The 230,686-nt window shown below is 60.0% G+C and carries 206 protein-coding genes, 2 tRNA genes and 1 pseudogene (2 of these 209 only partly in view); 113 read left to right on the top strand and 96 right to left on the bottom strand.

Annotated elements, in window-relative coordinates; translation table 11 throughout:
• A protein-coding gene (locus tag EM858_RS00250) for a bile acid:sodium symporter family protein (protein ID WP_127755426.1) crosses the window boundary here: on the top strand, positions 1 to 500 show its end. 520 nt of this gene lie to the left of the window's left edge; the window shows 500 of its 1,020 coding nt (coding positions 521-1,020); the start codon falls outside the window, past its left edge; the stop codon is at positions 498 to 500.
• Between the two features lie 66 nt (positions 501 to 566).
• On the opposite strand, the gene hspL is transcribed toward EM858_RS00250, so the two are convergent.
• Entirely contained in the window at positions 567 to 1,049 is a 483-nt protein-coding gene (hspL, locus tag EM858_RS00255; RefSeq protein WP_035225150.1) for a heat shock protein HspL, read from the bottom strand.
• A 379-nt stretch (positions 1,050 to 1,428) separates the two neighbouring features.
• Between hspL and EM858_RS00265 the strand changes: the two genes are divergently transcribed.
• Positions 1,429 to 2,370 (top strand): alpha/beta hydrolase, encoded by a 942-nt coding sequence (locus tag EM858_RS00265; RefSeq protein WP_127755427.1) that lies wholly within the window; start codon positions 1,429 to 1,431, stop codon positions 2,368 to 2,370.
• A 21-nt stretch (positions 2,371 to 2,391) separates the two neighbouring features.
• Here the strand turns inward: EM858_RS00265 and hisN are convergent, their stop codons facing one another.
• Both hisN and EM858_RS00275 read right to left on the bottom strand, forming a co-directional pair.
• Positions 2,392 to 3,168: a histidinol-phosphatase gene (gene hisN / locus EM858_RS00270; protein WP_127755428.1), complete on the bottom strand. Its 777-nt coding sequence runs from the start codon at positions 3,166 to 3,168 to the stop codon at positions 2,392 to 2,394.
• A 320-nt stretch (positions 3,169 to 3,488) separates the two neighbouring features.
• Entirely contained in the window at positions 3,489 to 4,373 is an 885-nt protein-coding gene (locus EM858_RS00275) for an N-formylglutamate amidohydrolase (protein WP_127755429.1), read from the bottom strand.
• Positions 4,374 to 4,555: 182 nt separating this feature from the next.
• Here EM858_RS00275 and EM858_RS00280 point away from each other — a divergent pair, with 182 nt between their 5' ends.
• Positions 4,556 to 4,918 (top strand): response regulator, encoded by a 363-nt coding sequence (locus EM858_RS00280; protein ID WP_003497910.1) that lies wholly within the window; start codon positions 4,556 to 4,558, stop codon positions 4,916 to 4,918.
• A gap of 81 nt (positions 4,919 to 4,999) precedes the next feature.
• A tRNA-Val gene (locus tag EM858_RS00285) sits at positions 5,000 to 5,074 on the top strand.
• Positions 5,075 to 5,213: 139 nt separating this feature from the next.
• On the opposite strand, the pseudogene EM858_RS27355 reads toward EM858_RS00285, so the two are convergent.
• A pseudogene (locus tag EM858_RS27355) lies at positions 5,214 to 5,422 on the bottom strand (type II toxin-antitoxin system Phd/YefM family antitoxin).
• A gap of 96 nt (positions 5,423 to 5,518) precedes the next feature.
• On the opposite strand from EM858_RS27355, the gene EM858_RS00295 reads away from it, so the two are divergent.
• The 4 genes from EM858_RS00295 to EM858_RS00310 are packed head-to-tail and all read left to right on the top strand — an operon-like array spanning position 5,519 to position 10,827.
• Positions 5,519 to 7,114, top strand: coding sequence for a peptide ABC transporter substrate-binding protein (locus EM858_RS00295; RefSeq protein ID WP_127755880.1), 1,596 nt, complete (start codon positions 5,519 to 5,521; stop codon positions 7,112 to 7,114).
• A 54-nt stretch (positions 7,115 to 7,168) separates the two neighbouring features.
• A complete protein-coding gene (gene oppB, locus EM858_RS00300; RefSeq protein ID WP_127755430.1) occupies positions 7,169 to 8,092 on the top strand; it encodes an oligopeptide ABC transporter permease OppB in 924 nt (307 codons plus the stop codon).
• Positions 8,085 to 9,215 (top strand): ABC transporter permease subunit, encoded by a 1,131-nt coding sequence (locus EM858_RS00305; RefSeq protein WP_127755431.1) that lies wholly within the window; start codon positions 8,085 to 8,087, stop codon positions 9,213 to 9,215. The genes oppB and EM858_RS00305 overlap by 8 nt, the downstream gene beginning before the upstream one ends.
• 1 nt (position 9,216) lies before the next feature.
• Positions 9,217 to 10,827, top strand: coding sequence for an ABC transporter ATP-binding protein (locus EM858_RS00310; protein ID WP_164865260.1), 1,611 nt, complete (start codon positions 9,217 to 9,219; stop codon positions 10,825 to 10,827).
• A 299-nt stretch (positions 10,828 to 11,126) separates the two neighbouring features.
• Here the strand turns inward: EM858_RS00310 and EM858_RS00320 are convergent, their stop codons facing one another.
• The 7 genes from EM858_RS00320 to EM858_RS00350 are packed head-to-tail and all read right to left on the bottom strand — an operon-like array spanning position 11,127 to position 19,270.
• Positions 11,127 to 12,932: an ABC transporter ATP-binding protein gene (locus EM858_RS00320; protein ID WP_127755432.1), complete on the bottom strand. Its 1,806-nt coding sequence runs from the start codon at positions 12,930 to 12,932 to the stop codon at positions 11,127 to 11,129.
• 4 nt (positions 12,933 to 12,936) lie between these two features.
• Positions 12,937 to 13,875, bottom strand: coding sequence for an ABC transporter permease (locus tag EM858_RS00325; protein WP_205649535.1), 939 nt, complete (start codon positions 13,873 to 13,875; stop codon positions 12,937 to 12,939).
• On the bottom strand, positions 13,875 to 14,849 hold the full coding sequence (locus tag EM858_RS00330) for an ABC transporter permease (RefSeq protein WP_080819669.1): 975 nt from the start codon (positions 14,847 to 14,849) through the stop codon (positions 13,875 to 13,877). Before EM858_RS00330 ends, EM858_RS00325 begins: the two co-directional genes overlap by 1 nt.
• Positions 14,846 to 15,826: a nucleoside hydrolase gene (locus tag EM858_RS00335; RefSeq protein ID WP_127755433.1), complete on the bottom strand. Its 981-nt coding sequence runs from the start codon at positions 15,824 to 15,826 to the stop codon at positions 14,846 to 14,848. Before EM858_RS00335 ends, EM858_RS00330 begins: the two co-directional genes overlap by 4 nt.
• Positions 15,823 to 16,782 (bottom strand): nucleoside hydrolase, encoded by a 960-nt coding sequence (locus tag EM858_RS00340; RefSeq protein WP_080819665.1) that lies wholly within the window; start codon positions 16,780 to 16,782, stop codon positions 15,823 to 15,825. The genes EM858_RS00335 and EM858_RS00340 overlap by 4 nt, the downstream gene beginning before the upstream one ends.
• 33 nt (positions 16,783 to 16,815) lie before the next feature.
• Complete coding sequence (locus EM858_RS00345) at positions 16,816 to 17,697, bottom strand: dihydrodipicolinate synthase family protein (RefSeq protein WP_127755434.1); 882 nt, start codon at positions 17,695 to 17,697, stop codon at positions 16,816 to 16,818.
• A 22-nt stretch (positions 17,698 to 17,719) separates the two neighbouring features.
• Positions 17,720 to 19,270: an ABC transporter substrate-binding protein gene (locus EM858_RS00350; protein WP_127755435.1), complete on the bottom strand. Its 1,551-nt coding sequence runs from the start codon at positions 19,268 to 19,270 to the stop codon at positions 17,720 to 17,722.
• A 129-nt stretch (positions 19,271 to 19,399) separates the two neighbouring features.
• Here EM858_RS00350 and EM858_RS00355 point away from each other — a divergent pair, with 129 nt between their 5' ends.
• A complete protein-coding gene (locus EM858_RS00355; RefSeq protein ID WP_127755883.1) occupies positions 19,400 to 20,320 on the top strand; it encodes a LysR substrate-binding domain-containing protein in 921 nt (306 codons plus the stop codon).
• Positions 20,321 to 20,394: 74 nt separating this feature from the next.
• Positions 20,395 to 21,561, top strand: a complete 1,167-nt coding sequence (locus tag EM858_RS00360) for an IS110 family transposase (RefSeq protein ID WP_127755436.1) — start codon at positions 20,395 to 20,397, stop codon at positions 21,559 to 21,561.
• Positions 21,562 to 21,947: 386 nt separating this feature from the next.
• On the opposite strand, the gene EM858_RS27005 is transcribed toward EM858_RS00360, so the two are convergent.
• From EM858_RS27005 to EM858_RS00400, 8 genes are all read right to left on the bottom strand, one after another.
• Complete coding sequence (locus tag EM858_RS27005) at positions 21,948 to 23,363, bottom strand: hypothetical protein (RefSeq protein WP_162936887.1); 1,416 nt, start codon at positions 23,361 to 23,363, stop codon at positions 21,948 to 21,950.
• A 181-nt stretch (positions 23,364 to 23,544) separates the two neighbouring features.
• Entirely contained in the window at positions 23,545 to 24,027 is a 483-nt protein-coding gene (locus EM858_RS00370; protein WP_080819658.1) for a hypothetical protein, read from the bottom strand.
• A gap of 13 nt (positions 24,028 to 24,040) precedes the next feature.
• A complete protein-coding gene (ugpC, locus tag EM858_RS00375; RefSeq protein ID WP_127755437.1) occupies positions 24,041 to 25,084 on the bottom strand; it encodes a sn-glycerol-3-phosphate ABC transporter ATP-binding protein UgpC in 1,044 nt (347 codons plus the stop codon).
• Positions 25,085 to 25,099: 15 nt separating this feature from the next.
• Positions 25,100 to 25,942: a carbohydrate ABC transporter permease gene (locus EM858_RS00380; RefSeq protein WP_080813145.1), complete on the bottom strand. Its 843-nt coding sequence runs from the start codon at positions 25,940 to 25,942 to the stop codon at positions 25,100 to 25,102.
• Entirely contained in the window at positions 25,932 to 26,858 is a 927-nt protein-coding gene (locus EM858_RS00385) for a sugar ABC transporter permease (protein WP_065114191.1), read from the bottom strand. Before EM858_RS00385 ends, EM858_RS00380 begins: the two co-directional genes overlap by 11 nt.
• A gap of 54 nt (positions 26,859 to 26,912) precedes the next feature.
• Positions 26,913 to 28,172: a sugar ABC transporter substrate-binding protein gene (locus EM858_RS00390; protein ID WP_127755438.1), complete on the bottom strand. Its 1,260-nt coding sequence runs from the start codon at positions 28,170 to 28,172 to the stop codon at positions 26,913 to 26,915.
• Positions 28,173 to 28,201: 29 nt separating this feature from the next.
• Positions 28,202 to 29,812, bottom strand: coding sequence for an FAD-dependent oxidoreductase (locus EM858_RS00395; RefSeq protein WP_127755439.1), 1,611 nt, complete (start codon positions 29,810 to 29,812; stop codon positions 28,202 to 28,204).
• 1 nt (position 29,813) lies between these two features.
• Positions 29,814 to 30,872: a LacI family DNA-binding transcriptional regulator gene (locus EM858_RS00400; protein ID WP_127755440.1), complete on the bottom strand. Its 1,059-nt coding sequence runs from the start codon at positions 30,870 to 30,872 to the stop codon at positions 29,814 to 29,816.
• Between the two features lie 360 nt (positions 30,873 to 31,232).
• Here EM858_RS00400 and EM858_RS00405 point away from each other — a divergent pair, with 360 nt between their 5' ends.
• The 12 genes from EM858_RS00405 to EM858_RS00460 all read left to right on the top strand — a co-directional run bounded on the left by EM858_RS00405 (position 31,233) and on the right by EM858_RS00460 (position 46,495).
• Positions 31,233 to 32,144 carry an HNH endonuclease gene (locus tag EM858_RS00405; RefSeq protein ID WP_127755441.1) on the top strand — a complete coding sequence of 304 codons (912 nt, stop codon included), beginning with the start codon at positions 31,233 to 31,235 and terminating at the stop codon, positions 32,142 to 32,144.
• 419 nt (positions 32,145 to 32,563) lie between these two features.
• The gene (locus EM858_RS00410) at positions 32,564 to 32,833 is read left to right on the top strand and encodes an acyl carrier protein (protein ID WP_127755442.1); all 270 of its coding nucleotides are present in this window, start codon (positions 32,564 to 32,566) and stop codon (positions 32,831 to 32,833) included.
• 341 nt (positions 32,834 to 33,174) lie between these two features.
• Positions 33,175 to 34,188: a substrate-binding domain-containing protein gene (locus tag EM858_RS00415; RefSeq protein ID WP_127755443.1), complete on the top strand. Its 1,014-nt coding sequence runs from the start codon at positions 33,175 to 33,177 to the stop codon at positions 34,186 to 34,188.
• A gap of 70 nt (positions 34,189 to 34,258) precedes the next feature.
• A complete protein-coding gene (locus EM858_RS00420) occupies positions 34,259 to 35,779 on the top strand; it encodes a sugar ABC transporter ATP-binding protein (protein ID WP_127755444.1) in 1,521 nt (506 codons plus the stop codon).
• A 12-nt stretch (positions 35,780 to 35,791) separates the two neighbouring features.
• Complete coding sequence (locus EM858_RS00425; RefSeq protein WP_127755445.1) at positions 35,792 to 36,793, top strand: ABC transporter permease; 1,002 nt, start codon at positions 35,792 to 35,794, stop codon at positions 36,791 to 36,793.
• Positions 36,794 to 36,834: 41 nt separating this feature from the next.
• Positions 36,835 to 37,809 carry a sugar-binding transcriptional regulator gene (locus tag EM858_RS00430; RefSeq protein ID WP_162936886.1) on the top strand — a complete coding sequence of 325 codons (975 nt, stop codon included), beginning with the start codon at positions 36,835 to 36,837 and terminating at the stop codon, positions 37,807 to 37,809.
• Positions 37,806 to 38,804, top strand: coding sequence for an aldo/keto reductase (locus EM858_RS00435; RefSeq protein ID WP_127755446.1), 999 nt, complete (start codon positions 37,806 to 37,808; stop codon positions 38,802 to 38,804). Before EM858_RS00430 ends, EM858_RS00435 begins: the two co-directional genes overlap by 4 nt.
• A 120-nt stretch (positions 38,805 to 38,924) precedes the next feature.
• The gene (locus EM858_RS00440) at positions 38,925 to 40,649 is read left to right on the top strand and encodes a glycerol-3-phosphate dehydrogenase/oxidase (protein WP_127755447.1); all 1,725 of its coding nucleotides are present in this window, start codon (positions 38,925 to 38,927) and stop codon (positions 40,647 to 40,649) included.
• Between the two features lie 2 nt (positions 40,650 to 40,651).
• Entirely contained in the window at positions 40,652 to 41,494 is an 843-nt protein-coding gene (locus EM858_RS00445) for a class I fructose-bisphosphate aldolase (RefSeq protein ID WP_127755884.1), read from the top strand.
• Positions 41,487 to 42,986: an FGGY-family carbohydrate kinase gene (locus tag EM858_RS00450; RefSeq protein WP_164865261.1), complete on the top strand. Its 1,500-nt coding sequence runs from the start codon at positions 41,487 to 41,489 to the stop codon at positions 42,984 to 42,986. The genes EM858_RS00445 and EM858_RS00450 overlap by 8 nt, the downstream gene beginning before the upstream one ends.
• Before the next feature lie 273 nt (positions 42,987 to 43,259).
• The gene (locus EM858_RS00455) at positions 43,260 to 45,464 is read left to right on the top strand and encodes a methyl-accepting chemotaxis protein (protein ID WP_127755448.1); all 2,205 of its coding nucleotides are present in this window, start codon (positions 43,260 to 43,262) and stop codon (positions 45,462 to 45,464) included.
• Positions 45,465 to 45,589: 125 nt separating this feature from the next.
• Entirely contained in the window at positions 45,590 to 46,495 is a 906-nt protein-coding gene (locus EM858_RS00460) for a LysR substrate-binding domain-containing protein (protein ID WP_127755449.1), read from the top strand.
• 63 nt (positions 46,496 to 46,558) lie between these two features.
• On the opposite strand, the gene EM858_RS00465 is transcribed toward EM858_RS00460, so the two are convergent.
• Together EM858_RS00465 and EM858_RS00470 are read right to left on the bottom strand one after the other, a co-directional pair.
• Entirely contained in the window at positions 46,559 to 47,251 is a 693-nt protein-coding gene (locus EM858_RS00465) for an SDR family NAD(P)-dependent oxidoreductase (RefSeq protein ID WP_059757970.1), read from the bottom strand.
• 10 nt (positions 47,252 to 47,261) lie between these two features.
• On the bottom strand, positions 47,262 to 48,464 hold the full coding sequence (locus tag EM858_RS00470) for a pyridoxal phosphate-dependent aminotransferase (RefSeq protein ID WP_035225097.1): 1,203 nt from the start codon (positions 48,462 to 48,464) through the stop codon (positions 47,262 to 47,264).
• Between the two features lie 448 nt (positions 48,465 to 48,912).
• On the opposite strand from EM858_RS00470, the gene EM858_RS00475 reads away from it, so the two are divergent.
• Genes EM858_RS00475 through EM858_RS00490 form a run of 4 tightly spaced genes read left to right on the top strand, consistent with a single transcriptional unit; the run spans position 48,913 to position 52,842 of the window.
• Complete coding sequence (locus EM858_RS00475) at positions 48,913 to 49,827, top strand: ABC transporter permease (protein ID WP_245482971.1); 915 nt, start codon at positions 48,913 to 48,915, stop codon at positions 49,825 to 49,827.
• Entirely contained in the window at positions 49,824 to 50,627 is an 804-nt protein-coding gene (locus EM858_RS00480) for an ABC transporter permease (RefSeq protein ID WP_003519698.1), read from the top strand. Before EM858_RS00475 ends, EM858_RS00480 begins: the two co-directional genes overlap by 4 nt.
• A 25-nt stretch (positions 50,628 to 50,652) precedes the next feature.
• Complete coding sequence (locus tag EM858_RS00485) at positions 50,653 to 51,729, top strand: ABC transporter substrate-binding protein (protein WP_035225087.1); 1,077 nt, start codon at positions 50,653 to 50,655, stop codon at positions 51,727 to 51,729.
• A 9-nt stretch (positions 51,730 to 51,738) separates the two neighbouring features.
• On the top strand, positions 51,739 to 52,842 hold the full coding sequence (locus EM858_RS00490; protein WP_127755451.1) for an ABC transporter ATP-binding protein: 1,104 nt from the start codon (positions 51,739 to 51,741) through the stop codon (positions 52,840 to 52,842).
• 153 nt (positions 52,843 to 52,995) lie between these two features.
• On the opposite strand, the gene EM858_RS00495 is transcribed toward EM858_RS00490, so the two are convergent.
• From EM858_RS00495 to accB, 6 genes are read right to left on the bottom strand one after another with little or no spacing between them, the layout of a single operon-like run.
• The gene (locus tag EM858_RS00495) at positions 52,996 to 53,763 is read right to left on the bottom strand and encodes a 5-oxoprolinase subunit PxpA (RefSeq protein ID WP_127755452.1); all 768 of its coding nucleotides are present in this window, start codon (positions 53,761 to 53,763) and stop codon (positions 52,996 to 52,998) included.
• A gap of 25 nt (positions 53,764 to 53,788) precedes the next feature.
• Positions 53,789 to 54,787, bottom strand: coding sequence for a biotin-dependent carboxyltransferase family protein (locus EM858_RS00500; RefSeq protein ID WP_127755453.1), 999 nt, complete (start codon positions 54,785 to 54,787; stop codon positions 53,789 to 53,791).
• Positions 54,784 to 55,497, bottom strand: coding sequence for a 5-oxoprolinase subunit PxpB (pxpB, locus tag EM858_RS00505; RefSeq protein ID WP_127755454.1), 714 nt, complete (start codon positions 55,495 to 55,497; stop codon positions 54,784 to 54,786). The genes EM858_RS00500 and pxpB overlap by 4 nt, the downstream gene beginning before the upstream one ends.
• Complete coding sequence (locus tag EM858_RS00510) at positions 55,494 to 55,934, bottom strand: hypothetical protein (RefSeq protein WP_127755455.1); 441 nt, start codon at positions 55,932 to 55,934, stop codon at positions 55,494 to 55,496. Before EM858_RS00510 ends, pxpB begins: the two co-directional genes overlap by 4 nt.
• On the bottom strand, positions 55,931 to 57,322 hold the full coding sequence (gene accC / locus EM858_RS00515; protein WP_127755456.1) for an acetyl-CoA carboxylase biotin carboxylase subunit: 1,392 nt from the start codon (positions 57,320 to 57,322) through the stop codon (positions 55,931 to 55,933). The genes EM858_RS00510 and accC overlap by 4 nt, the downstream gene beginning before the upstream one ends.
• Positions 57,319 to 57,783, bottom strand: a complete 465-nt coding sequence (accB, locus tag EM858_RS00520) for an acetyl-CoA carboxylase biotin carboxyl carrier protein (RefSeq protein ID WP_127755457.1) — start codon at positions 57,781 to 57,783, stop codon at positions 57,319 to 57,321. Before accB ends, accC begins: the two co-directional genes overlap by 4 nt.
• A gap of 194 nt (positions 57,784 to 57,977) precedes the next feature.
• On the opposite strand from accB, the gene EM858_RS00525 reads away from it, so the two are divergent.
• Complete coding sequence (locus EM858_RS00525) at positions 57,978 to 58,904, top strand: DMT family transporter (protein WP_127755458.1); 927 nt, start codon at positions 57,978 to 57,980, stop codon at positions 58,902 to 58,904.
• On the opposite strand, the gene EM858_RS00530 is transcribed toward EM858_RS00525, so the two are convergent.
• The gene (locus tag EM858_RS00530; protein ID WP_127755459.1) at positions 58,873 to 59,802 is read right to left on the bottom strand and encodes a DMT family transporter; all 930 of its coding nucleotides are present in this window, start codon (positions 59,800 to 59,802) and stop codon (positions 58,873 to 58,875) included. The genes EM858_RS00525 and EM858_RS00530 overlap by 32 nt on opposite strands.
• Before the next feature lie 198 nt (positions 59,803 to 60,000).
• On the opposite strand from EM858_RS00530, the gene EM858_RS00535 reads away from it, so the two are divergent.
• The 15 genes from EM858_RS00535 (at position 60,001) to EM858_RS00605 (ending at position 73,390) form a co-directional block, all read left to right on the top strand.
• Complete coding sequence (locus EM858_RS00535) at positions 60,001 to 60,888, top strand: LysR family transcriptional regulator (RefSeq protein ID WP_127755460.1); 888 nt, start codon at positions 60,001 to 60,003, stop codon at positions 60,886 to 60,888.
• A 94-nt stretch (positions 60,889 to 60,982) separates the two neighbouring features.
• Positions 60,983 to 61,936 (top strand): tripartite tricarboxylate transporter substrate binding protein, encoded by a 954-nt coding sequence (locus EM858_RS00540; protein WP_127755461.1) that lies wholly within the window; start codon positions 60,983 to 60,985, stop codon positions 61,934 to 61,936.
• A 96-nt stretch (positions 61,937 to 62,032) separates the two neighbouring features.
• Complete coding sequence (locus tag EM858_RS00545) at positions 62,033 to 62,701, top strand: 4-carboxy-4-hydroxy-2-oxoadipate aldolase/oxaloacetate decarboxylase (RefSeq protein ID WP_127755462.1); 669 nt, start codon at positions 62,033 to 62,035, stop codon at positions 62,699 to 62,701.
• A 72-nt stretch (positions 62,702 to 62,773) separates the two neighbouring features.
• The gene (locus tag EM858_RS00550; RefSeq protein ID WP_127755463.1) at positions 62,774 to 63,226 is read left to right on the top strand and encodes a tripartite tricarboxylate transporter TctB family protein; all 453 of its coding nucleotides are present in this window, start codon (positions 62,774 to 62,776) and stop codon (positions 63,224 to 63,226) included.
• On the top strand, positions 63,223 to 64,734 hold the full coding sequence (locus EM858_RS00555; RefSeq protein WP_127755464.1) for a tripartite tricarboxylate transporter permease: 1,512 nt from the start codon (positions 63,223 to 63,225) through the stop codon (positions 64,732 to 64,734). The genes EM858_RS00550 and EM858_RS00555 overlap by 4 nt, the downstream gene beginning before the upstream one ends.
• 42 nt (positions 64,735 to 64,776) lie before the next feature.
• Positions 64,777 to 65,763 carry a D-erythronate dehydrogenase gene (gene denD / locus EM858_RS00560; protein WP_127755465.1) on the top strand — a complete coding sequence of 329 codons (987 nt, stop codon included), beginning with the start codon at positions 64,777 to 64,779 and terminating at the stop codon, positions 65,761 to 65,763.
• Positions 65,760 to 66,515 carry an SDR family oxidoreductase gene (locus EM858_RS00565; RefSeq protein ID WP_127755466.1) on the top strand — a complete coding sequence of 252 codons (756 nt, stop codon included), beginning with the start codon at positions 65,760 to 65,762 and terminating at the stop codon, positions 66,513 to 66,515. The genes denD and EM858_RS00565 overlap by 4 nt, the downstream gene beginning before the upstream one ends.
• A 9-nt stretch (positions 66,516 to 66,524) precedes the next feature.
• Positions 66,525 to 67,460: a 2-hydroxyacid dehydrogenase gene (locus EM858_RS00570; RefSeq protein WP_127755467.1), complete on the top strand. Its 936-nt coding sequence runs from the start codon at positions 66,525 to 66,527 to the stop codon at positions 67,458 to 67,460.
• A gap of 169 nt (positions 67,461 to 67,629) precedes the next feature.
• Complete coding sequence (locus tag EM858_RS00575; protein ID WP_127755468.1) at positions 67,630 to 68,430, top strand: SDR family oxidoreductase; 801 nt, start codon at positions 67,630 to 67,632, stop codon at positions 68,428 to 68,430.
• Positions 68,427 to 69,134 carry an amino acid ABC transporter permease gene (locus EM858_RS00580; protein WP_127755469.1) on the top strand — a complete coding sequence of 236 codons (708 nt, stop codon included), beginning with the start codon at positions 68,427 to 68,429 and terminating at the stop codon, positions 69,132 to 69,134. The genes EM858_RS00575 and EM858_RS00580 overlap by 4 nt, the downstream gene beginning before the upstream one ends.
• Complete coding sequence (locus EM858_RS00585; protein WP_127755470.1) at positions 69,131 to 69,892, top strand: amino acid ABC transporter permease; 762 nt, start codon at positions 69,131 to 69,133, stop codon at positions 69,890 to 69,892. The genes EM858_RS00580 and EM858_RS00585 overlap by 4 nt, the downstream gene beginning before the upstream one ends.
• The gene (locus EM858_RS00590) at positions 69,889 to 70,656 is read left to right on the top strand and encodes an amino acid ABC transporter ATP-binding protein (protein WP_127755471.1); all 768 of its coding nucleotides are present in this window, start codon (positions 69,889 to 69,891) and stop codon (positions 70,654 to 70,656) included. Before EM858_RS00585 ends, EM858_RS00590 begins: the two co-directional genes overlap by 4 nt.
• A 31-nt stretch (positions 70,657 to 70,687) precedes the next feature.
• Positions 70,688 to 71,524 carry an ABC transporter substrate-binding protein gene (locus tag EM858_RS00595; protein WP_127755472.1) on the top strand — a complete coding sequence of 279 codons (837 nt, stop codon included), beginning with the start codon at positions 70,688 to 70,690 and terminating at the stop codon, positions 71,522 to 71,524.
• Between the two features lie 94 nt (positions 71,525 to 71,618).
• Complete coding sequence (locus EM858_RS00600) at positions 71,619 to 72,293, top strand: 4-carboxy-4-hydroxy-2-oxoadipate aldolase/oxaloacetate decarboxylase (protein WP_003505993.1); 675 nt, start codon at positions 71,619 to 71,621, stop codon at positions 72,291 to 72,293.
• A 65-nt stretch (positions 72,294 to 72,358) separates the two neighbouring features.
• Positions 72,359 to 73,390, top strand: coding sequence for an L-idonate 5-dehydrogenase (locus tag EM858_RS00605; RefSeq protein ID WP_127755473.1), 1,032 nt, complete (start codon positions 72,359 to 72,361; stop codon positions 73,388 to 73,390).
• Positions 73,391 to 73,463: 73 nt separating this feature from the next.
• On the opposite strand, the gene EM858_RS00610 is transcribed toward EM858_RS00605, so the two are convergent.
• Complete coding sequence (locus EM858_RS00610; RefSeq protein WP_205649536.1) at positions 73,464 to 74,405, bottom strand: helix-turn-helix domain-containing GNAT family N-acetyltransferase; 942 nt, start codon at positions 74,403 to 74,405, stop codon at positions 73,464 to 73,466.
• 234 nt (positions 74,406 to 74,639) lie between these two features.
• Here EM858_RS00610 and EM858_RS00615 point away from each other — a divergent pair, with 234 nt between their 5' ends.
• Positions 74,640 to 74,984, top strand: coding sequence for a hypothetical protein (locus EM858_RS00615; RefSeq protein ID WP_127755474.1), 345 nt, complete (start codon positions 74,640 to 74,642; stop codon positions 74,982 to 74,984).
• A gap of 39 nt (positions 74,985 to 75,023) precedes the next feature.
• Here EM858_RS00615 and EM858_RS00620 read toward each other — a convergent pair whose 3' ends face one another.
• The 9 genes from EM858_RS00620 to EM858_RS00660 all read right to left on the bottom strand — a co-directional run bounded on the left by EM858_RS00620 (position 75,024) and on the right by EM858_RS00660 (position 85,972).
• Entirely contained in the window at positions 75,024 to 76,169 is a 1,146-nt protein-coding gene (locus EM858_RS00620) for an alpha-hydroxy acid oxidase (RefSeq protein ID WP_003519654.1), read from the bottom strand.
• A 50-nt stretch (positions 76,170 to 76,219) separates the two neighbouring features.
• Complete coding sequence (locus EM858_RS00625; RefSeq protein ID WP_127755475.1) at positions 76,220 to 77,887, bottom strand: acyltransferase; 1,668 nt, start codon at positions 77,885 to 77,887, stop codon at positions 76,220 to 76,222.
• A 5-nt stretch (positions 77,888 to 77,892) separates the two neighbouring features.
• Positions 77,893 to 79,758, bottom strand: a complete 1,866-nt coding sequence (locus tag EM858_RS00630; RefSeq protein ID WP_127755476.1) for a DUF2264 domain-containing protein — start codon at positions 79,756 to 79,758, stop codon at positions 77,893 to 77,895.
• Positions 79,759 to 79,828: 70 nt separating this feature from the next.
• Positions 79,829 to 81,049: a sugar ABC transporter substrate-binding protein gene (locus EM858_RS00635; protein ID WP_236774779.1), complete on the bottom strand. Its 1,221-nt coding sequence runs from the start codon at positions 81,047 to 81,049 to the stop codon at positions 79,829 to 79,831.
• A 108-nt stretch (positions 81,050 to 81,157) separates the two neighbouring features.
• Complete coding sequence (locus tag EM858_RS00640; protein ID WP_127755477.1) at positions 81,158 to 81,862, bottom strand: DUF624 domain-containing protein; 705 nt, start codon at positions 81,860 to 81,862, stop codon at positions 81,158 to 81,160.
• A gap of 19 nt (positions 81,863 to 81,881) precedes the next feature.
• Positions 81,882 to 82,991 (bottom strand): sn-glycerol-3-phosphate ABC transporter ATP-binding protein UgpC, encoded by a 1,110-nt coding sequence (gene ugpC, locus EM858_RS00645; protein WP_127755478.1) that lies wholly within the window; start codon positions 82,989 to 82,991, stop codon positions 81,882 to 81,884.
• Positions 82,992 to 83,004: 13 nt separating this feature from the next.
• Positions 83,005 to 84,177: a glycoside hydrolase family 88 protein gene (locus tag EM858_RS00650; protein ID WP_127755479.1), complete on the bottom strand. Its 1,173-nt coding sequence runs from the start codon at positions 84,175 to 84,177 to the stop codon at positions 83,005 to 83,007.
• Between the two features lie 4 nt (positions 84,178 to 84,181).
• A complete protein-coding gene (locus tag EM858_RS00655) occupies positions 84,182 to 85,018 on the bottom strand; it encodes a carbohydrate ABC transporter permease (protein WP_127755480.1) in 837 nt (278 codons plus the stop codon).
• A 3-nt stretch (positions 85,019 to 85,021) separates the two neighbouring features.
• Entirely contained in the window at positions 85,022 to 85,972 is a 951-nt protein-coding gene (locus EM858_RS00660; RefSeq protein ID WP_127755481.1) for a sugar ABC transporter permease, read from the bottom strand.
• A 226-nt stretch (positions 85,973 to 86,198) separates the two neighbouring features.
• On the opposite strand from EM858_RS00660, the gene EM858_RS00665 reads away from it, so the two are divergent.
• On the top strand, positions 86,199 to 87,986 hold the full coding sequence (locus EM858_RS00665; protein WP_127755482.1) for a heparinase II/III family protein: 1,788 nt from the start codon (positions 86,199 to 86,201) through the stop codon (positions 87,984 to 87,986).
• Between the two features lie 10 nt (positions 87,987 to 87,996).
• Positions 87,997 to 88,794: a carbohydrate-binding protein gene (locus EM858_RS00670; RefSeq protein WP_127755483.1), complete on the top strand. Its 798-nt coding sequence runs from the start codon at positions 87,997 to 87,999 to the stop codon at positions 88,792 to 88,794.
• Between the two features lie 55 nt (positions 88,795 to 88,849).
• On the opposite strand, the gene EM858_RS00675 is transcribed toward EM858_RS00670, so the two are convergent.
• The 7 genes from EM858_RS00675 to EM858_RS00705 form a co-directional block, all read right to left on the bottom strand.
• On the bottom strand, positions 88,850 to 89,602 hold the full coding sequence (locus EM858_RS00675) for a FadR/GntR family transcriptional regulator (protein ID WP_127755484.1): 753 nt from the start codon (positions 89,600 to 89,602) through the stop codon (positions 88,850 to 88,852).
• A gap of 135 nt (positions 89,603 to 89,737) precedes the next feature.
• On the bottom strand, positions 89,738 to 90,748 hold the full coding sequence (locus tag EM858_RS00680; protein ID WP_127755485.1) for a 2-hydroxyacid dehydrogenase: 1,011 nt from the start codon (positions 90,746 to 90,748) through the stop codon (positions 89,738 to 89,740).
• 60 nt (positions 90,749 to 90,808) lie between these two features.
• The gene (locus EM858_RS00685) at positions 90,809 to 92,431 is read right to left on the bottom strand and encodes an ABC-F family ATP-binding cassette domain-containing protein (protein WP_078052130.1); all 1,623 of its coding nucleotides are present in this window, start codon (positions 92,429 to 92,431) and stop codon (positions 90,809 to 90,811) included.
• 111 nt (positions 92,432 to 92,542) lie between these two features.
• A complete protein-coding gene (locus tag EM858_RS00690) occupies positions 92,543 to 93,781 on the bottom strand; it encodes a TadE/TadG family type IV pilus assembly protein (RefSeq protein ID WP_127755887.1) in 1,239 nt (412 codons plus the stop codon).
• Positions 93,782 to 93,949: 168 nt separating this feature from the next.
• Positions 93,950 to 94,828, bottom strand: a complete 879-nt coding sequence (locus tag EM858_RS00695; protein ID WP_059757870.1) for a transglutaminase family protein — start codon at positions 94,826 to 94,828, stop codon at positions 93,950 to 93,952.
• 4 nt (positions 94,829 to 94,832) lie between these two features.
• Positions 94,833 to 97,238, bottom strand: a complete 2,406-nt coding sequence (locus tag EM858_RS00700) for a circularly permuted type 2 ATP-grasp protein (RefSeq protein WP_127755486.1) — start codon at positions 97,236 to 97,238, stop codon at positions 94,833 to 94,835.
• Position 97,239: 1 nt separating this feature from the next.
• The gene (locus EM858_RS00705; protein ID WP_127755487.1) at positions 97,240 to 100,566 is read right to left on the bottom strand and encodes a transglutaminase family protein; all 3,327 of its coding nucleotides are present in this window, start codon (positions 100,564 to 100,566) and stop codon (positions 97,240 to 97,242) included.
• A 292-nt stretch (positions 100,567 to 100,858) separates the two neighbouring features.
• On the opposite strand from EM858_RS00705, the gene EM858_RS00715 reads away from it, so the two are divergent.
• Complete coding sequence (locus tag EM858_RS00715; RefSeq protein WP_127755488.1) at positions 100,859 to 102,667, top strand: ABC transporter ATP-binding protein/permease; 1,809 nt, start codon at positions 100,859 to 100,861, stop codon at positions 102,665 to 102,667.
• Between the two features lie 31 nt (positions 102,668 to 102,698).
• Here EM858_RS00715 and EM858_RS00720 read toward each other — a convergent pair whose 3' ends face one another.
• The gene (locus EM858_RS00720) at positions 102,699 to 102,893 is read right to left on the bottom strand and encodes a hypothetical protein (protein WP_164865262.1); all 195 of its coding nucleotides are present in this window, start codon (positions 102,891 to 102,893) and stop codon (positions 102,699 to 102,701) included.
• Positions 102,894 to 103,066: 173 nt separating this feature from the next.
• Between EM858_RS00720 and EM858_RS00725 the strand changes: the two genes are divergently transcribed.
• The 4 genes from EM858_RS00725 to EM858_RS00740 all read left to right on the top strand — a co-directional run bounded on the left by EM858_RS00725 (position 103,067) and on the right by EM858_RS00740 (position 107,848).
• Positions 103,067 to 103,456 carry an acyl-CoA thioesterase gene (locus EM858_RS00725; RefSeq protein WP_035260778.1) on the top strand — a complete coding sequence of 130 codons (390 nt, stop codon included), beginning with the start codon at positions 103,067 to 103,069 and terminating at the stop codon, positions 103,454 to 103,456.
• Between the two features lie 161 nt (positions 103,457 to 103,617).
• Complete coding sequence (locus EM858_RS00730) at positions 103,618 to 105,861, top strand: polysaccharide deacetylase family protein (RefSeq protein ID WP_127755490.1); 2,244 nt, start codon at positions 103,618 to 103,620, stop codon at positions 105,859 to 105,861.
• Positions 105,862 to 106,095: 234 nt separating this feature from the next.
• Positions 106,096 to 107,136 (top strand): four-carbon acid sugar kinase family protein, encoded by a 1,041-nt coding sequence (locus tag EM858_RS00735; RefSeq protein WP_127755491.1) that lies wholly within the window; start codon positions 106,096 to 106,098, stop codon positions 107,134 to 107,136.
• A gap of 4 nt (positions 107,137 to 107,140) precedes the next feature.
• Positions 107,141 to 107,848: a FadR/GntR family transcriptional regulator gene (locus tag EM858_RS00740; protein ID WP_003506041.1), complete on the top strand. Its 708-nt coding sequence runs from the start codon at positions 107,141 to 107,143 to the stop codon at positions 107,846 to 107,848.
• A gap of 47 nt (positions 107,849 to 107,895) precedes the next feature.
• Here the strand turns inward: EM858_RS00740 and EM858_RS00745 are convergent, their stop codons facing one another.
• Genes EM858_RS00745 through EM858_RS00755 form a run of 3 tightly spaced genes read right to left on the bottom strand, consistent with a single transcriptional unit; the run spans position 107,896 to position 111,169 of the window.
• Complete coding sequence (locus tag EM858_RS00745; RefSeq protein ID WP_127755492.1) at positions 107,896 to 109,023, bottom strand: iron-containing alcohol dehydrogenase; 1,128 nt, start codon at positions 109,021 to 109,023, stop codon at positions 107,896 to 107,898.
• Complete coding sequence (gene pdxA / locus EM858_RS00750; protein WP_127755493.1) at positions 109,020 to 109,976, bottom strand: 4-hydroxythreonine-4-phosphate dehydrogenase PdxA; 957 nt, start codon at positions 109,974 to 109,976, stop codon at positions 109,020 to 109,022. The genes EM858_RS00745 and pdxA overlap by 4 nt, the downstream gene beginning before the upstream one ends.
• A complete protein-coding gene (locus tag EM858_RS00755; RefSeq protein WP_127755494.1) occupies positions 109,973 to 111,169 on the bottom strand; it encodes an exo-alpha-sialidase in 1,197 nt (398 codons plus the stop codon). Before EM858_RS00755 ends, pdxA begins: the two co-directional genes overlap by 4 nt.
• A 323-nt stretch (positions 111,170 to 111,492) precedes the next feature.
• Between EM858_RS00755 and EM858_RS00765 the strand changes: the two genes are divergently transcribed.
• The 6 genes from EM858_RS00765 to EM858_RS00790 all read left to right on the top strand — a co-directional run bounded on the left by EM858_RS00765 (position 111,493) and on the right by EM858_RS00790 (position 117,731).
• Positions 111,493 to 113,001 carry an ABC transporter substrate-binding protein gene (locus tag EM858_RS00765; RefSeq protein WP_127755496.1) on the top strand — a complete coding sequence of 503 codons (1,509 nt, stop codon included), beginning with the start codon at positions 111,493 to 111,495 and terminating at the stop codon, positions 112,999 to 113,001.
• A 75-nt stretch (positions 113,002 to 113,076) separates the two neighbouring features.
• Complete coding sequence (locus EM858_RS00770) at positions 113,077 to 113,991, top strand: ABC transporter permease (RefSeq protein ID WP_035262398.1); 915 nt, start codon at positions 113,077 to 113,079, stop codon at positions 113,989 to 113,991.
• 15 nt (positions 113,992 to 114,006) lie between these two features.
• Positions 114,007 to 114,930, top strand: a complete 924-nt coding sequence (locus EM858_RS00775) for an ABC transporter permease (protein WP_127755497.1) — start codon at positions 114,007 to 114,009, stop codon at positions 114,928 to 114,930.
• The gene (locus EM858_RS00780) at positions 114,923 to 116,566 is read left to right on the top strand and encodes an ABC transporter ATP-binding protein (RefSeq protein ID WP_127755498.1); all 1,644 of its coding nucleotides are present in this window, start codon (positions 114,923 to 114,925) and stop codon (positions 116,564 to 116,566) included. The genes EM858_RS00775 and EM858_RS00780 overlap by 8 nt, the downstream gene beginning before the upstream one ends.
• Positions 116,563 to 117,444: a dihydrodipicolinate synthase family protein gene (locus EM858_RS00785; RefSeq protein WP_127755499.1), complete on the top strand. Its 882-nt coding sequence runs from the start codon at positions 116,563 to 116,565 to the stop codon at positions 117,442 to 117,444. The genes EM858_RS00780 and EM858_RS00785 overlap by 4 nt, the downstream gene beginning before the upstream one ends.
• Before the next feature lie 197 nt (positions 117,445 to 117,641).
• A tRNA-Ser gene (locus EM858_RS00790) sits at positions 117,642 to 117,731 on the top strand.
• 113 nt (positions 117,732 to 117,844) lie between these two features.
• Here EM858_RS00790 and EM858_RS00795 read toward each other — a convergent pair.
• From EM858_RS00795 to EM858_RS00825, 7 genes are all read right to left on the bottom strand, one after another.
• Positions 117,845 to 118,774 carry a TIM barrel protein gene (locus tag EM858_RS00795; RefSeq protein WP_127755500.1) on the bottom strand — a complete coding sequence of 310 codons (930 nt, stop codon included), beginning with the start codon at positions 118,772 to 118,774 and terminating at the stop codon, positions 117,845 to 117,847.
• 55 nt (positions 118,775 to 118,829) lie between these two features.
• A complete protein-coding gene (locus EM858_RS00800; RefSeq protein ID WP_127755501.1) occupies positions 118,830 to 119,771 on the bottom strand; it encodes a sugar phosphate isomerase/epimerase in 942 nt (313 codons plus the stop codon).
• Between the two features lie 81 nt (positions 119,772 to 119,852).
• The gene (locus EM858_RS00805; protein ID WP_127755502.1) at positions 119,853 to 121,025 is read right to left on the bottom strand and encodes a Gfo/Idh/MocA family oxidoreductase; all 1,173 of its coding nucleotides are present in this window, start codon (positions 121,023 to 121,025) and stop codon (positions 119,853 to 119,855) included.
• 82 nt (positions 121,026 to 121,107) lie between these two features.
• A complete protein-coding gene (locus EM858_RS00810; RefSeq protein WP_127755503.1) occupies positions 121,108 to 122,010 on the bottom strand; it encodes a sugar phosphate isomerase/epimerase in 903 nt (300 codons plus the stop codon).
• 23 nt (positions 122,011 to 122,033) lie between these two features.
• Positions 122,034 to 122,855 (bottom strand): ATP-binding cassette domain-containing protein, encoded by an 822-nt coding sequence (locus EM858_RS00815; RefSeq protein WP_127755504.1) that lies wholly within the window; start codon positions 122,853 to 122,855, stop codon positions 122,034 to 122,036.
• 9 nt (positions 122,856 to 122,864) lie between these two features.
• On the bottom strand, positions 122,865 to 123,869 hold the full coding sequence (locus EM858_RS00820; RefSeq protein WP_164865263.1) for an ABC transporter permease: 1,005 nt from the start codon (positions 123,867 to 123,869) through the stop codon (positions 122,865 to 122,867).
• A gap of 104 nt (positions 123,870 to 123,973) precedes the next feature.
• Positions 123,974 to 124,939 (bottom strand): substrate-binding domain-containing protein, encoded by a 966-nt coding sequence (locus EM858_RS00825; RefSeq protein ID WP_127755505.1) that lies wholly within the window; start codon positions 124,937 to 124,939, stop codon positions 123,974 to 123,976.
• A 148-nt stretch (positions 124,940 to 125,087) separates the two neighbouring features.
• On the opposite strand from EM858_RS00825, the gene EM858_RS00830 reads away from it, so the two are divergent.
• Positions 125,088 to 126,128 (top strand): LacI family DNA-binding transcriptional regulator, encoded by a 1,041-nt coding sequence (locus EM858_RS00830; RefSeq protein ID WP_020813500.1) that lies wholly within the window; start codon positions 125,088 to 125,090, stop codon positions 126,126 to 126,128.
• 9 nt (positions 126,129 to 126,137) lie between these two features.
• On the opposite strand, the gene EM858_RS00835 is transcribed toward EM858_RS00830, so the two are convergent.
• The 4 genes from EM858_RS00835 to EM858_RS00850 form a co-directional block, all read right to left on the bottom strand.
• Positions 126,138 to 126,686 carry a sarcosine oxidase subunit gamma gene (locus EM858_RS00835; protein ID WP_127755506.1) on the bottom strand — a complete coding sequence of 183 codons (549 nt, stop codon included), beginning with the start codon at positions 126,684 to 126,686 and terminating at the stop codon, positions 126,138 to 126,140.
• Positions 126,679 to 129,642 (bottom strand): sarcosine oxidase subunit alpha, encoded by a 2,964-nt coding sequence (locus tag EM858_RS00840; protein ID WP_127755507.1) that lies wholly within the window; start codon positions 129,640 to 129,642, stop codon positions 126,679 to 126,681. The genes EM858_RS00835 and EM858_RS00840 overlap by 8 nt, the downstream gene beginning before the upstream one ends.
• Positions 129,639 to 129,914 carry a sarcosine oxidase subunit delta gene (locus tag EM858_RS00845; RefSeq protein WP_020813497.1) on the bottom strand — a complete coding sequence of 92 codons (276 nt, stop codon included), beginning with the start codon at positions 129,912 to 129,914 and terminating at the stop codon, positions 129,639 to 129,641. The genes EM858_RS00840 and EM858_RS00845 overlap by 4 nt, the downstream gene beginning before the upstream one ends.
• A gap of 77 nt (positions 129,915 to 129,991) precedes the next feature.
• On the bottom strand, positions 129,992 to 131,242 hold the full coding sequence (locus EM858_RS00850) for a sarcosine oxidase subunit beta family protein (protein WP_127755508.1): 1,251 nt from the start codon (positions 131,240 to 131,242) through the stop codon (positions 129,992 to 129,994).
• Between the two features lie 89 nt (positions 131,243 to 131,331).
• Here EM858_RS00850 and EM858_RS00855 point away from each other — a divergent pair, with 89 nt between their 5' ends.
• The 8 genes from EM858_RS00855 (at position 131,332) to EM858_RS00890 (ending at position 139,403) form a co-directional block, all read left to right on the top strand.
• Positions 131,332 to 132,306: a GlxA family transcriptional regulator gene (locus EM858_RS00855; RefSeq protein WP_127755509.1), complete on the top strand. Its 975-nt coding sequence runs from the start codon at positions 131,332 to 131,334 to the stop codon at positions 132,304 to 132,306.
• A gap of 34 nt (positions 132,307 to 132,340) precedes the next feature.
• Complete coding sequence (locus EM858_RS00860; protein WP_162936883.1) at positions 132,341 to 133,021, top strand: XRE family transcriptional regulator; 681 nt, start codon at positions 132,341 to 132,343, stop codon at positions 133,019 to 133,021.
• A gap of 96 nt (positions 133,022 to 133,117) precedes the next feature.
• Positions 133,118 to 134,023 carry a glutamine amidotransferase family protein gene (locus tag EM858_RS00865; protein WP_127755510.1) on the top strand — a complete coding sequence of 302 codons (906 nt, stop codon included), beginning with the start codon at positions 133,118 to 133,120 and terminating at the stop codon, positions 134,021 to 134,023.
• 36 nt (positions 134,024 to 134,059) lie between these two features.
• Positions 134,060 to 134,746 carry a GXGXG domain-containing protein gene (locus tag EM858_RS00870; protein WP_127755511.1) on the top strand — a complete coding sequence of 229 codons (687 nt, stop codon included), beginning with the start codon at positions 134,060 to 134,062 and terminating at the stop codon, positions 134,744 to 134,746.
• Between the two features lie 16 nt (positions 134,747 to 134,762).
• Positions 134,763 to 136,091: an FMN-binding glutamate synthase family protein gene (locus tag EM858_RS00875; RefSeq protein ID WP_046799983.1), complete on the top strand. Its 1,329-nt coding sequence runs from the start codon at positions 134,763 to 134,765 to the stop codon at positions 136,089 to 136,091.
• A gap of 85 nt (positions 136,092 to 136,176) precedes the next feature.
• Entirely contained in the window at positions 136,177 to 137,484 is a 1,308-nt protein-coding gene (glnT, locus tag EM858_RS00880) for a type III glutamate--ammonia ligase (RefSeq protein ID WP_127755512.1), read from the top strand.
• A 193-nt stretch (positions 137,485 to 137,677) separates the two neighbouring features.
• Entirely contained in the window at positions 137,678 to 138,562 is an 885-nt protein-coding gene (gene purU / locus EM858_RS00885; RefSeq protein ID WP_078052082.1) for a formyltetrahydrofolate deformylase, read from the top strand.
• Positions 138,563 to 138,704: 142 nt separating this feature from the next.
• The gene (locus tag EM858_RS00890; RefSeq protein WP_080819568.1) at positions 138,705 to 139,403 is read left to right on the top strand and encodes a GntR family transcriptional regulator; all 699 of its coding nucleotides are present in this window, start codon (positions 138,705 to 138,707) and stop codon (positions 139,401 to 139,403) included.
• A 42-nt stretch (positions 139,404 to 139,445) separates the two neighbouring features.
• On the opposite strand, the gene hutH is transcribed toward EM858_RS00890, so the two are convergent.
• The 5 genes from hutH to EM858_RS00915 all read right to left on the bottom strand — a co-directional run bounded on the left by hutH (position 139,446) and on the right by EM858_RS00915 (position 144,201).
• Complete coding sequence (gene hutH, locus EM858_RS00895; RefSeq protein ID WP_127755513.1) at positions 139,446 to 140,954, bottom strand: histidine ammonia-lyase; 1,509 nt, start codon at positions 140,952 to 140,954, stop codon at positions 139,446 to 139,448.
• Positions 140,947 to 141,777 (bottom strand): glycine betaine/L-proline ABC transporter ATP-binding protein, encoded by an 831-nt coding sequence (locus EM858_RS00900; RefSeq protein ID WP_003519594.1) that lies wholly within the window; start codon positions 141,775 to 141,777, stop codon positions 140,947 to 140,949. Before EM858_RS00900 ends, hutH begins: the two co-directional genes overlap by 8 nt.
• Positions 141,770 to 142,627 (bottom strand): proline/glycine betaine ABC transporter permease, encoded by an 858-nt coding sequence (locus EM858_RS00905; protein WP_003519593.1) that lies wholly within the window; start codon positions 142,625 to 142,627, stop codon positions 141,770 to 141,772. Before EM858_RS00905 ends, EM858_RS00900 begins: the two co-directional genes overlap by 8 nt.
• A gap of 95 nt (positions 142,628 to 142,722) precedes the next feature.
• Positions 142,723 to 143,760, bottom strand: a complete 1,038-nt coding sequence (locus tag EM858_RS00910; RefSeq protein WP_065656555.1) for an ABC transporter substrate-binding protein — start codon at positions 143,758 to 143,760, stop codon at positions 142,723 to 142,725.
• A 99-nt stretch (positions 143,761 to 143,859) separates the two neighbouring features.
• A complete protein-coding gene (locus tag EM858_RS00915; protein ID WP_127755514.1) occupies positions 143,860 to 144,201 on the bottom strand; it encodes a hypothetical protein in 342 nt (113 codons plus the stop codon).
• A gap of 131 nt (positions 144,202 to 144,332) precedes the next feature.
• Here EM858_RS00915 and hutC point away from each other — a divergent pair, with 131 nt between their 5' ends.
• The 12 genes from hutC (at position 144,333) to EM858_RS00975 (ending at position 155,920) form a co-directional block, all read left to right on the top strand.
• On the top strand, positions 144,333 to 145,073 hold the full coding sequence (hutC, locus tag EM858_RS00920) for a histidine utilization repressor (RefSeq protein ID WP_003519590.1): 741 nt from the start codon (positions 144,333 to 144,335) through the stop codon (positions 145,071 to 145,073).
• Positions 145,074 to 145,348: 275 nt separating this feature from the next.
• On the top strand, positions 145,349 to 145,951 hold the full coding sequence (locus EM858_RS00925; protein WP_127755515.1) for an amino acid synthesis family protein: 603 nt from the start codon (positions 145,349 to 145,351) through the stop codon (positions 145,949 to 145,951).
• Between the two features lie 11 nt (positions 145,952 to 145,962).
• A complete protein-coding gene (locus tag EM858_RS00930; RefSeq protein WP_127755516.1) occupies positions 145,963 to 146,808 on the top strand; it encodes an alpha/beta fold hydrolase in 846 nt (281 codons plus the stop codon).
• Positions 146,805 to 147,743: a flavin reductase family protein gene (locus EM858_RS00935; RefSeq protein WP_059757781.1), complete on the top strand. Its 939-nt coding sequence runs from the start codon at positions 146,805 to 146,807 to the stop codon at positions 147,741 to 147,743. Before EM858_RS00930 ends, EM858_RS00935 begins: the two co-directional genes overlap by 4 nt.
• Complete coding sequence (locus EM858_RS00940) at positions 147,740 to 148,780, top strand: LLM class flavin-dependent oxidoreductase (RefSeq protein WP_127755517.1); 1,041 nt, start codon at positions 147,740 to 147,742, stop codon at positions 148,778 to 148,780. Before EM858_RS00935 ends, EM858_RS00940 begins: the two co-directional genes overlap by 4 nt.
• A 4-nt stretch (positions 148,781 to 148,784) precedes the next feature.
• Complete coding sequence (locus EM858_RS00945; protein ID WP_127755518.1) at positions 148,785 to 150,251, top strand: aldehyde dehydrogenase; 1,467 nt, start codon at positions 148,785 to 148,787, stop codon at positions 150,249 to 150,251.
• Between the two features lie 4 nt (positions 150,252 to 150,255).
• The gene (locus tag EM858_RS00950; RefSeq protein WP_020813480.1) at positions 150,256 to 150,570 is read left to right on the top strand and encodes an NIPSNAP family protein; all 315 of its coding nucleotides are present in this window, start codon (positions 150,256 to 150,258) and stop codon (positions 150,568 to 150,570) included.
• Positions 150,571 to 150,627: 57 nt separating this feature from the next.
• Positions 150,628 to 151,638 carry an ABC transporter substrate-binding protein gene (locus tag EM858_RS00955; RefSeq protein ID WP_127755519.1) on the top strand — a complete coding sequence of 337 codons (1,011 nt, stop codon included), beginning with the start codon at positions 150,628 to 150,630 and terminating at the stop codon, positions 151,636 to 151,638.
• Between the two features lie 60 nt (positions 151,639 to 151,698).
• The gene (locus EM858_RS00960) at positions 151,699 to 152,574 is read left to right on the top strand and encodes an ABC transporter permease (RefSeq protein ID WP_127755520.1); all 876 of its coding nucleotides are present in this window, start codon (positions 151,699 to 151,701) and stop codon (positions 152,572 to 152,574) included.
• A 1-nt stretch (position 152,575) separates the two neighbouring features.
• On the top strand, positions 152,576 to 153,376 hold the full coding sequence (locus EM858_RS00965; protein ID WP_127755521.1) for an ABC transporter permease: 801 nt from the start codon (positions 152,576 to 152,578) through the stop codon (positions 153,374 to 153,376).
• Positions 153,373 to 154,455: an ABC transporter ATP-binding protein gene (locus EM858_RS00970; RefSeq protein ID WP_127755522.1), complete on the top strand. Its 1,083-nt coding sequence runs from the start codon at positions 153,373 to 153,375 to the stop codon at positions 154,453 to 154,455. Before EM858_RS00965 ends, EM858_RS00970 begins: the two co-directional genes overlap by 4 nt.
• 10 nt (positions 154,456 to 154,465) lie before the next feature.
• Entirely contained in the window at positions 154,466 to 155,920 is a 1,455-nt protein-coding gene (locus EM858_RS00975) for an NAD-dependent succinate-semialdehyde dehydrogenase (RefSeq protein WP_127755523.1), read from the top strand.
• Between the two features lie 23 nt (positions 155,921 to 155,943).
• On the opposite strand, the gene EM858_RS00980 is transcribed toward EM858_RS00975, so the two are convergent.
• Complete coding sequence (locus tag EM858_RS00980) at positions 155,944 to 156,558, bottom strand: TetR/AcrR family transcriptional regulator (protein WP_127755889.1); 615 nt, start codon at positions 156,556 to 156,558, stop codon at positions 155,944 to 155,946.
• A gap of 306 nt (positions 156,559 to 156,864) precedes the next feature.
• On the opposite strand from EM858_RS00980, the gene EM858_RS00985 reads away from it, so the two are divergent.
• From EM858_RS00985 to EM858_RS01000, 4 genes are all read left to right on the top strand, one after another.
• Positions 156,865 to 157,941 carry an efflux RND transporter periplasmic adaptor subunit gene (locus tag EM858_RS00985; RefSeq protein WP_127755524.1) on the top strand — a complete coding sequence of 359 codons (1,077 nt, stop codon included), beginning with the start codon at positions 156,865 to 156,867 and terminating at the stop codon, positions 157,939 to 157,941.
• A complete protein-coding gene (locus tag EM858_RS00990) occupies positions 157,941 to 159,026 on the top strand; it encodes an efflux RND transporter periplasmic adaptor subunit (protein ID WP_127755525.1) in 1,086 nt (361 codons plus the stop codon). Before EM858_RS00985 ends, EM858_RS00990 begins: the two co-directional genes overlap by 1 nt.
• Positions 159,023 to 162,094: an efflux RND transporter permease subunit gene (locus tag EM858_RS00995; protein ID WP_127755526.1), complete on the top strand. Its 3,072-nt coding sequence runs from the start codon at positions 159,023 to 159,025 to the stop codon at positions 162,092 to 162,094. Before EM858_RS00990 ends, EM858_RS00995 begins: the two co-directional genes overlap by 4 nt.
• A 199-nt stretch (positions 162,095 to 162,293) precedes the next feature.
• The gene (locus EM858_RS01000) at positions 162,294 to 163,010 is read left to right on the top strand and encodes a FadR/GntR family transcriptional regulator (protein WP_127755527.1); all 717 of its coding nucleotides are present in this window, start codon (positions 162,294 to 162,296) and stop codon (positions 163,008 to 163,010) included.
• On the opposite strand, the gene EM858_RS01005 is transcribed toward EM858_RS01000, so the two are convergent.
• On the bottom strand, positions 162,979 to 164,406 hold the full coding sequence (locus EM858_RS01005) for an aspartate ammonia-lyase (protein WP_245482973.1): 1,428 nt from the start codon (positions 164,404 to 164,406) through the stop codon (positions 162,979 to 162,981). The genes EM858_RS01000 and EM858_RS01005 overlap by 32 nt on opposite strands.
• 273 nt (positions 164,407 to 164,679) lie before the next feature.
• On the opposite strand from EM858_RS01005, the gene EM858_RS01010 reads away from it, so the two are divergent.
• From EM858_RS01010 to EM858_RS01045, 9 genes are all read left to right on the top strand, one after another.
• The gene (locus EM858_RS01010; RefSeq protein WP_127755529.1) at positions 164,680 to 166,131 is read left to right on the top strand and encodes an amino acid permease; all 1,452 of its coding nucleotides are present in this window, start codon (positions 164,680 to 164,682) and stop codon (positions 166,129 to 166,131) included.
• Positions 166,128 to 167,081: an asparaginase gene (locus EM858_RS01015; protein WP_127755530.1), complete on the top strand. Its 954-nt coding sequence runs from the start codon at positions 166,128 to 166,130 to the stop codon at positions 167,079 to 167,081. Before EM858_RS01010 ends, EM858_RS01015 begins: the two co-directional genes overlap by 4 nt.
• Before the next feature lie 375 nt (positions 167,082 to 167,456).
• Positions 167,457 to 167,546, top strand: a complete 90-nt coding sequence (gene kdpF / locus EM858_RS01020) for a K(+)-transporting ATPase subunit F (RefSeq protein WP_003506089.1) — start codon at positions 167,457 to 167,459, stop codon at positions 167,544 to 167,546.
• Positions 167,547 to 167,579: 33 nt separating this feature from the next.
• Positions 167,580 to 169,283, top strand: a complete 1,704-nt coding sequence (gene kdpA / locus EM858_RS01025) for a potassium-transporting ATPase subunit KdpA (protein ID WP_127755531.1) — start codon at positions 167,580 to 167,582, stop codon at positions 169,281 to 169,283.
• Positions 169,284 to 169,292: 9 nt separating this feature from the next.
• A complete protein-coding gene (locus tag EM858_RS27010) occupies positions 169,293 to 169,454 on the top strand; it encodes a hypothetical protein (protein WP_164865264.1) in 162 nt (53 codons plus the stop codon).
• A gap of 44 nt (positions 169,455 to 169,498) precedes the next feature.
• Positions 169,499 to 171,583 carry a potassium-transporting ATPase subunit KdpB gene (gene kdpB / locus EM858_RS01030; RefSeq protein ID WP_127755532.1) on the top strand — a complete coding sequence of 695 codons (2,085 nt, stop codon included), beginning with the start codon at positions 169,499 to 169,501 and terminating at the stop codon, positions 171,581 to 171,583.
• 12 nt (positions 171,584 to 171,595) lie between these two features.
• Positions 171,596 to 172,162 carry a potassium-transporting ATPase subunit KdpC gene (gene kdpC, locus EM858_RS01035; RefSeq protein WP_127755533.1) on the top strand — a complete coding sequence of 189 codons (567 nt, stop codon included), beginning with the start codon at positions 171,596 to 171,598 and terminating at the stop codon, positions 172,160 to 172,162.
• Positions 172,163 to 172,216: 54 nt separating this feature from the next.
• Positions 172,217 to 174,919, top strand: a complete 2,703-nt coding sequence (locus EM858_RS01040) for a sensor histidine kinase KdpD (RefSeq protein ID WP_127755534.1) — start codon at positions 172,217 to 172,219, stop codon at positions 174,917 to 174,919.
• Between the two features lie 48 nt (positions 174,920 to 174,967).
• Entirely contained in the window at positions 174,968 to 175,657 is a 690-nt protein-coding gene (locus EM858_RS01045; protein ID WP_127755535.1) for a response regulator transcription factor, read from the top strand.
• 30 nt (positions 175,658 to 175,687) lie between these two features.
• Here the strand turns inward: EM858_RS01045 and EM858_RS01050 are convergent, their stop codons facing one another.
• Complete coding sequence (locus EM858_RS01050) at positions 175,688 to 176,740, bottom strand: low specificity L-threonine aldolase (RefSeq protein ID WP_127755536.1); 1,053 nt, start codon at positions 176,738 to 176,740, stop codon at positions 175,688 to 175,690.
• 412 nt (positions 176,741 to 177,152) lie between these two features.
• On the opposite strand from EM858_RS01050, the gene gltB reads away from it, so the two are divergent.
• Genes gltB through EM858_RS01060 form a run of 3 tightly spaced genes read left to right on the top strand, consistent with a single transcriptional unit; the run spans position 177,153 to position 183,496 of the window.
• Entirely contained in the window at positions 177,153 to 181,859 is a 4,707-nt protein-coding gene (gltB, locus tag EM858_RS01055; protein WP_323131200.1) for a glutamate synthase large subunit, read from the top strand.
• An 8-nt stretch (positions 181,860 to 181,867) separates the two neighbouring features.
• Positions 181,868 to 182,026 (top strand): hypothetical protein, encoded by a 159-nt coding sequence (locus EM858_RS27015; RefSeq protein ID WP_162936798.1) that lies wholly within the window; start codon positions 181,868 to 181,870, stop codon positions 182,024 to 182,026.
• A gap of 15 nt (positions 182,027 to 182,041) precedes the next feature.
• Positions 182,042 to 183,496: a glutamate synthase subunit beta gene (locus EM858_RS01060; RefSeq protein ID WP_127755537.1), complete on the top strand. Its 1,455-nt coding sequence runs from the start codon at positions 182,042 to 182,044 to the stop codon at positions 183,494 to 183,496.
• A gap of 84 nt (positions 183,497 to 183,580) precedes the next feature.
• Here the strand turns inward: EM858_RS01060 and EM858_RS01065 are convergent, their stop codons facing one another.
• The 4 genes from EM858_RS01065 to EM858_RS01080 form a co-directional block, all read right to left on the bottom strand.
• Complete coding sequence (locus tag EM858_RS01065; RefSeq protein WP_127755538.1) at positions 183,581 to 184,936, bottom strand: HAMP domain-containing sensor histidine kinase; 1,356 nt, start codon at positions 184,934 to 184,936, stop codon at positions 183,581 to 183,583.
• Positions 184,933 to 185,607, bottom strand: coding sequence for a response regulator transcription factor (locus tag EM858_RS01070; protein ID WP_078052056.1), 675 nt, complete (start codon positions 185,605 to 185,607; stop codon positions 184,933 to 184,935). The genes EM858_RS01065 and EM858_RS01070 overlap by 4 nt, the downstream gene beginning before the upstream one ends.
• Before the next feature lie 246 nt (positions 185,608 to 185,853).
• On the bottom strand, positions 185,854 to 187,089 hold the full coding sequence (locus EM858_RS01075) for a DUF459 domain-containing protein (protein WP_127755539.1): 1,236 nt from the start codon (positions 187,087 to 187,089) through the stop codon (positions 185,854 to 185,856).
• 65 nt (positions 187,090 to 187,154) lie between these two features.
• Entirely contained in the window at positions 187,155 to 188,378 is a 1,224-nt protein-coding gene (locus tag EM858_RS01080) for a lytic murein transglycosylase (RefSeq protein WP_003519550.1), read from the bottom strand.
• Between the two features lie 195 nt (positions 188,379 to 188,573).
• Here EM858_RS01080 and galU point away from each other — a divergent pair, with 195 nt between their 5' ends.
• Positions 188,574 to 189,461: a UTP--glucose-1-phosphate uridylyltransferase GalU gene (galU, locus tag EM858_RS01085; protein ID WP_080819540.1), complete on the top strand. Its 888-nt coding sequence runs from the start codon at positions 188,574 to 188,576 to the stop codon at positions 189,459 to 189,461.
• 59 nt (positions 189,462 to 189,520) lie between these two features.
• On the opposite strand, the gene uppP is transcribed toward galU, so the two are convergent.
• Positions 189,521 to 191,020: a polysaccharide biosynthesis protein UppP gene (gene uppP / locus EM858_RS01090; protein ID WP_127755540.1), complete on the bottom strand. Its 1,500-nt coding sequence runs from the start codon at positions 191,018 to 191,020 to the stop codon at positions 189,521 to 189,523.
• A gap of 420 nt (positions 191,021 to 191,440) precedes the next feature.
• Here uppP and EM858_RS01100 point away from each other — a divergent pair, with 420 nt between their 5' ends.
• The gene (locus tag EM858_RS01100; protein WP_127755541.1) at positions 191,441 to 191,806 is read left to right on the top strand and encodes a PAS domain-containing protein; all 366 of its coding nucleotides are present in this window, start codon (positions 191,441 to 191,443) and stop codon (positions 191,804 to 191,806) included.
• 112 nt (positions 191,807 to 191,918) lie between these two features.
• Positions 191,919 to 192,914: a KpsF/GutQ family sugar-phosphate isomerase gene (locus EM858_RS01105; RefSeq protein WP_127755542.1), complete on the top strand. Its 996-nt coding sequence runs from the start codon at positions 191,919 to 191,921 to the stop codon at positions 192,912 to 192,914.
• A 37-nt stretch (positions 192,915 to 192,951) separates the two neighbouring features.
• Here EM858_RS01105 and EM858_RS01110 read toward each other — a convergent pair whose 3' ends face one another.
• The 6 genes from EM858_RS01110 to EM858_RS01135 form a co-directional block, all read right to left on the bottom strand.
• On the bottom strand, positions 192,952 to 193,416 hold the full coding sequence (locus EM858_RS01110) for an NfeD family protein (protein ID WP_031233584.1): 465 nt from the start codon (positions 193,414 to 193,416) through the stop codon (positions 192,952 to 192,954).
• Positions 193,417 to 193,418: 2 nt separating this feature from the next.
• Positions 193,419 to 194,468 carry an SPFH domain-containing protein gene (locus EM858_RS01115; protein ID WP_127755543.1) on the bottom strand — a complete coding sequence of 350 codons (1,050 nt, stop codon included), beginning with the start codon at positions 194,466 to 194,468 and terminating at the stop codon, positions 193,419 to 193,421.
• A 56-nt stretch (positions 194,469 to 194,524) separates the two neighbouring features.
• A complete protein-coding gene (gene hemH, locus EM858_RS01120; protein WP_127755544.1) occupies positions 194,525 to 195,559 on the bottom strand; it encodes a ferrochelatase in 1,035 nt (344 codons plus the stop codon).
• Between the two features lie 355 nt (positions 195,560 to 195,914).
• Positions 195,915 to 197,846: a 5'-nucleotidase C-terminal domain-containing protein gene (locus tag EM858_RS01125; protein WP_127755545.1), complete on the bottom strand. Its 1,932-nt coding sequence runs from the start codon at positions 197,844 to 197,846 to the stop codon at positions 195,915 to 195,917.
• Positions 197,847 to 198,062: 216 nt separating this feature from the next.
• Positions 198,063 to 198,437: an outer membrane lipoprotein Omp10 gene (gene omp10, locus EM858_RS01130; protein ID WP_003497694.1), complete on the bottom strand. Its 375-nt coding sequence runs from the start codon at positions 198,435 to 198,437 to the stop codon at positions 198,063 to 198,065.
• A 149-nt stretch (positions 198,438 to 198,586) separates the two neighbouring features.
• Complete coding sequence (locus EM858_RS01135; protein WP_127755546.1) at positions 198,587 to 200,032, bottom strand: homospermidine synthase; 1,446 nt, start codon at positions 200,030 to 200,032, stop codon at positions 198,587 to 198,589.
• Positions 200,033 to 200,291: 259 nt separating this feature from the next.
• Here EM858_RS01135 and EM858_RS01140 point away from each other — a divergent pair, with 259 nt between their 5' ends.
• Positions 200,292 to 201,200: a GGDEF domain-containing protein gene (locus EM858_RS01140; RefSeq protein ID WP_127755547.1), complete on the top strand. Its 909-nt coding sequence runs from the start codon at positions 200,292 to 200,294 to the stop codon at positions 201,198 to 201,200.
• Here the strand turns inward: EM858_RS01140 and EM858_RS01145 are convergent.
• Positions 201,197 to 201,832 carry an aminotransferase class IV family protein gene (locus tag EM858_RS01145; protein WP_127755548.1) on the bottom strand — a complete coding sequence of 212 codons (636 nt, stop codon included), beginning with the start codon at positions 201,830 to 201,832 and terminating at the stop codon, positions 201,197 to 201,199. The two genes, EM858_RS01140 and EM858_RS01145, sit on opposite strands and share 4 nt — an antisense overlap.
• Positions 201,833 to 201,931: 99 nt before the next feature.
• Positions 201,932 to 203,782: a M3 family oligoendopeptidase gene (locus EM858_RS01150; RefSeq protein ID WP_127755549.1), complete on the bottom strand. Its 1,851-nt coding sequence runs from the start codon at positions 203,780 to 203,782 to the stop codon at positions 201,932 to 201,934.
• Between the two features lie 169 nt (positions 203,783 to 203,951).
• Here EM858_RS01150 and EM858_RS01155 point away from each other — a divergent pair, with 169 nt between their 5' ends.
• Together EM858_RS01155 and EM858_RS01160 are read left to right on the top strand one after the other, a co-directional pair.
• Positions 203,952 to 205,499, top strand: a complete 1,548-nt coding sequence (locus EM858_RS01155) for a sigma-54 dependent transcriptional regulator (RefSeq protein WP_003520377.1) — start codon at positions 203,952 to 203,954, stop codon at positions 205,497 to 205,499.
• A 175-nt stretch (positions 205,500 to 205,674) separates the two neighbouring features.
• On the top strand, positions 205,675 to 207,582 hold the full coding sequence (locus EM858_RS01160) for a DUF882 domain-containing protein (RefSeq protein ID WP_162936879.1): 1,908 nt from the start codon (positions 205,675 to 205,677) through the stop codon (positions 207,580 to 207,582).
• 81 nt (positions 207,583 to 207,663) lie between these two features.
• Here EM858_RS01160 and pyk read toward each other — a convergent pair whose 3' ends face one another.
• On the bottom strand, positions 207,664 to 209,103 hold the full coding sequence (pyk, locus tag EM858_RS01165) for a pyruvate kinase (RefSeq protein WP_127755550.1): 1,440 nt from the start codon (positions 209,101 to 209,103) through the stop codon (positions 207,664 to 207,666).
• The gene (locus tag EM858_RS01170) at positions 209,103 to 209,585 is read right to left on the bottom strand and encodes a DUF1036 domain-containing protein (protein WP_003506147.1); all 483 of its coding nucleotides are present in this window, start codon (positions 209,583 to 209,585) and stop codon (positions 209,103 to 209,105) included. The genes pyk and EM858_RS01170 overlap by 1 nt, the downstream gene beginning before the upstream one ends.
• Before the next feature lie 195 nt (positions 209,586 to 209,780).
• Between EM858_RS01170 and EM858_RS01175 the strand changes: the two genes are divergently transcribed.
• The 3 genes from EM858_RS01175 to EM858_RS01185 all read left to right on the top strand — a co-directional run bounded on the left by EM858_RS01175 (position 209,781) and on the right by EM858_RS01185 (position 211,295).
• Positions 209,781 to 210,569, top strand: a complete 789-nt coding sequence (locus EM858_RS01175) for an N-formylglutamate amidohydrolase (protein WP_020012241.1) — start codon at positions 209,781 to 209,783, stop codon at positions 210,567 to 210,569.
• Between the two features lie 15 nt (positions 210,570 to 210,584).
• Positions 210,585 to 210,890, top strand: a complete 306-nt coding sequence (locus EM858_RS01180; RefSeq protein ID WP_059755835.1) for a DUF1244 domain-containing protein — start codon at positions 210,585 to 210,587, stop codon at positions 210,888 to 210,890.
• 147 nt (positions 210,891 to 211,037) lie between these two features.
• Positions 211,038 to 211,295: a DUF2312 domain-containing protein gene (locus EM858_RS01185; protein WP_020812069.1), complete on the top strand. Its 258-nt coding sequence runs from the start codon at positions 211,038 to 211,040 to the stop codon at positions 211,293 to 211,295.
• Between the two features lie 68 nt (positions 211,296 to 211,363).
• Here EM858_RS01185 and EM858_RS01190 read toward each other — a convergent pair whose 3' ends face one another.
• The 5 genes from EM858_RS01190 to EM858_RS01210 all read right to left on the bottom strand — a co-directional run bounded on the left by EM858_RS01190 (position 211,364) and on the right by EM858_RS01210 (position 214,166).
• A complete protein-coding gene (locus EM858_RS01190; RefSeq protein WP_127755551.1) occupies positions 211,364 to 211,984 on the bottom strand; it encodes a hypothetical protein in 621 nt (206 codons plus the stop codon).
• A gap of 101 nt (positions 211,985 to 212,085) precedes the next feature.
• Complete coding sequence (gene ykgO / locus EM858_RS01195) at positions 212,086 to 212,211, bottom strand: type B 50S ribosomal protein L36 (RefSeq protein ID WP_003497670.1); 126 nt, start codon at positions 212,209 to 212,211, stop codon at positions 212,086 to 212,088.
• A 147-nt stretch (positions 212,212 to 212,358) separates the two neighbouring features.
• Positions 212,359 to 213,435: a 5-(carboxyamino)imidazole ribonucleotide synthase gene (locus tag EM858_RS01200; protein ID WP_127755552.1), complete on the bottom strand. Its 1,077-nt coding sequence runs from the start codon at positions 213,433 to 213,435 to the stop codon at positions 212,359 to 212,361.
• A gap of 11 nt (positions 213,436 to 213,446) precedes the next feature.
• Entirely contained in the window at positions 213,447 to 213,914 is a 468-nt protein-coding gene (gene purE / locus EM858_RS01205) for a 5-(carboxyamino)imidazole ribonucleotide mutase (RefSeq protein ID WP_035212960.1), read from the bottom strand.
• A gap of 48 nt (positions 213,915 to 213,962) precedes the next feature.
• Entirely contained in the window at positions 213,963 to 214,166 is a 204-nt protein-coding gene (locus EM858_RS01210; RefSeq protein WP_003497661.1) for a YdcH family protein, read from the bottom strand.
• A 235-nt stretch (positions 214,167 to 214,401) separates the two neighbouring features.
• Between EM858_RS01210 and EM858_RS01215 the strand changes: the two genes are divergently transcribed.
• Entirely contained in the window at positions 214,402 to 214,578 is a 177-nt protein-coding gene (locus EM858_RS01215; RefSeq protein ID WP_003506164.1) for a DUF465 domain-containing protein, read from the top strand.
• A gap of 103 nt (positions 214,579 to 214,681) precedes the next feature.
• On the opposite strand, the gene EM858_RS01220 is transcribed toward EM858_RS01215, so the two are convergent.
• Positions 214,682 to 215,446: a sulfite exporter TauE/SafE family protein gene (locus EM858_RS01220; RefSeq protein WP_127755553.1), complete on the bottom strand. Its 765-nt coding sequence runs from the start codon at positions 215,444 to 215,446 to the stop codon at positions 214,682 to 214,684.
• A gap of 104 nt (positions 215,447 to 215,550) precedes the next feature.
• Between EM858_RS01220 and EM858_RS01225 the strand changes: the two genes are divergently transcribed.
• The 6 genes from EM858_RS01225 (at position 215,551) to EM858_RS01250 (ending at position 222,266) form a co-directional block, all read left to right on the top strand.
• A complete protein-coding gene (locus EM858_RS01225) occupies positions 215,551 to 216,204 on the top strand; it encodes a thiamine phosphate synthase (RefSeq protein ID WP_080820992.1) in 654 nt (217 codons plus the stop codon).
• Positions 216,205 to 216,212: 8 nt separating this feature from the next.
• Entirely contained in the window at positions 216,213 to 217,313 is a 1,101-nt protein-coding gene (locus EM858_RS01230) for a tetratricopeptide repeat protein (RefSeq protein WP_162936878.1), read from the top strand.
• A 164-nt stretch (positions 217,314 to 217,477) separates the two neighbouring features.
• Positions 217,478 to 218,278 (top strand): inositol monophosphatase family protein, encoded by an 801-nt coding sequence (locus tag EM858_RS01235; protein ID WP_035262908.1) that lies wholly within the window; start codon positions 217,478 to 217,480, stop codon positions 218,276 to 218,278.
• A 201-nt stretch (positions 218,279 to 218,479) separates the two neighbouring features.
• A complete protein-coding gene (locus tag EM858_RS01240; RefSeq protein WP_003520359.1) occupies positions 218,480 to 219,496 on the top strand; it encodes a hypothetical protein in 1,017 nt (338 codons plus the stop codon).
• Positions 219,497 to 219,498: 2 nt separating this feature from the next.
• Positions 219,499 to 220,530, top strand: coding sequence for a peptidoglycan -binding protein (locus EM858_RS01245; protein WP_003520358.1), 1,032 nt, complete (start codon positions 219,499 to 219,501; stop codon positions 220,528 to 220,530).
• A gap of 89 nt (positions 220,531 to 220,619) precedes the next feature.
• Positions 220,620 to 222,266: an FAD-binding dehydrogenase gene (locus EM858_RS01250; protein WP_127755554.1), complete on the top strand. Its 1,647-nt coding sequence runs from the start codon at positions 220,620 to 220,622 to the stop codon at positions 222,264 to 222,266.
• Between the two features lies 1 nt (position 222,267).
• Here the strand turns inward: EM858_RS01250 and EM858_RS01255 are convergent, their stop codons facing one another.
• A complete protein-coding gene (locus tag EM858_RS01255) occupies positions 222,268 to 224,067 on the bottom strand; it encodes an ABC transporter transmembrane domain-containing protein (RefSeq protein WP_127755555.1) in 1,800 nt (599 codons plus the stop codon).
• A gap of 261 nt (positions 224,068 to 224,328) precedes the next feature.
• Between EM858_RS01255 and rpmE the strand changes: the two genes are divergently transcribed.
• Positions 224,329 to 224,550 (top strand): 50S ribosomal protein L31, encoded by a 222-nt coding sequence (gene rpmE / locus EM858_RS01260; protein ID WP_003497640.1) that lies wholly within the window; start codon positions 224,329 to 224,331, stop codon positions 224,548 to 224,550.
• A gap of 154 nt (positions 224,551 to 224,704) precedes the next feature.
• Here rpmE and EM858_RS01265 read toward each other — a convergent pair whose 3' ends face one another.
• The 3 genes from EM858_RS01265 to EM858_RS01275 form a co-directional block, all read right to left on the bottom strand.
• Positions 224,705 to 225,220: a DUF1465 family protein gene (locus EM858_RS01265; RefSeq protein WP_003506184.1), complete on the bottom strand. Its 516-nt coding sequence runs from the start codon at positions 225,218 to 225,220 to the stop codon at positions 224,705 to 224,707.
• 404 nt (positions 225,221 to 225,624) lie between these two features.
• Positions 225,625 to 225,816 (bottom strand): DUF1192 domain-containing protein, encoded by a 192-nt coding sequence (locus EM858_RS01270; RefSeq protein WP_003506186.1) that lies wholly within the window; start codon positions 225,814 to 225,816, stop codon positions 225,625 to 225,627.
• The gene (locus tag EM858_RS01275; protein WP_035262904.1) at positions 225,813 to 227,102 is read right to left on the bottom strand and encodes an MFS transporter; all 1,290 of its coding nucleotides are present in this window, start codon (positions 227,100 to 227,102) and stop codon (positions 225,813 to 225,815) included. The genes EM858_RS01270 and EM858_RS01275 overlap by 4 nt, the downstream gene beginning before the upstream one ends.
• Before the next feature lie 137 nt (positions 227,103 to 227,239).
• Here EM858_RS01275 and EM858_RS27020 point away from each other — a divergent pair, with 137 nt between their 5' ends.
• Positions 227,240 to 227,395, top strand: a complete 156-nt coding sequence (locus EM858_RS27020) for a hypothetical protein (RefSeq protein ID WP_003520354.1) — start codon at positions 227,240 to 227,242, stop codon at positions 227,393 to 227,395.
• Positions 227,396 to 227,484: 89 nt separating this feature from the next.
• Here EM858_RS27020 and EM858_RS01280 read toward each other — a convergent pair whose 3' ends face one another.
• Complete coding sequence (locus EM858_RS01280) at positions 227,485 to 227,970, bottom strand: Lrp/AsnC family transcriptional regulator (protein WP_059755818.1); 486 nt, start codon at positions 227,968 to 227,970, stop codon at positions 227,485 to 227,487.
• Positions 227,971 to 228,131: 161 nt separating this feature from the next.
• On the opposite strand from EM858_RS01280, the gene EM858_RS01285 reads away from it, so the two are divergent.
• The gene (locus EM858_RS01285; RefSeq protein WP_127755556.1) at positions 228,132 to 228,698 is read left to right on the top strand and encodes a DUF296 domain-containing protein; all 567 of its coding nucleotides are present in this window, start codon (positions 228,132 to 228,134) and stop codon (positions 228,696 to 228,698) included.
• A complete protein-coding gene (locus tag EM858_RS01290; RefSeq protein WP_003520351.1) occupies positions 228,685 to 229,092 on the top strand; it encodes a PPC domain-containing DNA-binding protein in 408 nt (135 codons plus the stop codon). Before EM858_RS01285 ends, EM858_RS01290 begins: the two co-directional genes overlap by 14 nt.
• A 38-nt stretch (positions 229,093 to 229,130) precedes the next feature.
• On the opposite strand, the gene EM858_RS01295 is transcribed toward EM858_RS01290, so the two are convergent.
• The gene (locus EM858_RS01295; protein ID WP_127755557.1) at positions 229,131 to 230,024 is read right to left on the bottom strand and encodes a DUF296 domain-containing protein; all 894 of its coding nucleotides are present in this window, start codon (positions 230,022 to 230,024) and stop codon (positions 229,131 to 229,133) included.
• Positions 230,021 to 230,686, bottom strand: the 3' portion of a protein-coding gene (locus EM858_RS01300; RefSeq protein WP_127755558.1) for an SDR family NAD(P)-dependent oxidoreductase. The gene runs 108 nt beyond the window's last position; the window shows 666 of its 774 coding nt (coding positions 109-774); its start codon lies beyond the right edge, outside the window; its stop codon occupies positions 230,021 to 230,023. The genes EM858_RS01295 and EM858_RS01300 overlap by 4 nt, the downstream gene beginning before the upstream one ends.

Here is a 230,686-nt window from a genome sequence, read left to right on the forward strand (position 1 = left end):
TGCCCTTCATCGTCGGTCAGGTGCTGCAGCCGTGGATCGGCGACTGGATCAGGGCGCGCAAGAAATTGCTGGCTCCGGTCGATCGCGGCTCCATCCTGATGGTCGTGTATCTGGCCTTTTCGGATGCCGTGATCGAAGGCATCTGGCAGACGTTTTCCTTGCGCGATATCGGTGTGGTCATCGTCATCAACATCGTGCTTCTGGCGCTTGTTCTCTGCGTGACGATGTTCGGCAGCCGCGCGCTCGGTTTCGACAAGGCGGATGAAATCACCATCACCTTCTGCGGATCGAAGAAGAGCCTTGCCAGCGGCGTGCCCATGGCGGGTGCGATTTTCGCCGGCCAAAGCATTGGTGCAATCGTCCTGCCGATCATGCTTTTCCACCAGATCCAGCTGATGGTCTGCGCGGTGCTGGCCCAACGTTATGCCAGAAAGGCCCATGAAAAAGCGGCCATATCGGAAGCCGCTGCCGCAGAAGGCGCGGTAGTCTCCACCCGCTGAAGAGCGAATTTTCATCAAACAAAAACGGCCCCTTTACGGGGCCGTTCGTTTGAGGTCCGGATCGGTTTAGTTGACCTGGGCCGGCGTGATCTGGGCTTCGATCGTTTTCGGCGCATCGGCGCTGTCGGACGAGATCGCGATGCGGCGCGGTTTCATGGCTTCCGGAATGTTGCGGACGAGATCGATGTGAAGCAGGCCGTTCTTAAGGGAGGCGGTCTGGACTTCGACGTGATCGGCCAGCTGGAAGCGGCGTTCGAAAGCGCGTGTGGCAATGCCGCGATACAGGAACTCACCTTCGGATGACTTCTCATCTGCGGCCTTCTCGGCCTTCACCGTCAGCGTATTCGCACGGGATTCGATGCTGAGTTCAGTTTCATCGAAACCGGCAACGGCCATGGTGATGCGATAGGTGTTTTCGCCGGTCCGCTCGATATTGTAGGGCGGATAGGACTGGGCCTGTTCGGGCTGGCCGAGGCCGTCAAGCATCGAAAAAAGACGGTCGAAGCCGACGGTGGAACGATAGAGGGGGGAAAAATCAACGTGACGCATGGTGTCCTCCTTAAGAAGCGACTGTTTGCGGTTAAGCCCGGCGTCCCGTTCTGGCGACGGCCGGACATGTGGCGCGGTCCCGTTCTGGCGACCGCATGAATGAGATGGGAATGGCCTGCCGCTGCGTCAAGGGGGCGTGAAAAGGCGAAAGCAACATGAACCATGGCTGAACGTCAGGTTCCGGCATCGTTCAGTTTGAGAGCCATAAAACATCGGTCATCGGAGACATTCTCCGTGGACAGAAGCAATAACGTCCCTTCTTCTTCTGTCTTATTCGCCGGAACCGCGACTGCTTTAACCGACGGTTCCGGCAATTTTTTCTTTGACCTTCCCGCGCCGCCGACCTATCCCGAAAAGGCACAAAAGCCGGAAAAGACCGATGATCGAAGCCACATTGCGCGAGAGCGAAGACAACCCGGTTCCCGGCAACCATACCGTCGGATATTTTACCGGCGATCGCGGCAAACAGCTTCGCTATGCGATCTTTCGCGCCAGCCGCCAGGTGGCCCGCGGAACCGTGGTTTTGCTGCATGGCAGGAACGAATGTATCGAGAAATATTTCGAAACGGTTAGCGATCTCACCGCCATGGGTTTCTGGGTTGCGACCTTCGATACGCGCGGGCAGGGCGGTTCCGAAAGATTGCTGAAAAAACCGGGTGCCGGGCATGTGCGGCGGTTCTCCGACTACCAGCGTGATATCAGCCTTTTTCTCGAACAGGTGGTGTTGCCGGATACGCGGCTGCCATTCTTCATGATCGCGCATTCCACCGGCGCGCTTGCAGCGCTTGCCGCCGCACCCGGCCTGTCGAACCGGATCGACCGTCTCGCGCTTTGTTCGCCCTTCATCGAGCTGGACAGCCAGCAATCCGTCCCCTCATCCGTCATTCGGGCGGTGGCGACGGCTCTAAGTCTCGTTGGCCTTGGACGGGTCCAGCTCGGCAAGGATCAGCGGGAGCGGGATTTCGACGGCAATCCGCTCACCTCGGACTCCAGACGTTTTGCAAGAAATCTCTCGCTGCACAGGCAGTTTCCGGAACTTTTCATCGGCGCGCCGACGGCGCGCTGGGTCTATGAGGCGCTGAAGACCATGGGACGGGTGGTCCGTCAGGACCATCTGACCAATATCACCATTCCGACCCTTATTCTGGCGCCGATGCTGGATACCATCACGCCCTATAAGGCGCAGGAAGAACTCTCACGCAATTTCCGGGCAGCGCAGCTTCTTCCGATCACCGGTGCGCGCCACGAATTGCTGCATGAGCGCGATGTTTTCCGTAAACAGGCGCTGGCGGCCATCGACGCGTTTTTCGCGCCGGAGTGATGGCCGCTTAAGCGGGCTACCTTAGAGTTTTGAGAGAATGGCGAGCGCCTGTTCGTGCACTGCCTTTGAGCCGGCTGCGAGAATGCGTCCGCCATTTTCCGGACGTCCGCCATCCCAGGTCGTCATGATGCCGCCGGCCTGCTCGATCACAGGGATCAACGCGCCGACATCATAGGGCTTCAGGCCCGATTCGATCACCAGGTCGACATGCCCGGCCGCAAGCAGGCAATAGGCGTAACAATCCACGCCGTATCGGAAAAGACGGACCTGATCCTGCACCTTTTCGTAGAAGGGCTTTTCTTCCGCGGTGAAGATGTGGGGGCTTGTGGTGAACAGCACTGCGTCTGACAGCGAAGCACAGTCGCGCGTGCGGATTTTCCGCTCGCCATCCGGCCCGAAATACCATGCCGCCTCGCCATCGGCGAAATAACGCTCTTTGGTGAAGGGCTGGTCCATGATGCCCATGGCGGCGCGGCCGGCTGACTGGAAACCGATCAGCGTGCCCCAGACCGGCACGCCGGAAATGAAGGCGCGGGTGCCGTCAATCGGGTCGATGACCCAGATATGCTCGCGGTCGAGACCGACATTGCCATGTTCTTCGCCCAGAATGCCATGCTGCGGAAAGCGGGCTTCGATCAGCGCGCGAATGGCTGTTTCTGCGGCCTGATCGCCTTCCGTCACTGGATCGTAGCCGCCATCCTGCTTGTTGGCGACGGCAATGCCCGTGCGGAAGCGGGGAAGCGTTTCTGCGCTGGCGGCGTCGGCAAGTTTGAAGAAGAAATCCCGGTCGGGCAGCATGCGAAACCTCATTGCCTGAATATTGGGTCTGAATTCCATTGGGGCAATGCATAGACCGGAATCGCATCCGCCGTCCACTCATACGAATGAAGGCACCGGCGTTTCCATATTTTCAGCATAAGCCTAAAAAATATGCATAAAATAAAATGATTGACAATTGTGCAATTACTGCGTAGCGTCATCCTACAGTCTTTGACTGTAAATACCCTCCTTGGGTGTTTCCTCCCTAGACTTGACCGCGCCAAGGCGCGGTTTTTTTTGTCCGGCGGGCCGCCAGACGATCCGGGATAAAAGATTGAAATAGCGGATGATTCGCGCTGCTATTCGGCAGCGAGCGACGTTTCTATCGCGTATTCGGAAACGAAGGCGCCGAGCTGGCGCATGAAGATTTCAAGGGACGCCTGAATGGCAGGAAAATCGGCTTTTTTCAAAAGCGTCTTTTCGTCCACGTAAAGCGCCCGGTTGACCTCGATCTGCAGCGCATGGAGAGAGCGGATGGGCCGGCCATAATGTTCGGTGATGAAGCCGCCGGCATAGGGTTTGTTGCAGACTGCGACGAAACCCAGTTCCTCAAGAAAATGCAGCGCGGCGCGGGAGACTTCCTGGGATGCGCTGGTGCCGTAGCGATCGCCGATGATCACATCCGGCCTGAGATTCGAGCCGGCGACGCGGATATTGCCCGGCATGGAATGGCAGTCGATCAGCACCGCCATTCCGAAATTGGCGTGGGTGCGAGACAGCAGGCGGCGCAGGCAGGCATGATAGGGCTTGTAGATCGTCTCGATCCGCGAAAGCGCCTCGTCGACCGGCAGGCGGTGGGCATAGATATCCATATTCTCGGCGACAATGCGCGGCACTGTTCCGAGACCGCCGGCGACCCGCATGGAGCCGATATTGGCATAAGGCGGAAGCGTGCCTTCGAACATGCGGGGATCGAGTTCGTAGGGCTCGCGATTGACGTCCAGATAGGCGCGCGGGAAATTCGCTTTGAGAAGCGGCGCGCCGATCTCCGGTGCCGCCGCGAACAGCTCATCGACGAAGTGATCTTCGGAGCGGCGGATCTCGTGCGAATCGAGCCTTGCCGACTCCAGGAAGGAAATCGGGTAGCAGCGGCCGCTATGGGGGGAATTATAGACGAATGGCAGGGTTTGAACGGAAGGTTCCGTTACTTCGAACAGCTCATATTCACCCGTTATCCAGTCCATTCAGGGTCATTTACCATGTCGCAAAACTATCAGGACGTTCATGTTGCCAGTTACGGCGCGGCAAGTCCATACTATCGCCCAATCAGCGCTATACCGATTCACGTGTTCACAGGATATTTACCGTGAAAATCCTATAATCGGGCTAGGGTATTCCAAACATTGAGTAGTTACGGTCACTTATGATGAATCAGAAAATTCTTCTCGCTGAAGACGACAACGATATGCGCCGCTTCCTCGTCAAGGCGCTGGAAAAAGCCGGTTACAAGGTTTCTTCCTTCGACAATGGCGCCAGCGCCTATGATCGGCTTCGCGAAGAGCCATTTTCGCTTCTGCTGACCGATATCGTCATGCCCGAAATGGACGGCATCGAGCTTGCGCGGCGCGCGACCGAACTCGACCCGGACCTCAAAGTCATGTTCATTACCGGCTTTGCAGCCGTTGCGCTGAATGCCGATTCGAAGGCTCCGAAGGACGCCAAGGTGCTTTCCAAGCCGTTCCATCTGCGCGATCTGGTGGATGAGGTCAACAAACTCCTTGTGGCGTAAGGCCTCTCAAAAAACCTTCACAAAACCGAAAAAAAGCAGTTGACGCATGAACCGGTTTTGTGGTCTATCCGCCGCCACGGAGGGCGTGTAGCTCAGCGGGAGAGCACTACGTTGACATCGTAGGGGTCACAGGTTCAATCCCTGTCACGCCCACCATCCGAATTCTTAAGTATCAAGGCCTTGCGAGAGATCGCAGGGCCTTTTTGCATAGTGGCCCCAGCGGGTGACACTTGCATCTGCCTTACCGTTTTTGACGCCACGCGTTCGGAGATAAAATTAGTATCCCGCACGTATTTCACGAGAGATCGACCCCGGTTCCGATTTCTGCTCTGGGGGTATTCAGGTCAGGCGTCGACAGTCCGGACATTGAAAGAGCATCGATGAGGTTACGGCGCTTTACAATAAGGCGTTCGAACCGGCTGTAGGTCATCAACACATGGGGTGGCTTATCGCGATCTGCAGTGTCACAGGTCCTGCTTGGGCGGTTTTCTTTGTCTGCTGCAGTCATGGCTTCCCATCAACTCACAATTTATTGTTGTTGCGCTTCGGAGCAATATCGCCTTGTTTGTAGACTCAAAATCTTCACGGGGAGAGAAAACGATGTCCATAAAAACAACAACTCGCGCCGCTCTGCTGGTAGGATCGCTTCTGATTGGGGCGAGTTCTGCACTTGCAGAAACAGTTCTACACCGCGGCAATGCCGGCGAACCGCAAACGCTCGATCAGGCACAGACCTCGATCAACATCGAAGAATTTATCCTGAAAGACCTTTATGAAGGTCTCACCATTTACGACGCCGCCGGCAAGATCGTCCCCGGTACGGCGGAAAGCTGGACATTGTCTGACGATGGTACCGTCTACACGTTCAAACTGCGTGCGGATGCGAAGTGGTCGGATGACACGCCGGTAACGGCCGGAGATTTTGTGTTCTCCTACCAGCGCGTCGAAGACCCAAAGACCGCAGCAAAATATGCAAATATCCTTTACCCGATCAAGAACGCCGAAAAGATCAACAAGGGCGAAATTGCCGTTGACCAGCTTGGCGTGAAGGCAGTGGATGACAAGACCCTTGAAATCACGCTCGAGCGCCCGACCCCTTTCTTCCTTGAGCTCCTTGCTCACCAGACGGCTCTGCCAATCTCAAAGGCGAGCTACGAAAAGAACGGCGCCAACTTCGTAAAACCGGGCGTCATGGTCTCGAACGGCGCCTATAAGCTCGAAACGCATGTACCCAATGACAGCCTGACGGTCGTCAAGAACACCAGTTTCTGGGACGCACCGAACACCAAGATCGACAAGGTTATCTTTTACCCGATCGACGACCAGGCCGCATCCGTTCGTCGTTTCGAAGCAAAGGAAATGGACCTCGCGTACAACTTTTCTGCGGACCAGATCGACCGTCTGCGCACGTCCTATGGCGAGCAGGTTCACGTTTCGCCGACGCTTGCGACCTACTACTACACCTTCGATACCCGCGAAGCCCCATATAACGACGTCCGTGTTCGCCAAGCCCTGTCCATGGCGGTGGACCGCGATTTCCTCGCCAAGGAAATCTATGGCGGTTCTCAGATCCCAGCCTACTCCATGGTTCCCCCGGGTATGGAATCTTACGGAGAGCCGGCGAAGGCTGATTTTGCCACGCTGTCGCAGCTTGATCGTGAGGACGAAGCCCTCAAACTTATGAAGGAAGCGGGTTATGGTGAGGGCGGCAAGCCGCTTTCCATCGAAATCCGTTACAACACAAACCCGAACCATGAACGCGTCGCGACAGCCATCGCGGACATGTGGAAAAACACCTTCGGCGCAAATGTGTCGCTGGTGAACCTCGACGTCGCCTCACACTATGGATACCTGCAGGAAGGCGGCAAATTCAACGTGGCGCGCGCCGGGTGGGTTGCCGACTATGCGGATGCTGAAAACTTCCTTGCGCTTTCAGTTTCCTCCAACAAGACCTTCAACTATTCCAAGTTCAACAACGCGGAATATGATGCGCTGCTGCAAAAATCCTACGACGAAAAGGATCCTGCAGCACGTTCCAAGCTGCTTCATGAAGCGGAGACCATTCTTATGAAGGAGCAGCCGGTTGCCCCGCTTCTGACGCAGGCCGACCTTTGGCTGGTTTCCAATCGCGTCAAGGGTTGGGTAGACAATGCTGCCAACGAACACCTCAGCCGCTTCCTGAGCGTTTCCGAATAAGCAGCAGTGGCACGGTGGCCAACACCACCGTGCCATGCCGGAGCTCGAAAAACCATGATCTCGTTTATCCTGCGCCGTTTGGCGAGCGCCGTGCCGACCTTGTTTATCGTCGTCACGATTTCGTTTTTCCTGATGCGTTTTGCACCGGGCGGTCCGTTCAATCTTGAACGTCCCCTGCCGCCGCAGACGATGGAAAACCTGATGAGAACCTATCATCTGGACGAACCATTGTGGCGCCAGTATCTCATCTATCTCGGCAATGCCGTCACCGGCGATTTCGGTCCGAGCTACATCTACAAGGACAATACCGTCGCGCAGTTGATCGGCAAAGGTCTGCCCTATTCGCTGGAACTCGGCAGCTATGCTCTTTTGCTGGCGCTGGTGGGCGGCGTTCTCGCTGGCACCCTGGCCGCGCTCAGGCAGAACAATGCCTTCGATTTTTCGATCATGTCCATTTCGACGGTCGGCGTTACCGTGCCGAACTTCGTTGTAGCACCTGTTCTCACGCTTATCTTTGCCGTCATGCTCGGGCTTCTGCCAGCAGGCAGCTGGGGCGACGGATCGCTTAGGTATCTCATCCTTCCAATGATCGCGCTCGCTTTACCGCAGCTTGCGGTTATCGCGCGTCTGACACGCGGTGCAATGATCGAGGCTTTGCGGATGGACCATATCCGTACTGCCAAGGCTTACGGCCTTCCAGCGCGCAGCGTGGTGGTGTTCCACGCTATGCGTGCGGCGATGCTTCCGGTCGTTTCCTATCTGGCTCCCTGTGCCGCGGCTCTGCTGACGGGTTCGGCAGTCATCGAGACGATCTTCACTATTCCGGGTGTCGGCCGCTACTTCGTTCTTGGTGCGATCAATCGTGACTACACCCTGGTCATGGGAACCGTCGTTCTCGTCGCCATTTTCGTCATCGTGTTCAATCTCGTGGTCGATATTCTTTACGGCCTGCTCGATCCGAGGGTCAGACATGACTGATATCCCCGGGAATACCGCCCATCAACCATTGGTGAAAAGCCGAAGCCTGTTCCAGCTGGCTGCGCTGCGTTTCCGACGAAACAAAGCCGCCATGGCGGGCTCCATCATGCTCCTGCTGATTACGCTTTTCTCATTCATCGGTCCGCATTTCCTTACACACACCTATGATCAGGTGTTTTCGTCCTATGTCTCCGTCGCTCCAAGCCTTGAGCCGCGCCCGGATGTGAACAACCTTCAGGGCGTGATGGAGGGCGTTGCCAGCCGGGCGCGCGTGGAGCTGAAGGAATTTTCCGTCGAAGGGCAAACCTTCACGGCCACCGTCACCTCCAGCAGCCCGATCGACCCGCGCACGACACGCTATTTCGACCGCGCCAACGAATTCGAAAACACGAAGGTCGTCGCCACCGAAGATGAGGGGCGAACACTGAAGCTGGAAGGCGAAGTAAACCGCGAATACTTCCTCTTCGGCACGGATTCGAACGGTCGCGACATGCTGGCTCGCGTGATGCTGGGGGGACAAATCTCAATCGCCGTTGGCGTTCTCGCCAGCCTCGTTTCGCTCGGAATCGGCGTTCTTTACGGCGCAACTGCGGGATATATCGGGGGGCGTGTCGACAATGTGATGATGCGTTTCGTCGAAATCCTCTATTCGCTGCCCTTTGTCTTTCTGGTGGTCGTTCTGGTGGTCTTTTTCGGCCGCAGCTTCATCCTGATCTTCCTGGTCATCGGTGCGGTGGAATGGCTGGATATGGCGCGTATCGTCCGCGGTCAGACGCTTGCCCTGAAACGGAGGGAATTTGTGGGCGCCGCACAGGCTTTGGGTTTGAGCGACTGGCAGATCATCCGCCGTCACATCATCCCGAATACGATCGGGCCCGTCGTCGTGTTCGTAACGGTGGTCGTACCCAAGGTCATTCTTCTGGAAAGCTTCCTCTCTTTCCTCGGCCTTGGCGTGCAGGCGCCGCTTACGAGCTGGGGCGCGCTGATTTCCGAAGGCGCCAACAATATCCAGTCAGCCCCGTGGCTCCTGATATTCCCGGCGATCTTCTTCGTACTGACCCTGTTTTCGCTCAATTTTGTGGGTGACGGGTTGCGTGATGCACTCGATCCCAAGGATCGTTGACATGAATACGACATCTGAAACCATCCTCACCGTCCGTAATCTCAAGGTCGATTTCACGACGCCGGACGGCACGGTGAAAGCCGTCAAGGGTATCGATCTTGACGTCAAGCAGGGCGAAACGCTTGCCGTCGTCGGAGAATCCGGTTCCGGCAAAAGCCAGACCATGATGGGCATCATGGGGCTGCTTGCATCCAACGGCGTTGTTGAGGGCTCGGCAAAATATCGCGGACGCGAGCTGATCGGTCTGCCGGTCGGCGAGCTGAACAATATCCGGGGTGCGAAAATCACCATGATTTTCCAGGAGCCGATGACCTCGCTCGATCCTCTCTACAGGATCGGCGCGCAAATCGCCGAACCGATCCTCCACCACAGGGGCGGCAGCAGAAAAGAGGCTCGCGCCCGCGTTCTCGAACTGCTGAAGCTCGTGGGAATTCCCGATCCGGAGCGGCGCATAGACAGCTATCCCCACGAACTTTCCGGTGGCCAGCGCCAGCGCGTCATGATCGCCATGGCTCTCGCGAATGAACCGGATATTCTGATTGCGGATGAGCCGACCACTGCGCTTGACGTGACGATCCAGGCGCAGATCCTCGACCTTCTGAAGTCGTTGCAACAACGCTTCGGCATGGCCATCGTCCTGATCACGCACGATCTCGGCGTGGTCCGCCATTTTGCCAATCGTGTGGCTGTCATGCGCCGTGGGGAGATTGTCGAGTCCGGTACGACGGAAGATATCTTCGATCGCCCACAGGCGGATTACACCAGGATGCTTCTCGATGCCGAGCCCAGCGGGCACAAGCCGGCCATTAGTGCAGAGGCGCCGGTCGTCCTCTCCGGCCAGGGCGTGACGATCGATTATACAATTCCTGGTGGCTTTTTGTCGAAGTCCCGCAGGTTTCGAGCCGTCGACGGCGTCAATGTCAACCTTCACCAGGGACAGACCATAGGCATCGTCGGTGAATCCGGATCAGGCAAGTCCACGCTCGGTCGTGCGCTTCTGCGTCTAATTGTGGCAGATGGCCGCATTTTCTTCGATGGGAGGGAAATTACCGGACTTGATCGGAAGGCAATGCGGCCATTGCGGCGGCGTCTGCAGCTTGTGTTCCAGGACCCCTATGGCTCGCTTTCGCCAAGACAGACGGTCGGAGAGATCATCACGGAAGGCCTGTTTGTGCATGAGCAACGACTGAGCCGAGCGGAACGGGACAAGCGGGCAATAGAAGCACTGAAAGAAGTCGGTCTCGATCCCGCCGCTCGCAACCGTTACCCTCACGAGTTCTCGGGCGGACAACGTCAGCGTATCGCAATTGCCCGCGCGATCATCCTCAAACCGGATGTCGTCATTCTCGACGAACCGACATCCGCACTGGACCGATCCGTTCAGGGACAGGTTATCGACCTGCTGCGTGATTTGCAGAAGACGCATGGCCTTTCTTACATCTTCATCAGCCACGACCTTTCTGTCATCAAGGCGATTTCGGATTACGTCATCGTCATGAGAAACGGGAAGATTGTGGAGGAAGGAGAAACGGATGCCATATTCAGCAGTCCAACGGCTGAATATACTGAAACACTCATCAAATCTGCTTTCTCGGTGGAAGCGGCACCATAGATTATCGCACGGCCGCGGCAGGCCTTCTCTGGCCCTGAATCACTGGAAAAAGAGCGGCAATGTCATACGGCCGGGCTAGTTGCACCTATTTTCGACCGAATCCGTAATCCGCCGCTCGGGAATACTGCTCTGACTGCCTTTTCGTGAGCATGTCAGCGTCGCAGCGATCGGCGCCCGCCGCATGGCCGCCTCGAGTGGCAAGCCGCAGTCCAATCCTGAGGCAGCACGCCGACGAAACAATCGCCGGCTGCCGTTGTGTCCTGTACGTCGACGGAGGTGCTGAACATGACGCGGTTTCCTTAAGCGATCTGAACGAAGTGACCTTCGCCGGCTTCTTCGTAGGTCCGCTTCGGCGGCACATAATCGGCGGCGCGGAACGGGCTTTTGATCTCGTCATTGGAGATACGGCGCGTCTGTCGGCGCGAGGGATCGGCAATCGGGACCGCTGCCATCAGCCGTTTGGTATATTCGTGCTGCGGGTTTTCGAAGACGGCCTGACGCGGGCCAATTTCGACGATCTCTCCGAGATACATCACGGCGACGCGGTGGCTGATGCGCTCGACAACCGCCATGTCATGGCTGATGAAGAGATAGCCGAGACCGTATTTTTCCTGCAGGTCCAGCATCAGATTGATGACCTGCGCCTTGACCGAGACATCGAGCGCGGACACCGACTCGTCGGCAATCAGGAGCTTCGGCTCCAGCGCCAGGGCGCGGGCGATACAGACGCGTTGACGCTGGCCGCCGGAAAATTCGTGCGGGAAGCGGTCCGCCATCGAAGCGGAAAGGCCGACACGTTCCAGAAGGTCACCAACGCGCTGACGCGCTTGCGAAGCTGGCGCCAGACCATGGGTGACGATCGGCTCGGCGATCGCCTGGCCGACGCGGATACGTGGATTGAGGCTTTCGAAAGGGTCCTGGAAGATCATCTGCGCTTCGCGGCGGATATCGGCGAGGTCGCTCTTGCCGGCCGTGAGTACATTCTTGCCGCCAATCTGCACTTCACCGGATACCGCATCGGTAAGCCGAATGATCGAGCGGCCGGTGGTAGATTTACCGCAACCGGATTCGCCGACCAACGACAGGGTTTCCCCCTGACGCAGTTCCAGCGATACGCCTTCGACCGCGTGGATGCAGCCGATGGTTTTGCGCAGGAAACCCTTCCTGATCGGAAAGCGCGTAATCAGGTTGTCGACCTTGAGGATCGGTGGGTGATTGCGCTTGACCGTATCCTCGGTCGGCTTGACCGGCTGGATTTCCCCGGTTGCCATGTCCACCTGCGGAAACCGCAATGGACGATCCTTGCCGGTCATCGAGCCAAGCTGCGGTACTGCCGACAACAGCGCGCGGGTATAGGGATGTTTGGCGCCGGCAAATAGATCATGCGTCGTGCCGGTCTCAACCTGTTCGCCACGATACATCACCACCGTACGGTCGGATATTTCCGCAACAACGCCCATGTCATGGGTGATGAAGAGAACGGACATGCCTTCCTCTTCCTGCAGTGTCTTGATGAGTTCGAGGATCTGCGCCTGGATGGTTACATCGAGCGCCGTCGTCGGTTCGTCGGCGATCAGCAGCTTAGGGTCACAGGCAAGTGCAATCGCGATAACGACACGCTGGCGCATGCCGCCCGAAAAATTCATCGGGTATTCGTTAAGGCGCGACTTTGCCGAGGGAATGCGGACCTTTTCCAGAAGCCGCACGGCTTCCGCCTGAGCTTCGGTTTCCGTCATGCCGCGGTGCTGGCGCAGGACCTCGGTGATCTGCGCACCGATCTTCAGCACCGGGTTGAGCGATGTCATCGGCTCCTGAAAGATCATGCCAATGCGATTGCCGCGGATTTTCTGCATGTCTTCAAGCGGGATCGACAGAAGATCCTTGCCCTCGAACTCGATCTTTCCGGCCACGCGCGAATTGCCCGGCGACAGAAGCCGCATGATCGACATCGCCGTGACGCTCTTGCCTGAACCGGATTCACCGACAACGGCGACGGTTTCCTTCGGCGCGATATCGAAGCTGACATCATGCACGACATTGCGCCACTCGCCACCGACGCGGAAGGCCGTGTTGAGATTGGAAATCGAAAGAATTGGATTGGTCATGATCTTAGCCCTCACGACGCGGATTGAGGATGTCGCGCAGGGAATCGCCGATCAGGTTGATCGCGACGATGAGCAACAGAAGGGCGATGCCCGGGAATAGGCTGATCCAGTAGTCACCGGAAAGCAGGTATTCGAAGCCGTTCGAGATCAGCAGACCAAGGGACGGTTCCGTCACCGGCAGGCCGATGCCGAGGAAAGAAAGCGTTGCTTCCAGCATGATGGCATAAGCGACGCGCATGGTGGCGACGACGATCAGCGGCGGCAGGCAGTTCGGCAGGATGTGCCGGAACAGGATGTTGCGGTCCGGCAGCGCCATCGAGCGGGCGGCATCGACATAAGCGCGTTTGCGCTCGACCAGCGCCGAACCGCGGATCGTGCGGGCATAATAAGCCCATTGCGTCACCACCAGCGCCAGAATGATCTTGTCGACGCCCTGGCCGAGAATGGCGAGGAAAATCAGCGCAATCAGGATCGCGGGGAAGCTCAGCTGGATATCGACGATACGCATCAGCACCGAGTCCAGCCGGCCGCCGACATAAGCGCTGGTGAGGCCGATCGATGCGCCGATGACGAGCGCGATCGCCGCGCTGGAGAGGCCGACGAGGATACTGGTGCGCAGGCCATAGAGAATGGCGCTGAACAGGTCGCGGCCCTGCGTGTCGGTGCCGATCAGATAGGCCATGCCCGACATGCTTTCCGAACCCGGCGGCAGGCGACTGTCGAGAATGTCGAGCTGAGCCAGATCATACGGATTTTGCGGCGCGACGGCCGGCGCGAAAATGGCAGCCACGATAAAGATCGTCACCAGTATGATGCCGACGAGCGCGAGCTTGTCGTGCAGCAGCGCATGGACGACTTCCCGTGCGGGGGAACGCGAGATGGATTTCGCGCCGCTGTTTGCTGCGGCATGAACCGAAACGGTCGAGCTGTTGTTGTCGGTCATCACGAATTCCCCTCAAGGCGAACGCGGGGGTCGACGATGGAGTACAGAATGTCGACCAGAAGATTGATGATGCTGAACATCACCACGGTGATCATCAGGTAGGCAAGGATGACGGGACGGTCGAGAACGCCGATAGCGTCGATGATCAGCTTGCCCATGCCCGGCCAGGCAAAGATCGTTTCGGTGACGACAGCGAAAGCGATCAGCGAGCCAAGTTCCAGACCGATGACGGTGATCAACGGGATCAGCGTGTTCTTCAGCACATGCACGGTAACGATACGGCGTTCCGGCAGACCCTTGGCGCGGGCGAAACGAACGAAATCGAGCTGCATGGTTTCCATCACACCAGCCCTTGTAAGACGGATGACCAGCGAAATCTTGAACAGCGCCAGGTTGAATGCCGGCAACAGAAGATGCGCCAAACCATCGAACGTGAACAGGCTGAGCGGCACGCCAAGGACGTTGACAGTCTCGCCGCGACCCGATGCAGGCAACCAGCCCAAATAAACACTGAACAGCATGATCATCACGAGCCCGATCCAGAAGGTCGGCAGACTGAATCCGAGGATCGAAAAGGTCATGATCGACTTGGAAATAAAGCCCTTCGGCTTGAGGCCGGCATAAACGCCGAGCGGAATGCCGATAACAAGCGCCATGAACAGCGCGACGAAGGCAAGTTCCAGCGTTGCCGGCATGCGGTTCAAAATCAGGGTCAGCGCCGGCTGGTTGAACACAAAGGAATTGCCGAGATCGCCGGAAAGCGCACGCGTGAGGAACAGCCAGTATTGTTCCCAAACCGACTTGTCGAGTCCGAAGGACTGGATGACCTGCAGGCGTTCCGCCGGTGTCGCGGTCGGGCTCAGCAGAACGTCAACCGGATTGCCGACGAGATAGAGGCCGACAAAGACCAGAACCGACATGACAAAAAGCGTGAGCACGGTTTGTAGCGACCGGCTTAGAAGATATCCGCTCATGAGCTTGAGCCTCCCAGATTTTTTTTAGCGAGCGCTGCACCGCCATGGCGGGCGATGCGCTCGATCAGCAATTCGATGAAACCGGCTTCGTCGACATCGGTGACGACGGTGGTGTTCGCCGCCCGGTCCATCTTCTTGTAAAAATCGGCGTAGGTGTAACCCATCGTGAGACCGGTGACCTCAACGCCGACAAAAGCCTCACGGCTGGTGAACAATTCTGGCCGGATCAGCCATGCGATCGTCGTCGCATCATGGATCGGTCCGCCCGGTCGACCGAAACGTTTGACGTCGCTGCGGTCGAAGGTCGAGAAAAGATTGAAAAGGGCATCGCCCGCTTCGCCGCCGGCACGGAACCGTTCAAAATGTTTGGCGGTAAACAGCGCCTGGAAGGTCATGTCGAGCGGCATCAGCACAATCGGAACGCCGGACTGGAAGACGATTTCGGCGGCGTGCGGATCGGCATAGACGTTGAATTCGGCCCATGGCGTGCGATGGCCAAGTGCGGTGAAAGCTCCCCCCATCGAAACGATCCGGCGGATGCCGCGGGCAACGTCCGGATGCTGGATCAACGCCAGCGCCACATTCGTCATCGGCCCGATAGAGCAGATGGTGACCGGCTCGCCTGCCGCTGCCGCCGCCCGCGCCGTGCGGACGATGAAACGCACGGCGTTTTCTTCCGCCGCAACGATATCGCCGGCCTTGACCAGCGTATCGTCGAAAGCGCCGATGCGAGCGTATTTCCCATAGACCTGTTCGCGCACCAGCGGACCGCTGGCACCGGCATAAACCGGCACATCACGCCGTCCGCTCAGGCCAACCAGCTTGCACGCATTGGTGACCGTATCGCGAAGCGGCACATTGCCGGCGACAATGGATAGTCCCAGAACCTCGATTTCCGGCGAGGCAAGCGCCATCAGAATGGCGGCGGCATCGTCCACGCCCGGATCCGCATCTATGATGACCTTGTGGGGTTTCATGCGACGACCTTTTCGGCATAACGCGACAGGCGCTCGAGGAAGAATGCTATCACGCCTTCCGCATCGACCCTGGTGACGATGTCGGCATTCGGCTCCAGGCCGCTCTTGCCGTACCAGTCGGCAATCGTCTGGCCCATGCAAAGCTCGCTTTCATATTCGACGAACACACGTGCTTTCTGGGTTTCAAACAGATGCGGCGCAAGAATATAGGCCATGACCAGGGGATCATGCAGCGGACCGCCACGCGAACCATAACGGGGTACGTCGTTACGATCCCAGAACGCCATCAGTTCGGCAAGCGTCTGGGAAATGCGACCGCTGACGCGGGAAAACTCAGTGACATGTTCCGGCTTCAGCATGACCTGATGGGTAGCATCGAGTGCCAGCGCGACAATCGGGATGCCGCTGGAAAACACCACATGCACGGCATGCGGATCGGCCAGAACATTATATTCTGAGGTCATCGTGCGGTTGCCGGGTTCGCGATAGGCGCCACCCATCATCACGATACGCTCGATGCCTCCAGCGATCTGCGGTTTCATACGCAGCGCGACGGCAATATTGGTCATCGGCCCCAGGCAGCAGAGCGTGATACGCTCGCCCTGTTCGGCGGCCTTGCCCAGCGCGTCGATCAGGAAATCGACGGCGGAAGTCTCTTCCGCCTTCTTCACCGGTTCCGGCAATACGGTGTTGCCGAGACCCGTCTTGCCATGAAACTGGCCATGGATCGGCTCACGCAGCATCGGCCGGAAGCAGCCGGCATAGACCGGGATGTCGGCGCGATTGCCGAGTTCGCAGACCTGCAGCGCATTGCGCACCGTGCGCTCCAGCGGCTGGTTGCCACAGACCGGCGTGATGCCCAGAATCTTAAGTTCCGGCGACACGAATGCGGTCAACAGGGCAATCGTGTCATCGATACCCGGATCACAATCGACGATGATCGAAATCGGCTTCATTCTCAATGCCTTCAATGTGTGGGATCAGAAAACTCAGAGCGCGCCGACATCGCGCAGCACACTGGCGATTTCCACTCGCGCGGCTTCGCCGAGCGGCATTTGCGGATGTATCGGCGCACCGACGGCAAAACCCTGCAGATCGAGCGCCGTCTTGATGCAGGCGGCGATCGAATATTTCGCGAAAATCTCGTTGACCTTCCACATCGGCCGCTGAAGGTCCATCGCACGCATCCAGTCGCCGGCCTTGGCCACCTCATAAAGCGCAATGCTCTGCTTGGGCACGATGCAGGCCGGACCGGCCATCCAGCCCACACCGCCAATCATCATCACGCACACCGGGATGTGCGCGGAGGCTGCAAATACCTCCATCCGGCCGCGGGTCCGCTCGATGATGGAGAGCAGGCGCCCCGTATTGGTCGAGGCGTCCTTGATGTAGCGGATATTATCGACCCGGCTCAGTCGCTCGATAACCGGCAACGAAAGATCGGAACGCTGGAACTGCGGATTGGTATAGAGCACCACCGGACGGCCCTTGGCCGCCCCGGCGATCGCAGTGAAATAGGCTTCCACACCCTCGTCGCTGACCGGAAAATAAGCTTCGAGGATCGCCAGAATGCCATCCGCACCGGCCGCGACCATATATTCCGTCTGGGCAACGGCGTCGGCAGTAGAAGTCGACGCCACGCCGGCGACAACGGGAACCCGGCCGCGATTGGCCGAGATCACGGTATCGACAACGCGGCGTCTTTGCTCCTGGGAGAGATAGGCAAATTCACCCGTGCTGCCGAGCGGCGTCAGACCATGCACGCCCGCGTCGACCAGGTGGTCCACCAGATCCGTCAGCACACCTTGCATCACCTCACCGCGGCTATCGACCGGGGAAACGAGATAGGGAAATACACCGCTGAAAGACATGGTGGACCGCTCCTTTTTTCGATCAGTTCGGCTTCACATAGTAGGGAAGCGTGTAACCGTCGGAACGACCCGCATAGTTGATATCGCTCTTCACCGCCCAGGTGTTGGCGAGATAGAAAACCGGAATGACACCGAGATCCGTCATCGCGATTTCCGTAGCCTTCTTCAGAAGTTCCTCACGCTTGGCGTCGTCGAGCGTCGAGCGGGCTTCGTTCAGGGCCTTGTCGAATTCCGGATTGGAATAACGACCGCGATTGCCCTGACCGGCCTTTTCGCCGTAGGTCTCGAGGATCGGTCCAAGAACGCCCGAAGCCTCACCGGTTTCGACGGCGGCACCGCCCATGATGAACGAAAACTCAAGGTTCGAGGCACGGGTAAAATAGACGCTGCCCGGAAGGGTGGCAACTTCGGTCTTCACGCCGACGCGGCTGAAGAACTGGCCGATGGCCTGCGCAACCTTGCTATCGTTCGGATAACGGTCATTCGATGCATGGAAGGTCAGCTGGAAACCGTCGGGATAACCGGCCTTCGCCAACAGTTCCTTGGCCTTGGCCGGGTCATAGGCGTCGACTTTGATGGCGGGATCATAACCGAAATAGCCTTCCGGCACGACCTGGCCGGCCGGCACGCCCTGCCCGTCCATGATGCGGTCGACCAGCGCTTCGCGGTTGATCGACAGGGACAGAGCGCGGCGCACTTCCGGTTTCAGGAGCGGGTTCTTGCCATCCGGACCCTTGGCGAAAGGCGATTCTTCGCGGGCTTGGTCCATGTGCAGATACATGATGCGGTTACCGGCAATGTTGACGACCTTCAGCTTGTCGGATGCCTCAAGCCGGCGGGTATCGGCCGTCGGGATGCTTTCGATCATGTCGACATCGCCCGAAAGCATGGCGGCAACGCGCGCGCTCGGGTTCTTGAAGACCCGGAAGGTCACCTTGTCCCAGGCAGCTTTTTCGCCCCAATAGGCATCATTGCGTGCAACAACGACATTGTCGTCCGGCGACCAGGAAACGAACTTGAACGGGCCGGTGCCGATAACACCCTCGCCGGTGTTCATTTCGCCCGTCGTAACCTTTTCCATTTCGGCCGGGAGCATCGCGATTCGACTGAGATTGTTGAGCAGAAGCGGCGTCGGGCCGGCAGTCTTGATACGGACCGTCAGCGGATCGACGGCTTCGACCTCGGTTATAGCCTTCACGTAAGCGGCAAAGGAGCTTGGGCTGTTGGTCGAGGCAAGTGGAATGCGCTTGATGCTGGCGACCACGTCTTCAGCGGTGAAATCGCTGCCGTCGTGAAATTTCACGCCTTCGCGCAGCTTGAATTCCCAGGTCTTGTCATCGACGATTTTCCAGGAAACAGCGAGCGCTGGCTGGATCTGCTGCTTGTCGTCCTGATTGACGAGACCATCGAAAATGTTGCGCGCCATCGCACTGTTCGGGCCGACGACGTAAAATTGCGGGTCCATGGACGTCGTGGAGGCGGACAGACCAACGGTCAGATCCCGCGCCTCGCTCGCGAACGGCATGGCGAAAACAGACGCTGCCAATGCGGCTGCGAAAACAGAAAACTTCATGACGGGGACTCCTCCAGGTTGTCCGACCCGCGCTCCCTGCGGGTAAAAGACGAATTAACGTTTTACCTGGCAAAAGAAAAATTGCATTTTGTACTTAAGCCATGCCGCAATGTTATGGAAGGAAACCAGGTGAGACTGAAACCGAGGCAGGTCGAAGCGTTTCGAGCCGTGATGATGACCGGTGGCATTACTGCCGCGGCCGAAGCCCTGAACGTCACACAGCCGGCCGTCAGTCGCCTTATCCGCGATCTCGAGGAGATCGTTCAAATGCGACTGTTTGAACGCGTCGGCGCCAGATTGGTGCCAACCGCGGAAGCCACACAGTTTTATCGGGAGGTCGAGCGGCTTTATCTCGGCCTCGACCAGATTGCTCAGGCCGCCGATGACATACGCGCGCACAAGAATACCGTTCTGCGCATTGGCAGTGTGACGTCGCTGGTTCGCCCCTACCTGCATCGGGCGATTGTCGAAACCATTGGCGACCGGCTGGATATTCCGCTGGTGATCGACGTCGAAAACAGCCGGCATATATGGGATATGGTCGACCAGAACCGCTACGATCTCGGGCTGGTTTTCGGTTCTCCCAGAATGGCGGACAAGAACGCCACGCCTCTGCACAGCTCCTATGCCGTTGCCGCAATGACGGCAGATCATCGACTGGCATCCCGCCGGGTCGTCACGCCAAATGACCTTCTCGAGGAACGAGTGCTCATTCCCGGCCGCAATTCTCCGCTCAGGCTAGCGCTCGACCGCGCCTTCTCAATCGAAGACCACCAACCGATAAGCACAATGGAAACGTCAATGCTGAACTGCTGCCACTTTGCATCGGCGGGCATGGGCGTTGGCATCGTGGATCATACCAGCCTGCGCTCTGCCGGTGCCGAAGTGGTGGCGATACCATTCGAACCGAAGATCGAAGTGTCCTACTACGCGATACGGCCAATCGGTGCGCAGAGAATTGCTGTTCTTGATGAATTGATTGAGCGCATCCGCCAAATGATGAGCACCGCCGGAGATCTTGGTTCGTACCTAGCACTACGAGAGTCTTGAGATCCCATCAGGGGTGAGTAGCGGTCTGCTCCGTGGCAGAGTGAGGTCGCTAGAAAACTCTCTGGAGGCCAACCATGCCGATAACAGCAGATCAATCTCAAAAGCAAACCGCTACCCTCGTCGATCTTGGCGCAATTTTCATCTCGTTGGAATTGAGCAAATCAACGTGGCTGGTGACGGCTCTGTTGCCATGTAGCGAGAAGATGTCCCGCTATACCGTCAGTGGGGGTGACATTGCCGGCCTGTTCTCGTGTTTTGGCGAGCTTCGCCAGAAAGCCAAACGTCGAAAGAACATACTTTACCCGCTGGTAGTGATCCAAGAGGCCGGACTGGATGGCTTCTGGCTCGGACGAATGCTGAGCAAGGAAGCCTGGATAGAGAGCCACATCGTAGAAGCCGCATCGATTGCCATGCCGCGCCGGCATCGCCGAGCGAAGACCGACCGGATCGATGGCGAAACGCTGATCCGCGCTTTGATTGCATGGAAACGCGGCGAGCCACGTGCATGCTCAATGGTCAAGCTTCTTACACCTGAGGAGGATGACAACCGACGGATTGGGCGGGAGAGGAAAACTCTGATCGCCGAACGCGTCTTCCACGTCAACCGCATAAAAGGACTGCTCTTCACTCAAGGAATTCGAGATTATGAACCTGTCAATCGGGATCGCCGCCAGCGTCTAGACGAGCTTCGAACCGGTGACGGGCATCCGCTAGCAAAACATTTAAAAGCCGAAGTCTGCAGAGAGCTCGATCGCCTCGAGTTGTTGCTCACACAAATCAAGGCTGTCGAAGCAGAGCGAGATGCCTTGATCGTTCGCGAGACGTCGGAGACACCGAGGGAAGCGACCGCTCTTTTGGGCATCAAGGGAATAGGGCCGGAATTCGCTACGATACTTTACACGGAAGGGCTGTTTCGGCACTTCGACAACCGACGCCAAATCGCATCGTACGCAGGACTCGCCCCCTCCCCTTGGCAAAGCGGTAACGTCAATCGCGAGCAGGGCGTGTCCAAGGCCGGAAATCCTCGTTTACGAACAACCATGGTCGAACTCGCCTGGCTATGGTTGCGGCATCAACCGAACTCCACATTAACATTATGGTTCAAGGAACGCATCGCTCGGAACGCCGGCCGCTTAAAGACGCCGATGATTGTCGCGCTCGCGCGCAAATTACTCGTAGCTCTCTGGAAGTATGTGACGTCTGGCGTCGTGATCGAAGGTGCGATCATGAAAACCGCCTGAGGCCGAAAGAGCCTACAAAACGCAAAATATAATCCTCAGGGCCTGATCAGCTCTGACGGATCCAGGTGGACGAACCGGGTATCCTTTTGGCTTTACACGCCGATCTTGAGTTTGGTCTCGTTCTCCTGAGCCCGTGCCCGTCGAATGCGGGATAATGGTGCAGCCGCTAAGAGCGGCGACCGGATGTGAGGTTGTATAGGCCCAAGAACCGGGCCGGTAATTGTTATGGGCTCAGACCGCGGATCCCCTACCAAGGAGAAATTCGATGCCACTCAGATAAACGATTGACAAAAAACCTGATGTGAAGGGATACGGATCGTTCCCGGTATTTCTTTGTTCGCGTCCCTTGGCGACCAGCAGCGATCGCGATTTCCCTCTTTGCGGGATTATGGCGCCAACCGCACAATGATCGTGGCCTCGGAAGACGACAATTTCCGTTCGACGGCCAGAGCTTGCGCTGAATCAAGGCCACTGATGGTGACGCTGCCGCCCATAATCGGCTCTCTCACGACCGGCTCGAAGACCACGTCGCCATCAACCAGCAACTGGGTCTTCTTCCCGAGAGCCGCGCGGGTGAAATCCTCGAAGACCTTGGCGCTTTCCGGCGTCAACGCAATTTCCACCGCAGGTCCGGCAGCGGGATCGACCGAGGTTTTCACCTTTGCGACCTTGAGTGAAATCGGTGCAATGTCTCCGCTGCTGTCGGCAGCAGTTTTACCACCCTCATTCTGGTCGGGAGAGGAAGCAGTATCGGCATTGGTCTTCGCGCGGTACTGGTCCAGATCGATTGAAGCCTGCCTATTGTTTTCGGGTAGCGGCTCAACGCGTTGGCCAGACAGGGTCTCGGCAGTCCATGCATGCGGCGCGGGCAGGACCGGTGGCTGGTCCTCTCGCCAGATATGCGTAGCCACGGTGACCTTCATGCCGCCAACACTTGCGACCGTGTTTTCCAGCACTTCGATTGTCGAGCCGTCGCGTGTCGAATTCACGTAGGTCACGGTCCGCGACTTGCCGGCGCTTCTGGCCTGCGCCAGCTGCGCATCGGTCAGTTGCTTCGCGCGATCTGCAAAGCTTGCGATCATGCCATCGATCGAAGATTGCTGGGATTGGAGCAGGGCAGCCGGATCGTAGGTGACCTTCGCGCTGAACGTGGCTGTTTGCCGGGCCTTGTCGGCGGCTTCGAGTTTCCAGACGGTGTTTGTCGGAACGAGCACCCCTTTCAGTTCTTCGCTCCCCGCAACCGTCCATTCCTGTCCGATATCTGTCGTGAAAGCTTCGGAGGATTGCCCGAGCGCAAGGATCATGCTTTCCGGCGCGAGCACGTTAATGACGACAAGAGGATTACCTTTAACGGCCTGGAGCATGCGGGAGGCCGTGTTATCCGACGCGGACGTGGACAGGAGCATTTCCATATTGGCGATGATCTGATCGGCGCCGACAAGCGTCATAGGAGTACCGCTCGGATCCGCCTCGAATTCCAACTCCTCAACACCATAAGCGGCGAGCGAATTGCGAAACATGGCGTTCATCGCATAGGAATCCGCAGTGCCTGTCGCGTCCGGGGGAAGGTCGGCGGAAAGCCTCCATTTCACCCGCATCCCCTCGTCGTTTCGCGACAGCACCGTTGCCGATTGACGGAAATCGCCACGCATGACAACGGACGATGCTTCCGGTTTGTCGAGCCAAAGCGACATGTCGGTCTCGGTCGTCTTTTGAACGCGATAATGGCTCTCAGCCCCGATGGCGGGTTCATAAGGGGGAACGGTCACGCTTTCCGCCGCCTGGGCCGGGCCGGTTGCCATCGTTGCCTGGAATATCAGCCCGGCAGCGAGAAAGAGGAGAGGGACCAGACCGATATTGCGGCGCGTTACGTTCGTGTGAATTTGAATGCCCTCCGGTTACGGCGTATTCAACACCTGACATGCCGATTTTGTACTGTCTATCCCCAGTTCAACGCCACATGGCTTCTGTGGGCAGTGATTTTTAATCATTGAATTCTGTATTGCGTCGCGATTCCGCCACCATTGCACTCAGGCGGTGTTGCAGCTCGGGCGGTTCGAATTCCATCCGCACGCAGCCAAGCGCGTAGCACATTGCGGGAGTGAACGGCATCCAGGCTCTCAAAAGATCGAGCAGCTCATCGGACATCATGTTCTCCAACGGGTCGACGCCCAATTGGCCGAGAGCCCGTTCGTGATCGGGCATCTTTGCTTTCGCGATAATGGCGAGGGTGCGCTTTAACGCCAGATCTGCTGGCTCGTGATGCTGGTTCGTTGACCACCACCATGCATCGACGTCAGCAATATATGCGGCAATATAGGTTTCCGCAGTCATTGCCGGTTCGCCCAAAGCAGCCATATCCGGAACCCAAGAGGGATCGGATGCAATTTCGGATGGTGAAAATATGCCGGGAGGTGGCGTGTCGGAGCGGTGCCTCTTCAGGCCCGGTTTGCGATGGCGTGTCATGGCGAGCGGTCCGCTAGTTGAGGCGTTGACTGGTCGTGGCATCGAACAGGTGGATCGATGCCAGATCCGGCTGAACCTGGATGGTCGCGCCCGGCTGCGCTTGCACACGCTCGCGGAAGACACCGACGACCTGGTGATTGCCGAGCATCATCGTGACCTGCGTTTCCGACCCCATTGGTTCCATCAGCAAAACGTTTGCGGTGAGGCCATGAGTTACCAGTTCGAAATGTTCCGGGCGGATGCCGTATATCGCTTCACCTGTGGCGGGGCCGGGCGGGAGGGGCAAGACGACGCCATCAGCCTCGAAGCCATTGGCCGTAAGCCGTCCCTTGATGAAATTCATCGCCGGGGAACCGATGAAGCCGGCGACGAAGGGATTGGCGGGCCGGTCATAAAGCTCGAGCGGCGCCCCGCATTGCTCCACCCGTCCGGCATTCATCACCACGATCTTGTCGGCCATGGTCATGGCTTCCACCTGGTCATGCGTGACATAAACGGTCGTGACCCCCAGACGCTGGTGCAATCCCTTGATTTCACCGCGCATCACCACGCGCAGCTTGGCATCGAGATTGCTGAGCGGTTCGTCGAACAGAAAAACCTGAGGATTGCGGACGATTGCGCGGCCCATGGCGACACGCTGCCGTTGCCCGCCGGAAAGCTGGCGGGGGAACCGTTCGAGCAATGGCGTCAGCCCCAATATGTCCGCTGCCCAGCTCACCCGCTCGGCGATCTCCCCCTTGCTGCCGCCGCGATGCTCGAGCGAAAACGCCATGTTTCTGGCCACACTCATATGCGGATAAAGCGCGTAGTTCTGGAAGACCATGGCGATGTCGCGGTCTTTCGGTTCGATCTCGTTGACGACACGGCTGCTGATCGAGATATCGCCGCTGGTCACGGTTTCAAGGCCTGCGATCATCCGCAGCAAAGTGGATTTGCCGCAGCCCGAAGGGCCGACGAGGACAACGAATTCGCCATCGGCAATATCGATATCGACACCATGGATGGTGGCGAATGCGCCATAGCTTTTCTTGACGGCTCTAAGGGTAACGGGTGCCATGGGTCAGCCTTTCGGTTAGCCTTTAAGCCCGGTATGGGCGAGGCCTTCGACGAATTGTTTCTGCGCAACGATGAAGACGATGAGTACGGGAATGGCGGTCATTGTTGCGGCGGCAAGCTGGATGTTCCACATCGGTCCACCATAGGCGTCGGTAAATTGTGTCAGTGCCTGCGGCAGGGTGAACTTATCGGGGCTGGAAAGAAAGACGATGGGTTCGAGATAGAGGTTCCAGCTGCCGAGAAATGTGAAGATCGCAACGGCGGCCAGCGCCGGACGGGCAAGCGGCAGGGCGATGGTCCAGAATATCTTGAACCGGCCGAGGCCATCGACCCGGGCGGCTTCCTCCAGTTCCACGGGTAAGGAGATAAAGAACTGGCGCATGATGAAGGTGGCGAAGACCGCCGGCGCGCCGAAGATCGGCACCAGGATCAGCGGCCAGTGCGTGTTGATCATGCCCCATTTGAGAAACATCCGGAACAGCGGAACCAGCGTCACTTCTGACGGGATCAGCAACCCCACCAGCACCACCATGAAGATGGCGTTGGCGAAGGGGAACCTGATGCGCGCAAAGGCATATCCGGCCATCGAAGCCACTGCCATGGTGCCGATAGTGACGATTGCGGCGATATAGGCGGAGTTCCAGTATTGCAGCGCGAAGGGCTGTATTCTGAAAACGTCGGAATAGGAGGAAAAATCAAAGGCGCGCGGCCAGATATCAGGTGGGAAGGCAAATATCTGGCTGACGGGTTTGACCGACGACGTCACCATCCACCAGGTGGGAAAAACGAAGGGGACAAGTAGCACGCAGAGTATGAAATAGATCAGCGTCTGCGCGCGTGGGCTGAGTTCAGTTTTCATAGAATACGAACTTTCTGCGCAGGTGCCATTGGATGAAGGTGAGCGCGCCGACAATGACCAGCAGGATGATGGAGAGTGTCGAGCCATAACCGAAGAGGTAGAACTGGAAGGCCTGCTGATAGAGGTAATAAACGAGAACCGTCGTGGAAAAGCCCGGCCCGCCCTGCGTGAGGATCATGATCTGCGCAAAGACCTGCAACGCGCCGACGATGGTGACGATGGAGGCGAGCAGGATCGTCGGGCTGATCATCGGCAGGGTGATGCGATAGAATTGCTTGAAGCGCGGCACGCCATCGACGCGTGCGGCTTCAAACAGTTCCCGCGGCACGCCCTGTAGTGCGGCAAGAAACAGGATCATGTTGAGACCGAGATTCTTGAGCGCCTGCACCACGATGACCGAGATCATCGCCGTCGTGGGGTGGCGCAGCCAGTTGGGCCCCTCGACGCCGATCATTTGCAGGAGGCCGTTGATGCCGCCATTGTTCTGCAGCAGGAAACTCCAGACGATTGTCCAGGCGACCAGCGACACCACGACAGGGGAAAAGAACAGTGTGCGGAACACGGTCATGAAGGCCAGCTTCTGGTTCAGGAGCAACGCAAGCCCCAGCGCCAGGCTCATATTGAGCAGGGCAAGCCCGGCGGAGAACACGGCGGTCACCGCCAGCACTTCGCCTATGGCCGGGTCGCCGAGCAGCTTCTGGTAGTTGGCGACGCCGGTGAACCGGAATGACCCCGCCAGTACGTTCCACTCATGCAGTGAATACCAGAAGACCAGCACCAGCGGCACGAGCACGAAGACAACGATACCGATGAGTTGCGGCGCTATGAACAGATAACCGGTGGCGGCGTCACGGCGCGCCATGGTCCAGAAGCCGCGCCGGGCCTGTGTCTGCGCTGTCTGGAGGGCAAGCGTCATGGCTTTTCTTCCTTCTGCCTTTCGCATCCACGGAAAATCGGATGGCTACCAGCGTCAATTGGCCGCTAGCAACGGATCGAGACGGCCGCAAAGCGCTTGCAGGACAGCCGCGACATCGGCATCGGGACGCCAGAGACCGTCAAGGCCAGCGCGAACGGTCTGTTGCAGCCGGGCAAAATTGCGGACCTGCTGCGTTGATTGACCGGTGGCGACGCCACGAATGACCACGGCCTCTATCTGTTTACGCGACAGCAATGGGTTGGCGGCCGCGAGGACATCGGCGGTGAGCAGGCTCTGCCGTGCCGGCGGGAAAAACCGCGCGAGCTTGGCCACATTAGGCTTGGAGGAGAAAAACGCCAGGAATTCCGCCGCAAGCTTCGGGTTTTTGCCGCTGGCCATGACGCCAATGCCTGCCCGGCCTGTTACGGCATAGTCACCTGCAGGTCCTGTAGGCAACGGCACGAGATCCCAGTCGAAGGCCTTGTCGCCTTTCGGCAGCAGCGCTGCGCGGCTGATCTGGGTGGTCGTCATCGCCGCATCCCCGGCAAAAAAGTCGGCAGAAACACCGGGGCCGGGCATGGCTTTTTTCACGAAGATCGCATCGTGGATGAAGCGCATCGCATCAACCATCTCCGGGCTGGCAAAAGCGCAGGACTTGGTATCTTTCGACCAGGGATAGGCATTCCAGCCGGTATAGACTTCGGCAAGGTTTTCCCAGGCTTTGTATTCGAAATCACGAATGATCAATCCCTGTTTGCCGGTGGCCGCGACTTTCGCGGCCGTCGCAATGGCATTGTCCCAGTTCCATTCGCCGGCAGCGATCATCTCGGCGGGCGTCTTTGCGCCTGCAGCCCGGATCATGTCGTTGTTGACGAAAACGCCGAAGGGCGATGTCGAGAAGGGATAGAGATATTGTACCCCTTCATATGACCAGGCGGTGAGTGTCGCCGGGGGGAAGTCGCCCATGTCGTAACCTTCGGTATTGGCAAAGGTTTCGGTAAGGGGATAAAGCGCCCCGGCCGCCATGAAGTCAGGTGCGGTCGTGTCGAAAAGCCAGGCCAGATCGGGAGGGTTTCCGCCGGCAATCTGGGTGGTCAGGGTGGTGGCATAACCTTCGTAGGCAAGCGAATCGTAGGTGATCTTGACGCCGGGATGGCTGGCCTCGAACTCATCGGCGATCTCGTTGAAGAGGGCGAGATGGGCTTCGTTGGCGCTCCAGATGGCCATTCGCAATTCCTGCGACAAAGCTGGCGAAGCCAGCCCGGATGTGACCAGAAAACCGGTCAAAGCAATTTTGACTATACTCCTGCGCATGAATAATCCTCCCAGATTATACGTTTTGGCTAGTAGCCGCGAATATCAGGCCAATGGCGCTCCACCCCTTGGCGTTCGATGTGGGTGTGAAACTGCGCCAGCCGCTTTTCATCGGCATGCACGCCATGCGGGGTCTCGCCCCTGTCAAGGCAATAGGCGGCCAGCATGCCGGCCACTTCGCCGATGTTCCATTCGACGGGATGCAGCCTGTAACAACCATTGGTGATATGGGTCGTGCCGATATTCTTGGATGCCGCCAGCAGGTTCGTTTTGTGGCGGGGAATAAGGGCACCGAGCGGAATTTCGAAAGGGCAGGCGCCGACATCGATATAGTTATCGCCGCCCGTCGAGGGGTGCAGATCGATGCGGTACATGCCGATACCGATACTGTCGGGGTAATGCACCGCGCCGCGATCGCCGCGCACGGCAAGCGACAGATCCTGTTCCACCACCGTGGTCAGAGCACGAATGCGACGGCTTTCACGGATATAGGGCGCCATGGCCAGGCCATGCTCCGTGCCGGTAATGTCGCCGCGCAGGCGCAGGCCCGGAAAACCCTGACCACCATCCGGGCGGGGCGCCTCGGTCTGCATCCAGTAGAACATGGAATAGGACAGGCTTGCCGCATCGGCCAGCCGCTCGGCATATTGTTCGGGGGTAACGTCGATGATCGGTGCCTCGAAATAATCGATCATCGGCCAGTTCACGAGGCAGATATCGCTGGCATAGGCGCCGGGCCGAAATGTGTGGCGGGCGGCAATGCGGCGGAATATCCACAGGCTCATATCGCCGGCGCTGTGGCGCTGGTCGGCAACGTCGCGTGTTGCGTTGTCAACCGGGTTGGGATCGAAGAACCGTCGGCTGCGCTCCAGTGTCCGCGGATTGGGCGAGTCCCAGCTCAATAGCGGGCCGCCCCAGAATTCGGGGGCAACCTGACGCCAATGGTCATACCGGGCGGGTTTGTCGATGACATGATTGCCGTCAACCTGATCGACGGCGAAACAGATCGAGACGGCCTGCTGATTATGCGGTTGCGTCTCCGCCGGCGCGCTCGGTTCGCCGGTTTCGGATTGGGCTTCGAAACCAGTGACATAGTCGGTTGCGGTCAGCGGCAGCAGATCGCCCAGTTCGGTGGCGTCGATGATATAGCGGGCCGAGCAGGAAACGAGATCACCGGTATTGCAATGGCGCAGCGTCACGGCCTGCACGGTATCGCCGTCGACCTCCGCTGATATCGGCTCATAGGGCTTGAGGATGGTCAGCTTGCCGCCTGCCGCGTAAGGCGCAAGCATTGCCTCCATCACCGCCAGCGAAACGCGTGGTTCATGGCACAGGCGAGATACGTTGCCGTCTCCGGGGTTGAGCGTCAGATCGGCCCGGGCGGCGTCCGTCAGCGGATAGTGGTCGCGGTAATATTGCCGCACACCCGTGCGCAGGGCGCGATAGCTGGCGGTGATCCCGAACTGTTCAACCCAGCTGTGTTCGTCGGGCGGTACGGCCTGGCTGGTCAGCTGGCCGCCAATCCATTCGAATGCTTCGGTCAGGATAACGCTGCGGCCGTTGCGCAGGGCCCCAAGCGCCGCCGCCACGCCGCCAAGTCCGCCGCCAACCACAAGAATATCTGCATTGTATTCTCTCACGTCAGGTTCTCTTTCCTTGAGTTGGGCCTTGTTTTGGGGAGGCGAGCGTTTCGCCCGCCACGATGTCGCAGCCCAGCAATATCTGCTTTACGGGGCCGGGGGGGCTGGTGAGGGTCTCGACCAGCATGGAAGTCGCCTGCCTGCCCATTTCTTCGCGGGGGATGGCATAGGAGGTGAATACGCGCTGCAACCGAAGCGTATGCGTGCGGGTGCCGCTGCCCAGCACCACTATGGAAAGATCGCCGGGGACGCTCACCCCCTGGGCACGGGCATGATTGTCGAAGACCACCGCCTCGGCCACCTCGGCAAAAAAAACGACGCTTGCTCCGCTGGCGCGAACGGCGGCCAGTTGCTCGGCCGGATCGCCATTTTCACTTTCGTGGGAATAGACCAGCTCCGCCGCGCCCTCTATTGCGGCCAGAAAACCACGCCAGCGATCGCTGATGGATTCCGCCGGACCCGTCGCGCCGATAAAGGCGAAGCGGCGATGGCCAGCTGCAAGTGCTTCTCGGACAAGAGCATGTGTGGCTGTCACATAATCCGCGCCGACATAACGCACCGGCCCGCCAGCATCGTCACGGCGACCGACTGCGACGTAAGGGTAGTCACCGGCAACCAGCTGGGCCAGCTCATCGCGGTCGAACTGGCTGCCCAGAATGAGGCATCCGTCGGCCAGTCGAAGCCGACCTGTTTCCCCGAAGATGCGCTTGCGGCCGTTATCGTCGCGCGCCGCAGCCGTCATCAGCAGAAGGTCGTAGCTCAACCTCTCCGCTTCCTCCTCTATTCCCATCAGGAAAGGCGTGTAGAAATCCGCCTGCACAATCGGGAACGCCGGTTGATAGGTGAAAACACCCAGAATCCGGTTCGCGCCCTTGACCATGCTGCGCGCGATGGGGTCCGCCACATAACCGGTGTCACGAATGGCCTTCAGCACACGCTCGCGCGTTTCAGGCGGAATGCGACCTTCAGCGGATTTCGCCTCGTTGAGCACGAGCGAAACCGTCGCCTGGCTGACCCCCGCGAAGATCGCAATATCACGTTGCGTCACCCGCCTAACCATCGAAACCTCGTTTTCTGCGGCTGCTAATTCGTATTAGCTGCTTATGCGTATAAACAAGGTTTGCGAGGGGATGTCAAGAGTGAGGTACTCCGCGATGATGTGTCAGGTTCCGGCACGGAGCATGGTGCCGCTATAGGCGGCACGCGAAATTGCAGGATGCGTGCTGAATAATTCTCCTGAGAGATGTGAAGAAAATTTTCGCTGCTTTTGGCAAAACGCCGTCGGGCCTCGATCTATTGCCAAACTCTATCTCGGATACGCTCAGAAACGAGTGATGCGATCTGGAGATCACAGCTGATTTTGATTGATAATACAAAACCAGGTTGCACTTACCCGTCGCATTGATGCTAATATTCGCACATGGGATTCGGGGTTTTCATTCATCGGTCAGATTCAATCTACGACGACAGTCCGGCGGAGCAATATCAGTTCCCGAGCCAATATCTTGGACGTGTGCAAGCCTGCATCGGCGATTGGATCATTTATTATGAGCCGCGCAAGGTTGTAGCGACGCGTGGTTATTTTGCTGTCGCCAAAGTAGCCGAAGTCATTGCCGACCCCAAGGCTTCCGGGATGTATTTGGCTTTGATCGAGCCAGGAAGCTACCTCGACTTTGTCAATCCTGTTGCGTTCGGTGGGCAGGATGGAATTGTCGAGCGCGGGTTGCTGAATGATGAGGGCCGGATTTCCGGCCGTGCACAGGCGGCCGTGCGCTCGATATCATCGGCAGATTTTAATCGCATCGTCTCTATTGGATTGGCGGAGCTTGAAGTGGAATTACCGCGGCTTGGTGAGCCGGAGGAAACGGGAGGCCCACTGGCGTTCGAAGACGAGCCTCAGACGCCCTTCGTCTTGGAGGAGGAGCGGGAGCGTGTCACGATGCTCTCTTCGCGCCTTGTTCGAAACCGCCTGTTTCGCCGGCTGGTTTTGCAGGCTTATGACAAGAGATGCGCAATTACAGGGCTGAAGCTTATCAATGGCGGCGGGCGGGCAGAGGTTGACGCTGCGCACATACGTCCTGTCGAGGCAAATGGTCCCGACATCATAAGCAACGGTATCGCCCTTTCGGGCACGGCTCACTGGATGTTCGACCGCGGGCTGATCGGCCTGTCCGATAGCCTCGAAATTATCGTTTCCCGCCAGGCCAATGATCCGGAAAGCATTTTTCATCTGATTAACAAGTCTGGCCGGGCAATCGTGCCAGCTCGGCCATTCGAGAGGCCTCATCCACATTTCTTGCAATGGCATCGGGAGAACTGTTTTAAGGCCTAGGGCTCGGTGCGCGCAATCTGGAGGTTACTGTCCATTGCCGGTTCGGCAGGGCTAGGTCAGATATCGTAGACCTATTTGGTTCAGACCAAAGCGATCTGCGCTACGTAGCGCCGGACCGGCATCCATTTCATTGTCTATGTCACCGGAGTGCGCCTGCGAGCCGCATACAATTCATGAAAACCGGAAAAGTTCCGAGACAGAGAGCGGTCTAAAAGCCGGTTACGGGCAACAATAAATTACAAAATCTTCATTGCAGGTCACTCATTCCGGAGCTTAGATTTTATCGGGGGGAGAAATGAGAGAGCAATGTCGAACCTGGGTAGCCTCACATCCCTTTTTGTCTTCGCGACAGGCATTTTCGCCTTCTATCGATGGATGACGGATGGCATCGGCACGGAAAACAGGAAGTCGGAATCGAGATGGTGAGTTTTTCGGTCCCGACAGACACCGCAGTATCCGAGATAAGAAAACGGGTGGCAAAAATCATCGGCGAACAGCTCGGGATAGCTGATGATAAAATAGTCGATACAGCTGATTTTTCCGAAGATCTGAATGCCGATTCGCTTGAGGTCGTTCAGATCGTCATGGAGATCGAAGAGGAATTTGGCATCGAAATTCCCGATGCTGCCGCAGACAGTCTTTCCACTGTCGGTGATGCCATTCGCTTCATTCAGCTGGCAACGACTTAGTCGATCCGGAAAGGGCGCGTTCGATATGGCGATAATCCATCCCTTCATGTACTTTCTTCCCGCCGTCGTCGGCACCTATGTCCTCTATAAATTCATCCTCTATTTGCTCGGCGCCGATTAGGCGCCGGTCACCGCGTCCGCGCCTTTCGGCCCCGGTTTGTGTTCAAGCTCCCCAATCAGAAGGATCCTTCACCATACCAACCGAAATAAATTTCACACCATAAAATAAAATTCAAACAGCATTGACGGCTGCTCGGTTTCCGGCTATCCCAATTCACATGCAATAAATTACATCGAATAAAATTTATTGCGGACTAAGTCATTGTCCTTGGGAGGGGAATATGTTGGCTTTTCTGAAATCGACCGCTGCCGCGGGTGTTTTAGCCGTGGCGATTGCCGCTGGTGCCGGTTCGCAGGCCACGGCTGCCGGCAAATTTGCCTGCGAGCCGGGTGAGACCTATGTGATGAACGTCATGGTTTCCAGCCACCCCTATTGGGTGCCGGTCTTCGAGGGGTTTAAGCAGGCCGCAAAGGCGCTCGGCTGCGAGGCCGTTTTCACCGGCACGCCGGAATACGACATCACCAAGCAGATCGCATCTTTCGAGCAGGAGCTGGTGAAGAAGCCGAAGGGCATCCTGCTGCACCCGATGCAGGCCGATCCATTTATTGAACCGATCAACAAGGCGATCGGCTCCGGCGTTTCGGTGACGACTTTTGCGGCGGATTCTCCGAAGTCGAAGCGCACCGCCTACATCACCTCGGACAATGTCGCCGAGGCGAAATTCGCGGCCGATGAAATCGTCAAGAAACTCGGCGAAAAAGGCGAATATGCCGTTCTGGAAAATCCCGGACAGAGCAACCACGATCTGCGCGTCACCGCCCTCATCGACTATATGGGGCGCACCTATCCGCAGATGAAGCTCGTCGGCCGCCAGGCGACCAATCAGGATGCGAATGTCGCCTATCAGGCGGTTGGCGCCCTGCTGCAGGCCAATCCAAATCTCGGAGCATTGTGGATACCCGAGGCCGGTTCGGCTGAAGGCGCGACCACCGCCGTTCTTGAGGCAAAAAAGAAGGTCCTGATCCTGCATGCGGATATCACACCCGCGACGCTGGAACATATCAAGCAGGGCAATATCTACATGTCCATCAATCCCAATCAGGGCGTGCAGGGCTTCATGGGTTTCATGAACACGTTTCTGGGCGCCCATTCGGACCTGATCGACCCGTTCAACGACTACAAGGTTTCCGGCTTCAACCCGATGCAGGTTCCTTCGATGGACAATGGTTTCGCGGTCATCACCAAGGCGAACGCCGCTTCCTTCGATCTCAACGATTATATGAAGGGGCGCTGACGCGCCGCACTGGACCCGGCGAGGTTTGCGCCTCGCCGGCCACAAGGGGAAGCAGGTTCGGGAGGGCGTTATGGGTGAGGTCATCCTCAGCATGACGAATATTCACAAGGTGTTCGGCCCCGTGCGGGCGCTGCGCAATGCGGCGCTTGAGTTGCGGCGCGGCGAAATCCATGCGCTGGCGGGTGAAAACGGCGCCGGCAAGTCGACACTGATGCATATCATCGACGGTATTCTGCAGCCGGATGGCGGGGAAATCGTGCTGGATGGCAAATCGGTCAAGATATCCTCGCCCAATGCGGCGAACCGGCTCGGCATCGGTTTCGTGCATCAGGAGATCGCCCTCTGCCCGGAGATTTCGGTCGCCGAGAACATGTTTATGTCGCAGACGGGCCAAAGCCGATCATGGTTCATGAACTATCGCGATCTCGAAAAGCGGGCGGCAATTGTGCTGCGGGAAATCGGTGATATCGATCCCGCCCGCCGGGCCGGTGACCTGTCGATCTCGCAACAGCAGATCGTCGAAATCGCCAAGGCGCTGACACTCGATTGCCGCATCCTGATCCTTGACGAGCCGACGGCGGCTTTGACCGAGACCGAGGCCCAGACTCTTTTCAGGATCATGCACCGGCTGGCGGAACGGGGCATTGCCATCGTTTATATCTCGCATCGTATGGCGGAGATTTTCGAACATTGCGACCGCATCACGGTGATGCGCGACGGCTGCCATATCAGGACGGAGAACATTACCGATATTTCCCCCGAGGAAGTCGTCAACAGCATGGTGGGACGGGTGCTCGACAAGCTCTATCCGCCAAAACTTTCGGACGATGAAAAATCGGAGGACGTCATTCTCTCGGTTCGGGGCCTGAATGAAGGAAAGCGGGTTTTCGATGTCAATTTCGATCTGCGCCGCGGCGAAATCCTGGGGCTTGCCGGGCTGATCGGTGCGGGAAGAAGCGAGATCGCCCGCGCCGTTTGCCGGCTGGAGGGTAAGCCGAGAGGCGAGGTTACGCTGCGCGGCCGGCCGCTGAGGCTCAAGGATTATCGCGACAGCATCCGCGAGGGGCTGGTCTATCTGTCCGAGGATCGCAAGGGGGACGGGCTTTTCCTCAATATGTCCATCGCCTCGAATGTCTCCGCGCTCGATATCGGCAGGGTATCGAACGGCATGGGCTTCATCGAACGGCGCAAGGAAACGAAGCGCGCCGATGAGCTGGGACGCCGCCTGAAACTTCGGGCGAACAGCGTCGGCGATGCGGTATCGACGCTGAGCGGCGGCAACCAGCAGAAGGTGGCGCTGGCGAAGATGCTGTCGGTGGAGCCGGAGGTCATCTTTCTGGACGAGCCGACACGCGGGGTGGATGTGGGGGCGAAGGCGGAAATCCATCGGCAGATCAGAGAACTGGCGCGCGAGGGGGTCGGTGTGGTCGTCATATCCTCGGAACTGCCGGAACTCATCGGCGTCAGCGACCGCGTGCTGGTCGTGCGCGAGGGTCGGATTACGGGTGAGGTCGAGGGCGACGACATGACGGAGGAAAAGATCATGCAGCTCGCATCGATCAACATTTTGCATAGCCCGGAAAGGGCCTGAGGGAGCGGGAAAATGGCAACATCGGAAACACCTTCAAGCCTTGCCGAGACGGCGGTTCGCCGCACTGCCTGGTGGGAGCCGGCGCTCAAGGCGCGGGAAACCGGGCTGATCGTCATCATCCTCGCGCTTTTTGCGGTGATGTCCTTCATATCTCCGTATTTCCTGACCGTGGACAATCTGCGGGCCATGGCCATGGTCTTCGCCATCGAAAGCATCGTCGTGGTGGGCATGACGATCCTGCTGATCTCTGGCGGTATCGACCTTTCGGTCGGTTCAGTCACCGCACTTGCGATGGTGGCGGCTGGCTGGCTGTTCCTCAATGGCGTTGACCCATGGGTGGCGGCGGGGCTGGCGATCTGCCTTACGACCTTGATCGGCATGGCCATGGGATTCCTGACGACGGTGATCGGCCTGCATCATTTCATCGTGTCGCTGGGCGTCATGGTGATTGCGCGCGGTGTGTGCCTGCTGGCGACGGGTGGGCGCCCGCTCGGCCTCTATTCCCTGCCGCCGGAATTCAAGTTCATCGGTCAGGGCGCGCTTGGCGGCATTCCGCTGGTGCTGATCATCTTCGCGGTGGTGGTTGTTGCTTTCGATCTGCTGCTGCGGCGCACGACCGCCTTCCGCAAGGTGTTCTATACCGGCAGCAATCCCAAGGCCGCGGCCTATTCCGGCATCCGCGTCGGCCGGGTGGTGTTTGCCACCACCACGCTTTGTTCGATGTTGTGCGGTGTTGCAGGCGTTATCTACATGGCCCGCTTCGGCTCTGCCCAGCCAAGCTTCGGCGTCGGCATGGAACTCAACGTGATTGCGGCGGCGGTCATCGGCGGCGCGAGCCTTTCGGGTGGCTCGGGCACCATTCTCGGCGCGATCCTTGGGGCGATCCTTCTTTCGGTGGTTTCCAGTTCGCTTGCCTTGCTCAATGTGTCTGTCTACTGGCAGGACATCATCAGGGGCAGCATATTGCTGACTGCGGTCCTGTTCGACCACTATCTGGTCAGGCGCCGCCGTTGAACGCCCTTCGCTCGCCCGAGGGTAACTGGAGAAAGACGACCATGCTGGATATCAAGGACGATTTCGATCAACAGAGACAGATGTATTCGGTCCTGGTGCTGCATTTCATCGAGGGCGTGAAGCAGTCGGAAATCGCCGAGCGGCTCAATCTTTCCCATACCAAGGTAAACCGCATGATTGCGGCCGGCCGCAAGGCGGGCATGGTGAAGATCACCATCGCCAGCCCCTACCAGAGGCTGGTGGACCTCGAAAACGAGATCACCCGCCGTTTCGGCCTCAGGCAGTCGGTGGTGACGCCGACGGTCTCCGATAATCCGGAAACCGCCTTGCAGATGGTGGGTCGGGTGGCTGCCAACCACTTGCTGGAGACCATTCGTGACGGCGATGTGATTGCGATTACCGGCGGCAAGGCGGTGAGTGCCGTTGTCGACAATCTGGAGGCGGAGCGTCGTTTCGATGTGCGGGTGGTGCCGCTGACCGGCGGTGTGCAGGGCAAGCACTATACGGATGTCAATCATCTCGCCACGCAACTGGCGGAGAAACTCGGCGGCAGCGCATCGCTCGTTCATGCGCCGCTGTTTGCCGAGGATGAGGAACAGCGCGATCTGCTGATGAATGTCGCATCGATACGCGAAGTCTTCGATCTGGCCCGGCAGGCGCAGGTGGCGCTGGTCGGCATCGGCTCCGTGGAGGCTCCGGGCTCCGGCTATTACGATCTTCTGCCGGATGCCGCCCGTGGCGGGCAGGCGCTGGTGGATGCGGGGATTGCCGGCGAGTTTCTTGCCCATCTCACCATGGCGGACGGACAGCTGGCGCGCATCGATCTCAACTCGCGCGTGGTGGCGCTGGACCCCGGGCAGCTTGCCCGGTGCCCGAATATCATCGGTGTTGCGGCAGGCGCCATCAAGGCCGGACCGGTGGCGGCCACGCTTGCCGGCCGCTATCTGACCTCGCTCGTCGTTGATGAGGCGATAGCCGGCTATTTACTGGATCATGAAGGAGGGGAGACCTCGTGACGGACAATGCAATATTGACCCGGACGATTGGCAGAAGCGGCATTAACGCATCCGCCGTGGGGCTTGGCACCTGGGCCATCGGCGGCTGGATGTGGGGCGGCACCGACGAGCGGCAATCCATTGCCGCCGTCCAGGCCTCCATCGATGCCGGCATTTCCCTCGTCGACACCGCACCGGCCTATGGCATGGGGCTTGCGGAAACCATCGTCGGCAAGGCAATTGCCGGCAGGCGCGACAAGGTTGTGCTGGTCACCAAATGCGGGCTCGTCTGGCATGTGAATGAGGGTGCCTATTTCTTCCATCAGGATGGCAAGCCCGTTCACCGTTACCTCGGCGCCGCTTCCATCCGGCACGAGGTCGAAGAGAGCCTGAAACGGCTCGGAACCGACTATATCGATCATTACGTGACCCATTGGCAGGACGCCACGACGCCGATTGCCGAAACGGTCGAGGCTCTGGTGCGGCTAAAGGAAGAGGGGAAAATCCGCTCCATCGGGGCAAGCAACGTCTCACCCGGCAATCTCGAAGCCTATATCGCCACCGGCGCGCTGGATGCCATTCAGGAAGAATATTCCATGGTGAAGCGCGATATCGAGACGACGCTGCTGCCGCTTTGCCGAAAGAATGATGTTTCGGTTCTCAGCTATTCGTCGCTGGCGCTCGGTCTCCTCTCGGGCAAGGTTGGGCCTGAACGGGTCTTTGCGGAAGACGACCAGCGCCACGGCAACCCGCGCTTCAGCCAGGCGAACCGTCAGAAAATCGCGCGGTTGATGGGCGTGCTGGAACCGGTGGCGGCCGCCCACGGGGCTTCGGTCGCGCAGGTGGTAATCGCCTGGACGATTGCGCAACCGGGCATAACATTCTCGCTGTGCGGCGCGCGCGATCCGGCTCAGGCGGTTGAAAACGCCGCAGCGGCACGTCTCCGCCTCACGCAGAATGAGCTGGCACTCATCAGCGCCGGTGTCGCGGAGCATCTTGTGGGGCTCGATAGCTGATTATGTAGGCTGAGACGGGACTTCAGGCGAACAGCGCATCATTTTCGTCCCGTCTCTCACGTCGCTTTAAACGGTCAACAACATTGGGACGCTGGTCATCCGCCAGCGAACGGTACTTCTATGCCCAGTTTTCGCGAGGACGCTCTGCGCCGCATCCGGCTCGATGGTGATTTCGATGCCGTCGTTATCGGCGGCGGCATCAACGGAATTGCCGCCTATCGCGATCTCGCCTTGCAGGGGCTGCGTGTGCTGCTGGTGGAGCGCAACGATTTCTCCTCAGGCTGCAGCGCAGCACCCTCACGCATGATCCATGGCGGCCTGCGTTATCTCGAAAACGGTGAATTCGGCCTCGTGGCAGAATCTTTGCGGGAGCGGGATGCGCTTCTCAGGCTCGCGCCGCATATGGTTCATCCGCTGCCGACCACGATCCCGATCTTTTCGACTTTCAGCGGCCTGTTCAATGCGGTGGCAACTTTTGCCGGTTCCGGCGGAAAACCCGCAAGCCGGGGCGCTCTCGCCATCAAGGCGGGTCTGTTGCTCTATGATTTCGTCACCCGCAAAAACCGTATCCTGCCCCGTCACGCCTTTCGCGGTGCGCCCGGGACTTTGCAGAATTGGCCGGATTTGACGCCGGAGATCAGATATTCGGCCACCTATTACGATGCGTGGATCAGCCAGCCCGAACGGCTGGCTCTGGAGCTTTTGATCGACACCCGTGCCGATGCGCCGCAAAGCATTGCGCTCAACTATGCGGAGCTTGTCCGTCTTGGCGACGAGTACCATCTTCGGTTGGAGGGCGTGGATGAAGCCCTGCCCATCCGCCCAAGGATCATCGTCAATGCGACCGGCGCATGGATCGACGAGACGATTGGCGCGCTGGCTGCCCCCCCGGCGGCGGAGACAGCAAAACCGACCGTCTCCGGAACCAAGGGATCGCATCTGATCATTGCCAACGAGGCGCTTTTGAAGGCCCTGAACGGCCATATGATCTTCTTCGAGAATGACGATAATCGCGTCTGTATCCTCTTTCCCTATCTCGGCCGGGTTCTCGCAGGCTCAACCGATATCAAGGTGGATCGCCCCGAGCGGGTGCGCTGCGAGCCCGAGGAGCGGGATTATATTCTGGACGCGATCCGGCAGGTCTTTCCGCAGATTGCCATTAACCATTCCGACATTGTTTTCAGTTTCAGCGGTATACGTCCGCTGCCGCGCAGCGATGCCGCCTTTACCGGAAGAATTTCCCGCAGCCATTTCATCCACCGCGTCGCGGGCGATCCGCCGCAGCTTTGCATGATCGGCGGCAAGTGGACCACTTTCAGGGCTTTCGGCGAACAGGTGACCGACGAGGTTCTGGCCTTTCTTGGCCGCAGACGGCTGACCGGCACCATGGACCGCCCGATCGGCGGCGGCAGGAATTTTCCCACTGGCGCCAGCAGCCTTCCTGCCTTGCTGTCGGAGGAGTTTTCGATTGCCGGAGACCGGGCGGAGCATCTGGCTCTGGCTTACGGCTCCCGTGCCTTCGATCTGATGGGTTTTTGCCGGGGCCGTGCGGATGATGTGCGGCTTTCAGAAAAATCGCCGATCACGGCTGCGGAGGTGGTCTGGCTGATCCGCTTCGAAAATGTCCGACACCTGACCGATCTTGTCCTGCGGCGCACGACGCTCGCCATCACCGGCGTCATCGATGCCGATCTGACCGACGCGATCCTCGCCGTTGCGACCCGCGAGCTTGGCTGGTCGGCCACCCAGGCGGCGGCGGAACGGCAGCGGCTTATCCATGAGCTGGAGACTTTTTACGGGGTCACGCCGGCAATGCTTCAACACAGATGCAAGGAGAATGCATGATGATGCGGATTTCGAAAAAGGCGCGCATGAACCGGCTGTTCCGTAATGGCGGTTGCCTGGATGTGGCCATCGATCACGGGGTTTGCAACGAGCCGAGCTTCCTCGTCGGGCTGGAGGATATGGCGCAGACCGTGAACAGGCTGGTCGAGGCCGGTCCCGATGCCATACAGATGGCCTATGGGCAGGCGGATCTGCTGCAGCAGAGGCCGGAGCGCGACAAGCCGGCCCTCGTCATGCGTATCGATATGGGCAATCCCTATAATTCCACGCGCCACAGAACCATGTGGTCGCAGCTCCAGAACCATCACGATCCGATCATCGGTGCGCTGGAAATGGACGCTGCCTGCGTCGTTGTGAACCTGTTCATGCTGCCAGATGAGCCGGAGCTGTTTCGTCAATGCGTCGAAAACATCAGCCGTGTGCGGGCAGATTGCCATCGTTTCGGTATGCCGCTGATGATCGAACCGCTGGTGATGCTGGCGAATGATGTGCGCGGCGGTTATCAGGTGGATGGCGACGCCGAAAAGATCGTCACGCTGGTGCGTCTTGCCTCGGAAATGGGAGCCGATATCATCAAGGCTGATCCGACCAGCGATCCGCATGATTTTCACAAGGTGATTGAGGCCGCGCGGTGCCCGGTGCTGGTGCGGGGTGGGGGGCGTGAGGACTTGCGTAACGTGCTTACGAAATCGGCGGCTCTTGTGGCCGAAGGTGCGAACGGGATGGTTTATGGGCGCAATATTTACCAGCACGACAATCCCAAGGCCGTCGTTGCGGCTTTGATGGCCATCATCCATCAGGGTGCGGGCGGTGAGGAAGCATGGGATATCTATAATCGTGGCTGACAAAAATTACATATTGGGTCTCGATGTCGGCAACACGGTCATCAAGGCCGTGCTGTTCGACACGGAAGGCCGGCAGGTCGCGCAACATGCCATCGACGGACAGTCGACATTTCCCCAGCCCGGCTATGTCGAGCGCGATCTCGAGGAGTTGTGGCGGAACGGCTGCGAGGCGATCCGCCAGCTTCTGGTGAAATCGTCCGTCGATCCCCGCAGCGTCCTGGCCGTGGGCTGCGCCGGCCACGGCAATGGTCTTTACCTTCTGGACAGGGACCAACAGCCCCTGATCGGCATCCAGTCGCTCGACAGCCGCGCTGCCGATGTGGCGGCCGAGCTTGACCGGAAAAGCGGAGCACAATTGCAGGCCCGTTGCCTGCAGCGGCCATGGCCTGCGCAAACACCCAGCCTTCTGGCCTGGGTAAAGCGACATGCACCTGATCTTTATGCCCGGACCGGTACGGTCCTGTTCTGCAAGGATTTCGTCAATTTCCGCCTGACGGGGTGCCTTGCCAATGATATTTCCGATCTCAGCGGCGCGGGGCTGCTTGCCTTGCCGGAAGCGCGGCTCGACCGCGAGCTTCTGTCACTTTACGATCTTGAGGACGCGTTCGCGTTTTTCCCCCGTCGCGTGGAATCGGCTGACATCGTCGGCCATGTGACGGGCGAGGCTGCGGCGATGACGGGGCTGTCCGAAGGCACGCCCGTCATCGGCGGTTTCTTCGACGTGGTCTCCAGCGCCATGGGGTCGGGTGTCATCAATGCCGGGGAAGCGTCCATCATCGCCGGCACCTGGAGTATCAACCAGGTTTTCGCGGACAGGCCGGTCATCAGTCCCGATGTCTTCATGGTCACCACCTTCGGCCGTGACCGCTATGTCAATATCGAATCCAGCGCCACCTCCGCCGCCAACCTCGAATGGTACGTGCACCGTGTTCGCGGCGACCATGGCGACCACGCCTTCGAGCGCTGCAACGAATTGGTTGGCTCCGTCACACCCCGCGCCGACGATCCGTTCTTCCATCCGTTCATTTTCGGCTCGCGGCTGGGTGCGGAATTTCGCGGCGGCTTTTACGGCCTCGCGGGATGGCACGGCGAAGGTCACATGTTGCGGGCCCTGTTCGAAGGGGTGTGTTTCGAACATCGCCGCCATATCGGCGTCCTGCGCGAAGCGGGACTGCCGGTGGAAAGCGCCGTGATGTCCGGCGGCGGTTCCCGCAGCCAGCATTGGCCGCAGATCATGGCGGATGTTCTGGAAATTCCGCTGCGTGTCGCGGAGGCCCGCGAGACGGGCGCGCTCGGCGCGGCCATTGGCGCGGCCGTGGCGATTGGGCTTTATCCTGACTATGAGGAGGCGGTTGCGGCGATGACACGGGTTGCGAATGCTTACCGGCCGGATGCTGCGCAAGTCTCGCATTATGGGCGGCGCTACGGTCTCTATGCAGAATTGACCGCGCAGTTGCGTAGCTTCTGGAGCGCTTTGCGGTTACCGCAATAGTCTCCGGCTTCGGCAGAGCGCAATCGCTCGCCTCATCCCTGCGCAGAGCGAAAGTATCTCTGCAGGGGGTGAGGATATCGCACAATAGTTTGTATATACTTCAATATTGCAACTTTATAAAGTATTGATGTTTGTTTATGGCGCTTGAAAAACAGAACTGAAAGTAAATTTTAAACATAACCTCTTAAGCTCACCCTCCAGCCCGGTCGCCAACAGTTGCGCACGCACCCGTAACTCGCGCCACCGTCGCAGCATAGTTTTGGGGGATGGGACATGCTTTTTAAATCGACAACGGGTCGGAATATTTTTGCGGTTGCCGCATGCGGCGTGTTTGCGACGATCGCGGCCTCGGCCGTGCTGTTTTATCGGTCCATTGAGGATACCAGGGCCAACAGTCTCGAGCGTATGCGGCAGATCGCCCATAGCGAAGCCCTGGCGACCGAAAAGAATATCGGCGGCACGATCCATATCGTCAACAGCCTCGCCTCGGTTCTGGAATCGATGAAGCACTCAGGCGATGCCGACCGGGGTAAGGCCGATCAGATCATTCATCACATGCTGGCAAACAACCCCGATGTGCTCGGTCTCTGGACCGGATGGGAGCCAAATGCGTTTGACGGCAAGGATGCGGATTTCGCCAACAGGGAGGGGCATGACGCGACCGGCCGGTACATACCCTATTGGGTGCGCAGCGGCGGCAAAATAAGCAATACCGCTTTGACCGACTATGCCACGGCAGGCCCGGGCGATTATTATCAATTGCCCTTCACCCTGAAGAAAACGGTCGTCGTCGAGCCCTATTCCTATGCAATCGACGGCAAGGAAGTCCTGATTACCTCGATCGCCAAGCCGGTTATGGTCGATGGCAAACCTCAGGGGGTTGCCGGCCTCGACCTGTCGCTCGATGAAACAAGCAAGGCGCTTTCGGCGGTGAGGCCTATGGGAACGGGTTTCGTCAGTCTCGTCAGTGGCGGCGGCAAGATCATCAGTCATCCGGATGCGGCGATCATGGGAAAAAGCCTCGCGGACGGCGGTGCGAAGACCGCTGGCTGGGACCAGCTGATTGCAAATCCCGGTGCTGAGCGCGAGATCACCGCACAGGATGGAACGGCATCCTTCGCCATCGCCTTGCCCGTCATGCTTACCCAGGACATGAAATGGTACGCAATCATCTCGGTGCCGGAAGAAACGGTGTTTGCGCAGCTGCATGCCATGATGCGTGACGCCGCTTTGACCATCGTGACGGCCACCGTACTGCTGGCGCTGGCGGGATGGTTCATCGCGCGGCGGTTCATCGGGCGCATCGCAAACATCATCGATGAGACCGCCCAGATTGCACAGGGAAATCTTCATCTGACATTGAAGGATATCGGGACAAGGGACGAAATCGGCGATCTTGCCCGCTCTCTCGATGTTCTGCGCGAAAACAATCGACAGAAGGCCTCGTTGGAACAGCAGGCCGAGACCAACCGCACACTTGGTGAAGAGGAGCGTGCGGCCCGGGAACGCAGGGCCGCCGATGAGGCGGGCAGCATCCGCTTTGCCGTCGACAGCCTGGCTTATGCGCTGGCGAAGCTCGCTGACGGCGACCTGTCCTGCCGTATCAACAATCCCTTTGTCGAGCAGCTCGACGCGGTGCGTGGCGATTTCAACGGCTCGGCCGGGAAATTGCAGGACGCGCTTCTGCGGGTATCGGAAAACGCCTCCGGCATTGATGCCGGCGCCAATGAAATCAAGGCGGCGTCCGATGATCTGGCGCGGCGAACGGAGCAGCAGGCTGCGGCCGTTGAAGAAACCGCTGCGGCCCTTGAAGAGATTACGACAACGGTAAAAGACGCCGCGAACCGTGCGCATGAGGCGGGCAGGCTGGTTTCCCGCACGCGCATCGGAGCGGAACGGTCGGGTGAGGTTGTGCGCCAGGCCGTGATGGCGATGGAGCGGATCGAGAAATCGTCGAACGAGATTTCCAGCATCATCGGCGTGATCGATGAGATCGCCTTCCAGACGAATTTGCTGGCGCTGAATGCCGGGGTGGAAGCGGCACGTGCCGGTGAGGCGGGCAAGGGTTTTGCCGTGGTGGCGCAGGAAGTGCGGGAGCTTGCCCAACGCTCCGCCGCTGCGGCGAAGGAAATCAAGTCGCTGATCACCAAGTCGAACCAGCAGGTCGAAGAGGGCGTGCATCTGGTCGGCGATACCGGCAAGGCGCTCGATGTCATCGTTGCCGAAGTGCAGGAGATCAACCAGCACGTCGCCGCGATCGTGGAATCCGCGCAGGAACAATCGTCCGGCCTCCAGCAGATCAACGTCGCCGTCAACCAGATGGATCAGGACACGCAGAAAAATGCCGCGATGGTCGAGGAGATGACCGCCGCTAGCCACACGCTGGCAACGGAGGTCGATGCGCTGAACCGGCTGCTCGGCCAGTTCGAACTCGGTGAGGGAACAGGTGTGCATCGGGGGTCTCTGAAGGCGGCCTGACTGGGCGTTCTGAGCGGCCGTGTCCATCAGCACCGATGGGCACGGCGGGCAAATGGAAGATGGACTTTGTCTGCAAATTGAGCATCTTATTTCCTGCACGCAAGTAATGGGATGATCAACAGCAGATGGATATCAGGCGCCTGAAATCGTTTATCACGATTGTCGACATGGGTAGCATAACCAGAGCGGCCGATGTGCTGCATATTGCCCAGCCGGCGCTCAGCCAGCAACTGGCAAGCATCGAGGAGCATTTCCGCCAGAAACTGCTGACCCGAAGCCAGCAGGGCGTGGTCATGACCGATGCCGGCAAGGTCGTCTACAGGCATGCGCAGGTCATTTTGCGGCAGATGGAGCAGGCGCAGGCGGAGGCGCTCGAAGCAGGCGCTGTGCTTTCCGGCAAGGTATCGGTGGGCCTTGCGCCCTTCAGCAGCGCCGCCACGCTTTCGCTGCGTCTGATGGAGGAAACCAAGCGGCTTCATCCCGGCATTCTGCTGCACATCACGGAAAGCGTCAGCCAGCCCTATAGCCAGATGATCATGAACGGCCGTCTGGAAATGGGTTTGATCCATGGCACCGGGCCGATCCGGGGTGTCAAGTTCACACCGCTGTTGCGTGAGGAATTCGTTCTGGTCGTGCATCGCAGCTTCGGCGTGGAACCGGGCGATGCGCCGATCACGGTCGCCGATCTGGCGTTTTTACCCTTTCTTCTGCCGCCGACCTATAATTTCGTGCGCCGCGCCATCAATCTCGCCTTCACCCGCAGCCGCAAGGATCTGATCGTCATGGCGGAGCTGGAATCAGTAAGGACCATCGCGCGCGGCGTGGATGCCGGGCTTGGCGCGACCATAACGCCCAAAGCCATCGCCGACCGTATCGTGGCGGAATCCAATGAGGACATCGTCGTCAGGCAGATCGCCAGCCCGATGATAGAGGAAACGCTGTCCTTCTGCGTATCGGACAATACGCCGCTCTCCGAGCCCGCGCTTGCCGTGAAGGAGATATTGCTGCAACTGGCCGAGACCCTGAAATAAAAGGCTCAGACCGGTTCTAAAGCCACGCGCGGCACAGTCCTTCTGTACCGCGCGCAGAAAAGATCAAAGCATGGCTTCCTTACGGCAGTTCACCAGCAATTCGGCCACCGAAAGGTTGTTCGGCAGGCGAAGCAGGGTTTCCACCATTTCGGCGAGATCCTCCGGCTGGGTCATGTCCTCGCGGCTGACTTCCGTTTCGCCGACGGTCATATCGGTTGCGATATAGCCAGGGCAAAGCGCGGTGGCGCGCACGCCGCTGTCCCACAATTCCTGCCGGATACCATGGGTGAGGGCGACGACGGCGAATTTCGTCATGGCATAACCCACATTCGACCCCACGCGGCGTCCGGCCAGCGAGGCGACATTGATGACCCTGCCCTGTCCGGTTTTTACGAGATGAGGAATGGCGGCGCGCGTGACCCTCAGCGGACCCTTGACGTTGATGCGCCACATCTGGTCGAGGCTTTCTTCACCCGCATCCATGACCCGGACTTTGGGGTTGATGCCGGCGCAATTCACCAGCCCGTCGATCCGGCCATATCTGGCGGCAACGGCCTCGACCCAGGCCTCCGCCGAACCAGCCTCTTCCGCATCGTAGCGATCGGCCGAAAGCCGGTCCTTCACCGCAACGGCGGCCGGATTTCGCGCTCCCGCCGCGACGGTGAAACCGGCTTCGTGAAGCCTTTTGGCGATCGCAAGGCCAAGGCCCCGCGATGCGCCGGAAACCATGATGACACGGCCACTTCCTCCCAACATGCTGTTCTCCTTATTTCATTCCATTGCAGAATTCGGCGATGCGGGCGCAGCCTTCGGCAAGGTTTTCCATGCTGGTGGCATAGGAAAGCCGGAAGAAGGGGCTGAGGCCATAGGCCGCGCCCTGCACTGTCGCAACATGATGTTCGGCGAGAAGCGCCATGACGAAATCGGTATCGTTCTCGATCTTCGTGCCGCCCTTCGTGGTCTTGCCGATCAGCGCGGCAATGTTCGGGAAGATATAGAAGGCGCCTTCGGGCTTGTGGCAGCGGAGCCCCTCGATTTCCGAAAGCTTGCCGAGCACGAAATCGCGGCGCGTCTTGTAGATATCGGCGCGCTCTTTCAGCAGATCCTGCGGGCCGTCGAGAACCGCGACGGCGGCAGCCTGCACGATGGTCGCGACACCGCCGCTGTTCTGCGTATTGACGTTGCTGATGGCCTTGATGAGATCTTTCGGGCCGCCGCAGAAACCGAGACGCCAGCCGGTCATGGCATAGGCTTTCGATGCGCCGTTGACGGTCAGGACGCGGTCGTAAAGTCGCGGCTCGACTTCGGCGATGGTGCAGAATTCGAAGTCGTCATAGATCAGGTGCTCATACATGTCGTCGGTCATGATCCAGACATGCGGATGCCGCAGCATGACCTCGGCGATTTCCTTCATTTCCGCGCGGGAGCAGGCGGCGCCCGTGGGGTTGTTGGGGAAGTTGAAAAGCAGCCACTTGGTCTTCGGGGTAATGGCGGCTTCGAGATCTTCGGCGCGCAGGCGGAAACCGTTATTTTCCGGGCAAACCACCGGTACCGGCACGGCGCCCGCGAACTTCACGATATCGGCATAGCTGATCCACGACGGCGCGGGAATGACGACCTCATCGCCCGGGTCGCAGGTGGCCATGATGGCGTTGAAGATGATCTGCTTGCCGCCGCCCGCCACCAGGATCTGGCTCGGATCGTAGTCGAGATTATTGTCGCGCTTGAACTTCCGCTGGATCGCGGCCCGCAGCGCCGGCGTTCCGTCGGCTGGCGGATATTTCGTGTCGCCGGCAAGGGCTGCCGCATGCGCCGCCTCGACCGCGTGGGCAGGCGTCGGGAAATCCGGCTCGCCGGATGACAGGCTGATGACCTTGATGCCCTGAGCGGCGAGATCGCGGGCTTTCTGGGTCATGGCGAGCGAAGCTGACACGGTGACGTTGTTAAGGCGTTGGGCGATAGTGGGCATGGATTATTTCCGATTGTAACGGTGAAGGCAGGCATCGTCGCGACGCCAGTGCATGACAAAGAGGTTACGGGAATTTTCCGCCGTTTCCCCAATACGACTTCGATGTGAGGTCATACGGGATTTTGATGCATCGCCATCAAAATGGGGTGGGCAGTCCATACTCGTATGCGATGACCTCAGAGGAATAAACTATTATGCAGCCCGTCGGCTTAGCCCCTAAGCTTGGCTCAACAACAAGGGAACGACGCGTCGGGCAATGTTACCCAGAGAGGTAACCGGCGCGAAAATGCAGAAATATGCGACAGGCGCCGGCAAAAGACCGGATGCCTCGACAGGGAGCACACCCAGCAAATTCTAGTCATAGGGCCTGGACGATCTCGTTCGGCTCAAAGCGATGCCTCGTGCCGTATTCAACGCGACGGGAGTATAGATGTCGGATATTGCGATCATGGAACCACATGCCCCGCCACGCCGTGGAGTTTCCGGCTGGAAGGCCCTCGAGCGTCGGCTGTTTTCGCCCGGCATCCTCATCCTGCCGCTGCTGATCTTTCTGCTGATCTTTTTCTTCTGGCCGGCGGTTCGGCTGATGAGCTTCAGCGTCATGACCCAGAATTCACAAGGGCTGATCGGCTCCCCCTTCACGCTTGCCCATTATGTCAGGTTTTTCGAGGTCGATCTTTACCAGAAGGTGCTTTGGGCGACGATCCGCATCAGCCTGATCACCTCGGTTCTTGCGGCCATACTGGCCTATCCGGTCGCAACCGTTCTCGTGCGCGGCAATATCGTCACGACCCGTATCATCACGTTGATCGTGATTGCGCCGCTGGCCGTCAGCGTCGTGGTGCGCGCCTATGGCTGGCAGCTCATTCTCGGCAACGGTCCGACCGGCCTTTTGAACTACGTGCTGATGAATCTCGGCATCATAGACAGTCCGATGACGCTGCTGTTTTCGGATGCCGCCGTCATCATCGGCTCCCTGCACATTTTTTTCCCGATGATGGTGCTGCCGCTGTCTTCGGCTCTCGGAAAGATCGATCCGAATCTGCAGCAGGCCGCCAGAACTTTGGGCGCGCCCACCTGGAAAGTGTTCCTGCGGATCACCTTCCCGCTCAGCCTTCCCGGTCTGGTCGCGGGTTTCACGCTGGTCTTCTCTCTGGCCTCGGCATCCTACGTCATTCCCGCTTTGATCGGCGGGCCCGGCTCGCAGATGCTCGGCAACATGGTCGAACAGCAGGTTCTCGCCGTCTATGACTGGCCGTTCGGCGCCACCATCGCCACCATCCTCGTCTTCATCGTCATTCTGATCAACGCCGTCTCGATGCGGCTGCTCGGCGGGCGTCGTATCAAGGCAAGCGCGTCATGAACAACAAGCTGACCGGCACTTCCGCCATCGTCCTTTACGCGATCACCGCCGCCATGATGGTCTTCATCCTGGCCCCCATCGTTCTTGTCGTCGCCATCTCGTTTTCCGACAGTTACTTCGTCACCTTCCCGCCGCAGGGTTTCACCTTCCGCTGGTATGCGGCGGTAATGCAGAACGAGGAATTCACCGCCGGCCTGACCTTCAGCGCGGCGCTGGCTGTCGCCACCACCATTCTTTCACTGGCGCTCGGTGTTCCCGCAGCCTTCGCGCTTTCCCGGGGAAAATTCATCGGCCGTTCGCTGATGAAGGGGCTGCTGCTTTCGCCGCTGATCTTTCCCGTGCTGGTGACCGGCCTGGCACTGCTGCAGCTTTTCTCCGGCTATGGCTGGATGGATACCAAGCTGAAGCTTCTGATCGCCCACACCGTCGTGACGTCGCCCTATGTGATCCGCACGGTGCTGACCAGCCTTCAGCTCGTCAATGTCAGCCTCGAGGAGGCGGCGCGCACGCTTGGCGCCACGCGCTGGAAAACTTTCACGCGGGTGATCTTTCCGCAGATCGCGCCCGGCGTCGCTTCGGGCTCGATCTTCTGCTTCATGGTTTCTTTCGACAATTATCCCGTTTCGATGTGGCTGGCCGATTCCGCGAACCTGCCGGTACCCATCGTTCTCTATCGCCAGATCGGCACGGTCTTTGATCCTTCGGTCGCGACCATGTCCACCATCATCATCCTTCTGGCGGTGACCGTCGTGCTCGTCCTCGACAGGCTGGTGGGTCTGCGCCGGGCAATGGCTATGTAAATCAACAACAAGAGGGGTACCGGAAATGACAGACAAGACCATCATCATGAAACGGCGCAGTTTCCTGACAGTCACCGCAGGCGCGCTCGCCACACCCTATTTTTATACCGCGGCTTCCGCACAGGACCGCACCATGTATGTCGGGGTCTATAACTCGGCGCAGGGCGGGCTGATCAAGAAGGAAGTCATCCCGGCTTTCGAAAAGGAATATAAGTGCCGGGTGCTGACGACCGAAGGCGCGACGCTTGCCAATATCGCCACGCTGCGCGCCACCCGTGAAAATCCGCAATATAGCGTGATGTCGATGGACGATGTCGGTGTTCCCCAAGCCAAGGAGGAAGGCCTGATCGAGCAATTGCCGATGGACGAAATCCCCAACCTCAAGAATGTCTATTCGCGTTATCTTTTCGAAGACAATTTTGGCGTCGGTTTTGCAATCTCGATTGCCGGCCTGTTCTATAATCCGACGACGGGCAAGCCGTTCGAAAGCTACGAACAGATGTTCGACAAGAAATATGCCCGCCGCATGCTTCTCAACACACCGAAGAACACCCAGAGCGTTCTGATGCTGATGGTGGCGGCCGCCCTTGCGACCGGCAAGCCGCTGAAGGAAGCGCAATATGATACGGATGCCGGCTGGGCGAAACTCGCCGAGCTGAAGCCGAACGTGCTCTCGATATACGACGCGGAAGCACAGACGATGATGGTGGCGCAGGGCCAGGCGGATTTCGGCGGCATCGAATATTCCAAGGCGGTTTATCCGCACACCAAGAAGGGCGTGCCGCTGGACATGACTTTTCCTAAGGAAGGCGCATTCACCGGCATCAACTCCATCGCGCTGGTGAAGGGCGGGCCGCACCGCGATCTCGCGCTTGCCTATATCAACCGCATCCTCGATCCCGGTGTGCAGAAGATGCTTTCGGAAGCGACGCTGAGCGCCCCCTCCGTCAAGGGCATCGAGTTCGGCGCAGATACGGCGAAGTTTCTCGCTTATCCGGAAGCGAAGATGGAATCGCTCAACCTCTTCACGCCGGACTGGAAATACATCATCCCGCGCCGCGCCCAATGGCTCGAAAAATACAACCAGACCTTTAACGGCTGAGGAACGCTGATGAAATCCGTAGAAGTCCGCCTGGAAAGACTGACCAAGCATTACAGCGGTCAGGTCGTTGCCGTCGATGATGTTTCGCTTACCGTCAAGGCAGGGGAAATCCTGGCGCTTCTCGGTCCGAGCGGATGTGGGAAAACGACTTGCCTGCGCATGATTGCGGGGCTTGTCGATCCCACCTCGGGTGAAATCGTGGTCGGGGGCAAGCCGACCACGCGCACCCCGGTTCACCGCCGCAATGTTGGCATGCTCTTCCAGAACTACGCCCTGTTTCCCCATATGACCGTTGCCGAAAACGTTGCCTTCGGTCTCGAGATGCGGGGCATCTCGAAGGCCGACCGGGAAGGGCGGGTAAAGCAGGCGCTCGATCTCGTTCAACTGCATACCTTCGGTGACCGGCTGCCGGTGCAGCTTTCCGGCGGCCAGCAGCAGCGTGTGGCTCTGGCCCGTGCCCTGGTGATCGAACCTTCGATGCTGCTTCTCGACGAGCCGCTCGGTGCGCTCGACAAGGGCCTGAGGGAAAGCATGCAGGTCGAGATCCGCAGCCTGCAACAACGGCTTGGTCTCACCACCATCATGGTGACCCACGATCAGGACGAGGCCCTGACCATGGCGGACCAGATTGCCGTGATGCGTGACGGCAATCTCGAGCAGATCGCACCAGCCGGCGAAATCTACCAGAAGCCGCTGACACGCTTCGTCGCCGGTTTCATCGGCGCCTCGAACTTCTTCGAGGCGAGCGTGGCGGAGCGCAATGGTCGTTCCGCAAGGCTGGTCACCGGTTCTGGCGTGCGGCTCGATGTCGAGGATATGGGGGCGGTTCAGGGCGACAAGGTCGTCGTCACCGTTCGCCCCGAAGCGATTTCGGTCTCACCGCTTGCGGTGGACGCAGGTGAAAACGCCAGCAATTCCACCACGGCGAGGGTGGAGCAGGTCGTTTATCGCGGTTTCATGCTGCATTACTATCTGCGTCTGGACAATGGCGAGCCGATGATCGCCTACCGGCAGACCCAGACGGAAGGCTTCACCAATGCCGTCAGCGCCGCCGGTGACCGGGTGAGACTGAGCTGGACGAGCGACAGCAACCACGTGATCCAGCTGAATTGATGGTTTTATGGCCGGGGCGCTCACGCGGCCCGGCTTGTGGCGGTCGCAAATCTATACCGTAATTAGATAGCCGGCAAAGTTACGGCACCGCGCTCCTGAATGGAATGCGGTGCCGTAACTTTTGGTACGTCAGAATATGAGGTGTGCCCCGCTTCAGGCGACCACCTCATGCGCCGGCGCGACGCTGCCGCCGCAGGCTTCCACTTCGCTGCGCACCGTGCGGGCAAGCTCCAGCGAGCCGGGTGTGTCGCTGTGAACAAGGATCGACCGGGCGCGAACGGGAATGATCTCGCCCTCGATGGTCGTGACCGTGCCATTTTCCAGAAACTGGCGCACCCGCGCACGAACTTTTCCTTCTTCCTTGATGACTGAATTGGGCAGCTTGCGTGGCACGAGCTGGCCCTTCACATCATAGGCGCGGTCGGCGAGGAAGAGATTGAGCACTTTCAGCCCGCAATCCAGCGCCGCCTTTTCGATCAGCATGTCCGGCATCGAAAAGACGATGAGATCGGGATCGACCGCCCTGATCTTTTTCATGATCCGTTCGGCAAGCGCCGCATCGCGGTTGATCATGTTGCCCATGGCGGCATGGAAGCTGATATGGGAGAGCGCGACATCCTGCGCTTTCGCAATCGCCGAAAGCGCGCCGAGCTGGTAGAGAACCTGCTGTTCCATTTCTTCAGCATCGACGGGAATTTCGCGGCGGCCGAAGCCGAGACGGTCGGCAAGGCCGGGATGGGCGCCGACGCCGACGCCGTTCTGTTTGGCCAGACGCACCATGCGCGCCATCATTTCCGGATCGCCGGCATGGAAGCCGCAGGCGATATTCGCCGAAGAGACGACTTCCATAAGCTTCTCGTCGTCGCAGACCTTATAGACGCCGAAACCTTCGCCCATGTCGGAATTAACATCGATCTTCATGGTTCCCTCTCCTTGTTCTTCAGGATTATCGTTTTGTCAGCGTGCCGAGTGCGGCGGTGACCAGCGGCAGGGTTTTGCGGATATCGGCGAAATAGGCGTCGATCGCCTGCTCGACTTCCAGCGCCTCGCGCACCGTTGCCTGCACGAAACGGATGCGGCTGCCGATGCGCGCCTGTCCAAGCCGCCACAGATCGCTGTCGATGATACCGGCTATCTTGGGATAACCGCCGGCCGTGTTGGCGTCGCTCATCTGGATGATCGGCTCGCCGCCCGGCGGCACCTGAACAACACCCGGAATGACGCCATAGGAGCGCAACTCGACGGGAGCCGAAAGCGTTAGCGGCGTTCCGGCCAGCCGGTAACCGGTGCGGTCGCTCTGCGAGGTGATTTTCCAGGCTTCGGACCAGAAACGTTCCGCACCTTCGCCGAAAAGATCGTGTTCGGCCGCAGGAATGGCTCTCAGCAGCAATTCGCCCTTGTCAGATACCGGAAACATGTCCGGCATCGTCTCGGCAAGCGGCACGACGCCGAGGCCGCCTGCCGGCAGCGCCGGTGGCTCGCACGGCAGAACGGACAGCCTGTCGCCGGTGGTGAGATGGCGTCCCTCATGGCCGCCGAAGGAGCCGCGAAGCGAGGTGCTTCGTGATCCCATGACCAGCGGCACGTCGACGCCGCCCTGAAGGCAGAGATAGGCGCGCGCACTTTTAAGCGGCGTCGAAAATTCGAGAATCTGACCCTTTTCTGCCCGCACACACCAGTAGGGCGGCAGATCCGCACCATCGAGCAGTGCGGCGCAGTCCGCACCGGTTACCGCGAAGGTCAACGCTTCTTCGAATTCGATGCGGAAAGGAAAGGTCTGGATTTCAATCGCGGCGGCATCCTCACCATTGCCGACGAGAATATTGCCGACCCTGAGCGCGATGGGGTCCATCGCGCCCGTGGCGGTGATGCCGATATTGCGGTAACCCGCGCGGCCGAGATCCTGGACGGTGTTCAGCGGCCCGCAGGCAAGAATATGGATCATAGTTCGATCCTTTCAGGAAGGAAACGAACCCGGTCGCCGGGCGCAAGCACCGCCGGCTGCTCGGCCGTCGCGTCGAACATGATGATTTCGGTGAAGCCCAGGGAATTCCAGCCATTCGGTCCGGTCAGCACCGAGATGCCGGATTGCATGCCGCCAATCGTCACCATGCCCTTCAACATGCGAAGCGACGGAACTTTCTTGCGCGGCATGAAAATGCGTGGGTCGAGACCGCCGAGATAACCGAAGCCCGGTGCGCTGCCGACGGCAAAAACCGTATAGGTGCGCTCGAAGTGCAGGCGCACGACCTCCTTGTCCGGCAGACCGGAATAATCGCAGATCGCCGCAAGGTCGATGGCGTGCTCGCCGCCATAGGTCGTCGGCACTTCGATGGTCTTGCCGAGAAGATCGAGTTCCGCCGTCCTTTGCCAGAGGTCGAGAAGCTCGTCCTGTAAATGCCCGGCATCTTCAGGCGTGCCGCGCAGCACGATCAGCAGGTTGGTCATGCCGGGTATCAATTCCAGCACCTCGGGGCGATCTTTCAGCGCACGCGTCAGCGCCCAGATGCGCCGCTGGGCGGGCAGGTCCAGCTCGCCGGGCGCTTCGATCAGAAAGGTCTTGTTGCCGATCATCGAGATTTTCGGCAGGCCCAGATGAGCGGGGGTGAGGTGGGGCGTTTTCAGCGGGAGGTTGCTCATCGACGTCACCATCATGTTTCGGTCTTGAGAAGGGTGGAGCCATAGCCGACAAGCGCGCCGGTTTCCGTCACGGTTTCGCTGACGGTGCCGGCTTTTTCGGCGATGACCGGAACAAGCACGGGGCCTGCTGCCACGAATGCGACGATCTCGTCTTTCGCTACGGATTGTTCTGCCCGAACCGCCCGGTCGGGGCGCTGCGGATGGGCTGCTGTGAAGATGCCGGCCATCGGTGCACGGGCAAGAATATCCCCCGCCTTTACCGACGCTTTGGCCGCTTCAATGGGCCGCTGTGCGGCAGGGGCCCGACCGACTGCCATGGCAACGATCTTCAATGACCCATCCGGGGTCTCTATCTCGATGGCGGAGACGTTGTTGCGCTCGAGGTGAGCGGCAAGATCGGCAATCGTGCCGGGCTCGCTGTAGCGGGATATGGAAACAGGCTGTCGCTTCACTTTGCACTCCGCGCTGCAAGCCAATGTTCTAGGTAATGAATATCCGTGCCGCCTTCGGAGAAGGCCGGGTCCTGCAATATTTCCCGATGAAGCGGCAGGTTGGTGGAAACGCCTTCGATGTGCATTTCGCCAAGTGCGCGCCGCATGCGCAGGATCGCCTGCTCGCGGGTCGGCGCATGGACGATGAGCTTGGCAATCAGCGAATCGTAATGGGCGGAAACCCTGTAACCCGCCGTCACATGGGTATCGACCCGGACGCCGGGGCCGCCCGGCAGGTGAAGCGCCGTGATAAGGCCGGGGCAGGGAATGAAACTATAGGGGTCTTCGGCATTGATGCGGCATTCGATCGAGTGGCCTTCGCAGACGATATCCTCCTGCGAAATCTCAAGCGGATGGCCGAGCGCGACGAGAAGCTGCTGGCGCACCAGATCCACGCCCGAGGTCATTTCCGTGACCGGATGTTCGACCTGCAGGCGGGTATTCATCTCGATGAAATAGAATTCGCCATTTTCGTAGAGAAATTCGAAGGTGCCGACGCCGCGATAACCGATCTGGCGGCAGGCCTCGACACAGCGATTGCCGACGAAAGCCGCGACATCAGGCGCGATGCCGATGGCTGGGCCTTCTTCGACGACCTTCTGGTGGCGGCGCTGCATGGAACAATCGCGCAGGCCAACCCAGACCCCGCCGCCCTGACCATCGCAGAGAACCTGAATTTCAACATGGCGCGGATGTTCGAGGAATTTCTCGATATAGAGTTCCGGCGTCCCGAAGGCCCGGCTCGCCTCCTCACGCGTGACGAGAACGGCATCCTGAAGGGCGGAGGCCTCGCGCACGACACGCATGCCGCGCCCGCCGCCGCCGCCGGCCGCCTTGACGATGACGGGATAACCGATTTCGGCGGCGATTTTCGAGACTTCGGCCATGTCATCCGGCAGGGCGGAATCGGGGCCGGGAACGCAGGGCACGCCGGCCTCCATCATCGCCCGCTTCGCCGCGATCTTGTCACCCATGGTGCGGATGGCATCGGCGCGCGGGCCGATGAAGACCGCGCCCGCCGCCTCCACGGCTTCAGAAAAAGACGCTCTTTCGGACAGGAAACCATAGCCGGGGTGAACCGCGCCAGCGCCGGTCAGCTCCATCGCAAGCAGTATGGCCGGCACGTTGAGGTAGCTCTGGCCGGGAGACGCCGGGCCGATGCAGATGGCGGTATCGGCCGCCTTCAGATAGTCGGCATCCTTATCGGCTTCCGAATAGATCATGACGGTCTTCAGGCCGAGTTCACGGCAGGCGCGCTGCACCCGCAAGGCAATCTCGCCGCGATTGGCGATCAGGACACTGTCGAATGTTCTTGGCTCAGCCACCTTTGGGAGTGTCACATCCATCATTCGAACTCCAGCACCGGCTGTCCGAGTTCGACGTCTTCGCCGTCATTGGCGATAAATCTGGCGATCCTGCCGCTTCGTTCGGCCCTCACGGTGTTGAACACTTTCATCGCCTCGATGATGAAGAGTTCCTGCCCTTCCTTGACCTCGTCCCCGGCTTCGGCGAAAGGCGCCGCACCCGGGCTCGGGGCGCGATGGAAAAGGCCGAATGAGGGTGCTGCGACGATGCCGGATGAGACCGGTGCGGCTGCGGCGGATGCGGGCGCCTGCTCTTCGGCGCGGGATGTCTCGGATGCCGTTTCCGCCACCGCAACGGGCCGGGGCTGCGATGATGGCGCCCGCAGTGAAACGGCATTGTTTTCGCGGATGATCCGGACCGTGGTTCCCTCCTGGCTCACGGTCAATTCGGATACTCGCGAAGAGCCGACGAACTCGATCAGTTTCTTGATCTTTTCCAGATCCATATTGGTTTCCAACGTCTTTTTTGTCCCCACGGCGGCAGGCGGGCGGAGCGGAATCCGCACCCTGTCCATCAGCAATAGCTACCATGGGGGCGGGATTGATGGGGTCAGACGAAGTTCCTATGGACATTGCTTTGCGGTTTGATATCCCGCCGCCGCGTGGTGAAACGGTTCAAAGACGTCCGAAGGAACGAACCATGGATTCCCGCAAAGGCATTCTCCTCAAAATCTCCGCAGCGCTCGCTCTGGTGCTGATGGGCGCCTGCATCAGCGGCCTCAGGGGCGAAATACCCATCGGGCAGGTGGTCTTCTTCAGGTCGGCGGTGGCCATGCTGCCGCTTTGTTTGTGGATGGCGGCGCAGGGCGGTTTTCGAAGGCAGGTGGCAACCAGCCACATTGGCGGCCATCTGGTGCGGAGTTTTTCCGGCACCGGCGGCATGGTCTTCAGCTATCTGGCGCTCGCCTACATTCCGCTGGCCGACGCGACGGCCATCAGCTACGCGACACCGCTCTTCACCGTCATTCTGGCGGTGCTGCTTTTGAAAGAAGTCGTCAGGATTTATCGCTGGACGGCGGTGGTCGTCGGGCTCTGCGGAATCGTGCTGATCCTGTCGCCGCATTTTTCCTTGGATGTTTCGGATGTCGCTTCCGGTTCCGGCGTCGCCATGCTCGGTGGTCTGTTCGGTCTGGCGGCGGCTTTTTTCTCCGCCATATCGATGATCCAGATCCGGCATTTGACGCAGACGGAAAATACCGGCGCGATCATCTTCTATTTCACCCTGCTCACAACCGTCATTGGTTTCGCGAGCGTCGGCATGGGCTGGAAAATGCCGACCGCGTGGCAATGGACACTGCTGATCGGCACCGGTCTTATAGGCGGAACCGCGCAGATACTGGTGACGCTCAGCCTGCGTTATGCCGAGGCCTCGCTGCTCGCGCCGTTCGATTACACCACGATGATCTGGGCGCTGTTGATCGGTTATGCCTTCATGGATCAGGTTCCGGCCCTGACGACCATTCTGGGGGCTTCTATCGTGGTTGCCGCCGGTTTGTTCACGCTGTGGCGGGAAAGGCGGTTGCACAAAAAGCGCGTCACGGAACAGCTGACGCTGTCGGCTCCCTGACAGCCTGTTTCGCCAGCCGGTTTTCGCGCCATATCGCAAAAAGCCCGGCGGCGATGACCGTCAAGGCGCCAATGATGGTCGCACCCGTCGGCACTTCGGCCATGAAGAGATAACCGAGGGCGATCGCCCATATCATGGTGGTGTAATCGAACGGCGCCAGCAGCGAGGCCTGGGCGTGGCGCAGGCTGAGCGTCATGGCGATCTGGCCGATGCCGCCGGCAAGGCCCCCGCCGGCGAGCAGCAGGAACTGGTGAAAATCCGGCATCTTCCATCCGAATCCGAGCGTGGCGAGACCGGCCACCACACCCGTCAGCGTATAGATGAGCACGATGCGCGACGGTTTTTCGATACTGTTCAGATGGCGAACGGCGATGGACGAAAAGGCGGCGCAAAGCGCGCCGGTCAGCGCCAGTGCGGTTCCGATCATTGCAACGCCGTCGATCCGTGCGGGCCCTGATGCGGCATCAAAGACCAGATTGGGTGATAAGGTGATAAAGACGCCGATGAAGCCGGTGAGCACGGCGGACCAGCGGTAAATCCGCACCTTTTCGCGCAAGAGCAGCGCTGCCAGCATGATGGTGAAAAGCGGCGTCGTGTAGCTCAGCAGGGTGACATTCACCAGTGGCAGATAGGCGAGCGCCAGAAAGCCGAAGAACATGCCGCCAAGCCCGGCCGAACTGCCCGCGAGCAGGCTGCCGATGTTCTTTTTGGCCGGCACGGTTATCCGCTCCGAGGAGGCGATGAACCAGAGACAGAGGGGAATGAGGGCAAAAAATCCCCGGCAGAAGACGACTTCGCCCACCGGGATCGCCCCGTCCAGGCCCTTCACACAGGCGGACATGACTGTGAATGCCAGCATGGCCGTCAGCTTGAGCAAAATACCGGTCTTAGGATCCATCCCGCTCCCCATCACAGCCAGGACCGTGTCATGGGGAAGAAGCGGAGAAAAGCCTTAGCCGGCTGCCATAAGAATCTTGTCTTACCCCATCACTTGCCCCATTGCCCTCCTTCCGCGGAAAAGGGCTTTTTGCCCTAGGTCATGGCGGCGATTTGGTGTCATGATCACCTCTTGAACCGGCGGGAGGTGGAAGCGGGCATGTTGGATTTGCGCAGGCTGCGATATCTGGTCGCGATTGCCGATTGCGGCTCCATGTCGGCTGCGGCGCGGCAGTTGGGGATAGCCCAGCCGGCGCTCAGCCACCACATCACGGAACTGGAGCGGCTGGTGGGTTTTCCCGTGCTGCACCGGTTGGCGCGTGGCGTGAAGGCGACGGAGAAGGGCGAAGTGCTTCTCGCCCATGCCCGGGAGATCACCGAGAAAGTTCGGCAGGCGGAGGCGGAAATTCGCGCCATGGCCTATCTGGATGAGCGGGTGATCCGGCTGAGCCTCATCCCCTCCTGGGCGACGGCCTTTGCACCAAGCATCATCAGTGAAGTTGCCGCTTCGATGCCCAAGGTTTCGCTGCGGCTGATAGAGGCGCGCAATGATGAATCGCTGCGCCTCATTCGTCTTGGCAAGGTGGATATGGCGGTTGCGCTTGTCGGTGCGGAAGAGAAGGCCGACGATCTCATCGTCAAGGAGAGCTTGTTTGCAGTCTCCTCAAGGCCCCTCGGCCGGTCGATGCCGCTTGAGGCTGCGGCAAAGCTCAATCTGATCCTGCCGCCGAGGGATAATCCGCTGCGCGCATCGATAGACGAGGCCGCTACCCGCGCCGGTATTGGCTTGAATGTGACGATGGAGATAGACGGGCAGGATACGATCAAACGTGCCGTCGGCGCCGGCATCGGTGCGACGATCCTGTCATGGAATTCGGTTCAGCAGGAGCACGAGGCTGGCCAGCTTCAGGCCGCGCATATAACCGATCCGGTTATTTATCGCTCCATCCACCTGCTGAAGGGCAGGGAGGTGGATGAGCGCACCTTCAGGCTGTTTCGAGACCTGTTGCGGTCGGTCGCAAGGCGCGAACCTTCGTTCAACCCATAAAAGAATTGTATGGGTAGTTTGAAAACTCGGTATTTGTGTTGTTGATGGCTTGTTCCTAGCCTCCCCGGTGAAAGCGTATCGGGGAGGAAAAGATATGCGTTTGAAGACATCTCTGTTTGGCATGCTGGCGGCCGCGGGAATCCTTGCTGCGGGAGGGGCGGCGGCGGAATATCCGGAGCGGCCGGTGACGCTGGTCATCGGTTATCCGGCCGGCGGCGGCACCGATATCCAGTCGCGGGCGCTGGTGCCTTATCTTGAAAAATATCTCGGCACATCGGTCGTGGTGGAAAACCGCGAAGGTGCCGGCGGGCTGATCGGCGCGACTTATATCGCCAATGCCAAGCCTGATGGCTACACCATCGGCGCTCTGAATTTTCCATCCATGTATTCGCCGATCGTGCAGGGCAATGCCAGCTACAAGGAGGATGCCTTCACGCCGCTCGCAAACCAGATCGGCGGCGATCTGGCGCTGACCGTCAACAAGGTGTCGCCGATCAAGACCGCCAGGGAGTTTGTCGAGGCGGCCAAGGCGAACCCGGTCGTCGTCGGCGTGACCGGCATCGGCCATCCGAGCCAGATCACCGCGCTGCTGTTTGAAGATGCGGCGGGCGTGAAGCTCAACTTCGTGCCCTTCAATGGCGGCGGACCGGCAAGGCTCGCCATGCTTGGCAACCACGTCACGCTCGGTTTCATGAACCTCAACGAGGTTTTTGCCGACAATCGTTCCGGCGCACTTCGTGTACTGGCCACATCAGGTACCGAGCGCTCGCCGCTTTCACCTGACGTTCCGACTTTCAAGGAGGCCGGCTACGATGTTCAGTTCAGCCTGCTTGCCGGTTTCGGAGCGCCGAAAGGTCTGCCGGCGGATGTGGAGGCAAAGTTGGTCGATGCCTTCCAGAAGGCGCTGAAGGACCCGGATTATCTTGCCGACGCCAAAAAGCGCGAACTGACCATGCTGCCGCTGACCCAGGCCGAATTTGCCGAGGCGCTCAAGAAGGGCAACGCCAATCTTGCCGAGCTCTGGAAAAGCAAGCCCTGGACAAAATAAGCGGCCGGTACCGACCGCTTCTCTCACCCCTAATCAAAATGACGCTTGGGCCGCGTTTGGTCCGGGCATGACCCACTGTTGAAAGGAACCCGGCCAATGGCCCATGTCATCCGCAATTTCCAGCGCCCTTCCAAAGCCGATATCGAGGCGATCAGCAAGTTCAGCCCCGCCACCATTCATGAGGCGCAGGGCAAGCTCGGCGCTCTCGATTATCGTATCAAGCCGATCAAGCCCGGCCTGAAAATCTGTGGCCCGGCGATCACCGCGAAATGCCATATCGGCGACAATCTGATGATTTTCGAAGCCATCAATCTGGCAAAGCCCGGTGATGTGCTGGTCATCGATGGCGGTGACAATCCCAATCAGGGGGGCTTTGGCGATGTGCTGGCTGCCGCCTGCATCGGCAAGGGCATTGTCGGCTTCGTGGTCAGCGCCGCCGTGCGTGATGGCAAGGGTCTGCGCGAGATCGGTTTCCCGGTTTTCTCACTCGGCCTTTGCATGAAGGGCACCTCAAAGGACACGCTCGGCACCATCAACCATCCGGTCGTGGTGGGCGGCGAATTGATCAGCCCCGGCGATATCGTCTGCGGCGATGATGACGGCGTTGTCGTCGTTCGCGAGAGCGATATCTCGAAACTCGTCAAGGCCTGCCGGGAGCGCGACGATCACGAGAACCACATGATGGAACTGCACCGTCAGGGCAAGATGGATATCGAGGATCGCTATGAAATGATGCGCTCGAAGGGATGTGTCTGGGCCGACTGAGCGAGTGTTTCGATATCTGAATACGCCGTGTCGGGAGGCGCGGCGTATTCTCAGTGTGGAGGGAAGATAATCATGGCCGAACACGGCTCGAAACTGACGGCGAATATTCTGTCCGGGGCTTTCTTTCTGGTGGCTGCCGCCGGGCTTTATTACGGCACGCGGCCGCTGAGCATGGGCACTAATTTCCAGCCCGGACCCGGCTATATGCCGACGGTCATCGCGGCTTTGATGTTCGCACTCGGCATCGCGCTGCTTTTGCAGGATTTGCTGGGAAAGACACCGTCCGAAGCCTGGGTGGCGCCGAAAATGCGTCCGTTTCTGGCGGTCGCCGGCATTGTCGGTTTTGCGCTGCTGATCGAGCCATTGGGCTTCATCGCCGCCGCTTTCGTGCTGATCGTGCTCGCCTGCATCGCGTATGGCAGGATCCGGCCGGTTGAAGTTCTGCTGCCTTCGGCGGTGCTCATCCTTGCCTGCATCCTCATTTTCGTTGTCGGTCTCGGACAGAGGATACCGCTGCTGCCATGACCGATCTTCTTTCCAATATCGTTCTCGGTTTTGGCGTGGCCGTCACGCCGATAAACCTTTTTTACTGTCTGCTCGGCGTCACGCTCGGCACGATGATCGGCATCCTGCCGGGCATCGGCCCTTCCGCCACCGTCGCGCTGCTTCTGCCCATCACCTATACGATGCCGGATACGGCGGCGCTGATCATGCTCGCGGGCATTTTTTATGGTGCGCAATATGGCGGCTCGACAACGGCGATCCTCGTCAACCTGCCGGGCGAATCCTCGTCCGTCGTCACCTGCATCGATGGTTATGCAATGGCCCGGCAGGGCAGGGCGGGTGTGGCGCTGGCCACGGCGGCGCTCGGGTCGTTTTTTGCCGGCACGGTGGCGACGGTCCTGATCGTCGTTGTCGCAAAGCCGCTTTCCGCCGTTGCGCTCGCCTTCGGGCCGGCCGATTATTTCAGTCTGGTGATCTTCGGGTTGCTGTTTGCCGTGTTCCTGTCGAGCGGATCACCGGTCAAGGCGGTCGGCATGGTCGCCTTCGGTATCGCGCTCAGCCTCGTCGGCATCGATCCGACATCCGGGGAGCAAAGATTTACCTTCGGCATGGCAGAACTGTTCGACGGTATCGACTTCGTCGTGCTGGCCATCGGGTTGCTCGGCGTCAGCGAAATTCTCTTCAACCTGCAGCAGGGCGTGGAGCGCGATGCGGGTGCGGCAAAGACCGGATCGCTGATGCCGACCCGGCAGGATTTCAAACAGGCCTTTCCGGCCGTGCTACGCGGCACGGCGCTCGGCTCTTTCCTCGGTGTGCTGCCCGGCGGCGGTGCGATTATGAGTTCGTTCGCGAGCTACGCGCTGGAGCGCAAGATCGCCAAGGATCCATCCCGTTTCGGCAAGGGCGCAATCGAAGGGCTGGCGGGGCCGGAAAGCGCCAATAATGCCGGCGCGCAGACCTCCTTCATTCCGCTTCTGACGCTCGGCATTCCCGCCAACGGGTTGATGGCGCTGATGGTCGGGGCGATGATGATCCAGGGCATTACACCGGGACCTGAAGTCATGCAGTCGCGGCCCGATCTCTTCTGGGGGCTTATCGCCAGCATGTGGGTGGGCAATCTTTTGCTCCTGGTGCTGAACCTGCCGCTGATCGGCATCTGGGTTCGCCTTCTTGGCATTCCCTACCGCTTCTTGTGCCCCGCCATTTTGATGTTCTGCGCCATCGGGGCTTACGGGCTTTCCTACAGCGTCGTCGACGTTCTGTTCTGCGCGGTCTTCGGCATCGTCGGCTTCTTCCTGCGCAAGATCGGCTGCGAGCCGGCGCCGCTGGTGCTGGGTTTCGTACTCGGTCCGCTTCTGGAGCAGAACATGCGCCTCGGGCTGCTGATTTCGCAGGGAAGTTTCTCGACATTCGTCACCCATCCGATCAGCGCCACCCTGCTCGCCTTGTCCGGCATGGTCGTCATCATGATGGCGATGCCTGCGATCATGCGCCGTCGCGAGGTGGTGTTTCAGGGTGATGACGACTGACGATCAATCGAGCCGGCGCCGCCGGCCAAACAAAGGTGAAACATGCATATTCTGATAATCGGCGCGGCCGGGATGATCGGCCGCAAATTGACGCAACGTCTCGCTTCTGACGGAGCGCTTGGCGGTGTGAAGATCAGCGCTATGACGCTGACAGATGTTTTCGATCCGGCCGCGCCGAAAGGTTTTGGCGGCAAGCTGACCATCGAGCGCAGCGATCTGTCGAATGCCGGCGTCGCCGAAAAGCTGATCGCCAAGCGACCAGATGTGATCTTCAACCTCGCCGCCGTGGTTTCGGGCGAAGCGGAGGCCGATTTCGAGAAAGGCTATCGCATCAATCTCGATGGCGGACGCTCGCTGTTCGAGGCCATTCGTCTGGAACATCAGAAGGACGGATACCGGCCGCGCGTGGTGTTCTGCTCGTCGCTCGCCGTGTTCGGGTCGCCTTTCCCCAAGGTAATTGGCGACGAGTTCCTGCCGGCGCCGTTGACCAGCTATGGCACGCAGAAGGCGATCGTGGAGCTGTTGCTTGCGGATTATAGCCGTCGCGGTTTCTTCGATGGCGTCAGCATCCGCCTGCCCACCATCTGCATCCGCCCCGGCAAGCCGAATGCGGCCGCCTCCGGCTTCTTCTCCAATATCCTGCGCGAACCGCTGGTGGGCCAGCAAGCGGTGCTGCCCGTTGCCGATACCGTGCGCCACTGGTTCGCCAGCCCGCGTTCGGCCGTCGCCTTCCTGCTGCGCGCCGCGAGCGTCGATCTCTCCGAGCTCGGCGTTCGCCGCAATCTCATCATGCCGGGGCTTTCGGCCACGGTCGCCGATGAGATCGAGGCCCTGCGCGCCTTCGCCGGCGAAAAAGCGGTGGCGCTTATCAAGCGTGTTCCCGACGAGCGGATCATCCGGATCGTCGACGGCTGGGCCGAGGATTACGATCCGCAGCTCGCTCTGTCGCTCGGCTTCCGGGCGGAAACATCCTTCGCCGAAATCATTCAGGCGCATGTGGAAGATGAGCTGGAGGGGAAAGCAGCATGAGCAATGGAAAGATCGCACTCGTCACGGGTGGAGGAACAGGCGTCGGCAAGGCGATTGCCGAGGCGCTTCTGGAAGATGGTTACAGCGTTGCGATTACAGGGCGGCGGCGTGAGGTTCTGGACGCCGCTGTCGGCGAATGGCGCGAACATCGAGACCGCGTTCTGGCCGTCGTGGCAGATATCTCCGTTCCGGCCGATGTCGAACGGCTGTTCGCCGAGGTCACCGGTCGTTTCGGCCGTCTCGATCTTCTGGTCAACAACGCCGGCATGTCGGCACCGGCGGTCCATATCGAAGACGTGCCGTTCGAAACCTGGAACGCGGTGGTCGGGGCGAACCTCACTGGCGCTTTCCTCTGCACGCAGGCTGCGTTTCGCCAGATGAAAGCGCAGTCACCACAGGGCGGGCGCATCATCAATAATGGCTCGATTTCGGCCACCACGCCGCGTCCGCGGTCTGCGCCTTACACTTCGACCAAGCACGCCATTTCCGGGCTTACAAAATCCGCCGCTCTGGACGGTCGGGCGTTCAACATCGCCTGCGGGCAGATCGATATCGGCAATGCCAGCACCGAGATGACCCGCGCCATGGCGACCGGCGTGCTGCAGGCGGATGGCAGCACCGCCATCGAACCGACCATCGATGCCGGCATCGTCGCCAAGGCCGTGGTGCACATGGCCTCGCTGCCACTTGAGGCGAATGTGCTGACCATGACCGTGATGGCGAGCGGCATGCCTTTTGTCGGTCGCGGGTAAGGAGTGCGCATGAAGCCCGATCTTCTGCAAACCTACCCGCTCCAGCCACAGATAGAAGCCGAGCTGCAAAAGCGCTTCCGGGTCCATCGCTGGCACGAAATATCCGACAAGCAGGCATTTTTGCAGGCGGAGGCGGCTTCGATAAAGGCCGTCGTCACCGGTGGCCATATCGGCCTCGCCCCCGATCTCGCCGACTGCCTGCCCGCTCTCGAAATCGTCGCCATCAACGGCGTCGGTTTCGACAGGGTCGATCTCGATCAGGCCCGCGCGCGCGGCTTCAGGGTGACGAACACACCTGACGTGCTGACCGAGGATGTCGCCGATCTCGCCATCGGCCTTTCCATCATGCTGCTGCGCCAGCTTGTCAGCGCGGATCACCATGTCCGCTCGGGGGAGTGGAAAAAAGCCGAGATGCCACTTGGCAACAAGGCCTCGCGGCGGCGTTACGGGATTTACGGGCTTGGCCGCATAGGCCGCGCCATCGCGGCGCGGCTGGAAGCCTTCGATGCGGAGATTTCCTATTTCAGCCGGCGGAAACAGGACGTGGCCTATGGTTATCATTCAACGGCAGCATCGCTCGCAAGCGCCTGCGATGTCCTGATCGTCACGGCGGCGGCGACGCCGGAGACCAGACACGCGATCAATCGCGAGGTCTTGGCGGCGCTGGGGCCGGATGGTGTGCTCGTCAATGTCGCCAGAGGATCGCTGGTGGATGAAAAGGCGCTGGTCGATATTCTTCTGGCAGGCGGGCTGAAGGGTGCGGCGCTCGATGTCTTCGAGAACGAGCCGCTTGTTCCCGAGGCGCTGATCGGTATGCGGAATGTCGTTCTCGCCCCGCATATAGGCGCTGCGACCCATGAGACGCGGCTCCAGATGGGTGCTCTGGTTCTCGCCAATCTGGATGCGCATTTCGCAGGACAGGACCTGCCGACGGCGGTGGTCTAGAATGAGCCGGTGGCCGGCAAGGGGAACGTATGCCCCGCCGGCCGGATTGCCGCATCGCTGAAAGTGGTGCAATCGCCATCCATACAAGTTGCTTATTACTCCAAAAAAAATCGGTCTTAGGCAAGCGATGAAAGCTTCACTAATGTTTGCTCAACGATAGGGGACAAACATGCCATTCTCAGACTACAAGACCGCACTCGTAACCGGCGCATCTTCCGGAATTGGCGCCGCCGTCGTTGAGCGCCTTTGCCGCGAAGGGCTTGAAGTACATGCGGTTGCCAGAAGCGCGGACGCTCTCAACAAGCTGGCGAAGCGCACGGGCTGTTTTGCTCATGTCATTGATGTGACGGACCGGCCGGCGCTTGCGAAGCTCACCAGTGAGGTTGCATTCGATGTCCTCGTCAACAATGCCGGTGTCGACCGTCCGAAGAAGTTTCTGGAAGCGGATGAGAGCGATATCGATCTCCTGATCGACGTCAACCTGCGCGCCGTGCTGCATCTGTGCCGCATGGTGGTGCCGGGCATGGTGGCGCGAGATCGCGGCCATGTCGTCAACATCTCCTCCATTGCCGGCAATTACAATTTCGGCGGCAATTCCACCTATCACGCCAGCAAGGCCGGCGTGGCGATGCTGTCCAACCAGCTGCGTATCGATGCTTTCGGCAAACGCGTGCGGGTGACGGAAATCTGCCCCGGCCGTGTTGCGACCGACATTTTCAACCATGTGCACGGCGATGATCCGAGCATTCGCGAACGTTTCATCGATGGTTTCGAATTGCCGCAGGCTTCCGATATCGCCGATGCGATTGCATTTGCCATCGCCGCACCCGTGGCCATGAATATCGGCCACATGGAAATTACCCCGACGCTTCAGGTCATGGGCGGGCTGCAGACGGCCAAGCCCCAAACGGTTGAAAATCGGCCGGCTGAAAAGGTCGCGGCGGGCGGAGCCGGAGGAAAAGTCGCGTGAGCGGTTTTGACCTCTGGGCTATCCTGAGTAATGCGGACTACGTCTCGATGCTTTTGCATGGCATCCAGATGACGTTCATCATCTATGCCGGCTCGTGGCTGCTCGCCATGTCGCTCGCCATCGTGCTTCTCGCCATCCGTCTGTCGCCCTTCCGCTTCGGCGATCCGCTGGTGGCGGCCTATGTGTCCTATCACCGCAACGTTCCGACGCTAGTGCAGCTGATGCTCTGGTACTTCGGCGTCTTCACGCTGCTGCCAAGCGGATTGGCCAGCTGGCTTTCCAGCCACAATGCGGAAGCGATCTTCGCCATTATCGGTCTTGGCCTCTGTCAGGCAGCCTATTTCAGCGAGGATTTGCGTTCGGGCGTGCGCTCCATCAATCCCGGCCAGATGGAAGCGGCGCGCGCTCTTGGCCACAGCTATGTCTCGGCCATGCGTTTCGTCATCATGCCGCAGGGCGTTCGCAACGCGCTGCCGCCGCTGATCAACCACAGCACCTCGCTGTTCAAGAACAGCAGTCTCGGCGTTCTGATCGGCGCACCGGAACTCACCCATGCGGTCAAGGAAGTCGAGAATCTGAGCTTCCGGACGTTTGAGGTCTATCTGGTCGCCACCGTGCTTTATCTGTTCTTCTCGCTGCTGATCATGGGTCTCGGAGCGTATATCTCCATGCGTGCCGATCCGCTCAGGAGGGCACGGGCATGATCCATGACATGATCGCAATCATAAACGATTACTGGCTGCTGCTCCTGATCGGCCAATATCCCAACGGCCCCCTCGGAGGCCTTGCCAACACGCTCATCCTATCGGCGCTCAGCATCGCGCTCGCTTTTCCCGTCAGCATCCTGATGGCGCTGGCGCGGCTGTCGAAATGGCGGCTCCTGCGCTGGCCGGTGACTGCCGTGGTTTATTTCACCCGCGGCGTGCCGCTGCTGATGCTCATTCTCTGGAGCTATTTTCTCGTTCCGCTCTGGACCGGCGCCGATGTGCCGAGCTTCGTGACGATGCTGACCACGCTCGTCATCTATCAGGGCGCTTTCATGAGCGAAGTCGTCCGCGCCGGCATCGTATCGCTGGGCACGGGGCAGATGGATGCGGCACGAGCCCTCGGCCACGGTTATTTCGGCGCGATGCGTTATGTCATCCTGCCGCAGGCGCTCTACAACATGATCCCGAGCCTGATCTCGACTTTCGTATCCACCATCAAGGATACGACGCTCGGCTATGTCATCAATGTGCCGGACCTGACCTTTGCGGCAAACCAGGTGAACAACCAGCTCCTGACCCAGCCTTTCCAGGTCTTCCTCATTCTGGCGCTGGTTTATTACATCATCTGCTGGTCGCTCACCCATGTCGCCAATCTTCTTGAGCGGCGTATCGCCCGCCGCCGGGCCGGCCCGCGCGGCAAGCTTGCCGCAGACACGGCACCGGCCCCCGCCAATATCGTTACGGAGCAGCTATGACCGCGCCAGTTTCCGCCTCTCAGGACGCCTACACCATCACGCTTTCGCAGGTCTGCAAAAGCTATGGCGATTATCAGGTGCTCAAGGATGTCAACGAAAACGTCACCCGTGGCGAAGTCGTTGTCATCTGCGGCCCGTCGGGCTCCGGCAAGTCCACTCTCATCCGTACGATCAACCGCCTGGAGGAGATCAGCAGCGGCTCGATCATGCTGGATGGCAGGAACATCCATGCCCAGATGCGCGCAAAGGAGCTGAACGCACTGCGCAGCCGTGTGGGCTTCGTCTTCCAGAGCTTCAACCTCTTCCCGCATCTTTCGGTGGTGGAGAATGTCTCCATGTCGCCGATCCGGGTGAAGGGTGTTTCTCCGGCCGTCGCCCATGACAAGGCGCTGAAGCTTCTCGACCGCGTCGGCTTGGCTGACAAGGCCAATTCCTATCCCGCCCAGCTTTCCGGTGGTCAGCAGCAGCGCGTCGCCATCGCGCGGGCGCTCGCCATGGAGCCGCCGGTCATGCTGTTCGACGAGCCGACCTCAGCGCTCGATCCGGAAATGGTGGGTGAGGTGCTCGCCGTCATGAAGAGCCTCGCCGCCGAAGGCATGACCATGCTCTGCGTCACCCACGAAATGGGCTTTGCCCGGGAAGTGGCCGACCGCATCTGGTTCATCGATGCCGGGCGCATTCTCGAAACCGCAAAGCCGGACGAGTTTTTCAAAAATCCGCAACATCCGCGTGCGCAGCGGTTTCTTGCCGATCTGAGACACTAGACCCAACCTCTATAATAACGGGAGAACTGAAATGAACTGGAAGTGCATTACTCTTACCGCCGCATTGGCAACCTCGGCTGCAGTCATTCCGGCCAAGGCCGACCAGCTCGACACGATCATTGCGAACAAAACGCTGCGTTGCGCGACATTCGCCGATGTGCCGCCTTTCGCCTCGCCGGACCCGAAGACGCGCGAAATGGCCGGCTTCGATGTCGATCTGTGCGGCGCAATCGCCAAGGAACTTGGCGTCAAGGCCGAGGTCAAGCCGGTGTCGGTCGAAGCGCGCGTCCCGGAAGTCAAGCTCGGCCGCGTCGATCTCTCGGTCGCCAACCTTGCCTATACCCAAAGCCGTGCAGAACAGATCCAGTTCAGTGACCCTTATTACCTGGCTAAGGAAATGCTGATCGTTCCGGTTGATGACCCCGGCACCAAGAAGTCCGATTTTGTCGGCCAGCGCATCGCGTCCAGCAAGGGCTCGACATCGGAACTCTCCGTCAAGCTCAACAAGTCCGAGCCGCTGACGTTCCAGGATACGGCGTCCGCCTATCTTGCCGTTCAGCAGGGCAAGGCGCGCGGCATCGTCGGCAACACCATGACGATGACCAAGTTCGTCAATGAATCCAAGACCAAGGGCAAGCAGATGCGGATGATCGAAGAGCCGATGCTCTTCCAACCCATCGGCATTGGCATGGCCAAGGACAATCCGGCGCTGACCGCGAAGATCAACGAAATTCTCCGCAAGCTCGATGCGGATGGTGAGATCAATCGCATCTGGGACAAGTGGCTTGGCCCGAACACCGAATACAAGATGACGCGCACCGACAAGGTCGTGCCTCTGTCCGAACTGAAGTTCGACCCGATCCCCTGAGCTTCGGCTCAGCTTCAGTCATCATTCCATCCATTCAACACCATCACCGGTCGGCGAGACGTTCTCGCCGACGGTTTCAACGTGGGAGGTTTTCATGATCCACATTAAAGATATCGCGCAGCGTCCGGCCAAGGCCGATGTCGAGGCCCTTGCCAAATTCTCTCCTGCGACGATCCATGAGGCGCAGGGGCGTCGTGGCGCATTATCTTCGCGGCTGAAGCCGGTCGATTATCGCATGAAGCTCTGCGGCCCGGCCTTCACGGTCAAATGCGCGCCGCGCGACAACATCATGCTGCAGCTTGCCATCAACTATGCCAAGCCGGGTGACATCATCGTCGTTTCCGCCGGCGAATATGAAGAAGCGGGTTCCTTCGGCGATGTGCTCGCCAATGCCTGCCTCGCAAAAGGCATCGGCGGTCTGGTGACCGATACCGGCGTGCGCGACACGCTGCAGCTGCGTGACCTCGGCTTTCCCGTCTTTTCGCTCAGCGTCTGCATCAAGGGCACGGTCAAGGAGACCATTGCCGCGGTCAACGATCAGGTGATCGTCGGTGGCGAAATCATCAATCCGGGCGATATCATCGTCGGTGATGCCGACGGTCTTGTCGTCGTCCGACGCGACGAAGCGCAGGAAGCGGCGAAGCTTTCGCAGGCCCGCGAAGATGCCGAGGCCGGTTACATCGAAGCTTACAAGCAGGGCAAGTCGGTGATCGAGGTCAGCAAGCTCGAGGCTGTGCTGAAAGCCAAGGGCCTCGTGGTCGATATCTGAGACAGGTCCGGACAATGGGCAGCGGCGGCGACTGCCGCCGTGTGAGCCTTATGGGAGGAGAGACTATGAAAGCGGTTGTCATCCACGCGGCGAAAGATCTGAGGATCGAGGAACGGGAGACCGAGCAGCCCGGTCCGGGGCAGGTCGAGGTCGCTATCGAAGCGGGTGGCATCTGCGGCTCCGACCTGCATTATTACAATCACGGCGGTTTCGGCACCGTGCGCGTGCGGGAGCCGATGATCCTCGGCCATGAGGTGGCCGGCACCATCAAGGCTTTGGGAGAGGGTGTTTCCGGTCTCGCCGTCGGCGACCGCGTTGCCGTATCGCCGAGCCGGCCCTGCAACCATTGCGAATTCTGCCTGAAAGGCCAGCAGAACCAATGCCTGAACATGCGCTTTTATGGCTCCGCCATGCCCATGCCGCATATTCAGGGCGCATTCCGTCAGCGTCTCGTCGCCGAGGCATATCAGTGCCACAAGGTGCGGGATGGCATCTCCATTCATGAAGCGGCCATGGCCGAACCTTTCGCGGTAACGCTGCATGGCGTCAACCGCGCTGGCGCATTGACCGACAAGCGCGTTCTGGTCACCGGCTGTGGGCCGATCGGCGCAGTCGCCATCATCGCCGCCCGCGCCCATGGCGCCCGGGAAATCGTCGCAACCGATGTCATGGATGCGGTTCTGCAAAAGGCGCTCGCCATTGGCGCCGACCGTGTCATCAATGTCGCCGATGACCCGGATGCGCTCTCCGCTTATTCGGCAAACAAGGGTTATTTCGACGTTCAGTTCGAGGCGTCCGGCAATGAAAGAGCCGTCCGTTCGGGTCTCGAAGCGCTGAAACCGCGCTCCACGGTGGTTCAGCTCGGTCTTGGTGGCGATGTGTCCATTCCGCAGAATATGGTGGTCGCCAAGGAAATCGAGATGAAGGGCACGTTCCGGTTCCATGAGGAATTCGGACTTGCCGTCGATTTCATCAACCAGCGCCGCGTCGACCTGAAGCCCCTGCTGACTGGAACCTTTCCGCTGGAGGAGGTTGTCACGGCATTCGAAACCGCCGGCGACCGAAGCAGGTCGATGAAGGTTCAACTCGCCTTTTAACGGGTGCCGGTACCTGATTTCGAAACGGCCGCAGGAGGATTCCGATTGCGGCCGTTTATACGTGGTTGAAAGATCATTCGGGCCGTGACCGGACAAACCGCTGTTCCAGAACCTCGCTTCCCCACTGGCTGCCCGGATGTTCCTCGACGCATGTGAAGCCATGGGCTTCGTAAAGGTGTCGTGCGGCCAAGAGGCCGTTGAATGTCCAGAGGTGGGTTTCGGCAAAACCTTTTTCATCGACGAATGCCAGCGCGGTCGCCAGCAGTCTGCGCCCGACACCGCCACCGCGCACCCCGTCATCAACGATGAACCAGCGCAGATGCGCAATATCCCCTCCGAGATCTTCGCCATCGATAGCAACGGAGCCGATGATCTCCTGTCCGCGCATCGCGACCCAGATCGCATTCTTCGGGCGTTCGAGCCGGTTGCAAAAAGCGGCGAGGCCCTCGGCCACGACGGATTCGAAACGCTGGCCAAAGCCGGATGTCCGGGCGTAGTATAGCGCATGCATCTGCGTGATCCGGGCAATGATGCCGGGCCTGTATCCCTCCAGGATCTCTATGGAGGGAGCAACTGTATCGGTCCTGTCTCCCAGCGCATCGGCGTAAAGACGAAGCCCCTGGAGGATCGTGTGAGCATCCGCCGACGTAAGCTGCGTCAGGGCGCCGGAGACCTGCCGGTTCGCAAAGCCATGGATGGCACCCACCTGTTCTTGTCCCTGACCCGTAAGACGCAGCCGCTTGATGCGACTGTCTCCTTCATCCGTTTCTTCGCGAACATCGCCCGACAGGACGAGCTTGCGCAGCATGCGGCTGACACTCGATTTTTCAAGTCGCAGAAGTTTTCCCAGATCTCGCGCCGTGATGTCGGGGCATGCTTCGATCTCGATCAGGGCATGCACGGCGGAAGGCGGCAGATCGGTGCCGGCAAAGTCTCCCCCCATGAAGCCGAGTTCGCGGACGAGCCGGCGGGAGGTGGAACGGATATCGTTTATGGGGAAGGGCTGTTGGGACACGTTCAATCCATTATGGTTGCATCGTGCAACCATAATCATATTCCGCCTGACTTGCCAAGATTGCTCCCGACGTAAAAGGCTGGCTTTCTCAGCAAAAGCGGGCAATCTGCTCTTCCGGTCGCCAACAATGGCGGCTAAACCGATGTTATCGGCAAGATGGATATTCGCTGAGATCGCACGGCGGGACTTTACCTGCGCCGTTGCGGCTGTTGATTATCCGGCTATGGAGCAGGCATGCCCGACACGCCCCGATTTTTCCGCTACGCGGTTTTAGCCGCCATGTTTCCCGTGGCCGTCCTCGGTCTGGTAGCAATTCCGAATGAGTATCGCGCCATCGGCGTCGAGGCCGTCGATTGCGATGGCCCCATATCCGTTCTGATTGCGGCGGTGCCAGCGCTTGCAGTCTATGCAATTATCGGCTGGATGTTTCTCTCCGGAGCCAAGCGCCATCGCTCGCTGATTTCAGCCTGTTTTTGCGGACTTGTTTGTCTGGCGCTCGTCTGGAACATCGGCATGGCGCTTCAGGAACAGCGGCGAAACGCGGCTGAAATGGCATGCGATTTCAGTAGTCGGTTGTGACCGCGCTCCGCCGCAGTTCTTCTCTAACGTCCCGCTTGTTCAACGGAACCGAAGGTTCCGGCGTGTGAGCTGATCGACGGAGGTGCAGCCCATCAGCTTCATGCCGCGCTCGATTTCGATGCGCATCAGCTCGAGCGCCCGTTCGACGCCCGGCTGCCCGGCAGCGGCAAGGGGGAAAAGGTAATAGCGGCCGAGCCCCACGGCTTTTGCACCGAGGGACAGTGCTTTCAGAACATGGGTGCCGCGCTGCACGCCGCCATCCATCATCACGTCGATCCGGTCGCCGACCGCATCGACGATCTCGGCCAGTTGATCGAAGGCGCTGCGGGAGCCATCCAGCTGGCGGCCGCCGTGATTGGAAAGCACGATGCCGCTGCAGCCGATCTCCACGGCGCGTCTGGCGTCATCCACCGACATGATGCCTTTTAGGCAGAACGGCCCGCCCCATTCGCGCACCATCTGCGCCACGTCGTCCCAGTTCATCGAAGGGTCGAGCATGTCGGTGAAATAGCGGCTGATGGAAAGAGCGCCGCCGTCCATTTTAATGTGATCGTCGAGCTGCGGCAGGCTGAAGCGCTCATGCGTCAGGTAATTGATGCCCCAGGCCGGCTTGATGGCGAATTGCGCGATGCCGGAAAGATTGAGCTTGAACGGAATGGCGAAGCCGGTGCGCTTGTCGCGCTCGCGGTTGCCGCCGGTAATACTGTCCACCGTCAGCATCATCGTCTCGACACCGGCGCTCTTGGCGCGCGCCATCATATCGCGGTTGAGGCCGCGGTCCTTGTGGAAATAGAACTGATAGACCTGCGGGCCGCCGCTGATCCGGCGCGCTTCTTCAAGGCTCGTGGTGCCGAGCGAGGAGACGCCGAACATCGTGCCGTATTTCCCCGCCGCTGCCGCAACCGCCCGCTCCCCCTGATGGTGGAAGAGGCGTTGCAGCGCCGTCGGCGAACAATAGACCGGCATGGACAGCTTCTGCCCCATGACGGTGACCGACATATCCACGTCCGCTACGCCCCGCAGCACATCGGGAACGAGATCGCATTTTTCGAAGGCGGCCGTGTTTCGCCGATACGTCACCTCGTCATCGGCTGCGCCGTCTATGTAGTTGAAGATCGGTCCGGGCAGACGCTGTTTGGCCATGCGGCGAAAATCGTGGAAATTATAGCAGTCTTTGAGTTGCATCTTTTACTCGACCGGTCCGGTTTGAAAGCTTTCAAAAGAGTGTCGGAAACCTATACCGGAGATGGAGAGCGGGCAATCAGGCCACGGACGATTTCCGCAGGCTCGAAGCGGTGGATGCCGCGAGGTCGGAACGGCAGGAAATGTTCCGCATCGAGAAGCTTCGCTGCAAGCCAGAGAACGGACATCCACATTTCCGTGCCCTGCAGCCCGGCCGGATGTCCCTCCGCGAAGGCAAATCCCCTGTTCCTTTGCCAGCGTCCCTCATTTCGGTGCAGAATTTCGCGGGCGATTTCCTTCGCCTCGTCCTGCCGGTGATCCGTCTGTTTCAGGCACAGAAGAAGCGGATGGATCGTATCGAGCAGGTTGCAGGCATTAAAATCCGCGCCATGGAAACCGCCATAGGCACGATAATTGGCGATAACGGAGTTAATTGCTGCTTCCGGATGGGGAAGGGGCAGGCCGAACTGTGCGTAAGAGCCGCGGGTAAGCCGGTAAAAACCGTTGACTGGTTGCAGCAGGCCCTGTGCGGCAGTCGGCTCACCCCAAAGCCCGGAGGTTTTATCCACATTCATCGCCAGCCAGCCGAAGAGAACGGTGAGGTTGTCGCCGGATGTGAAATAGCGCCTGTTGAAATAAAGCGCGGTGGCGATGGCGTCTATGGTGGCGCCGCAATGCCATGCCCGGCTTTGCCACGGCAATTCTTCCAGCAGGAGGATGAGTTCGTCGGTGCGCAGACGCTCCACGAAAGCGATCGGCTGTTTCGGCGCAGCACCGAAACATTCAAGCGCATATCCGACAGCCAGAATATTATAGAGGACGGCAGGGTCCTTCTCGGGAGGCGTTGAGGTGCGGCGGTGACGGTTAAGAAACAGCCCCGTTTCCTGATCCTGCAGGGCCTGAAGACTGGCCACGGTTTTTCCGGCATCGAAAGCGATCTTTTCCTGTCCGAAGGCTCCCGCGATCTCGATGGCATCGCACAGATGCCTGACGCTTTCGACCTCATCTCCGGATGCATCGGCGGAACGATAGATGCCATCCTCGCCATAGGAGCGGATCGCGGCAAGCCAGTCGTCGGTAATCTCCTTGCCGAGTTCTTGCAGCAGGCCATCGGGCTTTGTCAGCTTCGGCGCGGCCGCTTTTTCCCCGCGATATCGCAGAACCCGGGCGGGAACGCCGCCTGCAATGGCCATGGCGGGAATGTCCTTCGCCACCACCGCGCCTGCGGCAATAATTGCGCCGCGCCCTATCTTCACGCCATCCAGCACAACCGCATTGGCGCCGATCCAGACGTCGTCGCCGATCTCTATCCCGAGCGAGGTCAGCGGCTGGCGATGGATCGGAGTTTCAATGTCGTCGAAGCCATGGTTGAAGCCGACGATGCTGACATGTGAGGCGATGCGTACGCCATTGCCGATTGTCACCTTACCGGAAAGACAGGCATAGGGGTTGATCGAGACATTTTCGCCGAGTTCGATATCGCCGCGCACGATTGCGTAACCGGCGATCCACGACTGCGCACCCATCAATAGCCTGTCGGTATGCACCTCCGCCTTGTCGGCAATGTACACGCCCTGCCCGAAAACGGCGTTGGCAGAACGCTCGAGGCCACGCAGCCGCGCCTGATGGTCGGAGCTGTCGATATCCTCCTGCTTCCGCTCCCAGGTCAGGATGTTCAGCCGATCCGACCTTTGGGGAAAGCTCGATACTTCGTCTGCCATCTCCGTCAGCCTGCGCGGTTTTCATCGAGAGCATAGGCGGGAACGCGTCGCCCCTCCCGCCTGAACATCTCTTCCAGCCTCGGGAGATCGGGACTTTCGGGAAAGACACCCAATGCGGCGCCTGCTTCTCTACCGGCCGGCAGTGCCATGGCCGCCGTCACCAGCAGCGTTTCGCCGGAGGCGACGGTGCCGCGCAATTGCGGAACAAGGGTTCTGGCGTGAATGAGGTTGGTATTGGCGATTGCCTGATGGCACAAGCCTTCTCGCTGAATGCCAGCCGAAAGATCGGCGATGAGGCTGGTGTCAGTCTGTCCGTAACAGACGGCGCGACCTTCACTCGCCTCGGTGCGGTCGTGGTTGAAATCGGCGCGTTCTATGGCAAATCCGCCTTCTGATGTCTGCAGCGGGCGAGGGGTGCGGATGCGGTGCAGCCTTATGTGCCAGGGGTTTTGCGGCACGAGCCAGGTCTCGATCTCGACATCCGCCCATGGCCGCCAGCGGGAATAGAGGCAGTCTTTGGCGATCAACGCTTCTTCCATTGTCGCGCGGGTGCGGAAGTGCACTCCATCGTCGGAAAGGCCGAGCATGCCGTCGAAACTCGCGGCGGCGAAATGCCGGTCATCCGCCTCGACATTGAAGGCGTAACGGGTGGAATAGACGAATTTCGAATATTTTTCCTGCGCGCCGCGCATCCTGTCGTGTTGCTGCCCGGAGGAAAGGACAACGATATTGCCCGGCGTATGAAAGGCCACCATGCCGGGCTCCGCCAAGGGAACCGGTTCGGCAAATTCCTGCGGTTCGGCCTCTTCCGCAGTCCAGAACGGGTGATCGGCGGGCAGCGCCAGCGGCAGGAAAAATTTGAGCGCCCAATAGGGCGAGCAGGGAGAATTGTAGCTTTCGCTCATCAGAAGATTTGGGTAGCCATATCCGACCGACAGGACGCCGTCGCGGTCCGCGATCGGCCGCTTCGACCACCAGCGGATATGGCGCATGTAATAGCCCTTGATCTCCGGCCACGGCAGCGCCTCCAGACCGGAAAAGGCAAGAGCGCCCCAGAAACCGCCCGCCGCAAAACGGTAGGTCTGGCTGCGCCCGAAGGCGAGCGACGCCCCGTCGGGCCCGAACCAGTGGCGTATGTCACGGGTGAAAATGCGCGAGCGTTCGAGCAAGCGTGTTTTTCGCGTGTCGTCACCTTTTGCCAGCACCGTATAGATCAGGCCGTAAAAATGCATGGCGAAGGGAATATAATGGTCGACCCGGCGCACCGGCCCGTCGCGATACCAGCCGTTGCCGATATCGAAAGCCTCGAGTTCATCGAGATAGGTTTGGGTTTTGGTCCGGTCGAATTCCACGCCGACCCGCTCCAGCCCGAGATCGATCAGAACACGGAAGAATTTCCAGTTATTGTCGACGAATTCCCGCTCGCGGGCGGCGAGAAGATAGGCGGCGACAGCCTGCCTGTCCGTTTCGGCAAGCGGCTCCCAGATATGTTCGGGAACCATGGCGAGCGCAAATCCTATCGCCGCCAGTTCGACCAGCCGCTGGTGCCGATCAGCCGTGTCACCCCAATATTCCGGGTGGGCCGGATTGGTGCCATTGGCCAGCCCGCGCCGGTAGATATCCCAGTGCGGAAAGTCATAACCGCCGGCGGCCAACGGAACGATGCCCCATAATGGCCGGGCAAAACCCTCCAGTTCCGCCGCAGGAAAATCGAAAATTGCCCCCGTTGCTCCAAGCCGCACACGCGCGCCGCCCGGTGAAAAACAGGCAAGCAGCGGGTTGAAGAGATCGATCACCGCCTTTGCGAGATCGTCCCTGCCGAGAAGCGGATTGTGAAAGAGCGGATTGGCTGTGGCGGTCTCGTGAGGCACGGTTACGAATGTCCGGAATTCATGATCAAAGGAAAGGGCCGCAGGCTTCCGGCCCGCGGCCCTGTGGCAATTATTTGATGGCCTTGACGCCGTCATTCATGTCCCTGATGCCGTCATCGATGGAGATATTGTCGGTCATCAGCGCATCATGCACGCGGTTCAGGACGACTTCGATCTTGGCCGCATTCGGGTTGACCGCCATTTCCAGATAGGCTTTGCCCGCCTGCAGCGCATCCTTGCTGTTCTGGTCCTGCGGGAAGCCCGGCAGCGCCGCGATCTTCTCGGCCACATCATCGGTTCTGAGCGCAGGGAAAGTGCCGGTGGAGGCGATGATCGCCGCACCCTCAGGCCCGGTCACGAAGTGGATGAAGTCCAGCGCCGCTTCCTTGTGGCCGGAATTGGCATTGACCGACAATCCGGCAATCTGCGCGGCCGTCGCGCCCGCCGCCACACCATCCGGATGGGGGAATTTCACGATACCCCAGTTTACGCTTTTCGACTCGCCGGATTTCACCTTGGCGATCTGGGTGCCGACAAACCATGTGCCCATGGGCAACATGCCGATCGTTCCATTGAAGAACAGCGCGGAATAATGGGTGTTCGAGGTTTTCAGCGAGGCGTAGGACGGTATCGCGCCGCTTTTCTGCAGGGCAAGTGCACGCTCATACCAGGGTTTCAGGAATTCATAATTGCCGTCCACCAGCGTGTGCTTGCCGTCCTGAATGCCGGGCAGCTGCACCGTCGAACGCCAGGTGTGCAGCAACGCGCCATAGGTGCGGTTGGCGCCCATGCCGCCTTTCAGCTTGCCGGCGATTTCATCGAACTGCGCCCAGCTCATGTCGTTGGTGGGGTAAGGCACGCCGGCCTTGTCGAAAATATCCTTGTTGTAATAGACCACCCAGAAATCCGAGCGGAACGGCAAAGCGTAAATCTTGCCGTCGATGGTCAGCTCCTCGATCAGGCCGCCATAGGGGGCCGTCTCGATTTTCTGGTCCTTGATGAAGCCGCTGAGATCGGTGATGTTGCCGGCGCGTACCAGATTGGCGTAGCCGGGCACATCCTTGATGGTGACGACGTCGATATCCTTGGAGCCGCCGGTCAGCTGCGTGGATATCATCTGCGTATAGTCCTGCGAGCCGAGGTCCACCACTTCGAACGTCACATTCGGATGCTTCTGCTTGTAGGCCTCCATCAAGGGCTTGAAATAAGCGCCCTTGTCCAGATCCCACAGCGCCCATTTTAGCGTAACGGGCGCATCTCCCGCAGCGAACGCCGTTCCTCCCATGCCCATGGCAATGCCGAGACCGGCGGTTGCGAGAGCGAATGCACGTCTGGTTGTCTTAAACTCCATAGCCCGTTTCTCCTTCCCTGACTGATGTCGTTTTGATTCTGGTCTGCCTTAAGTGCCGCTCCCCGCCGGTTCGGGTATCCGCGCGCGTGTTTTCGCAGCAGCGTTTTTCGCTGCGAAACAGAGGGCGAACATGCCGAGCGAAAAATTGATGGTGGCCGGCATGAACACCGACACCGGATAAAATAGGATATGCGCGAGCCAAAGCGCTGCGACGAAACCCAGCGCCGCAAGCATCGGCAATGGCCTGGTGAGCGCCAGAAACGCCGCCTGCCGCAGGGTTTCCGAAAGCGGCAAGTCCCGCCTGGCCAGAATAACACTGGCATAGGCGCTGAGGAGGATGAGAAACAGCGTGACCGCCAGGCTGATCGCAAAAGGCAGGCTATAGGCGAGCTGAAGCCGGGCGGCCCCGGCATAGCTGACAGTCGCATAAGCACCGGCGCTCACCAGCAGCGCGCTTAAAAGCACAAGCGCGGTGCCGCGCAGGGCGAATTTCCGCAAGGCCTCGAGAAAGTCGCGCAGCAGGTAGGTATTCTCGTCATTTGCGAAGGAAACAGAGACACGGGCCATGGCCAGCATCGCCGCCGGCATCGTCACCACCGGCAGGCTGGCGATGATGAAGAGGAGGTTGAGCTTCACCATCTCCCACCATTCGCGCTTGATGATATTGAGGAACAGGGCAAGGCCGGTCAGCGGCGGGGCGTTCTTGTCGATCCCGGCCCCTTCCTTCGTCCATAACCCTTCCAGCCATTGCATCGCGTTTCTCCCCGTCGCCTCAATAAAGGATCGATCGCTCGGTGGCGGGATCGAAAAGCTGTGCATTTGTCAGATCGGCCACCAGTTCGACGGGATCGCCGATCTTCGCCCTGAAACGCGGTGAGACGCGTGCGACGAGGTTTCTGCCGCCGGAGACAAGGTTGAGATGCACTTCCGATCCCATCGGCTCCGCCAGTTCCACCGTCGCCCGGAAGGGTGCGACATTGGCGGCATCGATATCCGCCGGGGCGAATTCGTGGAAATTTTCCGGGCGGATGCCGAGGACGATGTCCTTTCCCTCGTAAGATCGCAGCCGCCCGGCATCGATATCAGCTGGTAGAGGCAGCGGATTGCCGTCGAACAGGGCGACGAAGCGGTCGCCGTCGCGGCGCAGCGTGACTGGCAGCATGTTCATCTGCGGCGCGCCGATGAAACCCGCAACGAACATGTTGATCGGCCGGTCGTAGAGATTTTGCGGCGTATCCACCTGCTGGATATGCCCGTCCTTCATCACCACGATGCGGTCCGCCATGGTCATGGCTTCCACCTGATCGTGGGTGACGTAAATGAAGGTGGCGTCCAGCCGCTTGTGCAGCTTGGAGATTTCTGAACGCATGGTGCCGCGCAGCTTGGCGTCGAGATTGGAAAGCGGCTCATCGAGCAGGAAGACTTCCGGATTGCGCACCATGGCCCGGCCGAGCGCGACACGCTGGCGCTGGCCGCCGGAGAGCGCTTTCGGCTTGCGGTTCAAGAGATGGGTGATGTCGAGAATTTTCGCCGCATCCTTGACCTTGGTGTCGATGAGGTCGCGCGGCGCCTTTCTGAGTTCCAGACCGAAGGCCATGTTCTTGTAGACCGTCATATGCGGGTAAAGCGCATAATTCTGGAACACCATGGCGATGTCGCGATCCTTCGAGGGGACATCGTTCATCACGTCCTCGCCAATGCGCAACTCGCCGCCGGAGATTTCCTCCAGCCCGGCGATCATCCTGAGCGTCGTGGATTTTCCGCATCCGGAAGGGCCGACCAGAATGATGAATTCCTTGTCGGCAATATCCAGATCGATATCGTGAACCACCTTGAGCGCGCCGAAGGTCTTGTTGAGTTTTTTCAGGGAAATGCTAGCCATCTGTTCCTCGCGCTCACCAATAGGAAGACCAGTTGCGCGAAAGCCGGATCAGCGCTTCCAGATAATAATAATCGCCCCAGGAGACGCACTCGTCGACGCCTTCGCCCCGGCAGGTATTATGGGGCGTCTTCTTGGAATAGGTGCCGTGCAGAAGCTGCCCGTTGGAGATCGCGGGATCGCGAACCGAATAGATATCGGCGAGGCTTTTCACCATGCGCCTTGCCAGATCGCGATATTCCGCCGCCTTTTCCGGCGTCTCCAGCTCCGCCATTTCCAGGAGGCCACAGGCGACGATGGCCGCCGCCGAGCTGTCGCGCGGTTCGCCATCGCCATCCGCAAAAATCAGGTCCCAATAGGGTACGAGATCGTCGGGCAGGCGTTTGAGATAGAAGGCGAGAAGCCGTTCAAAGGTGTCGCGATAGGCGGGCAGGCGCTCGTATCGATAGGAAATGGCCATGCCGGCAATGCCCCAGGCCTGTCCTCGGGCCCAGTAGCTCTCATCGCTGTAACCCTGCTTCGTGACGCCGCGCACCGGCGCACCGGTCTGCGGGTCCATGTAAAATGTATGATAGGTGGAATCGTCCGGCCGGACGGAATGGGCAAGCGTGGTGCGGGCATGGGCAAGCGCCACGGTGCGGTAGTCTTCCCGGCCTGTTTCGCGGCTCGCCCAATAAAGCAGCGGCAGGTTCAAAAGGCAGTCGATGATATAACGATATTCGTTGGGATTATCCCTGCGGCCCCAGGCCTGGATGAATTGCCCGACCGGCTGGAACCGCTCCATCAACTGGTCCGCCGCCATCAGCGCCGCGCGTCTTCCATCCTCATCGCCCACCAGTTTCCATGCGGCGATGCAGGAGGGCGAATAGAGGAAGCCCATATCGTGGTGATCGGTCTCGATGCGGTTTTCGATACGGTGCAGGAAACTCTGTACCTGAATTTGCGCCGCATGCTGAAAGGTCCTGTCGCCGGTGTGCTCGAAGGCGAGCCATATCTGGCCCGGCCAGAAACCGGCGGTCCATTGGTCGTTGGCGACTGCCGGGTAAAAGTTATTCACGCTCGAATGGTTCTGCGCCGCATAGGTAAATTGCGGCAGGTTGCGCCTGACCTGCGCGACGGCCACGGCCAGCGCCGCATCGATTTCGGCGTCTGTGATCGGGGTTGGGAGGGACGTGGTCAAATCGAGCATGAAATCAACCCTTGAGGCCGGTGGAGGCGACGCCTTCGACGAAGAAGCGCTGCAATGCCAGGAAAACGACGAGAACCGGGACAAGCGCCACGACCGAGGCGGCCATGATCAATCCGTATTCCGCCGAATATTGCGAAATGAACATGCGCAGGCCGATCTGGATGGTCTTCAGCTCGGTCTTGGTGAGATAGATCATCGGACCCATGAAGTCGTTCCAGGTCGTGACGAAGGTGAAAATCGTCAAGGTGGAAAGCGCCGGTTTGGAAAGCGGCAGCATGATCTTCGCCCAGATCTGGTATTCGTTCATGCCGTCGATGCGCGCCGCCTCGCAAAGCTCGTTCGGGATCGACATGTAGAACTGCCGCATCAGGAAAACGCCGAAGGCGGTGAAGGCCTGCAGGAAAATCAGGGCGAGATGGGTGTTGTTGAGCCCGAATTCGCGCATCAGCAGAAACTGCGGCACCATATAGACCTGCCAGGGCATGGCGATGGTGGCGATATAGCCGAGAAACAGCGTGTTCTTGTAGGGAAAATGCAGCTTGGCGAAGGCGTAGGCCGCAAAGCTTGAGGTCAGCAATTGCAGCAAGGTGACGATGATCGTCAGCTTCGACGTGTTGTAGATGAATAGGGCCAGAGGGATTTTCGTCCAGATTTCCACGTAGTTTTCCCAGCGCGGCTGCGAGGGTATCCACTCGATCGGAAACGCGAAGACGTCGCGGCTGAGTTTCAGCGACGCCGACAGCATCCATGCGAAGGGCAGAAGCATGACGATGGTGACGACGATCACCGTCAGATAGATGCTGATTTTGGCGGCGGGGATTTGGCGGCCCATGATGCGCATGGATCAATCCTCCCGCTGCCGTTTGAACTGGACGACGGTGACCAGCGAGACGAGGAAGAACAGGACGAGGGCGATCATGCTGGAATAGCCGAGATCCCAGGAGATGAAGGCCTCATTGTAGATGTGATAGACGAGAACCAGCGTCGAAGTGCCGGGGCCGCCCTGCGTGATCATATAGACCTGATCGAAAACCTTGAAGGACTGGATCGTCAGCATGACGGTCACGAAAAAGGTCGTCGGCGCAAGCTGCGGCAGGGTAACGTGGATGAATTTCTGCCAGGCATTGGCGCCATCCAGCCCTGCTGCTTCATAAAGCTCCGAATTGATGCCCTGCAGTCCGGCGAGATAGATGACCATGTAATAACCCATGCTCTTCCACACGCCGAAGAGAATGACCGTGACCATGGCCCAGTGTCGGTCCGCCGCCCATCCCGGCATGTCGGCGGGATCGAGGCCGAACGTATAGAGCAGCATGTTGACCGGACCCATCTCCGGATTGAAAATCATGTTCCAGACGACGGCCACGGCAACCAGCGATGCGACATAGGGAAAGAACATGGCCGTGCGAAAGAAATTGCGGCCGAGGATTTTCTGGTTGAGCAGGATCGCAAGGCCGAGCGCGCAGGCAAGCGTGGCCGGCACCGACGCGACGGTGTAGATGACCGTGTTCCAGAAGGCCGCGATGAAGGCCCTGTCCTCGAAAAGTCGCCAGAAATTATCGAGACCGGCAAAACGCATGGCATTGGAGCCATCCCAATGCATGAAGGCCAGCGCAAAGGCGAAGAGGATTGGTCCGAGCGTGAAAATCGCAAAGCCGAGAAAATTGGGCGCAATGAAGGAATAGGCGACGAGCGCATTTTCTATTCTGCGCCGCCGTTTGGAGACGATGCGGAGTTTTTTTCTGCGATACGGAGTCGCCTGCTTGTCGGACATGGTCGCGGTTGCGATTGCCACAGCATATCTCCCATTGACGCCGCTTCACTGTTTCGTCGGTGTCGGCTGCCTGCATTTTCCATTGCGGTCCGGGTCTTCGCCCTGCCGCCTCCCGCGCTCTGGATAACATAATATCGATATTGGTCAAACAACTTTGCATAAAGTCAGACAAATTTTCTGGTTTTTCAAAAATACGTATGATAGGAGGCCCATATCGGATTGCGGAACGCGCGGGAGGTTTGAGGGCGTGTTTGTCGAAATGATGCGGCTCCTGCCGGAACGGTTCGCCGATTTCGGCGCGGAACTGACGGCACAGAAAATTCGGTCTTCAGCACCGGGCGCGGTTTCCCGTAGTCTCATCGAGGCGGCGGAACAGACGCTTGACGAGCCCTGGTCCGTCATTCTGGCGGGCGACTACCGGGAATATAGCCGCACCGGCAATCGCGATCGTTTCGAGGCGCTTTATTTTTCCCGACGACTGAAGCTGAACGCGCTGGTTCTTGGAGAATGCGCCGAGGGGCAGGGCCGCTTTCTCGATGCCATCATCGATGGTCTTTGGCTGATATGCGAGGAGAGCGGCTGGCAATTGCCCGCCCATAATTCCCATATTCGCGGCGGCCCGCGAGATCCTCTGCCCGATCCGCAAAACCCGGTGATCGACCTGTTCGCCGCCGAAACGGGCGCCAACCTCGCTTTGTGCCTGTATTTGCTGGCACCGGAACTGGAAAGGGCAAATGCAAACCTTGTTTCCCGCGTCCGCGCCGAGATCGACAGGCGCACTACAAAGCCCTATCTCGCCCGGCATTTCTGGTGGGTGGGAAATGGCGACGAGCGGATGAACAACTGGACGGCCTGGATCACTCAGAACGTCCTTCTCTCGACCCTGCTATTGCCCACAGACCAGTCGACGAGACGTTCGGTCGTGGAAAAGGCGCTCAAGAGTCTCGATGCGTTTCAGAAGGATTATGCGGAAGACGGCGCCTGCGAAGAGGGCGTTCTTTATTATGGCCACGCGGCACTTTGCCTGTTCGGAGCGATGAGCATTCTCGAAGCCTCCGCGCCCGGCTCCATGGCGCCGCTCTTTCATGCGCCGAAGCTGCGCAGCATGGCCGAATTCATTCTCAACATGCACGTAGCGGAAGACCGGTTCATCAACTTCGCCGATGCGCCGGCGAAGGTTGAGACATCCGGCGTGCGGGAATATCTTTTCGGCAAGGCCGTTTCTTCGCCGCCACTCCAGGCTTTCGCTGCCGCCTGCTGGAACCGCTCCTCGGACCGGCTGATGTGCAAGGAGTGGAACCTCTGGTATCGGGTCCAGGCGGTGCTTGCCGTCCCGGAATTGTCCGGGCCTGTTCCGGCGCAACCGGCAAAGACCGATATCGCCTATCCAGGTATCGGTCTGGCGATTGCCCGCGACGGGGTCTTCGATCTTGCCGTGAAGGCGGGCAATAATGGCGAGAGCCATAACCACAACGATGTCGGCAGTTTCACGCTTTATAAGAACGGCCGCCCGTTCATCATCGATGTCGGGGTGGAGACCTACACCGCAAAAACCTTCTCGCCGCAGCGCTACGAGATCTGGACGATGCAATCGGCCTTTCACAATCTGCCGACTTTCGGCGGGATCATGCAGGCTGCCGGGGCAGAGTTTGCGGCGAGAGATTTTGTGACAGAATTCTCTGAAGAGCAGGCGGAAGTCTCTTTCGATATAGCCGGGGCCTATCCCCCTGTGGCGCGTGTTGAGCACTATCGCCGCCGCGTCCGACTGCTGCGTGGCAGCCATGTGGAAATCGTTGACGACTATCAGGGCGGGCAGGAGGCGGTTCTGTCGCTGATGGCTGCCGAAAAGCCCATTGTCACGCCGGGTCGGCTGATCTTTGCGGGGCTGGGAGAGATAGCCTGCGAAGGTGCAGGAGAACCCGCCATCGAAGCCATAACAATCGACGATGCCCGCCTTCGCCAGTCCTGGCCGCCGGTGATCTATCGCATTCTCATCCCCATCGCAGCCCAGCGTCTGTGCCTGACGATCAGTTAAGGAAGTGCCGATGAAACTTACACTCAAGGTCGTCAATGCGCTGGGTGATGTTCTGGCGGAAGCCGGAGCGGAGGACGAAGCTTTGCTCGTCTATCGCGCAGAATATTGCGAGGGCGACAGGCTCGTCGTTGAGGTTTCGCAGCCCGGTCATATCTGGCTTGCGCTTGACGCCGGCATGCCGCCGACGCTGGTTTTCCTGCACGGAAACGAGTTCATCCTGCCCGTTCCTTCCGCGGCGAAACGCAAATCCTATCCGCCGCAGGCTTTCAGCGGTAACCTTCACCGGATCGCCGCGCGCCGCACACTTGCCGGTGAAATCGGAGTTCGCAGGAATCTGGCCCTCAACCCGTTTGACGATCATGAAAACACCTCGCTGTTTCCGCATGTTTATGCGAGCACGGAAACGCGCGGGGAGGCGGCCTTCGCAGCCCGCAATGTCATCGATGGCGAAAAAGCGAGCGCGGGCCACGGCTTCTGGCCCTATACAAGCTGGGGCATCAACCGCGATCCAGAAGCTTCGCTGACGCTTGTATTTGGCCGCGCGGTCCTCATCGACCAGCTGACTTTTTACCTGCGGGCGGACTTCCCCCACGATGCCTGGTGGGAAAAAGCGAGCGTCACTTTTTCCGACGGCGAAAGCGCGAGCTTTTCCCTGCAAAAAACCGGCGCGGCCCAAACCTTCCCGGTCGCGCCGCGCCAGGTGGAATGGATTCGTCTGCATGATCTTAAAAAGGCGGACGACCCTTCGCCCTTTCCCGCGCTGACGCAAATCGAGGTCTGGGGAGCGGATCTGCGGGAAGCGCCGTAGCTCCTGATCGCCCCTTTCGGGCACAGAGCTACAACCCGGTTTTACTGAAAACCCTTTAGCTGTGCGCGATGCCGCGCAGGTCCCGCATCATGTCGCGGTAGCGGTGCTGGCTGCCGCGCAGATGCGCCTGCATCGCCAGCTTCGCGGCCTGTTCGTTCCGGTCCGATATGGCGATGACGATGGCTTCATGTTCCTTGTGGATCAATCGCCGGTAAGCTGTCTGGTCGTTCTCGCCGGTTTCGGAAACCACGCGCGATTGTGGAATCACGGCCTGACCGTGCAGCTCGAGGAACTGTGTGAAAAGCGGATTGTTGGTGGCGGCCGCAATGGCCAGATGCAGCGCCAGATCCGCCTCGCGAATGGAGCGGTTCTCCTCAATACATTGCAGAAGCCGGGCGTGACAGTCGAAAATCGCTTCCTCCTGCGATGGCGAACGACGGAGGGCGGCGAGCCCTGCCGCTTCGATTTCGAGCGGCGTCCTGATTTCCAGCACCTCCAGATCGGAAGAGAGCCGGGCGCGGTCGATACCGGGTGTCTGCGACGCCTCCTTTTCCCGTTTCAGCACGAAGATGCCGGCACCCTGACGAACCTCCACCAGCCCGTCGCAGCGTAGCGCCGTCACCGCCTCGCGCACCACGGTGCGGCTGACGCCATGGGTTTCCGTCATTTCGATTTCGCTGGGCAGGCGGTCGCCGGGTCCATATTGCCCGGAGGCAATCGCGTTTCTCAGGCTGAGGCTAACTCTGCTGACCAGAGAACCGGAGGATTTGCTGCGCTGTTTTTGCTGTTCAGGCACGTCGGTCACCATGCATTGAAATCGAGGCAGGCATAGAGCCTGTCAAATATGTATGATGAATTTCAGTAAAACTCAATGATCATACCAATTTTACCCGCTTTCATATAAAGGACGCGCGGAATGGTATTAAAAATCGTCCCGGAGACACTAGGCCGGGCCGGCAAACTGCTGGGTGGAAACCGCATGCAGCGCCTTTCCGGTATCGAAAAAGCTTTCGATATTGCCGATCGTGGTGTCCGCGATGTTCCTGAGGGCCTCCTGCGTGAAGAAGCCCTGATGGCCGGTGACCAGAACATTGGGGAAGGTCAGCAGCCGCGCGAAAACATCGTCGCGCAGCACGTCGTTGGAAAGATCCTCGAAAAAGAGATCGGCCTCTTCTTCATAGACATCGATGCCGAGACTGCCGATGTTGCCGTCTTTCAGACCCGCAATCGCGGCCTGCGTGTCGATGATGGCGCCGCGGCTGGTATTGACGAGCATCACGCCCTTTTTCAGAAGAGGCAGCGTCTCCTGGCGAATGAGGTGACGGGTCTCCGGTGTGAGCGGGCACATCAGCGCCAGAATGTCCGATGTTCGAAACAGTTCCTCGCGCGTGACGTAGACCATGCCCAGTGCTTCGCAATCCGGATTTGGCCGGACGTCATGGCCGACGAGACGGCAGCCGAAGCCGGCCGCAATGCGTGCGAAAATCGCCCCGATCTTACCCGTGCCGACAATGCCGACCGTCTTGCCGTGAAGGTCGAAGCCGAGAAGACCATCGAGAGCGAAGTTTCCTTCGCGGACACGGTTATAGGCGCGATGGATCTTGCGGTTGAGCGACAGGATGAGCGCCATGGTATGTTCTGCAACCGCATAGGGTGAATAGGCCACCACGCGCGCAACGGTCAGGCCGAGCTTTTCGGCCGCGGCGAGATCGACCTGATTGAAACCGGCGCAGCGCAGGGCGATGAGCCGAATACCCATTTCCGCCAGCTTTTCAAGCACCGGCCGCGACAGGTCGTCATTAACGAAGGCGCAGATCGCCGCCGCTCCCTCCGCCAGCGCCACTGTCTCGAGAGACAGGCATGCTTCGCAATATTGCATCCGCATGCCAGCGTGGGCGGCAGCGTCAAGGAACTGCCTGTCATAGGGCTTGGCGCTGTAGACCACGATCCGCATCTGTTTCTCCAGTCTCCAAACGAAAGCTGCCGTTACAGTGCGATGCGTCCGGCAGGTGGCTTAGCTGCGAAGGCCCGGTGCTTCCTGTCCCGTGCTTTCGACATATTCGGTATAGCCGCCGCCATATTGGTGGATGCCATCGGGTGTCAGTTCCAGCACCCGGTTCGAAAGCGCGGCCAGGAAATGGCGGTCGTGCGAAACGAACAGCATCGTGCCTTCATAATCCGACAGGGCCTTGATAAGCATTTCCTTGGTGTCGAGATCGAGATGGTTGGTCGGCTCGTCCAGCACGAGGAAGTTCGGCGGATCGAACAGCATGGCCGCCATGACGAGACGGGCCTTTTCGCCGCCGGAAAGAACACGGCAACGTTTTTCCACGTCGTCGCCGGAAAAGCCGAAACAGCCGGCAAGGGCGCGCAACGGCGCCTGCCCCGCTTTCGGAAAACGCTCCTCCAGCCATTCGAGAATGGTGCTGTCGCCATCCAGAACATCCATGGCGTGCTGGGCGAAATAGCCGAGTTTGACGCTGGCGCCGAGCGTGACATTGCCGGAATCCGGTTCCGTCGTGCCGGTCACCAGCTTCAGCAGCGTCGATTTTCCAGCACCGTTGACGCCCATGATGCACCAGCGTTCCTTGCGCCGCACCATGAAATCGAGCTCGCCATAGATCGTGCGGCTGCCATAGGCCTTGTTCACCTTCTTCAGCGCCACGACATCCTCGCCTGAGCGAGGAGCGGGGGCAAATTCGAAAGCCACCGTCTGACGCCGTTTTGGCGGCTCGACGCGGTCGATCTTCTCGAGTTTCTTCACGCGGCTCTGCACCTGCGAGGCGTGCGAAGCCCGGGCCTTGAAGCGTTCGATGAACTTGATTTCCTTGGCGAGCATGGCCTGCTGGCGTTCGAACTGCGCCTGCTGCTGCTTTTCGTTCTGCGCGCGCTGCTGTTCGTAAAAGCCGTAATCACCGGAATAGGTGGTGAGATTGCCGGCATCGATTTCGATGATCTTGGTGACGATGCGGTTCATGAATTCGCGGTCATGCGACGTCATCAGCAAAGCGCCGTCGTAATTCTTCAGGAAATCCTCGAGCCAGATCAGGCTTTCGAGATCGAGATGGTTCGACGGTTCGTCGAGCAGCATCACATCCGGGCGCATCAAGAGGATGCGGGCGAGCGCCACGCGCATCTTCCAGCCGCCGGAAAGCTTGGAAACATCGCCGTCCATCATCTCCTGGCTGAAGCTCAACCCGTCCAGCACTTCGCGCGCACGGCCTTCCAGCGCGTAGCCGTCCAGTTCCTCATAACGCGCCTGCACTTCGCCGTAACGTTCGATGATGGTGTCCATCTCGTCCATCCGGTCGGGATCGGACATGGCGGCTTCCAGTTCCCGAAGCTCCGCCGCCACTTCGCTGACGGGGCCTGCGCCTTCCATGACTTCCGCGACGGCCGAGCGGCCGGACATTTCACCGACATCCTGATCGAAATAACCGACCGTCATGCCCTTTTCGACGACGACCTGGCCCTCGTCGGGCTGTTCTTCGCCGGTGATCATCCGGAACAGCGTGGTCTTGCCGGCACCGTTCGGACCGACAAGGCCGATCTTCTCGCCGCGATTGAGCGCGGCGGAGGCCTCGATATAGAGAATGCGATGACTGTTCGACTTGCTGATGTTTTCGATGCGGATCATGACAGGGCCTGTGAATGGGAGCGGCCCTCCTATGCCACGGGCCGCCGCCGCTGTCACCTGCCGCACACGTCTTGTCAGCCATGCAGCCGACAAGACGCTCCGGAAACAGAATCAGTTGGTGAGCGTGGCTATGCTGCCGGCAGCCTTGCGGGCGATTTCGCCAAAGGCTGTGACGATCTGCTCCATGTTTTCCGGCGCGTAATAATTGTCGAGGCTGGATGCGCAATATTGCAACAGCGACTTGCCCTTGTCCGGCGCCATGAAGGCAACGCTGAAAATCTTGATCCCGTCCTTTTTGGCGGTCTCGCAGGTGGTGCGCACGGACTGGTCGATGCTGGAGTTCCACGAGGCGCTGTTGCCCGTCATTTCACCGTCGGTCATGAGAACAATGTAGCGCTCGAACGATTCACTACCTTTGTCTTTGTGTGCTTTCGCTTCGTCGGTGTTGGCTTTTTTAAGGGCGTTATAGGCGGCGGTCAGGCTGCTGCGAGCATCGGTGCCGCCGGTGGGGAATTCCGGGATTTGCTTGTCCACGTAGCTGACAACGCTGCCCGTACCCCAGCTGATGGGCTGGGCCGCATAGGTCTCATGTGTATAGACCGAGGCACCCGTGCGGACGAGCTCTGAACCGCCGTTAGCCGTATAGGTCGGATCAGCCTTGTTCAATGTTGCGACGAGGAACCCGACGGCAGTTTTGAGAGATATGGCCTTGTTGACATAGCAGGGCGATGTCTTGGCCAGATTGGGATATTTGCTCCAATTATCAGAGGTGTAGTTCTGGCACGATGTCTTTTTTGTATCGATCGTGTCCGTCTTGAATGACATCGAACCGGAACGATCAAGCGCCAGATACATGGAGATCGGTGCGCCCTTGTTGACGGTGCTCTTTGCGGTGCCCGTTACCGAAAGATCGAGTGTTTTTGCGCCAATGAACCCCAGCAGCGGATTGAGCTGTACGCGGTGGTTGATCGTGGTCTCAACGGTGTAGGTCTTGCCGCGGGCATTTTCGCTTGTCGTGATATTGGTCGGAGAATTCTGCTCCAGTTCCTTTTTCTCTTCTGCGGTCAGGTTCTTTTCCATCTGGGCCGCGATGAAGTTCCTGGCGATTGCCTTGATCTGCTCGTCCGTCAGGTCGCCCATTTTTAAACGGGCCTCGGTCGCTGCTGCAAGGGCTGCAGAATCCGCGGTATTCTGCATATCCGCTTTCACCTGCATCACATTCGCCAACTCCATGCCGGCGCCGGCAAAACCCAGCAACACCGGCAGCAGAATGGCTGTCATCATGCCAAAATTGCCGCTGGTATCGGCAAGAAAACGGCGCTTCGTTTTTTGATGTGCAGAGGCGGTCATGACGGGCTCACGGATTAGAATATTCGACTGAGCGCAGAAAAGCCGCAAACGATGTAAAATCCGCTAACGTGATCGGTTCAATTTTACGAAGCGTTCAAATTGGAGCAGTTTTCGAAGTATTTTCAAGAATTGTTTGGCGCGATGGCCGCAATAATACACATCGTGTCATTATTGGACGGGGATGACGTCGACGGCCTGCTTTATCTGCTGGTTGCCATAGCTCTTCAAGACGCCGATCACAGGGGCGACATCGGAATAATCCCGGCCGTAACCGACGACGATATGGTCGCTTCCGGCGACGATATCATTGGTGGGATCGAGTTCCAGATAACCGGCGGCTTCTCCGCACCAGACGCGAACCCAGGCATGCATTGCATCGGCGCCTTCAAGCCGTTCCTTGCCCGGTGGTGGAATGGTGCGCAGGAAACCGCTGACATAACCGGCGGGAATGCCGAGGCTGCGCAGCGCCATGATCATGATATGCGAAAAATCCTGGCACACGCCGCGCTTCAGCTTGAAGGCTTCCGATGGCGTCGTATCGACGGTCGTCGCCTCGCCGTCATAGGTAAAGTCCTTATGGATGCGCTTGCACAAAGAGAGCGCGATTTCGCGAATGGTCATTCCGGGTTTCAGCAATTCCCGGGCATAGGCGGATATTGCCGCATCCATTCCGATCCTTGGGCTTGCGCCGATGAAGTGGTGCGGCGACTGGAAATCGAGCGACCAGACATCGGCCAGGTCCTGCGGCAGGCGGGAGAGTTCCGGAGAGAAATCCGCCGTCAGCGCCGGCGCCTCCACCATCACGCGGGCCTGCATGCGGATATCCAGCTTCTCATGCGGCGCGCGCAGATGCACGGAGGTGGCCGATTGATGAAAGAAATCCTCGAAGGTGGCACGTTCTTCCGGCACCGGCGAAACATCGATGGAGCCGGCGACAAGCCGCTGCCGGCCGGGGATGGAGAGCGGCAGGACACGGATGATGTGACGCGCGCCGTGGGCCAGCGTATCGTAGGTGTAACCCATATGCAGGGAAAGATCGTAAAGCATAGGATTATCCGAGATAGGTCCGGGCCAGAACATCGGAGAGATGTTCCATGTCGGTTTCGAGCTGGCGATAGATCGCGCCGTTCATGTTTTCCGGCGTCATGACCGCAAGCCCGGAATGCAGGCGCATCGCCTCGCGGTAGAAGGGCGACATCTGACCGTTCACGAAGGCGTTCGGAAGCTGCTCCACCTCGGTGCGGATCTCGTTCAGCTGGAACAGGATCGAGCGGGGGTTGAGCGGGTCGAGTGCCAGAAGATCGGTCACGGTCAGGCCGGCCGTATTGACGTTGTAGCGACGGCGATGGGTCATGACGCTGTCGCCGATTTCGAGCAGCATGTCATAGGAGCCGTCAGGCGCATCCGGGCCGGTCATATGGCCGAGAAGGCGCGTCATATGCAGGCCGCGCTCCAGGTAGCGACCGATCGACAGGAAACGCCAGCCGGTGAAGCGATACATGTTTTCGTGCACGAGACCGGCAAAGCCCGCAAGCTTGCGCAGCAGGATCGTCATGGCATGGGTAGCGTCGTCACCGGGGGCTACTTTCGCGTGGAAACGGCGGGCGGTTTTGGCAAGGTCGTTCAGCGCCAGCCACCCGTCAGGCGAAAAGCGGTCGCGGATATTGCTGGCGGAATAAAGCGCGCTGTTGATGTTGTTCAGCAGGCTTTCCGGCACGGCATCGCTCATCTCCACATCGAGCGCTTCGAGATAGCGCGTCACATGCGCGAGCAAAGGCTGGCGCGGATCGGCAGATTCGGCATAACGCCCGTGCCAGGCGCGCAGGATGCGCAGGGCGCCTTCCGAACGCTCGATATAACGGCCGAGCCAGAAGAGATTGTCGGCTGCGCGGCTCGGCAGGCTGCCCGGCATATTGCGGGTAAAGCTTTCTTCCGCCGGCAGAAGCGTGGTGCGTTCCACCGGCTTGTCGCTGACGATCCAGACATCCGCAGCACTTCCGCCCGATTGCATGGCGATGGCGGAGACATCGTCGCCGCTGCCGATGCGCGCAAAGCCGCCGGGCATTATCTGCCAGCCGTCCTGGGTGCGCGCGGCAAAAACGCGAAGGCTCATCGGGCGCGGGACGAGCTTGTTGTCGATATAGGCCGGGGTTGTCGAAAGCGTCACCACCTCCTGTCCCACCAGCCTGTGGCCGTCGGAGGCGAGCCAGTCGCTGATCGACTCCTTCGCCGTTTCGCGCAGCGATGAGCCGAGCACGGATTGACCGTTGTCGTCAAAGAAGGGAAGCCTTGAGTAGGCCGGGCCGATGACCATGCCTTCGATATTGCCGGCGACATGGCGGCGTTCCGATTCCTGCCCGCACCACCAGGTGGCGATGGAGGGCAGTTTCAGCTCCTCGCCCAGAATGTGGCGGCAGATGCGGGGCATGAAGGCGAGCAGCGCCCGCGTTTCGAGAATGCCGCTGCCGAGCGCATTGACGACGGTAAGCGCTTCATTGCGCAGCGCCTGCACCATGCCCGGCGTGCCGATATGGGATTGCTGGTTCAGTTCCAGCGGGTCGGAATAGGAGGCGTCGAGACGCCGCCAGAGAACGCCGACCGGTTTCAGTCCCGCTACGGTTCTGACCATGACGCGGCCGTTGACAACGGTGAGGTCTTCGCCTTCCAGCAGCATGAAGCCAAGATAACGGGCGATATAGGCGTGTTCGAAATAGGTTTCGTTGGCGGGGCCGGGCGTCAGCACGGCGATCCGGTCGTCGGGGTGCTTTCTTTGCGCCTGCAGCGTGTCACGGAAAGCGCCGAAGAACGAGGCCAGACGGTGCACATGGGTTTCGGCATAGATGTCGGAAAGTGCACGGGTGGTTGCCACCCGGTTTTCGAGCGCGAAACCCGCACCGGAAGGCGCCTGCGTCCGGTCTGCCAGCACCCACCAGTTGCCGTCAGGTCCGCGCCCGATCTCGAAGGAACAGAAATGCAGATAATGGCCGCTCGCCGGTTTTACGCCGACCATGGGCCGCAGATATTCCGGATTGGAGGCGATCAGGGCCGGCGGCACGAAACCTTCCTTGACCAGCCGGTTTTCGCCGTAAAAATCGGCGACCATAGCCTCCAGAAGATTGGCGCGCTGTTTCAGCCCTTCGGAAAGAACCGCCCACTCCCTGTCGTCGATCAGGACCGGAATATGGGAGATCGGCCAGTTTCTTTCGCTGCTGCCCTTGCCGTAATCGCGATAGAACACACCGGCATCGCGCAGATAGCGGTCGGTGCGGGCAAAGCGCTCATGCAATTCCCGTTCCGACATGCGCGACAGGGCGTCGAGCAGGGTCTTCCAGACCGGCCTGACCTTGCCATTGGTATCTAGCATTTCGTCGGCAACGCCCGGCAAGGGGGAATATTCAAGCCCACGCGGTTGCGCGCCTGTTTCCGTCTTGCGTTCCGTTGCCGGGGCTTTGGACAATTTACACTCCGTAAGGCCGACGCAGATCGAGCGTCAGCGGAAATTCTGGCGACATGGTTTCCGCCTGTAGCGGATATTGCCCTGCCGTATGCCCCCATGGTTCGAAACGGGCGAGGCGGCGTGCCTCGGCCTCATTGCCGTTGACGGGAAACGTCTCGTAATTGCGCCCGCCCGGATGAGCAACATGGTAGATGCATCCGCCGATCGATCGCCTCGACCATGTATCATAAATGTCAAAGGTCAAGGGTGAATTGACGGGCAGAACAGGATGCAGGCCGGAAGCGGGCTGCCATGCCTTGAAGCGAACGCCGGCGACCGCGACACTGCGGTTTTCCGTCGGGGTCAGCGGAACGGCGCGGCCGTTGCATGCCACCGCGTAACGGGTGGGATTGGAGGTTTCCAGCCGCACCTGCAGGCGCTCGACGGAGCTGTCGACATAACGCACGGTTCCGCCGATGGCGCCCTGTTCGCCCATCACATGCCAGGGCTCCAGCGCCTGGCGCAGTTCCAGCTTCGCGCCCTCATATTCCACCTCGCCGAAGAAGGGGAAACGGAATTCCTGCTGGGCGGTGAACCATTCCGGCTTGAGGTCGAAACCGTTTTCCCTGAGGTCGGCAAGCACGTCGAGGAAATCCGCCCAGATATAATGCGGCAGCATGAAGCGGTCGGCGAGCGCCATACCCCAGCGCACGAATTTGCCGGCGGCCGGGTTTTTCCAGAAGCGGGCGATGAGGGCGCGCACCAGCAATTGCTGGGCGAGCGACATGCGCGCGTTGGGCGGCATTTCGAAACCACGGAATTCCACAAGGCCGAGGCGGCCGGTCGGCCCGTCAGGCGAAAACAGCTTGTCGATGCAGATTTCCGCGCGATGGGTATTGCCCGTCACATCCGTCAGAAGATTGCGGAACAGCCGGTCGACCAGCCATGGCAGCGGCGGCACGCCTCCTCCGGGGGCAGGCACCTGCGCAAGCGCGATCTCCAGCTCGTAGAGACTGTCGTGGCGGGCTTCGTCGATACGCGGCGCCTGGCTCGTCGGGCCGATGAAGAGACCTGAGAAAAGGTAGGAGAGCGAGGGATGCCGCTGCCAGTGCAGAACGAGACTTTTGAGAAGATCGGGCCGGCGCAGGAAGGGGCTGTCATTGGGGTTGGCGCCGCCCACGACCACGTGGTTGCCACCGCCGGTGCCGGTGTGGCGGCCGTCGATCATGAACTTGTCGGCGCCGAGACGCGATTGACGCGCCTCCTCATAAACAGCCGTGGTGATGTCGACGCAATCCTTCCAGCCCGCGGCGGGGTGGATGTTGACCTCGATGACGCCGGGATCGGGTGCGACGCGGATCACATTGACGCGCTCGTCATGCGGCGGCGCATAACCCTCGATATGGACGGGCAAGCCAAGATCGGCGGCTGCCGCTTCCGCTGCCGCAATCAGTTCCAGATAGTCCTCGATACGCTCCACCGGCGGCATGAAGACGCAGAGCCTTCCGTCACGCGGTTCCACCGACATGGCGGTGCGCACCGCGCCGCCGATTTCACCGAGCGTCTGTTCTATGCGCTCCTGCCCTGCGGCCTCGCTGGCATGGAAGGAGGCTTCGGGCATGGCGCGGCCCGATGGCGTCAGGACGTCGGGAAGCGGACCGCGGGGGATCGAAGGATCAGCTTCATGAATATAGGGATAGGCGGATGGCGGCACATAGGGCAGGGTGCCGAGCGGCAGGCGGTAACCCACCGGGCTGTCACCCGGAACGAGGAATATTTTACCGCGCCGCGTCTTCCATTTTTCGCTGATCCAGCGTTTGCCCGTGGCGCGCGCATTCCACGCCTGAACGGGAAGAATATAGCCGGTCGGTGTCGTCAGCCCCCGCTCGAAGACGCGGGCCATGCGGTTTCGCTCTTCCGGGTCTTTCAGCTTGGAATTGGACGGGTCGACGTTGTCGGGAAGGCTGCCTTCCTTGATGATCCATTCGGCCGGATCCTCATAGGCCGGCAGTACCAGTTCCGGCTCGATGCCGAGATGGGAGGCTATGCCACCCAGCAGTTTCTGCGCATCTTCCGCCTTGACGCCTGTATTTGCGCCCTCCTCGGCGATCAGCGCCGGATTCTGCCAGATCGGCAGGCCGTCCTTGCGCCAATAGAGCGAAAAGGTCCAGCGCGGCAGGCTTTCGCCCGGATACCATTTTCCCTGCCCGTAATGCAGAAAGCCGCCCGGTGCGAAACGCTCACGCAGGCGGCGGATCAGGGCATCGGCCTTTTCACGCTTTGTCGGCCCCACCGCGCCGGTGTTCCATTCGTCGGATTCGAAATCGTCGATGGAAACGAAGGTCGGTTCGCCGCCCATGGTCAGCCGGACGTCATGGCTGTTCAGAACGTCATCGACCTCCTGGCCGAGCGCATTGAGTTCCTCCCAGCTTTCATCCGAAAAAGGTTTGGTGATGCGCGGCGTTTCGGTAACCCGCCGGACCTGCATGTCGAAGGCGAATTCCGTATTGGCATGGCCGTAATAACCGCCGGAAATCGGTGCCGCATTGCGGTAATGCGGGGTTGCCGCCAGCGGAATATGGCTCTCGCCCGTCAGAAGTCCCGAGGTGGGGTCGAGGCCGATCCAGCCGGCGCCGGGCATATAGACTTCGGCCCAGGCGTGCAGATCGGTGAAGTCCACTTCTGTGCCGGATGGGCCATCCAGCGCCTTCAGATCGGGGGTGAGCTGAATGAGATATCCCGACACGAAACGGGCGGCGAGGCCAAGATGGCGCAGAACCTGCACGAGCAGCCAGCTGGTATCGCGGCAGGACCCCTTGCCGGAAGCAAGCGTTTCCTCCGGCGTCTGGACGCCCGGTTCCATGCGGATGACGTAACCGATCTCCTGTTGCAGGCGGGCATTGAGGCCAACGACCATGTCCACCGTCTGTTGCCCCGGTGTGCGGTCGACGGTGGCCATGAAGGCGGCGAGCAGCGGGCCTGTCGGCTCCGGCTTCGTGTAGATGGAGAGATCGTCACGCAATTCCTGCGGATAGTCGAAGGGCCACTTTGTCGCCTCTTCCTCCACAAAGAAATCGAACGGATTGTAAACCGTCATATCGGCGACAAGATCGACCTCGATCTTAAATTCCGTCGCCGGCTCGGGAAAAACGAAGCGGGCGAGGTAATTGCCGTAGGGATCCTGCTGAAGGTTCACGAAGTGATTGGAGGGCGAAACCTTGAGCGAATGGCTGATAACGCGGGTTCTGGAGTGCGAGGCGGGCTTTAATCTTATGATCTGTGGTCCAAGGCGAACCGGATTATCGTATTTATAATGCGTCAGATGATAGATGCTCGCTTTGATCGCCATTAATCTGCCTTGCCCGGTTTTCCGGCTTATGCGGTTTGTCCGCCCCTCTGAAATTATTCGGATTTTGTGCAATGCAGGAAAAGAAAGCAAGGATCATTTCCGGGGGCAACCGCATTGTTGGTCGAGGCCGCGATATTTGCCCGCGGTAAGAATTGTCCGGGCTTTTCAATCATCGCCGCTGAGATTTCGCCGGGATTGTGGACAAGGTCGAACGGCGTGTTATTGCTTGGCAATGAAAGGCGCAGAATCGCGACCCGCTTTCTTTGCCGACTGACGTTTCGGAATGGAATGAATGGCAACAACGGTGACCGACGATCAGCGCAAAAGCGCGGCTAATCTTTCGGGTTTCGATCTCGATTTCCCGGCGCAGCTGCGCATGATGGGGCGTGCCTTCTGGACCTCGCCGGTGCGCACCCGGCTGATCTTGCTGTCGATAGCGCTGCTTACGGTGATATTGCTCACCGCCTATGGGCAGATCAGGCTCAATGAATGGAACGCGCCGTTTTACAACGCGCTGGAGCGGCGCGATCTTGCCGCCTTCATTCACCAGCTGGAGGTCTTCGCCATCATCGCGGGGCTGTTGCTTCTCCTCAACGTCATCCAGACCTGGCTGAACCAGATGACGGCGCTGAACATGCGCGAGGGTCTTGCCAAGGATATGGTGGATCAATGGCTGAAACCGGGGCGGGCCGCCCGTCTTGCCGGTTTCGGCACCATTGCGATCAACCCCGACCAGCGCCTGCATGACGATGTCCGCAACCTTGCTGAAAGCAGCACGGCGCTTTCCATCGGTCTCGTCAATGCGACGATCCTGCTCGTCAGCTTTATCGGCGTCCTCTGGTCGCTCTCGGCTGGTTTTACCATCACCATCACCGGCGATACCTATGCGATCCCCGGCTATATGGTCTGGGCGGCGATCCTTTACGCCGGTTCGGCTTCCCTGCTCAGCAATCTCGTCGGTTATCGGCTGGTGGGGCTGAATGCCGAGCGTTATTCCAAAGAGGCGGAGCTTCGCTTCTCACTGATGCGGGCCAGCGAAAATCTTGCCGCCATTGCCCTTGCGCGCGGCGAAAAGAACGAAAGGCGGCGGATCGGTATCGATATTGATGCGGTGCTCGGCGTCATTCGTGGGCTCGCCATGGCGCTGACACATCTGACATGGGTTTCGGCAGGATATGGCTGGCTGGCGGTGGTGGCGCCGATCCTGATCGCGGCTCCGGTTTATTTCTCCGGCAACCTCACCTTCGGCGGGTTGATGATGGCCGTCGGTGCGTTTAACCAGGTCAACACGGCGCTGCGCTGGTACATCGACAATTTCGGGCCGATCGCCAGCTGGAAGGCGACGTTGCAACGCGTTTCGGTGTTCCGTAACGCGCTTATCCAGATGGACAGCGTCGAACAGCACGGCCTGACGATCGATCTGCAACGTAGTGCGGAGAACGAAAAAATCCGCCTCCAGGCAGTGGTGATCTGCCGCGATGCGGGTGGGCAGGATCTGGATCGCGGCTTCCAGCTGCGCGAGAGCGAAGTCGAGATCGGGCCGGGCGAACGCCTGATGATCAATGGCGAGCAGGGCGTGAACCGAAGGCTGCTGTTTGCGGCGATGGCAGGCCTGTGGCCCTGGGGACAGGGCAGGATCGAGATGCCGGAACAGTCCGACACGCTTTTCATCGCTCAGCACGGTTATCTGCCGGCGGGATCGCTGCGTGAAATCCTCGCCTATCCGCGCGCGCCCCAGCGTTTTGCCGATGCGGATTATGTCTCGGCGCTCACTGCCTGCGGGCTCGGCGAGATGGCATCCCGTCTCGAGGAAAATATTCGCTGGGACAAAAAACTGGATTCAGACGAGCAGGCCAGCATCCGGGTGGCCAATGCCCTGCTGCTGAAGCCGAAATTCGTCGTTATCGACGATTTGCTCGAAGGGCTGGAAAAACAGACGCAGGATACGCTGGCGGAAGTTCTGAACGGGATCGACGGCGCGGCGATCATCTATATCGGCCGGTCGGAAACATTTCTGTCGGTTCTCGCCCCGGCTGTGGCGCATCTCGACCATACCGTGCAGAAGGAAAATATCTCCAGGGCCGGGAGCGCTCCGGAATAGGTCATCGGGCCATTCGGCTGTTCGGGGCGGACTAGAGCCGCAAATGCCATTTGTCTGAATCGAGCCGCTGTTGTTTGGCAAGGCTTATGGTGGTGTCCGGCTCCACCTGCGAACGCAGGGCAAGGGTGCCGGTCGCCAGGCTGATGGCGACGACGCTGGCGACCACCAGGACGATACGGTCGTAGCGCTGCTGTATTGTGTTGTTTCCGCTCCAGTCATAGGCCATTCGCACGCCCTCGCGTTTTTTGGAATCGTGCCTCATCATGGTTAACCGAAGCTTACGATGGCTCTGTGATTCCTTGCTGTTTTGGAAGGGCTGCCGCGACAAATCGGCTATTGGCGGATGGGGTGCGGTTGTTTAAGTCCGGCAGCGGGAGGCTTGTGAAAGGACTTTAAGACATGGACCAGCAACCGCCCGCCGATATGGAACTCACGCTCAGAACGCTTGCGATGCCCGCCGATGCCAATCCAGCCGGCGATATTTTCGGCGGCTGGGTCATGTCGCAGATGGACCTTGCCGCTTTCGTCCGCGCCAATGATGTGGCCGGCGGCCGCACCGTTACCGTCGCAGTCAATGAGATCGTCTTCAAGAAGCCGGTCAAGATCGGCGACACATTGTGTGTCTACACCAAAATCGAAAAGATCGGCCGCACCTCCGTCACGCTGAAGATCGAGGCCTGGACCCGCAGGCACTATCAGGATTCACGCGAGAAGGTGACGGAGGCCGTCTTCATCATGGTCGCGGTGGACGACAACGGCGATCCACGCCCCGTCCGCAAGGAGGCGTGAGGCGGCCTCTCCTTTTTTCACAGCAATTCCGAAACGCCTGCAAAAGATCAGGCGTTTCGGATTTTTCGCAATTCGATATCCGTCCGCCCAATACTTTAGAAATATCCAATTTATTTATCAATTTTTGCGATCAAGATATGGAATAGGACGGGGATCAGGCTTTGACCATTCCAGGTGTTGTTATTGTCGGCGGCGCTCACGGCACGCTCGCCCTTGCCCGAAATCTCGGCGCCCTGAATGTGCCTGTTTATTACCTCACCCACGATTCCCCTTTGCCGGGTTGGTCGCGTTTCGTGCGGAAAACAATCCGCTGGGCCGGCCCGCATGATGCCGGGGCACTGCCGTTCCTGCTTCAAATGGCCGACAAGCATGGTTTGAAGGGCTGTCTGCTGGTGCCGTCCGGTGACGGAGAGGTCCAGCTCGTTGCGCAGCATCTTGAGGAACTGTCCTCGCTCTACAAAATCATCCTGCCGGATTGGACGGCCCTGCAATGGCTCTGCGAAAAACCGTTGCTTTACCAGCGCGCCGCAGAACTTGGCGTCAGTATTCCGCGAACCTATGCGCTGGCCTCGGCCGCTGATATCGATACGCTGGACATATTGTTTCCCGTCATTCTCAAGCCGAATATGGGGGGTGGCGATACCACCATCGCCCGGGCGAAAGTCATTCGCGCCGATGACCGACACGCTCTGAACACGGCTTTTGCCGATGCGAGCGGAGAGATCGGCGCCGGCAATGTCGTTGTGCAGGAACTCATTCCGGGTGGGGGAGAAAGCCAGTTCTCCTACGCCGCGCTCTGGCTGAATGGAGAGCCGGTAGCGGAATTCACTGCCCGGCGCGCCCGGCAATATCCTGTCGATTTCGGCTATACCAGCACCCGCGTCGAGGTCGTCGACAACGGGCAAGCGGTGGATGCGGCCCGAAAAATATTGAAATCGACCGGCCATAGCGGGCTGGTCGAGGCGGAATTCAAGCTCGACGGCCGGGACGGGAAACTGAAGCTTCTCGATGTCAATCCGCGCCCATGGTCATGGTTTGGCCTTTGCTCTGCGGCGGGCATCGACCTTGGCGCCCTGCTATGGCGGGTCGCCAATGGCGAGCCGGTCGGCCAGCCCGGCAATGTGCGGCAGGGCGTTTCCTGGTCCTATCTTGTCCGCGATGCCGTTGCCGCCTTCACATTGGCCCGAAGGGGGCAGGCGAAAATCGGCGAATATTTCGCCTCTCTGGGCAAGATCCGCAGTTGGGCCGCCTTTGCGCCGAACGATCCCTTGCCGGGTCTGATCGACCTGCCGCTGACGGTCTCGAGAGTCGTGAGAAAACGCCTTCTTCCCGGCCTGACATCAGGACAATCGGGGAGGATGTTCTTTCAACCGATAAAACGCCTTGTGAAATATGGAGCCATAAGGGCGGGGCTGGAGGTGAGTTCTCTCCCGGCCGTCCGTTCGGCATTTCCGTCTTTTGCCGGTCGTGGTGTGATCTTCACGCTTCATCACGTGCGCCCCGGAAGGGCTGTTTCGGCTTTCGCACCCAATGTGCAATTGTCCGTCACGCCGCAATTTCTGGAAGAGGCGATACAGGCCGCACTCGAATGCGGTCTCGTTCCCGTGCATTTGCACGATCTGCCGGCTCTGCTCGCCGATAATCACGAAGGCCGGTCGTTTTGCGCCTTCACGCTTGATGACGGCTATCGAAACAATGCCGACTATGCCGCGCCGATCTTCCGTAAATATGCCGTTCCCTACACGATTTTCATCACGCCGGGTTTTGTGAAGCGAACACGCAGCCTGTGGTGGGAAACCGCTGCTCTCCTGACGCAGAAAGCCGCGTCTTTCGAATTCGATTTCGGGGCGGGGCCGGAGCAGGTGGCATGCGCCAGCCCTTCGCAGAAAGTGGAGGCATTCACGCGGCTTGAAGATTTTGTCCAGAACTTTTCGGAAGACGAGGCGGTGGAAAGGATCGATCGTATCGCGAGGCAGCATGGCGTCGATCCCATCGCGATTGTGGACGAACTTGTCATGGATGAAGATGAGCTCAGGGTGCTGGCGAAGGACCCTCTGGTGCATTTCGGCGCGCATACCATGACGCATGTGAATATGCGCAAGATCGATGCGGCGCGTCTGGCTTATGAGATTGCGGAATCGGCGCGCCGGGTGGAAGTCTTTGCCGGCAACCGGCCACGGTCCTTTTCCTATCCCTATGGCTGGGTGAAGGCCGTGGGAGAACGTGAAGCGAAAGCGGTTCACGATGCAGGATTTTCCGCGGCCGTGACCACGCAGGCTGGCGTTATCGGTCCCCACAGCCTTGAAAAGCCGACGCAGTTGCCGCGTGTATCGTTGAATGGACGCTTTCAGAAGAAGCGCTTCGTCAAGGCGCTCGTCTCGGGCCTGCCCTTCCGGTTCATCTAGCGACGTTGTTCGTTCGCCATCTCTCGGCCGTCTCGTCATATATGCTTGCGGCCCGCGTTTGGCGTTCTTTTTTTGCCGTTTCCGATTTCTTCCCTTGTCCTTTGGGTCTCGTTGCGGCTGATTGGCCAATCCGAAAAGCTGCGCCATAATTTTTGTTATTCACATCCATTTATCTATTGATTATAAATAAATTTATCGACGCAAAACATTACAACTTTTATGAAGGCCTCACCCGTGCTGCTGATTTTTGCCGATGATCTGACCGGAGCGCTCGACGCCGCCGCTCCCTTTGCCGGGCGTGGGCTGGCGACCGAGGTCGCGATCGGGCTTGACGGTGTGCGTGCGGCGCTCGCAGATGCACCTGCCGTCCTCAGCGTCAATCTCGGCTGCCGCGATGGCGAGGCGGATGAAGCCCGGCGTCGCACACAGGAACTGTTGGGACTGGTTCCGGCCGATACCATCCTTTTCAAGAAGATCGATTCCCGCCTGAAAGGGCATATTGCGGCGGAGATGGATGCGATTTCCTATCGGCACGCGCTTGTCGCACCCGCCATTCCGGATTTCGGACGCGTCGTTATGGGCGGAGCCGTTTCCGGCTTTGGCGTCGAAGCTGCCATTCCGGTTCATGAAAGGCTGGGCGGACATGCCGGCCGCTGCACGATACCCGATACGCGATCAAAGGGCGATATCAGGGAAGCTCTCGCCGCCGCGCAGGTGGAAGGGGCCGATCTTCTGGTGGGCGCGCGTGGCCTTGCCGAGGCGTTGGCTGAAGCGATGACGGCGCAGGCTGTTCCTGAAGCGGCGTTCGTTCCACCCGGCAAGGGGCTTTTTGTCATCGGGTCTCGCGATCCGATCACCGTAGAGCAGATTGACGTTCTCAAAAGCGCTGGGCCTGTCTCGATCATTGAGGCGCCGAATGGCGTTATGCCGCGACACACCGATGACAGTGCCGGTCTGAGGTTGGTTCAAGCGACGCAGGGTAAGGAAAATCTGTCGCCGCTTGCGGTTTCAGACCGGTTGGCGCAAGGCGTCGTGCCGCATTTGACCGCCAGGGCGGCCAGGCTGCTGTTGTCGGGCGGAGCCACGGCAGAAGCCGTGCTTCGGGCCATGGGTATTTCGCGCCTGCGTCTTGCCGGCGAATGCCTGCCGGGTCTCGGGGTCGGCTGGTCCGGAGATCAATGCATCATTGCGAAGTCCGGCGGTTTTGGGCAAGCTGATACGTTGAAACGGATCGCGAAAATGATGCTTGGCGACAATGACGCTGGAGAGAGCTGACCAGATGGGGCTGATGAAAGAAACGGCGCGCAAGGCACTTCCGGACATTATTTTCGAGAGAATGCACCGGGCGATCAAATCCGGCGCCTACAAGCCGGATGAGCGGCTGCCGACTGAGCATGAACTCGCCATGGAATTCGAAGTGTCGCGACCCGTCGTGCGCGAGGCGTTGCGGCGGCTGCGCGAGCAGGGGTTCATTTATTCCCGCAGAGGCTCCGGCAGCTATGTCAGAGCCTTCGGCCTGCGCGAGCCGCTCGGCTTCGGACAGCTCGAAAACGTTGCTGATCTTCTCAACTGTTACGAATTCAGGCTGACGCTGGAGCCGGCAGCGGCGGCTGCGGCAGCCTTGCGGCACGATGGCGAGAGACTTGCGGCGATCCGGAAGGCGCTCGAACTGATGCGGGACGCGACAAATCGCCAGTCGCACCGCGAGGATGCCGACTATCAGTTCCATCTCGCCATCGCGCGGGCGGCGCGAAACAGCTATTTCTCCACCGCGATGGAGGCGCTGAAGGACCATATTGCAGTGGGAATGAAGTTCCACGGCATGTCGGTGAAGCGGGAGGCATCCGGCCTGACGCGTGTTTTCGCCGAGCATGAGGCAATCGCAAAGGCGATTGCCGATGGGGACGCAGAGGCGGCGCGCCAGTTGATGCTCCAGCATCTGACGGGATCGCGAGACCGCCTGTTCGAGTCTTCGCATACGGATTAAGCGGGTGACCGAAGACCGATGCGCGCGTCCGCGCACCGGATTTTTGCTCAGAAGGCGTGGCGGTAAATGCCGAGCACGTCCTCGACGCTCATGTGGACGGGGTTATTGTCCATCAACCGGCGGATGGCATGCGCATCCTCAGCGTAGCGGGGAAGATCGGCCTCAGTTGCGCCATGGCGTGCGAGCGACATTTCGATGCCGAGCCCAGCGCAGAAATCCGTTGCCGCCTTGCGCAGATCATCAGGCGAAAGGTGTTCGCGAAGCCCGAGCGCTCCCGCCACTTCCGCTGTCTTGGCCGAAACCGCAGGCTGGTTGAAGGCCAGAACATGCGGAAACATAATGGCGTTCGCCAGCCCATGCGGCAGGTTGAGAAGCGTGCCGAGCGGATAGGCGATGGCGTGGCCCGCCGCCGTATTGACCGGGCCGAGGCAGATGCCGCCATAATAGGAGGCAAGCATCATGCCTTCCCGTGCTTCAGTATCCGCACCGTCGCGGACGGCGCGCGCCAGATATTTGCCGACCAGCGCAAAGCCCATGCGCGCGAAACCGTCGATCATCGGATGGGCCTTGCGGTTGGTGAAGGCTTCGACGCAATGGGCCATGGCATCCACCCCGGTTGCCGCCGTAACGGCTGATGGGACGGAATAGGTGAGTTCCGGATCGAGCACGGCGAAATCCGCGATCAGATGAGGGCTTTCGACCGCGATCTTGTTGCCTTTCACCGGGTCTGTGATGAGCGAGCGGATGCCGGCTTCAGAGCCAGTGCCGGCGGTGGTGGCGATCTGCACCAGCCGTGTGTCGCGCCCGGCAACCCTGTTCGGCCCCGCCACGTCTTCAAGCGACTGGCTGGAATTCCAGAGGGCAGCGACCAGCTTTGCCACATCCATTACCGAACCGCCGCCGAGGCCGATGACGAGATCCGGTTTGGCGGCGCGTGCTGCGGCAAGGGCGGCTTCGAGCGTTGCGGTGTCCGGTTCGCCGGGAATGGCGTCGAAGATCGTGAAAGGGCCCTGCAATCGCAGCCGTTCGGCAAATTTTGCCGTCAACGGTGTGGCGATAATCAGGGTCGATGCGGTTTTTTCCGCCCAGGCGCCGACCTGTGAAATGGTGCCGGCACCAACGGCGAGCCGTCGTGGCTGGTGGATGAGAATGGGAGCTGTCGACATGATGCTCATTCCTTCCGCTCCTTGCCCGCCACCAGCTTGCGCGCATATGCGATGGCCGCATTCATGTTGCCGTGATTGGCGATGCCCTTGCCGGCGATATCGAAAGCCGTGCCGTGATCGACGGAGGTGCGATCTATCGGCAAATCGACCGAGACGTTGACGGCGGTGTCGAAGGCGACAAGTTTGATCGGGATATGGCCCTGATCGTGATATTGCGCGACGACGAGATCGAAAGCACCGGAATAAGCCCGGTGGAACACGGTATCGGCGGAAATCGGTCCCTGCACCTCGATGCCTTCGGCGCGGGCGGCTGCGACCGCCGGTGCGATCTGGTCGTCATCCTCGGTGCCGAACAGGCCGTTTTCACCGCAATGCGGGTTGATGCCGGCAACCGCGATGCGCGGTTGAACATAACCGATGCGTTTCAGATGCGCGTTGCCGGCGCGGATGGTCGCCAGCACCCGCTCCGTCGTCGCCCGGCGAATGGCCTCCTGCAGGGAGACATGGGTGGAAACGTGAATGACCTTCAGCCGTTCGGAAGCAAGCAGCATATAGGCGGCCGAGGAGCCGGTGAGGCTGCGCAACATGCCGGTGTGCCCGTCATAATGGTGACCGGCGAGGTTCAAGGCTTCCTTGTTGATCGGCGCGGTGACGATGCAGCCGATTGCACCCGCTTCGGCATCGCGAACGGCCTTTTCGATAAAGCGGAAAGCGGCGTCTCCGGCCACTGGCGACAATTTACCCCAGGGCAGCGGCGCGCCCTCCACGGGCAGGTCGACCACGTGCTGAGAAAGATCGATATCAACGCCGAGCGCATCCCGCGCCGCTTCCAGCGTGGCGAGGTTGCCGTAAATCCGCGTCGCCGCACGATCCGGGGCGGACATTTCTGCGAGCGCCCGCACCGTGATCTCGGGGCCGACGCCGCAGGGGTCGCCCATGGTGATGCCAATGATGTTGCTCATCTTTGTCTCCCGTCGTTCTCGTCAGCCCAGCCGGGCGCCAGCCGGACATATTTGATTGCGCGGCGATGATAGGTGTAGCTCGCATGCAGCGTACCGTCCGGCGCTTCCAGAAGCCACGGATAGGACATTTCCAGATTACGCCCATCGGTCGAATCGTTCGAAAGGCAGGTGCCCGGCCCTTCTTCGATCAGGATCCGGGTGGTAAAACTGCGCCCGTCATCATCGGACAGGCAGATCGAAACCGGCGCGCGCGGCACACCCCAGATCGGCACACAGCCGCCGCTTGGATCGGCATCGGGCCTGTCGTCTTCCTCTCCCAACTCGTCATAAAGCGAGGCGCGGCGATCGCTCGACTGCGCGGCGTTGACGGGGTTGCAGATCATAGCCAGCCTGCCATCGTTCAGCCTGATGACCGCAATGGAGGAATTATTGTTGGGCACATCGGTCGGCTGCGGCTTTGACCATGAGCGGCCGCCATCGGCGCTTTCCGTGCGATAGACGAAATCGGCCTGACGGCGGCGGAAGAAGGCGGCGTAGCCCCCATTCGTCACCGCAACCGGGCTCATATGCACGCAGCCGGTCGATTCCTCCAGCTCCTGCAATTGCCAAGTCGCACCATTGTCCGTGGATATGCCGAGCGCTGCCGTATCATGGCTGCCGTTCCATTTCTGGCCAGGTCGCTGGACGCAGCGGAAGATCGGCAGCAGCCAGACGCCATCATCGCGGATGCGCAGCGGTGCGCGGATGAAACAGCCCCGGGGGAGATCGAGAAAACGTCCTTCTTCGGAAACAAGCTTTTCCGGTGCAGTCGGGTCGCGGTGGATTCGCGCCATGCGGATGCGGCATTCATCCTGATTGCCGGAGGGCTGGGCGGTATGAAACAGCCAGAGAACGCCATCCGGTGCGGTGAAGAGGATCGGGTTCTGTTCGGAATGGGCGGGGTCGTGGCTCAGGCGCTGCGGCGCTCCCCAGCGGGTTGCCCCCGCTGGCAGCACGGATGCGAAAATCGAAATATCCGATTTTCCTTCCAGCGTGCCGCCGAACCAGGCGCAGAGCAGGGTGCCGTCATCCAGAAGGTGCAGGAAGCTCGCATGGTTCTGGATCATGGGCGACGGCAGGAACGCTTCCTGCCGGTCCTCCGACGCGGCATGGATGTCTCCGGTCATGGCGTGAGCGATGTCATCAGGGGTCATCGTGGTCTCCTCTTGTTGCGATGAAAATGACATATTCAAAAAGTTGTCAAGTTTATTTGATAAAAAAAGAGGATCTTATATTTTTGATTTTTGGAATTAAGTATTTGTTTTTAAAAAATAAAATTAAGAGATTTGGCTTGAAGAAAAATTGCCATTGAAAAATAAATTGACAAAAATTGCGATAACGTCGATGCTTTGCTTACGGGTGGAGGAGACAATCATCCGCACGCCATGCTCCTCAATGCAGGAGGTGGGGATTTTTAAGATGCCCCTTGCGGTGCGCCGCCATGTTGCTGAATTTCTGAATCTGGGAGGAGAACGGAATGAAGAAGTCATTGATTGCGGGCGCCCTTGTCTTGGGTTCCCTCAGCGCCGCGGTTTCGCCGGTGCTCGCTGCATCGGGGCCGATCAAGATCGTGCTGGCGGAAGAGGCGGACCTGCTCGAGCCCTGCATGGCCACCCGCTCCAATATCGGCCGCATCATCATGGAAAATGTCAGCGAGACGCTGACCGAGCTCGATGTGCGCGGCAAGAAGGGCGTTCAGCCGCGCCTTGCCGAGAAGTGGGAGCAGAATGCCGACGGAAGCTGGCGTTTCCACCTGCGTGAAGGCGTAAAGTTTTCCGACGGTACGGCATTCGATGCCAAGGACGTCAAGCACAGCTTCGAACGCATCATGAGCGACAAGAACGCCTGCGAGTCCCGCCGTTATTTCGGCGGCATGACGGTGACCCCGTCGATCGTTGATGATCACACGATCGACTTCAAGACCGAACCGGCCCAGCCCATTCTGCCGCTGCTGATGTCGCTAGTCACCATTGTTCCCGAAGAAACCAAGATGGAATTCATCCGCGAGCCTGTCGGCACCGGGCCTTACAAGCTGACCAACTGGACGCCGGGTCAGCAGATTGTGCTCACCGCACGCGACGACTATTGGGGCGCCAAGCCGCAGGTGACGGAAGCGACCTATCTTTTCCGCGCCGATCCTTCGGTCCGCGCCGCCATGGTGCAGACGGGCGAAGCAGATCTGTCGCCTTCCATTTCCCAGCTAGACGCCACCAACGCCAAGACCGACTTTTCCTATCTCGACAGCGAGACGGTCTATATGCGTCTCGACCATAACATCGCGCCGCTGAACGATGTCCGGGTACGCCGTGCGCTCAACCTCGCCATCGACCGGCAGGCCTTCCTTGGCACGCTGGTTCCGGAAGGTGCCGTGCTGGCCACCGCGCTCGTTCCGCCGACCACGCTTGGCTGGAACCCCGACGTCAAGGTCTTCCCCTATGACCCCGAGGGCGCAAAAAAGCTGCTCGAGGAAGCAAAGGCTGCCGGTGTGAAGGTGGATACGCCGATCACCATCATCGCGCGCACCGCGAATTTCCCGAATGTCACCGAGATCATGGAGGCGATCCAGCAGCAATTGCAGGAAGTCGGCTTCAAGATCGACCTGAAATTCGTCGAAGTGGCCGAGCACGAAAGCTACTACTCCAAGCCCTTCAAGGAAGGCCGCGGACCGCAGATCGTCGCTGCCATGCACGATAATTCCAAGGGCGATCCGTCCTTCACCATGTTCTTCAAATATGCCACCAAGGGTACCCAGTCCGGCTTCTCGGACAAGAAGGTGGACGATCTGATCGAACGCGCATCGGCAGCGGTCGGTGACGAGCGCGCCAAGCTCTGGTCGGAACTCATTGCCTACCTGCACGATGACGTGGTGGCGGATGTGCTGCTGTTCCATATGGTTGGCTTCTCCCGCGTCTCGGAACGGCTGGACTTCAAGCCCACCATCGCCACCAACTCGATGCTGCAGCTTTCGGAAATCGGCATCAAATAGGACCCCTGTCTTATCAATTGAGAAGCGGCGGCGCGGCGAAAGCCTCGCCGCCGCATTGAAAAACCGGAGGCAACCATGTTGAGCTTCATCCGAAAACGTTCCGTTGCGAGCCTGATTTCCCTGATCGGCCTCATCGTCATGGTTTTCTTCCTGTCGCGCCTGACGGGGGACCCGGCCGCGCTGTTTCTGCCTGTGGAGGCTTCGGAAGAGTTGAAGCAGCAGTTCCGGGCGTTGCATGGGCTGAACGATCCGTTGATGGTGCAGTTCCTGCGTTATGCGGGCGATGTGATGACGGGTGATCTCGGAGAATCGCTCAGAAAAGCCCGCCCGGCGCTGGATGTGGTGCTGGAGGCTTTCGTCTGGACGCTGTGGCTTGCGGTCATCACCATGTCGCTCGTCACCACCGCCGCCATCGTCATCGGCTCGCTTGCGGCTTTCCGCTCCGGCGGTTTCTTCGACCGCATGGCCTCGAGCATATCGCTCATCGGTGCATCCGTTCCCGATTTCTGGCTGGCGATCGTCGCTATCGTCGTCTTCTCCGTCAATCTCGCCTGGCTGCCCACGTCGGGCACGGGCTCCGTGCTGCACTGGATATTGCCGATCGCGGTCCTGTTCGTGCGCCCCTTCGGCATTATCGTGCAGGTGGTGCGCGGCTCGATGATCGGCGCTTTGTCCTCTGCCTATGTCAAAACGGCGCGCGCCAAGGGCGTGAAGTCGGGTCCGATCATCTTCATTCACGCCTTGCGAAACGCCATGCTGCCGGTCATCACCGTCATTGGCGATCAGGCGGCAAGCCTTCTCAACGGTGCTGTCATCGTCGAAACCATTTTCGGTTTTCCCGGTGTCGGCAAGCTGATGATCGATTCCATTCTTCAGCGCGATTTCAATGTCGTGCTCGCCGCCATTCTCGTGACCGCGCTGGCGATCTTCCTGATGAATCTTCTGATCGATATCGCCTATGCGCTCCTCGATCCGCGTATCCGGCACTGAGGAGGCCGTTCAGCCATGAGCCTTTCCAGCGCCGACACCGAGATCATCGCCGAGCGATCCTTCGCAACACGCATGCTGCGCATGTTGTGGGCGGATAAATTCGCGCTCTGCGCCGCGATCTTCCTCGTCATTGTCGTTATCCTCGCTTTTGTCGGCCCGGCCTGGCTTGGCGATCTGGCGACGAAACAGAACCTGCGCGGGCGTAACCTCGCCCCGTTCGACTGGCAGCGCGAGTGGTATTTCTGGCTGGGGGCGGATGCGCTCGGCCGTTCGCTTCTCGCGCGCATTGTCGCCGCCACGCAAAATACGATGATGATCGCCGCCGGCGCGGTGCTTCTTTCCGCCATCACCGGCACCGTGCTCGGGCTGATCGCCGGTTTTTCCTCCAACCGTGTCGGCCAGGTCATCATGCGGCTTGCGGATGTGATCATGTCGTTCCCGTCGCTCTTGATCGCGGTCATCGTGCTTTATCTGCTCGGCTCCTCCATCCTCAACCTGATGCTGGTTCTCGCCATCACCCGCATTCCCGTTTACATCCGCACCACGAGGGCGGAGGTGCTGGAGGTGCGCGAACGCATGTTCGTGCAGGCGGCGCGCGTGATGGGCGCCTCCGGCAAGCGCATCCTGTTCCGCCACATCCTGCCTGTGGTGTTGCCGACGCTGACGACGCTCGCCACGCTCGATTTCGCCTATGTGATGCTGGCGGAAAGCGCGCTGTCCTTCCTCGGCATCGGCATTCAGCCGCCGGAAATCACCTGGGGCCTGATGATTTCGCAGGGACGGCAATATCTCACCAATGCCTGGTGGCTGTCCTTCTGGCCGGGACTTGCCATCATTCTCACCACCCTGTCGCTCAACCTGCTTTCCAACTGGCTGCGCATCGCGCTCGATCCCGTGCAGCGCTGGCGGCTGGAAATGAAAGGCCGCAAGCATGGCTGACCATCTTCTCGACGTGCGCAACCTTTCCGTGGAGTTCCACACCGCAAGCGGTATCGTCCATGCGGTGAAGGATGTCTCCTACCATATCGACCGTGGCGAAACGCTGGCCATCCTTGGCGAAAGCGGCTCGGGCAAGTCGGTATCGTCCTCGGCCATCATGAACCTCATCGACATGCCGCCCGGACATATCAGCAGCGGCCAGATATTGCTCGATGGCCAGGACCTTCTGACCATGCCGGCCGAGGCGCGCCGCGAGATCAACGGCCGACGCATCGCCATGATTTTTCAGGACCCGCTCAGCCACCTCAATCCCGTCTATACCGTCGGTTGGCAGATCCGTGAGGCGATGACCACCCACGGCATGGACAAGGCAAGGGCCGAAGCGGAGGCGAGGCGGCTGATCGCCCGCGTCGGCATTCCCGACCCGGACGGGGCCTTGAAGAAATATCCGCATGAATTTTCCGGCGGCCAGCGCCAGCGCGTGATGATCGCCATGGCGCTGGCTCTTCGGCCCGATCTCCTGATCGCCGATGAGCCGACCACCGCGCTTGACGTGACGGTGCAGGCCGAGGTGCTTTCGCTGCTCAAGGAATTGCAGCGGGAAACCGGCATGGCCGTGCTCATCATCACCCACGATCTCGGCGTCGTCGCCGAAATCGCCGACCGGGTGGTGGTGATGGAAAAGGGCGTTCTGGTCGAGGCTGGCACGGTTCGCGAGGTCTATCGCAATCCGCAGCACCCCTATACCCGCAAGCTCATCAGCGCAGCACCCGGCAGGGGCGACATGCACGAGCCGCACGCGGCGGGCGAGGCGCTGCTCAGCGTGCGCGACGTGCGCAAACGTTACGGCGCCTTCGAGGCGCTGAAGGGCGTTTCCTTCGACCTCATGGAAGGCGAAACCATCGCGGTCGTCGGCGAAAGCGGCTCCGGCAAATCGACGCTGGCGCGTATTCTACTTCGCCTCGATGAGCCGGATGCGGGCAGCGCCTTGTGGAAGGGCCGTGATCTCTTCAAGCTTTCGCCTGCCGAACTCTTCGCGCTCCGGCGTGATCTGCAGATGGTGTTTCAGGACCCCACCCAGTCGCTCAATCCGCGCATGACGGTGTTCCAGCTGATTTCCGAGGCCTGGGTCATCCATCCGGAGATATTGCCCAGGGCAAGATGGCGTGAGCGGGTTGCGGAATTGCTGCATCAGGTGGGTCTCTCGCCGGAACATATGCGCCGTTATCCGCACCAGTTCTCCGGCGGTCAGCGGCAGCGGATCGCCATTGCCCGCGCATTGGCGCTGGAGCCAAAGCTCATCATCTGCGACGAGGCGGTCTCGGCGCTCGATGTTTCTGTTCAGGCGCAGGTTATCGCGCTGCTGGACAAGCTGCGCCGCGAAATGGGCCTCTCCTTCATCTTCATCGCGCATGATTTGCCGGTGGTTCGGGATTTTGCCGATCACGTCATGGTCATGCAGCGGGGAGAGGTGGTGGAGTTCGGCACCGTACGCCAGGTTTTCGAAACGCCGCGCGAGGCCTATACCCGTGCCCTTCTATCCGCGAGCCTCGATCCCGACCCCGATATGCAATCTCAGCGTCATCCGGCCGTCGCCGGCGACGCCATCGCAAATTCAAGCGGAGTTCTTTCATGAGCAAACAAGCTTTCGTCGCGCTCGTCACCTGTTTCAACGAGGACGAAACCATCAATTACGAAGCGACCCGCGCGCAGGTGCGCCGTCAGGTGGCGGCCGGCAACAACATCATGTGTGCCGGCACCAATGGCGATTTTACCGCGCTCACGCATGAGGAAAAAATCCGGCTGACGGAAGAGGTGGTGGACGAAGTTGCAGGCCGTGCCAAGGTGATCGTGAATGCGGGCATGCCCGCCACATTCGAAACCCTGCAACTTGCCAAAGCCTTCGACCGCATCGGCGTCGATGGCATCGCCGTCATCACGCCCTTCTTCATCGCCTGCACGCAGGATGGGTTGATCCGCCATTTCTCGGCAGTGGCTGACGCCGTTAAAACGCCGGTCTATCTCTATGACATTCCCGCCCGCACCCAGAACCACATAGAGCCGGAAACTGCGCGCAAACTCGCCACCCATGGCAATATCGCCGGCATCAAGGATTCCGGCGGCGCGCAGCAGACGCTCGAAGCCTATCTTCAGGTGGCAAAGGAGATGCCCGGCTTCGAGGTTTATTCCGGTCCGGATCACCTGGTTCTCTGGTCGTTGCAGAACGGCGCGGCAGGCTGCATTTCCGGCCTCGGCAACGCGCTGCCGGATGTGCTGGCCAGCATTCTCAATGCTTTCAACGCCGGCGACATCACCGAGGCCGAACGCCAGCAGGCGATCTATGCCGACTTCCGCACCGATCTCTATGCCCTCGGCTTCGCACCGGCCATGGTCAAACGCTCGCTTTATCTCCAGGACCCATCCGTCGGCGCCAGCCGCCAACCGGCCCTTCTGCCCGATAGAGAGCAGGATGAAAAAATCCTGGAAATCTTGCGGCGTTATGAACGGATCTGACGCTGCTATCGAATGTGGCGCGCACCCCTGCGGATCGTGCGCGTCATCTTGAAAATATCTGCGAAAACGGCCAGAAGCCGATGCCTTTCCCCAGCCTCACCCATGACGAATAATTTGTGACACAAACACGAAATTCCCCTTGTCAGTCACGCCATTGATGTTTAAGAGGAGCGCGCAACGCAAGCGTTCGCGCATGCGGAGAGGTGGCAGAGTGGTCGAATGCACCGCACTCGAAATGCGGCATACCTGCAAGGGTATCGTGGGTTCGAATCCCACCCTCTCCGCCATAAGACCCTTCGTTCCGAAGATTTTCTGCTGAGAACTGAATCTGTCGGTTATTGCCGGCTCGCCGCGCCGGGATAATCTTCGGCACGGCGCGATGGTCTATTTTGTGTCCGCTTCAGAATCCATTCGCAGCAAGAAAAGCCCTGCTGGCCGCCAGATCATCCAGAATGCCGCCGGCGTTGCGCGGGTCGCGCTCCTGTTCGATGGTGATATAGCCGCCATAGCCGAGTTCCGTCAAAAGGCTGCGGATGGCTGGATAGTCGATTGAGCCGCGACCGATGGGGCACATGACGCCTTTGGCGCAGGCGTCGAAGAAGCGGATGCGTTCTGCCATCACCTCTTCGAAAACCGTGGCGTCGATATCCTTGAAATGAATATAGTCGACACGGTCCCAATAGCGGCGAAGCGTGGTGACGGGGTCCATGCCGGAATAGGCCATATGGCCGGTATCGAGGCAGAGGCCCGCCAGATCGGCGGGAATGTCCTCGAGGATCTGCTGCAACTCATCGGCAAATTCGATGTAACCGCCGGCATGGGGGTGGATGGTGGCGCGCACGCCATATTTGTCGCGGGCAAGCGTTGCGATGGCGCGGATGTTCTCCACCATGCCGTTCCATGCGTCGCCATCAAGGCGCGGCGCGCGGTCGGAGTGGCCGGCGGCATAGTCCCGCTCGTCATGTCCCCAGTCCATCACCGTCAGATAGGGGGCGGAAAAGCGTTGGCCGGCATGGGTTTCCGGTTTCGGCAGGCGGGTGATCAGCGCGCAGATCTCGTCGGTCTGGCGCAGCAGATTGTCGCGGTTCTCCGGTGAGACCAGATCGTCGAAAATCGTGCCGGCGACGATTTTCAGATCGCGCTCATTGAGCGCCTGCGAAACACGCTCGAGGTCGAGCGGCAGATAACCGTAGGGGCCGAGTTCCAGGCCGCCGAAACCGGCGGCCTTCGCCTCGTCCAGCACCTTTTCCCAATGGGGCAGATGGGGGTTCTTGACGTCGTCGACGCCCCAGCAGCAGGGAGCGGTGGTGATGGTGATCCGGTTGGTCATGGCATCCTCGTGGCGCAATTGACGCCGGGCCGCCTTCTGCGGCCCGGAGAGGGTTTCAGCGGCTGATGGTGGCTTTAAGGGCGTCGATGGAGGACTGGATGCCCGCCTCGGTGGACATGGTGAAATCCTCCATTTCCAGACTGACCCAGCCATTGTAACCGGCCATGCGCACCACGGAGAAAAATTCCTTCCACCATTGCAGATCATGGCCGGCGCCCACCGCCACATAGTTCCAGCTGCGGTTGGCGACGTCAGTCACCTCTTTGAGCTCCAGCAGCCCGTTCACATCGGCCAGTCCGTGTTCGATGCGGGTGTCCTTGCCGTGGCAATGGTGGATCGCGCTGCCGAGTGAACGGGCGGACGCGATGGGATCGGCCCCCATCCACATCAGGTGCGACGGGTCGAGATTCATGCCGACCGTCGGGCCGACCTCATTGCGCAGGCGGAACAGGGTTTCCGGGTTCCAGACGAGCATGGCCGAGAAATTCTCGAGCGCATATTTTTCGACGCCCGCTTCCCTGGCGAGCTTCACAAGCCCGTGCCAGAGCGGAAAGGCGCGATCTTCCCATTGGTAACGGTCGCGCTCCGGCATCTCGTTCGGCCAGCTCTTGGTGTAGACGAGCCAGTTCGGCACGGTGTCACCCGGCGCTGCTTCCGGCAGGCCGGACATGGTGACGATCTTTGTCACGCCGATTTCACCCGCCAGCCGGACGGTGTCCTCAATCTCCTTCAGGTGGCGCTTGCCCATGTCGCCGGGATCGAGCGGATTGGCGGAGCAATTCAGCGCAGCGATTTCGAGGCCACGGGCCTCGATTTCCTTGAGCCTGGATTTGAGAAGCCCCTTATCCGCCAACAGTTCGTCGGCCCTGAAATGCGGGCCGCTGGACCAGCCGCCGCCGGTCATCTCGATGCCCTCGACACCGAGCGCGACGCATTTGTCGAGCATATCGGTGAAGGGCAGGCTTGCCATGACGTCAGTACAAATTGCGAGTTTCATCGTTCATCTTTCCGGGGAGGTATGGGGACGCGCCTGAAGAGGAGGAGGACGGGAGAGTTGTCCGGCGCGCCCCCAAGCTGGTTAAGCGAAATCGACCCAGGCGGCGCCGGCATCGGCCGAACGGACGCAGTTTTCCAGCCAGCGAACGCCTTCGGTGCCGGCGGTGATGCCGGGATAATGGTGGGTCTTCAGAAAGGCCCTGTCACCGCGATTTGCCGCGTCGATGGCCTGGGCGATCCAGAGATAGATATTCGACCAGCTGTCACCGAGACCTTCGGTATGCAATGCGCCCATGCGGTCGATGGCGAGGCTTTCCTGTTCCAGATAGGGCATGCCGTGGTGCAGGATGCGGCCGGGTTCGCCCTGAACCTCGTAGATCAGCTGGTCGGGATGGGAATCTGACCATTCGAGGGACGCCTTGGAGCCGACGAAGCGGTAACGCTGCGATCCCATATTGCCGGCATTGACGGAGGAAACCCAGAGACGGCCGCGTGCGCCATTGTCGTAATGCATCAGAACGGTGGCGTGGTCCTCCAGCGGCGCGCGCGTGGGGATGAAGGCCTTGCGGTCGCAGAGCAGGCGTTCCACCTTCATATGCGGCAGTACGACTTCCGAGAGATAATAAAGATGCGTGCCGATATCGCCCAGCACGAAGGTCGGGCCGGCGGTGCGGGGATTGGTGCGCCATTTGACGGCTTCGCCCGCGCCCACATCGTCGCCGGCATTAAAGCCGTGGGTATATTGCAGGTCGATGATGCGGATGTCGCCCAGCATTCCCTTCTTGACCATGGCCGCCATCTGGTGGACGAGCGGGTGCCCGGTAAAACCATAGGTAACGCCGACGATCAGGCCCTTCTGTTCGGCCAGCCGCGCCACCTCGTCGCATTCGGCCACGGTGAAGAATAGCGGTTTTTCGCAGATGACGTGTAGCCCGGCCTCAAGGCAGGCCTTGGTAATCTCGTAATGGGTGAAATTGGGGGTGGCGATGGAGACGACGTCCACACCGTCTTCGCGCGCCGTCTCGCCGGCAATCAGCGCCCTGTAATCCGCATAGCAGCGTTCCGCTGCAACGCCGAGATTGACGCCGAAGTCACGGCCTCTTTCGGCATCGAGGTCGAATGCGCCGGCGACGAGCTGGTAGTTGCCGTCGCGAAGCGCACCGGTGCGGTGCTTGTAACCCACCTGTCCCGTGCGTCCGCCGCCCACCATGGCCCAGCGCAGCGGGCGTGAAATCAGTCTTTCTCCGTTGATCATGTCGGTCGTCTTTCCATTTGATGTTACCAATGGCCGTGGCCGGAGGCTGGGTCCGCCTCAGCTTCAGCGCCGGTTTGCCGCGTTATTTCTTGAAATAGAGGTCGATATAGTCCTGCATCTTGCTGCGCATGAACCGGCTCGATTCATCGGCCCTGTCTTCCCAGGCGAAGACGCAGGAGGTCATGATGCCGTCGAAGCCGATTTCGGAAAGTGTGCTGAAGAAGTCGTCCCATGGAACTTCGCCCTGGCCGATATTGAGATGCTGGTGCACCCGCGCCTGCGTGCCCGGCGGGTTGAGGATATAACGAAGCCCGGAGCTGGCCTTGTGGTTGAAGGTATCGCCGACATGCACATGGGCGAGCACATCCTTCGCTTCGCGCAGCATCGCCTTGGTGTCATCACCGAAATAGAAGGTGTGCGGCGCGCAATAGAGGAATTTGACGTTCTTCGAATTGACGGTGCGGATGATGTCCAGCGCCGGCTGCAGCGTTTCGCACCAGTCTTCCGGATGCGGCTCGACATGCAGGTTGATGTTTTCGCGCTCGAAGATCGGCACCAGTTCTTCCATCGAGCGCCACCAGGCATCCTCGCAGGCCTCGATCATCGAGCCGGTATGGCAGCAATAACAGGAGCCCTTGTCGGGATGCGGTCCGCGGCCGAATTCGGAGTTCATCGTATCGACCTCCAGTTCGATGGCGATCTCGATGGCGCGTTTCCAGTGTTTCACCGCCGCTTGCCGTTCGGTCTCGTCATTGGAGGCCCAGCGATACATCGGCAGCAGTGAGGCGATGCCGACATCGGCTTCTTTCAGCGCTTTCTTGAAGGACCTGATACGCTCGGGAAAGACGCGCGGCGCCTTGAACCATTCGAGGAAATCCGCGCGCGGGCTGAGTTCGATCCAGTCGTAGCCGAGCTCCTTCACCTTGGCGGGCAGCTCATCGAGGCTGGTGAAACGGTGCATGTGGGGGTCGATGGCGATTTTCATCGGTCTTGATCCTTCTCTATGTCTTAACTGGATGGCTGCTGCGGCGGATGGCCGTCATGGCTGGCCATGTAATTTTCCACCTCGGCACCGAGATCGGCGAGCGCCTCACCGCCGGCCATCAGGTCGGTGATCTCATCGCGGGATTTTTCACCCTTGCGAAAATTGGCGGCGACCGCGCCGCGAATGAGCACGGCGAAATGGTCGCCGACGGCGATGGCGTGGGTGACTTGATGGGTGATGAAGATCACCGCGATGCCGCGCTTGCGCGCTTCCAGCACGATGCGCAGGACATGGGACGCCTGTTTCACGCCTAGCGCCGCCGTCGGCTCGTCGAGGATCAGAACGCGTGCGCCAAAATGCACCGCGCGGGCGATGGCGAGCGATTGCCGCTCGCCGCCGGAGAGCCCGCCGATAAGGCGGTCGCCGTCATCGATGCGGGTGATGCCGAATTCCTGCACCGCCTTGACGGCGATTGCGTTGGCCTTCTTGCGGTCGTAAATCCTGAAGGGCCAAAAGCCTTTTGTGGGTTCTGCGCCAATGAAGAAGGAGCGGCCAATGCTCATCAACGGAAAGGTTCCGCCGAACTGGTGCACGGTGGAAATGCCCATGCGCTGCGCATCGCGCGGCCCGTCGAAATCGACCGGCTTGCCATCCATCAGCAACTCACCGGAACTGGGCTGATAAACCCCGGCCAGTGTCTTGATCAGTGTGGATTTTCCAGCACCGTTGTCGCCCAGCAGGCAGAGCACCTCGCCGGCGCGCACCTTCAGCGAGATATCGTGCAGAACATCGATGGGACCGAAGGACTTGTTGACGTTTCTGAGTTCGAGAATGGGTGTGGTCATCGTCCAGCCTCACTTCTTCTTCGGCGAATAGGTGAGCGCCATGACGCGGAAGGTGTTGTTCATCAGCACCGCGAGCAGCAGCATGACGCCGATGATGAGGCTCGACCAGTTGCGGTCAAACGAAGTGAAATAGATGCCCTGGTTGACGATGGCGAAGGTGATGGTGCCGAGAAAAATGCCGATCACCGAACCGAAACCGCCGGTCAGCAGCACCCCGCCCACGACGACCGCGATGATGGAGTTGAAGATGAAGGTCATGCCGGCCGAAACCTGGGCGACATTGAAGAGGATTGCCTGACAGACCCCGACGAAGGAGGCGCTGACGGAGGAAAGGACGAAAAGCGTCACCGTCAGCTTGTCGGTGGGAATGCCGGCATTGCGGGCACTCACCCGGTCGCCGCCCATGGCGAAGATCCAGTTTCCGAAGGGCGAATAATGGACATAGAAGATATAGATCGCCGTCAGCAGCAGCCACCAGACGATGCTGACCTGAAAACTGCCGCCGATGAACTGTCCGAACAGGAATTTGGCGACGGGGCCGGATTGCGCCGGGCTCAGCGCCACGCTGGTCGTGCCGGTCAGAAGCACGGAAAAGCCGAGGATCAGCCCCTGCACCGCAAACAGCGTGCCGAGCGTGACGATCAGTGAGGGCACCACGGTCCGTATCACCAGAAAGCCGTTGATCAGCCCGACAAGCAACCCAAGGCCAAGCGCGCCGATGATGCCGAGCCAGATCGGCATGCCGTAATAACCGGTGATGATGGCGACTGTCAGCGCGCCGGCTGGGATCATCGCGCCGATGGAAATATCGAGCTCGCCGGAAATCATCAGCAGCCCGACGGGAATGGCGACGATGCCGAGATTGGCCGCGACATTCAGCCAGCTTGCGGCGCCGGCGGGTTTCAGGAAATCGATGCTGCCGAAGATGACGAAGAAGGCAAGAACGAAAACAAGGCCGAGAAAGGCGCCTGATTCCGGGCGGCGCAGAAGGTCGCCCAAAGAGAGATTTTTCACGTCGTTCACTCCAATATTGGCCCTAGGTGCCGAGGGGGATATCCTTCCCGTCAAAGCCCGATCCCCGGTTTCGCCGGAGATCGGGAGCGGGTATGGATAACCGCTCAGCGCGCTCCCTTGGCGACGCCGGCAAGCGTGGTCTGGATGTTGGATTTGTCGACGATGTTCGGTCCCGTCAGCAGCGGGGCGGTCGGCAGATCGGTTCCGAAATCGATGGCCGAGGCCAGAAGCGTTACCGCCAGCAATGATTGCAGGTAGGGCTGCTGGTCGATTGCGAAACCCTGCGTCCCGTCCTTGATCCGGTCGAGGCCGGACTGGTTGAGATCGAAAGTGCCAAGCAGGGCGGTTTCGGTCTTGCCGGCCTGCATGATGCCGATGGCGGCGGAATCCGCATCGCCCGCCGAAATGGTCAGGACGCCGTCGATCTTGCTGTCCTGTAGCAATGTCGCCTTGATCGCCTCGGCGACGGCGGTGGCGTCGCCGAAACTGGTGGCGGGAAGCGGCAGTTGCTTGCCGGCGCCGCCGGCCTTGGTGATGCCTTCGATCACGCCCTTGCAGCGCGCCTCCTGATTGGCGGCGCCCGGAACGGTGTTGACGCAGATGACGTTCTTTTTGCCCTGTTTCGCGAAATATTCACCGCCGGCGACGCCGGCAATATATTCGTCGGAGCCGACATAATTGATCGCGCCGAGTTCCTTCGCCTTTTCGTGCCCACCGGCATTCATGAGAATGACCTTGATACCGGCATTGATGGCTTCCCGGATCGCCGGGTCCTCGCCTTCGGGCACCCAGTTCGGGATCACGAGACCATCGACCTTCTGGCTGATGGCGGTCTGGATCAGCTGCACCACATCGGGCGCGAAATTGTCATAGGTCTGCAAACGCAGGTAATTGACCTTGCCGCCATTCGCCTCGACCACGAGGCGTGCGTCGTCGACACCCTTTTTGATGAGGTTCCAGAACGCATCGTCATTCTTGCCGCCGACAACGGCGATATTGGCCGCGAACGCGCCGGATGCCATCACGAGCGAGACAGCGCCCGTTGCGAGAAATTTCCTGAAAAATGCCATTGCTTCCTCCCTGCCCATTCTCCCGACGGGCCCTAATGACAGGGTGATTTATATCTTTCATTTTCATGGGAATGGAATTTATATTTCATTTAATGTTGCATTTAATATCATTTAATGTCATTCATGAATGATACGATTGTGAGGCGTCATGAACCGACCGACCATTACCGATCTTGCGAAAGCCGCCGGTGTCAGTATCTCCACGGTCAACCGACTGCTGCACGGTTCGACCGCCGTGCGCCAGGATACGATCGACCAGATTCTCAAGGCGGCGGAGGAGATCGGTTTTTACGGTCTTGGCACCATCAAGGACCGTCGCCGCGAGGCCATGCCTCATCACCGGCTCGGCTTTCTGTTACAGCAATCCCACCGGCCGCTCTACCGGCTTTGGGCGGAAGGGATCGTCGCCGCCGCACGCCAGCGGCCGGACAGCATCATCGAGCCGGATGTCGTTTTCGAGGACGATCTTTCGCCGGAGGCCGTGTCCGCCAATCTCTTGAAGATGGGGCAATCCTGCGGCGCAATCGCGGTGGTGACGGCCGATCATCCGCTCGTCAGCCAGGCGATCGACGAGCTGCGGGGCAGGGGCGTTCCGGTGGTGACTTACGTATCCGATCTGTCGGCGGCAAGCCGCGCGGGCTTTGTCGGCACCGACAGCTGGAAACGCGGCCGCACGGCGGCATGGTTCCTCAGCCAGACGGTAAAGGGCGAGGGCGTGGTCGTGCCGCTGATCGGCAGCAATCGGTATCAGTGCCAGGATGTTTCGGACGCCAGCTTCCGCTCCTATATGCGCGAAAACACACCTGAACTTCAGGTCGCGGAAACCCTGCTGACCCACGAGGAACCGGAAAATGCCTATGTCATCGTGCGGGATATGATTGCTGCCGAACCGGGGCTCCGGGGGATTTATGTCAATGGCGGCGGCATATCGGGTGTTCTGCGCGCACTCAGGGAACTACCTGCCGAGCGGCAGCGCGACATAAAAATCATCTGTAACGATATCGGGCCGGAAACACGAAAAGGCCTCAACGAAGGGCTGATCACCGCCTCGCTGCCGCTTCCCCTCGACAGAATGCCGCAGCAATTGATCGACGTGATGTTGCGGCGAATCGAGAACGGAGATTCGTCTTCCGTTGAACAGCGGATCGTGCCCTTCGAAATCCTGACGCCCGAAAGCATCTGGACCTGACCGACACGATCACTGGAATTCGAGACTCATCCGGGCAAGGTCGTCCCACAGGCTTTCGGCAAAACCGCGCAGCACGATGACTTCGAAGACCTGTGCGTCGACGCGGGTGAGGTGGGCGGCGATGTGGCCGATCAGCGTCGTGGCGGAATGTCCCACCGGGAAGGCCGCGAGAGACAGGTCGACCGCCGTGCCTTTGGCCAGAACCCGCTCGGCCATCTTGCCTTCGATGCGGATGCGAACGCGTCCCTGGCTCTGGTCGACACCCGTCGCCTGAGGTTCGAGCGCCGCAAGAAGCGCCTTCATATCAGCGTGTGACAGAGGATGTTCACTGACGATGAACCATTGGCCCGGTGAGACCGCGCGTATATCGCCTTTGGCACAGTCGCGAAGGCGGGCTTCCAGATCCGTTGCGTCCGGTGCGGCCAGAACGTGGATGATCGCGCCTTCCGGCAGGGGGGAGAGTTTGATGGCGGTGAAGGCAATCGCTCGCTTCGCGCCCAGCACCGGGCGGAGCGTCGGACGGAAGCCGGATTTGAAGTCAGGCTTGAAATCAGACATGGAGTTTCTCGTTTTGAGGATCGACAAAAACCGGGTTGCAAAGGCGGGCTTGGGTAAATTCGTTGCGCAGGCCGTTCCAGACCGTGATTTCCTCGCCATGCCGCGCAGGGCCATTCTTGACCAGGGCGAGACCGATGGTCGAACCCAGATGCGGTGAGAACGCACTGGAGGTCACATAACCCTGATCGTTCTCCAGCGTTGCCGCAGCATCCTTCGCAAGAATATGCGAGCCGGTGCGGAAGGACTGTTTTGGATCGAGCGGCACGACGCCGACGAGGCTCGGACGGTCGGCGGCGAAAAGCCCCTCGCGCTCCAGCATCCGTCGGCCAATGAAATCGGCCTTTGTGGTGGAGACCATTTTGCCGAAGCCGAGATCGGCGGGCACCACCGTGCCGTTGATTTCATTGTGGGTGACATGTCCCTTTTCGATGCGCAGCACGCCAAGCGCCTCGACGCCATAGGGCATGATATTCTCCGGCTTGCCGGCTTCCATCAGCGCGTCGGCGACGCTTTCGCCGTAACCGGCCGGGACGGCAAGCTCGTAGGCCAGTTCGCCGGAGAAGGAAATCCAGAACAGGCGTCCATGCAGTTGCCCGCCAAACAGGGAAACTTCCCGGGCCGCAAGAAAGGGAAAGGCTTCATCGGAAATATCTTCATCGACGATTCTTTGCAGAATCGCGCGTGCCTTCGGTCCGGCAATCGCCATCTGCGCCCATTGATCGGTGACGGAGGCAAGCCGTACGTCGAGATCAGGCCAGAGCGCCTGCGCACAGAATTCCAGATGGTTCATGACGCCCGCCGCATAGGCGGTGGTGGTCGTCATGAAGAAGCGGTTTTCCTCCAGCCGGCTGGTGGTGCCGTCGTCATAGATCATGCCGTCCTCACGCAGCATCAGGCCATATCGCGCCTTGCCGACCGGCAGTTTGAGGAGAGCGTTGCAATAAACCCGGTTCAGGAATTCGGCGGCGTCCCTGCCACAGATTTCGATCTTGCCGAGCATCGATACATCGCAGAGCCCGGCATTCCTGCGCACATTCAGAACCTCACGGTCGACGCTTTCCCGCCAGCCGTTTTCACCTTTGCGAGGAAACCAGGAGGAGCGATACCAGAGCCCGGTTTCGACGAACACGGCCCCGTTTTTCTCGGCCCAACCATGCAGCGGCGATTTGCGTACCGGCTGGAAATGCTGGCCGTGATAGGCGCCGGTCAGTGCGCCGAAGGAGACGGGCGTATAAAACGGCCGGAACGTCGTGGTGCCGATATCCGCCGGGGAGACGCCGCGCGCTTCGGCCAGCAGCCCGATGGCATTGACATTTGAAAGCTTGCCCTGATCCGTCGCCATGCCGTTCGTGGTGTAGCGTTTGGCGAGCTCGACATGGCCATAACCTTCACGGATGGCGAGGCCGAGATCCTTGCGGTGAACGTCGTTCTGGTAATCGACAAAGGCTTTCGCCTTAATGCCGGGGATGGACCAGAGCGGTTTTGCGAGTGGGGCCACGATATCGTTTTCCACCGTGCCGAATGTCGGTGCGGTTGATGCAAAGCCGAGCTCTTGCGCCAGCGTTGCGCCCTTCCGCGCGCCATCCTGAAGGCAGGCGGCGATACCGTTGATCGCAGAAACCGCGCCGGCGAGTTCCAGCCCCTTGAGATTGCCAGGCGCCAGAAAAGCGGCATCGTCTTCCGACCAGACCGGCTTGCCGCCGCGATGGCAGGCGAGATGGATGATGGGGCTGAAGCCGCCCGACATGGCCAGCGCATCGACATTCAGCTTCTCCGCCCGGCCATTCGCATAAATCTCAATGGCGGAAAGCGCCTTGCCGCCCCTGGCATTGGAGACGACGCCACCCTTGATGACGCGCGCCTTGCCTTCGTAGCCCGGATTGCCCTGCTCACGGCTGTCGATGATGGCGGCCAGAGCGACGCCCTGCGCCTCCAGATCGCGGGCAAGCGCATAACCGCTGTCGTTGGTGGTGAAAATTGCCGTCGCCGTGCCGGGGCTGACGGCATAGCGATTGAGATAGCTGCGCATGGCGCCGGCCATCATCACGCCGGGAACATCGTTGCCGCCGAAGACCAGCGGCCGTTCTTCCGCGCCGGTTGTCAGTAGCGCGCGCTTGGCGGCGATGCGCCACAGGCGCTCCACGGGCACGTGGGCTTTCGGATCTGGCAGATGTTTCTGCACCCGCTCCACCGCACCGAAAACATTGCCGTCATACCAGCCGAAAGCCGTGGTCCGCGTCAGCACCGTCACATTCGGCAGGGTTTCGAGCTCGGCAACGCATTGCGCTGCGAAATCCGGTGCGCTCTTGCCGCCGATGGCTGCCGTTTCGGAAAGAAGCCCACCGCCTGCCACGGAATGTTCATCGACAATGATGACGCGCGCGCCGGCGCGTCCTGCGGCAAGCGCTGCCGCCAGACCTGCCGCGCCGGAGCCGATCACCAGCAGGTCGCAATGCGCCCAGCATTTGTCATAGGCATCCGGGTCCGCCTCGTAGCTCGCCTTGCCGAGACCGGCGGCTTTGCGGATGAAGGGCTCATAAACCTTTTCCCAGAAGGCGGCAGGCCACATGAAGGTCTTGTAGTAGAACCCCGCGCCGAGGAAGGGAGACAGAAGGCCGGTCAAGGCGCCGATATCGAAATCGAGAGAGGGCCAGCGGTTCTGGCTGCTGGCTTCCAGCCCGGCATAAAGCTCCTGCATGGTGGCGCGGGTGTTCGGCTCCGTGCGCCCGCCACGGCCGATGGTCATCAGCGCGTTCGGCTCGGCTGCACCCGCCGTCAATATGCCGCGCGGGCGGTGGTATTTGAAGCTGCGACCGACGAGTTTCTGGTCGTTGGCGAGCAGGGCTGAGGCGAGGCTGTCGCCCTCAAAACCCGACATCGGCTTGCCGTCGAAGGTGAAGGAAAGCGGTTTGGAACGGTCGATCAGACCGCCGGTCTTCAGGCGGTTGGCGCTCATGCGTTTGTCACTTTCGTCTTGTCGGCGGCGTCGCGGCAGGCGGATATCTCATGGGTGGCGGTATCGCGGGTGACGACCAGCCAGCGGCGGCAGCCGGAGGTATGGTGCCAATATTCCTCATAGGCGCCGCGCGGATTGTCGCGCAGATAGACATAATCGAACCATTCCTCCGCGCCGGCATCGGCGGCAGGCCTTTGAAGGGCTGCGCCCTTGATGGTGAATTCTTCCCTAGGTCTTGGCCCGCAATGCGGGCAGGGCACGAGACTTGCCATTTCAGATGTCCTTGATCCGCCAGATAGCGGGATGGCGAAAAGTGTGAGCGGTTTTCGCCTGAAATCCCGCTATAAATTTAGTGAAGGTTGGGCTGGGCTCCCTGGCCCTTTTCATCGATGAGATAACCGCGCCGGAAGCGGTCCAGCCGGAAGGCCGTTGCCGTTTCCTGCGGTGCGCCGCGCGCCAGAAGATGGGCGAAGCAGAAACCGGAAGCGGGCGTCGCCTTGAAGCCGCCATAACACCAGCCGGCATTCAGGTAGAGATTGTCGATAGGGGTCCGGTCGATGATCGGCGAACCATCCATCGACATATCCATGATGCCGCCCCAGGAGCGTAGCACCCGGACGCGGGAGAGCGCCGGTATCATCGCCTTGCCTGCCTCCGCGACATGTTCGACCGTCGCCAGATTGCCGCGCTGGGCATAAGAATTGTAGCCGTCTATATCGCCGCCGAAGACGAGGCCGCCCTTGTCCGATTGCGAAACGTAAAAATGGCCGGCCCCGAAGGTGACGACGCCGTCGATGAAGGGTTTAAGCCCTTCAGACACGAAAGCCTGCAGCACATGGCTTTCGACTGGCAGTTTCAGCCCGGCCATGGCAGCCACCTGCGAGGAATTGCCGGCTGCTGCGAGCGCCAGCTTACCGCAGCCGATGAAGCCCCTGCTGGTCTCCACACCCACGACCCTGCCGTTTTCGCGGCGAATGCCGGTTACCTCGCAGCCCTGGATGATATCGACGCCGCGGCTGTCTGCACCGCGCGCATAACCCCAGGCCACGGCATCGTGACGCACGGTGCCGCCGCGTCTTTGCAGCAGGCCGCCCTGCACCGGAAAGCGGGCGTTTTCGAAATCGAGAAACGGCAGCATGGTTTTGACTGCGGCGCGGTCCAGCAATTCGGCATCGACGCCGTGCAGCCGCATGGCGTTTCCGCGCCTTGTATAGGCGTCGCGCTGTGCATCCGAATGATAGAGGTTCAGCACGCCGCGCTGGGAAACCATGGCGTTGAAATTGAAATCCTGCTCCAGCCCTTCCCACAGCTTCATCGAAAGCTCGTAGAAGGGATTGTTACCCGGCAGCAGATAATTGGAGCGAATGATCGTGGTGTTGCGACCGACATTGCCTGAGCCGATGTAGTTTTTTTCCAGCACCGCGACATTGGTGACGCCGAATTCTTTCGCAAGATAATAGGCCGTCGCCAGCCCGTGTCCGCCGCCGCCAACGATGATGACGTCATAATGCGGTTTCGGAGACACGTCCCGCCAGGCGGGTTTCCACGCCTTGTTGCCGAAAAGGCCGTTTTTGAAAATGGAGAAGGCGGAATAGCGCATCTGCGTACCTCGAACGATATCGCGCAAGCTTACCGGGGTCGTTCGAAAGGGAATTGCAAATAAGGGACATAATGATTTAAAAAAGAGACATGACGATCATTGAGCAGAAGAATGTCCAGCGCATTGGTTTCATTCTGGTTCCGAATTTCGCGCTGATGTCCTACGCCTCGGCCGCGGAGCCATTGCGGGCCGCCAATCTGATCGCCGGAACCGATCTTTACGATGTGGTTCCCCTGTCTTTCGATGGCGAGGCCGTCAGGAGTTCTTCCGGTATCATTGTCGGCTGCGAGACACTCGCCACCGCAGGCGAGAGATGCCACACGATCTTCGTCTGCGCGGGGGGCGGGCCGCAGGATTGGATCGTTGCGGAAAATTCCTACGGGACGTTAAGGCGGCTGGCGCGGCAGGGTGTCCGGATCGGGGGCATTTCCAGCGGCGCTTATGTGCTGGCGGCGGCAGGATTGCTGGAAAACCGCGATTTCACCATTCACTGGGAGCATGCGCCGGTGCTGAAAGAGGCCTTCGGCCACCTCACGCCCCGGCAGGCGCGGTTCGTTTTCGACGGGGACCGCATCACCTGCGCCGGCGGCGTCGCGCCCCTCGACATGATGCACGCGATGATTTCGCAAAGAATGGGCGCTCATTTCGCACGGCGTGTCAGCGACTGGTATCTGCATACGGCCGTGGCCGAACCCGGCGCGCCGCAAAGGGGTTCCGCCGCGGAGCGCCATGGCACCAACCATCCGGCCTTGCTGACCGTGCTGGAAAAAATGGAAACGACTATTGAAAGCCCGCTCGACCGGCAGACCATGGCGAAACTGGCGGGAACCAGCGCGCGTCACCTCGACCGGCTTTTCGCAACCCATCTGAAAACAACGTTTCTGGAAACATACCGCGCGATCCGCCTCGATCACGCCCGGCGGCTGCTGGAGCAAAGCCCGCTCTCCATTGCCGAAGTGGCCTTCGCCACCGGCTTCTCAAGCGCCGGGCATTTTTCCGGAAGCTTCAAGGCCCGGTTCGGCCATACTCCAAATACACTGCGACAAAGATTTCCTCTGAATTAAAATAGTTTTCCTGTAAGGAAGGGAAAACACGATAATGCCGGAGGACACCATGGCGAAGGACACCACCAAGACCGAAACTGCGCAGTTCCTGTCGCAGGATCCCCATGCCGTCCGCGAGCCAAGGGTCAATAATCTGGAAATGGCGATTGGCCACGAGGTGCGCGCCTATCGCAAGAAACTCGGCATCACGGTCACCGATCTTGCATCGGCCACCGGCGTTTCCGTGGGCATGCTTTCCAAGATCGAAAACGGCAATATCTCGCCGTCGCTCACCACGCTGCAGACGCTTTCAAAGGCTCTGGGTGTGCCGATCACGGCCTTCTTTCGCGGTTTCGAGGAGCCGCGCAGCGCCACCTTCGTCAAGGCGGGGCAGGGCGTGAATATCGAGCGCAGGGGCACTCGCGCCGGTCATCAATACAGCCTGCTCGGCCATATCGACAACAATACCAGCGGCGTCACCGTCGAGCCCTATCTCATCACGCTGACCAAGGATTCAGACGTGTTCCCGACCTTCCAGCATGAGGGAATGGAGTTTCTCTACATGCTGGAAGGCGAGGTGGTTTACCGCCACGGCGAGCAGCTTTTCACCATGCAGGCCGGCGATAGCCTGTTTTTCGACGCCGATGCGCCGCACGGGCCGGAGGAATTGGTGAAGCTTCCCGCGCGTTATCTGTCGATCATTTCCTACCCGCAAAGGCGACTAGGCAACGATTGATAATTTGCCTTAGAAGAAAAAAATATTCCTGATAGTTGACGGGATGGAATTCCATATGTTAGCCCTTCATTCAGAAACGAATGGAGGCGCCTGTCGATGTGCGGCATTGTTGGACTATTCCTGAAAGACAAAAGCCTTGAACCGCAGCTGGGTCAGTTGCTTTCGGACATGCTCGTCACCATGACCGATCGCGGCCCGGATTCGGCCGGCATCGCGATCTACGGAAGCGCTGCCGATGGCCGGGCGAAAGTGACGATCCAGTCGGCCGATCCTACCGCCGATTTTTCCGGCCTCACCGAAGCGTTGAAGGAAAGCGGCGTCGATGCCGTTGTCACGGTGAAGAGCACTCATGCGGTTCTCGATATTCCCGCCGAAAAACTGGATGGTATCCGTCCGGTTCTTTCCGCAATCCGCCCGAACGTGCGTGTCATGGGTTCCGGCGACAGCGTCGAAATCTACAAGGAAACCGGTCTTCCGAAGGATGTCGTCACCCGTTTCGACGTGCGCTCCATGGCCGGCAGCCATGGCATCGGCCACACCCGCATGGCGACGGAATCGGCGGTGACGACGCTTGGCGCGCATCCTTTCTCCACCGGCGCAGACCAGTGCCTGGTGCATAACGGCTCGCTTTCCAACCACAATAATCTGCGCCGCGAACTGGTGCGCGAAGGCATGGTCTTCGAGACCCAGAATGACTCGGAAGTCGCCGCCGCCTATCTCACGGCGGAAATGGCCAAGGGCAAGGATCTGGGCGAGGCGCTGACCGGCGCGCTCGATGATCTCGATGGTTTCTTCACTTTCGTCGTCGGCACTAAATCCGGTTTTGGCGTGGTGCGTGATCCCATCGCCTGCAAGCCTGCTGTCATGGCCGAGACCGACCGATATGTCGCTTTCGGCTCTGAGTATCGCGCTCTGGTCAATCTGCCCGGCATTGAAAATGCCCGCGTCTGGGAGCCGGAACCGGCGACCGTCTATTTCTGGGACCATGAAAAGGCCGCCTGAGACCGTCATCGGCGCCTGTTTTGAAAGTCATAATCCATGCCAGTTTTCGATCTCTCCCACACGCCGCTGCGTGAACTCAACAAGGCGCTCCACGGTCTTTCCTCGGGCGCGAACGACACCGAATTCGAGGTCGTCAATCCCCGCGGCCACCATGCCGTGGCGGTCGGCATCGACAGCCCCGTCACCGTCGATGTGCACGGTTCGGTCGGTTATTATTGCGCCGGCATGAATGATGGCGGCAACGTCACCGTGCACGGCTCGGCCGGGCCGGGTGTCGCTGAGAACATGATGTCCGGCACGGTCGTCATCGAGGGCGACGCCTCGCAATATGCCGGCGCGACAGGCCGCGGCGGGCTTCTGGTCATCAAGGGCAATGCCGCCTCACGCTGCGGCATTTCCATGAAGGGCATCGATATCGTCGTGAAGGGCAATATCGGCCACATGTCGGCCTTCATGGGCCAGTCCGGCCACCTCGTCGTCTGCGGCGATGCGGGCGATGCGCTGGGCGATTCCCTTTATGAGGCGAAGCTCTTTGTGCGCGGTTCGGTGAAGAGCCTCGGTGCCGATTGCATCGAGAAGGAGATGCGGCCCGAACATCTCGAAAAGCTCGCAGAACTTCTACAAAGGGCCGGCGTCACGGATGTCAGCCCTGACGAGTTCAAGCGCTACGGCTCGGCCCGCACGCTCTACAATTTCAACATCGACAACGCCGACGCGTATTGAGGCGAGGGATTTTCCGATGAGCTATCACAACCCCTTCACCCCGCCGCGCAAATCCGCAACCTTCGATGACCACACGCTGGCGGAAATCCGCCGCGCGGCGGCGACCGGCATCTATGACATTCGCGGTGCGGGCACCAAGCGCAAGGTGCCGCATTTCGACGATCTCCTGTTTCTCGGCGCGTCCATCTCGCGTTATCCGCTCGAAGGTTATCGCGAGAAATGCGATACGACCGTGACGCTCGGCACGCGCTTCGCCAAGAAGCCGATCACGCTGAAAACGCCGATCACCATTGCCGGCATGAGCTTTGGCGCTCTGTCAGGCAATGCCAAGGAAGCGCTCGGCCGTGGTGCGACAATCGCCGGCACCTCCACCACCACGGGCGATGGCGGCATGACGGATGAGGAGCGCGGCCACAGCCAGACGCTGGTTTACCAGTATCTGCCCTCCCGTTACGGCATGAACCCGAAGGATTTGCGCCGTGCGGACGCCATCGAGGTCGTCGTCGGTCAGGGCGCGAAACCGGGCGGCGGCGGCATGTTGCTCGGCCAGAAGATTTCCGATCGCGTCGCCAATATGCGCAACCTGCCGAAGGGCATCGACCAGCGCTCCGCCTGCCGTCATCCCGATTGGACCGGACCGGACGATCTGGAAATCAAGATCCTCGAACTGCGTGAAATTACCGACTGGGAAAAGCCGATCTATATCAAGGTTGGCGGTGCACGGCCCTATTACGATACGGCGCTGGCGGTGAAGGCCGGTGCCGATGTGGTGGTGCTGGATGGCATGCAGGGCGGCACGGCGGCCACGCAGGATGTCTTCATCGAAAATGTCGGCATGCCCACGCTTGCCTGCATTCGCCCCGCCGTGCAGGCGTTGCAGGATCTCGGCATGCACCGCAAGGTGCAGCTCATCGTCTCCGGCGGCATTCGCTCAGGCGCTGATGTCGCAAAGGCGTTGGCGCTCGGTGCCGATGCGGTTGCGATTGGAACTGCAGCGCTTGTGGCGCTGGGCGATAATGATCCGCATTGGGAAGCGGAATATCAGAAACTCGGCACCACGGCCGGCGCTTATGATGACTGGCACGAGGGCAAAGACCCCGCCGGCATCACTACGCAGGACCCGGAATTGGCAGCACGCCTCGATCCCGTCGCCGCCGGCCGCCGCCTTGCCAATTATCTGAAGGTCATGACGCTCGAGGCGCAGACCATCGCGCGTGCCTGCGGCAAGAACCATCTCCATAATCTGGAGCCGGAAGATCTGGTGGCGCTGACGATGGAGGCTGCCGCCATGGCGCAGGTTCCGCTTGCGGGAACCAACTGGTTCCCGGGCAAAGGCAGTTTTTAAGCCATAAGAACGGACGGGCGCATTTGGGAGGATGTGCCCGTCTTTTTTCGATGAAGTGTCTGATATTCAAAAAAAGGGGAATGACGTGACACTGGATCTCTCCAAATTTGCTGCCGAAAAGGGCATCAAATATTTCATGATCAGTTATACCGATCTCTTCGGCGGCCAGCGCGCCAAGCTGGTTCCCGCAGAAGCCATTGCCGATATGCAGAAGGATGGCGCGGGTTTTGCGGGCTTCGCCACCTGGTTCGATCTGACGCCCGCCCATCCCGATCTATTCGCCGTGCCCGACGCCTCCTCGGTCATCCAGCTCCCCTGGAAAAAGGATGTCGCCTGGGTCGCCGCCGATTGCGTGATGGAAGACCAGCCGGTGGAGCAGGCGCCGCGCGTGGTGCTGAAAAAGCTCATCGCTGAGGCGGCAAGCGAAGGGCTCAGGGTCAAGACCGGCGTGGAGCCGGAATTTTTCCTGATTTCGCCGGATGGTGCGAAAATCTCCGACGAATACGATACGGCGGAGAAGCCCTGCTACGACCAGCAGGCGGTGATGCGCCGCTACGATGTGATCGCCGAGATTTGCGATTACATGCTGGAGTTGGGCTGGAAGCCCTACCAGAACGACCATGAGGACGCGAACGGCCAGTTCGAGATGAACTGGGAATATGACGACGCGCTGCAGACCGCAGATAAACATTCCTTCTTCAAATTCATGGTCAAATCCGTCGCCGAAAAACACGGGCTGCGCGCCACCTTCATGCCGAAGCCTTTCAAGGGTCTGACCGGCAATGGCTGCCATGCCCATATTTCGGTCTGGGACATCGACGGCAAGGTCAACGCCTTTGCCGACAGGGAAATGCCTTTCGGTCTGTCGGCCAAGGGCAAGACGTTTCTCGGCGGTATCATGAAGCATGCGTCCGCTCTTGCGGCCGTCACCAATCCGACGGTCAATTCCTACAAGCGCATCAACGCGCCGCGAACGATTTCCGGCGCGACCTGGGCGCCGAATACGGTGACCTGGACCGGCAATAACCGCACCCATATGGTGCGCGTTCCGGGACCGGGACGGTTCGAACTGCGCCTGCCGGATGGAGCCGTGAACCCCTATCTGCTGCAGGCCATCATCATCGCCGCCGGTCTTTCCGGTGTCCGCTCCAAGGCCGATCCCGGTCCGCACTACGATATCGATATGTATCGCGAGGGCCACAAGATCACGGATGCACCGAAGCTGCCGCTCAACCTTCTCGATGCGCTGCGCGAATATGAGAAAGATGCGGAATTGCAGCAGGCACTCGGCACTGAATTCTCCAAGGCCTATCTGAAGCTCAAGCAGGGTGAGTGGAACAGCTATTGTTCGCAATTCACCGCATGGGAGCATCAGACCACCCTCGACGTCTGAGCCCGGTTTTCCCCGCCGTCCTTGCGGCTTTTCCCCGCGCTGATCAAAAGCGCGGGGTTTTTCACTAAAGTGCGTCGCGTCCAATCTGGTTCATGCCACGCGCTTTAGATCTTTGTTTTTAAACATGTCTTGGTCCCAAAACCGCTGCACACTTTTGGGGGACGTGCTTTATCGATGACAGAAAGAGTGCCAGATGACGAACTTCGTCCTGACCGTGACATGCAAATCAACCCGCGGCATTGTCGCCGCCCTTTCAGGCTTTCTCGCTGAGAAGGGGTGCAACATCGTCGACAGTTCGCAATTCGACGATCTCGGCACCGGCCGTTTTTTCATACGCGTGGGTTTCATCTCCGAGGAGGGCGCGACGCGCGACGCGTTGATGGCCGGGCTTGCTCCGATATCGGAAAAATTCGGCATGGAGGTGGCGCTGCACGACCAGGCAGAGCGGATGAAGGTTCTTTTGATGGTGTCGCGCTTCGGCCATTGCCTCAATGACCTGCTCTACCGCTGGCGCATCGGGGCGCTGCCGATCGATATTGTCGGTGTGGTTTCCAACCATTTCGATTATCAGAAGGTCGTCGTCAATCACGACATTCCGTTCCACCACATTCCGGTGACGAAAGAGAACAAACCGCAGGCCGAAGCCCGGATCATGGAGATCGTGGAAAGCTCGGGTACGGAACTCATCGTGCTGGCGCGTTACATGCAGGTGCTTTCCGACAGGATGTGCGAGGCGATGTCGGGCAGGATCATCAATATCCACCACTCCTTCCTGCCGTCCTTCAAGGGGGCCAACCCTTACAAGCAGGCCTATCAGCGCGGTGTGAAGCTGATCGGTGCAACGGCGCATTATGTGACCGCCGATCTGGATGAGGGACCGATCATCGAGCAGGATACCGTGCGCATCACCCATGCCCAGTCGGCCGAAGACTATGTGTCGCTCGGCCGCGACGTGGAAGCGCAGGTGCTGGCGCGTGCCATCCACGCCCATATTCATCGGCGCGTATTCCTGAATGGCAGCCGAACCGTGGTGTTTCCCCCCGGTCCCGGCTCTTACGCTTCGGAAAGAATGGGATGAGCATTCTGCGTGAGCCGCGCTGATGTTGCCTTAAGCAGAGCACGGCGCTAAATAAGCTGGTACGCCATAATACAAAAGCCATTTCCCGCTTTGTTCGTAACTGCGTTGCAAAGAAACGGGAGGTGTCAAACGAGGTGATACCATGACAGATGCTTCGCACGGAACTGCCATTCGCGTTGAGCGCCCGACAAAGACGCTGAGGGAACTCGCTCTCGACAAGGTCCGGGACGCCATCGTGAACGGTTATTTCCGCCCGGGCGACCGTCTGGTCGAGCGCGATCTCTGCGCCCAGCTCGGCGTTTCCCGCACCATCGTTCGTGAGGTCCTGCGGCATCTGGAATCCGAGGGGCTGGTGGCGAATTTGCCGAACAAGGGCCCGATGGTCGCGATGCTCGATCTCGATGAGGCGAAGCAGATTTATGAAATTCGCGGTGCGCTGGAGGGAATGGCGGCACGCCTTTGTGCGGAACGTCGCGATCCTGCCATCGTGGAAGCGCTTGAAGTGTCGCTCAGGCATATCCGCGAAAGCTATGTCGCCAGGGATATGCCGGGCGTTCTGGCGCATACCTCGTCCTTTTATCAGACGCTGTTCAGCAAGATCGACCGGCATGTCGCCTGGGGCGTCGTCAATCTGCTGACGGTGCGGATCAACCATCTTCGTTCGATGACGATCAAGACGAAAAGCCGCGATACCGAAGGTCCGGCGCAAATGGAAAAGATCGTCGAAGCCATCCGGCAGGGGGACGGAGACGCCGCTTACAAGGCGGCTCTGGACCATGTCGCGAGCGCAAGCGCGATTGCGGAAGCCGTTCTCATCGCCCAGAAGAGCGGCAAAGAGTGACCTCTTCCGCCTCGTATTCGGCTAAAATTTCCGGCGCAGTATCTAGCCTGCGTCGGCACCTATTCCCGCAAGCGTGGTTTGCAGCATTTCCCGAACGGCAGCTACCAGATTGTTGAGCGGCTGGTCGTCGCGGTAAAATGGCGCCGCCGTCCGGACGTGCTGATAAAGCCTATCGGTGCCGGGCGCACGGCCGGCTTCGCCAGGCTGCATGTCGTAGGCCTGCGCGGCGCTCATGATCTCGATTGCCAGAATGGTTTCCAGATTGCCGATAATCGAAAGCGTCTTGTCGGCAGCGGCGGTGGCGTGAGTCAATATATCCTCCTGCAAGGCGGAGGTGATGCCGCCATCGAGGCTGGCGGGGGCGGCGAGGCGGCGATTTTCCGCGGCAAGCGCTGCGGCCGTGTACTGGATGATCATGAAACCGGAACAGACACCGTCACTTTCCGCCAGAAAGGCGGGCAGCCCGCTGACAAGCGGGTTGACGAGCCGGTCGATACGCCGCTCGGAAATCGCCGCAAGTTCGGCTGCGGCCGTCGCCAGCCCATCCATGGCAAGCCCGAGCGCCGCACCGACGGCGTGGGCCTGGGAGTGGACCTCGGGCGCCTGCGGCGTGCCGCCGACGACCGGGTTGTCCGTGACACTCGCGAGCTCGCGGTCTACGACATCGGCGATCTGCGCGACGCTGTCGCGAACGGCGCCATGCACCTGCGGCACGGCGCGCAGGCTGAGCGGATCCTGCGTGCGCGATCCGGCCGACCGGGCAAGAAGCGGGCTTGCCGCCAGAAGCTGGCGCAGATTTGCGCCGACGGTTTGGATGCCGGGCGAGCTGCGCAGTGCCAGCGGCCCTGCGGCGAAGGGATCGGCCTGCGCACCAAGGTTTTCATAACTCATCGCCGCTGCCGCATCGGCCCAGTCAAGGAGCGAAGTCGTGCGGGCAAGCGCGAGGCTGGCGAGGCCGGTGGCGCAGGGTGTGCCGTTAACGAGGCTGAGCCCCTCCTTTGCCTGCAGAACCATGGGTTCGAGGTTAAGCTTTTCGAGCCCCTGTCTGCCGCTGATGAGTTCGCCGCCGTGGCGGGCCCAGCCTTCGCCGATCAGCACCAGACCTATGGCCGCGGCATGGGTGAGGTAACCCACCGAGCCCTTTGACGGAATAACGGGAAGAATATCGCCATTCAGCAGGGCGAGCAGCGCTTCGACCGTCTTGACCTGCACGCCGGAATAACCATGCGCGAAGTTGTTGATCTGGGCGGCCATGATGGCGCGCGTTTCTTCGCGTCCGAGCGGTTCTCCGACGCCGCAGGAGTGGCTGAGCAGGATGTTGCGGGAGAGGGCCTGCTGCTGCGAGATGTCGACGATCACATCGCAGAGCGCGCCGACACCTGTGTTGATACCGTAACCGCGAACCCGTTTTTCGACCAGCGCATCGACGATGGCGCGTGCTTCGGCAATGCGCCGCCACGCTTTATCCGACAGGGAAAGCGTCGCACCTTTTGCAACAGCGGCGATCTCTTGCCAGGTGAGGGGACGATCGATGGTGATCGTATCAGCCATGCTGGCCTTCTCCCGCACCCGTGCGGCGCTCCACGAAACGGGCGACATAGTCGTTTGCGGGGCTGTTGAGGATCTGGTCCGGCGTTCCCACCTGCACCAGTTTGCCGTCCTTCAGGATCGCGATCTGCGCGCCGATGCGGAGCGCCTCGTCGAGATCGTGGGTGATGAAAACGATGGTCTTGTGCAGGTTCTTTTCGAGCTGCAGCAACTGGTCCTGCATGTCGGCGCGGATCAGCGGATCGAGCGCCGAAAAGGCCTCGTCCATCAGGATGACGTCGGTATCGGCGGCCAGCGCGCGGGCCAGACCGACACGCTGCTTCATGCCACCGGAAAGCTGGTGCGGAAACTTGTCCTCATAGCCTGAAAGGCCGACGGTCTCGATCCACTTCATGCCGATGGGCCGTGCGTCGGCCTTGGTCAACCCGCGCACGCGCTGGCCATAAACGACGTTCTGCAACACGGTGCGGTGCGGCATCAGGCCGAAATTCTGGAACACCATGCTGACGCGCCGGTTGCGGAAGTCGCGCAGATCTTTCGGTTTTAGTGCGAGAACATTGTCGTCGCCGACGAGAATCTCGCCGCTTGTCGGTTCGATAAGGCGGTTGATGTGGCGCACCAGCGTCGACTTGCCGGAACCGGAGAGGCCCATGATCACGAAAATGCGGCCGCCCGCTATATCGAGGCTGACATTGTCGAGGCCAACGCTGCATCCCGTCTTTGCCAGGATGTCGCTCTTTTCCGCGCCCTGTTGCGCCATGGCGAGCGCAGCCTTCCAGTTGCCGCCGAAGATCTTGGACACGTTGCGGATATGGATATCAGTCATTGCCCATCTCCTTCCGGCTGGATCGGCCAAAACCCTGGGTGATACGATCGAGCACGATTGCGAGAATAACGATGCCGAGGCCCGCTTCGAGGCCCTTGCCGACATCGAGCGTCTGGATGCCGTTCAGCACCTGCTCGCCAAGGCCGCGCGCGCCGATCATCGAGGCGACGACGACCATGGAGAGCGCCATCATGATCGTCTGGTTGAGGCCGGCCATGATCGTGGGCGTGGCGAGCGGCAATTCGACGCCGAAGAGGATTTGTCTCGGGCTGCCGCCAAATGCGGTTGCCGCCTCCACCACTTCCCGGTCCACCTGCCGGATGCCGAGATCGGTCAGGCGGATCAGCGGCGGCACGGCATAAACGATGGTGGCCAGCACGGCCGGAACCTTGCCGAGGCCGAAAAGCATGATGGCGGGAATGAGATAGACGAAGCTCGGCATGGTCTGCATGACGTCGAGCACCGGCAGGGTGATGCGCCTTGCCCACTCGCTTTTGGCAAGCAGGATGCCCATGGGCACGCCGATGACGATGGAGATGAGGCTGGCAATCAGCATTAGCGCCAGCGTCTGCATCGTCAGGTCCCAGAGACCGAGCGCGCCGACGATGAAAAGCATCACCGCCACCATGATGACGAGCGAAATCTTCTTCGCCGCGAACCAGGCGAGAACCAGGAAGACCAGAAAAATGACCCACCACGGCAGACCGCGCAGCACCCATTCCACGAAGAGGATCGCCTGCAGGATCGTCTGCGAGATTGCTTTGAAAACGGAGCCGTAATTCACCACCAGCGAACGCACGATCTCATTGATCGGGCCTCGGATGGAAATATGAAAAACTTCAGGAAACATTGGTGTCGTCCTCGCGCCTGCCGACCCCACATCCGGGAGCCGGCCCCTGTCCTGACGGGAAAATGCGCGCCGGAAGCCCGGCGCGCCTGCGATGTTTACTTGACGGCGGCTTCGATACGCGCCTTGGCGTCCGCAGAAACCCAGCTACCCCAGATATCGGCCTTGGTCTGAAGGAAGGTTTTGGCGGCGGCTGTCGCATCGACCTGTTTGTCGGTCATATAGGCGAGGCTGGAGTTGATCTCCGCCAGCGGGAATGTCGCCTTTTCAAGGATCGCGATGATTTCCGGCGCTTCCTTCGCAAAGGTGCTGTTCACGCCATAGGCCACTTCGACGGAGGGGAAGGCGCAGCCGGCGTCGCGCTTTCCATCGGCGCTCGTCAGTTCCTTCCAGCAGGCGTCGCTATAGGCCGGCTCCTGCAGCTGGATGAGCTTGTATTTGCCCATGATTGCCGTCGGGCTCCAGTAATAGAACAGCATCGGCTCGCCCTGGAGATAGGCGGCGGCAATGGCGGCGTCGAGAGCGGTGCCGGTGCCGGGGCGGAAGTTCACATAGTTTGCTTCCAGCTTGTAGGCCTGCAGCTTGGCGGTGTTGACGCCTTCGCAGGTCCAGCCCGAGGGGCAATTGAGGAAGCGGCCCTTGGTCGGCTCTTCCGGATCCTTGAACAGCTCGACGATCTTCGGGTCGGAAAGCTGGTCGACGCTCTTCAGGTCCGGAGCCTTGGCTTCGATGCCTTTTGCCGGGTCGCCCTTGACCAGATATTCCGGCACGAACCAGCCTTCGGCGGCGCCAACGAAGGTCTTGCCGACCGATGTTACCTGGCCTGCTTCCGCAGCCTTGTTCCAGACGTCGGAGCGGCCGATCCATTCTTCAGCGAAGATCTGCACGTCGTTATTGGCGGTCGCCTGTTCCAGCGTCACGGAGTTGCCCGGAATGGAATCGACCTTGCAATCATAGCCCTTGGAGAGGATTTCCTTCATGACTTCGGTGATGAAAGCACCGCTTTCCCAGTCGATGCCGGCGAAGGTGATGGTCTTTCCAGCGGCGCAATAGCCTTCCGCTCTCGCGGACCCGGCATAGGCTCCCATGATGAGCGCGGTGGTGGCCAGCGCGATTTTCAGCTTTGAATTCAGCATTGCATTCCCCTTTTGGTTTGATGATTGGCAAGTTGCTGGCATGCGTTTTGTGGTTTCAGCCGGGCGCTCCGGGCAGATGTCTACCCCTGAGCCCGGCGGTCATTGGTGCATTTCATGTCCCATCGAAATCGGCAGCCGGTTGATTGTCGAATCAATACGGAATTCGTTGTTCGCCTCGAAACGATGTGCCGAAAGTTCACTATACAACTTTGAAAAATTCAAATGGTTCACGCGCATTGGCGACGCCGGGTGGAAGGCGCATGCGGTTGGCGGGTTCTGGCAAGGGCGGTCTTTCAGCGCATATTGCGCGGCCGAGCCACCAAACATGGCTTCGGCACCGGCATGGCAGCTCCTGCCGTTGCGCTGGGCGGGCATTCGAATATCGCCCCGACTATCGGCGGGAGACTTGCGGCCGCTGGAGATCGAGTCTTCGCTTGCCATTATTTTTCCCCTCAAGTTGTATATGTAACTTCACACATTTGCGAAAGACAAGCAAGATAGGATGTGATAATTTTGTGCTTGCGCGGATTCTGGCTGCGTTTTGTGCAGTCGCCCGATTTTTAGGAGTTTCAATGCTGCCCGTCACCGAAAACGAGTTTCCTGTCTCGGGCGATCGCTCCTCCCTGCCGCTATATGAGCGGGTGAAAGAACAGATCAAGGAAAAGATCGCCAGCGGAGAGTGGTTGACCAACCACAGGATACCCTCCGAAAACGAGATCGTCGACATGCTGGGTGTCAGTCGCATGACGGCAAACCGCGCGCTGCGGGAGCTGGCAACCGAGGGGGTGATCGTTCGCGTGCAGGGGCGCGGCTCTTTTGTCGCCCCGAAAAAGCGAAGCGCCGGCATGATGGGCGTGCGCAATATTGCCGACGAGATCAAGGAGCGCGGCTCGACGCATCGGCCGAGCCTGATTCTCGCCCAGACGGAAGTTTGCGGTCCCGATCTCGCAACGGCGCTGGAGATCGCCGTGGGAGCGAAGGTTTTTCACTCCATCATCGTACACCACGAAGACGATGTTCCGATCCAGCTCGAAGATCGCTTCGTCAATGCGGAGATCGCTCCGGATTATCTTATGCAGGATTTCAATACGCTCACCCCGAATGCCTATCTGACGGCGGCGGCACCGATTTCGCGCACCGAGCAATTCATCGAGGCGGCATCGCCCCAGCCCTGGGAATGCAAATTGATGGCCATCAGCCGAAACGAGCCCTGCCTTCTCGTGCGCCGCAGAACCTGGTCATCGAGCCGCGCCGTCACGTCCGTACGGCTGCTCTATCCCGGTTCCCGATATCGGCTCGAAAGTCAGGAATAGAGGCCACCGGCCTCGGCTGCCTGATCTTCCGGAACATTGCCGCCGTATTGGGCGGCCACTTGCGCATCCAGTCCGGCTGATGACGCCCCGGTCAAATCTGCCCCATTTTCCCGCCTCCAATCGTTGCTTGCCAAGTGCAATCGGTTGGCCATAGCGCTCGACTTATCGGCGACGACAACCCAAAAATTCCATTGCTCACCCTTACGGGATTACGGTACTTGACAGTCATATATTATGGCATACCATAAGCCATCATATTTACGGAGAGAGCGCTGATGTCCATCCAGATCCGCAAGACCCTGCTGCAGGTCGAAACGACGTTGATTGAGGGGGGCAAGGCTGCCGCAGCGCCGTTGAGGCTGTTCGCCGCCATTGCGGTCGTTAAAAATCCGTGGGCGGGCAAAGGTTTCGTAGCCGATCTGAAGCCGGAAATTCACGCAGGCGCGCCGGTGCTTGGCGAATTGCTGACGAAGATGATCCTTGACGCCGTGGGCTCCGGCGAGGCGGTGGAGGCCTATGGCAAGGCGGCCGTCGTGGGGCTGGATGGTGAGATCGAACATGCCTCCGCGCTCATCCATACGCTGCGCTTCGGCAATCACTATCGTCAGGCGGTCGGCGCCAAATCCTATCTCGCTTTCTGCAACACGCGCGGCCCAGGCAATGCGCCGATCATGATCCCGCTGATGGACAAGAATGATGAGGGCCGCCGTTCGCATTATCTGACGATCCAGACGGCCATTCCCGATGCCCCGGCTGCGGACGAGATCGTGGTCGCGCTCGGTGCTTCCGTTGGCGGCCGGCCGCACCACCGCATCGGCGACCGTTATCAGGATCTGAAGGATCTCGGCCAGGATGTCGCCAATCCGGCCGGCGTTTGAGGCGAACGCCAATGCAAAGGGTCGCCGACACGTCACGGGTCAATGGTGCAAAGGCAGGCGCCGCCACGCTCCCCCGGAAAACGACCGGAGGCGGGGCCGCCTATTTCGAAGCCGGCGCGGGCGAGGACTTGATCCTCATCCACGGTGTTGGAATGCGGCTCGAAGCCTGGACGCCGCAGATCGAGGTGTTTTCGACAACGCACCGCGTCATCGCGGTCGACATGCCCGGCCACGGCGGCAGCGAACGTCTTGCGGCCGGCAGCACTCTTGAGGATTTCGTCGGCTGGTTCGGCCGGTTTCTAGACGACATGCGGATAGAGCGCGCCAATGTCGCGGGGCATTCCATGGGGGCGCTGATTTCCGGCGGGGCAGCCGCGATGCTTGGAGATCGCATAGCGCGTGTCGGGTATCTGAACGGTGTTTATCGCCGCGACCCCGTTGCGAAGGCGGCGGTGCTTGCGCGCGCGGCGGCGATCCGCACCACGGGCGTGGACAAGGAAGGCCCCTTGCTGCGCTGGTTCGGTGATGATCTGAAAAGCCGGCACGCGCGGGAATTGACGAGAGGCTGGCTGGAAATGGTCGATCCGGAAGGTTACGCGGTCGCCTATACCGCTTTTGCGGGCGGGGACGAGACCTATGCCGACCGCTGGCCTTCGGTCACCTGCCCGGCGCTTTTTCTGACCGGTTCGGACGATCCGAACTCCACGCCCCTGATGGCGCAGCAGATGGCGGCGATCACGCCGCGCGGTTATGCCCGCATCGTCGAGGCACACCGGCATATGGTCAATCTGACCGCACCCGAAACCGTCAATGCACTGATGGCCGAATGGCTGGCTTTAGAGGAGGAGCCGCAATGACCGTTGCAACCCTTGACCCGCGCGCCCTGCGCGACGCATTCGGCGCCTTCGTGACGGGGGTGACGATCGTTACCACCCGCGACGAAGCCGAAAAGCCGGTGGGTTTCACCGCAAATTCCTTCACCTCCGTCTCGCTCGATCCGCCGTTGCTGCTGATCTGCCTTGCCCGCACCTCGCGCAATTTCGCGACGATGACGGGTGCGAAAAATTTCGCCGTCAATATTCTGTCGGAAGGCCAGAAGGATCTGTCCAATACGTTCGCCCGGCCGGTGGAAGACCGTTTTGCCGCCGCCATCTGGTCGGATGCGCCGGCAGGCTCACCGGTCTTTGCCGATGTTGCGGCCTGGTTCGAATGTTCGATGCAGGAGGTTATCGAGGCTGGAGACCACGTCATTCTGCTCGGTCGCATCGACGCTTTCGAGAATAGCGGTCTGAACGGCCTCGGTTATGCGCGCGGCGGTTACTTCACGCCGATGCTGGCCGCCAAGGCGCTTTCGGCTGCGGCGGAGGGTGAAATCGCCGTCGGCGCGGTTCTCGAGCGTCGTGGCGAGATTTACCTCGTCGGGGAGGATGTGCTGTCGCTGCCCGGCTGCGTCGTGGCGGGCGGCGATCCGGTCGCGGCGCTGACGGCGCGGCTGGAAGAGCTGACCGGGCTGCCGGTCAGGACCGGCTTTCTTTACTCGGTTTATGAAAACAAGGCGGATGGGCGTCAGCACATCGTCTACCACGCGCTTGCGGATGGGGACGATGCGCCGCGCCAGGGCCGTTTTCTGTTGCCCGGCGCGCTGGCTTCGGCAAAGTTCGACTCCGGCGCGACGGCGGACATTGTCAACCGGTTCGCGCTGGAAAGTTCAATCGGCAATTTCGGTGTCTATGTCGGTAACGAGACTGCCGGCAGGGTCCATCCCATCTCGATGAAGGCGGCAAACCCATGAAATTCTCCCTCTTCGTTCATATGGAACGGCTGGATGCCTCGCAGGATCACAAGACGCTCTACGAGGAGTTCGTGACGCTTTGCGAAATCGCCGATCGCGGCGGCATGTATGCCATCTGGACCGGCGAACATCACGGCATGGATTTCACCATTGCCCCGAACCCCTTCGTGACGATCGCCGATCTGGCGCGGCGCACCAGGACGGCGCGTCTCGGGACGGGCACGGTGATCGCGCCCTTCTGGCATCCGATCAAGCTTGCCGGCGAAGCGGCGATGACCGACCTCATCTGCGACGGCCGTCTCGATATCGGCATCGCGCGCGGTGCTTACTCGTTTGAATATGAGCGGCTGCTTCCGGGCCTCGATGCCTGGGGTGCCGGCCAGCGCATGCGCGAGCTGATCCCGGCCGTCAAAGGTGTGTGGGCGGGCGATTATGCCCATGACGGCGAGTTCTACAAATTTCCGGCCACCACGTCTGCTCCCAAGCCATTGCAGCAGCCCTTCCCGCCGATCTGGGTGGCGGCGCGCGATCCGAATTCGCACGAATTCGCAGTCGCCAATGATTGCAACGTGCAGGTGACGCCGCTCTGGCAGGGCGATGACGAGGTGGAAACCCTGATGGGCCGCTTCAACGATGCCTGCGCCAAGAACCCGGAAAAACAGCGGCCGAAAATCATGCTGCTTCGCCACACCTATGTCGGTTCCGATGAAGCCGATATCGCTCAGGCGGCGCATGAGATGAGCGTCTATTACAACTACTTCTTCGCCTGGTTCAAAAACGAAAAACCGATCCATCAGGGGTTGATCGAGCGTATTGCGCCCGAAGACATCGCCGCCAACGCGATGCTTTCCACCGATGTCATGCGAAAGAACAATGTCGTCGGCAATGCCGATGAGGTGATTAGCCGGCTTAAATCTTACGAGGCCATGGGCTATGACGAATATTCCTTCTGGATCGATACGGGCATGAGCTTCGAGCGTAAGAAGGCCTCGCTGGAGCGCTTCCTGTCCGATGTCATGCCGGCTTTCGGGGAGTAACGCGATGCGCAGTTTCCAGTGCTATATCGACGGACATTTCGAAGACGGCGAGGCGCGTTTCGCAAGTCTCGATCCCGCAAGCGGCACTGCATGGGCCGAAATGCCGGAAAGCCGCGAGGCGGATGTCGGCCGTGCGGTCGAGGCCGCTCACCGGGCGCTTTACGAAGATGCAGGCTGGTCGAAACTGACGGCGACACAGCGTGGCAAGCTGCTCTACCAGCTCGCCGATCTGGTCACTGAGAATGCGAAGACGCTTGCCGAACTCGAAACCCGCGATACCGGCAAGATCATCCGTGAGACCTCCGCGCAGATTGCCTATGTCGCGGATTATTATCGTTATTATGCGGGTCTCGCCGACAAGATCGAGGGCGCCTATCTGCCGATCGACAAGCCGGATATGGATGTCTGGCTGCGGCGTGAACCCGTGGGCGTCGTGGCGGCCATAGTGCCGTGGAACAGCCAGCTATTTCTCGCCGCCGTCAAGATCGGTCCCGCACTCGCCGCTGGCTGCACCATTGTCGTCAAGGCCTCGGAAGATGGGCCGGCACCTCTTCTGGAATTTGCCCGGCTGGTGCATGAGGCCGGTTTTCCCGCCGGCGTCGTCAATATCGTCTCCGGCTTCGGCGCGTCCTGCGGCACGGCGCTCACCACCCATCCGAAGGTGGCTCATATCGCCTTTACCGGCGGTCCGGAAACGGCGCGTCATATCGTGCGCAATTCGGCGGCAAATCTCGCTTCCACCTCGCTGGAACTCGGCGGCAAATCGCCGATCCTCGTTTTTGCCGATGCCGATCTCGAAAGTGCTGCCAATGCGCAGGTGGCTGGCATTTTCGCCGCGACCGGCCAGAGCTGCGTCGCCGGCTCGCGGCTGATCATCGAAAGAAGTATCAAGGATCGGTTCCTCGAGATTCTGAAGGCGAAGGCTGAGGCGATCCGCATCGGCTCGCCGCTGGATATGGCGACGGAAGTAGGCCCGCTGGCGACGGAGCGTCAGAGGAAACATATCGTTTCTCTGGTTTCCGCCTCCGTGGATGCGGGCGCCAAGGTTGTCACAGGCGGTGCGCCTGTAGACGGCGACGGTTATTTCTATCGGCCAACCATTCTCGATTGCGACGGCATTCGTTCCCCATCGATGGAGAAGGAGTTCTTCGGCCCCGTCCTCTCGGTCGTTTCCTTTGAAACCGAAGCGGAAGCCATCGCGCTGGCCAATGACACGGTCTATGGCCTTGCCTCCGGTGTCTTCACGCAGAACCTGACGCGCGCCCACCGTCTGATGAAAGCGATCCGTGCCGGCATCGTTTGGGTGAATACCTACCGTGCGGTCTCTCCGATTGCGCCTTTCGGCGGATTCGGTCTGTCGGGCGACGGTCGCGAAGGCGGGCTTGCGGCGGCGCTCGATTACACGCGCACCAAGACCATATGGTTGCGCACCTCCGATGACCCGATCCCCGATCCCTTCGTGATGCGGTGAGCCCATGTTTTACGAAATCCGTACCTACCGGCTGAAAAACGGCGCCATTCCCGCCTACCTCAAGGTGGTCGAGGAAGAGGGCATCGAAATCCAGAAGAGCCATCTCGGCGAGCTGGTGGGTTACTTCTTCTCCGAGATCGGACCGATCAATGAGATCGTCCATATCTGGGCCTTTTCGAGCCTGGATGACCGCGAAGAACGGCGCGCACGGCTGATGGCCGATCCGCGCTGGTTGTCCTTCCTTCCGAAAATCCGCGACCTCATTGAAGTCGCCGAAAACAAGATCATGAAACCGGCGCGATTTTCACCGCTCGGGTGAAATGCGCCGGTCGCGACGTGCATACCAACAAGAAGCTCTAAAACGGAGTAAGGGAACATGAAATTGAAACTGGTATTGACGACATGCGCCGCTCTTTTTGCCCTTGGTGCATCTGCTGAAGCGAATGATCTGGTTTTCTCCAGCTGGGGAGGAACCACGCAGGACGCCCAGAAGGCGGCCTGGGCTGAAAAATTCATGGTGTCGACCGGCATTAACGTGGTGCAGGACGGTCCGACGGACTACGGCAAATTGAAAGCCATGGTCGAGGCGAACGGCGTGACCTGGGATGTGGTCGATGTCGAGGGCGATTATGCCGCGCAGGCCGGCCCGAAGGGCCTGTTGGAGAAGCTCGATTTTGCCGTCATCGACAAGACCAAACTCGATCCGCGCTTCGTGACGGACTACTCAGTCGGCAGCTTTTATTACTCCTTCGTCATCGGCTGCAATGTCGATGCCGTGGCCGCCTGCCCGAAGAGCTGGGCCGATCTGTTCGACACCGCGAAATTTCCCGGCAAGCGAACCTTCTACAAATGGTCTGCGCCGGGCGTGATCGAAGCAGCCCTTCTGGCCGATGGCGTGGCCGCCGACAAGCTTTATCCGCTCGATCTCGACCGCGCTTTCAAGAAGCTCGATACGATCAAATCCGATATCATCTGGTGGTCCGGCGGCGCGCAGTCGCAGCAGTTGATTGCATCTGCGGAAGCGCCCTTCGGCAGTGTCTGGAACGGCCGCATGACGGCGCTTGAAAAAAGCGGTGTGAAGGTGGAGACCTCCTGGCAGCAGAACATCACCGCGGCGGATTCCCTCGTCGTTCCCAAGGGAACGAAGAACAAGGATGCGGCGATGAAGTTCATCGCGCTCGCCACCTCTGCGCAGGCGCAGGCGGATATGGCGACCGCGACGGGTTATGCGCCGGTCAATATCGAATCCGCCAAGCTGATGGATCCGGAAACCGCCAAGACACTGCCGGACCAGCAGACGGCAAGCCAGGTCAATGCCGATATGAGCTACTGGGCGCAGCATCGCGATGAGATTGGCGAGCGCTGGTACGCCTGGCAGGCGAAGTAAGATAACGGCGCGGGCCGCGACAGGCGCCCGCGCGATTTTCCACGTCCGGGAGGTTTGGGCATGGTCTCGCTTACCGATGAAACAGTCAGCCCGAAAGCGAAGGTGCGGATGCCTTTCCGGCCCGGCAACTTTACGGCTACCCTGCCGGCGCTTGTCCTGCTTGTCCTGTTCTTCGTCGTTCCGGTTCTGATCCTGCTGTCGCGCAGCGTCACCGAACCTGTTTTCGGATTGGGCAACTATGCCGTCCTGCTGGGAAGCTCCACCTATCTGAAGATCTTCTTCAATACCTTCGCGGTGTCGGCGCTGGTAACGGTCGTGTCGCTGGCGATCGGCTTTCCCGTCGCCTGGGCGCTCGCCATCATGCCGGCGCGGCTCGCTTCCATCGTCTTTGCCATATTGCTCCTGTCGATGTGGACCAATCTTCTGGCGCGCACCTATGCGTGGATGGTGCTGTTGCAGCGCACGGGCGTGGTGAACAAGACGCTGATGGGGCTCGGCATCATCGATCAGCCTCTGGCGCTGGTCAATAATCTTATCGGGGTAACGATAGGCATGACCTATATCATGCTGCCCTTCATCATCATTCCGCTCTATGGCGTCATCCGCAAGATCGATCCGGCCATTCTTCAGGCGGCGGCCCTGTGCGGGGCGACACGCTTTCAGGCGCTGACCCGCATCCTTATTCCGCTGGCCGCCCCCGGCATGATTTCCGGCGCGCTGATGGTCTTCGTCATGTCGCTCGGTTACTTCGTCACCCCGGCGCTCCTCGGCGGTACGGCGAACATGATGCTGGCCGAACTCATTGCGCAATTCGTCCAGTCGCTCGTCAACTGGGGCATGGGCGGGGCGGCCGCACTGGTGCTGCTGGTGGTGACGCTGACGCTTTATGCGGTGCAGCTCAAATTCTTCGGTGCGGCCGGGGCAGGGGGGCGCTGACATGCTTTTGAACTATAACAGCCTCGGCCTCTGGAAATGGCTGCTCCTCCTGATCACGCTGCTGACGACGGCATTTCTCGTTCTGCCGATCGTTTTCATCGCAGCGCTGTCCTTCGGCTCGTCGCAATGGCTGATCTTTCCGCCGCCCGGCTGGACATTGAAATGGTATGCGGATTTCTTCGCCGATCCGCGATGGCTGGAGGCCGCCTGGACGAGCCTGCGCATAGCCCTCATGGTCACGGTGCTGTCCGTGCTGATCGGTCTTGTCGCCTCCTTCGGGCTGGTGCGCGGCCGTTTCATCGGGCGTAACACGCTTCGCGCGCTGTTCATGACGCCGATGATCCTGCCCGTCGTGGTGCTGGCTGTGGCGCTTTACGCCTTTTTCCTGAAACTTGGCCTTGCCGGCACCACTGCCGGGTTCGTTATCGCCCATCTTGTCGTGGCGCTGCCCTTTTCCATTCTGGCGTTGACCGGCGCGCTCGAGGGTTTCGACAAATCGATTGAGGATGCGGCGGTGCTGTGCGGCGCTAGCCCGTTGCAGGCGAAAATCCGCATCACGCTTCCCGCCATCAGTCACGGCCTGTTTTCGGCGGCGATCTTCTCCTTCCTAACCTCGTGGGATGAGGTGGTGCTGGCGATCTTCATGGCAAGCCCGACATTGCAGACGCTGCCGGTGAAAATCTGGGCAACGCTGCGTCAGGATCTGACGCCGGTGATTGCGGCCGCCTCCACGCTTCTCATCGCGGTGACCATCATTCTCATGCTGCTTGTCGCGGCTGTGCGAAAAGGACTGAAAACATGACCAAACCGCTCCTGCAGATTCGCGGCATCCGCAAGCAATACGGACCGGTCGTCGCCGTTCAGGACGTCAATCTCGACGTGCAGCCGGGTGAGTTCATGACATTTCTCGGGCCGTCCGGTTCGGGCAAGAGCACGACGCTTTATATCCTCGCTGGTTTCGAGCAGCCGACATCGGGCGATATTCTGCTGAACGGTGAAAGCCTGCTGTCGACGCCGTCGCACAAGCGCAATATCGGCATGGTCTTCCAGCGCTACACCCTGTTTCCACATCTGTCGGTCGGCGAGAATATCGCCTTTCCGTTGAAGGTCCGCCGCAAGAGCAAGGCGGAAATCGATGCGAAGGTGAAGGAAATGCTGCGGCTTGTCCGTCTCGAAGGTTTCGAGGACAGAAAGCCGGCGCAGATGTCGGGCGGCCAGCAGCAACGCGTGGCGCTGGCCCGGGCGCTTGCCTACGACCCGCCGGTGCTTCTGATGGATGAGCCGCTGTCGGCGCTCGACAAGAAGCTGCGCGAAGAAATCCAGTTCGAAATCCGTCGTATTCATCAGCAGACGGAAGCGACGATCCTCTATGTTACCCACGACCAGGAAGAGGCTTTGCGTCTTTCCGACCGCATCGCCGTGTTTTCCAAGGGGGTTATCGATCAGATCGGCACGGGACCGGAGCTTTACGCTCACCCGGCTACCCGTTTCGTGGCTGAATTCATCGGCGACAGCGATTTCATCGCCTGCGATCTCCTCGCCGCCTCGGGCGGCAAGGCGACAGTGTCGCTCGGCCGGGATATCGTCTTCGATCATATTCCGGTGCATGGTGAGGCTGCGCCGGGAACGAAGGCGGCGCTGATGCTGCGCCCGGAGCGGCTGCAGCTCAGCCGTAACCGGCCGGTCGCCGCCGCCGGTTTCCAGGCCACGGTCAGCGATATCACTTTCCTCGGCAACAATGTCCATGTGGTGGCCCATACCGGTTCGGGTGAGCCGCTTGCGGTGCGCCTGCCTTTCGGCCATGAGGCGATTTCCGGCCTCAGCCGTGGCGACCTCGTGCATCTCGCCTTCGATCCGGCCTCAGCGCAGGTCTTCTGTTGAGGGATGGGCCATGCATCTGAATGATCCCACACTCTTCGGCGAGAAAGTGCCGGTGGCCGGTCGCTGGATCGGTTGCGATGGCCATGAAACGGCGGAGATCCGCAATCCCGCAACCGGAGAGATCGTTGGACGGGTTCCAGAACTCGGCGCGAGGGAAACGAGAGAAGCGATTGCTGCCGCCGTGATTGCCCAGAAGGAGTGGGCCCGCCGCACCGCCGGCGAGCGTGCGAATATCCTGAAGGAATGGTTCCGGCTCGTCATGGAAAACCGTGACGATCTCGGCATGATACTGACGCTGGAACAGGGAAAGCCGCTGGCGGAAGCAAAGGGTGAGGTCGCCTATGGTGCGAGCTTCATCGAATGGTTTGCCGAGGAGGCGCGGCGGATCAATGGCGAGACAGTGCCCGGCCACCAGCCGGACAAACGCATTCTGGTTCTCCGCCAGCCCGTGGGTGTGGTTGCGGCCATCACGCCATGGAATTTCCCCAATGCCATGATCACCCGCAAGGCCGGCCCGGCGCTGGCCGCCGGCTGTGCGGTGGTGCTGAAACCGGCGCCGCAAACGCCGTTTTCTGCCATCGCCCTTGCGATCCTTGCCGAGCGCGCCGACCTGCCGCTTGCGCTTTTCAGCATTTTGACAGGGCCAGCCGCCGAGATAGGCGCAGAAATGACGGCAAGCCCGGATATCCGCCTTCTGACCTTTACCGGCTCAACGCGCACAGGCGAACATCTTTACCGGCAATGTGCGCCGACGATCAAGAAACTGGGGCTGGAACTCGGCGGCAATGCGCCCTTCATCGTCTTCGATGACGCCGATCTCGATGCCGCTGTTGAGGGCGCGATCCTCGCCAAATTCCGCAACAATGGTCAGACCTGCGTTTGCGCCAACCGTCTTTATGTGCAGAGCGGCGTCTATGATGCTTTCGCTGAAAAATTCGCTCGAGCCGTCGTTCGGTTGAAGGTTGGCAACGGGTTGGAGGGGGCAAGCATTCTCGGGCCTCTCATCGACGCAAACGCCGTTGCCAAAGTGGAGGCCCATATTGCCGATGCGCTTTCGAAAGGCGCGGAAGTCACTACCGGCGGCAGAAGACATGCGCTGGGCGGCAACTTCTTCGAGCCGACGATCCTGCGTAATGTCGATGCCGGCATGCAGGTGGCGCGTGAGGAAACCTTCGGGCCTCTCGCCCCGCTCTTCCGCTTCGAGGACGAGGCGGATGTGATCGCGCAGGCGAACAATACCGATTTCGGCCTCGCCTCCTATTTTTATGCGCGCGATCTGTCGCGGGTCTTCCGGGTTGCCGAGGCGCTCGAATATGGCATGGTCGGAGTCAATACAGGGGCTATTTCCACCGCCGAGGCGCCTTTTGGTGGTGTCAAGATGTCGGGTCTTGGCCGGGAAGGGTCACGCCACGGCATCGAGGAATATACCGAGCTCAAATATGTTTGCATCGGCGGCGTCGGCTGAGACCGGGCCTCAAGGAATGATGCCTATGCCAGCAGCCCGCGCATGATCAGCTCGAGATGAATTTTCAGGACGGCCTGTCTGTCCAGAATGCGCCGGTCGTTGAAAATTAGCCGAAACACCAATGTTCCGACCATGGGTGACATCACCACTTTGGCGAGTTCGGGAGGGTTGGCCCTGAACCTTTTTTTCGCGACGCCTTCCTCGAGGACCGCATCGATGCGTGCAAAGACCGGCGCCATCATCGTGTCATGGTGCTGGTCGATGAGATCCGGGAATTTTGCGCCTTCCGCGACGATTAGACGAAACAGTTCCCGCATTTTTCTGTTGTCGACGAGTGAGTCGAACAGGAATTCGAGCAGCAGACGAAGCTGCTCGACGGGATCGTCTGACTTGTGCGTATAGGCCCTGAACGCCTCCCGGAACGGCATGGAGGCACGTTTTACCATGGCCTCGAAGAGCGCCTCCTTGGTTTCGAAATAGACGTAGACCGTTCCTTTCGTCACTCCCACCCGTTCCGCGATGTCTTCCACCCGCGTCGCGGTAAATCCCCTTTTGGTGAATTCCTCGAATGCTGCATCGAGAATTTGCAACGGACGTTGTATCTTCTGTTCAGCACGTGTCAGTTTTGCTTTCGCCATGGCCCCGGGTTCCTTCTTTATTTTCGACGCGTGCCCTTCTGTCCGTCGCGATTGGCGGAAATGAGAGATGGGTTTGCCTATAGCACCGGCGCAAAAACCGGAACGATTTTTGTGAAGGCGCGCGCATGCTTCACTATGCCGGAACATTGCCGATGCGCCCGCAGGTATGTGCCGGACGAGAAGGAAATGATCATTCGGGAGGCTGGCCCGATGTTCCGGACAGCTCCGCGATCAGCGGCATAAGAATTTCATTGACTATTCAGTCAGTCAAATATTATAGGATGAGGCGAAGATCAAGAGGTCACCATGAGAACTATTCTTATCGCGGCGGCGCTTGGCGGTATTTTCGCCCTGTCGTCCTGCAGCAATGAAGAGCCGCCTGCCGAAAAGCCGCTCCGCACCGTCGATGTGGTCGCGGCTGAGAAAAAGCCTGTCGATCGCGGCAGCGTCATCACCGGCGAAGTAAAGGCACGGGTCCAGACGGATCTGTCCTTCCGCGTCAGCGGCAAGATCACCGAGCGGCTGGTGGATGTGGGCGCAAGGGTGAAGACTGGGCAATTGCTTGCCCGCATGGATCCCGAAGAGCAGAAGGCCGATCTCGATGTCGCCCTGGCCAACCTGCAATCAGCGGAAGCGCAGCAGACGCAGGCGCAATTGACCTTCGACCGTCAGCAAAGCCTGTTCAGGACGCAGGTGACCTCGCGTTCGGCGGTCGACAAGGCCCAGGAAACCCTTCTCACGACGCAAGGAGCGGTGACATCGGCGCAGGCGCAGCTCGATACGGCGCGCGATGCGCTTTCCTATACCGAACTCAGGGCGGATGCGGATGGCGTTATCACGGCGCGCAATGTCGAAGTCGGCCAGGTGGCGCAGGCCGCCCAGCTCGTCTTCACGCTGGCGCATGACGGGCCGCGCGATGCGGTCTTCGATGTCTACGAATCCCTTTTCCTTGAGCGTGATATCGACAATCTTGTCAATGTCAGCCTCCTGTCGGACCCCGCCCGCAGCGTTGCGGCGCCGGTGCGGGAGATTTCTCCGACGATAGACCCGGACAATGGAACGATCAGGGTCAAGGTGGGTCTGAACGGCGATTTGACCATGCCGCTCGGCGCGCCCGTATCCGGCCATTTCCGCTTCAAACAGGTCGATGCGATTGAGCTTCCGTGGTCGGCGATGACGTCGCAGGACGGCTTCCCCGCCGTCTGGGTGGTCGATCCGCAATCTTCGGAAATCGCCATGCGGCGCATCGAGGTCGCCGATTACGAGACCGGTCAATTCGTCATCACGCAGGGGCTTAATGCCGGCGATCTCGTCGTCACCGTCGGCACCAAATTTCTCCGCGCCGGTGAAAAGGTCGCCTATGAAAAGGGGCAGGCACAATAATGTCCAGTATATACAAAAGCTTGTTTTTGGTGGCTGTGGCGATTGCGGTTTCCTCCTGCGAGGACAAGCAGGAAGCCGCCGCCGAGGCGCCGCGTCCGGTGCTTTCCGTCGTCGTGGAAGAGAAGCCCGCCGATGCCCTGCGTCTGACCGGCACTGTGGAATCGCGCATTCAGACCGATCTCGGCTTTCGCGTGCTCGGTCGCATTATCGCCCGCAATGTCGATGTCGCCGATCTGGTGAAGAAGGGCGACGTGGTTGCGTCAATCGATCCGCTCGCGCTCGAGCTTGCGGTGAAGAGCGCGCAATCCGACCTCTCCAATGCGGAAGCGCAGCTGGCCAATGCAGTGACGACCGAGCAGCGCCAGCGTGTGCTGGCCGAGGCGCGCAGCGGCACGGAAGCCGCACTGGAAGAGGCCGAGCAGGCAACACGCACCGCCAATGCCGCTGTCGCCAAGGCCCGCGCCAATCTGGACAAGGCCGAGGAACAGCTGGGTTATGCGCAGCTGCATGCGGAATTTGATGGCGTGGTGACGGCAACTTCGGGCGAAATCGGTCAGGTCGTCTCGGCCGGGCAAACCGTCGTGACCATCGCTCGCCCGGAAGTGCGCGACGTGGTGGTCGATGTTCCGCAGTTTGCGGCGCAGCGGTTGGAGATCGGCTCCGCCTTCGAGGTCGCCCTGCAGCTCGATCCGAAAATTCGCACCACCGGCGTGGTGCGCGAGATCGCTCCGGAAGCCGAAACGGCGACGCGTACGCGCCGCACGAAGATCAGCCTGCAGGATGCGCCGCCGGCATTCCGGCTAGGGTCCGTCGTCACGGCCTCGGTGCTTGCCGCCTCCGAACCGCAGATCATGCTTCCGTCATCGGCCCTGCTGAAAACCGACAATGGATGGGGCGTCTGGATCGTCAATGCCGAGACGGCAACGGTAACGCTCCGCCCGGTCACGATAGAGGGCGAGCCTGCCGAAGGCGGCAGCGTGCGCATCACCGGCGGCGTCAAGCCCGGTGAGCGCGTTGCCAGCGCCGGCGTTCACAAGCTCAAGGATGGACAGGCCATCAGGATCGATCAGGAGGTCCGTCAGTGAAGAAATTCAATCTCTCCGACTGGGCGCTCGAACACCGTTCGCTCGTCTGGTACTTCATGCTGGTTTTCGTTCTTGCCGGCGTTTTCTCCTATCTCAACCTCGGCCGCGAGGAAGATCCGAACTTCACCATCAAGACCATGGTGATCAGCGCGCAATGGCCCGGCGCTTCCGCCGAAGAAGTGGCGCGGCAGGTGACCGACAGGATCGAGAAGAAGCTCGAGGAACTCGATAATCTCGACCATCTGCGCAGCCAGACGGTGGCCGGTCGCACGACGATCTTCGTGGAGCTGGTGCCGGAAACCAAGGCGCGCAACGTCGAGCCGACCTGGGTGCGGGTGCGCAACATGATCGGCGATATCAAGGGCGACTTCCCCTCGGGCGTCGTCGGTCCCTTCTTCAACGACCGTTTCGGCGATGTCTATGGCAATATCTACGCCTTCACCAGCGACGGTCTCAGCCAGCGGCAATTGCGCGATCTGGTGGAGGATGCGCGTGCGAAGGTGCTGACTGTCGACAATATCGGCAAGGTCGATGTCATCGGCGCACAGGACGAGACGATCTATCTGGAGTTCTCCACACGTCAGATCGCGGCGCTCGGCATCGACCAGCAGTCGATCATCAAGACGCTGCAAGCCCAGAACGCCGTCACGCAATCCGGTTTCGTCAATGCCGGGCCGGAGCGCGTGGCGCTGCGTGTAAGCGGCCAGTTCACGTCGGAGGACAGCCTGCGGTCCATCAATCTGCGGGTCAACAACCGGTTCTTCCCGCTGACGGAAGTGGCGACGATCCGGCGCGGTTATGTCGACCCGCCGTCCTCGCTGTTCCGCTTCAACGGCCAGCCGGCCATCGGCCTTGCCATCGGCATGAAAACCGGCGCGAACCTGCTGCACTTCGGCGAGGCGCTGGATGCGCAGATGAAGCGGGTGGTGGCGGATCTGCCTGTCGGTGTCGATGTGCATCGTGTGTCCGATCAGCCGGCCGTGGTCGATGAGGCGGTCTCTGGCTTCACCTCGGCGCTGTTCGAGGCCATCGCCATCGTTCTCGTCATCAGCTTCATCAGCCTTGGCCTCAGGGCCGGCATGGTGGTTGCCGTTTCCATTCCGCTCGTGCTGGCGATCACCTTCGTCTACATGGAATATACCGGCATCTCGCTGCAACGCATCTCTCTGGGCGCCCTCATCATCGCGCTCGGGTTGCTTGTCGACGATGCGATGATCGCCGTCGAGATGATGGTCGCGCGGCTTGAAGTGGGAGACGATCTCAGGAAAGCGGCGACCTATGTTTATACCTCCACCGCTTTCCCGATGCTGACCGGTACGCTGGTCACGGTCGCCGGCTTCATTCCCGTCGGCCTCAACAACAGCGCGGCGGGTGAATTCACCTTCACGCTTTTTGTGGTGATCGCCGTTTCGCTGATCGTGTCATGGATCGTCGCGGTCCTGTTCACGCCGCTGCTCGGCGTGACGATCCTGCCGAAGACGATGAAATCGCATCATGAAAAGAAGGGCCGCTTTGCCTCCGCCTTTTCCTGGCTTCTCGGCCGGGCGCTGCGCTGGCGCTGGGTGACGATTATCCTCACCATTGCGCTGTTCGGCCTTTCCGTTGGCGGCATGAGCCTTGTGCAGCAGCAGTTCTTCCCGTCATCCGACCGCGTGGAGCTGATCGTTGACTGGAACCTGCCGCAGAACAGTTCCATTGCCGAAACCAACCGGCAGATGGCGCAGTTCGAGCAGGAAATGCTGGCCAAGAATCCGGATATCGACCATTGGACAACCTATGTCGGTGAAGGCGCGCCGCGTTTCATCCTGTCCTTCGACGTGCAGACGCCGGATGTCACCTTCGGGCAGACGGTCATTGTCACCAAGGGGCTGGATGTCCGCGACAAGGTGCGCGCCGAATTGCAGGACTATCTGAACAAGACTTTTATCGGCACCGACGCCTTCGTGAAACTGCTCGATATCGGTCCGCCAGTCGGGAAACCGGTGCAATATCGCCTCAGCGGTCCTGATATCCAGAAGGTGCGCGAACTCGGGCAGCAATTGTCGGGCATCGTCGGCGAACATCGGCTACTGTCCAACATGGTGATGGACTGGAACGAGCCGACGCGCGTCGTCAAGGTCGATGTTCTGCAGGACAAGGCCCGCCAGCTCGGCGTCTCCTCGGAAGATATCGCCAATGCCATGAACAGCATTGTCGAAGGATCCACCGTCACGCAGGTGAGGGACGATATCTACCTCGTCAACGTGGTGGCGCGGGCGCAGCTTTCGGAGCGCGGCTCCATCGAGACCTTGCAGAACCTGCAATTGCCGGCGACCAACGGCAAGGCCGTGCCGCTCTCGGCAATCGCCAATTTCCGCTATGAGCTGGAGCAGCCGACCATCTGGCGTCGTGACAGGATCCCGACGGTCACCGTCAAGGCGGCCATTATCGGTCCAACGCAGCCGGCGACGATTGTGGAACAGCTGAAGCCGAAGATCGAGGCGTTCCAGAAAACGCTTCCCGTCGGCTATACGCTGGAGACGGGCGGCTCAGTGGAATCCAGCGCGGATTCGCAAGCACCGATTGTCGCTGTCGTGCCCATGATGCTGTTTGCGATGGCGACGATCCTGATGATCCAGTTGCAGAGCTTCAGCCGGCTGTTCCTGGTCTTTGCCGTGGCGCCGACTGCCCTGATCGGTGTCGTGGTGGCGCTGCTTTTCTCCAATGCGCCGATGGGCTTCGTCGCCATTCTCGGCGTGCTGGCGCTGATCGGCATTCTGATCCGCAACTCGGTCATTCTCGTCGTGCAGATCGAGCATCTGAGAAGCGAAGGGGTCTCGGCATGGCGTGCCGTCATCGAGGCGACCGAGCATCGCATGCGGCCGATCATGCTGACGGCGGCGGCGGCCACCCTCGCCCTCATCCCCATCTCCCGGGAAATCTTCTGGGGCCCGATGGCCTATGCGATGATGGGGGGTATCGTGGTTGGCACGGCGCTTACCCTGCTCTTCCTGCCGGCGCTCTATGTCGCGTGGTTCCGCATTCCGCGTGAGGATGACAAGCCGGAGGCAGCGGAAATCAAGGCGTAATATCTGACGCGGAGCGAGGGTGCGGCGATACAGCGCCCTCGCTTCAACAAAAAATATCCGCCGTCGTTGTTCCGGCTGGCAGGATAATGTTAGGAAGGTCGGCTTGGCTGCGAGAGCGGCGGCCGTCCTTTTGCGTTTGGACGGTTGTCTGGTTTTGCGTTGATATTGCGAACATATTGAGAGTGCGGAGGGTTTGAAGATGGGCGGGTTGTCGGATTGGCTAGCGGATGCGCAGCCGATCAATCGCAAGAATGCCGCAGAAGCGGTGTTCGATGATATCCGTTCCGCCATCACCTCGGGGCAGCTTGCAGTTGGCACCCGGCTGCCTTCCGAAGCCCATCTGGCCGCCCGATATGGCGTCAGCCGGCCGATTGTTCGCGAAGCTTTGCGGTCGCTCCAGACCCTGGGGCTGACGCAGACCCGCACCGGAAGCGGCACCTATGTGATGACGCCGACGCCGCCTTCCGAATTGAATTACGGCGCCTATTCCGCCCGCGATCTGATCGAGGCCCGCCCCTTCATCGAAGTTCCTGCGGCCGGTTGGGCGGCGTTGAGGCGCACGAATGCTCAGCTGGAAGTCCTGCTTGACCTCTGTGATCGGATGGAAGCCGAAGAAAGGCCGCATCCCTGGGTGCTGCTGGATGGGCAATTCCATTGCGCCATTGCGGAAGCTTCGGCCAACAGGCTGTTCGCCAAGGTGGTGGCCGATGCCCGTGAGGCGCTGTCCCAACAGTCAGAGATGGTCAATCTGATGGCCGGTCGTCGCGTCGCCTCGAATTTCGAGCACCGCCGGATCGTCGAGGCGATCCGGCGGGGTTCAGCGCCCGAGGCGCGGGAGGCGATGGAGCTTCACCTTGGGCAGGTGAAGCAGGTGGTGACGACGATTATTGGCGAAGATCGGCTTCGCCAGCCGTGACGGCGGGCAGGTTGGCAAGGTGCCGCGGGCTCAGCGCCTGCTGCAATTGCGCATCGGTTAGATAACCGCGTTCCAGAACTACCTGCGGCACGGTGCGGCCGCTGGCAAGCGCCTCTTTGGCCACTTCCGTCGCCGCATAATAACCGATCAGCGGGTTGAGTGCGGTGGCGAGACCGATGGACTCTTCCACACGCTGCGCCATGATCGTCGGATTGGCGACGATGCCGTCGACGCAGCGTTCTGCCAGCGTACGGCAAGCGGCGCTGAGTTGGCTGATGCTCTGTGAAAGTGCGCGCACGATGATTGGCTCGAAAGCGTTCAGCTGCAGCTGCCCGGCTTCGGCCGCCATGGTGATGGTGATGTCATTGCCGATCACCGCATAGGCCACCTGGTTGACCACTTCGGGAATGACCGGATTGATCTTGCCCGGCATGATGCTGGAACCCGCCTGAACGGAGGGCAGGGTGATCTCGCCGATACCGGCGCGCGGGCCGGAAGAGAGCAGGCGAAGGTCGTTGCAGGTCTTCGACAGCTTCACCGCAACGCGTTTCAGCACGCCGGAGAGATGCACGAAGGCGCCGGGGTCCTGTGTGGCTTCGATGAGGTCTGCCGCCGTCACCAGCGGGCGTCCGGTCAGCTCCGCCAGATGCTGGCAGGCAAGCTCGGCATAACCACGCGGTGCATTCAGCCCGGTACCGATGGCGGTGGCGCCGAGATTGATCTCGTGCAGAAGTGCGGCGGATTCGATGAGGCGTGCCTGATCTTCTCCCAGCATCACCACGAAGGTGCGGAATTCCTGGCCGAGCGTCATCGGCACGGCGTCCTGCAATTGCGTACGGCCGATCTTGATGAAGCCGGCAAACTCCTGCGCCTTGCAGTCGAAGGCATCCTTCAGCACACCCATGGAAGCCGCCAGATCGTCGATGGCCTCGATCAGCCCGACATTGATCGCGGTCGGATAGGCGTCGTTGGTCGACTGGCTGAGATTGACATGGTCATTCGGGTGAAGGCGGGCATAGTCGCCTTTTTCGTGTCCGAGCAGTTCGAGCGCACGGTTGGCGATGACCTCGTTGGCATTCATGTTGGTGGAGGTGCCGGCGCCGCCCTGAATTTCATCCACCACGAACTGCTCATGCAGCGCGCCGGCGCGGATTTCGCGGCAGGCCTCTGCGATGGCTTCCATACGTTCGGCGTCGAGCAGGCCGAGCTCGTGATTTGCGCGTGCCGCCGCCTCCTTCACATAGGCCAGTCCCCGGACGAGATAGGGGTTGTGGCCGATGGTCACCCCGGTGATCTTGAAGTTTTCCACAGCGCGTGCCGTGTGCACGCCCCAATAGACATCCGCCGGAATTTCCTTCGTCCCGAGCAAATCATGCTCCTTGCGCGTCACGCTCACTTTTTCCTCCACTGGCTTTTAAGCGTTGCTATATCTGTAAAGCTGTCTTACAGATTTTTTGACCTTAATTGGGGTGGAGGAGAAGGTCAATCATATCGAATACGCTTGACGAACGGCATTATCTGCCATTATGAGGGGCGAAAATCTGTCATGCAGCTTTACAGCGCGCATGAGCATGCATGCTGGCCATATTCCAGCGCGGACTGTGCCAGTTTCATTTTCATTTCCGGCTTATCGCCGACTGCAAGCACTTTATCGGGAGGATAAATATCCATGCATTCTGGGAAAACGGCGTCCGCCGACCGTGAGGTCTTCGTCGAAGAAGATCTCGGTTACCACAAGGCCCTCAAGCCACGTCAGATCCAGATGATCGCCATTGGCGGCGCCATCGGCACCGGGCTTTTCCTCGGTGCGGGCGGGCGTCTGGCGCAGGCCGGCCCGGCGCTGGTGTTCGTTTATGCGCTGTGCGGTTTCTTCGCGTTTCTGGTGCTGCGCGCGCTCGGCGAACTGATCATGCATCGCCCGAGCTCCGGTTCCTTCGTGTCCTATGCTCGCGAATTCTACGGCGAGAAGATGGCCTTCGCGGCCGGCTGGATGTATTGGCTGAACTGGGCCATGACTTCTGTGGCGGATGTGACCGCTGTTGCCCTCTACATGAATTTCTTCAAGCAATATGTTCCGTGGCTTGCGGGTATCGACCAGTGGGTCTTCGCGATGACGGCGCTTCTGGTCGTGCTGGCGATGAACATGCTGTCGGTGAAGGTCTTCGGCGAGCTTGAATTCTGGTTCAGCCTCATCAAGGTGCTGGCGCTTGCGATCTTCCTCGTTGTCGGCATTTATTTCGTCATCTTCGGCACCCCCATCGAAGGTCATGTCACCGGCTTCAGCATCATCACCGACAATGGCGGCTTCTTCCCGAACGGTATTTTGCCAGCCTTCGTCATCATACAGGGCGTCGTCTTCGCTTATGCCTCCATCGAACTGATAGGCACGGCGGCAGGCGAGACGGAAGACCCGCGCAAGGTCATGCCCCGCGCCATCCGCGCCGTCGTCCTGCGTCTCGTGGTCTTTTATGTCGGTTCGGTGCTGCTGTTCGCGCTGCTTCTGCCCTACACCGCCTACAAGGCCGGCGAGAGCCCCTTCGTCACCTTCTTCGGTTCCATCGGCGTGCAGGGGGCTGACGTGATCATGAACCTTGTCGTTCTGACCGCCGTGCTGTCCTCGCTCAATGCCGGGCTTTATTCCACCGGCCGCATCCTACATTCCATGGCGGTTTCTGGCTCTGCTCCGGCGGCGCTGGCGAAGATGAACAAGAATGGCGTGCCTTATGGCGGCATTGCAGTCACGGCCGTCGTCACCGTTCTCGGCGTGGCCCTGAATGCGGTCGTTCCCTCCGCTGCTTTCGAAATCGCGCTTAACCTCTCGGCGCTCGGCATCATCTGCGCATGGGCGGTTATCGTGCTTTGCCAGCTGAAGCTCTGGCAGCTTTCCAAGCGTGGTGAACTCGTGCGTCCGGACTTCCGCATGTTCGGCGCGCCCTATACCGGCATTCTCACGCTCATCTTCCTGTTCGGCGTGCTGGTGCTGATGGCTTTCGATTATCCTGTCGGCTCCTGGACCATCGCTTCGTTGCTGATCATCATCCCGGCGCTCGTCATCGGCTGGTATCTCTTGCGTGACCGCATCTACCGCCTTGCGGACGAGCGTGCGGGAGCATCGCAGTGAGCGGGCAGGACGCAACGCCTCTGGTGGCGGTCATCGCCACCGGCGGCACCATCGCCAGCCGGCGTGGTGCCGATGGCGTGAGCACGCCCAGCCTTTCGGGGGAGGACCTGCTGGCGCTGGTTCCGCAGATCAACGCCCGGCTGAAGCCGGTCGATCTGATGGCGAAGGATTCCTCCAGCCTGACACTGGCGGACATGCAGCGCATCAGCGATGCGGTGGGTACCGAGCTCGATGATCCCGCCGTTACCGGCATCGTGGTTCTGCATGGCACCGACGCGATGGAAGAATCCTCGCTGCTCGTACATTTGCAGCGGGTCATCACAAAACCGGTGGTCTTCACCGGCGCACAGTTTACCGCAGACCATAAGGACGCGGACGGGCCGGCCAATCTGGCCCGGGCCATAGAAACAGCGCTTGATCGAGCGAATGCCGCAAAAGGCGTGCTCCTCTCCTTCGGCGGCCGCTGTCTGCCGGCCTGGGGGCTCTATAAGCTGAGCGCGGACGAGGCGGACGCCTTCCGCTCCGCCCGGCCGTTGGCTGCCGCCGCAACGCTGCGGCTTTCCGCCCCGGTAACCGATCAGCGCGTCGATATCGTCGCCATTCATCCCGGCTGTGACGCGACCCATATCGATGCAAGCCTGCAGGCGGGCGCGAAAGGCATCGTCCTTGCCGCACTCGGTTCCGGCAACGCCAATCCGCGTATCGCCGAAGCCGTGAAGCGCTGCGCCGAACGCGGCGTTCCCGTCATCGTTTCCAGCCGTGTGCCGGAAGGGCGGCTGGTGGCGACCTATGGCGGCGGCGGCGGCGGGCATGACCTTGTCGCGGCGGGCGCCGTGCATTCATCCACGCTTCGCCCGGGCCAGGCCCGGATTTTGCTGGCAGCGCTGCTGGCCGGCAAAAGTTCGGCGGAAACCATCGTTTCCGCTTTCGGTGACAGCCCGCTCTCTTAGAGCATTTCCAGGAAAAGTGGACCCCCGTTTTCCGTCCGGAAATGCGTCAAAACTCTAAGTAGCGGCAGCGATGCCCGCGACCGGCGGGCATCGAAATTCCTATAGGATTCCTATTTTATTGCCTCTGTGGCCGTCTCGAACCTTTATGCGGTTCGGGTGCATTCTTCTGGCTGAGAAGGGATGGTGTTCCCTTCTCAGCCAGAAAGAATGAAAAGCGACGTCCCACATGACGGCGCTTTTCTTCCTGTCCGGCTCCTCGAATAAAAAGGAGTCCCATCGATGATGGATGTTGTTCTGATCGGCGCAGCGACGGTGTTTTTCGCCCTCTGCTTTGCCTATACGCGCGCCTGCGACCGGCTTTAGGCGGAGGCTGCGATGACATTCGACTATATCTTGAGCGGTGCCGTCACGGTCTTTATCGCCGCCTATCTCACCTATGCTCTCATTCGCCCCGAACGTTTCTGATCGGGAAGCGGCGGCTATTGAAAGTTCAATACCATGACCCTCAATGGATGGTTTCAGGTCCTGCTTTTCTGCGGGATCATTTTTGCGCTGGTGAAGCCGCTCGGCTTCTATATGGCGCGTGTCTTTAATGGCGAGCGCACCCTGCTGTCGCCGGTTCTCGCGCCCGTCGAGCACGGCCTTTATGCCCTTGCCGGGACAAGCGAGCGTGAGGAGCAGCACTGGACGACCTATGCGTTCTCCATGCTTCTCTTCAACCTGCTCGGTTTTGCCCTGCTTTATGCCCTGATGCGCTTTCAGGCGGTGCTGCCCTATAATCCGCAGGGAATGGCGGCCGTGGGGCCGGAATTGTCCTTCAATACGGCGGTCAGCTTCGTCACCAACACCAACTGGCAGAATTATGGCGGCGAAAGCACCCTGTCCTATCTGACCCAGATGGCCGGTCTCACCGTACAGAACTTCGTTTCCGCCGCAACAGGCATGGCCATCGCCATCGGCCTCATCCGTGCGTTTTCCCGCGCTTCCGGCAAGGCGATAGGCAATTTCTGGGTGGATATGGTCCGCTCCACGCTCTACGTGCTTTTACCCCTCTGCATCGTGCTGACCCTCGTTTACGTCTGGCTTGGTGTGCCGCAGACACTCGGCGCCTACGTGAACGCGCAGACGCTGGAAGGCGCGCAGCAGACGATCGCCGTCGGCCCCGTCGCGTCGCAGCTGGCGATCAAGATGCTGGGCACCAATGGCGGCGGCTTCTTCAACGCCAATTCGGCGCATCCCTTCGAGAACCCGGATGCCATTTCCAACATGCTCCAGATGGTGTCGATTTTCGCCATTGGTGCAGCCTTTACCAATGTCTTCGGCCGCATGGTCGGCAATCAGCGCCAGGGCTGGGCGATCCTCGCCGCCATGGGCGTGCTGTTCATCGCCGGCGTCGCCGTCACCTATTGGGCGGAAGCGGCCGGAAACCCGCTGATGCACGGCTTCGGTCTTGCCGGCGGCAATATGGAGGGCAAGGAAGTCCGTTTCGGCGTGGCGCTCTCATCGCTCTTCGCGGTCATCACCACCGCCGCCTCCTGCGGCGCGGTCAACGCCATGCATGGCAGCTTCACGGCGCTGGGCGGTCTTATCCCACTCATCAACATGCAGTTGGGCGAGGTGATCGTCGGCGGTGTCGGCGCGGGTTTTTACGGTATTCTGCTCTTCATCGTCATCGCCATCTTCGTGGCGGGTCTGATGGTCGGGCGCACGCCGGAATATCTGGGCAAGAAGATCGAGGCCAAGGAAATGAAGATGGCGGTTCTGGCCATTCTCTGCCTGCCGCTCGCAATGCTGGTCTTCACGGCAACGGCCACCGTGCTGCCCTCGGCGGTCGCGTCAATCGGCACGGCGGGGCCGCACGGCTTCTCCGAAATCCTCTATGCCTATACCTCGGCGGCCGCCAATAACGGCTCGGCCTTCGGCGGCCTCACCGGCAACACCACCTGGTACAACATCACGCTTGGCTTTGGCATGCTGATGGGCCGTTTTCTGGTCATCATTCCGGCACTCGCCATTGCCGGTTCGCTGGTCACCAAGAAGACCGTTCCGGCCTCGGCTGGCACCTTCCCGACAGACGGCCCGCTTTTCGTCGGCCTGCTGGTCGGCACGATCCTGATCGTCGGCGGCCTTACCTTCCTGCCTGCGCTGGCGCTCGGCCCCGTTGCCGAACATCTGGTGATGGCGGCAGGCCAGCTCTTCTGAGGTTATGCCATGAACGACAAGTCCCGAAGTAACCGCATCGTCTCCACCCGCAAAGGCGCTCCCGTCAAAGGGAGCGCCACCCCCGGGGGCTGGTGCGCTTCCAATGTCATTCTCGCGATGATGGCGGCTCTCGTCGCCGCCGTTATCGCTCTCGAAGTTATCACGGGCTGATCGACCTTCATCGGTCGCCCTGTTTCAAACGCTGGAGCCTCTTCATGAGCCAGTCCAAACAAGCGAGCATCCTCGATTCTCGCATTCTCGTGCCGGCCATTACCGCCGCATTCAAAAAGCTCAACCCGCGCACGCTGGCGCGCAACCCGGTCATGTTCGTGGTCGCGACGGTGTCGGTGCTGACAACAGTGCTGTTCATCCGCGATCTCATCATGGGCGGCGCCAATCTCGGCTTTTCCTTCCAGATCAATCTCTGGCTCTGGTTTACCGTATTGTTTGCCAATTTCGCGGAAGCCGTCGCCGAAGGGCGCGGCAAGGCGCAGGCGGATTCGCTGCGCCGGACCCGTACCGAAACCCAGGCGAAACTGCTCACCGGCGATGATCGCAGCCAGTATAAGATGGTGGCGGGCACCAGCCTGAAAGTGAACGATGTCGTTCTCGTCGAGGCGGGTGATATCATCCCCTCCGACGGTGAGGTCATCGAAGGTGTCGCCTCCGTCAACGAGGCGGCAATCACCGGCGAATCCGCCCCCGTCATCCGGGAATCCGGCGGCGACCGCTCTGCCGTCACCGGCGGCACGCAGGTGCTGTCGGACTGGATCAGGGTTCGCATCACCGCCGCTGCCGGCTCCACCTTCCTCGACCGGATGATTTCGCTGGTCGAAGGTGCTGAACGCCAGAAAACGCCGAACGAGATCGCGCTCAACATTCTGCTTGCCGGCATGACGCTGATCTTCGTGCTGGCTACGGCGACCATTCCGAGCTTCGCATCCTATGCCGGTGGTTCGATCCCGATCATCGTGCTGGTGGCTCTGTTCGTGACGCTGATCCCCACCACCATCGGCGCGCTTCTGTCCGCCATCGGCATTGCCGGCATGGACAGGCTGGTTCGTTTCAACGTGCTCGCCATGTCCGGCCGCGCTGTCGAGGCGGCCGGCGATGTCGATACGTTGCTGCTCGACAAGACCGGCACCATCACCCTCGGTAACCGGCAGGCGACCGAGTTTCGTCCCGTTGCGGGTGTTTCCGAGCAGGAACTGGCCGATGCGGCGCAGCTTGCCTCCCTTGCCGACGAAACGCCGGAAGGCCGCTCCATCGTGGTTCTCGCCAAGGAAAAATACGGCATCCGCGCCCGCGACATGCAGAAGCTGCATGCGAATTTCGTTCCCTTCACCGCCCAGACCCGCATGAGCGGTGTCGATTTCGAAGGTTCCTCCATTCGCAAGGGCGCAGTCGACGCCGTTCTTGCCTATGTTAATGGCGGCGCTTCGCAACAGGGCAATGTGGCGCTTGCCGTCAAAACCGAAACGGACGCCGCACGCGGCATCCGGACAATTGCGGAAGAGATCGCCAAGACCGGCGGCACGCCGCTCGCCGTCGTGCGAGATGGAAAGCTGCTCGGCGTCGTGCAACTGAAGGATATCGTCAAGGGCGGCATTCGCGAGCGTTTCGCAGAGCTTCGCCGCATGGGCATCCGCACGGTGATGATTACCGGCGACAACCCGATGACGGCCGCGGCAATAGCAGCGGAAGCTGGCGTCGATGATTTCCTCGCCCAGGCGACACCGGAAAACAAGCTGGAGCTTATCCGCGAGGAACAGGCCAAGGGCAAGCTCGTCGCCATGTGCGGCGACGGCACCAACGACGCGCCGGCGCTGGCGCAGGCCGATGTCGGTGTTGCCATGAACACCGGCACGGTGGCGGCCCGCGAAGCCGGCAATATGGTCGATCTCGACAGCGATCCGACCAAGCTCATCGAGATCGTCGAAATCGGCAAGCAATTGCTGATGACACGCGGCGCGCTGACGACGTTCTCCATCGCCAACGATATCGCCAAATATTTCGCCATTATCCCGGCAATGTTCCTGGCGCTCTATCCGCAGCTTGGCGTTCTGAATGTGATGGGGCTTTCGACACCGCAGAGCGCCATCCTGTCGGCCATCATCTTCAACGCGCTCATCATCATCGCGCTGATCCCACTCTCGCTGAAGGGCGTCAAATATCGGCCGATCGGTGCGGGCGCGCTGCTGTCGCGCAATCTGGTCATCTATGGCCTCGGCGGCATCATCGTTCCCTTCATCGGCATCAAGGTCATCGACCTCGCCGTCACGGCGCTCGGTCTCGCCTGAGGAGTAAAGACAATGTTCAAACAGCTTCGTCCCGCACTGGTGCTCATCCTCGCCACCACCGCCATCACCGGCCTTGCCTATCCTCTGGGCATGACGGGTCTCGCGCAGGCGATCTTCCCCTTTCAGGCCAATGGCAGCCTCATCGAAAAGAGTGGTGCGGTTGTGGGTTCGCAATTGATCGGGCAGGGCTTTGCCAGTGAGAAATATTTCCATGGCAGGCCATCGGCTGCCGGCGATGGTTACAACGCCGCTTCGTCGTCCGGCTCCAATCTCGGGCCGACGAGCGCCAAGCTCATCGACCGGGTGAAACAGGATTACGAGGCCGCAAAAACCGAAAATCCGGCGGCCGAGGTTCCGGTCGATTTGGTGACGGCTTCGGGCAGCGGGCTTGATCCGCATGTTTCGCCGGAGGCCGCTTATTTTCAGGTTCCCCGTGTCGCCAGGGCAAGGGGCATGGATGAGGCGTCCCTGCGCGCCATCGTCGAGCGCCATGTCGAAGGACCGGAACTCGGATTCATGGGAGAGCCGGTCGTGAATGTGCTTGCGCTGAACATGGCTCTTGACGCAGCCGGCTCATGAACTGAAATGGCTATGGCTTGTTCGCAAGCCATAGCCTCGACACTGGTGGGTTAAATGCCTGACGACAATCGCGATATGCCGAGCCGACCATCGCCCGATGCGCTGCTGGAAAACGCCCGGCGCGAGGCGCGGGGCCGGCTGAAGATATTTTTGGGGGCGGCACCCGGCGTCGGCAAGACCTATGAAATGCTGATGTCCGGCCGTGCGAAGCTCGCCGATGGGGTGGATGCCGTCATCGGCGTCGTGGAAACCCACGGCCGCCGGGAAACCGAAACGCTGGTGCAGGGTTTCGAGATCATCGCGCGGAGGCGTATCGATTATCGCGGTCAGGTGCTGGAAGAGATGGATCTCGATGCCATTCTCGCCCGCCGTCCCGCCCTGGTTCTGGTCGATGAACTGGCCCACACCAATGCCGCCGGCAGCCGCCACCCCAAGCGCTACATGGACGTTCAGGAAATCCTTGCGCAGGGTATCGACGTCTATACGACGCTGAACATCCAGCATGTCGAAAGCCTGAACGACATTGTTGCGCAGATCACCCGCATCCGCGTTCGCGAAACGGTGCCCGACAGCATCATCGACCGGGCCGACGATGTCGAAATCATCGATATTACGCCAGACGATCTGATCAAGCGCCTGCAGGATGGCAAGGTTTACCTGCCCCGCACCGCCCGGCGCGCCATCGAGAATTATTTCTCTCGCGGCAACCTGACGGCGCTGCGCGAACTCGCGCTTCGCCGCACCGCGCAACGGGTGGATGAGCAATTGCTCAACCACATGCAGTCCCATGCCATTTCCGGCCCATGGGCCGCTGGAGACCGGGTTCTGGTTTGCCTGGACCACGGCGGCAATGGCCCGGGTCTGGTACGTTATGCCCGCCGGCAGGCAGATCGTCTGCGCGCGCCCTGGACGGCGCTGCATCTCGATACGCCGCGTTCGCAACAATTGTCGGAGGCGGAGAAGGACCGGCTGGCCGGCACGATGCGGCTTGCCCAGCAGCTTGGCGGCGAGACGGTGACCCTGCCGGCGCTCGACCTGACGCGGGAGATCATCTCCTACGCCAACGCCAATAATTTCACCCACATCATCATCGGCCGCCCGCGAAAATCCTGGTGGCAACGGATTTTTCAGCGTTCGCTGACGCATGATCTGATCGATCATGCGGGCGATATCAGCGTTCACGTCATTTCCGGCGATAAAAAAGAAGAGAAGCCGGGCCAGGCCGCAAAGCCGGCCTCGGCGCAATCGTATCGTTCCATACGGCCCTATCTTAACAGCACCCTGTTCGTCGGCCTGGCGATCGTGGCCGGCATCGTGCTCGACCAGACGCTCGATGTCAGAAATCTGGCGCTGGTGTTCCTGATGGCGGTTCTGGCCGCCGCCGTGCGCGGCGGGCTGGGGCCAGCGCTTTATGCTTCCCTGCTCGGCGCTTTTGCATTCAATTTTTTCTTCCTTGAGCCGCGTTACACCCTGACCGTTCGCGATCCGGAAAGTGTCGTGGCGCTGCTGTTTTATCTCGGCGTGGCGCTTGTCGCCTCCAATCTCACGGCGGCCGTACAACGGCAGGCCGCCGCCGCACGGGCAAGGGCGCGAACGACGGAAGATTTATATCTGTTCTCCAAGAAGCTTTCGGTGACAGGAACGCTGGACGATGTGCTGTGGGCGGCCGCTTTCCAGATGGCCTCGATGCTGAAGGTTCGGATCGTTCTGCTTTTACCGGAAAACAATACGATCACGGTCAAGGCGGGATATCCGCCGGACGATACGCTGGTGGATGCCGATATTGCCGCCGCGCAATGGGCCTGGGAACATAACAAGGCAGCTGGCAGGGGCGCGGATACCCTTCCCGGCGCCAAACGTCTTTACCTGCCCCTGCGCACCGGCAGCGGCGCCGTCGGCGTGGTGGGGCTGGACGATGACCGGCTCGGCCCGCTTCTGACACCGGAACAGCAGCGGCTGTTCGATGCCCTGGCCGATCAGGCGGCACTTGCCATCGAGCGAATCCAGCTCGTCTCGGATGTCGACCGGGCGAGGCTTGCGGCGGAAACCGACCGGCTGCGCACCGCGCTTCTGACATCCATCTCCCATGATCTCAAGACACCGCTTGCGGCCATTCTGGGCTCGGCCGGAACGCTGAAGGATTTCGCCGAGGACATCCCGCCGGATGCGCGCGCCGAACTGCTTTCGACGATCGTCGAGGAATCCGAGCGGCTGAACCGGTTCATCTCCAACCTTCTTGATATGACGCGGATCGGCTCGGGCGCGATGGAGCCGAATTACGGTCTGCATTTCGTGGGCGATATGGTTGGAACCGCACTTTCGCGCGCCGCGAAAATCGTCGTCAGGCATGAGATCGTTCTGGATATTCCTTCCGACCTGCCGATGCTGAAGGTCGACCCCGTGCTTTTCGAACAGGTTCTGTTCAATCTCATCGATAATGCCGCCAAATACGCTCCCGAACATACCGCCATCGAGATTCGCGGCTGGCGGCAGGGGAAAAATATCTTCCTCTCCGTGGCAGACGCGGGGCCGGGTATTCCACCCGACGATACGGAACGGGTGTTTGACAGTTTCTACCGGGTGCGCAAGGCGGATCATGTGCAGGCCGGAACGGGCCTGGGGCTGTCCATATGCAAGGGGTTTATCGAGGCCATGGGCGGTTCGATCCGCGCGGAAAACAGGCCGGGCCGTGCCGGTGCGCAGTTTACCGTCAGTCTGCCCGTTCCCGCCGATGCGCCGGTGATAGACCATGATTAAGGCGCGATTGCCGGCGACAAGCAGCTATGCCGCTGAGGGAGATCGGGAATGACCAATTCCGCCGTTCGTATTCTGATCGTCGACGACGAACCGCCGATCCGCAAGCTTTTGCGCGTAGGCCTGTCGACCCAGGAATATGCGGTGAGCGAGGCGATGAATGCGAAGGTGGCCATGGAGCTGGTCAGTGAGGACAAGCCCGATCTCGTCGTTCTCGATCTCGGCCTGCCGGATATGTCGGGGCATGATCTTCTGGCGAAATGGCGCGGCGAAGGGCTGGCGCTGCCGGTCATCATTCTCTCTAGCCGCACGGATGAGGCGGGTATCGTCAAGGCGCTGGAACTGGGGGCGGATGACTATATCACCAAGCCTTTCGGCATGAACGAACTCGTCGCCCGCATCCGCGTCGCCCTGCGCCATCGTCTGCAAAGCCAGGGGGAGAGACCGGTGTTCCAGACCGGAGATCTTTCCGTCGATCTGGTCAGGCGCATCGTCAAGGTGGAGGATCGGGAGGTGAAGCTCTCGCCCAAGGAGTATGATATTCTGCGGGTTCTGGTGCAGCATGCCGGCAAGGTGCTGACGCACCGTTTCCTGCTGGAGCATGTATGGGACGAACTGACCGATGTGCAATATTTGCGGGTCTATGTGCGCCAGCTTCGCCAGAAGATCGAAAAAATCCCGGATCAGCCGCGCTATATCCTGACGGAAACCGGGGTCGGTTACCGGCTGCAGGAGGTATGAGGGCGCCGCAAGGCGCCGCCCTCCGATAGTTTAAACGGCGGCGCAGATCGACAGGAATTCGTCCACATCGGCCTCGGTCGTCGCAAAGCTGGTGACCATGCGGATCAGCACTTCGTCCTTGCCGACCTTTTCCGGCATGTCGCGCGGCTCCAGCCAGTCATAGAACTTCGCACCCTTTGCCGTGGCGGCTTCTGCGGCGGCCTTTGGCAGAATGGCAAAAACTTCATTGGCCTGGGTCGGCCAGGCAAGGCGGGCGCTGTTCAGCGAAGCGAAACCGGCGCGCAGCCGGTTGGCCATGGCGTTGGCGTGGCTGGCGAGGCCGAGCCACAGGTCGTCCTGCAGATAGGCCTCGAACTGCGCGGCGATGAAGCGCGATTTCGAAAAAAGCTGGGCGGTGCGCTTGCGCAGGAAGGAAAAATCCCGGGCGAGCGAGGGATCGAAGAAGACGATGGCTTCCGCACACCAGCAGCCATTTTTCGTGCCGCCGAAAGACAGGACGTCGACGCCGCGTTTCCAGGTCATTTCGGCGGGCGTGGTGTCGAGGGCAGCCAGCGCGTTGGCGAAACGCGCGCCGTCCATATGCAGCGGCAGGCCGTTGTCTTTTGCGATTTTGGCGATGGCGTCGATTTCGTCGAGTGTGTAGACCGTGCCGGCCTCGGTCGCCTGCGTCATGGTGATGGCTGCGGCGCGGCCGTGATGCACGGCATCCTGCGGATAACGCGCAATGCGCTCGATGAGGTTCTCCGGCAGCATCTTGCCGTTCGGTCCCTCGACGGCGACCATGCGCATGCCGGAAAAGAAATCCGGTGCGCCGCATTCGTCCTCGATCACATGGGCTTCGGAATGACAGAAGGTCAGGCCGCCGGCACGGGCGATGCTGGCCAGCGAAAGCGAATTGGCCGCCGTGCCGGTGGCCACGAAAAACACCGCGACCTCGCGCTCGAAAATCTCGTTGAAGCGCTTTTCGATGGAGAGATCGAGTTCGCTGGTGCCGTAAGCGGCGGCAAAGCGCGTGGATTCCCGTGAAAGCCGTTCGTTGACGGCAGGGTGGGCGCCGGCCCAATTGTCTGAAGCAAAAAACATCTCTGAAGGCTTTCCGATGGCTGGGGTTCTGGTTTGGGAATGCGTGGCGCGATGAACGGCAAAGTTCTATGACCTAAGATTGCGATTGGCAAATCCGGCAATGAAAGCAATGGCTCTGCGGGTCTTGCGATAAGAAAGTTTCGCGCAATAGGTCAGTATCGAAACTTCGCTGCAAAATGGGGCTTTCACTAATTGGATTCGCACCCTTGCTAAATTCGCCTGTTTCTGCCAAAATCCTCGTGAATTGAGACAGCTTTGCTGTCCTAAATTTGATCGAGCCGGATTGAATGCGGATTTTGCGGGAAGCGAAAATTCGTGGTCGAGCCGGATCTTCGCATGAAACCATGCAAGTAATTTTGCAGGAGGGACAAAAATGACGAACAAGCCGCAGGCGGAAATCGCCGCCGCCACCCTGACCACAGACTGTCCCACCGCGGCTGCGGCCGCACCCGTTTCTGCGAAAGCGCGTTTCGCGGGCGGTTTGCCGGAAAGGCAGGGTCTTTACGATCCGGCCAATGAACATGACGCCTGCGGCGTCGGCTTCGTTGCCCATATGAAGGGCGCCAAGTCGCACCAGATCGTCAAGGACGGCCTGTTCATCCTTGAAAACCTGACGCATCGCGGCGCCGTCGGCGCCGATCCCCTGATGGGCGATGGCGCGGGCATTCTCGTGCAGATTCCCGACCGTTTCTTCCGCGAGGAAATGGCGGCGCAGGGCGTGACGTTGCCGAAGGCCGGTGAATATGCCGTCGGCCACATCTTCATGCCGCGCGATCCTTCCCGCATCGAGCATTACAAGAAGGTCATCGTCGACGTCATCGGCGAAGAGGGGCAGCAGTTCCTCGGCTTCCGCGATGTGCCGGTCGACAATTCCTCGCTCTCCAAGGCGCCGGATATCGCAGCGACCGAACCGCACCACGTGCAGGTCTTCATCGGTGCCGGCCGCGATGCCGCGAGCAATGCCGATTTCGAGCGCAAGCTGTTCCTGATCCGCAAGGTGCTCTCCAACCGCATCTATGACGAGGGCGGCGGCAAGGAAACGCAGGATTTCTATCCCGTTTCCCTCTCTTCCTCGACCATCGTCTACAAGGGCATGTTCCTCGCCTATCAGGTGGGCGCTTATTACAAGGATCTGGCCGATCCGCGCTTCGAATCCGCCGTCGCCCTCGTGCATCAGCGTTTTTCGACCAACACCTTCCCGTCCTGGAAGCTGGCGCACCCCTACCGCATGGTCGCCCATAACGGCGAAATCAACACGCTGCGCGGCAACGTCAACTGGATGGCGGCGCGTCAGGCGTCGGTTTCCTCCGTGCTGTTCGGCGACGATATCTCCAAGCTCTGGCCGATCTCCTATGAAGGCCAGTCGGATACGGCCTGCTTCGACAACGCGCTCGAATTCCTCGTGCGCGGCGGCTATTCCATGGCCCATGCCGTGATGATGCTGATCCCGGAAGCCTGGGCCGGCAACCAGTCCATGTCGGCCGAGCGCAAGGCGTTCTACGAATATCACGCAGCGCTGATGGAGCCGTGGGACGGCCCGGCCGCCGTCGCCTTCACCGATGGCAAGCAGATCGGTGCGACGCTCGACCGTAACGGTCTGCGCCCGGCGCGTTACCTCGTCACCGATGACGACCGCATCATCATGGCGTCGGAAGCCGGTACGCTGCCGGTGCCGGAAGAGCGCATCGTCAAGAAGTGGCGTCTGCAGCCCGGCAAGATGCTGCTGATCGACATGGAAAAGGGCTCCATCGTTTCCGACGAGGAAGTGAAGCACGAGCTTGCCGCCAAGCACCCTTACCGCACCTGGCTCGACCGCACGCAGCTCATCCTCGAAGAGCTGAAGCCCGTCGAGCCGCGCGCGCTGCGCCGCGACGTGTCGCTGCTCGACCGCCAGCAGGCCTTCGGCTACACCAGCGAAGATACCAAGCTTCTGATGTCGCCAATGGCGACGACCGGTCAGGAAGCCATTGGCTCCATGGGCACCGATACGCCGATCTCGGCCATGTCGGAAAAGTCGAAGCTGCTTTACACCTATTTCAAGCAGAACTTCGCGCAGGTCACCAACCCGCCGATCGACCCGATCCGCGAAGAGCTTGTCATGAGCCTCGTGTCCTTCATCGGTCCGCGCCCGAACATTCTCGACCACGAAGGCGCTGCCCGCGCCAAGCGTCTGGAAGTGCGCCAGCCGATCCTGACCAATGGCGATCTGGAAAAAATCCGCTCCATCGGCCACACGGAAGACCGTTTCGACACCAAGACGCTCGACTTCACCTATGATGTGGAGCGCGGCGCGGAAGGCATGCCTGAAATGCTCGACCGCCTGTGCGAGCGGGCTGAATCGGCCGTACGCGGCGGTTACAACATCATCGTTCTCTCCGACCGCCAGCTCGGCCCGGACCGCATCGCGATCCCCGCCCTTCTGGCGACGGCCGCCGTGCACCATCACCTGATCCGCAAGGGTCTGCGCACCTCGGTCGGTCTCGTCGTGGAAACCGGCGAACCGCGCGAAATCCACCATTTCTGTCTGCTGGCCGGTTACGGTGCCGAGGCGATCAATCCCTATCTCGCCTTCGATACGCTGCTTGACATGCACAAGCACGGCGCCTTCCCGAAGGAAGTGTCCGACGACGAAGTCGTTTATCGCTACATCAAGGCGGTGGGTAAGGGCATCCTCAAGGTCATGTCCAAGATGGGCATTTCCACCTACCAGTCCTATTGCGGCGCGCAGATTTTCGACGCCATCGGCCTTTCCTCGGAATTCGTCGAGAAGTATTTCTTCGGCACCGCCACCTCCATCGAAGGTGTCGGCCTGACGGAGATTGCCGAAGAAACCGTAACGCGCCACACGGCTGCCTTCGGCAAGGACCCGATCCTTGCCAACACGCTCGATATTGGCGGCGAATACGCCTATCGCATGCGCGGCGAAAGCCACGCCTGGACGCCGGATGCGGTCGCCTCGCTGCAGCACGCCGTGCGCGGCAACAGCCAGGATCGCTACCGCGAATTCGCCGGCATGGTGAATGAGACGGCGCTGCGCATGAACACCATTCGCGGCCTGTTCAAGGTCAAGTCGGCGGAAGCGCTTGGCCGCAAGCCGGTTTCCATCGACGATGTCGAGCCGGCGGCTGATATCGTCAAGCGGTTCTCGACTGGCGCCATGTCCTTCGGCTCGATCAGCCGCGAGGCGCATACCACGCTTGCGATTGCCATGAACCGCATCGGCGGCAAGTCCAACACGGGTGAGGGCGGCGAAGAATCCGACCGTTACATGCCGCTGTTGAACGGCAAGCCGAACCCGGAACGCTCGGCCATCAAGCAGATCGCTTCCGGACGCTTCGGTGTGACGACGGAATATCTCGTCAATGCCGATATGCTGCAGATCAAGGTGGCGCAGGGCGCCAAGCCCGGCGAGGGCGGCCAGCTGCCCGGCCATAAGGTGGATGCGACGGTTGCCAAAACCCGTCACTCGACCCCGGGTGTCGGCCTCATCTCGCCGCCGCCGCATCACGATATCTACTCCATCGAAGATCTGGCGCAGCTGATCTACGACCTGAAGAACGTCAACCCGGAAGCCGATGTTTCGGTGAAGCTGGTGTCGGAAGTCGGCGTCGGCACGGTTGCTGCCGGTGTCGCCAAGGCGCGTGCCGACCATATCACCGTTGCCGGTTTCGATGGCGGCACGGGTGCTTCGCCGCTCACCTCGCTGAAGCACGCCGGTTCACCATGGGAAATCGGTCTTGCCGAAACCCAGCAGACGCTGGTGCTGAACGGCCTTCGCTCGCGCGTTGCCCTGCAGGTGGATGGTGGTCTGAAGACCGGCCGAGACGTCATCATCGGCGCGCTGCTCGGTGCGGATGAATTCGGCTTTGCCACCGCGCCGCTGATCGCGGCCGGCTGCATCATGATGCGCAAGTGCCATCTCAATACCTGCCCGGTGGGCGTGGCCACGCAGGACCCGGTTCTGCGCAAGCGCTTCAAGGGCACGCCGGAACATGTCATCAACTACTTCTTCTTCGTGGCCGAAGAAGTGCGCGAAATCCTCGCTTCGCTTGGCGTTACCAGGCTGGACGAGATCATCGGCGCTTCCGAGCTGCTCGAGAAGGACGAGATGCTGGCGCACTGGAAGGCCAAGGGACTGGATTTCAGCCGCATCTTCCACAAGGTCGAAGCTCCGAAGGAAGCAACCTTCTGGACCGAGCGCCAGAAGCACCCGATCGACGATATTCTCGACCGCAAGCTGATCGAGAAGTCGCTGCCCTCGCTCGAAAACCGCGAACCCGTAGTTTTCGAAGTGCCGATCAAGAACGTCGACCGTTCCGCCGGTGCCATGCTGTCAGGCGCGCTTGCCAAGCGCTGGGGTCACAAGGGCCTGAAGGACGATACGATCCACGTCACCCTCAAGGGGACGGCGGGTCAGTCCTTCGGCGCGTTCCTCGCACGCGGCATCACCTTCGATCTGGTGGGTGACGGTAACGATTATGTCGGCAAGGGCCTTTCGGGTGGCCGCATCATCGTGCGTCCGCCGGAAAACACCCGTATCGTTGCGGAAAACTCGATCATCGTCGGTAATACCGTTCTTTACGGCGCGATCACCGGCGAGTGCTATTTCCGTGGCGTGGCTGGCGAGCGTTTCGCGGTGCGTAACTCCGGCGCGGTCGCGGTTGTCGAAGGTGTCGGCGACCACGGTTGCGAATATATGACCGGCGGCATCGTCGTTGTTCTCGGTGAAACGGGCCGCAACTTCGCGGCCGGCATGTCCGGCGGCGTGGCTTACGTTCTCGACGAAAAGGGAGATTTCGCCACCCGCTGCAACATGGCCATGGTCGAGCTGGAGCCGGTTCCGGAAGAAGACGATATGCTGGAGAAGCTGCACCATCACGGCGGCGACCTCATGCACAAGGGACGCGTGGACGTTTCCGAGGACATGACGCGCCACGACGAGGAGCGTCTCTACCAGCTGATCTCCAACCACTTCCATTACACGAACTCGTCGCGCGCCAAGGATATACTCGACCGCTGGAGCGAGTTCCGTCCGAAGTTCCGCAAGGTCATGCCGGTCGAATACCGTCGTGCGCTTGAGGAAATGGAGCGCATGCGCATGGGCGTGGCGGCGGAGTAATCCGCCGCGTGAGGATACTACAGCAACTGGTCTCGCTGATGATCGCGGTCGCCGTTCCCACGGCGATCACCTGGACGAGTGGCGAGACCGGATTTGAGTTCATCGTGCTGGGGGCGGCTTTTGGTTTCGCTTACTGGTACTGGGGCCCGACAGGCGCTCCGCTTTGATGTGAGGACATAAACGTGGGCAAGGTTACAGGTTTTCTGGAGATCGACCGGCAGGTGGGCAAGTATCAGCCCGCATCGGATCGTATCCGCCATTTCCGCGAATTCACCATTCCGATGTCGGATGCCGAGGTGCAGAAGCAGGCGGCGCGCTGCATGGATTGCGGCATTCCCTACTGTCATGGCCCGACGGGCTGTCCCGTGCACAACCAGATCCCTGACTGGAACGATCTGGTCTATAACAACAACTGGGAAGAGGCGATCCGCAACCTCCATTCCACCAACAACTTCCCGGAATTTACCGGTCGCGTCTGTCCCGCGCCCTGTGAGGAGGCTTGCACGCTGAACCTCGAGGATGCGCCGGTCGCCATCAAGACCGTGGAACAGGCGATTGCCGACAAGGCCTATGAGCTGGGCTTCATCGTGCCGAAGCCGGCGACGATCCACACCGGCAGACGAGTCGCCATCATCGGTTCTGGTCCTTCGGGCATGGCGGCTGCGCAGCAGCTTGGCCGCGCCGGCCACGAGGTTCATGTCTATGAGCGCGAATCCAAGCCCGGCGGCCTGCTGCGTTACGGCATCCCGGACTTCAAGATGGAGAAGAACTTCATCGACCGCCGTGTCGAGCAGATCAAGGGTGAAGGCGTCACCTTCCATTGCGGCGTCAATGTCGGCGTCGATGTGACGGTCGAGGCGCTTCTGGCCGACCACGATGCGGTGCTTTATTGCGGCGGTTCGGAAACCCCGCGCCCGGCCGGTATCGGCGGCGCCGATCTGCATGGCGTCTACGATGCCATGCCCTATCTCGTGCAGCAGAACCGCCGCGTCGGTCGCGAAAATATCGACAGCGTCGGCTGGCCGGCCGATCCGATTCTTGCCGGCGGCAAGCATGTCGTCGTTGTCGGCGGCGGCGATACCGCATCTGACTGCGTCGGTACGGCTTTCCGTCAGGGTGCGGTGAAGGTTACACAGCTCGACATCCGCCCGATGCCGCCGGAAAAGGAAGACAAGCTGGCGGTCTGGCCCTTCTGGGCGACCAAGATGCGCACCTCGTCCTCGCAGGCCGAAGGCGCCATCCGCGAGTTCCAGGTGGCGACGCTCGAATTCGTTGGCGAAGACGGCGTGTTGACTGGCGTGAAGTGCTGTCAGGTGGATGACCGCCGCAAGCCGATTGCCGGCACGGAATTCATCATCAAGGCCGATCTCGCCTTCATCGCCATCGGCTTTTCCGGTCCCTTCACGGACAGCGTGCTGAAGGAAATGGACGGCAAGCTGACGCTCAACACCGACCGTCGCGGCTCCACCAATGTGATCGCCAACGAAACGGACTATAAGACCTCGGTCGACAAGCTGTGGGCGGCGGGCGACGTGCGCCGTGGCCAGTCGCTGGTGGTCTGGGCAATCCGCGAAGGCCGTCAGGCGGCGCGTGCGATCGATGAAGCGCTGATGGGTGCGACCGTTCTTCCGCGCTAAGCACCGAAGGTAATACGAGCCGGAAAGGCCTGTTGCAGACACAACAGGCCTTTTCTTTTGGCTGCGAAAATGAGGGCTTCTTCTTCAGCAATAGGGAAGGGTGATACGGAAGCAGGCGCCACCGGTGGAAGCATCGCTGATGGTAATCTCTCCGCCGTGATAACGGACGATTTCCTGCACGAGGTTGAGCCCGAGCCCGGTGCCGCGATCTTTCGGTCGCAGGCGGTGGAAGGCATCGAAAACCAGTTCCCGGTCCTCCTCGGGAATACCATTGCCTTCATCGGCTATCTCAATCACCCGGTTTGTCGCCACCCTTATCGTGATCGTGCCGCGATTGCCGCCATGTTCGATGGCGTTTTGTACGATGTTCATCAGGGCGCGCTGCAACGAAGCGTCGTCGGCAAGGGCGAGGATAGGCTCTTCCTCCGGTTCGAAGGACAGCGCATATCCCTGTGATATGGCGAGCGGGGCCATATCGGCGACGACCGATCTGCACAGGGTGACAAGATCAAGGGGAACCAGAGGGGCCTTCTGCCCGCCAAGGCGCTGCAAATCGAGTAATTGTTCGGCCAGAACCGCGATACGGCTTGCATCCGCCAATATTCTGCTGCGGGCCGGGCCGTCCAGCAAGGTTTCCACCCGGGTCTGGAGGATGGCGACGGGGGTTCGCAATTCATGGGCGGCATCGAGAATGAAGCGCTTGTGCCGTTCGTAGCCATCGTCCAGCCGCTTCAACGCGCCGTTGACGGCATGGACGAGCGGCTGCACCTCCCGTGGAATATCGCCATCCGGCAATCGGTATCCGCGTCTGTCGATATCGATGGTTTCCGCCGTGCGAGCGATGGTGGAAAGGGCGCGAAATTCCCTGCGGATGATCCAGGGGATGGTCACGACTGTCACGATGGACATGAGAATGAGGACAGGCATGATCAATATGTTCGAGAACATCAGAACGGGGAAGGTCATGCTGAACGGCCCGCCTTTGCCGATCATGACGAATTCTCCCGCCGGTCCCGAAGCACGGCGCACGACGGCAATGCGCACCACGGCGAGGTAGGAATAGGACAGCGCCGCGTCGCGCACGTCGGAGACCCTGATGTCGCTCAGCTGCTGATCCATGTTGCTGAATGCCTCGGGCACCTGCCCGCCCTGCACGATTTCACCTTTTTCGCTGACCGCGACGAACCAGAAATCAGAGGTATTGTTGCGCAGGTTGATGAATTCGGGCGTTTCTTGGAGAACCAGCCGATTGTCCTCATTCCGTATGATCGCGTTGGCGGTTATCTGGGCAGCCTCCGGGCTGAGCAGCGCGCTGCCTGCGCCGCCGCTCGACATATAGGTGACAATGGCGGCGGTGACGAAGAAGAGGCTGCCGATCTGGAACAGCAGCAGTTGAATGGTGAGCCGGCGCTTGAGCGATTTTCTTCTGGTCAGCCTCACGAGGTTGCCCTCAGCAGATAACCGACGCCGCGAATGCCGTGGACCTCAAGGCCCGCATCCGCGGCCGCCAATTTGCGGCGCAGGCGGGAAATATGGGAATCGAGTGCATTGGACTGGATTTCATCGTCGAAATTATAAACGGCTTCCTCGAGCAATGAGCGCAGCACCGTTCTGCCCTGTCGCCGCAACAGGGCTTCGAGGATCAGCAGTTCGCGTCTGGTCAGCGGAAGGAATTCGCCTTTAATACGCACTTCGCGGGTTTCGAAGCAGAATTCCAGCCTGCCCAGTTTTGCCGTCATCGTCACGGTGCCGGCCGGCCGGCGCATCAGGGCGCGGATGCGCGCAAGCAGTTCCTCGACCGCGAATGGCTTGGCCAGATAATCGTCCGCACCGAGGTTCAGGCCATTCACCCGATCCACAAGCGCGCCCTGCGCCGTCAGCACGATGACGGGCGGGGTGACGGGCAGGAGCCGCAAATCTTCGATAAGCTGGATGCCGTCACCATCTGGCAATTGCCGGTCGAGCACGACAAGGTCGTGGACGCCGTCCATGATGGCGTGACGGGCAAGATCGAGCGTGCCGACCGTATCCACGATAATATCGAACCGGTGGAGCGCGGCGGACAGGGCTGCTGCCATTTCGCGTTCGTCTTCAACAAGCAGCAGGCGCATGAATTCATCTCGGTATTGTCCGGCGTACCTTCCGGAAAGGGGCGCGGCGAAAGGCAAAAAACGACGGCGCCGCTGACGCTACGAACAAGCGAGGCGTCGCCGTCAAATAGATGTCGCCATGCAAAAAGGGGAGCGGGGATGGTGGATGGCCAACCCTGCATTCCTGCAAAGCTGTACCTATCCTGTCATGTGGGGATTGCCTAAACATTACGCCCGCTGCGGGCCGTCAGGCCGCTGCGAAAGCGCTTATTGTTTTGCCTGTGTGGTATCGGGCGCCACACGATAGTCATCGATGCGGCCTGCCGGTGCATCGGCCATCTCGCCCCGCTTGGTCAACCTTTCGCGTGGCGATTCCACCACGGATACGCGTGTCGGTCCGGCGGCCAAAGGGGCATCGCCCAGCAGCTTGTCGCCGCCATCGAGATTGGGATCGGTGAGACTGATAGGCTGGGTGCGTACCTGCCCGGCATCGATGCCAAGTGCAGGCAGGGAGGTGAGCGCCGGCAGATTGCTGCCGTCCAGTTTCACGAGGTCCGGCCCAGCGCTATCGAGGTGCCGGCGCACGAATTTTTCGACGTAGAATGCAAGCTTGCGTTTGCCGGCTTGGGTCATGCCGATGCCATCAGCCTCGCGCAGGCGCGCCTGCTGGCCGTTCATGTCGTAACCGGTAATGACGAATTTTCCCGCCTCATCGACGAAACCGTCCCATACGTCCACGAATTCGCCGCCATATTTCTCGACATGGCTGCGATAAAGCCGGTTGAAACCGACGAGATCGGCCGAAAGCGACGGCGACTGGAAGGCGGGCAGGCCAACCCACAAGAGCGGCACCTTTTGGCGTCCGGCAAGGGCCAGAAGCTCATCGATCCGCCGCTCATATTCCTTGAACCAGACCTCTGTGCCGAATTTTTCCCTGATATCGCCGATCTGCATCTGCTGGCGATCGTTCGATCCCATCATGATGACGATGGTGGCCGGTTTGGTCTCGTTGATGAATTGCGGCAGGTTGGTAAACCAGTCATAATAATCGGTGCGGACGAGGCCGGAAGAACCATTGGCACGCACATCGACGGCGATTGCAGGCGAACTGGCGAAGGCATTGACCAGTTCTTCCCCCATGCCGCCGGCAAGAAAATCGCCGATAACCAGAACGCGCCGCGCATTTTCAAGCTTGGCGGCAGGCTCCGGCTTTGCGGTTCGCATCTGCACCACCGAGGGCGCTTTTCTGGCGGGTTGCGGGCGGGTGACCGATCTTTCACGGGGAGCAGACGGAAAGTCGCGGCGGTTGCGGGGCTGGTATTCGCGCCCGGATCCGCCTTCGCGGCCCACCGGCCTGCCAAAGAGCATTTCAAACAGGGTGCGCCGTTGCTCCTGGGCGAAGCTTTCGGAAGGAACGAGCGGCACGACAAGGACAGCGGAAAGAAGGACGGCGCAGAAACGCCAGCCGATTCTTCCGTTTTTTTCCGCAGGTTTCCTACTCATGACATCGACCCTTCCGGATATTTCGGCGGCGTTTCTTAACAGCCGCCGAATTCGCCGGCACATTATCAGTTGCGAAGGGCTCTCAGCAACCGCTGCGACGGCTGGCCGTCGGTTTCCATACCCATGCGCGACTGGATGGCGCTGATGGCGGCCTTCGAGCCGGAACCGAAGTTCCCATCGACTTCGCCGTCATAATAGCCGAGTTCTTTCATGCGGGTCTGCAGCTCGAATTTTTCACGAATGTCCAGCGTCCCATCGGGGCGCGGCCATTTCTGCTGCATGCCGCCATAACCGGCGATCTCATCCGCAAGCAGGCCGACGGCGAGCGCATAGCTGTCGGAGGCGTTGTATTTCTTGATGGTGAAGAAGTTCTTCATCATCAGGAAGCCGGGGCCGTTTGCTCCGCCCTGCAATTTCAGCATGGCGCGATCGGAGCCACGCGTGAAGTTCTTGCCGTTCGGGCGGGCGAAGCCGAGCTTCGTCCATTCCGCAATGGTCTTCGTCTGCCCTTCATAACGGGCGCCGCCACGCGGAACGGCGGTTTCATAACCCCAGGTCCGGCCCGGTTCCCAGCCGTTCTTGGAAAGAAGATTGGCAGCAGTTGCCAGCGCGTCCGGAACGGAGTGCCAGATGTCGCGCTTGCCGTTGCCATCCGCATCCACCGCATAAAGCAGGTAGCTGGTGGGAATGAACTGGGTATGACCCATCGCGCCCGCCCAGGAGCCTGTCAGCTGTTTCGGCGTAACATCGCCCGCCTGGAGAATCTTCAGAGCGGCGATCAATTGCGTCCGCGCGAATTTGGCGCGTTTGGGATCGGAATAGGCGAGCGTTGCCAGCGCCTGCGGGATATTGTGCAGCCGCTCCGGTTTTTCGAGAACCGCGCCGTAATTCGATTCCATCGACCAGATAGCGAGAATGATGTGCTTGTCGACGTTGAAGTTGCGCTCGATCCAGTTGAGGGTCGTCGCGTGTTTCATCTTCATCTCGCGGCCGATCCGCACCGTGTACGGATTGACGCGGGAATCGAGATAATCCCAGATCTGCGTGGTGAATTCCGGCTGGAAGGTGGCCTTGCGCAGCGCATCCGGATCCGGCTCGCTGACACCGGCAAAGGCCTTCTGATAGGTCGCCTTGCTAATGCCTTCTTTCGCGGCTGTTGCATAAAACTGGTTGATCCACTGACGGAATCCCTGATCGGCGCGGGCTGAAACGGGCGCCAGCGAGATTGCCAGGCCTGCAACCACCATGCAGCCGAATTTGCGGACATCTGAAAGGATCATCTTTGTCATCGTCTGTCTTTCGTTCTCTCGAATGTCATTTCGATTGCGAAAACGCATCGGGCGTCATCATGGATAACAAAAGAACGTCAACAAATTCTTTACCATTAATAGATGGTAGCGTCACCCTTTACAAAACGTTGTTATTTTTGAAATAACAACAGCGTGCGGGGATTGTGATCAAGTTTTATCTCTCAGGAGGGATATGTGGTAGAACAGAAGAAAATTCGGAAGGCCGTATTTCCGGTCGCAGGTCTCGGCACGCGTTTCCTGCCCGCAACCAAGGCGGTTCCGAAAGAAATGCTCACCGTCGTCGACAAGCCGGTCATTCAATACGTCGTCGATGAGGCGGCGGAAGCGGGCATCGAGCATTTTGTATTTGTCACCGGCCGCGGCAAGGCGGTGATCGAAGATTATTTTGATATTCAATTTGAACTTGAACAGATGCTGCGCGAGCGCAACAAGAATGCCGAGCTGACATTGCTGGCCGGCCTTCTGCCCAAGGCGGGCACCGCAAGCTTCACGCGCCAGCAGGTGCCGCTCGGTCTTGGCCATGCGGTCTGGTGCGCCCGTGATATCGTCGGTGACGAGCCTTTCGCGGTGCTCTTGCCCGATATGATCATGCATTCGCAGAAAAGCTGCCTGAAGGGCATGGTCGAACTTTACGACCAGACCCAGGGCAACGTCATCGCGGTGCAGGAATGCGCTCCCGACCAGACGCATAAATACGGTATCGTCGGTGTTGGCGACACCGTCGGCGAAGGTTTCAAGATCACTGAAATGGTCGAAAAGCCTGCCAAGGGTACGGCGCCGTCGAATTTCTACATCAACGGCCGTTATATTCTTCAGCCCGAGATTTTCGACATTCTCGAAAATCAGGAGCGTGGCGCCGGCAATGAAATCCAGCTGACGGACGGCATGCTGACGCTTGCCAGGTCGCAGCAGTTCTCCGGCTATCATTTCCGCGGCCAGACCTTCGACTGCGGCGCCAAGGATGGTTTCATCCTTGCCAACGTCGCCTTCGCGCTGGAGCGTGGCGATATTCGCCCTGCGATCGAAGAGCCGATCAAGGCGCTGATCGACGGGTTGAAGTAATCTATCAGAACAGAAACGGGATCCCGGCCTTCGCGCCGGGATTTCTTTTTGGCCGAAGCCTATCGCTTGAGGACAAGTCCTGCGCCGACGCGCAGCTCGCTGCTGTCATAAACCGGCGTCCACTGGTAGCTGACGTCCGCCGTCAGGTCGAGATAGCGGTTCAGCCCCCAGGTCAGGCCGGCGCCTGCGGTATATTCCACGGCATTTTCCATGTCGGAAGAGGGGAATGTGCGATGCACGATCTGCCCCGTCAGGCGGGCAACGAGGTTGCTGCGCAATTCGTGGGTCAGGCCGGCATCCAGCCGATAGGAAATCCAGCCACCCTGCGGTCCGCCGGCAAAGTCCTCTATCGTCGTGCGCAGGCCGAGATTGACATTGGTGCCGCGCTGGGGTGACCAGTTGAGTTCGCCATCCAGCGTCATTGCGCCGATCGAGGCGAGGCGATCGTCGTCATATTGCTTGCGCAGATAACCGATGGCGGCCTCGCCGCGGGTCTTCTCGCCAAGATCGACTTCCGCGCCGACCTTTGCCCCATAGGCATTGGAGGAGCGGGCATAGCCCGAATTGTCGAGACGCCTGTCATATTTGGTCGTGCCGGCATTCAGTTCGAGGAAGGGGATGAGCGCCGGCGACAATTCATAGCCGATGCGTCCGCGCAGGTTCGCGCCGTTCTGATCGCGGTCACTGAGGCTGATCGGCCGGCCGTCGACGCCTTTCGCATCCGTATAGACCGTGCGCGACAGATCGAGCGCCGCCAGACCGCGCAACTTGCCGAAATCCCGCTCTATCGACGCGCTGGTGGTGAAGCGGTGTTCGCCGCCCTGCACGGCAGCGCCGGTGAGAGCATTGGGGTCCGTCGTGTCCTCGCGGCTGAATTCATAACCGGCCTTGAGATTGGCCGTCGTTTCTTCGCCGAGATCAAGGCGCAGATCGGCCTCTATCCTGGCCCGGGGTTCCTCGCCGTCCTTGTCGCTGCCGAAATTTCTCTCCCAGGCGCCGTCGCCGGTCACCGTCAAAGCGTGACGGGACCAGTCGCTGGTGAGCGTACCGCGTATGCCCGTCGTCAGATAATTGCGCCTGGAAGGACCGCCGGTATTCGTCTGCTTTTCCGTATTGATCGTCTGGCTGATTGAAGGCCGTAGCAGGAATGTGCCGAGCCGGATGCCGGGCGTCTGGCCGGGTTCGGTCGCTATCCGGGGATTTTCGCCCCCGTCCACTGTCGGCTCATAGGGGTTTTCGGCCTCGGCATAGGGTTGGCCCGCGTCGTCCTGCTGTTCGTAAATCGGATCGCCGGGATTGTTGGAGGGACGCCACAGTTGCGGTGCGGGCGTGGGCGTAGCTGTGGCCGGGACAGTGCCAGTGCTCACCCTACTGTCCGTCGCCGGTATGGAGGAAGCTGCTCCGTCGGCGGCAGAAGCGGCGCCCGGCAAGACGGGTATGGCTGTCGTTGCAGTCTGCGCGAAGGCGTTTCCCTGCGGGTAAAAAATCGTGCAGGCGAGCAGCAGGGTTGCTGCTTTCCGCGACGTCGGCAGACGTGTGGCGGTGCCCTTCACATTCATTCCTTTTCACCCGGCGAGTTTGGCCGATGCCGGATCGAAGGACCACCAAGACATCTCCTCAGGCCCGATGAGTGGCAGGCTGATGAAATGACATGAAGAAACCAGGGACCAGACAGGCGACGCAAGTTTTAACATCGCTTTAACAATAGGTTTTTTATGGTTAACAGTTGATAAAGATCGCTGGGATTTCAGTGTTATGGCAGGCGAGGGAAAAGCAGCGACATCCCTCGCTGAATCGGGCGGCTCGATTTCACTCACCTCGATTACTGGAGAAGAATAGTCATAAATGCAAAAAAATTCTAATATGAGAAGATTAAAACGTTTCAATTTGGCACGGAATCGCCCTATAGTTTATAGGGGCTGATCTTCTATTGCTCAGCAAGTGGTATTGAATTTTATTTTGTGTGACAGTGTCGTTTCATGAATCCCGTTTTGAACGCCAAGCAGGTCGGTTTTTATTGTTGGGATATTGCCAATGACCGTTTCTATCTAGACGAAGTATGTGCTGAACTCTTCGGGATTCCACTGCGGCAGGCGATGCAGGGCATCAGCATTTTTCAGATGCTTGAAAAAGTGGACCTGGATCACCGAAACCGTGTGATCGAAACGGCATTGATTACCCTGAAGGCCGCGAGTTTTTATAATCAGGAATATGCCGTGCGCCGCAGCGACGGCTCGGTCTCATGGGTAAGGACGCTCGGGCGATATCTGGTCGACGAGGAAAACATCCCTTTCAAGCGGCTTGGAACGATGGAGGAGATTTCTCCGCCGGACCGGCGTCATTGATGACATGCCGTTGTACCGACACCGTTGAGCATTTTCGGGCGACATCTACTAAAACCCGGTGCCTGTCGGCTGGAGAGTGGACTTATTCCGGCTGAAAGAGTAACAGTCGGCCATGATTACGCGCGCCGTCAAACTGGTCGAAGACAATGCCATCGAATCCGCCGTGCGGACGATTTCGATGGAGCGGGCTGGCCTTGCCGCCCTTGAGGATGCTCTGAGGAACGGTCTTTCCGACCCCTTCTGCAAAGCGATCGAGACCATCGGCCAGTCGAATGGTCGTCTCATCATTACCGGGGTTGGGAAAAGCGGCCACATAGGCGCGAAGCTTGCCGCCACCTTCGCCTCCACCGGGACGCCTGCGTTTTTTGTGCATGCGGCGGAGGCCAATCACGGCGATCTCGGCATGATCGGCGGCGATGATGTGGTGCTGGCCATTTCCAAGGGCGGCGAAAGCGCGGAACTGCGCAGCATCATCAACTATTCGCGCCGTTTCTCCATTCCGCTGATCGCGCTCACCTGTTCGGAAAATTCATCGCTGGCACAGGCTTCCGACATCGTGCTGCTGGTTCCCAATGAACAGGAAGCCTGCCCGCTTGGCCTTGCGCCCACGACCTCTACGTTGATGCAGCTTGCGCTGGGCGATGCCCTTGCCGTTGCGCTGCTGGAGGCGCGCAATTTCACCGCGGGCGATTTCAAGGTGTTTCATCCCGGCGGCAAGCTGGGGGCGAGCCTGACGCTGGTCAGCGATATCATGCATACCGGCGATCGTGTGCCGCTGGTCAGCAAGGGAACGGCCATGCCGGAAGCGGTCGGGGTTCTCTCCCGCAAGCATTTCGGCTGTGTCGGCGTTCTGGACGAGGATGGCCGCCTGTGCGGCATCGTCACCGAGGGCGATATGGCGCGCAACCTGTCGCGCAACCTCGCCGAGATGACGGTCGACGATATCATGACCCGCACGCCGAAGACCGTCAAAAAATCGGTGCTGGCGACCAGCGCACTGGCGACGCTGGAAAAATTCCACATTGGCGCGCTGATCGTCATCGATGACGACAACCGGCCCATCGGGCTGGTGCATTTCCACGATCTCTTGAGAATTGGTGTGGCTTGAAGCCACCGCCGATCCTGACAAAGCTGATCCTGAAAACTTATCGATCTAACGGCTCGATTGTCAGCGTGCGTCCGCGTGCGGAAGCGATCCTCACCCGGGTGCCGGCCGGCAGGTCTTCGCCGTTGACCGGCCACCAGGTATCGTCCAGCCTGATCCGGCCACGCCCTTCGACAATCGGTTCCTGAAGGGTCGCGGTGCGGCCGACAAGGCTTGCCTCACGCTGGTTGAGGAAGGGCTCGTCGCTTGCCGCCCGGTTCCTGCCAAAATATTTCCGGCCGAGCAGGGCGAAGACGACGGAAAGCGCGGCAAACAGCACCAGCTGCAATTGCCAGGCCCAGAATGCCGCATCCCATAAAAGCAGCGAGACCGCGCCGATAACCAGCGCGGCGAGGCCGATCCAGATCAGGAACACGCCGGGAGCGATGAGTTCGGCGGCCAGAAGCACGAAGGCGACGATCCACCAGCTCCATGGTCCCAGCTCAGTGGCAAGCCGTTGCAGCATCATCACTTCTCCGACGAGGAACCGAAGGGATTGCCGGGGATCGTGACGTTGATGCTCTGGCCGGAAGGCCGCGTCGGCGGCACGGAGCGGGACGGTGTGGAGGCGGCAGGCGCAGTCGGCGCATCGCCCCTGTCGCCGAAAACCTCTTTCGCAATCGTGCCGATGCCGCCGAGGGAGCCGATCAGCGCCGAAGCCTCCATCGGCATCAGCACGATCTTGGAATTCTTCGCCGTGCCGATCTCCGCCAGAGCCTCGGTATATTTCTGGGCGACGAAATAGTTGATGGCGTGGACATTGCCGGCGGCGATGGCTTCCGAGACCATGCGGGTTGCATTGGCCTCGGCTTCGGCCAGACGCTCACGCGCCTCGGCATCGCGGAATGCAGCTTCGCGCTGGCCTTCCGCCTCCAGAATGGCGGATTGCTTTGCGCCTTCCGCGCGCAGGATCTGGGCATTGCGGGCGCCTTCGGCTTCCAGCACCTGCGCGCGTTTTTCGCGCTCGGCCTTCATCTGCCGCGCCATGGAATCGACGAGATCCTTCGGCGGCGCGATGTCCTTGATTTCGATGCGGGTGACCTTGATGCCCCATGGTCCCACCGCCTCATCCACCACGCGCAGCAGGCGATCGTTGATGGCGTCGCGGTTCGACAGCAATTCGTCGAGGTCCATCGATCCCATCACCGAACGGATATTGGTCATGGTGAGGTTTTCGATGGCCATTTCCAGATTGGCGATCTGGTAAGCGGCCTGCGCGGCATTGAGGACCTGATAGAAGGTGACGGCGTCGGCGGAGACGCTGGCATTGTCGCGGGTGATGACTTCCTGTGTCGGTATATGAAGGACCTGCTCCATCACGTTCATTTTCGAACCGATGGTTTCAAAGAACGGCACGATGAGGTTCAGGCCCGGCTCGAGCGTGCGGGTGTAGCGCCCGAACCGTTCAACCGTGTAGCGATGCCCCTGCGGCACGGTCTTGATGCCGGCAAACAGCACCAGAATAACGAGAACCACCGCTGCCATGACGACGATGTCGAAACCGCCCAATGCAATCATCACTTTCCTCCTGATCAGAACCGTCCGGGTTTTACCCCGGCATCGTTATGGCAAGATTACACCCATCCTTGCAACTCCCGCCGCACAACCTTTTCGAGAACATTCATGCCCTCGGCGCTGTCGTTCAGGCAGGGAATATGGGTAAATTTCTCTCCGCCATTATGCAGGAAAATCTCGCCCGCTTCACCGGCGATTTCTTCCAGTGTCTCAAGACAATCCGAGACGAAGCCGGGATTCATCACGGCGATGCGCTTGATGCCTTCCAACGCCAGCTTTTCCACGGTCTTGTCGGTATAGGGCTGCAACCATTCTTCCGGCCCGAAACGGGACTGGAAGGTGATCATGAAATTTTTCCCTGTCCGTCCCAGCGCCTCGCGCAGCAGACGGGCGGTTTTCTGGCAGTGGCAATAATAGGGATCGCCCTTTTTGAAATAGGATTGCGGAATGCCGTGGAAAGAGGTGATCAGCATCTCCGGTTCCCAGTCCAGCGTCGCCAGATGGTTTTTGACGGAGGCGGCGAGCGCCTCAATATAGGCCGGATCGTCGTGATAGGGCGGTACGGTGCGGATGGCGGGCTGCCAGCGCAGCTTCATCAGATGCTCGAAAGCCTTGTCGTTCACGGTTGCCGTGGTCGATGCGGCATATTGCGGATAAAGCGGAAAAAGCAGGATTTTTTCGCAACCCTGTTCCTTCAGCGCGTCGATCTTCGAGGCGATGGAAGGCTGGCCGTAACGCATGCCCCAGTCGACAGCGACATTGGGCAGGTCCTTCAGCGCTTCCGCCAGCAGCTCGCCCTGGCTGCGAGTATAGGTGCGCAGATAGCTTTCATTGCGCTCGTGGTTCCAGATTTCCTCATAGGCCTTGCCGACTTTCTGCGGGCGCTTGTTGAGGACAATGCCGTAAAGGATCGGATACCAGTAGAGACGCGACCATTCGATTACCCGCTTGTCGCTCAAGAATTCCGCCAGATAACGGCGCATCGGCCAATAGTCCGTACCGTCAGGCGTGCCGAGGTTGACGAGCAGGACGCCGACCTTGCCAAATGCCGTGCGGGGATGGTTTGCGGGGAGTGCGGATAGTTCTGTCGCCATGAATGACACCCTGAAACTCGGACTGGTTGTATGAAGGAGCGGTTCCGTTTCGGACAAGGGCGGAAACGCTCCATCTTCTGTTTATGCGCGCCGAACGCAAACCGCGACGGGGTTGGGCCGGCAATGCCCGAGCTATACGCTCGTGCCGTCAATTTGTTCACGTGTTCTAGACGAAATTTTTCAGGATTAAACCACCGGCGGAGGCTATTTGCGGGGCGGAGGGAGCCGCAGCATGCCCTTTGCCAAAATTTGATCTGTAAGGATTTGTTTTCAAAAGGAAAATAAGAAGCCGGCCCCGATCTCCCAAGGCCGGCTTCCTGTCTGCGGCAAATTGCCCTGTCTGTTCCTGTCCGGCTTATTGAGCCGGCAGTTCCAGCTCCTCGCCAATCTCGATGTGGTTCGGCTGCTTCAGCGTGTTTGCCTTGGCAATCCTGCTCCAGAGAGCGCCGTCGCCATATTTCTCTGCTGCGATCTTCCAGAGAGAGTCGCCTTTTTCAACGACATATTTGCTGGCGGCAGCAGCGGCTGCGGCGGGCGTCGTCGTGGCCGGAGCCGTGGCGGCCGGTGCTGTGGCAGCAGGTGCCGAGGGAGCGGGGGCCGGTGTGGCGGCCGGCGCAGGTGCGGTTGCGGCCGGCGCGGGTGCCGCAGGCTTTGCCGGAGCGACATAGCCCGCAGGCGTCACTTCGCTGATGCGGCCATCCGTGTAGGGCTTATAGGGGCTGTTGGCGGTGATGTAGGCCGCAACGGCTTCCTCGAGGTTGGGGCCGAAGTCATAGGCGTTGATGGCCTTGGTCGCAAAGACCTTGAAACCGTCGCCGCCGGTACGAACGTAATTATTGGCCGCGACGATATAGGTCTTGGCGGGATCGAGAGGCACGAAGGCGTCGCCTTCCTTGACCTCGACCGAAATGACACGGCCGCCGGCCGGCTTCGAGCGGTCGAAAGAATATTTCAGGCCGGAGACCTGCATGAAACGACCCGCGCCGTCGTCGATCTGGCTGACGCCGTTTTCGAGGGCGGCGCGAATATCCTCGCCCTTCAGCTGGAAGGTCGCGACGGTGTTCTGGAACGGCAGAACCGTCAGCACTTCACCCATGGAGACATCGCCGGCATCGATGGAGGAACGCAGGCCGCCGCTATTGGCGAAAGCGATGGTCACGCCCTGATCCTTGACGCGCGCCAGTGTCGCATCGGCCACCAGATTGCCCATGGAGCATTCCTTCACGCGGCAAACCTTGCGGTCTCCCTCGATCGGGCCTTCCGACGAGCCGACGACCTTCGATTTCAGAGCCTCGATCGGCGCCTTCAGCTCATCGATGCGTTTCAGCGTGGCTTCATCCGGCTTGAAAGAGGAGTCGATCAGGATTGGATCGCCCTTGCTTTCCTTGACCACGCCGCTGTCGTCGAAGACCACTTTGAGGTCGCCCAGATATTTGCTGTACTGCCCGGCCTGAACGACCGGAACCTTGTAGCCGCCGGGATTGTCGACGAGGGTAGGATAGGGGCCTTCGGCCTTCTGATCGGTGTTGGAAAGCAGCGTATGTGTGTGGCCGCCGACCACGACGTCGACGTCAGGGATTTTGGCGATGAATTCGAGATCGCGCGGATAGCCGACATGGGTCAGCGCAATGATCTTGTCGACGCCGTCCTGCTTCAGCTTCTGCACCTGCTCGCTGATTTTCGCGACATCTTCGGCGATGGTGATATTGGGACCGGGCGTTGCCAGTTCCGCCGTGTCGTTCGCGACCGCGCCGACGATACCGATTTTCTGTCCGCCGACTTCAAGCACGATGGACGGCTTGACGCGGTCGCCGATTTTCGAGGCGGCGGTGGCCACCACATTGGCGGTCACGACGGGGAACTGCACCTTGTCGAGGAAGCCGGCAAGCCCGTCTTCGCTGTCGTCGAATTCATGATTGCCGACGGTCATGGCGTCGAACTTCATGGCGTTCAGCACTTCCGCTTCCACCGTGCCCTTGTAGGTGGTGTAGAACAGCGATCCCTGGAAATTGTCGCCGGCATTGAGCAGCAGAACGTTCTTTCCTTCAGCCTTCAGGGCATCACGGGTCTGATTGATTGCGGTCAGAAGACGGGCGGCGCCGCCGAAGCATTCGTTCTTGCCTTCTTCTTCCGCCGAGCAGGTCGAGTCGAACTTGTTGATCGATTCGATACGGGAGTGGAAATCGTTGATGTGAAGAATGTTGAGCTCGTAATCGGCCAGAGCCGCTCCGGCGGAAAGCGTTATCGCCGAAACGCTCAGCATGCCCAGTCCCAAAATTTTCTTCATGGTCCCTCTCTCCTGTTCAAAGCGGAAGCCCGGGCGGGTCGATCATCCTCCGGCCGTGCTCATTTTCTAATCTGAAATCATGTCAGTCTTTCAAAGCACGATGTTTCCATTTAGCGGCAATCGCCGCAAGCGAAATTATGACAGGCGCACAATAAACAAAAACGCACGCCTGAGGCGTGCGTTCCAGAAGATCATCCCCTTGAAAAGGTGACGTTATCAGCCTTGGCGCGTCAGCGAGAACTGACTGTTCGTGTCTGTCGTGCAGTTCAATTGTGACGGGGAGACGAGGGCGCAGTTGACGCGCGACTGCGTGTTGCGCACCAGCGAGGTCATGTTGATTTCGTAAAGCGTCGGCGAAATCGTGACATAGGTGCCGGAGGCCAGAAGCGTGTTGGTGTCGGTCGAACGGGTGGAGAAGGCGCCGTTCTGGAATGTCGATACGATGCCGTTGCGGTCGATCCAGCGACCGTCGACGGCCGGGCCGCGGGCAAGCGAAGGCGCCATCGAGGTCTGCTGGGAGGGACCCGGCGCGACGCATGAAGACACCGCGATGGCGGCTGAAAGCAAAGCAGCGCTTGTCTTGAAGTTCATGAGCCTGTTCTCCTGCGATTCGATGAAACCTTCTGTGCTTCGACCATGCCGCGAAGCGTTGCTTATTTCAAGGCAACGTTGTTCGCTCTCCCCGGTTCCTGATGTCGTGCAGGAAAGCCCCGGCGTGACAAATATGAGACTCCGTCCCGTCAGCGCACGAGGATGTTGCGAAACTGCCAGGGATCGGACGTATCGATATTGTCGGGAAACAGGCCGGGGCGACCATCGGTCGGCTTCCAGTCGGTGTAATGTCCCTCGACGGGTCCGAGATAGGGGCGCTGCACCTCGAGGCAACGGCGGTAATCCATTTCATCCGCCTCGACGATGCCGGCCTGCGGATTCTCAATCGCCCAGACCATGCCCGCGAGCACAGCGGAGCTGACCTGCAATCCGGTCGCATTCTGGCTGGGGGCAAGCGAACGCGCCTCCTGCAGGGTGAGCCGCGAACCATACCAATAGGCGTTCTTATCATGACCGTAGAGCAGGACACCCAGCTCGTCGGCGCCGTCGACAAGTTCGTCTTCGCCAAGCACGTGCTGGATCGGCTGGGGGTTGCCGCCATTGCCGAACAGCTCGTGCAGGGACAAGATGGCGTCGTTGCAGGGGTGATAGGCATAATGGCAGGTGGGCCGATAGGTCACATCGCCATCATCGTTTCGGACAGTGAAATAGTCAGAAATCGAAATCGCTTCATTATGGGTGACAAGAAACCCATATTGCGGCCCGAGCCCCGGGCACCAGGTGCGCACCCGCGTATTGGCGCCGGGCTGGTCGAGATAGATCGCCGCCTTGCTTCCCTTTTTCTGCTTTTTCGCGTTTTTCGGCATCCAGTTTTCATGCGTTCCCCAGCCGAGTTCGGCAGGCTGAAAACCTTCCGCGATAAAACCTTCGACCGACCATGTGTTCCAGAAAGCGCCGAAGGGTTTCGGCTCTTTCGCCCGTTGGGTATCGCGCTCGGCCACATGCACGCCCTTGACGCCAAGCCGCTTCATCAAGTTTGCCCAGCCTTCCCGGTCATGCGGCTGCGGCTCCTCGATGTCGAGGCCGGTATCCTTGGCGAGATTGACGAGTGCCTGTTTCACGAACCAGGACACCATGCCCGGATTGGCGCCGCAGGTGGAAACCGCAGTCGTGCCGCCGGGCTTTCGCGCCCTTTCCTTCAACATGGTCTCGCGCAGCGAATAGTTGGTTCGGGCCGCATTGTCGGCATCGGCGTCGAAATAAAAACCGGGCCAGGGTTCGACGACGGTGTCGATGTAAAGCATGCCATGCTTGCGACAGATCCGCATCAGATCGACGGAGGCCGCATCGACCGAAAGATTGACGCAGAAGCCCTGCCCTTGCACGCCCTTGAGGAGCGGCTTGAGAATCTCGCGGTAATTTTCCTTGGTCAGATGCGTCTGGATATGGCGGATGTTCCTCTCGGCCAGAAAGGCGGCGATGTCTTCGCGCGGGTCGATGACGACGAGCCGGGTCCTGTCGAAATTGAAATGACGTTCGATCAACGGAAGAGTACCGCGCCCGATGGAGCCAAAGCCGATCATGATGATGGGGCCGTCAATATCGCCGTAAATCGGGTGGTTTGCGTCCGTCATTCGTCAATTTTCCTTTTTCAGCCAATAAGTAAGCTAGATCACAAAAGCGTGCCACAATAAAGGGCAGGTGGATGACGGACATATGACGATGGCGGCGCGAAGACGCTCGCGCGCACCCTTTCCACCGCATTCTGCCTCTTCGCATTTTAGAGAGTGTGTTTATAATTAAGTTCTTCTTTTCCTGTCTGTGTCCAAAGGCTTGGGGGGCTTTGGCCGGATGACGACGGGGGAATTTTCGCCATCATGGGGGAGTTGCCTGTTGAATAATCTTATCGAGCGTGTCGCAGCGCTTCAGAGTGCCACCCCCGTTCTTATTGCGCTTTACGATTCCGAGGACCGGTTGCGCCATGCCAATCCGTCGTTTCGGGAAAGCTTTCAGCTCGCCGCCGGCGATTTCCCGACCTGGGCGGATATCATGCGGCTGAACCACCGGCTGCGCACCGGTGTCGTCGTCCGTAACAATGATTTCGAGGGGTGGCTGCTGTCGGCGCAGTCCCGGCGCGGCAAGCTGCCTTACCGCGCCTTTGAGATGGATATGCATGACGGCCGCTGGTTCTGGATGACGGAAACGTTGCAGCAGGATGGCTGGATGCTGTGCGTTGCAAGCGACGTCACCGAATTGCGCCAGGGTTACAGAACGCTGCGGCAGGACCGGGATCTGGCAGTCCGCGCCTCGCAGACGGATGAATTGACGGGAACGGCAAACCGCCGTTTCGTCTTCGCCAAGCTGGCTTTGCAGGTGGAGCGGGTTGCCAGGGAGCTTGAGGCGCCCTTTTGCCTGTGCACGCTCGATATCGATTTCTTCAAGCAGATCAACGATCGTTTCGGTCATAAATGCGGGGATGCGGTGCTTCGCGATTTCGTCGGCATCGCCCATTCCGTCATCCGGCGGGTGGATTGTTTCGGCAGGATCGGCGGCGAGGAATTCATGCTCATCCTGCCGCGCAGCACGGTGGCCGAGGGCCGGGAGATCGTCGAACGACTGCTGCAGAAGGTGCGTCTTTCGAGGCCGCTCTCCGAGTTCCCGGATTTTTCCTATAGCTGCTCGGCCGGGCTAACGGTCTATCGCGCGCCAGAAAGCGCCGACGATGTTTTCATGCGGGCCGATCAAGCTCTTTATTCGGCCAAGGAAAAAGGCCGCGACCGGCTTCTGGCGGTGACTGTTTAGACGAGTTCCGCCGCAATCAACCCATGCAGCGAATTGCCGACGAAGAGTTTCCGGCCGGCAATGTCTTCCGGTTTCAGCGCCTTTCCGCGTGCCCTGCGTTCGCGGATCAGATCGGCGCGCAGCACACCCGGCAGAATGCCGCTGTCGAGCGGCGGCGTCAGCAATTGCCCATCCGGCATTTCGACGAAAATGCTGGTCGACGATCCCTCGCACAACTCGCCGCGCTCGTTGAGCAGCAGCACCTCGTCGGCTTCCCCGGCTGAAAACTCGGCCCGCGCGGCATCATAGGGCTCGCGGCGTGAGGACTTGTGGCGATAGAAGGTATCGGAGGAGTCGAGCGTGGTTTGCCGGGCGATGCGAACCCGCCAGACGGCACCCTGCTGCAAGGGCTGGAAGTCGGCGGTTTCGATATCGAGTTCGCCCTTGTAGTTCATGACCAGCCTGACGCAGAGCGGCTTTTCGCCGCCCACCTTCTTTTCCAGTACCTGAACCGCATTGACCGGCGCGCGAAAACCGAGCGCGTCGGCGGAGCGCAGCAATCGGCGCATATGCTGGTCGATGCGCTGAAAGCCGGTCTGCGGCTCCCAGCGCAGGGTTTCCCTCAAGGTCAGATCGGCGGGTTTGCGTTTCATTGCCTGTGCTCGTCGCCTGAATTGTTGCCGGTGTCTTCTGCCGGCAATATCAACCGGCAAAGCTTGTCCGAAATAGGATAGCCCTGCCGGTGGAAGAGATTAAGCCTGTTTGTTATCCAGCGCTTCCAGCTCGTCGATCAGCCCCTCGATCATCGAAAGTCCCTTGTCCCAGAAGGAGGGATCGGTCGCATCGAGGCCGAAGGGTTTCAGAAGCTCCGAATGATGCTTGGTGCCGCCTGCCTTCAGAAGCTCGAAATATTTCTCCTGAAAACCCGCCTCGGCCTTCTGGTAAACCGCATAGAGCGAGTTCACCAGGCAGTCGCCGAAGGCATAGGCATAAACATAAAAGGGCGAGTGAATGAAATGGGGAATGTACGTCCACCATGCCTCGTAGCCTTCGGAAATCCGGATTGCCGGACCCAGGCTCTCGGCCTGAACGGACAGCCACAATTCGCCGATCTGTTCGGAGGTCAGTTCTCCCTGTTTGCGGGCGGTGTGCAGTTTGCGCTCGAATTCATAAAAAGCGATCTGGCGCACGACCGTGTTGATCATGTCCTCGACCTTGCGGGCGAGCATGGCCTTGCGTTCCCGGATGTCCCTGGTGTCGTCGAGCAGCTTGCGGAAGGTCAGCATTTCCCCGAAGACGGAAGCGGTCTCGGCAAGCGTCAGCGGCGTCGCGCACATCAAGGCGCCCTGTTCGCCAGCCAGAACCTGATGAACGCCGTGGCCGAGTTCGTGGGCAAGCGTCATCACGTCACGCGGTTTGCCGAGATAGTTGACCAGCACATAGGGATGGGCCGAGGGCACGGTCGGATGCGCGAAGGCGCCGGGCGCCTTGCCGGGGCGGGCCGGCGCGTCGATCCATTCTTCATCGAAGAAACGACGGGCAATATCGGCCATCTCGGGGGCGAAATTGCCATAGGCGGAAAGCACGGTATCCTTTGCCTCATCCCAGGGAATGATCGTGTTCGATGTATCGGGAAGCGGCGCGTTACGGTCCCAATAATTCATCTGCTCCATGCCGAGCCATTTCGCCTTCATGGCGTAATAACGGTGCGAGAGGCGCGGATAGGCCTTCTTGACCGCCGCCGCCAAGGCATCGACCACCTCGCGCTCGACGCGGTTGGCGAGATGACGGCTATCGGCAATATCCTCGAATTTGCGCCAGCGGTCGGAAATATCCTTGTCCTTGGCGAGCGTGTTGGTAATGAGCGTGAAGACGCGCAGATTGTCCTTGAAGGTGGCGCTCAGCGCCTGAGCCGCTTTCTTTCGGGTTTCCGGTTCCGGCTCCTGCAGCATGTTGAGCGTCACTTCCAGCGGCAGGCTCGCGCCGTCAATGTCGAAACGCAGATCGGCCATCGTCTCGTCGAACAGGCGGTTGAAGGCCGCCGCGCTGGTCATCGATTTTTCGAGGAACAGCTGCTCCAGCTGGTCGTCGAGCTGGTGCGGCTTGTCCTTGCGCAAATCCACCAGCCAAGGGCGGTAGTGACCCGCCGCGGCGTCATTCGCCATGGAGGCGTCCATCGTGGCGTCATCGATGCGGTTGAGCTCAAGGGTGAAGAACAGGAGGTGGGAGGAAATATCCGTCAGCTTCGCCTGGGCATCGCCGTAAAGCTTGCCGTTTGCCGGGTTCGACGTATCGGAAAAATAGGTGAGCCCGGCAAAGGAGCCGATGCGGCCGATGAGATCGTCCAGCGCTTCATATTCCTTGAGCGCAGCGCCGATGCCGTTTTCGCCCGTCGCCTTCGCGGCAGCTTCAAGCTTGCCCTTCCATTTCTTCTCGAAAGCCGCCGCCATTGACGCGGCCTTATCAAGATCGCCCTTGTATTCCGGCGAATCGCCCGACGGATAGAGGTCCGAGAGCTTCCAGCCCGGCAGGTCGCCAAGCGCCGGACCGGCGGTTTCGGCAAGGGAGAAGACGGGTTGCGGGGTAGGGCGGTTGAGGGTCATCGAACGTGTCCTTCTGATTATGCGTGCGAAGCATATGGGGACCTTGTTTCCCGCGGCAATGGATAAAATGCAAGCAATTCTCAAAACTGGATGTTCAAGTCTCCCATGCCAGAGTGCGGAATAAGGGACCGCATGAAGCAGGTCCATAAACCGGAAACCGGAGCTAAAAATGACCGCGCATGTTCTCGTGATAGACGATGATCCCGTCCAGCGCCGCCTGCTCAAAAATGCGGTGGAACGTTATGGGCATCTCGCCTTGCTCGCCGAAAACGGCAAGGCGGGGCTGGAACTGCTCAAGCAATATAGCGGCGAGATCAATGTCATCGTCCTCGACCTCATGATGCCTGAAATGGACGGGCTTACCTTTCTCAAAGCTATCGGCGAACTCGGCACCGATGTTCCCGTCATTGTCCAGACGGGGCAGGGCGGCATCGATACCGTTGTGCAGGCCATGCGCGCCGGCGCTTTCGATTTTGTCGTCAAGCCGGTTTCGCCGGAAAGGATCGGCGCTGCCATCTCCAATGCGCTCAAGCTCGACAGGAGAGAGGCAAAGGCCCGCACGGGCCGGCGCGGACGGAGCAATGCAGTGAATTTTACCGATATCGTTTCCGCAAGCCCTGCAATGCTGAGGGTCATCGAACTCGCGCAGCGCGCCGCCCAGTCCAGCATTCCCGTGGTGCTGGAAGGCGAATCCGGTGTGGGCAAGGAAATGGTCGCCCGCGCCATCCAGTCGGCCGGCGACAGGGCGAGCAAGCCGTTCATCACCGTCAATTGCGGCGCCATTCCCCACAATCTCGTGGAAAGCATCCTCTTCGGCCACGAAAAGGGAGCCTTCACAGGCGCGACGGAAAAACATGTCGGCAAATTTATGGAGGCGGACGGCGGCACGCTGTTCCTCGATGAGATCGGCGATCTGCCGCTGGATGTGCAGGTGAAGCTGCTCCGCGCGGTCCAGCAGGGCGAAATCGAAACCGTCGGCTCCGCGCGGGTGCAGAAGGTGAATGTGCGGCTGATCTCCGCCACCAACAAGAACCTCATCGAAGAGGTGAAGGAAGGCCGCTTCCGCGAAGACCTTTATTATCGCCTCAACGTCTTCCCGATCACCATTCCGGCGCTGCGTCGTCGCAAGGAAGATATTCCCCATCTGGCGCGGGTTTTCGCCGAGCGCTTTTCGGCGGAACAGAAATTGCCCAATCCCGTCGGCCTCAATGCCAGCGCGCTGGCGCTGCTGACGGCCTATGACTGGCCGGGCAATATCCGCCAGCTCGAAAACGCCGTCTTCCGTGCGGTAGTACTCTCGCAGGGCGAGGAACTCTCGGATTCCGATTTTCCGCAGATCGCGCTTCAGCTGCCGGAATTTTCGACCGGCGACGATGCGGACGATGTCATCCGCACACCATCGGGAGCGTCGCTGAAGCTTGCGGCCTATTCACCGGCCCCGCCGCCGGCCGCTGAAAATCACGCTGTCATCGAGGAGCCGTCGGATATTTCCACCACCATCTACCGGGGCGGAAACCTGATCTCCAGCATGGACGAGTCGGGCAATATCCGCAAACTGGCTGAGATCGAGGAGGAGCTCATCCGCTTCGCCCTGCGCTTCTATCGAGGGCAGATGAGTCAGGTCGCCAGAAAGCTCGGTATCGGCCGTTCGACTCTTTACCGAAAGCTGAAGGATTATGGCATTGATCCCGACGATCCCCTTCGAGATGCAGCCTGAACGCACAAACCCCGTATTCGAAGGCAGATCGTAAATTCGTTAACTTCTGAGCAAGGATATCCGCTTACCGTCTATAAACCTCTTGTTAGTGGCTGATTCACTATGTAGAGGAAGGTTGTATGTGTGTGGCAATTTTGCCATCGTGTCACCGTATTTGACGTTCATTTGAGGCAATGTGACAGAAATTGTCTTCCAGGCGGGGATCGAATTGCCATATCTGCATCGGAATAACGCGCTTTCGACCAAGATCGCGCGCGGCTTGATCAAGGATATATGCACGAAGCTGTCGGCACGCGCTGTCACCTTTGCCTGCCTGATGCTCGCCGCAATGCCTTTCGTAGGTGTTTCGGCGACGGAAGCCGCCGCCGAGACGCGCAGCCTCAAACTGTATTATATCCATACACGCGAGAAGGCGGTCATCACCTTCAAGCGCAATGGAAAATATGACCAGAAAGGTCTGCAGGAGCTGAACCGGTTCCTGCGCGACTGGCGTCGCAACCAGCCGACACGCATGGATCCGCGCCTTTTCGATCTTGTATGGGAAGTTTATCGCCGCAGTGGCGCGACCGACTATATCAACGTCGTTTCGGCCTTCCGCTCGCCGGAGACCAACGGTCTGCTGCGGACGCGCACCAAGGGTGTCGCGGAAAAAAGCCAGCACATGCTCGGCAAGGCCATGGATTTTTATATCCCCGGTGTGAAGCTTGCCCGCCTTCGTGAAATCGGTATGCAGATGCAGATCGGTGGCGTCGGTTTCTATCCGACGTCGGGCTCTCCCTTCGTGCACATGGATGTCGGCGGCGTTCGCGCCTGGCCGCGGATGAGCCGCCAGGAACTCGTCCGCATCTTCCCGAACGGCAATACGCTGCATCTTCCTTCCGACGGCAAGCCGCTTCCCGGTTATGAGCAGGCGCTTGCCGATTACAAGAAGCGCGTCAGCTCCTCCTCCATTCAGGTTGCTTCCAGTGCCGGTGCCGGCCCTGCCTCATCTGGCGGCGGCAAGCGCAAGACCCTGTTGCAGGCGCTCTTTGGCGGTGGCGGTGACGAGGATGAAGATCCCGATAGCATCGCAGCGCCGGAGCCCGCGGAACGCCCGGCCGTCGCCCGTCCGGCGGCGCCGCAGCAGGCGGCTCCCGAGCCTGAACCCACCATTGCAGTTGCTTCGGCACAGGCGCTTCCCGGCGTGAACGATGCGCCGCTGCCAACGGCTCGTCCCGCCTTCGGTAACCAGCCGCCGGCCAATACAGGCCTTGCGACCGCACTTTATTCTCCGGCCCGCAATGCCGCACAGGATGCCCTGCAGGCAGCGACCACGCCGACCCCGGCTTCCGCGCCGGCCGAGCGCCAGCAATTTGCCGATCTGGCTGAAGTATCCGTGCCGGTGCCCACACTTCTTGGGCCCCGTGGCATGAAAGGTGATGCGGAAGGATCGATCCTGACGGCTTCCGCAGATGGTGCGACACCGGCTGCGACCGGCGAACTTGCCTCTGTTCCGGTTCCCGCCAATCGGCCGGCCGTGGCGGAAGCCCTGCTGGCGGCGGCCAATGCCGACCCTGAAGGTGAGGACGATCTCGCCGAGGCGCAGCAGGATACGCTTTCGCCTACGGTGGTTGCGGCTCTCGAACAGAGCGGTCAGGCCGCCCGGTCGCAGGTCCAGTCGGCTGCCATGCCGACAGCCGCGCCATTCCCGGCCGCCGTCAACCACAAGGTTACCGTCGCACCCGCCGAAACGGCCAAGGCCGAACCGCAGGCTGGCTTCGGTGATGCTTTCGACCTGAAGCCGGCCATCAATGGCGGCCTCAGCGCCGGCATGCCGACCAAGGGTTCGCGCCCGAGCAGGCAGGATGCCGCCGTTTCCCAGCAGGCCATGGTGGGCGGTGGACGCCTGACGCAGGATCTGATTTCGGATTGGGCGCTTAACCAGAACAAGGGCACGACCGGACGCTCGGTAAAGGCGCCGCGTGTTGTCGCCAACCGCATGCTCAGCAACGACATGTCGGCTTCCGCGACCTCGGCGAGCTTCAAGCCCGGTGCAGTGGCCATCGAATCCAGCCGCTTCAGCACACCGGTGAAGATGCACTGAGCCTGTTTTCATAAGACGGCCGAGAGGCCAACAAAAAACCCGCCGTTACCGGCGGGTTTTTTTATGCGGGATATTGAAGCTTTAGACGCCGCTCTGGCCGTCCGAGCCGATATAGGCGATGCGGACCATATTGGTTGCGCCGGGGGTGCCGAGCGGCACACCTGCGGAGATGATGATACGATCACCCGGCTTGCCGAAACCTTCGGAAACCACGATGCGACAAGCGCGGTTCACCATGTCGTCGAGGTCGCTGGCATCGCCGGTGACGACGCAGTGCAGGCCCCAGACGACCGACAGCCGGCGGGCGGTCTGGATGATCGGCGACAGCGCGATGATCGGAACCTGCGGCCGTTCGCGCGCGGCGCGCAGGCCGGTCGTGCCCGAGGACGTATAGGTGACGATTGCCGCAAGCTTCAGCGTTTCGGCGATCTGGCGCGCGGCAAGCGAAATGGCGTCGGCGCCGGTCGGTTCCGGCTGGGCGCGCTGCGCATAGATGATATTGGAATAATAGGGGTCCTGCTCCACGGTGCTCGCAATGGAGGCCATGGTGGAAACCGCTTCGACCGGGTAGTCGCCGGAGGCGGATTCAGCAGAAAGCATGATGGCGTCCGCGCCTTCGAAGACGGCGGTGGCGACGTCGGAGACTTCGGCGCGGGTCGGCACAGGCGCAGTGATCATCGATTCCAGCATCTGCGTGGCGACCACGACCGGTTTGCCGGCGCGGCGGCAGGCGCGGGTCAGCTGCTTCTGGATGCCCGGAACGGCTTCCAGCGGCATTTCGACGCCCAGGTCGCCGCGGGCGACCATCAGCGCGTCGGAAAGCTCGATGATTTCCTCGATGCGCTCGACAGCCTGCGGCTTTTCGATCTTGGACATCAGGCCGACGCGGCCACGTGCGATCTTGCGAACTTCCGCAAGGTCTTCCGGGCGCTGGACGAAGGAAAGCGCCACCCAGTCGACTTCACCGGTGGCGAGAACGGCGTCGAGATCGACGCGGTCCTTGTCGGTCAGAACGCCGACGCCGAGCAGCGTATCCGGCAGGCTGATGCCCTTGCGGTCGGAAATGCGGGTGCCGGAAATGACGGTGGTGACGATGCTCTTGCCGTCGCTCTTTTCAGCGCGCAGATGCAGCTTGCCGTCGTCGATCAGCAGGCGATGGCCGGGCTTGACCGCTTCGAGAATTTCCGGATGGGGAAGGAAAACGCGGGTGTTGTCACCGGGCGTCTCGTTATTGTCCAGCGTGAAGGTCTGGCCTGGAACGAGTTCGACCTTGCTTTCGGCGAATTTTCCGACGCGCAGCTTGGGACCCTGCAGGTCGGCCAGAATGCCGATGGGGCGGCCGGTACGGCTCTCGACGGAACGGATACGCTGAATGAGCGTCCGCATCACGTCGTGGCTCGCATGGCTCATGTTGATCCGGAAAAGATCTGCGCCAGCAAGATGCAGCTTCTCGATCATCGCCTCTTCGGAAGAGGCCGGGCCGAGAGTTGCAAGAATTTTGACTTTGCGGTTACGCTTCATCAGTTTTGATTTCCCTGTGTGCCTGGCGTATCGGAGAGCTGGACCATCCAGCTGCCCTGTCTGCCCGTGTCATATTCCTTGAAACCCATTCTCTGGAAGCTGCGGGCAAAACAATCGTCCACGCCGTTGATCTTGAACTCGTTTTCCGCCACGCACATGTTGACGTCACCGGTCCAGCGGCCGCCATGGGCGGCGTCTTCGGCATAGAGATAATAATAACGTGACTGCAGCTCACCCTCGATCAGCGTCGCGCAGGTCGAGGAGGGGACCTGCCACCAGCCTTCGCTGACCCAGCCCTCCTGTGCCCGGTAGCCGATTGCGACCCCCACGAGGTTCTGCGTGCTGTTGCACACGCGAAAATCCGCATGCGCGGGCGCCGCAATCATGAACGGGGTCAGAAACAATGCCGCTGCGGAAAAAAGACGGGCGATATGCCGAAAGTGGCGAGGAAGAGCGAGAGATGACTGAGTCACGGCTTCCATCCGGATTCCATGGTTATAATGAACACACTTCTTGGCGTGGCCGCCCAAGAAAGTCAACGCGATTTTAATCGATTATATTGTTCGTGGGATCGTGAGTGCGATAAGGTAGATGGCTGTTCTTTCGCCGCAACTTGCGCCCGGCCTCAAGCCATGCCATCAAGCTTCTCTCCTCAATCCTGCCCCAGAAAATCATCGATGAACGACTTCATACCCTATGAAATCATAGAAGGCGATTATGACAAAGGCATGGTTCTTCTGGCGGACCATGCCATGAACCTCCTGCCGGCACACTACGGCAAACTTGGCCTTCCGCAAACCGCTTTTCATCGCCATATCGCATTTGATATCGGTATAGAGGGGCTGACGCGCTCACTTGCCGCGCGCCTGGGCGTGCCGGCGGTGCTCGGGCGGTTTTCCCGGCTGCTGATCGATCCGAATCGCGGCGAGGATGATCCCACTCTCATCATGAAGATTTCAGACGGGGCGATCATCCCCGGCAACCATCCGATTTCGGACGAGGAATGGCAGAGGCGGATCGAGATTTTTCACCGGCCCTATCACAATGCCGTGGACCGTGTGCTGACAGGCGTGGCCGAGGCCTCGGAAGAAGCGCCGCTGGTTCTGTCGCTGCATTCCTATACGCCATTCTGGAAGGAAACGCCCCGGCCATGGCATGCGGCTGTTCTGTGGGATACGGATCATCGCGCGGTCGATCCGCTTCTGGCGCATCTGCGGGCCACCGGCGACATCCTCGTAGGTGACAACGAACCCTATGACGGGGCGCTCAAGGGAGATACCATGTATCGCCATTGCATGATGAAGGGCATACCGCATGCGCTTCTCGAGGTTCGGCAGGATCTGATCGCGAATGAAGAGGGAATCGCCGAATGGTCGGACCGGCTCGCTCCCATTTTCGCCGCAATGAACGACGATCCCGTCCTGCATGAATATCAGTTGTTCGCCTCCCGCACCGGCCCCTATTGAGCCTGGAGTTTTGCCATGACGAATGAAAACGACAATCGGCAGGTCGAATTCGAGGCGGCGGCATTTCGCCGTCTCGTGCAGCACCTTCGCGAACGTCACGACGTGCAGAACATCGACCTGATGAATCTCGCCGGCTTTTGCCGCAACTGCCTTTCCAACTGGTACCGGGAGGCGGCCGAGGAGGCCGGTGTTCCGCTCAGCAAGGAAGAGTCCCGGGAAATCGTCTACGGCATGCCCTATGAGGACTGGAAGGAAAAATATCAGGCGGAGGCGAGTGATGCCCAGAAAGCCGCCTTTGAGCAGAACAGGCCCAGGGAATAACCCTGATCGACGGAAACGACTTGACGCGACGCCTTTCAGTGGGCAGTTCACAGGCCGGAATTCTGCTGCCCGCCGGCAGCGACCGGCGAAGGCTTCGCCCGGATATAATGAACAAGGCTCGCATGCGGGCCGCCAATGAAGGATGATATGATGGACGATACCAGCACCACCGAAACCGTCGCCGCCGCGGAACTGCGTCAGTTCATCGAGCGCGTCGAGCGCCTCGAAGAAGAAAAGGCCGCCATTCAGGGTGATATCAAGGATGTCATGGGCGAGGCGAAGGGCCGTGGTTACGACACCAAGGCGATCCGCACCATCATCCGCCTGCGCAAGAAGGATGCCAATGAGCGCATCGAGGAAGAAACGATTCTCCAGACCTATATGGCCGCGCTTGGCATGGAATGATCGGCTGGAAACGCCTCAATGAAAAATCGCCGCTTTTGCGGCGATTTTTGTTTGAGCATCTTGCGAATTCAGCCGCGCGTGCCGGCCAGCTTTTCCGAAAGGTCGACGGCTTCCTTGCGGGCGTCCTTGTCGGCGGGGTAAAGCGCCAGATAACGTTCCCAGGCCTTCAGCGCCAGCTCCTCGCGGCCCGAGGCTTCGAGGATGTTGGCAAGGCTTGCCAGCGCCGGGAAATAGCGCGGTTCCCTTTCCAGTGTCAGGTTGATATCCGCCATCGCTTTGCGGGTGTCGCCATCGGCAAAATGCACCATGGCGCGGCGATAGGGTGCCTGCACATAGTCTGGATCGAGCAGAATGACCTGGTCGAGAAAATCGTAAGCGGCGGCGTTGCGCTTTTCGTCTGCGGCTTCGCCCGCCCATTGCATCAGCAGGTTGACCGTCGCGCTGCCGGAATCATTCCATTCCGAGGCGATCTGGTTGGCGATGCTGCGCGCCTTGACCGCATTCCGTTCTTTTTTCAGCGATGCGAAAAGCGTGTCGATCGTCTTGGCGGGTGAAGGCGCGGCGTCCGCAACAGCAGGCGGTTGCCCGTCCGCCGCATGGGCAATGGCAGCCATTCCCGGAAGCGGGAGGCTTGAAAACAGGAAGCCCTGGGCAAGGATGATAGCCGTGCAAAAACGATTTGGGCGCATGGGTTAAAGCTTAACCCGACTGCGCCCAATATCAAATGCTAACTTCTACTCTGTCAACAAAGTGATCCGCGAGCTTGATCGCGAACCGCAGTCGCAGTCAATCAGCCCTGACGAGCCTTGAAGCGCGGGTTCTGCTTGTTGATGATGTAGACGCGGCCCTTGCGGCGAACCAGGCGGTTATCGCGATGACGGGCCTTAAGCGCTTTAAGCGAATTCTTGATCTTCATTTTACTGGTCCGCAGTTTTGCACGGTTTCTGCCGTGCTTATTCAAACAATCAAAAGCGCGCAACGGGGCGCGCTCTTTTCGGTTGGCAGGCAGATACCCGTTTGAGCCCTGCCTGTCAACACTTGCCCGTGTCTTTGCCTTAAAAGACTAGGCTTTTCCTGTGCGCAAAAGCTCGGTCACATGGCCCATCTTGCGGCCCGGCCGTGCTTCCGTCTTGCCGTAGAGATGCACGAGACAGTCTTTTTTCGACAGCCATGCCGGTACATCATCGATGTCGTCGCCGATCAGGTTGGTCATGACGCAATCCGAATGGCGATCCGTGCTGCCGGGCGTGAGGCCCGATACGGCCCGTATATGCTGCTCGAATTGCGAGATCACGCAGGCCGCTTCCGTCCAGTGGCCCGTATTGTGAACGCGCGGCGCCATTTCATTGGCGACCAGCGAACCATCCGGCAGGACAAAGAATTCGATGCCGATGACGCCGACGTAATCGAGCGCCGCTAAAAGCTTCTCTGCCGACTCCACGGCGACCGCTTTCGCGGCATTGGAGAGCGCTGCCGGAACGGTTGATGTGTGCAGAATGCCGTTCAGATGGACATTCTCGGCGGGATCGTAACAGGTGACGGACCCATCCAGGAAACGGGCGGCAATGATCGAAATTTCCCGCTCGAAGGAGATGAAGCTTTCGAGAATCAGCGGCACGCCGCCGAGCTCCGCAAAGGCGCCTGTAAGGTCTTCCCCACCGCGGAAAAGACGCTGGCCCTTGCCGTCATAACCCATGCGGCGGGTTTTCAGCACGCCCTTACCGCCGAAGGCGGCCAAAGCGGCCTCCAGCTCTTCCTGGCTATCCACCGCGCGGAAATCGGCGGTCGGGATGCCGCAGCCGTTGAGGAAGCGTTTTTCCGTCAACCGGTCCTGCGAGGCGCTGAGCGCTTTCGGAGGCGGATAGACGGGAACGGAGAGGCTGAGCTTTTCGGCGGCCGCGACAGGCACGTTCTCGAATTCGTAGGTTACGACATCGCAACGGCTTGCGAGTTCCGCAAGCGCGTTTTCATCGTCATATTCCGCCACGATCTGCTCGTTGCAGGCCTGCGCAGCAGGACAATCGGCCTGCGGTTCCAGTACGATGGTACGGTGGTTGAGACGGGCTGCGGCCATCGCCAGCATACGCCCAAGCTGCCCGCCACCGATGATGCCGATGGTCAGGTCGGTCGTCTTTGCCATCACTTCTGTCGTCACTGGGCGCTATCCATGGGATATTCCGCGACAGCCGCCGACTGGCGCGCACGCCAGGCATCCAGCCGGTCGGCGAGGTCCTCGTCACTCAGCGCCAGTACCGCGGCGGCGAGAAGGGCCGCATTGATCGCGCCAGCCTTGCCGATGGCGAGCGTGCCGACCGGAATGCCGGCGGGCATCTGCACGATGGAATAGAGGCTGTCCTGACCGGACATGGTCTTCGATTGAACCGGAACGCCAAACACCGGAAGCGGCGTCATCGAGGCCGTCATGCCCGGCAGATGGGCAGCGCCGCCCGCACCGGCGATGATGACCTTGAAGCCTTCGTCCTTCGCGCCATTGGCGAAGTCATAAAGCCGGTCCGGGGTGCGGTGGGCGGAAATGATGCGGGCTTCGTATTCGATGTCGAGCGCATCCAGCGTATCGGCGGCGTTCTTCATGGTCTCCCAGTCGGACTGGCTGCCCATGATGATGGCGACGGGGGGCGTTTCTGCTGTCACGTAATGTCTCCGGGCTCAGGCGATGATATCGGGAATGACCTGGTCTTCCAGCTGGGTCATCTTGTCCTTGACGGCCAGCTTCTTCTTTTTCATGCGCTGTATTCTCAGCGCATCGCAGCTGGTCTGGATCATCGCGTTGATCGCCGCGTCATAATCCTCATGCTCCTGGCGCAGCCGCGCCAGCGTGAGCCTGATGTCCGCCTGGTCCTGATCGGGCATCTCGTCATCCCCATTTTATGCCAGCCGGAGAGTGTCCGGCGCGTATGTCATCCGTTCTGGAGGCTCTATCATCAAATCGCGGTAACGGGAAGTTATCCCTTGCGACCAAATTGCCCACTTATTGCCTTCATTTCGCCTTCGACAAGCCGGTCGATCCGTGTCACATTGTCGTCGCAAACCTGAAACTCCAGCGATGGAGAGCTGGAGGTAGGTTCAAAAAGGAAGGACGTGCCGCATGACCATTCAGGCTCATATTGCATCGCTCGAAAAGAAACACGGTGCTCTGGAGGAGGAGCTCGAAAGTATTCTTGCTTCCCCGTCGTCTGACGATAGAGAGATCGCGGACCTTAAACGTCGAAAACTGCGCCTGAAGGATGAACTGCAGAGGCTCAAGGCCTCGACAAGACATTGATTTATGCCAGACCGTCGGCCCTCGATGAATGAGGGGTCGACGGTCTGAGCCTTTCGAGCTCTGGCGGCGAAAACCTGCTGCCAGAGCTTTTTTATTGTCGAATTTAGAGCGGCAGTCCGTCCCACAGCAGTTTAAGCGCCGCAATCAGCGCCATGGCATACATGAGTGGGTAAAACACGGCCGGTTTCAGATATTTCACCACCCTGGCGCCGGCAAGCGTCGCCAGCATCGCCACCGGCAGCAGGCTTGCCGATGTCTTGAGGTTGGTGGCGTCCAGCGCGCCGAGCGCGAAATAGGGAATGAGCTTGATCGCATTCATGATGGCGAAGAAGCGCACGCTCATGCCGGTATAGGTCTTTGGATCGAGCTTCAGCGGCAGAACATAGATCTGGAAGGGCGGACCGCCCGCATGGGCGACGAAACTCGCATAACCCGACAGGCTGGACCAGAGGGTCGCAGCCGCCGGTCTTTGCGGCTTGGCCGGAATTTCCTGGCCTTTGCGGCTTTTGAAGCTCTCATGGAAATAACGCAGCACGAACAGGATCGTGACAGAGGCGACGACGAGGCGCATGGCGTCTGCGGAAATGAGGCTCGAGGTCGCCCAGCCGAGCGCGATGCCGGCGATTGCGCCCGGCAGCATGATGAGGAGCGTTTCCCGGTGGTTGTGATGCCGCCAGGCAAAAAGCGCCACGATATCCATGACGATCAGGATCGGCAGGAAGATGGCCGCCGCCTGCACGGGCGATACGGCAAGCGCCATCAGCGGCACGCCCATAAGCGCCAGAGCACCGCCCAGCCCGCCCTTGGAAAGGCCGACGAGCACGACTGCGGGGATGGCGGCGAGATAAAAATGAAAATCGGTGAGCATGGATGGACGGTTGATCCTTTCGCCGGTCCGGTTTATCGGATTTGTCATATGAAAACGAGTGCAGATTGCGCGGTAAGCGTCTTCTGTCTGAAATGGACGAACCGATGACCCTAGTTGAAGATCGTTGCCGCCTTGTCCTGATCGTTCCGCAATCGGACGACGCGCAAAAGCAGGCGACAGAGGTGGAAGACGCGTTGCGGGGCGGCGATGTCGCTTCCGTCATCATTCCGCAATATGGTCTGGATGACGCCGCTTTCCAGAAACGCGCCGAGCTGATCGTGCCGGTTGTCCAGAAGGCAGGTGCGGCAGCGCTCATCGCCGGTGACAGCCGCGTTGCCGGTCGCGTGAAGGCGGATGGCCTGCATGTGGTTGGCAATGGCGAGGCGCTTGCCGAGGCCGTGGAAAAATTCACGCCGAAGCTCATCGTCGGCGGCGGCAATGCGGATGACCGTCACAAGGCGCTGGAGCAGGGCGAGGCCAATCCGGATTATGTGTTTTTCGGAAAGCTCGAAGGCGACATCAAGCCGGAAGCGCACCCCAAAAACCTGGCGCTTGGCGAGTGGTGGGCCTCGATGATCGAAATTCCGGCCATCGTCATGGGTGGTACGGATATTTCCTCGGTGGTTGCCGTGGCGGAAACCGGTGTGGAGTTCGTGGCGATGCGCAGCGGCGTTTTCGATAATGCTACTGGCGCTGCCCAGGCCGTTTCTGAAATCAACGCCCTGCTTGACGAAAAAGCGCCACGGTTTGACGGTTGATACAGGCGATGATCATGCGCTCGGTTCACCTCTGCCTTTCCGTTTCGCTGCTGGCGCTCGCTTTCGGCGCGCCGGTGGGTGTCGCTTTTGCCCAGTCCGGGCCGCAGAGCGAAAGCAATGCACTGTCCCGCCAGCTGGAAAATGAGGCTCAACCGACCCGTCAGGGCCGGGTGCAATCCGAAGAGCAGAAGGACTTGCAGCCGTCGGCCGGCGTGAATGTCTATCAGCGCATGGGCGCGGAATTGCCGGCGCTGCCGCCTGAAAAGGAATTCAAGGGCCGGGTGGACGAAGCTTACGGGCATTTCCAGCGCGGCGAATATGTGCAGGCGCTCGACAAGGCGCTGAACCGCGCGCAGAACGGTGACGCAGCCGCCCAGACGCTGGTGGCGGAAATGATGTCGCGTGGTCTGGGCATCGCCCGTGACGAGAAGACCGCTGCTTTCTGGTACCAGCAGGCGGCTCAGGGTGGCGATCCCGTCGCCATGTTCAAATTCGCCCTGATCCTGATGGAAGGCAAATTCGTCACCCGCGACAAGGCGAAGGCCGACGACTTCATGCGCCGTGCGGCGGAAGCCGGCAACGCCTCTGCCCAGTTCAACTGGGGTCAGATACTGGTTTCGGAAAATCCCGGCGCCAAGGGCCTGTTGATGGCTTTGCCGTTCTATGAGAAATCCGCGGAACAGGGCATTGCCGATGCGCAATATGCGGTGTCGCAGATTTACTGGTCGCTCAAGGATGTGCCGGCCGAGAAGAAGGCAAAGGCGCGGGACTGGCTGACACGGGCCGCAAAGGCTGGATACGATACCGCGCAGGTCGATCTCGGCATCTGGCTGGTCAATGGTTTCGGCGGCGAGCGCAATCTGGATGAGGGTTTCCGCTGGCTCTACGGCGCGGCACAGCGCGGCAATGTCGTGGCGCAGAACAAGGTGGCGCATCTTTACATTCAGGCGCTCGGCACCCGGCCCGATCCGGTCGAAGCGGCCAAATGGTATGTGCTTTCCCGCCGCGCCGGGCTGAAGGATCCGTCTCTCGAGGACTTTTATCTCGGCATCACCGACGAGCAGCAGAAGAAGGCGATTGAGGCCGCAAATCGTTTCCGCCCGACGTGATGGAAGGGTGGCCTTGCCACGCTGACGCTGACCCATGGGCTTTTTGCCTTGAATTTCCGCGCGTTTTGTGGTCTTGAACCGCAAACTTTCAATTCAAGAAAATAATGACGTGCCTGCCCGGTGAGCTTCCGGGCGGTTCGCAAGCTTTCCAGGAAACAACATCGATGGCCCGTTCAGCCCTTCTCAATGTCATGGTTCAGGCCGCCATCAAGGCGGGTAAGTCTTTGTCGCGTGACTTCGGTGAAGTGCAGAACCTTCAGGTCTCGGTCAAGGGACCGAGCGATTTCGTCTCGCAGGCGGACCTGAAAGCCGAGAAGATCGTGCGCGATGAGCTGATGAAGGCCCGCCCGACCTATGACTTCCTGGGTGAAGAAGGCGGCGAGGAAAAGGGCACGGACGGCGCACATCGCTGGATCGTCGATCCGCTGGATGGCACCACCAACTTCCTGCACGGCATTCCGCATTTCGCGGTTTCCATCGCGCTCGAGCGTAACGGTGAAGTCGTCGCCGGCGTGATCTTCAATCCGGCCACCGACGAACTCTACACTGCCGAGCGCGGCGGCGGTGCGTTCCTCAACGATCGCCGCATCCGCGTCGCTGCGCGCAAGGCGCTGACCGATTGCGTCATCGGCTGCGGCGTGCCGCATCTCGGCCGCGGCAATCACGGCAAGTTCCTGGTTGAACTTCGCCACGTTATGGGTGAGGCAGCCGGCATCCGCCGCATGGGTGCGGCTTCGCTTGATCTTGCTTATGTCGCCGCTGGCCGTCTCGACGGTTTCTGGGAAGCCGATCTTTCGCCCTGGGACATGGCGGCAGGTCTGGTGCTGATTCGTGAAGCCGGCGGTTTCGCCTCCGACATCAAGGGCGGCACGGATATCTTCGGCAGCAGCTCCGTCGCTGCCGGCAATGAATATATCCACAAGGCGCTCGTTGAGGTCGCCAACCGTCCCATTCCGGGCCGCTGATTGGTTTTCGGCGGAAAACCTGCCGTTTTCTGCAAGTTTTAGACGCCCGGCGAATATTCGCCGGGTGTTTTTCTTTTCCGTCATCCGGTTCAAGGCTGTTTTCGTGAAACGCCTGTGACGAAAGACCGGCTTTTCGCTTCAAATCGTCGCAATTTTCAAATAGCTTCCGCTGGATAGCTGACCAGAGGGAATGCGAACGTTATGGCGGATTCGGAGCTGCTCGATCTTGGCGTCGAGAAACCGGTGACCACACGGCAATACAGTCACAAGCTGTCCAGCCCGACACCGTTTCTCTGGACGATGGTTCTGTTTCTGATCCTCGTGGGCTTCCTGGCGGCCATTCTTTACCGGCAGGCACACACCGCCTTCATGACCAATCCGGGGCTCAACGGCTTCATTCTCGGCGTGCTTGCCATCGGCATCATTCTGGTGTTCACGCAGACGATGAGCCTGCGTTCCGAAGTTCGCTGGTTCAATGCCTTTCGCGCTGCCGGCAGCGTCGAAAAGGTCGGCCGTGCGCCCAAGCTGCTTGCGCCGATGAGCACGCTGATCGGCAAGCGCGGCGAAGTCCGGCTCTCTGCCGTTACGCAGCGGACGATCCTCGATTCCATCGCGACGCGCCTCGATGAGACGCGTGACACATCGCGTTATCTCGTCGGCCTGCTGGTGTTTCTCGGCCTGCTCGGCACCTTCTGGGGCCTGATCGGCACCATTGGCGCCATCAGCAATGTCATCCAGTCGCTCGATCCGAGCGCCGGCGACAGCAACGATATTCTCGGCTCCCTCAAGGCCGGCCTGACCGCGCCGCTGGCGGGCATGGGAACGGCCTTTTCCTCGTCGCTGCTCGGTCTTTCGGGTTCGTTGATTCTCGGCTTCCTCGATCTTCAGGCCGGTCGCGCCCAGAACCGTTTCTATACCCAGCTCGAAAACTGGCTTTCCTCGGTGACGGATACGACGGAAGGGCCGAGGGAGTTCAAGGGCGAACCCGGCGCCGTGGTCAGCACCGAGCGTTCGCTTGCGGCCATGACCAGCCTTGCCGAAGGCATTCAGGGCCTGGTCAAGAACATGCGCAGCGAACAGCAGATGTTGCGAGACTGGATCGAAGCGCAGCAGGAAGAATCGAAATCGCTCCGCCGCACGCTCGACCGGCTGTCGGCGCGGATCGACAGCGACACGAAGTCTTCCGGACGCACCCGGCACGATAACGGGAGCGAGTAGCCATGGCGCTTGCGCGCAACCGCCGCCGCGACAGGGGTGTGGATTATTGGCCGGGTTTCGTCGATGCGCTCTCGACGCTGCTCATGGCCATCATGTTTCTGCTCACGGTCTTCGTGCTGGCGCAATTCGTGCTGTCGCGGGAAATCACCGGCAAGGACGAGGTGCTCACGCGCCTCAACAGCCAGATCGCTGAACTGACCGAACTTCTGGCCATGGAAAAAGGCAACAAGCAGGATATTGAGGACGCGCTCGCGAGCCTGCAATCCACCCTTGCCGCATCCGAAAACGAGCGTTCCCGGCTGCAGGCGCTTCTCGATGCGGGATCTGGCAGCAATGCGAATGCCAATGCCCGGATCGGCAGCCTGACCGGTGAGCTGGACGAGCAGCGGCAGGCCAATTCCCGCGCCTCCGCACAGATCGAATTGCTCAACCAGCAGATTGCGGCGCTGAGAGCGCAGATCGCTTCCGTGGAGGCCGCGCTTCAGGCCTCGGAAGCCAAGGACGCTTCTTCTCAGGTCAAGATCGCCGATCTTGGCCGCCGCCTCAATGTCGCGCTGGCGCAGCGGGTGCAGGAACTGAACCGCTATCGCTCCGACTTCTTCGGGCGGCTACGCGAAATCCTGTCGGACCGCGAAAACATCCGCATCGTCGGCGACCGGTTTGTCTTCCAGTCCGAAGTGCTCTTCCCCTCCGGCGGCAATGAACTCAACCCGGAAGGGCAGGCGGAGATGGAGAAGCTCGCTGTCGCGCTGCTCGATCTCGCCAAGGAAATTCCGGCCGAGATCAACTGGGTCCTGCGCGTGGATGGCCATACGGATAATGTCCAGCTTTCCGGCTCCGGCCGTTACCGGGACAATTGGGAGCTTTCCTCGGCCCGCGCCACCTCGGTGGTGAAATTCCTGATCTCCAAGGGCGTACCGGCAAACCGGCTGGTCGCCGCCGGTTTTGGCGAATATCAGCCGATTGCCGAAGGCGATACGCCGGAAGCACGGCAGCAGAACCGCCGTATCGAACTCAAGCTTACCGAGCGCTGAAATTGCGGACCGCGTCATCGCGGTTGCCTTCTGATGAAAGTAAATTTACGTTCGCGTAAAAGTAATTCCGTCATATCTGGGAGGGGCTGATGGAAGGCTATGATGTGATCGTTGTCGGCGCGGGGCTTGCCGGGCTGGTGGCGGCAACCGAGGCGGCTGAGCGGGGTTTCAGCGTCTGCGTCGTGGATCAAGAGGGCGAGCAGAACCTTGGCGGGCAGGCCTTCTGGTCGCTGGGTGGACTGTTTTTCATCGATAGTCCCGAACAGCGCCGGATGCGGGTGCGAGACAATCTCGATCTTGCAAGACAGGACTGGTTCGGTTCGGCCGGTTTCGACCGTCCGGAGGATTATTGGCCGCGCCGCTGGGCGCAGGCCTATCTCGATTTTGCTGCCGGTGAGAAACGCGAATGGCTGCACCGCATGGGCATGCGCTGGTTTCCCGTTGTCGGCTGGGCCGAGCGCGGCGGCAGCTTCGCCCATGGCCATGGCAATTCCGTTCCACGTTTCCATGTAACCTGGGGCACGGGTCCGGGCGTACTTGCACCTTTCATCCAAAAGGCGAAGGCCATGGCGGCAACCGGCCGGCTGACCTTTCGCTTTCGCCACCGGGTTGATCGTCTGGAGATCGCCGACGGCCGGGTGACTGGCGTTTCGGGTGCTGTTCTTGCAGCCGACCCCGTGCAACGCGGGCAGGAGAGCAGCCGGGAAGAGCAGGGCGATTTTATCTTCGCCGCTGCGGCGGTTATCGTCAGCTCCGGCGGCATCGGCGGCAATCAGGAACTGGTGCGGCGCAACTGGCCGGTGGAACGGCTGGGCCAGCCTCCTGCCAGCATGGTCTGCGGTGTTCCCGCGCATGTGGATGGCCGCATGATCGCCATTACGGAAACCGCCGGCGGAGCCGTCATCAACCGTGACCGCATGTGGCATTACACCGAGGGCGTGAAGAACCACGATCCGATCTGGCCGGGTCACGGTATCCGGATCCTGCCCGGCCCCTCGTCCTTCTGGTGCGATGCGGATGGAAACCGCCTCGCCGCCCCCGCCATGCCGGGTTTCGATACGCTCGGCACGCTAAAAATGCTGGGCGAACGCGGCAGCGGCCATAGCTGGTTCATTCTGACCAAGGCGATCATCAAGAAGGAATTTGCGCTTTCAGGCTCGGAGCAGAATCCTGATCTGACCGGCAAGGATATAAGGCTGCTGCTCAAGAGGTTGGGCAAGGAACCGCCGGGACCGGTGCGTGCCTTTATGGAACGCGGCGAAGATTTCGCCGTTCGGGATACGTTGGAAGAACTCGTGACGGCGATGAATGCCATCAGCGGCGACGATCGGTTGCATATAGACCATATCCGCCATCAGATAGAAGCGCGCGACCGCGAAATCGAAAACGGTTTCAGCAAGGATGCGCAGGTAACGGCCATCCACGGCGCGCGACGTTATCTCGGTGACCGGCTGATGCGGACGGCAAAACCGCACCGGTTGCTCGATCCTGCAATGGGGCCGTTGATTGCGGTGCGACTGCATGTGCTGACGCGCAAGACGCTTGGCGGCCTTCACACCGATCTTGAGGCGCGGGTGCTGGATGCTGCCGGTGCGCCGGCGCCGGGCCTTTATGCCGCCGGCGAAGTGGCGGGTTTCGGCGGCGGCGGCATGCATGGCTATAATGCGCTGGAGGGCACATTCCTTGGCGGCTGCCTGTTTTCCGGCCGCGTTGCGGGGCGCAAAGTGCTGGCGTGATCTAGGCCTGGGCGCGCAATTCGTCCGGCCCGGTCTGGAATTGCAGCCGGGCAAGCCGCGCATAAAGGCCGTTCTGGCGAATGAGGCTCTGATGCGTGCCTTCTTCGATGATGCGGCCTTCATCCATCACCAGAATACGGTCCGCTTTCAAAACGGTGGCGAGGCGATGGGCGATGACGATGGTGGTGCGAGTTTTCATCAGCTCATCGAGCGCCTTCTGAACCAGCGTTTCGCTTTCCGCATCCAGCGCCGAGGTGGCTTCGTCTAGCAGCAGAATTGGCGCATTGCGCAGAATGGCGCGGGCAATGGCGATGCGCTGGCGCTGGCCGCCGGAAAGCGTCACGCCGCGTTCACCCACCTGCGTATCATATCCTTCGGTGAGACGTTCGATGAAGCTGTCGGCCTGTGCGGCGATGGCGGCGGCGCGCACTTCCTCGCGTGTCGCGTCAGGTCGGCCAAAGGCGATATTGTCGTGGATGGAGGAGGCGAATATCGCCACATCCTGCGGAACGATGGACAGGCGCGCGCGCAGATCGGCAAGGGTGACCTCGCGAATATCCGTGCCATCGACGGTGATGCGGCCCTGCTGCGGATCGTAAAAGCGCATCAGCAGCGAAAAGACCGTGCTCTTGCCGGCACCGGAAGGTCCGACGATGGCGACGGTTTCGCCGGCGCTGACCTTGAAGGAGAGGCCGGAAACGATCGGCCGTCCTGTCGCGAGCGGATAGACGAAATCGACATTCTCGAATTCCGCCTCGCCGCGCGGCGGCCGCGGCATGGCGACGGGCGATGTGGGTTCCGCGACGGGCGAGTGCTCGTTCAGCAGTTCGGAAAGCCGTTCCGCCGCGCCACCCGCCTGCGCCAGTTCACCCCAGACTTCCGAGAGCTGACCGAGACCGCTTGCCGCGATGACCGAATAAAGCACGAACTGACCGAGCGTACCGGCCGTCATGCCGCCGGAGAGGACGCTTTGCGCGCCATACCAGAGAATGCCGACGACGCTGCCGAAGACCAGCGCAATGGCGACGGCGGTGAGGATGGAGCGGGCGCCGATGGCGGCGCGTGCGCCCTGATAGGCGGCTTCCACGGAGGCGCCATAACGGGCATTTGCCAGCACCTCGGCATTAAAGGACTGCACGGTGCGGCTCGCCGCGATTGTCTCGGAAGCATAGGCGGCGGAATTGGCCAATGTGTCCTGCGTGGTGCGGGAGCGGGCGCGAACCGAGCGCCCGAAGGCGATCAGCGGAAAAACGATGAAGGGAATGGCAAGCAGCGCAAGGCCGGAAAGGCCGGGGCTGGTATAGATCATCATTGCCACCGCGCCGCAGCACATGATGATGTTGCGCAGCGCCACCGAGGCGGACGAGCCAAAAGCCGAGCGAATCTGCACGGTATCGGCGGTTAGCCGCGAGGTGAGTTCGCCCGATCGATTGCTATCGAAAAACTGCTGCGACAGGGTGGTGAGATGGGCAAAGACATCGCGGCGCAGATCGGCGACGACCCTTTCGCCGATGGTCATGACGTAATAATAACGCATGGCGCTGGCGAGAGCGAGGACAACGGCAATCGCCAGAAGCATGGCGAAATAGCTGTTGATCATGCCGCCATCCGGCGTCTGGAAACCGTGATCGATAATGCGGCGAACGGCAAGCGGCAGGGCAAGTGTCGTGGCGGAAGAAAGCACGAGAGCGAAAAGGGCGGCCGCCATCAGGCCGCGATAACGCCGGAGATAGGGAAACAGGCCAAGAAGCGGCTTCAGGCTTCTTTGTTTCGCCGCTTTCTGCTCGTCAATGTCTGCCACGTCCTCTATGCTCCTCATTCCCTGCCGTTTTTGGGCTTTTTGCGGGTGAATTTCCGGTGTGCGGTAAAATTCCCGCCTCTTTGGCCATCTCCTTTCACAAGGGGATAGCAGGCTCTTGTTATCTGGGCGACCTTCATGTATAGGCTCCGCATCGAATTGGGAAGCCATAGCCCATCTGGTCTATGGCTTCATTTATTGAAATGGCTCAGTTGACGCAATTGCGGCAAATGGACCGCACGTCACTTAACCAGGAAGATTGTCATGAAGGCTGATATCCATCCCGATTATCACACGATCAAGGTGGTCATGACCGATGGCACCGAATACGAAACCCGCTCTACCTGGGGTTCGGAAGGCGCCGTCATGAACCTTGAAATCGACCCCAAGTCCCATCCGGCATGGACGGGCGGCAACCAGCAGCTTATGGACCGCGGTGGTCGCGTTTCCAAGTTCAACAAGCGTTTCGGCGGCCTCGGCCTCTGATCCTCTTGCGGACGGATCGTTTAAAAAAGCCCGGTTTTTCCGGGCTTTTTTGTTGCCATTTTTCTGCGATGGCGCTCGCGCCCGCGTAGCACGCAAAGAAAAAAGCAGGCCGGTGAGCCTGCTTTTCAAATTGTCCGGATAAGGTCGTCTTTTCTCAGTTGATCGAGAAAGCCGTGCGCAGAAGGTTGAGCTGCGCCTGCACGCTGTTTTCATTGTCCGGAACCTTGGCGGCTTCGGACGGGCGATAGATTTCGCGGTCGAGCAGGGCGATGCGGTTCTGGAGACGCAGCGAGCGCTCGATGAGGTCGCGGAAGGATTCCGGCAGGTCGTTCCAGCCGGGCGCGTTGCGGTCGACGTTGAAGCTGTCGAGTCGCACCTTGTTCTTTTCGCTCAGAACCTGATCGCGGGTCATTTCGCCGTTGTTGACGGCGCGCTGCAGAAGCAGCCAGGAGGCCATCTGCATCAGACGGGTGGTGAGGCGCATCGATTCCGCCGCATAAAGCACCGAGGCCATGCGCGGCAGCACCTTGGAGGCGGCGCGGCCGGCGCCGTCGAGATAACTTGCCGTTTCCTCAACCAAGGTCATGCCTTCGGTATAGAGGGTCTTGAACTGGTTGGAAGCAGCCGCGCGACCCGCAAAGCTTATGGTATTTAAAACCTGTTCCGACATTTTCTTTAAATCCCTGCTCACGCACCACACTGTCAGGCAACGACGACCCGGATATTTTGTTCCGGCCTTTAGTGTTTTCAGGATGGTATCTTTACCTGAAATGCGCAAGGCAATTATTAAAGAAGGGTTAATACCCACAGTTTTACGGAAACCGGCAAGCGGCAAAAAAAGAGCCGCGAAAGCGGCTCTCAAGGTAAAACAGGGAGAAAAATCAGACCAATTCGCCGTATGGAGAAGATGCCTGAGGTCCAGAAGAACTGGACATGTATAGTAATCTCTCAGAAAGCTTAATTTTTGGTTAATGGTAAACGAAAGACTGCCCCGTAATATTCATTTTCGGGCGCTGGCTGCGCCGTAGCTTACGGCAGCGGAAGTGCAGTCGTGTGTCTATTCTGCAGTGCGCATCAGGATCGGAAGAGATTTTCCGCCGCCTGCCTTCCGGCGGATTTTCGTGTCCTCTCCTCTTCGAGTCGGGTGATTTCGGCTTGCAGAAGATCGATACGGCTGCTCAGCTCGTCCACGGAAAGAAGGCTGAGATCGCCACCGATCTCATGCGCTGCCGGTTTTTGCGGGCGGTCATCGTCAAAGAGGCTCATATGCCTGCTCCTTTTTCCACATAGTCGCCATCGTCGCCTGGATATTGCGGCGCGCGCGGGTCAAGCGCAATACTTTCCGGCGTGACGAGCGGTGAGGGCGTCGTTGGCATCATCGTCGAGAAATTGTCTTTTTCCTCGGTCGAAAGGGCAGCGCGCCGGCGGCTTCTGATGATGGCATAGGCGGTGATGAGCAGATGCGCCACAGCCGTCACCAGAAACAGCGCATAGGGGCCGAAATGGGTCATGATCGCGCCGCCGAGCGTCGGGCCGATGATGGTGCCGATGCCGTAAAGCAGCAGCAGACCACCGGAAACCTTGACGAAGTCTTCCGATGCGGCGAAGTCGTTGGCATGGGCTACGGCGATGGGATAGAGCGCATTGGCGGCGGCGCCATAAATGGCGATCATGGAAATCAGCACATAGACATCATGCGGCTGGACCACCGCGACAGCCAGGCCGGCGACAGCGCCAAGCCCGGCCAGCCCGGCCAGCACATAGCGGCGGTCTATCCTGTCTGAAAGCCGGCCTGCGGGAAATTGCGCCAGCGCACCGACGAAAATCGTGACGGACACCATGATGGCGATCATGGTCGGGTCCAGCCCTGCCCGCGCACCGAAGACGGCGCCGAGCGTACCGTAAGCGCCGTTGGCAATGCCGATCATCAGAATGCCGATGAAGGAAACCGGTGAGTTGCGGTAAAGGGCCGGCAGATCCAGCTTCACTTTCTGCAACGGCTGTGGGCTCGCCGCTTTCGAAAGCGTCGCCGGCAGAATGGCGATGCAATAGATGATGCCGCAGATCATGAACAGCGAGGTATTGCTGATATCGCCCATCGGCACGATCATCTGCCCCGCCACGACGCCGAGCAGCGTAATGGCGATATAAAGCGAGAAGATCATGCCACGACTTTCATTGGTGGCGCGCTCGTTCAGCCAGCTTTCGATGATCATCGAGGTTCCGGCCGTGCAGAAACCGGTAAGCGCGCGCAGCGCGATCCATGAGGTGTCGTCGATGATAAGGCCGGTCATCAGCACCGTCAGGCACACCAGCGCTACGAAGGACCCGAATGCCCGCACATGACCGGCGCGGCGCACGATGGCAGGCGCGACAAAGCAGCCGACGACGAATCCCGCCGCCCAGGAGGTGCCCAGAAAGCCGAGAATTTCATTGGAGTAACCTTCCGCCGAACCACGCACCGGCAGCACGAGGCCCTGAAGGCCGTTGCCGAGAAAAAGAAACAGAGTGCTGGATAAAAGAGCGAATACGGGTAGAAGATTTCTGCTCATGAAAACACTCTCATGCGTTCGGACGGACGGTCGGACAGGTCATAGGACGGGCGTTACCCGAATGAGTTGCACTCTTCTGGTGAACGGTAAAAATGTCCAGCCTGTGACGATGCAGAAATAAAGAAAAGGCTCAATAAATGACGAAGGCGATCGGCCTTTTTTTACTGCTGGCCATGGTGGTCCAGATCATCCGGCCGCTTGGTCTGCCGGGCCTGAAAAAAAGAGGCGATTGCTGGAAGATCGCGGTTGCCGCCTTTGTCATCTGGTCGGTGACGCTGCTTCTGCGCCCGTAACGAAAAAGCCGCCCGTCGGAATGGTTTCAAAGGCTGGCAAAGTGCAAAAACCTCTCCACCGTACCATTCCTGTCCCCGGTCAGACCCATTCAGCCAGATGGAGGCTCGGCATCGGGCACGACTGACAATGTGTGCTTGAGGCATTTAAGTGCGAAACAGGAGCGGGAATGGCGTACACCCTCGATCTTGTAAAGCTTGCGGCGCAGAAACTGCTCGTAGCCCGCGGTTCCCGCCACCGCCACCTTGATGAGATAATCATATTCGCCGGTTGTCAGATAGGCTTCCAGCACTTCGGGAAGAGCGGCCATGGCTTTACCGAAACGTTCCAGAACCTCATCGTCGTGACGTTCCAGCATGACCTCGATGATCACCGTCTCGGTCAGTCCCAGATGGGCCTGATCGAGAATGGCGGTATAGCCGCGAATGACCCCTTCGTCTTCCAGCCGCTTGACGCGCTGCCAGCAAGGGCTGGGCGACAGCCCCACCTTCTCCGATAGCTCCGTATTGCTCAGCCTGCCGTTCTCCAGCAGGGCCCGCAATATCTTGCGGTCAATTCTGTCCAGCGGCTTCGTCATGCAGGCCTCCCTGAAATATATTGCAAAAAAATCTGCCGTCCGTGGGGTCGCTCGCGAAAGAAGTATTTTCCGAAGGGCGCTTTGGCGGTGCCATTTGAAAGCACCTTTGGCTGGTCTTTGAGTACCGTACTGCAAGGTACAGGCAGCAGGGAGGAGCAGGCATGGCACCCACACAGCAACAGCATTTTCCAAGGCCGAGAACGCTGATACACCCCGGTATTTCTTCGCCGGTGCGTATCAACAGCCTGCGCTCTCCGTCTGCGCGTCATATGCGGCTGTTCATCGCGCCGGGGTGCAGCCTCTACGATGGCATCGTGCGGTCTTTGGCCGAAAACGGCATTGAAAATGCCTCTTTGACCATTCTCGGCGGTTATTTCGATATCCTGTCCTATTGCGTGGCTCCACCCGATCCTTCCGGCAAGGCGGTCATCGCCTATACGAAACCCATCGATGCCGGGGCGGCCTGGCTGGTTTTCGGCAACGCCACGCTGGGGCGGAGCATGAAGGGCGAGCCGATCGTGCATTGCCATGCCGCCATGCGGACTGCGGCGGGCGTGGTCAAAGGCGGCCATTTGCTGACGGAATCCTGTATCGTCGGAGAAGGCGGCATTTCCGCACTTGTGACCTCGCTCGACAGTTTCGTGCTGCAGCAGTCCTTCGATCCCGAAACCAATATCCCCCTTCTTCAACCCAGGAACCGCACGGAGCGCGCCGATGAACACGCATAACACTGTCGAATCCGGCTCCATGGGCCGCGTGGCCTATGCCCGCATCGCGCCCAATGAAGACCTCGTGCTCGGCGTCGAGAAACTGTGTCTGGCGGAAGGTTTCCGCAACGCCTTCGTGCGCGGCGCGCTGGGCAGTCTGGTGGATGCGTGCCTCGGCACCCGCAGCGGCGCGTTTTTGCAGATAAGCGGTCCTGCCGTTGAGATCGTTTCGATTGCCGGTGAGGTACGCGCCCAGCCCGATGGTTCCCTGCGCGCCGCGCTGACCGGCGTTGTTGCCGATACCGATGGCGCGGTTTACGGCGGTCCCTTCATCGCCGGCGCCAACCCCGTGTGCATGACCTTCGAGGTGACGCTGGAAGAATGGTTGCCTGCGGAAAAGCCGCAGGCGGCGTGAGGTATGGTAAGGCGGGCGGTGGAGTTGCACGGCGCAACTCATGCGGCCGCCCCCTGTCTTTCGGTCAAAAGCAGCTCGAAAGTGACGCAGACCGGGTTTTTGCCGCGCACCAGCCGCCCGCCGCTGATCTGCGTGGTAAGATCGACCATCGCAATATCCAGCATTGCCCGTTCGCCACCTGTGGCGGAGGGGTGGATGTGGCCATTGCGGATGAGGATTTCGCTGGCATAGGCGGTGAGGCTTGTTCCGTCTTCATAATCCGCGCCGATCAGGCTGCCGATGCCATTGACCTCGGCCTCCCGCAGGTCGAATTGTCTGCAGGCGGCTTCAAGCGCCGTGCAGATATCGGTATTGGGCCGCACTGTGCATAGCAGCGCCCGGAGCCCTGCATCCTTCCGGTTGCGCGGTTGCGCGATGGGCGTGAAGAGGGGGAAATTGGTTTCCGCATCCTTTTGCACGTCCAGAATTGCACCATCCAGTGCCAGCGCCTCAAGCGGCGTTTCCCCGGCAAATTCGGACTCCAAGGGCAGCAGGTGGCCCATGGATAGAACGCCTTCGGTACTTTTCCACGAACCATGGCAGTGCAGGAACGGCCGACCGTCGCGCCGCCCCATATGCAGGCCGGCATCGATGATCGTGCCTCCCGGCATGGAGAATGTTTCGCTATACCAGGCGGCATGGGCGTCATCGGGTGCGGCTGCGGGCATCACATAGTGCAACCGCTTCATCGGCACGTTTTTCAGTCTGACATAACCGCCATCGAAACCCTGTTCGACAAAGGCCTCTGCAATCGCTTCGTTGACGCAGACACCGGGTTTGGCATTCAGCGTGACCGGGTGGGCGTGGCAGCCGACGACGCGGAAGCGTTCGGGTATTGCCGGCCCCGGATGGGCGATGCTGCGCGGAAGCCCCTCCGGGGGCATTGTCGTCATACCGCAAGCCCTGCGGTAATGAAGCCGCCGTCCACGGCCAGCACCTGTCCGTTGATGTAGCTCGCGTCCTCCGACACAAGGAAAGCCACGGCAGAGGCAATCTCGTCCGTCCTGCCATAGCGGTGCATGGGAACGCGGCTGTGCCACTGGCTGCGAACATTCTCCGTATGAACCGCCTGGGTGAGGGGGGTATCGACGGGGCCGGGCGCAATCGCATTGACGCGAATGCCCGATTGCCCGAGCTCGTTTGCCATAACCATCGTCAGAAGATTGACGCCGCCCTTTGAAGCGCCATAGGCGCTGCGGCCACGATTGCCGCACATGCCGGAGACCGAGCTGATATTGACGATCGAACCGGAAATTGCGCGGTCCAGCCAGTAACGCGCGGCGGCGCGGGCCACGGCGAAGCTGCCGACGAGATTAACGTCAACGATACGACGGAATTCCTCCACGCTGGTGTCGACGGAAAGCTTGTCGATGCCGATGCCGGCACTGTTGACGACGGCCACCAGATCAACGGCACGATCGGCGCCGCCTGCCGTCAAGGCGGCGAAAGCCTCTTCTATCGAAGCCTCATCCGCCACGTTGCAGACGATGCCGCGCGAAGCATCGATGCCGAGTTTTTCGCAGGCCGCATCCAGCGCCTCACGTTTGAGATCCAG

The sequence above is a fragment of the Agrobacterium sp. CNPSo 2736 genome (assembly GCF_004005385.1).
Classification (GTDB): domain Bacteria; phylum Pseudomonadota; class Alphaproteobacteria; order Rhizobiales; family Rhizobiaceae; genus Agrobacterium; species Agrobacterium leguminum.

Coding starts and splice junctions, on each gene's coding strand:
- kdpF (WP_003506089.1), top strand. CDS start 167,457: ATGACATTCGACTATATCTTGAGCGGTGCCGTCACGGTCTTTATCGCC.
- EM858_RS00470 (WP_035225097.1), bottom strand. CDS start 48,464: ATGCCCACTATCGCCCAACGCCTTAACAACGTCACCGTGTCAGCTTCG.
- EM858_RS00930 (WP_127755516.1), top strand. CDS start 145,963: ATGCAAAGGGTCGCCGACACGTCACGGGTCAATGGTGCAAAGGCAGGC.
- EM858_RS00865 (WP_127755510.1), top strand. CDS start 133,118: ATGTGCGGCATTGTTGGACTATTCCTGAAAGACAAAAGCCTTGAACCG.
- EM858_RS00860 (WP_162936883.1), top strand. CDS start 132,341: ATGCCGGAGGACACCATGGCGAAGGACACCACCAAGACCGAAACTGCG.
- EM858_RS01125 (WP_127755545.1), bottom strand. CDS start 197,846: ATGAAGAAAATTTTGGGACTGGGCATGCTGAGCGTTTCGGCGATAACG.
- EM858_RS01115 (WP_127755543.1), bottom strand. CDS start 194,468: ATGATTGCATTGGGCGGTTTCGACATCGTCGTCATGGCAGCGGTGGTT.
- EM858_RS00810 (WP_127755503.1), bottom strand. CDS start 122,010: ATGAAAATCGCCATCGACCCCCACATGCACCGTTTCACCAGCCTCGAT.
- EM858_RS01155 (WP_003520377.1), top strand. CDS start 203,952: ATGACCGCGCATGTTCTCGTGATAGACGATGATCCCGTCCAGCGCCGC.
- EM858_RS00600 (WP_003505993.1), top strand. CDS start 71,619: ATGATCCACATTAAAGATATCGCGCAGCGTCCGGCCAAGGCCGATGTC.
- EM858_RS00875 (WP_046799983.1), top strand. CDS start 134,763: ATGAGCTATCACAACCCCTTCACCCCGCCGCGCAAATCCGCAACCTTC.
- EM858_RS00840 (WP_127755507.1), bottom strand. CDS start 129,642: ATGAGCGCCAACCGCCTGAAGACCGGCGGTCTGATCGACCGTTCCAAA.
- EM858_RS00390 (WP_127755438.1), bottom strand. CDS start 28,172: ATGCGCAGGAGTATAGTCAAAATTGCTTTGACCGGTTTTCTGGTCACA.
- EM858_RS01075 (WP_127755539.1), bottom strand. CDS start 187,089: ATGAGTAGGAAACCTGCGGAAAAAAACGGAAGAATCGGCTGGCGTTTC.
- hspL (WP_035225150.1), bottom strand. CDS start 1,049: ATGCGTCACGTTGATTTTTCCCCCCTCTATCGTTCCACCGTCGGCTTC.
- EM858_RS00650 (WP_127755479.1), bottom strand. CDS start 84,177: ATGCTCGATTTGACCACGTCCCTCCCAACCCCGATCACAGACGCCGAA.
- EM858_RS01210 (WP_003497661.1), bottom strand. CDS start 214,166: ATGCCCGATCAGGACCAGGCGGACATCAGGCTCACGCTGGCGCGGCTG.
- EM858_RS00595 (WP_127755472.1), top strand. CDS start 70,688: ATGAACTGGAAGTGCATTACTCTTACCGCCGCATTGGCAACCTCGGCT.
- EM858_RS01220 (WP_127755553.1), bottom strand. CDS start 215,446: ATGCTCACCGATTTTCATTTTTATCTCGCCGCCATCCCCGCAGTCGTG.
- EM858_RS00915 (WP_127755514.1), bottom strand. CDS start 144,201: ATGGCAAGCGAAGACTCGATCTCCAGCGGCCGCAAGTCTCCCGCCGAT.
- EM858_RS00340 (WP_080819665.1), bottom strand. CDS start 16,782: ATGAAGCCGATTTCGATCATCGTCGATTGTGATCCGGGTATCGATGAC.
- EM858_RS00905 (WP_003519593.1), bottom strand. CDS start 142,627: ATGTTTCCTGAAGTTTTTCATATTTCCATCCGAGGCCCGATCAATGAG.
- EM858_RS00965 (WP_127755521.1), top strand. CDS start 152,576: ATGCTTTTGAACTATAACAGCCTCGGCCTCTGGAAATGGCTGCTCCTC.
- EM858_RS00855 (WP_127755509.1), top strand. CDS start 131,332: ATGACGATCATTGAGCAGAAGAATGTCCAGCGCATTGGTTTCATTCTG.
- EM858_RS00330 (WP_080819669.1), bottom strand. CDS start 14,849: ATGAGCGGATATCTTCTAAGCCGGTCGCTACAAACCGTGCTCACGCTT.
- EM858_RS00585 (WP_127755470.1), top strand. CDS start 69,131: ATGATCCATGACATGATCGCAATCATAAACGATTACTGGCTGCTGCTC.
- EM858_RS00945 (WP_127755518.1), top strand. CDS start 148,785: ATGCGCAGTTTCCAGTGCTATATCGACGGACATTTCGAAGACGGCGAG.
- EM858_RS00795 (WP_127755500.1), bottom strand. CDS start 118,774: ATGACCAACCGGATCACCATCACCACCGCTCCCTGCTGCTGGGGCGTC.
- EM858_RS00570 (WP_127755467.1), top strand. CDS start 66,525: ATGAAGCCCGATCTTCTGCAAACCTACCCGCTCCAGCCACAGATAGAA.
- EM858_RS01135 (WP_127755546.1), bottom strand. CDS start 200,032: ATGACGGACGCAAACCACCCGATTTACGGCGATATTGACGGCCCCATC.
- EM858_RS00775 (WP_127755497.1), top strand. CDS start 114,007: ATGAGCCTTTCCAGCGCCGACACCGAGATCATCGCCGAGCGATCCTTC.
- EM858_RS00690 (WP_127755887.1), bottom strand. CDS start 93,781: ATGACCGCCTCTGCACATCAAAAAACGAAGCGCCGTTTTCTTGCCGAT.
- EM858_RS00815 (WP_127755504.1), bottom strand. CDS start 122,855: ATGACCACACCCATTCTCGAACTCAGAAACGTCAACAAGTCCTTCGGT.
- EM858_RS00530 (WP_127755459.1), bottom strand. CDS start 59,802: ATGGATCCTAAGACCGGTATTTTGCTCAAGCTGACGGCCATGCTGGCA.
- EM858_RS00495 (WP_127755452.1), bottom strand. CDS start 53,763: ATGAAGATCGATGTTAATTCCGACATGGGCGAAGGTTTCGGCGTCTAT.
- EM858_RS00970 (WP_127755522.1), top strand. CDS start 153,373: ATGACCAAACCGCTCCTGCAGATTCGCGGCATCCGCAAGCAATACGGA.
- EM858_RS00940 (WP_127755517.1), top strand. CDS start 147,740: ATGAAATTCTCCCTCTTCGTTCATATGGAACGGCTGGATGCCTCGCAG.
- pdxA (WP_127755493.1), bottom strand. CDS start 109,976: ATGAGCAACATCATTGGCATCACCATGGGCGACCCCTGCGGCGTCGGC.
- EM858_RS01175 (WP_020012241.1), top strand. CDS start 209,781: ATGAACGACTTCATACCCTATGAAATCATAGAAGGCGATTATGACAAA.
- EM858_RS01170 (WP_003506147.1), bottom strand. CDS start 209,585: ATGGAAGCCGTGACTCAGTCATCTCTCGCTCTTCCTCGCCACTTTCGG.
- EM858_RS01185 (WP_020812069.1), top strand. CDS start 211,038: ATGATGGACGATACCAGCACCACCGAAACCGTCGCCGCCGCGGAACTG.
- EM858_RS01240 (WP_003520359.1), top strand. CDS start 218,480: ATGGCGGATTCGGAGCTGCTCGATCTTGGCGTCGAGAAACCGGTGACC.
- EM858_RS27020 (WP_003520354.1), top strand. CDS start 227,240: ATGACGAAGGCGATCGGCCTTTTTTTACTGCTGGCCATGGTGGTCCAG.
- EM858_RS01050 (WP_127755536.1), bottom strand. CDS start 176,740: ATGTTTTTTGCTTCAGACAATTGGGCCGGCGCCCACCCTGCCGTCAAC.
- EM858_RS01280 (WP_059755818.1), bottom strand. CDS start 227,970: ATGACGAAGCCGCTGGACAGAATTGACCGCAAGATATTGCGGGCCCTG.
- EM858_RS00535 (WP_127755460.1), top strand. CDS start 60,001: ATGTTGGATTTGCGCAGGCTGCGATATCTGGTCGCGATTGCCGATTGC.
- EM858_RS00590 (WP_127755471.1), top strand. CDS start 69,889: ATGACCGCGCCAGTTTCCGCCTCTCAGGACGCCTACACCATCACGCTT.
- EM858_RS01100 (WP_127755541.1), top strand. CDS start 191,441: ATGAATCCCGTTTTGAACGCCAAGCAGGTCGGTTTTTATTGTTGGGAT.
- rpmE (WP_003497640.1), top strand. CDS start 224,329: ATGAAGGCTGATATCCATCCCGATTATCACACGATCAAGGTGGTCATG.
- kdpB (WP_127755532.1), top strand. CDS start 169,499: ATGAGCCAGTCCAAACAAGCGAGCATCCTCGATTCTCGCATTCTCGTG.
- EM858_RS00890 (WP_080819568.1), top strand. CDS start 138,705: ATGACAGATGCTTCGCACGGAACTGCCATTCGCGTTGAGCGCCCGACA.
- EM858_RS00985 (WP_127755524.1), top strand. CDS start 156,865: ATGAGAACTATTCTTATCGCGGCGGCGCTTGGCGGTATTTTCGCCCTG.
- EM858_RS27010 (WP_164865264.1), top strand. CDS start 169,293: ATGAACGACAAGTCCCGAAGTAACCGCATCGTCTCCACCCGCAAAGGC.
- EM858_RS00445 (WP_127755884.1), top strand. CDS start 40,652: ATGCGGATTTCGAAAAAGGCGCGCATGAACCGGCTGTTCCGTAATGGC.
- EM858_RS00670 (WP_127755483.1), top strand. CDS start 87,997: ATGAAACTTACACTCAAGGTCGTCAATGCGCTGGGTGATGTTCTGGCG.
- EM858_RS01080 (WP_003519550.1), bottom strand. CDS start 188,378: ATGACAAAGATGATCCTTTCAGATGTCCGCAAATTCGGCTGCATGGTG.
- EM858_RS00805 (WP_127755502.1), bottom strand. CDS start 121,025: ATGATCAACGGAGAAAGACTGATTTCACGCCCGCTGCGCTGGGCCATG.
- hutC (WP_003519590.1), top strand. CDS start 144,333: ATGCTGCCCGTCACCGAAAACGAGTTTCCTGTCTCGGGCGATCGCTCC.
- EM858_RS01145 (WP_127755548.1), bottom strand. CDS start 201,832: ATGAAACGCAAACCCGCCGATCTGACCTTGAGGGAAACCCTGCGCTGG.
- EM858_RS00430 (WP_162936886.1), top strand. CDS start 36,835: ATGCTGGATATCAAGGACGATTTCGATCAACAGAGACAGATGTATTCG.
- EM858_RS00975 (WP_127755523.1), top strand. CDS start 154,466: ATGCATCTGAATGATCCCACACTCTTCGGCGAGAAAGTGCCGGTGGCC.
- EM858_RS01110 (WP_031233584.1), bottom strand. CDS start 193,416: ATGCTGCAACGGCTTGCCACTGAGCTGGGACCATGGAGCTGGTGGATC.
- kdpC (WP_127755533.1), top strand. CDS start 171,596: ATGTTCAAACAGCTTCGTCCCGCACTGGTGCTCATCCTCGCCACCACC.
- EM858_RS00680 (WP_127755485.1), bottom strand. CDS start 90,748: ATGCGGATCGTGGTCTACAGCGCCAAGCCCTATGACAGGCAGTTCCTT.
- EM858_RS00415 (WP_127755443.1), top strand. CDS start 33,175: ATGTTGGCTTTTCTGAAATCGACCGCTGCCGCGGGTGTTTTAGCCGTG.
- EM858_RS01270 (WP_003506186.1), bottom strand. CDS start 225,816: ATGAGCCTCTTTGACGATGACCGCCCGCAAAAACCGGCAGCGCATGAG.
- EM858_RS00480 (WP_003519698.1), top strand. CDS start 49,824: ATGAACAACAAGCTGACCGGCACTTCCGCCATCGTCCTTTACGCGATC.
- EM858_RS00575 (WP_127755468.1), top strand. CDS start 67,630: ATGCCATTCTCAGACTACAAGACCGCACTCGTAACCGGCGCATCTTCC.
- oppB (WP_127755430.1), top strand. CDS start 7,169: ATGATCTCGTTTATCCTGCGCCGTTTGGCGAGCGCCGTGCCGACCTTG.
- accC (WP_127755456.1), bottom strand. CDS start 57,322: ATGATGGATGTGACACTCCCAAAGGTGGCTGAGCCAAGAACATTCGAC.
- EM858_RS01275 (WP_035262904.1), bottom strand. CDS start 227,102: ATGAGCAGAAATCTTCTACCCGTATTCGCTCTTTTATCCAGCACTCTG.
- EM858_RS01245 (WP_003520358.1), top strand. CDS start 219,499: ATGGCGCTTGCGCGCAACCGCCGCCGCGACAGGGGTGTGGATTATTGG.
- EM858_RS00655 (WP_127755480.1), bottom strand. CDS start 85,018: ATGCGCATCATGGGCCGCCAAATCCCCGCCGCCAAAATCAGCATCTAT.
- EM858_RS00770 (WP_035262398.1), top strand. CDS start 113,077: ATGTTGAGCTTCATCCGAAAACGTTCCGTTGCGAGCCTGATTTCCCTG.
- pyk (WP_127755550.1), bottom strand. CDS start 209,103: ATGAAGCGTAACCGCAAAGTCAAAATTCTTGCAACTCTCGGCCCGGCC.
- EM858_RS01070 (WP_078052056.1), bottom strand. CDS start 185,607: ATGCGCCTGCTGCTTGTTGAAGACGAACGCGAAATGGCAGCAGCCCTG.
- EM858_RS01225 (WP_080820992.1), top strand. CDS start 215,551: ATGACCCTAGTTGAAGATCGTTGCCGCCTTGTCCTGATCGTTCCGCAA.
- EM858_RS27005 (WP_162936887.1), bottom strand. CDS start 23,363: ATGGCAACCGGCCCGGCCCAGGCGGCGGAAAGCGTGACCGTTCCCCCT.
- accB (WP_127755457.1), bottom strand. CDS start 57,783: ATGGATCTGGAAAAGATCAAGAAACTGATCGAGTTCGTCGGCTCTTCG.
- EM858_RS01230 (WP_162936878.1), top strand. CDS start 216,213: ATGATCATGCGCTCGGTTCACCTCTGCCTTTCCGTTTCGCTGCTGGCG.
- EM858_RS01285 (WP_127755556.1), top strand. CDS start 228,132: ATGGCACCCACACAGCAACAGCATTTTCCAAGGCCGAGAACGCTGATA.
- EM858_RS00925 (WP_127755515.1), top strand. CDS start 145,349: ATGTCCATCCAGATCCGCAAGACCCTGCTGCAGGTCGAAACGACGTTG.
- EM858_RS00980 (WP_127755889.1), bottom strand. CDS start 156,558: ATGGCGAAAGCAAAACTGACACGTGCTGAACAGAAGATACAACGTCCG.
- EM858_RS00370 (WP_080819658.1), bottom strand. CDS start 24,027: ATGACACGCCATCGCAAACCGGGCCTGAAGAGGCACCGCTCCGACACG.
- EM858_RS00720 (WP_164865262.1), bottom strand. CDS start 102,893: ATGGCCTATGACTGGAGCGGAAACAACACAATACAGCAGCGCTACGAC.
- EM858_RS00420 (WP_127755444.1), top strand. CDS start 34,259: ATGGGTGAGGTCATCCTCAGCATGACGAATATTCACAAGGTGTTCGGC.
- EM858_RS00400 (WP_127755440.1), bottom strand. CDS start 30,872: ATGGTTAGGCGGGTGACGCAACGTGATATTGCGATCTTCGCGGGGGTC.
- EM858_RS00910 (WP_065656555.1), bottom strand. CDS start 143,760: ATGCTGAATTCAAAGCTGAAAATCGCGCTGGCCACCACCGCGCTCATC.
- EM858_RS00550 (WP_127755463.1), top strand. CDS start 62,774: ATGGCCGAACACGGCTCGAAACTGACGGCGAATATTCTGTCCGGGGCT.
- EM858_RS00380 (WP_080813145.1), bottom strand. CDS start 25,942: ATGAAAACTGAACTCAGCCCACGCGCGCAGACGCTGATCTATTTCATA.
- EM858_RS00440 (WP_127755447.1), top strand. CDS start 38,925: ATGCCCAGTTTTCGCGAGGACGCTCTGCGCCGCATCCGGCTCGATGGT.
- purU (WP_078052082.1), top strand. CDS start 137,678: ATGACGAACTTCGTCCTGACCGTGACATGCAAATCAACCCGCGGCATT.
- EM858_RS00485 (WP_035225087.1), top strand. CDS start 50,653: ATGACAGACAAGACCATCATCATGAAACGGCGCAGTTTCCTGACAGTC.
- EM858_RS00620 (WP_003519654.1), bottom strand. CDS start 76,169: ATGCAACTCAAAGACTGCTATAATTTCCACGATTTTCGCCGCATGGCC.
- EM858_RS00695 (WP_059757870.1), bottom strand. CDS start 94,828: ATGCTTTACGATCTTTCCCTGCATATGGGTTACACCTACGATACGCTG.
- EM858_RS00705 (WP_127755487.1), bottom strand. CDS start 100,566: ATGGCGATCAAAGCGAGCATCTATCATCTGACGCATTATAAATACGAT.
- omp10 (WP_003497694.1), bottom strand. CDS start 198,437: ATGAACTTCAAGACAAGCGCTGCTTTGCTTTCAGCCGCCATCGCGGTG.
- EM858_RS00350 (WP_127755435.1), bottom strand. CDS start 19,270: ATGAAGTTTTCTGTTTTCGCAGCCGCATTGGCAGCGTCTGTTTTCGCC.
- EM858_RS00265 (WP_127755427.1), top strand. CDS start 1,429: ATGATCGAAGCCACATTGCGCGAGAGCGAAGACAACCCGGTTCCCGGC.
- EM858_RS00280 (WP_003497910.1), top strand. CDS start 4,556: ATGAATCAGAAAATTCTTCTCGCTGAAGACGACAACGATATGCGCCGC.
- EM858_RS00410 (WP_127755442.1), top strand. CDS start 32,564: ATGGTGAGTTTTTCGGTCCCGACAGACACCGCAGTATCCGAGATAAGA.
- EM858_RS00825 (WP_127755505.1), bottom strand. CDS start 124,939: ATGGCATTTTTCAGGAAATTTCTCGCAACGGGCGCTGTCTCGCTCGTG.
- EM858_RS00465 (WP_059757970.1), bottom strand. CDS start 47,251: ATGTTGGGAGGAAGTGGCCGTGTCATCATGGTTTCCGGCGCATCGCGG.
- EM858_RS00780 (WP_127755498.1), top strand. CDS start 114,923: ATGGCTGACCATCTTCTCGACGTGCGCAACCTTTCCGTGGAGTTCCAC.
- hisN (WP_127755428.1), bottom strand. CDS start 3,168: ATGCTGCCCGACCGGGATTTCTTCTTCAAACTTGCCGACGCCGCCAGC.
- purE (WP_035212960.1), bottom strand. CDS start 213,914: ATGGGCAGCCAGTCCGACTGGGAGACCATGAAGAACGCCGCCGATACG.
- ugpC (WP_127755437.1), bottom strand. CDS start 25,084: ATGGCACCCGTTACCCTTAGAGCCGTCAAGAAAAGCTATGGCGCATTC.
- EM858_RS01180 (WP_059755835.1), top strand. CDS start 210,585: ATGACGAATGAAAACGACAATCGGCAGGTCGAATTCGAGGCGGCGGCA.
- EM858_RS00900 (WP_003519594.1), bottom strand. CDS start 141,777: ATGACTGATATCCATATCCGCAACGTGTCCAAGATCTTCGGCGGCAAC.
- EM858_RS00500 (WP_127755453.1), bottom strand. CDS start 54,787: ATGATCCATATTCTTGCCTGCGGGCCGCTGAACACCGTCCAGGATCTC.
- EM858_RS01040 (WP_127755534.1), top strand. CDS start 172,217: ATGCCTGACGACAATCGCGATATGCCGAGCCGACCATCGCCCGATGCG.
- EM858_RS00475 (WP_245482971.1), top strand. CDS start 48,913: ATGGAACCACATGCCCCGCCACGCCGTGGAGTTTCCGGCTGGAAGGCC.
- ykgO (WP_003497670.1), bottom strand. CDS start 212,211: ATGAAGATCAAGAATTCGCTTAAAGCGCTTAAGGCCCGTCATCGCGAT.
- EM858_RS00955 (WP_127755519.1), top strand. CDS start 150,628: ATGAAATTGAAACTGGTATTGACGACATGCGCCGCTCTTTTTGCCCTT.
- EM858_RS01290 (WP_003520351.1), top strand. CDS start 228,685: ATGAACACGCATAACACTGTCGAATCCGGCTCCATGGGCCGCGTGGCC.
- EM858_RS01200 (WP_127755552.1), bottom strand. CDS start 213,435: ATGGCAAAGACGACCGACCTGACCATCGGCATCATCGGTGGCGGGCAG.
- EM858_RS00745 (WP_127755492.1), bottom strand. CDS start 109,023: ATGAGCATCATGTCGACAGCTCCCATTCTCATCCACCAGCCACGACGG.
- EM858_RS00405 (WP_127755441.1), top strand. CDS start 31,233: ATGGGATTCGGGGTTTTCATTCATCGGTCAGATTCAATCTACGACGAC.
- EM858_RS01295 (WP_127755557.1), bottom strand. CDS start 230,024: ATGACGACAATGCCCCCGGAGGGGCTTCCGCGCAGCATCGCCCATCCG.
- EM858_RS00540 (WP_127755461.1), top strand. CDS start 60,983: ATGCGTTTGAAGACATCTCTGTTTGGCATGCTGGCGGCCGCGGGAATC.
- EM858_RS00675 (WP_127755484.1), bottom strand. CDS start 89,602: ATGGTGACCGACGTGCCTGAACAGCAAAAACAGCGCAGCAAATCCTCC.
- EM858_RS00325 (WP_205649535.1), bottom strand. CDS start 13,875: ATGACCGACAACAACAGCTCGACCGTTTCGGTTCATGCCGCAGCAAAC.
- EM858_RS00565 (WP_127755466.1), top strand. CDS start 65,760: ATGAGCAATGGAAAGATCGCACTCGTCACGGGTGGAGGAACAGGCGTC.
- EM858_RS00960 (WP_127755520.1), top strand. CDS start 151,699: ATGGTCTCGCTTACCGATGAAACAGTCAGCCCGAAAGCGAAGGTGCGG.
- denD (WP_127755465.1), top strand. CDS start 64,777: ATGCATATTCTGATAATCGGCGCGGCCGGGATGATCGGCCGCAAATTG.
- EM858_RS00830 (WP_020813500.1), top strand. CDS start 125,088: ATGAACCGACCGACCATTACCGATCTTGCGAAAGCCGCCGGTGTCAGT.
- EM858_RS00490 (WP_127755451.1), top strand. CDS start 51,739: ATGAAATCCGTAGAAGTCCGCCTGGAAAGACTGACCAAGCATTACAGC.
- EM858_RS01265 (WP_003506184.1), bottom strand. CDS start 225,220: ATGTCGGAACAGGTTTTAAATACCATAAGCTTTGCGGGTCGCGCGGCT.
- EM858_RS01190 (WP_127755551.1), bottom strand. CDS start 211,984: ATGCGCCCAAATCGTTTTTGCACGGCTATCATCCTTGCCCAGGGCTTC.
- pxpB (WP_127755454.1), bottom strand. CDS start 55,497: ATGATGGTGACGTCGATGAGCAACCTCCCGCTGAAAACGCCCCACCTC.
- EM858_RS00990 (WP_127755525.1), top strand. CDS start 157,941: ATGTCCAGTATATACAAAAGCTTGTTTTTGGTGGCTGTGGCGATTGCG.
- EM858_RS00800 (WP_127755501.1), bottom strand. CDS start 119,771: ATGAAACTCGCAATTTGTACTGACGTCATGGCAAGCCTGCCCTTCACC.
- ugpC (WP_127755478.1), bottom strand. CDS start 82,991: ATGGCTAGCATTTCCCTGAAAAAACTCAACAAGACCTTCGGCGCGCTC.
- EM858_RS00615 (WP_127755474.1), top strand. CDS start 74,640: ATGCCCGACACGCCCCGATTTTTCCGCTACGCGGTTTTAGCCGCCATG.
- EM858_RS00640 (WP_127755477.1), bottom strand. CDS start 81,862: ATGCAATGGCTGGAAGGGTTATGGACGAAGGAAGGGGCCGGGATCGAC.
- EM858_RS00625 (WP_127755475.1), bottom strand. CDS start 77,887: ATGGCAGACGAAGTATCGAGCTTTCCCCAAAGGTCGGATCGGCTGAAC.
- hemH (WP_127755544.1), bottom strand. CDS start 195,559: ATGGCGACAGAACTATCCGCACTCCCCGCAAACCATCCCCGCACGGCA.
- EM858_RS00785 (WP_127755499.1), top strand. CDS start 116,563: ATGAGCAAACAAGCTTTCGTCGCGCTCGTCACCTGTTTCAACGAGGAC.
- EM858_RS00715 (WP_127755488.1), top strand. CDS start 100,859: ATGGCAACAACGGTGACCGACGATCAGCGCAAAAGCGCGGCTAATCTT.
- EM858_RS00455 (WP_127755448.1), top strand. CDS start 43,260: ATGCTTTTTAAATCGACAACGGGTCGGAATATTTTTGCGGTTGCCGCA.
- EM858_RS00360 (WP_127755436.1), top strand. CDS start 20,395: ATGCCGATAACAGCAGATCAATCTCAAAAGCAAACCGCTACCCTCGTC.
- EM858_RS00850 (WP_127755508.1), bottom strand. CDS start 131,242: ATGCGCTATTCCGCCTTCTCCATTTTCAAAAACGGCCTTTTCGGCAAC.
- EM858_RS00385 (WP_065114191.1), bottom strand. CDS start 26,858: ATGACGCTTGCCCTCCAGACAGCGCAGACACAGGCCCGGCGCGGCTTC.
- EM858_RS00335 (WP_127755433.1), bottom strand. CDS start 15,826: ATGAAACCCCACAAGGTCATCATAGATGCGGATCCGGGCGTGGACGAT.
- uppP (WP_127755540.1), bottom strand. CDS start 191,020: ATGAATGTGAAGGGCACCGCCACACGTCTGCCGACGTCGCGGAAAGCA.
- EM858_RS00835 (WP_127755506.1), bottom strand. CDS start 126,686: ATGTCTGATTTCAAGCCTGACTTCAAATCCGGCTTCCGTCCGACGCTC.
- EM858_RS00725 (WP_035260778.1), top strand. CDS start 103,067: ATGGACCAGCAACCGCCCGCCGATATGGAACTCACGCTCAGAACGCTT.
- EM858_RS00765 (WP_127755496.1), top strand. CDS start 111,493: ATGAAGAAGTCATTGATTGCGGGCGCCCTTGTCTTGGGTTCCCTCAGC.
- EM858_RS01000 (WP_127755527.1), top strand. CDS start 162,294: ATGGGCGGGTTGTCGGATTGGCTAGCGGATGCGCAGCCGATCAATCGC.
- EM858_RS00935 (WP_059757781.1), top strand. CDS start 146,805: ATGACCGTTGCAACCCTTGACCCGCGCGCCCTGCGCGACGCATTCGGC.
- EM858_RS01150 (WP_127755549.1), bottom strand. CDS start 203,782: ATGACCCTCAACCGCCCTACCCCGCAACCCGTCTTCTCCCTTGCCGAA.
- EM858_RS00425 (WP_127755445.1), top strand. CDS start 35,792: ATGGCAACATCGGAAACACCTTCAAGCCTTGCCGAGACGGCGGTTCGC.
- EM858_RS00460 (WP_127755449.1), top strand. CDS start 45,590: ATGGATATCAGGCGCCTGAAATCGTTTATCACGATTGTCGACATGGGT.
- hutH (WP_127755513.1), bottom strand. CDS start 140,954: ATGGCTGATACGATCACCATCGATCGTCCCCTCACCTGGCAAGAGATC.
- EM858_RS00305 (WP_127755431.1), top strand. CDS start 8,085: ATGACTGATATCCCCGGGAATACCGCCCATCAACCATTGGTGAAAAGC.
- EM858_RS00295 (WP_127755880.1), top strand. CDS start 5,519: ATGTCCATAAAAACAACAACTCGCGCCGCTCTGCTGGTAGGATCGCTT.
- EM858_RS00740 (WP_003506041.1), top strand. CDS start 107,141: ATGGGGCTGATGAAAGAAACGGCGCGCAAGGCACTTCCGGACATTATT.
- EM858_RS01235 (WP_035262908.1), top strand. CDS start 217,478: ATGGCCCGTTCAGCCCTTCTCAATGTCATGGTTCAGGCCGCCATCAAG.
- EM858_RS00345 (WP_127755434.1), bottom strand. CDS start 17,697: ATGTCTTTCAGCGGTGTATTTCCCTATCTCGTTTCCCCGGTCGATAGC.
- EM858_RS01215 (WP_003506164.1), top strand. CDS start 214,402: ATGACCATTCAGGCTCATATTGCATCGCTCGAAAAGAAACACGGTGCT.
- EM858_RS00950 (WP_020813480.1), top strand. CDS start 150,256: ATGTTTTACGAAATCCGTACCTACCGGCTGAAAAACGGCGCCATTCCC.
- EM858_RS00635 (WP_236774779.1), bottom strand. CDS start 81,049: ATGGGCATGGGAGGAACGGCGTTCGCTGCGGGAGATGCGCCCGTTACG.
- EM858_RS01010 (WP_127755529.1), top strand. CDS start 164,680: ATGCATTCTGGGAAAACGGCGTCCGCCGACCGTGAGGTCTTCGTCGAA.
- EM858_RS00275 (WP_127755429.1), bottom strand. CDS start 4,373: ATGGACTGGATAACGGGTGAATATGAGCTGTTCGAAGTAACGGAACCT.
- EM858_RS00525 (WP_127755458.1), top strand. CDS start 57,978: ATGGATTCCCGCAAAGGCATTCTCCTCAAAATCTCCGCAGCGCTCGCT.
- EM858_RS01250 (WP_127755554.1), top strand. CDS start 220,620: ATGGAAGGCTATGATGTGATCGTTGTCGGCGCGGGGCTTGCCGGGCTG.
- EM858_RS00685 (WP_078052130.1), bottom strand. CDS start 92,431: ATGATCCGCATCGAAAACATCAGCAAGTCGAACAGTCATCGCATTCTC.
- EM858_RS00545 (WP_127755462.1), top strand. CDS start 62,033: ATGGCCCATGTCATCCGCAATTTCCAGCGCCCTTCCAAAGCCGATATC.
- EM858_RS00555 (WP_127755464.1), top strand. CDS start 63,223: ATGACCGATCTTCTTTCCAATATCGTTCTCGGTTTTGGCGTGGCCGTC.
- EM858_RS00310 (WP_164865260.1), top strand. CDS start 9,217: ATGAATACGACATCTGAAACCATCCTCACCGTCCGTAATCTCAAGGTC.
- EM858_RS00605 (WP_127755473.1), top strand. CDS start 72,359: ATGAAAGCGGTTGTCATCCACGCGGCGAAAGATCTGAGGATCGAGGAA.
- kdpA (WP_127755531.1), top strand. CDS start 167,580: ATGACCCTCAATGGATGGTTTCAGGTCCTGCTTTTCTGCGGGATCATT.
- EM858_RS00755 (WP_127755494.1), bottom strand. CDS start 111,169: ATGACCCCTGATGACATCGCTCACGCCATGACCGGAGACATCCATGCC.
- EM858_RS00320 (WP_127755432.1), bottom strand. CDS start 12,932: ATGACCAATCCAATTCTTTCGATTTCCAATCTCAACACGGCCTTCCGC.
- EM858_RS01045 (WP_127755535.1), top strand. CDS start 174,968: ATGACCAATTCCGCCGTTCGTATTCTGATCGTCGACGACGAACCGCCG.
- EM858_RS00845 (WP_020813497.1), bottom strand. CDS start 129,914: ATGGCAAGTCTCGTGCCCTGCCCGCATTGCGGGCCAAGACCTAGGGAA.
- EM858_RS00870 (WP_127755511.1), top strand. CDS start 134,060: ATGCCAGTTTTCGATCTCTCCCACACGCCGCTGCGTGAACTCAACAAG.
- EM858_RS01105 (WP_127755542.1), top strand. CDS start 191,919: ATGATTACGCGCGCCGTCAAACTGGTCGAAGACAATGCCATCGAATCC.